This window comes from Streptomyces sp. NPDC002793 (genome assembly GCF_040295485.1).
Taxonomy (GTDB): domain Bacteria; phylum Actinomycetota; class Actinomycetes; order Streptomycetales; family Streptomycetaceae; genus Streptomyces.
In genome coordinates this window covers 1-230,686 of record NZ_JBEOVL010000005.1, presented here as the reverse complement: position 1 = coordinate 230,686, position 230,686 = coordinate 1, and the positions used below count along the sequence as shown (strand labels likewise).

General features: G+C 70.3%; 200 protein-coding genes, 14 tRNA genes, 1 other RNA gene, 3 pseudogenes and 2 riboswitches (1 of these 220 cut by a window edge). Of the genes and pseudogenes, 108 read left to right on the top strand and 110 right to left on the bottom strand.

Going from position 1 to position 230,686, the window contains the following annotated elements:
• Positions 1-339, bottom strand: the 5' portion of a protein-coding gene (locus ABT001_RS07285; RefSeq protein WP_351273576.1) for a GNAT family N-acetyltransferase. It extends 114 nt beyond the left edge of the window; 339 of the gene's 453 nt are visible here — the first part of the coding sequence; the start codon lies at positions 337-339; its stop codon lies beyond the left edge, outside the window.
• Between the two features lie 28 nt (positions 340-367).
• Positions 368-826 (bottom strand): MarR family winged helix-turn-helix transcriptional regulator, encoded by a 459-nt coding sequence (locus tag ABT001_RS07280; protein ID WP_351273573.1) that lies wholly within the window; start codon positions 824-826, stop codon positions 368-370.
• Between the two features lie 139 nt (positions 827-965).
• Here ABT001_RS07280 and ABT001_RS07275 point away from each other — a divergent pair, with 139 nt between their 5' ends.
• Entirely contained in the window at positions 966-2,210 is a 1,245-nt protein-coding gene (locus tag ABT001_RS07275; RefSeq protein WP_351273571.1) for an MFS transporter, read from the top strand.
• A 115-nt stretch (positions 2,211-2,325) separates the two neighbouring features.
• Here the strand turns inward: ABT001_RS07275 and ABT001_RS07270 are convergent, their stop codons facing one another.
• From ABT001_RS07270 to ABT001_RS07255, 4 genes are all read right to left on the bottom strand, one after another.
• The gene (locus ABT001_RS07270) at positions 2,326-2,805 is read right to left on the bottom strand and encodes an NUDIX domain-containing protein (RefSeq protein ID WP_351273569.1); all 480 of its coding nucleotides are present in this window, start codon (positions 2,803-2,805) and stop codon (positions 2,326-2,328) included.
• Positions 2,806-2,857: 52 nt separating this feature from the next.
• Positions 2,858-3,754, bottom strand: coding sequence for a LysR family transcriptional regulator (locus ABT001_RS07265; protein ID WP_351273566.1), 897 nt, complete (start codon positions 3,752-3,754; stop codon positions 2,858-2,860).
• A gap of 266 nt (positions 3,755-4,020) precedes the next feature.
• On the bottom strand, positions 4,021-5,145 hold the full coding sequence (locus ABT001_RS07260; protein ID WP_351273564.1) for a cystathionine gamma-lyase: 1,125 nt from the start codon (positions 5,143-5,145) through the stop codon (positions 4,021-4,023).
• A 66-nt stretch (positions 5,146-5,211) separates the two neighbouring features.
• Positions 5,212-5,589, bottom strand: coding sequence for a phage holin family protein (locus tag ABT001_RS07255; RefSeq protein WP_351273561.1), 378 nt, complete (start codon positions 5,587-5,589; stop codon positions 5,212-5,214).
• 78 nt (positions 5,590-5,667) lie between these two features.
• Between ABT001_RS07255 and ABT001_RS07250 the strand changes: the two genes are divergently transcribed.
• The 4 genes from ABT001_RS07250 (at position 5,668) to ABT001_RS07235 (ending at position 7,902) form a co-directional block, all read left to right on the top strand.
• Entirely contained in the window at positions 5,668-5,985 is a 318-nt protein-coding gene (locus ABT001_RS07250; protein WP_351273558.1) for a cupin domain-containing protein, read from the top strand.
• A 148-nt stretch (positions 5,986-6,133) separates the two neighbouring features.
• Positions 6,134-6,343: a DUF5326 family protein gene (locus ABT001_RS07245; protein ID WP_351273683.1), complete on the top strand. Its 210-nt coding sequence runs from the start codon at positions 6,134-6,136 to the stop codon at positions 6,341-6,343.
• A gap of 252 nt (positions 6,344-6,595) precedes the next feature.
• The gene (locus ABT001_RS07240) at positions 6,596-7,363 is read left to right on the top strand and encodes an IclR family transcriptional regulator (RefSeq protein ID WP_351273556.1); all 768 of its coding nucleotides are present in this window, start codon (positions 6,596-6,598) and stop codon (positions 7,361-7,363) included.
• Between the two features lie 101 nt (positions 7,364-7,464).
• The gene (locus ABT001_RS07235) at positions 7,465-7,902 is read left to right on the top strand and encodes an SsgA family sporulation/cell division regulator (protein WP_073750747.1); all 438 of its coding nucleotides are present in this window, start codon (positions 7,465-7,467) and stop codon (positions 7,900-7,902) included.
• Positions 7,903-7,965: 63 nt separating this feature from the next.
• Here ABT001_RS07235 and ABT001_RS07230 read toward each other — a convergent pair whose 3' ends face one another.
• Positions 7,966-9,336, bottom strand: a complete 1,371-nt coding sequence (locus ABT001_RS07230; protein ID WP_351273553.1) for a YibE/F family protein — start codon at positions 9,334-9,336, stop codon at positions 7,966-7,968.
• Between the two features lie 197 nt (positions 9,337-9,533).
• On the opposite strand from ABT001_RS07230, the gene thiC reads away from it, so the two are divergent.
• On the top strand, positions 9,534-11,357 hold the full coding sequence (thiC, locus tag ABT001_RS07225) for a phosphomethylpyrimidine synthase ThiC (RefSeq protein ID WP_351273551.1): 1,824 nt from the start codon (positions 9,534-9,536) through the stop codon (positions 11,355-11,357).
• A 46-nt stretch (positions 11,358-11,403) separates the two neighbouring features.
• Here the strand turns inward: thiC and ABT001_RS07220 are convergent, their stop codons facing one another.
• From ABT001_RS07220 to ABT001_RS07210, 3 genes are all read right to left on the bottom strand, one after another.
• A complete protein-coding gene (locus ABT001_RS07220; protein ID WP_351273548.1) occupies positions 11,404-12,228 on the bottom strand; it encodes a hypothetical protein in 825 nt (274 codons plus the stop codon).
• A 182-nt stretch (positions 12,229-12,410) separates the two neighbouring features.
• Positions 12,411-13,484: a metallophosphoesterase gene (locus tag ABT001_RS07215; protein ID WP_502967433.1), complete on the bottom strand. Its 1,074-nt coding sequence runs from the start codon at positions 13,482-13,484 to the stop codon at positions 12,411-12,413.
• Positions 13,485-13,643: 159 nt separating this feature from the next.
• Complete coding sequence (locus tag ABT001_RS07210; RefSeq protein ID WP_351273542.1) at positions 13,644-14,756, bottom strand: LacI family DNA-binding transcriptional regulator; 1,113 nt, start codon at positions 14,754-14,756, stop codon at positions 13,644-13,646.
• A 400-nt stretch (positions 14,757-15,156) separates the two neighbouring features.
• Between ABT001_RS07210 and hisC the strand changes: the two genes are divergently transcribed.
• From hisC to ABT001_RS07185, 5 genes are all read left to right on the top strand, one after another.
• Positions 15,157-16,236, top strand: coding sequence for a histidinol-phosphate transaminase (gene hisC, locus ABT001_RS07205; RefSeq protein WP_351273539.1), 1,080 nt, complete (start codon positions 15,157-15,159; stop codon positions 16,234-16,236).
• 325 nt (positions 16,237-16,561) lie between these two features.
• Positions 16,562-18,070, top strand: coding sequence for a cytochrome ubiquinol oxidase subunit I (locus ABT001_RS07200; protein ID WP_351273536.1), 1,509 nt, complete (start codon positions 16,562-16,564; stop codon positions 18,068-18,070).
• A gap of 19 nt (positions 18,071-18,089) precedes the next feature.
• Entirely contained in the window at positions 18,090-19,091 is a 1,002-nt protein-coding gene (gene cydB, locus ABT001_RS07195; RefSeq protein WP_351273533.1) for a cytochrome d ubiquinol oxidase subunit II, read from the top strand.
• Positions 19,092-19,165: 74 nt separating this feature from the next.
• Positions 19,166-22,738 carry a thiol reductant ABC exporter subunit CydD gene (gene cydD / locus ABT001_RS07190; protein ID WP_351273530.1) on the top strand — a complete coding sequence of 1,191 codons (3,573 nt, stop codon included), beginning with the start codon at positions 19,166-19,168 and terminating at the stop codon, positions 22,736-22,738.
• A 64-nt stretch (positions 22,739-22,802) separates the two neighbouring features.
• Positions 22,803-24,509, top strand: coding sequence for a sensor histidine kinase (locus ABT001_RS07185; RefSeq protein WP_351273528.1), 1,707 nt, complete (start codon positions 22,803-22,805; stop codon positions 24,507-24,509).
• Here the strand turns inward: ABT001_RS07185 and ABT001_RS07180 are convergent, their stop codons facing one another.
• Together ABT001_RS07180 and ABT001_RS07175 are read right to left on the bottom strand one after the other, a co-directional pair.
• Positions 24,510-25,352 carry a Cof-type HAD-IIB family hydrolase gene (locus ABT001_RS07180; RefSeq protein WP_351273525.1) on the bottom strand — a complete coding sequence of 281 codons (843 nt, stop codon included), beginning with the start codon at positions 25,350-25,352 and terminating at the stop codon, positions 24,510-24,512. It abuts the gene before it with no gap.
• Positions 25,353-25,486: 134 nt separating this feature from the next.
• Positions 25,487-26,398, bottom strand: a complete 912-nt coding sequence (locus tag ABT001_RS07175; protein WP_351273523.1) for an LLM class flavin-dependent oxidoreductase — start codon at positions 26,396-26,398, stop codon at positions 25,487-25,489.
• Positions 26,399-26,558: 160 nt separating this feature from the next.
• Here ABT001_RS07175 and ABT001_RS07170 point away from each other — a divergent pair, with 160 nt between their 5' ends.
• Positions 26,559-26,849 carry a hypothetical protein gene (locus tag ABT001_RS07170; protein WP_351273520.1) on the top strand — a complete coding sequence of 97 codons (291 nt, stop codon included), beginning with the start codon at positions 26,559-26,561 and terminating at the stop codon, positions 26,847-26,849.
• A gap of 18 nt (positions 26,850-26,867) precedes the next feature.
• On the opposite strand, the gene ABT001_RS07165 is transcribed toward ABT001_RS07170, so the two are convergent.
• Both ABT001_RS07165 and ABT001_RS07160 read right to left on the bottom strand, forming a co-directional pair.
• Positions 26,868-27,026 (bottom strand): hypothetical protein, encoded by a 159-nt coding sequence (locus tag ABT001_RS07165; protein ID WP_351273517.1) that lies wholly within the window; start codon positions 27,024-27,026, stop codon positions 26,868-26,870.
• Positions 27,027-27,319: 293 nt separating this feature from the next.
• Complete coding sequence (locus tag ABT001_RS07160) at positions 27,320-29,101, bottom strand: SDR family oxidoreductase (RefSeq protein ID WP_351273515.1); 1,782 nt, start codon at positions 29,099-29,101, stop codon at positions 27,320-27,322.
• Positions 29,102-29,352: 251 nt separating this feature from the next.
• Here ABT001_RS07160 and ABT001_RS07155 point away from each other — a divergent pair, with 251 nt between their 5' ends.
• From ABT001_RS07155 to ABT001_RS07135, 5 genes are all read left to right on the top strand, one after another.
• Complete coding sequence (locus ABT001_RS07155; protein ID WP_351273680.1) at positions 29,353-30,366, top strand: ABC transporter ATP-binding protein; 1,014 nt, start codon at positions 29,353-29,355, stop codon at positions 30,364-30,366.
• Positions 30,356-31,264, top strand: coding sequence for an ABC transporter permease (locus ABT001_RS07150; protein ID WP_351273513.1), 909 nt, complete (start codon positions 30,356-30,358; stop codon positions 31,262-31,264). The genes ABT001_RS07155 and ABT001_RS07150 overlap by 11 nt, the downstream gene beginning before the upstream one ends.
• Entirely contained in the window at positions 31,261-32,172 is a 912-nt protein-coding gene (locus tag ABT001_RS07145) for an ABC transporter ATP-binding protein (RefSeq protein ID WP_351273510.1), read from the top strand. Before ABT001_RS07150 ends, ABT001_RS07145 begins: the two co-directional genes overlap by 4 nt.
• A gap of 30 nt (positions 32,173-32,202) precedes the next feature.
• Positions 32,203-32,922: an ABC transporter permease gene (locus ABT001_RS07140; RefSeq protein ID WP_351273508.1), complete on the top strand. Its 720-nt coding sequence runs from the start codon at positions 32,203-32,205 to the stop codon at positions 32,920-32,922.
• Between the two features lie 288 nt (positions 32,923-33,210).
• Positions 33,211-33,903: a hypothetical protein gene (locus ABT001_RS07135; RefSeq protein WP_351273505.1), complete on the top strand. Its 693-nt coding sequence runs from the start codon at positions 33,211-33,213 to the stop codon at positions 33,901-33,903.
• Between the two features lie 133 nt (positions 33,904-34,036).
• On the opposite strand, the gene ABT001_RS07130 is transcribed toward ABT001_RS07135, so the two are convergent.
• The 9 genes from ABT001_RS07130 to ABT001_RS07090 all read right to left on the bottom strand — a co-directional run bounded on the left by ABT001_RS07130 (position 34,037) and on the right by ABT001_RS07090 (position 43,759).
• The gene (locus ABT001_RS07130; protein WP_351273503.1) at positions 34,037-34,852 is read right to left on the bottom strand and encodes an HAD family hydrolase; all 816 of its coding nucleotides are present in this window, start codon (positions 34,850-34,852) and stop codon (positions 34,037-34,039) included.
• A complete protein-coding gene (gene serS, locus ABT001_RS07125; RefSeq protein ID WP_351273500.1) occupies positions 34,849-36,126 on the bottom strand; it encodes a serine--tRNA ligase in 1,278 nt (425 codons plus the stop codon). The genes ABT001_RS07130 and serS overlap by 4 nt, the downstream gene beginning before the upstream one ends.
• A 584-nt stretch (positions 36,127-36,710) precedes the next feature.
• Positions 36,711-37,646, bottom strand: coding sequence for a prephenate dehydratase (pheA, locus tag ABT001_RS07120; protein WP_351273497.1), 936 nt, complete (start codon positions 37,644-37,646; stop codon positions 36,711-36,713).
• 61 nt (positions 37,647-37,707) lie between these two features.
• On the bottom strand, positions 37,708-39,021 hold the full coding sequence (gene efeB / locus ABT001_RS07115) for an iron uptake transporter deferrochelatase/peroxidase subunit (protein ID WP_351273494.1): 1,314 nt from the start codon (positions 39,019-39,021) through the stop codon (positions 37,708-37,710).
• A gap of 5 nt (positions 39,022-39,026) precedes the next feature.
• On the bottom strand, positions 39,027-40,970 hold the full coding sequence (locus tag ABT001_RS07110) for a copper resistance CopC/CopD family protein (protein ID WP_351273492.1): 1,944 nt from the start codon (positions 40,968-40,970) through the stop codon (positions 39,027-39,029).
• A 12-nt stretch (positions 40,971-40,982) separates the two neighbouring features.
• Positions 40,983-41,429, bottom strand: coding sequence for a copper chaperone PCu(A)C (locus ABT001_RS07105; RefSeq protein ID WP_351273490.1), 447 nt, complete (start codon positions 41,427-41,429; stop codon positions 40,983-40,985).
• Positions 41,426-42,082: an SCO family protein gene (locus ABT001_RS07100; RefSeq protein WP_351273487.1), complete on the bottom strand. Its 657-nt coding sequence runs from the start codon at positions 42,080-42,082 to the stop codon at positions 41,426-41,428. The genes ABT001_RS07105 and ABT001_RS07100 overlap by 4 nt, the downstream gene beginning before the upstream one ends.
• A gap of 49 nt (positions 42,083-42,131) precedes the next feature.
• A complete protein-coding gene (locus tag ABT001_RS07095; RefSeq protein WP_351273484.1) occupies positions 42,132-42,863 on the bottom strand; it encodes a YcnI family copper-binding membrane protein in 732 nt (243 codons plus the stop codon).
• A 98-nt stretch (positions 42,864-42,961) separates the two neighbouring features.
• The gene (locus ABT001_RS07090; protein WP_351273482.1) at positions 42,962-43,759 is read right to left on the bottom strand and encodes a hypothetical protein; all 798 of its coding nucleotides are present in this window, start codon (positions 43,757-43,759) and stop codon (positions 42,962-42,964) included.
• Between the two features lie 260 nt (positions 43,760-44,019).
• Between ABT001_RS07090 and ABT001_RS07085 the strand changes: the two genes are divergently transcribed.
• A complete protein-coding gene (locus ABT001_RS07085; RefSeq protein WP_351273480.1) occupies positions 44,020-44,607 on the top strand; it encodes an ATP-binding protein in 588 nt (195 codons plus the stop codon).
• A 49-nt stretch (positions 44,608-44,656) separates the two neighbouring features.
• Here the strand turns inward: ABT001_RS07085 and ABT001_RS07080 are convergent, their stop codons facing one another.
• Both ABT001_RS07080 and ABT001_RS07075 read right to left on the bottom strand, forming a co-directional pair.
• Entirely contained in the window at positions 44,657-46,120 is a 1,464-nt protein-coding gene (locus ABT001_RS07080; RefSeq protein WP_351273477.1) for an aminopeptidase P family protein, read from the bottom strand.
• Positions 46,121-46,230: 110 nt separating this feature from the next.
• The gene (locus ABT001_RS07075; RefSeq protein WP_351273474.1) at positions 46,231-47,559 is read right to left on the bottom strand and encodes a PP2C family protein-serine/threonine phosphatase; all 1,329 of its coding nucleotides are present in this window, start codon (positions 47,557-47,559) and stop codon (positions 46,231-46,233) included.
• Positions 47,560-48,251: 692 nt separating this feature from the next.
• Between ABT001_RS07075 and ABT001_RS07070 the strand changes: the two genes are divergently transcribed.
• Entirely contained in the window at positions 48,252-48,935 is a 684-nt protein-coding gene (locus tag ABT001_RS07070; protein ID WP_351273471.1) for a bifunctional DNA primase/polymerase, read from the top strand.
• Between the two features lie 532 nt (positions 48,936-49,467).
• Here the strand turns inward: ABT001_RS07070 and ABT001_RS07065 are convergent.
• The 3 genes from ABT001_RS07065 to ABT001_RS07055 form a co-directional block, all read right to left on the bottom strand.
• A complete protein-coding gene (locus tag ABT001_RS07065) occupies positions 49,468-50,433 on the bottom strand; it encodes a DUF5926 family protein (protein WP_351273468.1) in 966 nt (321 codons plus the stop codon).
• A gap of 137 nt (positions 50,434-50,570) precedes the next feature.
• Positions 50,571-51,254, bottom strand: coding sequence for an ATP-binding protein (locus ABT001_RS07060; RefSeq protein WP_502967432.1), 684 nt, complete (start codon positions 51,252-51,254; stop codon positions 50,571-50,573).
• Positions 51,255-51,301: 47 nt separating this feature from the next.
• The gene (locus ABT001_RS07055; RefSeq protein WP_351273462.1) at positions 51,302-52,147 is read right to left on the bottom strand and encodes a glycerophosphodiester phosphodiesterase; all 846 of its coding nucleotides are present in this window, start codon (positions 52,145-52,147) and stop codon (positions 51,302-51,304) included.
• Positions 52,148-52,345: 198 nt separating this feature from the next.
• Here ABT001_RS07055 and ABT001_RS07050 point away from each other — a divergent pair, with 198 nt between their 5' ends.
• A complete protein-coding gene (locus tag ABT001_RS07050; RefSeq protein ID WP_351273459.1) occupies positions 52,346-53,881 on the top strand; it encodes a S1C family serine protease in 1,536 nt (511 codons plus the stop codon).
• Positions 53,882-53,942: 61 nt separating this feature from the next.
• Positions 53,943-54,029: transfer RNA gene (locus ABT001_RS07045), tRNA-Ser, on the top strand.
• A 164-nt stretch (positions 54,030-54,193) separates the two neighbouring features.
• On the opposite strand, the gene ABT001_RS07040 is transcribed toward ABT001_RS07045, so the two are convergent.
• Positions 54,194-54,949, bottom strand: coding sequence for a GntR family transcriptional regulator (locus ABT001_RS07040; RefSeq protein ID WP_351273456.1), 756 nt, complete (start codon positions 54,947-54,949; stop codon positions 54,194-54,196).
• Between the two features lie 78 nt (positions 54,950-55,027).
• Between ABT001_RS07040 and ABT001_RS07035 the strand changes: the two genes are divergently transcribed.
• The 6 genes from ABT001_RS07035 to ABT001_RS07010 all read left to right on the top strand — a co-directional run bounded on the left by ABT001_RS07035 (position 55,028) and on the right by ABT001_RS07010 (position 62,713).
• Positions 55,028-55,306: a hypothetical protein gene (locus tag ABT001_RS07035; RefSeq protein ID WP_351273678.1), complete on the top strand. Its 279-nt coding sequence runs from the start codon at positions 55,028-55,030 to the stop codon at positions 55,304-55,306.
• Between the two features lie 523 nt (positions 55,307-55,829).
• Positions 55,830-56,054 (top strand): hypothetical protein, encoded by a 225-nt coding sequence (locus tag ABT001_RS07030; protein WP_351273453.1) that lies wholly within the window; start codon positions 55,830-55,832, stop codon positions 56,052-56,054.
• Entirely contained in the window at positions 56,051-56,794 is a 744-nt protein-coding gene (locus ABT001_RS07025; protein ID WP_351273451.1) for a GntR family transcriptional regulator, read from the top strand. The genes ABT001_RS07030 and ABT001_RS07025 overlap by 4 nt, the downstream gene beginning before the upstream one ends.
• Entirely contained in the window at positions 56,791-57,099 is a 309-nt protein-coding gene (locus ABT001_RS07020) for a hypothetical protein (protein WP_351273448.1), read from the top strand. Before ABT001_RS07025 ends, ABT001_RS07020 begins: the two co-directional genes overlap by 4 nt.
• Before the next feature lie 620 nt (positions 57,100-57,719).
• Positions 57,720-59,789, top strand: coding sequence for a site-specific DNA-methyltransferase (locus tag ABT001_RS07015; RefSeq protein ID WP_334567322.1), 2,070 nt, complete (start codon positions 57,720-57,722; stop codon positions 59,787-59,789).
• Positions 59,786-62,713 carry a DEAD/DEAH box helicase family protein gene (locus tag ABT001_RS07010; protein WP_351273445.1) on the top strand — a complete coding sequence of 976 codons (2,928 nt, stop codon included), beginning with the start codon at positions 59,786-59,788 and terminating at the stop codon, positions 62,711-62,713. The genes ABT001_RS07015 and ABT001_RS07010 overlap by 4 nt, the downstream gene beginning before the upstream one ends.
• A gap of 363 nt (positions 62,714-63,076) precedes the next feature.
• Here ABT001_RS07010 and ABT001_RS07005 read toward each other — a convergent pair whose 3' ends face one another.
• Positions 63,077-63,541, bottom strand: a complete 465-nt coding sequence (locus tag ABT001_RS07005; RefSeq protein WP_351273443.1) for an NUDIX hydrolase — start codon at positions 63,539-63,541, stop codon at positions 63,077-63,079.
• A gap of 18 nt (positions 63,542-63,559) precedes the next feature.
• Between ABT001_RS07005 and ABT001_RS07000 the strand changes: the two genes are divergently transcribed.
• The 12 genes from ABT001_RS07000 to ABT001_RS06945 all read left to right on the top strand — a co-directional run bounded on the left by ABT001_RS07000 (position 63,560) and on the right by ABT001_RS06945 (position 70,931).
• Positions 63,560-64,339: a GntR family transcriptional regulator gene (locus tag ABT001_RS07000; RefSeq protein WP_351273440.1), complete on the top strand. Its 780-nt coding sequence runs from the start codon at positions 63,560-63,562 to the stop codon at positions 64,337-64,339.
• 139 nt (positions 64,340-64,478) lie between these two features.
• The gene (locus ABT001_RS06995; protein ID WP_351273437.1) at positions 64,479-64,838 is read left to right on the top strand and encodes an SCO3933 family regulatory protein; all 360 of its coding nucleotides are present in this window, start codon (positions 64,479-64,481) and stop codon (positions 64,836-64,838) included.
• 2 nt (positions 64,839-64,840) lie between these two features.
• The gene (locus ABT001_RS06990; RefSeq protein ID WP_351273434.1) at positions 64,841-66,193 is read left to right on the top strand and encodes an FtsK/SpoIIIE domain-containing protein; all 1,353 of its coding nucleotides are present in this window, start codon (positions 64,841-64,843) and stop codon (positions 66,191-66,193) included.
• A gap of 82 nt (positions 66,194-66,275) precedes the next feature.
• Positions 66,276-66,461, top strand: a complete 186-nt coding sequence (locus tag ABT001_RS06985; RefSeq protein ID WP_003967787.1) for a hypothetical protein — start codon at positions 66,276-66,278, stop codon at positions 66,459-66,461.
• Positions 66,461-67,126 (top strand): DUF2637 domain-containing protein, encoded by a 666-nt coding sequence (locus tag ABT001_RS06980; protein ID WP_351273431.1) that lies wholly within the window; start codon positions 66,461-66,463, stop codon positions 67,124-67,126. The genes ABT001_RS06985 and ABT001_RS06980 overlap by 1 nt, the downstream gene beginning before the upstream one ends.
• 18 nt (positions 67,127-67,144) lie before the next feature.
• Positions 67,145-67,330, top strand: a complete 186-nt coding sequence (locus ABT001_RS06975; RefSeq protein WP_351273428.1) for a hypothetical protein — start codon at positions 67,145-67,147, stop codon at positions 67,328-67,330.
• 5 nt (positions 67,331-67,335) lie between these two features.
• Positions 67,336-67,527, top strand: a complete 192-nt coding sequence (locus ABT001_RS06970; RefSeq protein WP_003967784.1) for a mobile element transfer protein — start codon at positions 67,336-67,338, stop codon at positions 67,525-67,527.
• A gap of 12 nt (positions 67,528-67,539) precedes the next feature.
• Positions 67,540-67,695: a hypothetical protein gene (locus ABT001_RS06965; protein WP_010060553.1), complete on the top strand. Its 156-nt coding sequence runs from the start codon at positions 67,540-67,542 to the stop codon at positions 67,693-67,695.
• 27 nt (positions 67,696-67,722) lie between these two features.
• The gene (locus tag ABT001_RS06960; protein WP_351273424.1) at positions 67,723-68,037 is read left to right on the top strand and encodes a SpdD-like protein; all 315 of its coding nucleotides are present in this window, start codon (positions 67,723-67,725) and stop codon (positions 68,035-68,037) included.
• Between the two features lie 91 nt (positions 68,038-68,128).
• Complete coding sequence (gene repSA / locus ABT001_RS06955; RefSeq protein ID WP_351273421.1) at positions 68,129-69,544, top strand: replication initiator protein RepSA; 1,416 nt, start codon at positions 68,129-68,131, stop codon at positions 69,542-69,544.
• Positions 69,541-69,768, top strand: coding sequence for a helix-turn-helix domain-containing protein (locus ABT001_RS06950; RefSeq protein ID WP_351273419.1), 228 nt, complete (start codon positions 69,541-69,543; stop codon positions 69,766-69,768). Before repSA ends, ABT001_RS06950 begins: the two co-directional genes overlap by 4 nt.
• Positions 69,768-70,931 carry a tyrosine-type recombinase/integrase gene (locus tag ABT001_RS06945; protein ID WP_351273416.1) on the top strand — a complete coding sequence of 388 codons (1,164 nt, stop codon included), beginning with the start codon at positions 69,768-69,770 and terminating at the stop codon, positions 70,929-70,931. The genes ABT001_RS06950 and ABT001_RS06945 overlap by 1 nt, the downstream gene beginning before the upstream one ends.
• Before the next feature lie 585 nt (positions 70,932-71,516).
• Here ABT001_RS06945 and ABT001_RS06940 read toward each other — a convergent pair.
• Both ABT001_RS06940 and ABT001_RS06935 read right to left on the bottom strand, forming a co-directional pair.
• Positions 71,517-71,635 (bottom strand): annotated as a pseudogene (locus tag ABT001_RS06940) (GntR family transcriptional regulator); the annotation flags it as partial.
• Between the two features lie 661 nt (positions 71,636-72,296).
• On the bottom strand, positions 72,297-73,178 hold the full coding sequence (locus ABT001_RS06935; protein WP_351273413.1) for a bifunctional DNA primase/polymerase: 882 nt from the start codon (positions 73,176-73,178) through the stop codon (positions 72,297-72,299).
• 285 nt (positions 73,179-73,463) lie between these two features.
• On the opposite strand from ABT001_RS06935, the gene ABT001_RS06930 reads away from it, so the two are divergent.
• The 3 genes from ABT001_RS06930 (at position 73,464) to ABT001_RS06920 (ending at position 76,353) form a co-directional block, all read left to right on the top strand.
• Positions 73,464-73,775, top strand: coding sequence for a hypothetical protein (locus tag ABT001_RS06930; protein ID WP_351273410.1), 312 nt, complete (start codon positions 73,464-73,466; stop codon positions 73,773-73,775).
• Positions 73,776-73,992: 217 nt separating this feature from the next.
• Positions 73,993-74,547: a SigE family RNA polymerase sigma factor gene (locus tag ABT001_RS06925; protein ID WP_351273408.1), complete on the top strand. Its 555-nt coding sequence runs from the start codon at positions 73,993-73,995 to the stop codon at positions 74,545-74,547.
• Between the two features lie 159 nt (positions 74,548-74,706).
• A complete protein-coding gene (locus ABT001_RS06920) occupies positions 74,707-76,353 on the top strand; it encodes a long-chain fatty acid--CoA ligase (RefSeq protein ID WP_351273405.1) in 1,647 nt (548 codons plus the stop codon).
• Between the two features lie 96 nt (positions 76,354-76,449).
• On the opposite strand, the gene ABT001_RS06915 is transcribed toward ABT001_RS06920, so the two are convergent.
• Together ABT001_RS06915 and ABT001_RS06910 are read right to left on the bottom strand one after the other, a co-directional pair.
• Positions 76,450-80,490 (bottom strand): hybrid sensor histidine kinase/response regulator, encoded by a 4,041-nt coding sequence (locus ABT001_RS06915; protein ID WP_351273402.1) that lies wholly within the window; start codon positions 80,488-80,490, stop codon positions 76,450-76,452.
• A 389-nt stretch (positions 80,491-80,879) separates the two neighbouring features.
• On the bottom strand, positions 80,880-81,350 hold the full coding sequence (locus ABT001_RS06910) for an SSI family serine proteinase inhibitor (protein WP_351273399.1): 471 nt from the start codon (positions 81,348-81,350) through the stop codon (positions 80,880-80,882).
• Positions 81,351-81,668: 318 nt separating this feature from the next.
• Here ABT001_RS06910 and ABT001_RS06905 point away from each other — a divergent pair.
• The 3 genes from ABT001_RS06905 (at position 81,669) to ABT001_RS06895 (ending at position 82,296) form a co-directional block, all read left to right on the top strand.
• A tRNA-Ser gene (locus ABT001_RS06905) sits at positions 81,669-81,759 on the top strand.
• 206 nt (positions 81,760-81,965) lie between these two features.
• Positions 81,966-82,038: transfer RNA gene (locus ABT001_RS06900), tRNA-Arg, on the top strand.
• 66 nt (positions 82,039-82,104) lie between these two features.
• Complete coding sequence (locus tag ABT001_RS06895; RefSeq protein ID WP_351273396.1) at positions 82,105-82,296, top strand: hypothetical protein; 192 nt, start codon at positions 82,105-82,107, stop codon at positions 82,294-82,296.
• Here ABT001_RS06895 and ABT001_RS06890 read toward each other — a convergent pair.
• Positions 82,293-83,513 carry an NAD(P)/FAD-dependent oxidoreductase gene (locus ABT001_RS06890; protein WP_351273393.1) on the bottom strand — a complete coding sequence of 407 codons (1,221 nt, stop codon included), beginning with the start codon at positions 83,511-83,513 and terminating at the stop codon, positions 82,293-82,295. The genes ABT001_RS06895 and ABT001_RS06890 overlap by 4 nt on opposite strands.
• 93 nt (positions 83,514-83,606) lie before the next feature.
• Complete coding sequence (sigJ, locus tag ABT001_RS06885; protein WP_351273390.1) at positions 83,607-84,551, bottom strand: RNA polymerase sigma factor SigJ; 945 nt, start codon at positions 84,549-84,551, stop codon at positions 83,607-83,609.
• Between the two features lie 119 nt (positions 84,552-84,670).
• Between sigJ and ABT001_RS06880 the strand changes: the two genes are divergently transcribed.
• The 7 genes from ABT001_RS06880 (at position 84,671) to ABT001_RS06850 (ending at position 94,071) form a co-directional block, all read left to right on the top strand.
• Positions 84,671-85,558 (top strand): DUF2797 domain-containing protein, encoded by an 888-nt coding sequence (locus tag ABT001_RS06880; protein ID WP_351273387.1) that lies wholly within the window; start codon positions 84,671-84,673, stop codon positions 85,556-85,558.
• 133 nt (positions 85,559-85,691) lie between these two features.
• On the top strand, positions 85,692-86,432 hold the full coding sequence (locus ABT001_RS06875; protein WP_351273384.1) for a response regulator transcription factor: 741 nt from the start codon (positions 85,692-85,694) through the stop codon (positions 86,430-86,432).
• 4 nt (positions 86,433-86,436) lie between these two features.
• Positions 86,437-87,948 (top strand): sensor histidine kinase, encoded by a 1,512-nt coding sequence (locus ABT001_RS06870; RefSeq protein WP_351273381.1) that lies wholly within the window; start codon positions 86,437-86,439, stop codon positions 87,946-87,948.
• A gap of 111 nt (positions 87,949-88,059) precedes the next feature.
• Positions 88,060-89,367, top strand: coding sequence for a bifunctional glycosyltransferase family 2/GtrA family protein (locus ABT001_RS06865; RefSeq protein WP_351273378.1), 1,308 nt, complete (start codon positions 88,060-88,062; stop codon positions 89,365-89,367).
• On the top strand, positions 89,364-91,514 hold the full coding sequence (locus ABT001_RS06860; RefSeq protein ID WP_351273375.1) for a mannosyltransferase YkcB-related protein: 2,151 nt from the start codon (positions 89,364-89,366) through the stop codon (positions 91,512-91,514). Before ABT001_RS06865 ends, ABT001_RS06860 begins: the two co-directional genes overlap by 4 nt.
• A gap of 176 nt (positions 91,515-91,690) precedes the next feature.
• Positions 91,691-93,190, top strand: coding sequence for an MFS transporter (locus ABT001_RS06855; protein WP_351273372.1), 1,500 nt, complete (start codon positions 91,691-91,693; stop codon positions 93,188-93,190).
• 80 nt (positions 93,191-93,270) lie between these two features.
• On the top strand, positions 93,271-94,071 hold the full coding sequence (locus tag ABT001_RS06850) for a TetR/AcrR family transcriptional regulator (protein ID WP_351273369.1): 801 nt from the start codon (positions 93,271-93,273) through the stop codon (positions 94,069-94,071).
• On the opposite strand, the gene ABT001_RS06845 is transcribed toward ABT001_RS06850, so the two are convergent.
• From ABT001_RS06845 to ABT001_RS06825, 5 genes are all read right to left on the bottom strand, one after another.
• On the bottom strand, positions 94,065-95,012 hold the full coding sequence (locus tag ABT001_RS06845) for an NAD(P)-dependent oxidoreductase (protein ID WP_351273366.1): 948 nt from the start codon (positions 95,010-95,012) through the stop codon (positions 94,065-94,067). The genes ABT001_RS06850 and ABT001_RS06845 overlap by 7 nt on opposite strands.
• A gap of 8 nt (positions 95,013-95,020) precedes the next feature.
• A complete protein-coding gene (locus ABT001_RS06840) occupies positions 95,021-95,491 on the bottom strand; it encodes a PPOX class F420-dependent oxidoreductase (protein ID WP_351273364.1) in 471 nt (156 codons plus the stop codon).
• Positions 95,492-95,520: 29 nt separating this feature from the next.
• Positions 95,521-96,336, bottom strand: a complete 816-nt coding sequence (locus tag ABT001_RS06835; RefSeq protein WP_351273361.1) for a YceI family protein — start codon at positions 96,334-96,336, stop codon at positions 95,521-95,523.
• 179 nt (positions 96,337-96,515) lie between these two features.
• On the bottom strand, positions 96,516-98,936 hold the full coding sequence (locus ABT001_RS06830; protein WP_502967437.1) for an MFS transporter: 2,421 nt from the start codon (positions 98,934-98,936) through the stop codon (positions 96,516-96,518).
• Positions 98,937-99,037: 101 nt separating this feature from the next.
• The gene (locus ABT001_RS06825; protein WP_351273356.1) at positions 99,038-99,550 is read right to left on the bottom strand and encodes a MarR family winged helix-turn-helix transcriptional regulator; all 513 of its coding nucleotides are present in this window, start codon (positions 99,548-99,550) and stop codon (positions 99,038-99,040) included.
• A gap of 325 nt (positions 99,551-99,875) precedes the next feature.
• On the opposite strand from ABT001_RS06825, the gene ABT001_RS06820 reads away from it, so the two are divergent.
• Entirely contained in the window at positions 99,876-100,091 is a 216-nt protein-coding gene (locus ABT001_RS06820) for a hypothetical protein (protein WP_351273354.1), read from the top strand.
• A gap of 141 nt (positions 100,092-100,232) precedes the next feature.
• On the opposite strand, the gene ABT001_RS06815 is transcribed toward ABT001_RS06820, so the two are convergent.
• The 9 genes from ABT001_RS06815 to ABT001_RS06775 all read right to left on the bottom strand — a co-directional run bounded on the left by ABT001_RS06815 (position 100,233) and on the right by ABT001_RS06775 (position 107,424).
• Entirely contained in the window at positions 100,233-101,099 is an 867-nt protein-coding gene (locus ABT001_RS06815; RefSeq protein ID WP_351273351.1) for an RNA polymerase sigma factor SigF, read from the bottom strand.
• Between the two features lie 234 nt (positions 101,100-101,333).
• Complete coding sequence (locus tag ABT001_RS06810; protein ID WP_351273349.1) at positions 101,334-102,194, bottom strand: RNA polymerase sigma factor SigF; 861 nt, start codon at positions 102,192-102,194, stop codon at positions 101,334-101,336.
• A gap of 186 nt (positions 102,195-102,380) precedes the next feature.
• Positions 102,381-102,674 carry a Dabb family protein gene (locus ABT001_RS06805; RefSeq protein ID WP_351273346.1) on the bottom strand — a complete coding sequence of 98 codons (294 nt, stop codon included), beginning with the start codon at positions 102,672-102,674 and terminating at the stop codon, positions 102,381-102,383.
• A gap of 568 nt (positions 102,675-103,242) precedes the next feature.
• Complete coding sequence (locus ABT001_RS06800; RefSeq protein WP_351273675.1) at positions 103,243-104,841, bottom strand: MDR family MFS transporter; 1,599 nt, start codon at positions 104,839-104,841, stop codon at positions 103,243-103,245.
• A gap of 73 nt (positions 104,842-104,914) precedes the next feature.
• A complete protein-coding gene (locus tag ABT001_RS06795; protein ID WP_351273344.1) occupies positions 104,915-105,598 on the bottom strand; it encodes a TetR/AcrR family transcriptional regulator in 684 nt (227 codons plus the stop codon).
• A 117-nt stretch (positions 105,599-105,715) separates the two neighbouring features.
• Positions 105,716-105,800, bottom strand: a tRNA-Ser gene (locus tag ABT001_RS06790).
• Between the two features lie 90 nt (positions 105,801-105,890).
• Positions 105,891-106,319: a tRNA adenosine(34) deaminase TadA gene (tadA, locus tag ABT001_RS06785; protein WP_351273672.1), complete on the bottom strand. Its 429-nt coding sequence runs from the start codon at positions 106,317-106,319 to the stop codon at positions 105,891-105,893.
• Between the two features lie 81 nt (positions 106,320-106,400).
• On the bottom strand, positions 106,401-106,970 hold the full coding sequence (locus tag ABT001_RS06780) for a tRNA adenosine deaminase-associated protein (RefSeq protein ID WP_351273341.1): 570 nt from the start codon (positions 106,968-106,970) through the stop codon (positions 106,401-106,403).
• Between the two features lie 217 nt (positions 106,971-107,187).
• Complete coding sequence (locus ABT001_RS06775; protein ID WP_351273339.1) at positions 107,188-107,424, bottom strand: hypothetical protein; 237 nt, start codon at positions 107,422-107,424, stop codon at positions 107,188-107,190.
• 115 nt (positions 107,425-107,539) lie between these two features.
• Between ABT001_RS06775 and upp the strand changes: the two genes are divergently transcribed.
• Positions 107,540-108,175, top strand: a complete 636-nt coding sequence (gene upp / locus ABT001_RS06770; protein WP_351273336.1) for a uracil phosphoribosyltransferase — start codon at positions 107,540-107,542, stop codon at positions 108,173-108,175.
• A 37-nt stretch (positions 108,176-108,212) separates the two neighbouring features.
• Here the strand turns inward: upp and ABT001_RS06765 are convergent, their stop codons facing one another.
• The 5 genes from ABT001_RS06765 to ABT001_RS06745 form a co-directional block, all read right to left on the bottom strand.
• Positions 108,213-108,815: a LytR C-terminal domain-containing protein gene (locus ABT001_RS06765; RefSeq protein WP_351273670.1), complete on the bottom strand. Its 603-nt coding sequence runs from the start codon at positions 108,813-108,815 to the stop codon at positions 108,213-108,215.
• Between the two features lie 141 nt (positions 108,816-108,956).
• Positions 108,957-109,253, bottom strand: coding sequence for a type II toxin-antitoxin system VapB family antitoxin (locus ABT001_RS06760; RefSeq protein ID WP_003955420.1), 297 nt, complete (start codon positions 109,251-109,253; stop codon positions 108,957-108,959).
• A gap of 126 nt (positions 109,254-109,379) precedes the next feature.
• Positions 109,380-110,900 (bottom strand): M20/M25/M40 family metallo-hydrolase, encoded by a 1,521-nt coding sequence (locus tag ABT001_RS06755; RefSeq protein ID WP_351273667.1) that lies wholly within the window; start codon positions 110,898-110,900, stop codon positions 109,380-109,382.
• Positions 110,901-110,998: 98 nt separating this feature from the next.
• The gene (locus tag ABT001_RS06750) at positions 110,999-111,610 is read right to left on the bottom strand and encodes an HhH-GPD-type base excision DNA repair protein (RefSeq protein ID WP_351273333.1); all 612 of its coding nucleotides are present in this window, start codon (positions 111,608-111,610) and stop codon (positions 110,999-111,001) included.
• Positions 111,611-111,771: 161 nt separating this feature from the next.
• Positions 111,772-112,200 carry a YciI family protein gene (locus ABT001_RS06745; RefSeq protein WP_351273331.1) on the bottom strand — a complete coding sequence of 143 codons (429 nt, stop codon included), beginning with the start codon at positions 112,198-112,200 and terminating at the stop codon, positions 111,772-111,774.
• A 190-nt stretch (positions 112,201-112,390) separates the two neighbouring features.
• Between ABT001_RS06745 and cbiE the strand changes: the two genes are divergently transcribed.
• Together cbiE and cobM are read left to right on the top strand one after the other, a co-directional pair.
• Positions 112,391-113,671 (top strand): precorrin-6y C5,15-methyltransferase (decarboxylating) subunit CbiE, encoded by a 1,281-nt coding sequence (cbiE, locus tag ABT001_RS06740; RefSeq protein WP_351273329.1) that lies wholly within the window; start codon positions 112,391-112,393, stop codon positions 113,669-113,671.
• Positions 113,668-114,417 (top strand): precorrin-4 C(11)-methyltransferase, encoded by a 750-nt coding sequence (gene cobM / locus ABT001_RS06735; RefSeq protein WP_351273326.1) that lies wholly within the window; start codon positions 113,668-113,670, stop codon positions 114,415-114,417. Before cbiE ends, cobM begins: the two co-directional genes overlap by 4 nt.
• 40 nt (positions 114,418-114,457) lie before the next feature.
• Here the strand turns inward: cobM and ABT001_RS06730 are convergent, their stop codons facing one another.
• Positions 114,458-115,576 (bottom strand): cobalt-precorrin-5B (C(1))-methyltransferase, encoded by a 1,119-nt coding sequence (locus ABT001_RS06730; RefSeq protein ID WP_351273323.1) that lies wholly within the window; start codon positions 115,574-115,576, stop codon positions 114,458-114,460.
• Positions 115,577-115,591: 15 nt separating this feature from the next.
• Between ABT001_RS06730 and ABT001_RS06725 the strand changes: the two genes are divergently transcribed.
• Positions 115,592-116,338: a cobalt-precorrin-6A reductase gene (locus ABT001_RS06725; protein WP_351273320.1), complete on the top strand. Its 747-nt coding sequence runs from the start codon at positions 115,592-115,594 to the stop codon at positions 116,336-116,338.
• Positions 116,339-116,437: 99 nt separating this feature from the next.
• Positions 116,438-118,012 carry an alpha-1,2-mannosidase gene (locus ABT001_RS06720; RefSeq protein ID WP_351273317.1) on the top strand — a complete coding sequence of 525 codons (1,575 nt, stop codon included), beginning with the start codon at positions 116,438-116,440 and terminating at the stop codon, positions 118,010-118,012.
• Positions 118,013-118,057: 45 nt separating this feature from the next.
• On the opposite strand, the gene ABT001_RS06715 is transcribed toward ABT001_RS06720, so the two are convergent.
• The 3 genes from ABT001_RS06715 to cobG are packed head-to-tail and all read right to left on the bottom strand — an operon-like array spanning position 118,058 to position 121,601.
• Positions 118,058-119,587, bottom strand: coding sequence for a precorrin-2 C(20)-methyltransferase (locus ABT001_RS06715; protein WP_351273315.1), 1,530 nt, complete (start codon positions 119,585-119,587; stop codon positions 118,058-118,060).
• A complete protein-coding gene (locus ABT001_RS06710; protein ID WP_351273312.1) occupies positions 119,584-120,210 on the bottom strand; it encodes a precorrin-8X methylmutase in 627 nt (208 codons plus the stop codon). Before ABT001_RS06710 ends, ABT001_RS06715 begins: the two co-directional genes overlap by 4 nt.
• A 53-nt stretch (positions 120,211-120,263) precedes the next feature.
• The gene (gene cobG, locus ABT001_RS06705) at positions 120,264-121,601 is read right to left on the bottom strand and encodes a precorrin-3B synthase (protein ID WP_351273310.1); all 1,338 of its coding nucleotides are present in this window, start codon (positions 121,599-121,601) and stop codon (positions 120,264-120,266) included.
• 160 nt (positions 121,602-121,761) lie between these two features.
• Positions 121,762-121,836: riboswitch (cobalamin riboswitch) on the top strand.
• Between the two features lie 92 nt (positions 121,837-121,928).
• On the opposite strand from cobG, the gene cobN reads away from it, so the two are divergent.
• The 5 genes from cobN (at position 121,929) to ABT001_RS06680 (ending at position 128,073) form a co-directional block, all read left to right on the top strand.
• A complete protein-coding gene (gene cobN / locus ABT001_RS06700; protein ID WP_351273307.1) occupies positions 121,929-125,528 on the top strand; it encodes a cobaltochelatase subunit CobN in 3,600 nt (1,199 codons plus the stop codon).
• 68 nt (positions 125,529-125,596) lie between these two features.
• Entirely contained in the window at positions 125,597-126,352 is a 756-nt protein-coding gene (locus ABT001_RS06695; RefSeq protein ID WP_351273305.1) for an IclR family transcriptional regulator, read from the top strand.
• A 187-nt stretch (positions 126,353-126,539) separates the two neighbouring features.
• Positions 126,540-126,989 carry a helix-turn-helix transcriptional regulator gene (locus ABT001_RS06690; protein WP_351273302.1) on the top strand — a complete coding sequence of 150 codons (450 nt, stop codon included), beginning with the start codon at positions 126,540-126,542 and terminating at the stop codon, positions 126,987-126,989.
• Positions 126,990-126,994: 5 nt separating this feature from the next.
• Positions 126,995-127,405: a VOC family protein gene (locus tag ABT001_RS06685; RefSeq protein WP_351273299.1), complete on the top strand. Its 411-nt coding sequence runs from the start codon at positions 126,995-126,997 to the stop codon at positions 127,403-127,405.
• Positions 127,406-127,605: 200 nt separating this feature from the next.
• Positions 127,606-128,073 (top strand): DUF4234 domain-containing protein, encoded by a 468-nt coding sequence (locus ABT001_RS06680; protein WP_351273296.1) that lies wholly within the window; start codon positions 127,606-127,608, stop codon positions 128,071-128,073.
• An 82-nt stretch (positions 128,074-128,155) separates the two neighbouring features.
• Here ABT001_RS06680 and ABT001_RS06675 read toward each other — a convergent pair whose 3' ends face one another.
• The gene (locus ABT001_RS06675) at positions 128,156-128,800 is read right to left on the bottom strand and encodes a dihydrofolate reductase family protein (protein WP_351273664.1); all 645 of its coding nucleotides are present in this window, start codon (positions 128,798-128,800) and stop codon (positions 128,156-128,158) included.
• A gap of 349 nt (positions 128,801-129,149) precedes the next feature.
• Here ABT001_RS06675 and uppS point away from each other — a divergent pair, with 349 nt between their 5' ends.
• A complete protein-coding gene (gene uppS / locus ABT001_RS06670) occupies positions 129,150-129,839 on the top strand; it encodes a polyprenyl diphosphate synthase (protein ID WP_502967436.1) in 690 nt (229 codons plus the stop codon).
• A 98-nt stretch (positions 129,840-129,937) separates the two neighbouring features.
• Complete coding sequence (locus ABT001_RS06665) at positions 129,938-131,353, top strand: oxygenase MpaB family protein (protein ID WP_351273662.1); 1,416 nt, start codon at positions 129,938-129,940, stop codon at positions 131,351-131,353.
• A gap of 15 nt (positions 131,354-131,368) precedes the next feature.
• Here the strand turns inward: ABT001_RS06665 and ABT001_RS06660 are convergent, their stop codons facing one another.
• Positions 131,369-132,313, bottom strand: a complete 945-nt coding sequence (locus ABT001_RS06660) for a LysR family transcriptional regulator (protein ID WP_351273291.1) — start codon at positions 132,311-132,313, stop codon at positions 131,369-131,371.
• A 112-nt stretch (positions 132,314-132,425) separates the two neighbouring features.
• Between ABT001_RS06660 and ABT001_RS06655 the strand changes: the two genes are divergently transcribed.
• The gene (locus tag ABT001_RS06655; protein WP_351273659.1) at positions 132,426-132,953 is read left to right on the top strand and encodes a DapH/DapD/GlmU-related protein; all 528 of its coding nucleotides are present in this window, start codon (positions 132,426-132,428) and stop codon (positions 132,951-132,953) included.
• A 13-nt stretch (positions 132,954-132,966) separates the two neighbouring features.
• Here ABT001_RS06655 and ABT001_RS06650 read toward each other — a convergent pair whose 3' ends face one another.
• The 5 genes from ABT001_RS06650 to ABT001_RS06630 all read right to left on the bottom strand — a co-directional run bounded on the left by ABT001_RS06650 (position 132,967) and on the right by ABT001_RS06630 (position 138,187).
• Positions 132,967-133,488: a Pycsar system effector family protein gene (locus ABT001_RS06650; RefSeq protein ID WP_351273288.1), complete on the bottom strand. Its 522-nt coding sequence runs from the start codon at positions 133,486-133,488 to the stop codon at positions 132,967-132,969.
• Positions 133,485-134,393 (bottom strand): hypothetical protein, encoded by a 909-nt coding sequence (locus ABT001_RS06645; RefSeq protein WP_351273286.1) that lies wholly within the window; start codon positions 134,391-134,393, stop codon positions 133,485-133,487. Before ABT001_RS06645 ends, ABT001_RS06650 begins: the two co-directional genes overlap by 4 nt.
• Complete coding sequence (locus ABT001_RS06640; RefSeq protein WP_351273284.1) at positions 134,390-136,432, bottom strand: hypothetical protein; 2,043 nt, start codon at positions 136,430-136,432, stop codon at positions 134,390-134,392. The genes ABT001_RS06645 and ABT001_RS06640 overlap by 4 nt, the downstream gene beginning before the upstream one ends.
• Positions 136,429-137,337: a hypothetical protein gene (locus ABT001_RS06635; RefSeq protein ID WP_351273282.1), complete on the bottom strand. Its 909-nt coding sequence runs from the start codon at positions 137,335-137,337 to the stop codon at positions 136,429-136,431. Before ABT001_RS06635 ends, ABT001_RS06640 begins: the two co-directional genes overlap by 4 nt.
• Before the next feature lie 208 nt (positions 137,338-137,545).
• Positions 137,546-138,187, bottom strand: coding sequence for a Crp/Fnr family transcriptional regulator (locus ABT001_RS06630; protein ID WP_351273280.1), 642 nt, complete (start codon positions 138,185-138,187; stop codon positions 137,546-137,548).
• Between the two features lie 263 nt (positions 138,188-138,450).
• Here ABT001_RS06630 and ABT001_RS06625 point away from each other — a divergent pair, with 263 nt between their 5' ends.
• Positions 138,451-139,392, top strand: a complete 942-nt coding sequence (locus tag ABT001_RS06625; RefSeq protein WP_351273278.1) for an FAD-dependent oxidoreductase — start codon at positions 138,451-138,453, stop codon at positions 139,390-139,392.
• Positions 139,393-139,493: 101 nt separating this feature from the next.
• Here ABT001_RS06625 and ABT001_RS06620 read toward each other — a convergent pair whose 3' ends face one another.
• The 6 genes from ABT001_RS06620 to ABT001_RS06595 form a co-directional block, all read right to left on the bottom strand.
• Entirely contained in the window at positions 139,494-140,510 is a 1,017-nt protein-coding gene (locus ABT001_RS06620) for an alpha/beta hydrolase (RefSeq protein WP_351273275.1), read from the bottom strand.
• Positions 140,511-140,702: 192 nt separating this feature from the next.
• A complete protein-coding gene (locus ABT001_RS06615; RefSeq protein ID WP_502967431.1) occupies positions 140,703-142,190 on the bottom strand; it encodes a serine/threonine-protein kinase in 1,488 nt (495 codons plus the stop codon).
• On the bottom strand, positions 142,187-142,984 hold the full coding sequence (locus ABT001_RS06610) for a serine/threonine protein kinase (RefSeq protein ID WP_351273272.1): 798 nt from the start codon (positions 142,982-142,984) through the stop codon (positions 142,187-142,189). Before ABT001_RS06610 ends, ABT001_RS06615 begins: the two co-directional genes overlap by 4 nt.
• Before the next feature lie 390 nt (positions 142,985-143,374).
• On the bottom strand, positions 143,375-144,301 hold the full coding sequence (locus tag ABT001_RS06605; RefSeq protein ID WP_502967435.1) for an SCO4651 family lipoprotein: 927 nt from the start codon (positions 144,299-144,301) through the stop codon (positions 143,375-143,377).
• A 781-nt stretch (positions 144,302-145,082) separates the two neighbouring features.
• Positions 145,083-145,724, bottom strand: a complete 642-nt coding sequence (locus ABT001_RS06600; protein WP_502967430.1) for a hypothetical protein — start codon at positions 145,722-145,724, stop codon at positions 145,083-145,085.
• A gap of 233 nt (positions 145,725-145,957) precedes the next feature.
• On the bottom strand, positions 145,958-146,464 hold the full coding sequence (locus ABT001_RS06595) for a peptidoglycan-binding domain-containing protein (RefSeq protein ID WP_351273267.1): 507 nt from the start codon (positions 146,462-146,464) through the stop codon (positions 145,958-145,960).
• Positions 146,465-146,944: 480 nt separating this feature from the next.
• On the opposite strand from ABT001_RS06595, the gene ABT001_RS06590 reads away from it, so the two are divergent.
• Both ABT001_RS06590 and ABT001_RS06585 read left to right on the top strand, forming a co-directional pair.
• Positions 146,945-147,742, top strand: coding sequence for a peptidoglycan-binding protein (locus ABT001_RS06590; protein ID WP_351273264.1), 798 nt, complete (start codon positions 146,945-146,947; stop codon positions 147,740-147,742).
• Positions 147,739-148,608 carry a helix-turn-helix domain-containing protein gene (locus ABT001_RS06585; protein ID WP_351273262.1) on the top strand — a complete coding sequence of 290 codons (870 nt, stop codon included), beginning with the start codon at positions 147,739-147,741 and terminating at the stop codon, positions 148,606-148,608. The genes ABT001_RS06590 and ABT001_RS06585 overlap by 4 nt, the downstream gene beginning before the upstream one ends.
• A 613-nt stretch (positions 148,609-149,221) precedes the next feature.
• On the opposite strand, the gene ABT001_RS06580 is transcribed toward ABT001_RS06585, so the two are convergent.
• The 5 genes from ABT001_RS06580 to ABT001_RS06560 form a co-directional block, all read right to left on the bottom strand.
• Complete coding sequence (locus ABT001_RS06580; protein WP_351273259.1) at positions 149,222-149,782, bottom strand: NUDIX hydrolase; 561 nt, start codon at positions 149,780-149,782, stop codon at positions 149,222-149,224.
• A 5-nt stretch (positions 149,783-149,787) separates the two neighbouring features.
• On the bottom strand, positions 149,788-150,909 hold the full coding sequence (locus ABT001_RS06575) for an adenosylhomocysteinase (protein WP_351273256.1): 1,122 nt from the start codon (positions 150,907-150,909) through the stop codon (positions 149,788-149,790).
• A 51-nt stretch (positions 150,910-150,960) separates the two neighbouring features.
• Positions 150,961-151,263, bottom strand: coding sequence for a hypothetical protein (locus ABT001_RS06570; protein WP_351273254.1), 303 nt, complete (start codon positions 151,261-151,263; stop codon positions 150,961-150,963).
• A 165-nt stretch (positions 151,264-151,428) separates the two neighbouring features.
• The gene (locus ABT001_RS06565) at positions 151,429-151,830 is read right to left on the bottom strand and encodes an ATP-binding protein (protein ID WP_351273652.1); all 402 of its coding nucleotides are present in this window, start codon (positions 151,828-151,830) and stop codon (positions 151,429-151,431) included.
• 8 nt (positions 151,831-151,838) lie between these two features.
• On the bottom strand, positions 151,839-152,267 hold the full coding sequence (locus tag ABT001_RS06560; RefSeq protein ID WP_351273252.1) for a hypothetical protein: 429 nt from the start codon (positions 152,265-152,267) through the stop codon (positions 151,839-151,841).
• 151 nt (positions 152,268-152,418) lie between these two features.
• Between ABT001_RS06560 and ABT001_RS06555 the strand changes: the two are divergent.
• The 3 genes and pseudogenes from ABT001_RS06555 to ABT001_RS06545 form a co-directional block, all read left to right on the top strand.
• Positions 152,419-153,504 (top strand): annotated as a pseudogene (locus tag ABT001_RS06555) (helix-turn-helix domain-containing protein); the annotation flags it as partial.
• Positions 153,505-153,537: 33 nt separating this feature from the next.
• Positions 153,538-154,206: a YdcF family protein gene (locus ABT001_RS06550; protein ID WP_351273649.1), complete on the top strand. Its 669-nt coding sequence runs from the start codon at positions 153,538-153,540 to the stop codon at positions 154,204-154,206.
• Positions 154,207-154,624: 418 nt separating this feature from the next.
• Positions 154,625-155,218: a hypothetical protein gene (locus ABT001_RS06545; RefSeq protein ID WP_351273249.1), complete on the top strand. Its 594-nt coding sequence runs from the start codon at positions 154,625-154,627 to the stop codon at positions 155,216-155,218.
• Positions 155,219-156,053: 835 nt separating this feature from the next.
• Here ABT001_RS06545 and ABT001_RS06540 read toward each other — a convergent pair.
• The 5 genes from ABT001_RS06540 to ABT001_RS06520 all read right to left on the bottom strand — a co-directional run bounded on the left by ABT001_RS06540 (position 156,054) and on the right by ABT001_RS06520 (position 160,623).
• The gene (locus ABT001_RS06540; protein WP_351273246.1) at positions 156,054-156,479 is read right to left on the bottom strand and encodes a type II toxin-antitoxin system VapC family toxin; all 426 of its coding nucleotides are present in this window, start codon (positions 156,477-156,479) and stop codon (positions 156,054-156,056) included.
• On the bottom strand, positions 156,476-156,754 hold the full coding sequence (locus ABT001_RS06535) for a CopG family transcriptional regulator (RefSeq protein ID WP_351273245.1): 279 nt from the start codon (positions 156,752-156,754) through the stop codon (positions 156,476-156,478). The genes ABT001_RS06540 and ABT001_RS06535 overlap by 4 nt, the downstream gene beginning before the upstream one ends.
• 67 nt (positions 156,755-156,821) lie before the next feature.
• Positions 156,822-157,727 carry a phosphorothioated DNA-binding restriction endonuclease gene (locus tag ABT001_RS06530; protein WP_351273243.1) on the bottom strand — a complete coding sequence of 302 codons (906 nt, stop codon included), beginning with the start codon at positions 157,725-157,727 and terminating at the stop codon, positions 156,822-156,824.
• A gap of 94 nt (positions 157,728-157,821) precedes the next feature.
• Positions 157,822-160,257 carry a WYL domain-containing protein gene (locus tag ABT001_RS06525; RefSeq protein ID WP_502967434.1) on the bottom strand — a complete coding sequence of 812 codons (2,436 nt, stop codon included), beginning with the start codon at positions 160,255-160,257 and terminating at the stop codon, positions 157,822-157,824.
• Between the two features lie 278 nt (positions 160,258-160,535).
• Positions 160,536-160,623: transfer RNA gene (locus ABT001_RS06520), tRNA-Ser, on the bottom strand.
• A gap of 132 nt (positions 160,624-160,755) precedes the next feature.
• Between ABT001_RS06520 and ffs the strand changes: the two genes are divergently transcribed.
• The 6 genes from ffs to ABT001_RS06490 all read left to right on the top strand — a co-directional run bounded on the left by ffs (position 160,756) and on the right by ABT001_RS06490 (position 169,489).
• Positions 160,756-160,850: signal recognition particle sRNA small type (gene ffs / locus ABT001_RS06515), an RNA gene on the top strand.
• 80 nt (positions 160,851-160,930) lie between these two features.
• A complete protein-coding gene (locus tag ABT001_RS06510; RefSeq protein WP_351273239.1) occupies positions 160,931-163,192 on the top strand; it encodes a DNA polymerase III subunit gamma and tau in 2,262 nt (753 codons plus the stop codon).
• Between the two features lie 99 nt (positions 163,193-163,291).
• Positions 163,292-164,545, top strand: a complete 1,254-nt coding sequence (gene purD, locus ABT001_RS06505) for a phosphoribosylamine--glycine ligase (protein ID WP_351273236.1) — start codon at positions 163,292-163,294, stop codon at positions 164,543-164,545.
• 377 nt (positions 164,546-164,922) lie between these two features.
• Positions 164,923-166,722: a hypothetical protein gene (locus ABT001_RS06500; protein ID WP_351273233.1), complete on the top strand. Its 1,800-nt coding sequence runs from the start codon at positions 164,923-164,925 to the stop codon at positions 166,720-166,722.
• A 217-nt stretch (positions 166,723-166,939) separates the two neighbouring features.
• Positions 166,940-168,403 carry a N,N-dimethylformamidase beta subunit family domain-containing protein gene (locus ABT001_RS06495; protein WP_351273231.1) on the top strand — a complete coding sequence of 488 codons (1,464 nt, stop codon included), beginning with the start codon at positions 166,940-166,942 and terminating at the stop codon, positions 168,401-168,403.
• 159 nt (positions 168,404-168,562) lie between these two features.
• Positions 168,563-169,489 carry a phosphoribosylaminoimidazolesuccinocarboxamide synthase gene (locus ABT001_RS06490; RefSeq protein ID WP_351273228.1) on the top strand — a complete coding sequence of 309 codons (927 nt, stop codon included), beginning with the start codon at positions 168,563-168,565 and terminating at the stop codon, positions 169,487-169,489.
• Positions 169,490-169,533: 44 nt separating this feature from the next.
• Here the strand turns inward: ABT001_RS06490 and ABT001_RS06485 are convergent.
• From ABT001_RS06485 to ABT001_RS06465, 5 genes are all read right to left on the bottom strand, one after another.
• A tRNA-Gly gene (locus tag ABT001_RS06485) sits at positions 169,534-169,606 on the bottom strand.
• Positions 169,607-170,215: 609 nt separating this feature from the next.
• Positions 170,216-171,562, bottom strand: coding sequence for a sensor histidine kinase (locus tag ABT001_RS06480; RefSeq protein WP_351273225.1), 1,347 nt, complete (start codon positions 171,560-171,562; stop codon positions 170,216-170,218).
• 148 nt (positions 171,563-171,710) lie between these two features.
• A tRNA-Gly gene (locus ABT001_RS06475) sits at positions 171,711-171,783 on the bottom strand.
• A 79-nt stretch (positions 171,784-171,862) separates the two neighbouring features.
• A tRNA-Gly gene (locus tag ABT001_RS06470) sits at positions 171,863-171,934 on the bottom strand.
• Between the two features lie 152 nt (positions 171,935-172,086).
• Positions 172,087-172,422, bottom strand: coding sequence for a histone-like nucleoid-structuring protein Lsr2 (locus tag ABT001_RS06465; RefSeq protein ID WP_351273222.1), 336 nt, complete (start codon positions 172,420-172,422; stop codon positions 172,087-172,089).
• Between the two features lie 396 nt (positions 172,423-172,818).
• On the opposite strand from ABT001_RS06465, the gene purS reads away from it, so the two are divergent.
• The 7 genes from purS to ABT001_RS06430 all read left to right on the top strand — a co-directional run bounded on the left by purS (position 172,819) and on the right by ABT001_RS06430 (position 179,731).
• Positions 172,819-173,070 carry a phosphoribosylformylglycinamidine synthase subunit PurS gene (gene purS / locus ABT001_RS06460; protein WP_351273219.1) on the top strand — a complete coding sequence of 84 codons (252 nt, stop codon included), beginning with the start codon at positions 172,819-172,821 and terminating at the stop codon, positions 173,068-173,070.
• A complete protein-coding gene (gene purQ, locus ABT001_RS06455; RefSeq protein ID WP_014155065.1) occupies positions 173,067-173,747 on the top strand; it encodes a phosphoribosylformylglycinamidine synthase subunit PurQ in 681 nt (226 codons plus the stop codon). The genes purS and purQ overlap by 4 nt, the downstream gene beginning before the upstream one ends.
• Positions 173,744-175,993 carry a phosphoribosylformylglycinamidine synthase subunit PurL gene (purL, locus tag ABT001_RS06450; protein ID WP_351273215.1) on the top strand — a complete coding sequence of 750 codons (2,250 nt, stop codon included), beginning with the start codon at positions 173,744-173,746 and terminating at the stop codon, positions 175,991-175,993. The genes purQ and purL overlap by 4 nt, the downstream gene beginning before the upstream one ends.
• Before the next feature lie 108 nt (positions 175,994-176,101).
• Positions 176,102-176,626: an ArsR/SmtB family transcription factor gene (locus ABT001_RS06445; protein ID WP_351273213.1), complete on the top strand. Its 525-nt coding sequence runs from the start codon at positions 176,102-176,104 to the stop codon at positions 176,624-176,626.
• Positions 176,627-176,771: 145 nt separating this feature from the next.
• Entirely contained in the window at positions 176,772-178,034 is a 1,263-nt protein-coding gene (locus tag ABT001_RS06440; RefSeq protein ID WP_351273210.1) for a hypothetical protein, read from the top strand.
• A 10-nt stretch (positions 178,035-178,044) separates the two neighbouring features.
• Positions 178,045-178,848, top strand: a complete 804-nt coding sequence (locus ABT001_RS06435) for a maleylpyruvate isomerase family mycothiol-dependent enzyme (protein ID WP_351273207.1) — start codon at positions 178,045-178,047, stop codon at positions 178,846-178,848.
• Positions 178,849-178,900: 52 nt separating this feature from the next.
• Complete coding sequence (locus ABT001_RS06430; RefSeq protein WP_351273204.1) at positions 178,901-179,731, top strand: META domain-containing protein; 831 nt, start codon at positions 178,901-178,903, stop codon at positions 179,729-179,731.
• A 23-nt stretch (positions 179,732-179,754) separates the two neighbouring features.
• Here the strand turns inward: ABT001_RS06430 and ABT001_RS06425 are convergent, their stop codons facing one another.
• Both ABT001_RS06425 and ABT001_RS06420 read right to left on the bottom strand, forming a co-directional pair.
• On the bottom strand, positions 179,755-181,230 hold the full coding sequence (locus tag ABT001_RS06425) for a sulfatase family protein (protein WP_351273201.1): 1,476 nt from the start codon (positions 181,228-181,230) through the stop codon (positions 179,755-179,757).
• A 197-nt stretch (positions 181,231-181,427) separates the two neighbouring features.
• A complete protein-coding gene (locus ABT001_RS06420) occupies positions 181,428-181,520 on the bottom strand; it encodes a putative leader peptide (RefSeq protein WP_351273646.1) in 93 nt (30 codons plus the stop codon).
• Between the two features lie 456 nt (positions 181,521-181,976).
• On the opposite strand from ABT001_RS06420, the gene purF reads away from it, so the two are divergent.
• Complete coding sequence (gene purF / locus ABT001_RS06415) at positions 181,977-183,503, top strand: amidophosphoribosyltransferase (protein WP_351273198.1); 1,527 nt, start codon at positions 181,977-181,979, stop codon at positions 183,501-183,503.
• A 60-nt stretch (positions 183,504-183,563) separates the two neighbouring features.
• The gene (purM, locus tag ABT001_RS06410) at positions 183,564-184,637 is read left to right on the top strand and encodes a phosphoribosylformylglycinamidine cyclo-ligase (protein WP_351273195.1); all 1,074 of its coding nucleotides are present in this window, start codon (positions 183,564-183,566) and stop codon (positions 184,635-184,637) included.
• Between the two features lie 153 nt (positions 184,638-184,790).
• On the opposite strand, the gene ABT001_RS06405 is transcribed toward purM, so the two are convergent.
• Entirely contained in the window at positions 184,791-185,045 is a 255-nt protein-coding gene (locus tag ABT001_RS06405) for a DUF3073 domain-containing protein (protein ID WP_351273192.1), read from the bottom strand.
• 339 nt (positions 185,046-185,384) lie between these two features.
• On the bottom strand, positions 185,385-186,467 hold the full coding sequence (locus ABT001_RS06400; RefSeq protein ID WP_351273189.1) for a Leu/Phe/Val dehydrogenase: 1,083 nt from the start codon (positions 186,465-186,467) through the stop codon (positions 185,385-185,387).
• Between the two features lie 173 nt (positions 186,468-186,640).
• Between ABT001_RS06400 and ABT001_RS06395 the strand changes: the two genes are divergently transcribed.
• Both ABT001_RS06395 and bldC read left to right on the top strand, forming a co-directional pair.
• Entirely contained in the window at positions 186,641-187,501 is an 861-nt protein-coding gene (locus ABT001_RS06395) for a DUF8083 family protein (protein ID WP_351273186.1), read from the top strand.
• Positions 187,502-188,160: 659 nt separating this feature from the next.
• Complete coding sequence (gene bldC, locus ABT001_RS06390; RefSeq protein WP_003949541.1) at positions 188,161-188,367, top strand: developmental transcriptional regulator BldC; 207 nt, start codon at positions 188,161-188,163, stop codon at positions 188,365-188,367.
• 500 nt (positions 188,368-188,867) lie between these two features.
• On the opposite strand, the gene ABT001_RS06385 is transcribed toward bldC, so the two are convergent.
• The 3 genes from ABT001_RS06385 to hrpA all read right to left on the bottom strand — a co-directional run bounded on the left by ABT001_RS06385 (position 188,868) and on the right by hrpA (position 193,481).
• Positions 188,868-189,215, bottom strand: coding sequence for a DUF6274 family protein (locus tag ABT001_RS06385; RefSeq protein ID WP_351273183.1), 348 nt, complete (start codon positions 189,213-189,215; stop codon positions 188,868-188,870).
• Between the two features lie 142 nt (positions 189,216-189,357).
• Positions 189,358-189,432: transfer RNA gene (locus tag ABT001_RS06380), tRNA-Asp, on the bottom strand.
• Between the two features lie 116 nt (positions 189,433-189,548).
• On the bottom strand, positions 189,549-193,481 hold the full coding sequence (gene hrpA / locus ABT001_RS06375; RefSeq protein ID WP_351273181.1) for an ATP-dependent RNA helicase HrpA: 3,933 nt from the start codon (positions 193,479-193,481) through the stop codon (positions 189,549-189,551).
• A gap of 222 nt (positions 193,482-193,703) precedes the next feature.
• On the opposite strand from hrpA, the gene ABT001_RS06370 reads away from it, so the two are divergent.
• Both ABT001_RS06370 and ABT001_RS06365 read left to right on the top strand, forming a co-directional pair.
• Positions 193,704-194,483: a DsbA family protein gene (locus ABT001_RS06370; RefSeq protein ID WP_351273178.1), complete on the top strand. Its 780-nt coding sequence runs from the start codon at positions 193,704-193,706 to the stop codon at positions 194,481-194,483.
• Complete coding sequence (locus ABT001_RS06365) at positions 194,480-195,325, top strand: cytochrome c biogenesis CcdA family protein (RefSeq protein WP_351273175.1); 846 nt, start codon at positions 194,480-194,482, stop codon at positions 195,323-195,325. The genes ABT001_RS06370 and ABT001_RS06365 overlap by 4 nt, the downstream gene beginning before the upstream one ends.
• A 40-nt stretch (positions 195,326-195,365) precedes the next feature.
• On the opposite strand, the gene ABT001_RS06360 is transcribed toward ABT001_RS06365, so the two are convergent.
• The 4 genes from ABT001_RS06360 to ABT001_RS06345 all read right to left on the bottom strand — a co-directional run bounded on the left by ABT001_RS06360 (position 195,366) and on the right by ABT001_RS06345 (position 197,264).
• A tRNA-Phe gene (locus tag ABT001_RS06360) sits at positions 195,366-195,442 on the bottom strand.
• A 22-nt stretch (positions 195,443-195,464) separates the two neighbouring features.
• A tRNA-Asp gene (locus ABT001_RS06355) sits at positions 195,465-195,539 on the bottom strand.
• Positions 195,540-195,578: 39 nt separating this feature from the next.
• Positions 195,579-195,651: transfer RNA gene (locus ABT001_RS06350), tRNA-Glu, on the bottom strand.
• An 80-nt stretch (positions 195,652-195,731) separates the two neighbouring features.
• Positions 195,732-197,264: a metallophosphoesterase family protein gene (locus tag ABT001_RS06345; protein WP_351273172.1), complete on the bottom strand. Its 1,533-nt coding sequence runs from the start codon at positions 197,262-197,264 to the stop codon at positions 195,732-195,734.
• A gap of 124 nt (positions 197,265-197,388) precedes the next feature.
• Between ABT001_RS06345 and ABT001_RS06340 the strand changes: the two genes are divergently transcribed.
• The 7 genes from ABT001_RS06340 to ABT001_RS06310 all read left to right on the top strand — a co-directional run bounded on the left by ABT001_RS06340 (position 197,389) and on the right by ABT001_RS06310 (position 203,547).
• Positions 197,389-197,742 (top strand): metallopeptidase family protein, encoded by a 354-nt coding sequence (locus tag ABT001_RS06340; RefSeq protein WP_015578045.1) that lies wholly within the window; start codon positions 197,389-197,391, stop codon positions 197,740-197,742.
• A complete protein-coding gene (locus ABT001_RS06335; protein WP_351273169.1) occupies positions 197,739-198,167 on the top strand; it encodes a fluoride efflux transporter FluC in 429 nt (142 codons plus the stop codon). The genes ABT001_RS06340 and ABT001_RS06335 overlap by 4 nt, the downstream gene beginning before the upstream one ends.
• Positions 198,164-198,544, top strand: a complete 381-nt coding sequence (locus ABT001_RS06330) for a fluoride efflux transporter FluC (RefSeq protein ID WP_351273166.1) — start codon at positions 198,164-198,166, stop codon at positions 198,542-198,544. Before ABT001_RS06335 ends, ABT001_RS06330 begins: the two co-directional genes overlap by 4 nt.
• A 110-nt stretch (positions 198,545-198,654) precedes the next feature.
• On the top strand, positions 198,655-199,236 hold the full coding sequence (locus ABT001_RS06325) for a hypothetical protein (protein ID WP_351273163.1): 582 nt from the start codon (positions 198,655-198,657) through the stop codon (positions 199,234-199,236).
• Positions 199,237-199,433: 197 nt separating this feature from the next.
• Positions 199,434-201,719: a DEAD/DEAH box helicase gene (locus ABT001_RS06320; RefSeq protein ID WP_351273160.1), complete on the top strand. Its 2,286-nt coding sequence runs from the start codon at positions 199,434-199,436 to the stop codon at positions 201,717-201,719.
• Between the two features lie 103 nt (positions 201,720-201,822).
• Positions 201,823-203,382, top strand: coding sequence for an amino acid permease (locus ABT001_RS06315; RefSeq protein ID WP_351273157.1), 1,560 nt, complete (start codon positions 201,823-201,825; stop codon positions 203,380-203,382).
• 91 nt (positions 203,383-203,473) lie between these two features.
• Positions 203,474-203,547, top strand: a tRNA-Lys gene (locus ABT001_RS06310).
• A gap of 174 nt (positions 203,548-203,721) precedes the next feature.
• Here ABT001_RS06310 and ABT001_RS06305 read toward each other — a convergent pair.
• The gene (locus tag ABT001_RS06305; protein WP_351273154.1) at positions 203,722-204,120 is read right to left on the bottom strand and encodes a VOC family protein; all 399 of its coding nucleotides are present in this window, start codon (positions 204,118-204,120) and stop codon (positions 203,722-203,724) included.
• A 212-nt stretch (positions 204,121-204,332) separates the two neighbouring features.
• Positions 204,333-204,788, bottom strand: coding sequence for a MarR family winged helix-turn-helix transcriptional regulator (locus ABT001_RS06300; protein ID WP_351273152.1), 456 nt, complete (start codon positions 204,786-204,788; stop codon positions 204,333-204,335).
• A gap of 383 nt (positions 204,789-205,171) precedes the next feature.
• On the opposite strand from ABT001_RS06300, the gene ABT001_RS06295 reads away from it, so the two are divergent.
• Positions 205,172-206,512 (top strand): ABC transporter substrate-binding protein, encoded by a 1,341-nt coding sequence (locus ABT001_RS06295; protein WP_351273149.1) that lies wholly within the window; start codon positions 205,172-205,174, stop codon positions 206,510-206,512.
• A gap of 14 nt (positions 206,513-206,526) precedes the next feature.
• On the opposite strand, the gene ABT001_RS06290 is transcribed toward ABT001_RS06295, so the two are convergent.
• The 3 genes from ABT001_RS06290 to ABT001_RS06280 form a co-directional block, all read right to left on the bottom strand.
• The gene (locus ABT001_RS06290) at positions 206,527-206,748 is read right to left on the bottom strand and encodes a hypothetical protein (RefSeq protein ID WP_351273146.1); all 222 of its coding nucleotides are present in this window, start codon (positions 206,746-206,748) and stop codon (positions 206,527-206,529) included.
• A gap of 90 nt (positions 206,749-206,838) precedes the next feature.
• Entirely contained in the window at positions 206,839-206,997 is a 159-nt protein-coding gene (locus tag ABT001_RS06285) for a hypothetical protein (RefSeq protein ID WP_351273143.1), read from the bottom strand.
• Positions 206,998-207,203: 206 nt separating this feature from the next.
• Entirely contained in the window at positions 207,204-208,589 is a 1,386-nt protein-coding gene (locus ABT001_RS06280) for an FAD-binding oxidoreductase (protein WP_351273140.1), read from the bottom strand.
• A 392-nt stretch (positions 208,590-208,981) separates the two neighbouring features.
• Here ABT001_RS06280 and ABT001_RS06275 point away from each other — a divergent pair.
• The 5 genes and pseudogenes from ABT001_RS06275 (at position 208,982) to ABT001_RS06255 (ending at position 213,073) form a co-directional block, all read left to right on the top strand.
• A tRNA-Met gene (locus ABT001_RS06275) sits at positions 208,982-209,055 on the top strand.
• Between the two features lie 94 nt (positions 209,056-209,149).
• Positions 209,150-209,248, top strand: a pseudogene (locus tag ABT001_RS06270) (MerR family transcriptional regulator); the annotation flags it as partial.
• Positions 209,249-209,384: 136 nt separating this feature from the next.
• Entirely contained in the window at positions 209,385-210,542 is a 1,158-nt protein-coding gene (locus ABT001_RS06265) for a PP2C family protein-serine/threonine phosphatase (protein WP_351273137.1), read from the top strand.
• Positions 210,543-210,775: 233 nt separating this feature from the next.
• Positions 210,776-210,928, top strand: a riboswitch (cyclic di-AMP (ydaO/yuaA leader).
• Between the two features lie 11 nt (positions 210,929-210,939).
• Entirely contained in the window at positions 210,940-211,980 is a 1,041-nt protein-coding gene (locus tag ABT001_RS06260; protein WP_351273134.1) for a M23 family metallopeptidase, read from the top strand.
• Between the two features lie 148 nt (positions 211,981-212,128).
• Complete coding sequence (locus tag ABT001_RS06255) at positions 212,129-213,073, top strand: aldo/keto reductase (protein WP_351273131.1); 945 nt, start codon at positions 212,129-212,131, stop codon at positions 213,071-213,073.
• Positions 213,074-213,077: 4 nt separating this feature from the next.
• Here the strand turns inward: ABT001_RS06255 and ABT001_RS06250 are convergent, their stop codons facing one another.
• The 4 genes from ABT001_RS06250 to ABT001_RS06235 form a co-directional block, all read right to left on the bottom strand.
• Positions 213,078-214,529 carry a PrsW family intramembrane metalloprotease gene (locus ABT001_RS06250; RefSeq protein WP_351273128.1) on the bottom strand — a complete coding sequence of 484 codons (1,452 nt, stop codon included), beginning with the start codon at positions 214,527-214,529 and terminating at the stop codon, positions 213,078-213,080.
• Positions 214,530-214,600: 71 nt separating this feature from the next.
• Positions 214,601-215,437, bottom strand: a complete 837-nt coding sequence (gene trmB / locus ABT001_RS06245; protein WP_351273125.1) for a tRNA (guanosine(46)-N7)-methyltransferase TrmB — start codon at positions 215,435-215,437, stop codon at positions 214,601-214,603.
• 4 nt (positions 215,438-215,441) lie between these two features.
• Positions 215,442-216,698 (bottom strand): L-2-hydroxyglutarate dehydrogenase, encoded by a 1,257-nt coding sequence (gene lhgD / locus ABT001_RS06240; RefSeq protein ID WP_351273123.1) that lies wholly within the window; start codon positions 216,696-216,698, stop codon positions 215,442-215,444.
• Between the two features lie 171 nt (positions 216,699-216,869).
• Positions 216,870-218,372 carry an NsdA family TPR-like regulatory protein gene (locus ABT001_RS06235; protein ID WP_351273121.1) on the bottom strand — a complete coding sequence of 501 codons (1,503 nt, stop codon included), beginning with the start codon at positions 218,370-218,372 and terminating at the stop codon, positions 216,870-216,872.
• A gap of 945 nt (positions 218,373-219,317) precedes the next feature.
• Between ABT001_RS06235 and ABT001_RS06230 the strand changes: the two genes are divergently transcribed.
• A complete protein-coding gene (locus ABT001_RS06230; RefSeq protein ID WP_351273119.1) occupies positions 219,318-221,429 on the top strand; it encodes an asparagine synthase-related protein in 2,112 nt (703 codons plus the stop codon).
• Positions 221,430-221,494: 65 nt separating this feature from the next.
• Here ABT001_RS06230 and ABT001_RS06225 read toward each other — a convergent pair whose 3' ends face one another.
• Both ABT001_RS06225 and ABT001_RS06220 read right to left on the bottom strand, forming a co-directional pair.
• The gene (locus tag ABT001_RS06225) at positions 221,495-223,432 is read right to left on the bottom strand and encodes a sigma-70 family RNA polymerase sigma factor (RefSeq protein WP_351273116.1); all 1,938 of its coding nucleotides are present in this window, start codon (positions 223,430-223,432) and stop codon (positions 221,495-221,497) included.
• Between the two features lie 217 nt (positions 223,433-223,649).
• Positions 223,650-224,462 (bottom strand): TetR/AcrR family transcriptional regulator, encoded by an 813-nt coding sequence (locus tag ABT001_RS06220; RefSeq protein ID WP_351273114.1) that lies wholly within the window; start codon positions 224,460-224,462, stop codon positions 223,650-223,652.
• Between the two features lie 334 nt (positions 224,463-224,796).
• Between ABT001_RS06220 and ABT001_RS06215 the strand changes: the two genes are divergently transcribed.
• Positions 224,797-226,236, top strand: coding sequence for an NAD(P)/FAD-dependent oxidoreductase (locus ABT001_RS06215; RefSeq protein ID WP_502967429.1), 1,440 nt, complete (start codon positions 224,797-224,799; stop codon positions 226,234-226,236).
• A 300-nt stretch (positions 226,237-226,536) separates the two neighbouring features.
• Positions 226,537-228,210, top strand: a complete 1,674-nt coding sequence (locus ABT001_RS06210; RefSeq protein ID WP_351273110.1) for an ATP-binding SpoIIE family protein phosphatase — start codon at positions 226,537-226,539, stop codon at positions 228,208-228,210.
• 17 nt (positions 228,211-228,227) lie between these two features.
• On the opposite strand, the gene ABT001_RS06205 is transcribed toward ABT001_RS06210, so the two are convergent.
• Positions 228,228-229,526, bottom strand: a complete 1,299-nt coding sequence (locus tag ABT001_RS06205) for an MFS transporter (RefSeq protein WP_351273644.1) — start codon at positions 229,524-229,526, stop codon at positions 228,228-228,230.
• Between the two features lie 141 nt (positions 229,527-229,667).
• Between ABT001_RS06205 and ABT001_RS06200 the strand changes: the two genes are divergently transcribed.
• Positions 229,668-230,225, top strand: coding sequence for a MarR family winged helix-turn-helix transcriptional regulator (locus ABT001_RS06200; protein WP_351273107.1), 558 nt, complete (start codon positions 229,668-229,670; stop codon positions 230,223-230,225).
• Positions 230,226-230,686: the final 461 nt, after the last annotated feature.

Below are 230,686 nucleotides of genomic sequence, written 5' to 3'. Positions count from 1 at the left end.
CCGCCGGGATTCGTCGACCGCCCACTGGATCAACTGGGTGCCGAGGCCGCCGCCACGCTCCTCCGCATGGATGCGGACACCTTCGACGACGGAACGGGTCGCACCACGTCGGGACAGCCCTGGAACGATCGTGAGCTGGAGGGTCCCTACGACGCGCGTCTTACGCACGGCCACGACCAGGTGCTGATTCGGGTCGTCGGCAAGCCGCCGGTAGGCGGCGTGGTACGGGGCGAGATCGTCCGGGGACTCGCGCCCGGCACCCAGCGGGTCGTCGGCGAGCATGGCCACGATGGCGGGAATGTCGGTGAGTGCGGCGGGACGTATGTCGAGATCGCTCATGATCGGCAGACTACGCACACCCACCGGGTCAGGCGGGAATCTTCAGCGCCTCGACCGTCCGGACCAGCGGGGCGAGCTCGGGATTCCGGGCCGCCTCGTCGAGAGCGGCGCGGAGTGCGGTGTCATTGGTCGGCCTGGCCTGGTTCAGCAGCGTGAGACCTGCCTCGGTGACGTCCGTATAGATGCCTCGGCGGTCTGTGTCGCACAGGTACCGCGTGAGCAGCCCACGGTCCTCGAGCCGGGTGACCAGCCGGGTGGTGGCGCTCTGGCTGAGCACCACGGCGTCCGCGACCTGCTTCATCTGCAGATGACCGCCCGTGCCGCTGTGCTGGCGGCTCAGGACGTCGAGCAGCGAGAACTCGCGCGCGCTGAGGCTGTGGTGGGACTGCAGGGCCCGTTCGATGCGGGCCTCGATCTTCCCGTGGAGCAGAGAAAGGGCGCACCAGCTCTGCGCGAGGGCCGTCAGTGCGGGGTCTGTCGCTGTCATGGATCTCTCCTCCGTGCGGGAGCTGCTTGCCTCCAGGATAGGGCACGCGCGCAATAGCCCGCGCTTGCATTTAGTAAGCGTCTGCAATTATTGTGGCCGCTCGTAAGGTGCAGACGCAATCTTTTGGAAGGTGGCCTTCATGCCGCTCGCGCTCCTCGCCCTGGCCATCGGGGCATTCGGTATCGGAACCACCGAGTTCGTGATCATGGGGTTGCTTCCCGAGGTCGCGGCTGACTTCCAGGTCTCGATCCCGACCGCGGGGTTCCTGGTGACGGGCTACGCCCTGGGCGTGGTCCTGGGTGCTCCGCTGATGACCATCCTGGGCACCAGAGTGACCAGGAAGCGGATGTTGATGCTCTTGATGGGGCTGTTCATCGTCGGGAACGTGGTGTCTGCACTCGCCCCCGTCTTCGGCGTGATGCTCGCCGGACGGGTGATCGCCTCACTCGCCCATGGAGCCTTCTTCGGCATCGGATCGGTCGTGGCCGCAGGCCTGGTCGCTCCGGAGAAGAAGGCCGGGGCCATCGCCATGATGTTCACCGGACTCACCGTGGCCAACGTCGTCGGCGTACCCCTGGGAACCTTCATCGGCCAGAGCGTCGGCTGGCGCGTCACGTTCTTCGTAGTCGCGGGACTCGGCGTCCTGGGCCTTCTCGGCGTGGCGAAGCTCGTGCCCGAGCAGCCGAGGCCTCAGGGCGTGCGTATCCGCCACGAGCTGGCCGCATTCCGCAACGTCCAGGTGCTGCTCGCCATGGCGATGACGGTTCTGGGCTTCGGCGGCGTCTTCGCTGCGATCACCTACATCACCCCGATGATGACGGAGACCGCCGGCTTCGCGACATCATCCGTCACCTGGCTGCTGGTCCTCTTCGGGCTCGGCATGGTCGGCGGGAACCTGCTGGGTGGCAAGTTCGCCGACCGTCACTTGATGCCGATGCTGTACGTGTCCCTCGGTGCGCTCGCCGTGATCCTGGCCCTGTTCACGCTGACCGCACACAACAAGATCGCCGCCGCGGTGACCGTTGTTCTGATCGGAGCCCTCGGTTTCGCGACCGTACCCCCGCTTCAGAAGCGAGTTCTCGACCAGGCTGCCGGCGCGCCGACCCTGGCCTCGGCCGTCAACATCGGGGCCTTCAACCTCGGCAACGCGCTCGCGGCCTGGCTCGGCGGCATCGTCATCTCGGCGGGGTTCGGTTACACCGCGCCCAACTGGGTCGGTGCCGTACTGGCGGCCTCGGCGCTGCTTCTGGCCGTGCTCTCCGGGGTGCTGGAGCGCCGGACGTTCATCGGCGGCCGACCGGTTGCCGCGCAAGCGTCGGCCCCTGCCGCAGGCGCCGATGCCGTCGAGTCGGCCCTCAGCTCTTCAGCACCGACAGCGCGGTGACGAGGAGAGACGAAGAGACACGGCGACGTGATCGAGGGTGTCGCGGCGAACAGGGCTGCTCGAGTCGTTTCACGTGAAACACGGTGCCCGGAGCGGAGAGCCCGGTCATCCTGCCTCAGCTCAGGTCGGGTGAGTGCATCGCCCGTACACCCTCGATATTCGCGTCCAGATAGTGCCGGAGTGACAGGGGCACGAGGTGTACCGCGGCGATGCCTACGCGGCTGAAGGGCACGCGGACCACCTCGTACTCTCCACAGGGCTCGTCGATCTCCGGTCCATGCCGACGTGACAGGTCCATCGACGCCAGTCGGCAGACGAAGAAGTGCTGCACCTTCACGCCGGTGACGCCGCCCCCGGCGATGTGCTCGACGGTGTCGACGAAACAAGGCACCACATCGATGATCTTGGCGCCGAGCTCCTCGTCGACCTCGCGGTGCAGCGCGTCGACGACGGTGGCGTCCTCGGGCTCGACGCCGCCACCCGGTGTGAGCCAGTACGGGTCGACGCCGGGTTTGGTGCGCTTGATCAGGATGAGGTCATCGCCGTCGAGCAGGACGGCGCGTGCCGTGCGCTTGACCACAGGACGTTCGGTCATGGCAAGAGAGTGGCCCAGGAAGTCCGATCTGAAACTCCTATCGGCCGACCGGTCACCAGTCCACGGCCGCGCGCACCAGCCACTCGTGCGCCCGCGCGATGTGCGGCAGGCCCAGCGTGCCGGCCCTCACGAGGAGGAAGTACGTGCGCAGCGGCGGCACCGGCGGGTCGAGCAGGGCCACGACTTCGCCTCGCTCCAGCGCACCCTCGCAGAGATAGCGCGGCAGCACGGCGAGGCCGGCACCGGCTGCCGCGCACTCCAGGACCGCGCGGAGATCCGGCGCGATGACGGCAGCGGAAGCAGCTGGGCGACTGTCGAAGACCGTCGCCCAGTAGCGGGAGACCAGGGGAAGGGTCTCGTGCACCTCGACCACCGGCAGCTTCTCCAGCAGCACGGAGCCTCTGTGCCGTAGCGCACCTGGTCCCAGACGCCCTGCCCAGCGAGGTGCGGCGACCAGGACGTGCTCTTCGTCGCAGAGGGTGGTCGAGGTCACCAGCCCACCGCGCGGACGGGCGGTGGTGATGGCCAGATCATGATGTCCGGCGGCCAGCCCCTCCAGCGTCTCCTCGGTGTTCGCGACAAAAGTGCTGCGCAGCGCGAGCCCTTGGGAGATCAGCGGGGTGAGGGCGGGCAGCACCCGTACGGAGGTGAACTCGGGAGGCCCTGCCAGGTGCAGCGTCCTTGCTCCCAGCTCTTCGTCGAGCCCCGCCTCGACGATGTCGACCAGCGCGTCCAGGTGAGGAGCCGCCCGTTGGGCGAGCTCGTCGCCGATGGTGGTGGGGGTCACCCCCCGGGCCCTCCGCAGGAAGAGCGGACGGCCCAGCTGTCGCTCCAGGGTGCGTATCTGTGAGGTGACGGCGGGCTGGGACAGCCCGAGCAGGGCAGCGGCCCGAGTGAACGATCCGGCCCTGTGCACCGTGACGAACGTGCGCAGCAGGGCCAAATCCATGTCCGATCCCTGCCCCTCTCCTCTTCGACGGGCGCTGCGCCATCCCGCACCGTCCCAACTATAAATATGTCGATACGCCGCTGTCGCTACTGTGATTGGACACTGACGCACAGTCAACTAGCCTTGTCCAGGCGGTTCTCAACGCAGGAACCGGGGCGGTCCGAGTCATGAGGGGGGAGACTCGGGCCGCTCGTCCCGAGCAGGACCGGCCCGGTGGACGGGGACGCCCGTCCCGGGCCGGTCCTGCCAGGACCGTGGGGGAGCGTTCAGCGCGCGGACTCGTTCAGCGCGCGTTCGACGTCCGCCAGCAGATCCTCGGGGTCCTCGGCGCCGACGGAGAAGCGCACAAAACCCTCAGGCACCGCGTCCCCGCCCCAGCGGGCCCGGCGCTCGGCGGTGGAGCGTACGCCGCCGAAGCTCGTCGCCTCCTCGACCAAGCGCAGCCCTGCGAGGAAACGCTCCGCGGTGTCCTTGTCCGCCAGTTCGAACGAGACCACGGAGCCGAAGCGCCGCATCTGCCGCACGGCGGTCGGATACGAAGCGTCGTCCGGCAGCCCCGGGTACCGGAGCCCCGTCACGTCCGAGCGCTCGGCCAGAGCCTCGGCGAGTGCCAGCGCCGTCGCGCACTGGCGGTCGACCCGCAGCTGCAGCGTGGCCAGCGAACGGTGTGCGAGCCAGGCCTCCATGGGGCCGGGGATGGCGCCGACCACCTTGCGCCAGCGCCGCACGCCGGCCGTCAGCCGGGGGTCCCGGCAGCTGACATGGCCGAGCAGGATGTCCCCGTGCCCGGTCATCCCCTTGGTGTCGCTGGCTACAGAGAAGTCCGCCCCCAGCTCGAGCGGACGCTGGCCGAGGGGGGTCGCCAGGGTGTTGTCGACGGCGACCAGGACGCCCGCGGCGTGCGCGGCCTCGACGAGCCTGCGCACATCACAGACGTCCAGCCCGGGGTTGGAGGGCGTCTCGATCCACAGCAGCTTCGCTCCGTCGAGGAGGGACAGCTGGGCATCGCCGCCGGTCGGCGCGGTCCGCACCTCGACGCCGTACGCCTCCAGCTGTTCACGCACCAGGGGGAGCGCCTGATAGCCGTCGTCCGGCAGGACCACGACGTCGCCCGTCCGCGCCTGGGACAGCAGCACGGCCGAGATGGCGGCCATCCCGGAGGCGAAGACCGTGGTCTCGACCTGCTCCCCCGGTGCCTCCAGCTCACTGATGGCGCGCTCAAGGTGGGTCCAGGTCGGATTCGTGTCCCGGCCGTAGGTATAGGGGCCGACGGGCTCGCCGGACAGGTGGAAGTGCGCGGCGAATACCGGACCGGGAAGTGTGGGCTCGTACTGCTCCGGTTCGGGCAGGCCTGCCCGGACAGCCCGTGTTCCGTCGCCCGTGGTGCTCATGTTCATTTCCTCGTCTCTCCCCGGTGTCCACCGGTCCGCTCGGCACTGTGTCATCGGAGGGGTGGATCAGTCGTCGTCGGGGAGCACCACGTTGAGCGCCCAGGACACGACCGAGATGATCAGTCCGCCCAGGACCGCGGTCCAGAAACCGTCGACATGGAAGTTCAGATCGACGACGTCGGCCAGCCAGGAGGTCAGCATCAGCATCAGGGCGTTGACCACGAGCGTGATCAGTCCGAGCGTCAGGATGAACAGCGGCAGGGTGAGAAGCTTCACCACCGGCTTGACGACGAAGTTCACCAGGCCGAACAGCAGCGCCACCACGATCAGCGTGAGGACCTTGCGCCCGGTGCTGCCACCGGTCAGCGTGATGTCCTGGAGCAGCCAGATGGCCACGGCCAGCGCACCCGCGTTGGCGATCGTCTTGACTACGAAATTCTTCATGTGTCTGATCGTGGCAGACATGATCGGTGGCGGACACCGGCGGGACAGGCCTGCACAGGCGCGAGGGGCGGACGGACGATGAAGGCATTCAGACTGGACGAGCTGGAGGCGGAACGTGCTGCGAACGACGGCGCCTATCTGCAGTTCATCCGGGAACGCAACATGTCCGTAGGCCTGTACGCCTTGGACGCCGGCGCGCTCGACCCTCAGCAGCCGCACCGTCAGGACGAGGTGTACTTCGTCGTGAGCGGCCGTGCCTCGATCACGGTCGGTACGGAGACCACGCAGGTGGGGCGGGGGAGCGTGGTGTACGTACCGGCGGGTGCCGCCCACAAGTTCCACCACGTCACCGAGGACCTGCGGGTGATGGTGGTGTTCTCCCCGCCGGAGGGCTGAGCGGCCCAGCGGTGTTCCGGCGGCCCGGACCCGATGTTCCCTAGGGGATCGTTCAGGGGACTTCAAGGGCTCCCGGGCCCCCGCCGGCCACCCCTGCGCCTCTAGCATCGGGGCAGGGACTCAGAGAGAAGAGGTAACGGCGATGGCGGTGCGGGAGATGTTCGCGGGGATGCCCTGGTGGGTGAAGTGGGTCGCGGTGCCTCTCATCGCGATCGTCGTGTTCGGCGGTCTGATCGCCAGCGTGGTCGGGTTCGTCATCGGGCTCCTGTTCAAGGTGCTGGTGTTCGTCGTCCTGGTGGGCGGCCTGATCTTCGTCGTGCGGAAGTTCATGTCCTCGTCCGAGCGCAGCGACTGGTAGGGGCGCCCGGGGCGGGCCGCGGAGTCGGCGATTAGCCCAGCTGAGCTAAGTCCACGACGAAACCTCACTCGTGACTGTACGTGCGGATACAGTGGCGTACCGCTGCCGCCAGCTGGGAAATGACGGTCCGTCACCATCCTGCCCAGTGGTTTGTGCGACCGTCCGGTCTCCGGACTCCAGGCTCGCGGCGTGCCCGTGGGGGCGGCCCCCGCGGGAGGGCTGAGAGCCCGTCACCATGCCTGGGGGTGACCTGTGACCACGGCATCGAGTACCACTGTCCCGACGTTGATCGGTTCGGTTCAGCGGGCGCTGAGACTTATGGAGGCTGTGGGCACCCATCGGGACGGGGCGCCGGCAAAGCAGCTTGCCCGAGAGGCAGGCCTTCCGCTGCCCACCGCCTATCACCTGCTGCGAACCCTGACCCATGAGGGATATCTGCGCAGGGAGAACGGTGTCTTCCTGTTCGGGGCGGCGGCCGAGCGGCTGGGCGGTGGCCCCGCGACTCCGCGTCCTGGTGTGATCGTGGACTCGCTCGCGCACTGGGCGGACGTCATCGGTGCCCCTGTGTACTGCGCCCTGTACAAGGACGGCGAGATCGAGATGATCGCCGTGGCGGACACTCCCGCCGCTCCCGCCGTGCGCGAGTGGGCCTCGTTCCGTGAGACGGGCCATGCCCACGCCCTCGGGCAGTGCCTCCTCGGGCAGCTCGACGAGCGTGCACGTGAGGATCATCTGGACCGGCACCCCGTGCGTCCGCTGACGCGTTACTCCGTGAGGGACCGTCAGGCGTTCCTGAAGCGGCTCGGCTCGATGAAACGTACGGAACCTGTCGTCGAACGGCAGGAGTACGCCATGGGAACCGTCTGCGCGGCCATTCCGATCACTGTCGGTTCCGCCGTGGCGGCCATGGCTGTTTCCCTCCCCCTGCACCAAGAGGAACGGTTGCTCGCTGCGGTCGAACAACTACGCTGTGAAGTGACCACCCTCTTGCGCTCGTTCGTGTTCTCTATCAGTATCTGAAAAATCACTCCTTGTGATCTGCTATCGCGTGCACCACGATGGCGTCAATAGGGCCATGGGGGATCATTCCTGGCCAGTTTCATCTACTGCGGGGTTGAACGATGCGCGAGTCGGTTCAAGCAGAGGTCATGATGAGCTTCCTCGTATCCGAGGAACTCTCCTTCCGTATTCCGGTGGAGCTCCGGTACGAGGTCAGCGATCCGTACGCGATCCGGATGACCTTCCACCTGCCAGGTGACGCCCCCGTCACCTGGGCATTCGGCCGTGAGCTGCTGCTCGACGGTCTCAACAGTCCCAGCGGCGACGGCGATGTGCACATCGGCCCGACCGAGCCCGAAGGGCTGTCGGATGTACACATCCGCCTTCAGGTCGGAGCGGACCGAGCGCTCTTCAGGGCCGGTACGGCACCCCTTGTGGCATTTCTCGACCGGACGGACAAGCTGGTGCCTTTGGGACAGGAGCACACGCTGGGTGACTTCGACGGCAATCTCGAAGAGGCACTGGGCCGCATTCTCGCCAAGGAGCAGAACGCCGGCTGAGCAGGAAGGTCCGGCTGAACACCGAACACCGGCGGCCCGGTTCCACGCGTCCGGTGCCCCGGCTCACGCCTTGCGGCGTCGGCCCCTCCCGGCCCGTGCGGGTGCGGGAGCTCCGGCTTCCGTGCCGAGCCCCGTGCGGTCCGCGGAGACCACGAGGGCCGCGAGTACGGTCGTCACCGGGACCGAGGCGACCAGCCCGATCGACCCTACGAGTGTCCGGACGATCTCCTCCGCGACCAGTTCGCTGTTGGCCACGGTGCCTACGCCGCTCTGGGCGATCGAGAAGAGAAGCAGCAGGGGAAGAGCCGCGCCCGCGTAGGCGAGGACGAGCGTGTTGACGACCGAGGCGATGTGGTCGCGCCCGATACGGATGCCCGCCCGGTAGAGACGCCGTACCCCCATCGTCGGGTCGGCCTGGTGCAGCTCCCAGACCGCCGAGGTCTGGGTGACGGTCACGTCGTCGAGCACACCGAGCGAGCCGATGATCACACCGGCCAGCAGTAGCCCGCTCATGTCGATGTCCGGGTACAGGCCGTGGATGAGCCCGGTGTTGTCGTCCGTGTTCCCGGACAGGCTGGCCCAGCCGATGAAGAGTGAGCCCAGCAGCCCGATCAGCAACAGCGAGATGAGCGTGCCGATGACGGCGACGGAGGTACGGGCCGTCAGACCGTGGCAGGTGTAGAGGGCGATCAGCATGATGGCGCTTGCCCCGATCACCGCGACGACCAGCGGATTCGAACCCTGCAGGATCGCCGGCAGGATGAACAGGGTCAGTACGCCGAAGGAGACGGCGAGCGCGATCAGTGCCATCAGCCCGCGCAGTCTGCCCACGACGACGACCGCGAGGGCGAAGATGCCGGCCAGGAGCGCCATCGGGAACGAGCGGTCCACATCGGTCACCGAGTACTGAAGGTCCCGAGGCGCGTCCGGGGCGTACGCCACGACCACGCCTTGGCCCTCCCTCAGCTGCCGGGGGGCATCGGGCTGGACCACCTCGACGAAGGTGCGCCCCTTGTCCGCCCCGGTCGTCACCTCGACCGTGGCCTTCTTGCACTCCCCCGTCTGCTCGTTGACGGCTTCCCGCCCCGAGGCCGTGGAGGTGTCGCCGGTCGCCGGCACCTGAGAGGCGTTGACGTCCGCGCAGTCGACCGACACGACCTTCGTCACCTGCCCGTCCTGGGTCTGCCGGTCGAATCCGACACCCGTGCGCTCATGGGCCGGGGCGCCGCCCGGCCAGAACGCCGCGAGTCCGACCAGCACCGCGGTCGCGAACGGGATCAGCACGGCCGCGATGACCTTCCGCAGATGCTTGGACACAGGAGCCGCGGGCCCGTGGCTGTGGGAGTGGCCGTGCGCATGACTCTGCGTGCTGCCTGATGCGTGGCCGTTGGTTTCGGGGCCGGGGGTTTCGGGGGCGCTTCCGGGAGACGTCACCCGTCGATCATCCCAAGAACAGGGCGGGCACTCTGGCCAGCACGCCCGAAGGGAGGCTAGCGTGGGAACACATCTGTACACGCGGGAGCTCGGAGCACCGGGCTGAGAGGGCGCTGACCTCCGTATATCCATACGGGACACGCTGCGCCGACCGCCGAACCTGTTACCGGGTAATGCCGGCGTAGGGAGTAGGTCTCATGACCACAGCGGACGCACGCACGCCTGCCTCGAAGCAGAACGCAGGGCCCACGGCGAACACCGAGAGCGGCGCCGGGGCATCCAGGAACGCCGAGGCCGGGAAGTCCATCGGCTGGCACAAGGGGTACGTCCAGGGCTCACGCCCGGACCTCCGGGTGCCGGTCCGTCAGGTGCACCTCACCAACGGCAAGGACGTGACGCTGTACGACACCTCCGGGCCGTACACCGATCCCACCACCGACACCGACGTACGCCGGGGACTCGCCCCGGTCCGGGAGAACTGGATCACCGCCCGCGGGGACACAGAGGAGTACGCGGGCCGTCCCGCTCGCCCCGAGGACGACGGCCTCAAGCACACCTCGCCGCGCGGAGGTCTGCGCAACCTCGACGCGGTCTTCCCGGGGCGCCCGCGCCAGCCCCGCCGCAGTCGTGACGGTCGACCCGTCACACAGCTCGCCTACGCCCGCCGGGGGGAGATCACCCCGGAGATGGAGTACGTCGCGCTCCGGGAGAACGTCGAACCCGAGGTCGTGCGCGAGGAGATCGCGGCAGGCCGCGCCGTTCTCCCCGCGAACGTCAACCACCCGGAGATCGAGCCGATGATCATCGGCAAGCGTTTCCTGGTGAAGGTGAACGCCAACATCGGCAACTCGGCGGTCACCTCCTCCATCGAGGAGGAGGTGGACAAGATGACGTGGGCCACCCAATGGGGCGCCGACACCGTCATGGACCTCTCCACGGGCCGCAACATCCACACCACCCGCGAGTGGGTCCTGCGCAACTCCCCCGTGCCGATCGGCACCGTTCCCCTCTACCAGGCACTTGAGAAGGTCGACGGCCGGGCCGAGGAGCTGACCTGGGAGATCTACAAGGACACGGTCGTCGAGCAGGCGGAGCAGGGCGTCGATTACATGACCGTGCACGCCGGTGTCAGGCTGCCGTACGTCCCGCTGACGGCCCGTCGTAAGACCGGGATCGTCTCGCGCGGCGGGTCCATCATGGCGGCCTGGTGTCTGGCCCACCACAAGGAGTCGTTCCTGTACGAGCACTTCGAGGAGCTCTGCGAGATCCTCGCGTCCTACGACGTGACGTACTCGCTCGGCGACGGGCTGCGGCCCGGCTGCATCGCCGACGCCAACGACGAGGCGCAGTTCGCCGAGCTCCGTACGCTCGGCGAGCTCAACACCGTCGCCAAGCGGTTCGGCGTCCAGACGATGATCGAGGGCCCGGGGCACGTACCGATGCACAAGATCAAGGAGAACATCGACCTCCAGCAGGAAATCTGCGAGGAGGCTCCGTTCTACACGCTGGGTCCCCTGACCACGGACGTGGCTCCCGCGTACGACCACATCACCTCGGGCATCGGCGCGGCGATGATCGCCTGGTGGGGGACCGCGATGCTCTGCTACGTCACGCCCAAGGAGCACCTGGGGCTGCCGAACCGTGACGATGTGAAGACCGGTGTCATCACGTACAAGATCGCGGCCCACGCCGCGGACCTCGCCAAGGGGCACCCCGGGGCGCAGGAGTGGGACGACGCCCTTTCGGACGCCCGGTTCGAGTTCCGCTGGGAGGACCAGTTCAATCTGGCGCTCGACCCCGACACCGCGCGGGAGTTCCACGACGAGACGTTGCCGGCCGAACCGGCGAAGACGGCGCACTTCTGCTCGATGTGCGGCCCCAAGTTCTGCTCGATGAAGATCTCCCACGACATCCGTCGGGAGCACGGGGACGGACAGGCGGAGATCGAGGCGGGGATGGCCGAGAAGTCCAAGGAGTTCGCCGCGGCGGGTAACAGGGTCTATCTGCCCGTGGTGGACTGACGCCGGGGCCGCTGTCTCCGGCGCCACGCCGCCGTGACCGGCCGGATCACTCCGGCCGGTGCTCGGGGCCGCCGAAGTCCGGGCTGGTGAAGTCGGGGCTGGTGAAGGTGGGGCGCGGGCCTGCCGAGGAGCCGTCCTCCGGCCCGGAGAAGTTCGGTCGGCTGTAGCCGATCTTCGGGATACGGTTGGCCGAACGGTGCGGCGTGCGCGAGGCGGGGCCAGCGGTCGGGTCGTCCAGCGCGTCCCGGAGGAAGGGCAGGATGCCGCGTTCCAGCAGGGCGTGGCGCCAGGCCTCCCTGGCGCGCGCGATGTCCTCCGGGAACTCCTCCTCCTCGTCCAGGGCGGGCAGTGCGCCGGCACCGTTCCGCAGGGCGGTGACGAGGAGCCCCACTGCCGCCACGAGGATGGCCGCGGCGGTGACGGCAGCGAAGAACCACCCGGCGGTGACCATGGTGCCGGCGAAGGCCGGGGCGGGGTCGAGCGCCGTCAGGGGGTAGCCGATCAGCAGGAATATCAGGGCTGCCGTACCGGCGAGGACGGGGGCCAGCACGGAGATCACCGCGAGCGTGCCGGCCCCCGTGGGGTCGGCTTCGCCGGTGGCGGGTCCGAGGACGGATGCCTCGGCATCCGTGTCGTCCGGTCCGCGCAGTTCACCGCGGACCTGTACGTAGTGGTCGTACTCGGTGGCCGCCGCCGCTGTGATCAGAGGCGTGGCGTCGAGTGCCATCGTCCGGAGCTGTTCCGGGTTGAGACGGTCGCCGATACCGTCCAGATCCGGACGTTCGTGAGCATGGCGCAGTGCGTCGGCCAGGATCCGCTCGTACTCGGGGCGGTCCTCGGCCAGCAGGTGCGGAGCGCTTTTCATGTGCATCCCCCGATGCTCCGTAGGGCCTGATCGACCGTAAGGGGCCGGGCGACCGGGCGGAAACGGAGGAGAGCCTGCTACTGATACGCCGATGGTAGAGCGACTACGGCATGGGGTGACAGGGTGTTTCCGGAAATAGGCCCAGCCGTTGACCGCGTCGGGTCCTGAAGCGTCTTCCCCGATGACCGTCAGTCATGCAGCGGGAGTTGGACGACCAACAGCTTTCCGGCCATGGTCACTCCGCCGTCCATGGCGATGGCCAGCCCGTCCGCGTAGACGTGCGGACCGTCCACCACGGGGCGGGCCACGTCCTCGCCCTCCTCCGATGCGACCTCACCGAGCAGATATGGAATGGGGCTGTGACCGTGGACGACGCGCCGTCCGCCGTACGTCGACATCAGCTCACGGACGGCCTCGGCGCCGCCCTCGTCCCGGAAGGCGAACCGCTTGGTGAGCTTGCGGAAGAGGTCCCAGCACTCGTCGGCGTCGTTCCGCGTGAGAATGGCGTGCACCGTGTCGTTGACGTCCTCGATGGTGGACCCGTAGTCGAGGTAGGCCGTCGTGTCGGAGTGCATCAGGAGGTGTTCGTCCTCCTCGACGACCGCGTCGAGCCGGGCCATCCACTGGAGATGGACGTCCTGCAGTCGCTCCATGTCCGTCTTCTGGCCGCCGTTGAGCAGCCAGGCGGCCTGGAAGGTCGCGGTTCCGGCGCCGGAGTTCACCGGGGTGTCGCCGAACCTCTTGGCGCCGAGCAGCAGCAGTTCGTGGTTCCCCATGAGCGCCTTGCAGTAGCCGCCGGCAGCGGCGGCCTCCGCGGAGAGGCGCATGACGAGATCGATGACGCCGATGCCGTCGGGACCCCGGTCGGTGAAGTCGCCGAGGAACCAGAGCCTGGCGTTGCCGGCGGACCAGCGGCCCTCGGCGTCGATCAGGCCCTGCTCGCGCAGCGCTGCCAGGAGTTCGTCCAGGTAGCCGTGGACGTCGCCGACGACGTAGAGCGGTCCGCGGCCGGATTCGCCGACGGGCCGGGCTTCCGGGACGGTCTGCACCTGGACGGTGTCACCGCGGTTGATCACGGGCAGATCGCGCTCGGTGGGGGTGTACCCCTCCGGCGGCTCGTCGCCCATCGCGACGTTGCCGGGGTGCGGCAGGGGCGGGCCCATTGCCACCTGCGCATACGGCGGTACGCGGAAGTCACGCAACGTCGCTGTCCGCACCACGGGTTCCTGACCGGCCCCCTGAGTCATCGACCCCTCCACCACCGTCGCGCCTCCGTACACCTGACGGGCCCTGCCTGGTAGAGGTGGTCCGCGGTGTCGTGCGCCCATCATAGGAATGCGGATCGTGCTGTGTGACGCACCAGGGGTGGTGAATCCGTGCGCACACCTGGTTCATCGGTCGTTTGGTCCCGATTAATCCGATCAGTCCCCGGCCGGTGATCGCGGAGCGCTGACCGTGGTGCGTGGTGGACGGCGCTGGGAGGACGTCCGGACGATGAGCTCCGTCGGTATCACCTGCTCCACCGGACCGTCGTGTTCCACCCCTTCGATGGCGTCGATGAGGAGCTGGATGACCGCTGTGCCGATTCTGCGGGGCTTCAACGAGAGCGTGGTGATGGGGGGTTCGGTCGACGCGTACACGGTGGACTCGCTGCAGCAGACCAGCAGGAGGTCCTCAGGGACCCGTAGGCCGTAGCGCCGCGCCGCGGCGAGCAGATCCGTGCCGTTGGGGTCGAAGAGCCCGTAGACGGCGTCGGGGCGGTCGGGGCGGGCGAGGAGGCGGTCCGCGGCGACGGCGCCCGCGCAGGGGTCGTGGGCCGGATAGGACTCGTAGACCGGATCCTGGCCGACCCGCTCGCACCAGTGGAGGTAGGCGGTGGTGGAGAGACGCGTGTAGGTGTCCGTGGTGGTGCCGGTCAGCAGCCCGATACGGCGGGCTCCCGCGGCCGCGAGGTGGTCCAGGAGGTCGAGGACGGCCGCCCGGTGGTCGTTGTCGACCCAGGCGGTGACCGGGAGGGGGCCCGCCGGACGCCCGTCGGAGACGACGGGGAGCCCTTGGCGCACGAGCTCGGTGACCACCGGGTCCTGGTCGGAGGGGTCGATGACGACGGTCCCGTCGAGTGCGACGTTGGACCAGACGTCGTGGCGTGATGTGGCGGGGAGGATCACGAGGGCGTAGCCGCGTGCGAGGGCGGCCGATGTGGCGGCTCTCGCCATCTCCGCGAAGTACGCGAATTCGGTGAAGGTGAAAGGTTCATCCCCGTACGTGGTCACGGTCAGGCCGATGAGCCCCGACTTGCCGGTGCGGAGGGTTCGGGCCGCCGCGGACGGGCGGTAGCCCAGCCGTTCGGCGACCTCGCGGACATGGTGGCGGGTGGCGTCCGGGAGCCTGCCCTTGCCGTTGAGTGCGTCGGACACGGTCGTGATGGAGACGCCCGCCGCGGCGGCTACATCCCGGATCCCCGCCCGTCCTTGCCGGCCGTTGCGCCGGGGTGTCTCTGTCCGGCTCACCTGGTGCTTCCCTGCTGCTGTCATGGCGAGCCGATAGTAGGGGTCCGACGCCGGGTGAGGCTGGTCGCATATGCCTACGTTGACAGGCACGTTTCTGCATGATCAAAAACGTGCAAATACCTTACAAAGCAAGGGCGTTGAGGGTGATGGCATTAATGTGTCATACATCGGCGCGCATGAACCTGCTGAATGGCTCATGTCTCGAAGAGGTCTCAACTCACCTGTTCGAGGGATGCGCGCCACGGAGCGAGCGACCGGCGCGCGGCGGAAAGTGCGGCGCTCCCCTCCCGAATCCACCCGGAGCCGCGCAAGGTGGGCGGTCCCCGCCGGGCAGGAGATTTCAGAGCCTGGCCATTCGCACAGGTGCCCAATCCTCATAAGGTGAGCAGTATTGATGTGTACGGATGGTCGAGGAGGACCTGCGGTGAGCGAGACGAGCCCCAAGCTGCGCGCCGAACTGGACGGCGTCCCTGCGTATGTGCCGGGCAAGCCGGCATCCGCGGAGGGGCCTGTTGCCTTCAAGCTCTCCTCCAACGAGAACCCGTACCCCCCGTTGCCCGGCGTCATGGAGTCGGTGCTCTCCGCGGCCGCAGCCTTCAACCGGTATCCGGACATGGCCTGCACCGGCCTGATGAACGAACTGGCCGACCGGTTCGGTGTGCCCGTCTCCCATCTGGCCACCGGTACGGGATCGGTCGGCGTCGCCCAGCAGCTGCTGCAGGCCACCTCCGGCCCGGGGGACGAGGTCATCTACGCCTGGCGCTCGTTCGAGGCGTACCCGATCATCACGCAGATCAGCGGCGCGACATCGATCAAGGTTCCTCTGACCGGCGGAGAGGTGCACGATCTCGACGCCATGGCCGGCGCGGTCACCGACCGGACTCGGATGATCTTCGTCTGCAATCCGAACAACCCGACCGGGACCGTGGTGCGCCGGGCGGAGCTCGAGAGGTTCCTGGACCGCGTTCCGGACGATGTCCTCGTCGTGCTCGACGAGGCGTACAGGGAGTTCATCCGTGACGCCGACGTACCGGACGGGATCGAGATCTACCGGGACCGGCCCAACGTCGCGGTGCTCCGGACCTTCTCCAAGGCGTACGGCCTCGCGGGGCTGCGGGTCGGCTTCGCCGTCGCGCACGAGCCCGTGGCGGCGGCGCTGCGCAAGACGGCTGTCCCCTTCGGCGTCAGTCAGGTCGCCCAGGACGCGGCGGTCGCCTCGCTGCGCGCCGAGGACGAGCTGCTGGGGCGGGTCGGTTCGCTGGTCGGTGAGCGTGCCCGGGTGTACGAAGGGCTCGTGCGGCAGGGCTGGACCGTTCCGGAGTCCCAGGCGAACTTCGTGTGGCTGAGGCTCGGGGACCGGACGCTGGAATTCGCCGCGGCCTGCGAGCAGGCGGGTGTGGTCGTGCGGCCCTTCGCCGGTGAGGGCGTCCGGGTCACGATCGGTGAGGCCGAGGCCAATGACGTGTTCCTGAAGGTGGCGGAGTCCTTCCGTCAGGGGTTGTAGCGGCCGTCGGCTGTAGCGGCGCGGACGTCCCGCGACGGCCCTCCGCCGGCCCCGCACCTCGGTCGCCGAGGTGCGGGGCCGGCGCTTTTCCTGCCCCCTCGTATACCGCGGAGACTGTCCGGTTCCGGCTGGTCGGGCCTTCCCGGCCCGGCGATCAACCGGTCCGGCCGGAAACGTACCCCCACTCGATGGCTTCGAAGACATGTGCGCCATAATGCTTGTGAATGTGAACGCGTTCACAAGCGCGCCCCGTTTCCTCCCGCCTTCGGGTGGATTGACCGGGCAAATCTGCGGCTGTGATCACGGCGACGTAAGGAGAAGAGTCGTGGACCTGGCTCTGGCACCAGAGACCCTGGCGCGATGGCAGTTCGGCATCACCACCGTCTACCACTTCCTGTTCGTCCCTCTGACGATCTCTCTCGCCGCGCTCACCGCGGGCCTGCAGACCGCCTGGGTGCGTACGGAGAACGAGAAGTACCTCAGGGCGACGAAGTTCTGGGGCAAGCTCTTCCTGATCAACATCGCCATGGGTGTGGTCACGGGCATCGTCCAGGAGTTCCAGTTCGGCATGAACTGGTCCGACTACTCGCGGTTCGTCGGTGACGTCTTCGGTGCCCCGCTCGCCTTCGAGGCTCTGATCGCGTTCTTCTTCGAGTCCACCTTCATCGGACTGTGGATCTTCGGCTGGGACAAGCTGCCACAGAAGATCCACCTCGCCTGCATCTGGATGGTGTCCATCGGCACCATCCTCTCGACGTTCTTCATCCTGGCCGCCAACTCCTGGATGCAGCACCCGGTCGGTTACCGGATCAACGAGGAACGCGGCCGTGCCGAGCTCACCGACTTCTGGAAGGTGCTCACCCAGGACACCGCGCTCACCCAGTTCTTCCACACCATCACGGCGGCCTTCCTCGTCGGTGGCGCCTTCATGGTCGGCATCTCCGCCTTCCACCTGGCCCGCAGGAAGCACATCCGTGTGATGCGCACCTCGCTGCGGGTCGGGCTGGTCACGGTGGTGGCCGCGGGCATGCTCACCGCGGTCAGCGGGGACACGCTCGGCAAGGTGATGTTCAAGCAGCAGCCGATGAAGATGGCTGCCGCGGAGGCCCTCTGGGAAGGGGAGGACGGAGCTCCCTTCTCGCTCTTCGCGGTCGGTGACGTGGCCGAGGGGCACAACGACGTGGAGGTCTCCATACCCGGAGTGCTCTCCTTCCTCGCGGACAACACGTTCACCTCGTACGTCCCGGGCATCAACGACATCAACAAGCAGTTGCAGGAGACCTACGGGCCCGGTGACTACCGGCCCAACATCCCGGTCGCCTTCTGGAGCTTCCGCTGGATGATCGGCTTCGGGATGGCGTCCTTCGGGCTCGGCCTGCTGGGACTGTGGCTCACACGGCGGAAGTTCCTGCTGCCGGCGGCGCTGCGCACCGGGGAGGACGAGGTGCCCAATCTCGTCCTGTTCAGGAACAAGGCGCTGAGCCCGAAGCTCGCCAGGCTCTACTGGCTCACAGCTCTCTGGACCATGCTCTTCCCTCTGATCGCCAACTCCTGGGGCTGGATCTTCACCGAGATGGGACGGCAGCCCTGGGTGGTCTACGGGGTGTTCCAGACCCGTGACGCCGTCTCTCCCGGGGTCTCGCAGAGCGAGGTCCTCACCTCCATGATCGGCTTCACGGCGCTCTACGCGGTGCTGGCCGTCATCGAGGTCAGGCTCCTCCTGAAGTACGTCAAGGCCGGACCGCCCGAACTCACCGAGTCCGACCTCAACCCGCCCACCCGGATCGGCGGTCACGACCAGGACGCCGACCGGCCGATGGCCTTCTCCTACTGAGATCAAGCGGAGCTGAGAGATGGAACTCCACGACGTCTGGTTCGTGCTCATCGCCGTTCTGTGGACCGGCTACTTCTTCCTGGAGGGTTTCGACTTCGGTATCGGGGTCCTCACCAAACTGCTGGCGCGTGACCGCAAGGAGCGCCGGGTCCTGATCAACACGATCGGGCCGGTCTGGGACGGGAACGAGGTGTGGCTGCTCAGCGCGGGCGGCGCGACCTTCGCGGCGTTCCCGGAGTGGTACGCCACCCTGTTCTCCGGCTTCTACCTGCCTCTGCTGGTCATCCTCCTGTGCCTGATCGTGCGCGGGGTGGCGTTCGAGTACCGGGCGAAGCGGCCCGAGGAGCGCTGGCAGACGAACTGGGAACACGCGATCTTCTGGACCTCACTGATCCCGGCCGTGCTCTGGGGGGTGGCCTTCGGGAACATCGTCCGCGGGGTGAAGATCGATGCCGACATGGAGTACGTCGGCAACCTCGCGGACCTGCTCAACCCGTACGCGGTCCTGGGCGGGCTGGTCACACTGTTCCTCTTCACTTTTCACGGCTCGGTGTTCGCCGCGCTCAAGACCGTCGGGGACATCAGGAAGCGTGCACGCGGGCTGGCGCTCAAGCTGGGTCCGGCCACGGCGGTGCTCGCACTCGCCTTCCTCGCCTGGACCCAGGCGGACAACGGCAACGGCTGGAGCCTGACGGCGCTGATCATCGCCGTGGTGTCGCTGGTGCTGGCCATCGGCGCCATCGCGGCGGGACGCGAGGGCTGGTCCTTCGCGTTCTCCGGTGTGACCATCGCGGCCGCGGTGGCGATGCTCTTCCTGACGCTCTTCCCGAACGTCATGCCGTCCTCGCTGAACGACGCGTGGAATCTGACGGTCTCCAACGCCTCCTCCAGTCCGTACACCCTCAAGATCATGACCTGGTGTGCCGGCATCGCCACTCCGGTGGTGCTGCTCTACCAGGGCTGGACGTACTGGGTGTTCCGCAAGCGCATCGGCACCCACCACATCGCCGACGCGCACTGAGCCGAGCTGAACGCGCGCTGAGTCCGAGCGGCTGAGCGACCGAATGACATGAGCTCACTGAGGAGCTGTTTCACGTGAAACCGATCGACCCGCGTCTACTCCGTTACGCCCGGGCCACCCGGTTCTTCCTGGCGGCCGTGGTGGCGCTGGGCCTCGTCGGAGCCGCCCTGGTCATCGCCCAGGCCATGCTCGTGGCCGAAGTGGTGGTGGGCGGGTTCGAGGGCGGGCTGACCGTTGCCGGACTCCGTACACCGCTGCTCCTGCTCGCCGCTGTCGCGCTGGGGCGGGCCTCCGTGGCCTGGCTGACCGAACTGGCCGCGTATCGGGCGAGCGCCGCGGTCAAGTCCGAGCTGCGCGGACGGCTCATGGAACGTGCCTCCGGCCTGGGGCCGGACTGGCTGAGCGGCCAGCGCACCGGGGCGTTGATCGCTCTGGCGACCCGGGGCGTCGACGCCCTCGACGACTACTTCTCGCGTTACGTCCCTCAGCTCGGCCTGGCGGTCGTCGTTCCGGTGGCCGTCCTGGCCCGGATCGTCACCGAGGACTGGGTCTCGGCGGCCATCATCGTGGTGACGCTGCCGCTGATCCCGCTCTTCATGATTCTGATCGGATGGGCCACCCAGTCCCGGATGGACCGTCAGTGGCAGCTGCTGTCACGGCTCTCCGGGCATTTCCTCGACGTGGTCGCCGGACTCCCGACGCTGAAGGTCTTCGGACGGGCCAAGGCGCAGGCCGAATCGATCCGCAGCATCACCTCGCAGTACCGCCAGGCCACGCTGAAGACCCTGCGGCTCGCCTTTCTCTCCTCCTTCGCCCTGGAGTTGCTGGCGACTCTCTCCGTGGCTCTGGTCGCCGTCACCATCGGGATGCGGCTCGTCCACGGGGAGCTCGACCTCTACACGGGGCTGGTGGTGCTCATCCTGGCGCCGGAGGCCTACCTGCCCATCCGGCAGGTAGGCGCGCAGTACCACGCGGCCGCGGAAGGGCTCTCGGCAGCCGAGGAGATCTTCGCGGTGCTGGAGACCGAGCCCGCGGCCGTCCGCTCCCAGGACGTACCGCAGTTGCTGCGGCTGGAGCTGGAAGGGGTGACGGTCCGGCACCAGGGCCGGAGCGAGCCGGCTCCGGCTGCCGCCTCCCTCGTGGTCGAGCCGGGGGAGACCGTCGCCCTCGTCGGCCCCAGCGGCGTCGGAAAATCCACGCTTCTCGGTGTGGTGCTCGGGTTCACCCCACCGGACGAGGGAAGGGTGCGGGTCGGCGGTACCGATCTGTCGGCCCTCTCCCCCGAACGCTGGCGCGAGCAGATCGCCTGGGTGCCCCAGCGGCCCCATCTCTTCGCCGGGACGATCGCGGAGAACGTACGGCTGGCACGCCCCGATGCGGACGACACGGCGGTCATGGCCGCGCTGCGGGAGGCAGGGGCGTACGACTTCGTGGACGCGCTGCCGGACGGCATCGGGACGTCGCTGGGCGAGGACGGTGCCGGACTCTCCGCAGGGCAGCGACAGCGCCTCGCACTGGCGCGGGCCTTTCTCGCGGACCGGCCCGTGCTGCTGCTCGACGAGCCGACGGCGAGCCTGGACGGCGAGACGGAGGCGGGCATCGTCGACGCGGTGCGGCGGCTGGCCGAGGGGCGCACTGTGCTCCTGGTCGTGCACCGGCCGGCGCTGCTCGCGGTCGCGGACCGGGTCGTGGTGCTGGAACCGGGTACGGGCGGGCCTGCGGCCGATCGCACGGAGTCCGAAGGCGGGAGGGTGCCCGGTTCTGACGACCCAGGCCACCGGGACGATGTCCGGCGCCCGGGCGCGGGGGAGCCCGCACTGCTCGCGGAGAGCACCGAACTGCTCAGGGACACCGCCCCCAGGGCCGGCGGCCGTGTGCTCGCACGGGTGCGGGAGGCCGCCGGTGCGCAGCACGGGAAGCTGGGCCTGGCCCTGTTGCTGGGCAGCCTCGCGGTGGCGTCCTCGGTCGGCCTCATGGCTGTCTCCGGCTGGCTGATCTCACGCGCCTCCGAGCAGCCCCCGGTGCTGTATCTGATGGTCGCGGTCACCGCGACCCGGGCCTTCGGTCTCGGGAGGGCCGTCTTCCGTTACGCGGAGCGGCTGGTGTCCCACGATGCCGTGCTGTGCATGCTCGCCGAGCTCAGAGTGGCCGTGTACCGAGGGCTGGAGCGCATCGCGCCCGCCGGTCTGCGCGCCGCGCGGCGAGGCGACCTGCTGTCCAGGCTGGTCTCCGACGTGGACGCGTTGCAGGACTACTGGCTGCGCTGGCTGCTGCCCGTGGGGACCGCACTCGTGGTCGGCGTGGGATCCGTTGCCTTCACCGGCTGGATGCTGCCGGAGGCGGGTGCCGTCCTGGCGGCCGGGCTGCTCCTCGCGGGCGTGGGCGTTCCATTGCTGAGCGGCGCCTTCGCGCGGCGCGCCGAGTTCCAACTGGCGCCCGCCCGTGCCGCGCTGGCCGTCCGGGTCGCCGATCTGCTCGGGGGGACGGCCGAGCTGACTGTCGCGGGTGCGCTTCCCGCCCGTAAGGGGAAGGTGCGCGAGGCGGACGGCGCCCTCACCCGGATCGCCTCCCGCACGGCGGCCGCGACCGCGTTGGGCGGCGGACTCTCCGCACTGATCTGCGGGCTCACCGTCGTGGGGGCCGCGCTCGTGGCGCTGCCCGCCGTGTACGACGGACGGCTGGAGGGGGTCGCGCTCGCCGTCGTCGTACTCACCCCGCTCGCCGCGTTCGAAGCGGTGACGGGGCTGCCGCTCGCGGTGCAGTACCGCCGGCGGATCAAGCGGAGCGCGGAGCGGGTCTTCGAGGTGCTGGACGCCGCCGTACCGGTCGGGGAGCCCACCGAGCCGGCCGAGGCGCCGGAGTCGCCCTTCCCGCTCGACGTACGAGGGCTGTCGGCCCGCTACGAGGGCGCGGACCACGATGCCCTGCACTCCGTCGATCTGAGGCTGCACCGCGGGAAGCGGGTCGCCGTCGTGGGCCCGTCCGGTTCGGGGAAGACCACGCTCGCCCAGGTCCTGCTCCGTTTCCAGGACGCCAGGGAGGGCACGTACCGGCTCGGCGGTGTCGAGGCGTCCGCGCTGGACGGGGACACGGTCCGGACCTTCGTCGGGCTGTGTGCCCAGGACGCTCATGTCTTCGACAGCTCCATCCGCGAGAACCTGCGGCTCGCCCGTACCGGCGCGACCGACGGTGAGTTGGCTGACGCCCTCGCCGCGGCCCGGCTGCTGGACTGGGTCCGCTCGCTGCCCGACGGCCTCGACACACTGGTGGGTGAACACGGGGCACGGCTGTCGGGTGGTCAGCGGCAGCGACTGGCGCTGGCCCGTGCGCTTCTGGCCGACTTCCCCGTACTCGTGCTCGATGAGCCCGCGGAGCACCTCGACCTGGCGACGGCGGACGCGCTGACCGTTGATCTGCTGGCCGCTACCCAGGGGCGCACGACCGTACTGATCACCCACCGGCTGGCGGGACTCGCGGCGGTGGACGAGGTCCTGGTGCTGGACGGGGGCCGGGTGGTGCAGCAGGGCCCGTACACCGCCCTGGCCGCGCAGGACGGTCCGCTGCGCCGGATGCTCGAACGCGAACAGGCCCCGGTGGGCGCCGCGTCGGAGCGGGTGAGGGCGGTGCCCGTACCGGCAGGCGGCTGAGGGCGGCACTCCCACCCCAGCTCTCCGACTTTCCGGACCATTCGGTGCTTACTAGGCTCGGATCATGCCCGAGCCGGATTCGAAGGACGCGCCCGCAGTGGCGAAGCGGAGCACCGGAAGTCTGCGAGGGCTCTCCGAGGAGCTGACCGCACGTGTTCCGCAGCTGCTGGAAGCGACGAGGTCCGTCGGCACGGGCCTCGAACTGCACGCGACCCTGGAGCGCATCTGCGAGACCGCGGCCGAACTCGCCCACGCCCGTTACGCGGCCATCGGCGTCGTGGAGAAGCCCGGTGAAGCGCTGAGCGACTTCATCACCCACGGGGTGTCCGAGGAGACCGCCCGGGAGATCGGCCGCCCGCCTGACGGGCACACCGGTCTGCTGGGAGCGCTGATCCAGGAAGGCGTGCCCATCAGCCTGGAGGATCTGGCGGACGACCCACGCTTCTGCGGGTTCCCGGCCGGCCACCCGGAGATGCGCACCTTCCTCGGGGTCCCGATCCGGGTCCAGGGCACGATCTTCGGCAACCTCTACGTGATGGAGAAGCGTGACGGGGGCGCCTTCGGTGACGACGAGCTGCACATGCTGCGTGTGCTGGCCACGGAGGCCGGGATCGCGATCGGCCATGCACGGACGTACGACGCGGCCCGACAGCGTGAACAGTGGATCGACGGCTCGGTGGCCGTCACCACGGCACTGCTCTCCGCCGGGGACGCCGACGAGGCGCTCGCGGTCGTCGCCGAACAGGCGCGGCGCCTCGCCGACGCCGCGGCCGGCATCGTGCTGCTCCCGGCCGAGGAGGGAGGCCTGGAGATCGTCGCCGTCTCCGGGGACGAGCCTTCCGCTTCTCTGGGAGTGATCATTCCGCCGCAGAGCCCGGTGGCCGCCGCCCTTCTGAGGGGTGAGGAGGTCTTCCTGGACGATTCGGCGACCGACACCCGTCTGATCACCGGGCTGGCCGATCAATTCGGTCCGCACATGCTGCTTCCCCTGCGCAGCGGTGGCCGGGTGCTCGGAGCGCTTTCCATCCCACGAGGCCGGGGCGGCCGGCCGTTCACCCGGGCGGAGCGGTTGCTGGCCAAGCATTTCGCCGGACAGGCCGCACTGGCGCTGAAGCTGGCCGAGGCGCAGCGGGACCGGGAGAGCCTCGCCGTCTACGAGGACCGGGACCGGATCGCCCGGGACCTCCATGACCTGGTCATCCAACGGCTTTTCGCCACCGGAATCATGCTGGAGGGTGCGCAGCGGCGCTCCACGGTGCCCGCGGTGCAGGCCGGCATCGGACGGGCCGTGGACGAGCTGGACGTGACCATCCAGGAGATCCGCACGGCCATCTTCGCGTTGCAGCAGGAACCGGCCGAGGCGCCGTCGGGGCTGCGGACCCGGGTGCTGCGGGAGATCAACATGGCGGCGGTGCCTCTGGGGTTCATGCCCTCGCACCGTTTTGTGGGCGCTGTCGACTCGCTGGTGGGGGAGCTCGCGGGTAAGAACCTCATCGCGGCGCTGCGTGAGGCGCTGTCCAACACGTTCCGGCACGCGCGGGCCTCGCACGTCGACGTGAAAGTGGACGCGACCGCGGTGCTGCCCGACGGCCGGGACGCGGTACGGCTGACGGTCACGGACGACGGGGTGGGGATTCCGGACGGTGGTCGGCGCAGCGGCCTGCGCAACCTGGCCCGGCGCGCAGAGTCCCTGGGAGGCGCGAGCTGGTTCGGGCCGGGGGGCGGGGACGACACCAACGGTACGACGGTGACCTGGCAGGTCCCGCTCTGATCAGCGGGAGGCCAGGATCCGCTCGATGACGACGGCGACACCGTCCTCGTCGTTGGTCAGCGTCACACCGGATGCGGCGGCGACAGCGGCCGGATGGGCGTTGCCCATGGCGAACGAGGCACCCGCCCAGCTCAGCATCTCCACGTCGTTGGGCATGTCACCGAAGGCGACCACCTCGTCCGGGGTGATCCCGCGCTCCGCGCAGCACGCGGCGAGTGTGCCCGCCTTGGAGACCCCGAGGCCGCTGATCTCCAGCAGCGCGGTGGGGCTGGACCGCGTGACCGACGCACGGTCGCCCGCGCGTTCGCGGGCCAGCGCGAGAAAGGCGTCCGGGGTCAGTTCGGGGTGGTGTGCGAGGACCTTGAGGACCGGGTGGCCGGTGCCGGGCGCCTCCTCGTGGAGCAGCTTCTCCGCGACGGCGACCGTGGCACCCGGGTCCATGTGGAACGGGGGGTATGCCGGTTCGTAGTGGATGCCCGTGGACAGCTCGACGGCGAACGACACCCCGGGAGCCGCCTCGCGCAGTACGTCGACCACGTGCAGGGCGGTCGCGCGGTCCAGGGGGTAGACCTTGAGCAGACGGCCTTCGTGGAGATCGGCGACCGCGGCGCCGTTGGCGCAGATCGCCATGCCGTGGCCCTGCACATGAGGGCTGACGACGTCCATCCAGCGGGCGGGCCGCCCGGTGACGAAGAAGACCTCGATCCCCGCCGCCTCGGCGGCAGCCAGGGCGGCGGTCGTACGGTCCGACAGGGTCTTGTCGTCGCGCAGCAGGGTGCCGTCCAGATCGGTGGCGATCAGCCGGGTCACAGCAGGCAGAGGCGAGTCGGTAGCTGAGGTCACCCCGCCATTCTCCCGCACGGAGTCGCACGGGCGTGCAGAGGGGCGCCCATCTGAGAGCGCGGGTCGCTGAGCTGCGGAACATGACTGCGGCATATGCCGACGGCGCGCCGGGTGACCGCCCGGCGCAACCGTGATCAGCGGAGCTGCGCCAACGCCTCGGTGGCGATCTGCTCGAACACCTCGGGTGGCAGGGCGAAGTCGGAGTCCGGCACCGGCCAGTGGACGACGATCTCGGTGAATCCGAGGTCGAAGTGGCGTCCCGCGAAGTCCACGAAGGCGTCGAGGGACTGCAGCGGGCGCCCCGGGGTGAATCCGGTGAGCAGGATCTTGTCCAGCTCGGCGACGTCCCGGCCGGCTTCTTGGCAGGCCGCTCCCAGCCGGGTGATCTGGCCTCGGAGGGCGGCGACGGACTGTTCAGGGGTACCGGACTCGTACAGCTTCGGATCACCCGTGGTCACCCACGCCTGACCGTGGCGTGCCGCGAGCCTCAGTCCACGCGGCCCGGTGGCGGCGACCGCGAAGGGCAGCCGGGGGCGCTGTACACAGCCGGGGATGTTCCGGGCCTCGTTCGCGGAGTAGAACCGGCCTTCCTGCGTCACGGACGGCTCTCGGAGCAGCCGGTCGAGCAGTGGGACGAACTCCTCGAAGTGGTCGGCGCGTTCACGCGGGGCCCAGGGCTCTTCGTCGGCCCGTAGCAGTGTGGTGGCGTCGAAGCCGTTACCGCCCGCGCCGATGCCGAGCGTGATCCGTCCGCCGGAGACATCGTCCAGCGTGATGAGGTCCTTGGCGAGCGTCACAGGGTGCCGGAAGTTGGGTGAGGTGACGAGGGTGCCCAGGCGCAGGCGCTCGGTGGCCGCGGCGGCGGCGGTCAAGGTCGGGACGGCTCCGAACCACGGGCCGTCACGGAAGGTCCGCCAGGCAAGGTGGTCGTAGGTGTAGGCGGCGTGGAACCCCAGCTCCTCGGCTCGCCTCCACACCTCCCGTCCTTCGTCGTGCCAGCGGTAGATCGGCAGGATCACAGTACTCAGACGCATGGTGACGACCATACGAGAGGCGGCGGGACGGGGGCCGCTGATGTCCGCAGATGTGCGCCGCCTCCGGGCTTGCCGAGGTGTGGGGCCGGCGAGACGCTGGAGTCGAACCCGGCCGGTCCTGCCCGCGCGTGTGCACGGCACCGGCGCGGTTCGCCGGAAGGAGTGAGTCGTCATGAGGATGCTGCTCACCGCACAGATGGACACCGAGACGTCGAACCGTGCGGTGTCCGACGGAACCATGCCCAAGATCGTTCAGGAGGTCGTGGAGCAGCTGAAGCCCGAAGCGGCGTACTTCACCGTCCAGAACGGTCAGCGCACCTGTCTGATGGTCTTCGACATGCAGGACTCGGCCCAGATGCCACCACTCATGGAGCCCTTGTTCCACACGGGTTCCAAGATCGCCCTGCAGCCCGTCATGAACCTCGACGACCTGCGTGCGGGTCTCGGCGAGATCAAGCGCTGACTGCGGCCGGTCGGTCATTCACGGAGGCACCCGGTCACCCACGTAGGCGCGGAAGGCCGACCGGTGCTTGGACAGGTGCTTGTACAGCTTGACGGTGCTTCGCTCGGTCGTCCCCTCGGCGTGCCCGTGGCGCCTCGTCCGGCGCACCCCGATTTCACTCAACGTTTCGATGCTCATGGCTGTCATCAGGTTTGATCCACAGCCAACTAAGGTTATCCACAGGGTTTTTGGCGTCCCTGTGGACAAGTGGCGTGCTATAAATGGCATTTGTCCAACATGCTTGTCTCTGCGGGGTTATGGGGAGAAAAGCTCGTGTGCTCCACCAAGTCCCGTTTCGTGGCGCCAACATGACGAAGTGCGGCGCTCCTGAGGTCGATTGTGGGCGTCGCTTGCCCACACACGCGAACCGGCCGGGCGGCACACGCGGCTTGGCGTATGCAAGCAGCGAACGGGCCCGTCCACGTACGCGCTTACAGAGGTGGCCGGAGGCGAGCCACGCCGCGACGTGCCGACGGGCTGACCCGGGACAGCCAGCGCAAACCGTGGGCCTCGGGCGTCACCGGTACCACGGCACGGTTGTGCACCACGGCGTCCAGAATCGCCTGAGCGACCTTCTCCGCGGGGTAGTTGCGCAGGGAGTACAGCCGGGCCGTCCGCTTCCGCAGGCGTTCCTCCTCCGGCTCGTCGACGCCGGCGAAGTGCGCGGTACCGGTGATTCCCGTGTCGATGAACCCCGGACACAGCGCACTGACCCCGATCGACCGTTCGGCCAGCTCCGCGCGCAGGCACTCGCTGAGCATCAGCACCGCCGCCTTGGACGTGCTGTACGCGGACAGCACCCGTGACGGCTGATGTGCGGCTGCCGAAGCGACGTTGACGATGTGGCCGCCCTGTCCTCGCTCTGCCATCTGCCCGCCGAAGATCCGGCAGCCATGGATGACTCCCCACAGGTTGGCGTCGAGAACCCTCCGCCAGTCCTCGCTCGTCGTGTCGAGGAACGACCCCGACAGTCCGATGCCGGCGTTGTTCACCAGGACGTCCACGACGCCGTGTTCGGAGGCGACCTTCTCCGCCAGCTTCTCCATCGCCAGCTCGTCGCCGACGTCCACCACTTCGCCCCACGCGCCGGGTGCGCCGATCAGCCGGGCCTCCTCCGCGGTCCTCGCGGCGCCCTCCGCGTCCAGGTCCACCGCCACCACACGCGCCCCCGAAACCGCGAACGCCAGCGCTGTGGCACGGCCGATGCCCGATGCCGCCCCTGTCACCAGGACCAACTGCCCACCGAACCGCTCCCCATGGGCGGACGGCGCCGCCGCCCCGGACACACTCGCCGTGACGGTCCCGTCCGGCGCGCCGGATTCCACGCCGTCGGCGAATTCGCTGATCCAGGCGGACAGCTGATCCGGTCTGGTGCGCGGCACCCAGTGCTTGGCGGGCAGGGCGCGGCGCCGCAACCGGGGTACCCAGGAGTCCAGTTCGTCGTGGAGCGACGGCGAGAGGAAGGCGTCACCGGTCGGTGTGATCAGCTGGACCGGTACGTGGGCGTACGCGTCGGGGCGCGGACGGCGCAGGCGGGACCGGATGTTGTCCCGGTAGAGCCAGGCGCCGTGCGCCGCGTCCCGAGGGAGCGATGCCGTCGGGTACCCGTCCGCGGGCACCTTCTCCATGCGCCGCAGGATCCGTGGCCACTGTCTGCCGAGCACGCCGCGCCAGGCCATCTCGGGAAGGGCCGGTGTGTGCAGCGCGTACACGTACCAGGACTTGGCGCCCTGCCCGAGCAACTGACCCACCCGGCGCGGACTCGGGTGGGCCATCCGCTGCTTGATCCAGTGCCCGAAGTGGTCGAGGGACGGTCCGGACATCGAGGTGAACGAGGCGATCCGGCCCTTGGTCCGCTCCACCGTCGCGAACTCCCAGGACTGGACCGAGCCCCAGTCGTGACCGACCACATGGACGGGGCGGTCCGGGCTCACGGCGTCGACGACGGCCAGGAAGTCGTCGGTCAGCTTCTCCAGGGTGAAGCCGCCACGCAGCGGCCGGGGCGCCGTCGACCTGCCGTGTCCCCGCACGTCGTAGAACACGACGTGCCACTGCTCCGCCAGCCGTTCCGCGACCTGGGACCAGACCTCCTTGCTGTCCGGATACCCGTGCACCAGCACGATCGTCGGCCGTGACGGATCACCCGACTCGGCCACGCACAGCTCGACCCCGCCCGTACGCACCCAGCGCTCACGAACGCCTCGCAGATCCACGCCGCCTCCTCTGTCCTGTGCCGGCGTCGCGATACGCGTCCGTAACGTGACACCGCTGAATGTGGCAACCGACCCACGGCCGCGTCAAGGGATGCCCGGAACCTGTGGACAACGGGCGACGTGCAAGGACGTCGGGGTACTCCCTCGTGGGGGGTCCCCCTACGGGTCCGTACGCCTGGAGTCGGACGCGGATACAACCGTCTGGTCTGACGACTCCAGTGGTGCGCGCCACTACCTTCGAAGACGTGACTGTGATCGCAACCGAAAGCCTGAGCAAGCGGTTCCCGAGGGTGACCGCGCTTGACCGGCTCTCCTTGGACATCGGACCGGGCGTGACCGGTCTGGTGGGTTCCAACGGGGCCGGCAAGTCCACGCTGATCAAGATCCTGCTGGGTCTGTCCCCCGCCACCGAAGGCCGGGCCGCGGTGCTCGGGCTCGACGTCGCCACCGAAGGCGCCGCCATCCGGGAGCGGGTCGGATACATGCCCGAGCACGACTGCCTGCCTCCCGACGTCTCGGCCACCGAGTTCGTCGTACACATGGCGCGGATGTCCGGGCTGCCGCCCACCGCGGCGCGTGAGCGCACCGCGGACACGCTGCGCCATGTCGGGCTGTACGAGGAGCGCTACCGCCCCATCGGCGGCTACTCGACCGGTATGAAACAGCGGGTGAAGCTGGCCCAGGCACTGGTCCACGACCCCGAGCTGGTCCTTCTGGACGAGCCGACCAACGGCCTGGACCCCGTCGGCCGCGACGAGATGCTCGGTCTGATCCGCAGGATCCACACCGACTTCGGCATCTCCGTGCTGGTGACCTCGCACCTCCTCGGTGAGCTCGAACGGACCTGTGACCACGTCGTCGTCATCGACGGCGGCGCGCTGCTGCGATCCAGCTCCACCAGGGACTTCACCCGGACCACCACGACGCTGGCGGTCGAGGTCACCGACAGCGACACCCACCCGGACGGCACCGACGCCCTGCGCCAGGCCCTCACTGGGGCCGGGGTCAAGCTCATCGGGCACGACGGCCTCGACGCCGAAGGGCTGCCCGGGGCCGGCCACATCCTCCTCGTGGAGGCCACCGGCGACGAGACGTACGACGTGGTCCGCGACAGCGTCGCCCACCTCGGGCTGGGGCTCATCCGGATGGAACAGCGACGTCATCACATCGCCGAGGTCTTCCGGACCGAAGAGGCACCGCGGGCGGCCGTGGCCGCGACAGCGGGTGCCGGACAGCAGAAGGGAAGCGGTCGCGATGAGCACTGAGACCGGGACCGCGGCCGGGAGCGAGACCTCCCGGATCCACAACATCGGATACCGCTCCTACGACGGGGTACGCCTGGGCCGGGCCTACGCCCGCCGCTCGCTGTACTCGCAGTCCCTGCGCGGCTCGTTCGGACTGGGCAGGTCCGCCAAGTCCAAGGTGCTGCCGATGCTGCTGTGCGGGGTGATGTGCCTGGTGGCGCTGATCCTCGTCGCGGTCGCCGTCTACGCGCCCGGCATGACGAAACTTCCCATCGGGTACACCGACTTCGCCATCTACCTGCAGGCCGTGATCGGACTCTTCATCGCCTCCCAGGCGCCCCAGTCCGTCTCCAGGGACCTGCGCTTCAAGAGCGTGCCGCTGTACTTCTCGCGGCCGATCGAGCGCGTCGACTACGTGATCGCCAAGTTCGCCGCGATGGCCTCGGCCCTGCTCATCCTCACCGGGCTGCCCCTCGTCATCCTCTATGTGGGCGCGTTGCTCGCCGAGTTCGACTTCGCGGATCAGACCAAGGGCTTCGGGCAGGGGATGGTTTCGGTGGCACTGCTCTCCGTACTGTTCGCCGGGCTCGGACTGGTGGTCGCCGCCCTGACCCCGCGCCGGGGCTTCGGGGTCGCCGCCGTGATCGCCGTACTGACCATCACCTACGGCGCGGTCTCCACCGTCCAGGCGATCGCCTGGCAGACGGACTCGGCCGGAGCCATCACCTGGCTCGGGCTGTTCTCGCCCATCACGCTGATCGACGGGGTGCAGACCGCGTTCCTCGGCGCCACCTCCGCCTTCCCCGGTGGTGAAGGGCCCGGGGCCGCCGCCGGTGTGGTCTATCTGATCGTTGTTCTCGCGCTCGTCGCCGGCTCGTACGCCGTACTGATGCGCCGCTACCGGAGGGTCGGGCTGTGACCACCATCGAGATCGACCACACCTCCCGCTGGTTCGGCAACGTGGTCGCCGTCAACGACGTGAGCATGACCGTGGGCCCCGGGGTCACCGGGCTGCTCGGCCCCAACGGAGCCGGCAAGTCCACACTGATCAACATGATGGCCGGATTCCTCGCGCCGTCGACCGGCAGGGTCTCGCTCGACGGCACGCAGATCTGGCGCAACGAGGCGGTCTACAAGGCGATCGGCATCGTGCCCGAGCGGGAAGGCATGTACGACTTTCTGACCGGCCGCGAGTTCGTCGTCGCCAACGCCGAGCTGCACGGACTGGGCGACGCGGCCGCGCACAAGGCGCTGGCCACCGTCGAGATGGAGTACGCGCAGGACCGCAAGATCTCGACGTACAGCAAGGGCATGCGCCAGCGCGTGAAGATGGCGTCCGCGCTGGTCCACGACCCGTCGGTGCTGCTCCTCGACGAACCGTTCAACGGTATGGACCCGCGCCAGCGGATGCATCTCATGGAACTGCTGCGGCGCATGGGCGCGGAGGGCCGCACGGTGCTCTTCTCCTCCCACATCCTCGAGGAGGTCGAGCAGCTCGCCTCGCACATCGAGGTGATCGTGGCGGGCCGCCACGCCGCGTCCGGTGACTTCCGGAAGATCCGCCGTCTGATGACGGACCGGCCGCACCGCTATCTCGTCCGGTCCAGTGACGACCGGGCACTCGCCGCCGCGCTCATCGCCGACCCTTCGACAGCGGGGATCGACGTCGATGTGGCAGAAGGGGCCCTGCGCATCCAGGCGGTCGACTTCGGCCGGTTCACGACGCTGCTGCCGAGGGTCGCGCGCGAACACGGCATCCGGCTGCTCACCGTCTCACCGTCCGACGAGTCCCTCGAATCGGTCTTTTCCTATCTCGTAGCGGCCTGAGTAGTGGCCTGAAAGGAGCTGTGAAGCGTCATGTACGACCCCACAGTCGCCCGGCTCACCTACCGGGCCCTGCTCGGCCGGCGCCGGGCCGCCATCCTGTTCGTCCTGCCGGTCCTCCTCGTCGCCATCGCCGTGGCGGTGCGGGCGTTCGCCGGGGCCGATGACGGTGTCGCGTCCGGCGTGCTGGGCGGTTTCGCCATCGCCACGATGGTCCCGCTCATCGGGGTCATCGCGGGGACCGGCGCCATCGGGCCGGAGATCGACGACGGTTCGATCGTCTACCTGCTCGCCAAGCCGGTGAAGCGGCCCACGATCATCTTCACCAAGCTGATCGTCGCCGTGGCGGTGACGATGCTCTTCTCGGCGCTGCCGACGTTCGTCGCGGGCCTGATCCTCAACGGCAACGGTGGACAGATCGCCGTGGCCTACACGATCGCGGCGCTGGTCGCCTCGATCGCGTACAGCGCGCTGTTCCTGCTGCTGGGCACGATCAGCCGGCACGCGGTGGTCTTCGGGCTGGTGTACGCACTGGTGTGGGAGGCGCTGTTCGGCAGCCTGGTCCCGGGGGCCAGGACGCTCAGCGTGCAGCAGTGGTCCCTCTCGGTCGCCGAGAAGGTCGCCGGGGACGGTCTCATCACCTCGGACGTCGGTCTGCCGCTCGCGACCGTCCTGCTGGTCGGCGTCACGGCCGCGGCCACCTGGTACGCCGGTCAGAAGCTGCGGGGACTGAAGCTCGCCGGCGAGGAGTGAGACCGGCTGCCGTGCACCCCTTCCGCAACCCCCGCCCACCGGGCGGGGGTTGTTCCGTGTCCGGTGAGCCGTTCGCGTGACTGTACGGTTGTCGGCTCGTTGTGCAGGGCGCGTGGAGGCAACTGGAATCCGTGGCGTCGAGCTTTCGTGAATTCGGGGAATGCCGGCGGCGGCGAGGCAACGCCCGCCCGTCCGGTCATCGAGTGAGTGCAACCGTGAGCGTCCTCCGCCCTCGTAGCCCGGGGACAAGGGCCGTCCTTGCCGTTCCCCCTCACGAGAGGCACACCCATGCCCACGGAAGTCGCCCTGCTCGAATCCCCGGCGCTCCGGGTCGAGCAGATGGGGCGCGTCGAAGCCCTCGACAAGGTCAAGAACCTTGTCATGCTCCCTGATGGAATTCACCTTCGCACAGAGGAGGTGGCCCGATACTTCGAAGTATCCACAGCCTCGGTCAAGAGGCTGACGGACCGGCATCTACAAGAGCTGACCGGAAACGGCATGAGGGTGTTGCGCGGCGCTGAGCTGCAGTCCTTCCATAGCGACATGCTGTCGCTATGGGACGGTGAAGGCCGGGAAAGTTATCCACAGGCGGCCACGCAGCTTCGCCTCTACACCCGCAGGACCGTGCTCAACGTCGCCATGCTCCTTCGCGACAGCGACATCGCCCGCAGCGTCCGGACCCACCTGCTCGACGCGGAGGAGGACCTCAGGGCCTCCTACGACTCGCTCGACCGGCGCGTCACCCGTATCGAGGGCTGTCTCGTCGGCGTGGGGAGCGCGCTCCAGGAGCTCGGCCCCGTGCTCGGCCGGATGTCACAACGGCTCGACTCGCTCGACCGGAAGCTCGATGTCACGCACCAGGTCGTCGGGGCCATCAGCATCCGGCTCACCGATGTCTCGCAGGACGTCATCCGGCTCGATGCCCGCATGGACGACCTCGCGCACCGGCTGAGGGATCTGGGCCGCCGCAGGAATGGCTGACATAGGTCCGGGGGGCCACCGGAAAGCGAGTGGTCCCCCGGACACCGGCCCCCGGACACCGGCCCCCGGGCGCCGGTCTCCAGCAGCGAGCGGGACGGCTGTCCCGGTCAGACGGGACTCCCGGGGATCCGCCCTACGCGCGCCTGCCCGTCCGGAGCAGTTCCTCCAGCACCAACGCGATGCCGTCGTGCTCGTTCGACGCGGTGATCTCGTGCGCCACCGCCTTCAGGGCGTCGTGCGCGTTGGCCATGGCGACGCCGTGCTGCGCCCAGCCGAACATGGGGATGTCGTTCGGCATGTCACCGAAGGCCAGCGTGTCCGTGGCCTTGAGCCCCAGACGGCGTGCGGCCAGCGAGAGGCCGGTCGCCTTGCTCAGCCCCAGGGGCAGGATCTCCACGATGCCGGGGCCCGCCATGACGACGTTCACCAGGCTGCCGACGGCCTGCTGTGCGGCCAGAGTCAGAGCGTCGTCATCGAGCTCCGGGTGCTGTATGTAGACCTTGTTCAGCGGGGCGGTCCACATCTCGGCGGGGTCGTTCATGAAGACCGCGGGCAGGGGTCCCTCCTGCACCCGGTAACCGGGCCCGACCAGCACCTCGCCCTCGAGTCCGTCACGGCTCGCCGCCAGCGCGAGCGGACCGACCTCCGCCTCGATCTTGGACAGCGCGAGCCCGGCGAGCTGCCGGTCCAGGGTCAGGGAAGTCAGCAGCTTGTGCTCGCCGGCGTGGTAGACCTGCGCGCCCTGGCCGCACACCGCGAGCCCCTGGTAGCCCAGGTCGTCCAGGATGTGCCGGGTCCACGGCACCGCCCTCCCGGTGACGACGATGTGCGCCGCACCGGCCGCGGTGACCGCGGCCAGTGCCTCACGGGTGCGTTCGGAGACGGTGTGATCGTCGCGGAGCAGGGTGCCGTCGAGGTCGGTGGCGACGAGCTTGTAGGAGAAGGTCACTTGGAGACCGGCTCCAGAACCTCGCGCCCGCCGAGGTACGGACGCAGGACCTCCGGCACACGCACCGAACCGTCGGGCAGCTGATGGTTCTCCAGGATCGCCACGATGGTGCGCGGTACGGCGCAGAGCGTGCCGTTCAGCGTGGCCAGCGGCTGGACCTTCTTGCCGTCGCGCATGCGGACGGAGAGCCGGCGTGCCTGGAAGCCGTCGCAGTTGGACGCGGAGGTCAGCTCGCGGTACTTGCCCTGGGTCGGGATCCACGCCTCGCAGTCGAACTTCCGTGAGGCCGACGATCCCAGGTCACCGGTGGCGACATCGATCACCTGGAACGGAAGTTCGAGGGCGGTGAGCCACTGCTTCTCCCAGTCCAGGAGCCTGCGGTGCTCGGCCTCGGCGTCCGCCGGGTCGACGTACGAGAACATCTCGACCTTGTCGAACTGGTGGACGCGGAAGATGCCCCGGGTGTCCTTGCCGTACGTACCGGCTTCGCGGCGGAAGCACGGCGAGAAGCCCGCGTACCGCAGGGGCAGCTTGTCGGCGTCGAGGATCTCGTCCATGTGGTACGCCGCGAGGGGGACCTCGGACGTGCCGACGAGGTAGTAGTCGTCCTTCTCCAGGTGGTACACGTTCTCCGCGGCCTGGCCGAGGAAGCCCGTGCCCTCCATGGCGCGCGGGCGGACCAGCGCGGGCGTCAGCATGGGGACGAAGCCGGCCTCGGTGGCCTGTGCGATGGCCGCGTTGACCAGGGCCAGCTCCAGCAGCGCGCCGACGCCCGTCAGGTAGTAGAAGCGTGACCCGGACACCTTGGCGCCGCGCTCCATGTCGATGGCGCCCAGCGCCTCGCCGAGCTCCAGGTGGTCCTTGGGCTCGAAGCCCTCCGCGCCGAAGTCACGGATCGTGCCGTGCGTCTCCAGGACGACGAAGTCCTCCTCGCCGCCGACCGGCACGTCCTCGTGGACGATGTTGCCGAGCAGCAGGAGCAGCCGCTTGGCCTCGGCGTCGGCCTCGTCCCGTGCGGTGTCGGCCGCCTTGACCTCGGCCTTCAGCTGCTCGGCCTTCTTGAGGAGCTCGGCACGCTCCTCGGGGGTGGCCTTGGGGATCAGCTTGCCGAGCGACTTCTGCTCGGAGCGGAGTTCGTCGAAGCGGACGCCGGACGACCTGCGCAGCTCGTCGGCGGAGAGCAGGGCGTCGACGAGGGCGACGTCCTCTCCACGGGCGCGCTGGGAGGCGCGAACACGGTCGGGGTCCTCACGGAGCAGGCGAAGGTCAATCACCCCTCAAGGCTACCGGTGCGGGGATCCGCCACTCGAACCGATATCGATGAGCGTGGCGCTTTGCCCGAATTGTCGGAATCGATAATTCGGGGGACAATCGCGAGTCGACCGGCGGGTGGAGAGGGTCAATAAAAGTGCTTCATTGCCTCGAAAAGGGAACAAGCTCCCCTGCTGTTTGACGCATCGCCGGTGTGTCGACGGGGAGTTGGGGCGGCCGGGCGGGCGTGTTGTCCACAGGCTTCTGTTGATCCAATTAGTTATCCACAGGCTGTGAAGAAGATCTGTGGATGCCGGAGTGGATCATTCCGAAAGTGGCATGACTGGACAGGGGCTCGCACCTCAAACCTGACCCGTTGCACTCATTCGGGTGGGTATTCCTCATCCTGATGAGTTGATCAACGGAATTAGGGGGATGCGCGGGGAGTCGTGATCTGGTGGGGGATCCGAGCGGCTGGGGCGATTTGTCGACGATGTCGCGTTGCGGTGTCGACTTGTCCCCAGGCCGGGAAGACATCCTGTGGATAACTTTGCGCGGACGGGCAACCCGTACGTGGGGCCAGGGCGTGGTGCCCTCGCCCCGCGCTTCAGACCCGGCCGTCCTGGCTGCGCGCCAGCCAGTCGGACGCCTCGGTGAAGTCCGTGTCGGACGTCCCGATCCGCAGGTCACTCACCTCTTCAGGCGTCACTCCTGCGCGCGGGTACGAACCCAGGAACCGCACTTCCGGGCAGATTCGCTTCAGCCCCATCAACGCCTCACCGACGCGGCGGTCCGCGATGTGCCCCTCGGTGTCCACGGCGAAGCAGTAGTTCCCGATGCCCTCCCCGGTGGGCCGGGACTGGATCAGCATCAGGTTGACCCCGCGGACGGCGAATTCCTGGAGCAGTTCGAGGAGAGCTCCCGGCCGGTCGGCGCCGAGCCAGATGACCACGGAGGTCTTGTCGGCTCCCGTGGGCGCGGACGGCCTGGCCGGGCGCCCCACCAGCACGAAGCGGGTCTGGGCGTTCTCCGCGTCGTGGATCTCGGTCACCAGCGGTTCCAGCCCGTAAGTGGCCGCGGCGAACTCCCCGGCGAAGGCGGCGTCGTAGCGCCCCTCCTGGACGAGCCGGGCGGCGTCCGCGTTCGAGGCCGACGACTCCCACACCGCGTCGGGCAGATGGGACGCCATCCAGTTGCGTACCTGAGGCTGCGCGGCCGGGTGGGCGCTGACGGTCTTGATGTCGGACAGCTTCGTCCCAGGACGCACCAGTAGCGCGAACGTGATGGAGAGCAGTACCTCGCGGTAGATCATCAGCGGAGTGCCCGTGGTCAGCTCGTCGAGCGTCGCGCTGATCCCGCCCTCCACGGAGTTCTCGATGGGGACGAGCGCCGCCGCGGCCTCCCCGCTGCGCACCGCGTCCAGGGCGGCCGGCACCGAGACCATCGGGACGAGTTCGCGGGTGGCGGCTTCGGGGAGCGTGCGGAGGGCCACCTCGGTGAAGGTGCCCTCAGGGCCGAGATAGGCGTAGCGCGTGGCTGACATACGGTCACCCTAATGGGCTGATGGGCAGGGCCGTGCGCCTGACGGCATCCCCGGGAGGCCGTCAGGCCTCCAGCAGTCGCTGCCCCACGTACTCCCCGGCCGCGGCGCCTCCGGGCACGGCGAAGAGACCGCTCGCCTCGTGCCGGATGAACGGCGAGAGCGCGTCCCCGCGGTCGAGTTTGCGCTGGACCGGGATGAAGCCCTTGAACGGATCGGCCTGCCAGCAGACGAAGAGCAGCCCGGCATCCGGGGTGCCGTCGTCCGAGATCCCGTCGTGGTACGAGAACGGGCGGCGCAGCATCGCGGCGCCACCGTTCTCCTCGGGGGAGGAGATCCGGGCGTGGGCGTTGCCGGGAATCAACAGCTCGCCGTCCGGGCCCGCCTTGTCGAGGTCCATCGTGGTGTCCTCGGAACCACCGCTGAGTGGGGCGCCGTCCGCCTTGCGCCGTCCGATGACCTGTTCCTGACGCTTGACCGTGAGCTCCTCCCAGTCGTCCAGGAGCATCCTGATCCGCCGGACCACGGCGTACGAGCCGCCCGCCATCCAGGCGTACGCCGCCGATCCGCCGGACGACACGAAGATCCGCTCCTCGAAGTCGCTCTCGGCCGGTTTCGGGTTGTTGGTGCCGTCGACCTGGCCCATCAGGTTGCGTGTGGTCATCGGCCGGCCGGTGGCGCCCGGGGTGCGGTTGAAGCCGTTCATCTGCCAGCGGACCCGCGCCGTCGAGCCGGCCTCCTTCTGGAGGGCGCGCAGCGCGTGAAAGGCAACGAGCGCGTCGTCGGCGCCGATCTGGACCCAGAGGTCACCGTCGGACCGCTTGGCGTCGAGGTGGTCGGAGGAGAAGGCGGGCAGTGGGTCCAGCGCGGGCGGCAGGTGACCGGTCAGGCCGGTGCGGGCGAAGAAGGTGCGCCCGAATCCGAAGGTGACGGTCAGGGAGGACGGCCCGGCGTCCAGGGCCACACCGGTGTCGTGGCCCCGGCTGTCCGAGGGTTCACCGGCCATCAGCCGTTCCGCCGCGGCCGACCAGCGGCGCATCAGGGCGGCTGCTTCGGGGCGGCCCGCGCCGGGCGCCAGATCGAACGCGACCAGATGTCCGCGGGCCTGAAGCGGAGTGGTGATCCCCGCTTGATGTTTCCCGTGAAACATCGCCTCGGTCGAGCCGACCGCGGTCAGTGGCGTCGGCTCCTCCCCGCGCGTCGCCGCGTAACCGCCCGCACCGCCCGCAGCGCCCAGGACAAGACCTGCCGCCCCGGCAGCTCCCGCGCCGCCGATCAGCCGTCGCCGGGAGACGACGCCCGCGCCACCGGTCCCGGACCGGTCGCGTCGAGTGGCAGGGGTGTCGTTCTCCCCGAGGCCGTTCTTCTTCTTGCTCACACTGCTCAGCCGATCTTCACGTTCTTGTCGATGGTGGTCTGGTCGATGTCCGACGTACGCACGGTCACGGCGACCGTCCAGTCGCCCGCCATCGGGATCTGGACGCCGCTCGACGTCCAGTGCCCCTCGGCGAGGCGGTCGGGGACGACCGGCAGCGGGCCGATGTCCTTGGACTCCAGCGTGAAGGCGAGCTTCACTTCGGGGACGTCCATCGGGCGCCTGTCGGGCCCGTCGATCCACAGGTGCAGGCTGTTCGAACCGGTTCCGCCGGGTGTGATGTCCAGGCGTACCGTCCCCTTGCCGTTCTGGCCGCCGGTGTCGAAGGGCAGGCTCAGATTCACCTCTCCGCCGGTCACCGGCGCGGCAGCCGTGCTGCTGCCGCGGGAGGCCTCTTCCTCGGTGCGGCCGGGCTCGGTGGACGTCAGGATGGTCGTGACGACGAGCAGCACCACGGCGATGCCCGTCTCCACCAGCACGGAACGCCGTAGCCCGGAGCGGTCCGGATCGGCGTCGCGGGCTCGTTTCTCCTTCGTCGCCGTCCGTGCGGCGCGCTGCCGGGAGAGCTGTGCGGCGCGCTCCGGAGCCACTTCCTCCTCGGGGGCGGCGGCCGCGTCGGACGACTCGTCGGGCTCCACCGACGCGGCCTGAGCGGTGTCATCGGCTGACGGGGACGCGGAGTCGGCGCGCTCGGTCAGCCGCCCCGTCCAGCGCCGGGATATGTACGCGACGCCGACGAGCAGGGCGACGAGCGCCACCTTGATGAGGAGCAGCTGGCCGTACCGGGTACCGGTCAGAGCCGACCACGAACCGACCTGCCGCCAGGACTGGTAGAGCCCGGTCGCCGCGAGGACGAGCACGCTGGTGAACGCCACGCGGGAGAACCGCCGTACCGCGCCGCTCGTGATGTCCGGCGTCCGGTACAGGGCGACCAGCAGTGCGGCGAGTCCGCCCAGCCAGCCGGCGACGGCGAGCAGGTGGAGCACGTCGACCGGCATGGCGATGCCCGGCTGGATCCCCGTCGAGGCGTGCTCGGCCAGGGCCCACGTACCGGCGATCCCCACGGCGATGACCGCTCCGCCCGTGGCGAGTCCGAAGGTGAGGTCCTGCTTCTCCTTCTCGTCCTCGCGCTTGGCGTACGCCCCGAAGAGGACGGCGATGAAGAGCGCGGAGGCGCCCAGGAGCAGCAGCCGGGAGACGAGCGCGGCCCCCGGCTTGGTGTCGAGCACGGATTGCAGGCCTGCGAGATCGAAGGCGTCCGCGAGTTCGCCGGACCCGGTGTACGGATTGCGCAGGAGCAGCATGGCCAGGGTGGCCGCGGTGAGCGTGATCCAGCCGCGCACGACGAGCCGTTGCAGTGGCCGCGCACCCGCCCCGCGCTGCCAGCAGGCGAGCACGAAGGCCGATCCGCCCGCGAGCAGGATGAAGCCGGCGTACGCGGCGTAGCGCGCGATGCCGTAGAGCGCGCCGACGAGACCGCCGCCGGCTCCGTCCGACGGCAGTGTCACGGTCGTTTCCGAGGGGGCACCGACGGAGAAGGTGAAAGCTCCGGAGACAGGATGGCTGTCCGCGGAAACGGCCTGCCAGGCCACGGTGTAGGTGCCGTCGGGCAGACCGCTGTGGAGCGCGATGCCGTACCGCACGGCACCACCGCTGGTCAGATCACGGGGAGCGCCGTCGTCGGCCCGTTCGCCGCTGGGGTCGAGGACGCGGATCGAGTCGTCGCCCATGGCGATCTGCTCGGAGAAGGTGAGGGTGACGTCCTTGGGGGCGGTGGCGACCACCGCCCCGTCCTGCGGGTCACTACCCGTGAGAGCGGCGTGCGCGGACGCGGGGCTCGCGCCGGCCAGCACCAGGCCGAACAGCGAGCTGATCAGCGCGGCGAGGAGCGCGACCGCGGCGAGCGGCCGTCGTGTCGGGGAGGGCCCGAAGTGCGGGGCGGTGGCTGCCATGGTGTCAGTACCTCACTGCTTCTTCGGGTTGTAGGTGGTCTCCTTCACGGGAATGTCGACCGTGATGGGGTCGGCCTTCTCGAAGTGCAGTTCCACGGAGACCGTTTCTCCCCGCTTGGGCCGCTGCTTCAGTTCCGTGAACATGATGTGGTTGCCGCCGCGTTCGAGATCGAGCTCGCCACCGGCGGGCACCTCGAACGACGTGACCATCCGCATCGTCTGGTTCTTCGTCTCGTGGATGGAGACGTGGTCCGAAAGCGAGCTGGTCACCGAGGTGAGGCGGTCAGCCGCGTCACCGCTGTTCTTGACGAGGAGGAAGCCGGCGGCCATGTCGCTGACGGGCTGAGGCATGAAGGCCCCCGTCACCTCCATCCGCGGCGCGGTGTCCGAGGAACATGCTGTCAGGGCCAGCCCGGTGGTGAGGGCGAGGGCCCCGGCGACGGTCGTGCGGCGGTTCACGGGGTCTCCCCCTTGACGAGCTCGGGGAGGTCCTCGGTGTAGTTCTCGGCCGTGGCGTCCTCGCCGTAGAGCACGTACCCCTTGTCGGTCTTCGGGGAGAAAGCGATGACCTGGGCGCCGTGCATCGAGACGACCGTGCCGTCCTTCTCCTTCTTCGGCGGGTCGATGCCGATGCCGATCTGGCGTGCTCCGGCCTGGATGGTCGGGAAGTCGCCGGTGAGACCGGTGAAGTCGGGATCCTGGGCCTTGAGCCAGCTGCCCAGGGACGCCGGGGTGTCCCGTTCGGGGTCCGTCGTGACGAAGACGACCTGGAGCTTCTCCTGGTCGGCCTCGGGCAGTGCCCGCTTGGCGATCGCGATGTTGCTCATGGTCAGGGGGCAGACGTCGGGGCAGTTGGTGTAGCCGAAGTAGATGAGGGTCGGCTTGCCCTTGGTCCGCTCGCGCAGGTCGTACTTCTTGCCGTGCGTGTCGGTGAGGACGAGGTTGGGCTTGGTGAACGGCTGGTCGAGCACGGTCGCGGGCTCGGACCTGGTCTCGGAGGAGACCTCGGCGACGGAGTTGTCCGCCGAGTCTCCGCCGCTTCCGCAGGCCGACAGGGTCAGTGCGGCCACGGCGGCGAACGCCGCGGCCAGCACCGTCTTCTTGCTGTGCATGGAGAGCTGATTCCTGATCTGTGAAATGCGGGTGGGTGAGCCGGAGGGATCAGGCGCTGCGACGACGGCCGGCGAGGATGCCGAACGCCACCCCGGCGACGCCGACGACGATGCCGACGATCCCGAGGACGCGCGCGGTGCCGTCGGTGCCCGAGGAGGACGCGTCGTCCGAGGACGCCGTCGTCTCCTTCGCCTTCTCCGCCTCGCCGCCCTTGTCGTCGGCCGCCGCACCGTGGGCATCGGCCGCCGGGGCGGTCAGCGCGAGGACGGGAGCCGGGCTCTCGGGCTCTTCGCCGCTCGCGGTGGGCTCTTCGATCCAGCGGACGACTTCCTTGTTGCTGTACGTCTGGAGCGCCTTGAACACGAGCTGGTCGGCGTCCTCGGGGAGCTGGCCGACCGAGAGCGGGAACTGCTGGAAGAAGCCGGGCTCGATACCGTCGTCGTCCGCGGTCCAGGTGACCTTGGAGACCGCGTCGTTGATCTTCTTGCCGTGCACCTCGAGCGGCTCGGCCAGCTTGCTCCTGGTGACATCGATCTTCCAGCCCGCCACCGGCTGCGGGCTTACGGACGCCAGCGGGTGGTCCGTCGGGAAGCTGATCTCGAGCTTGACGGTGGAGGCGTTGTCACGCTCGTTGGGGACCTTGAAGTTGACGGTGGCGTAGCCGCCCTTGGCGGCCTCGCCCTGCGGCTGCACGCTGACGTGCGCGGAGGCCGTACCGGCCAGCAGCAGGACGGTGGACGCGGCGACGCCGCCGGCGAGGGCGATGCGGGAAACGTTCATGGCGGGGATCACTCCACAGATGAAGGTGAGAAGCGCGCGCGGAGGCGCGCACGGCATCACGGCCGCCTCGGCACCGGAAACCCGGCGGAGGGGTCGTGTCAGGCTGCGCGTACGTAGACGGGCGGCGGCCCGCGCCTGATCACCATGTGCTGCAGAGGGTCCCCGGTGGCCGGCGCGGGGGCGTCGACGGCGCTGCGGAGGGGGCGCGGCCCGGTGGTGAGCCGTCCCGGAAGTCCCGCACGCAGGGCGCGTACGAGAGCCATCGCCGCCCGCAGCGCGCGCAGCCTGGCCCCGGCCGCGAGCTGCCGTCCGCCCTGTGCGGAGAGCCTGGCCAGCCGGAAGAGCGCGATCTCACCGCGACGCAGCAGCCAGCCGGTGGCGAGCGCGGCGAGCAGATGCCCAAGGAACATGGACAGGCTGGGCAGGCCGGACATCACCGAGCCCAGGGCCGTCGGGTCGACCGCCCCGTGTGCGTGCCCCTGGACCACGGTCGCGGGGTCCAGGCCCGCCGTGGTCACGATGCGGTGGGCCTCACCGGCGCTCAGCTGCGCCGGTCCGGCGCCGCACACCAGCCCGGCGGCGAAGCGGATCAGCGAGTCGTCCCCGGCCCCCGGCACGGCGGCCGGCACGTGCCGGCCGAATCCGAAGAGGACGTGCAGGGCCAGCTGCCCTGCCGCGAGGGCGGCGGTGATCGAAAGGAGGTTCCGCTCCCGTCCGGCGAGCGCCGCCACGACGGCGAAGACCCCGCCGAAGCCGGCCAGCAGGCTCCACCCGGGCACATTCGCACCTGCGGCGAGGCCATGTCCGGCCGCGGCGAGCACGACGCAGACCGCGGTGAACACCGCGGTCCTCAAAAGCCGCATACCGGCTCCGGTGCGTGCGACAGGCATAGACATGGCGGGGTCATCATCCCACTGGACACCCGGCCCCCGTACGGCAGGTCCGGAAGGTCGGCATCCGTCCGCATCAGGGAGTGATGAGGGGGTGTTGCGCCTGTTCGTGGCTGATCCGACGACCACGACCGCGGGCCCCGTACACCGATGAACGGAATATCCGCATCCGCCGAATGAGGGCTGTCACAGCCGATCTGTGCTTACGACGTGTTCATCGCGGCAATACGTATCGGTATGTCGAGCCGCAGCCAGGAGGCTGGAGCATGAGCATCTGGTGGTCACTCCATTTGCGGCGCGAAGCCGCGAGCGTTCCGCTCGCCCGTCGTTTTCTGCTCGGCACCATGGAGACCGCGGGGGTGGATCCGGACATCTCCTACGACCTCTCGGTCGCGCTCAGCGAAGCCTGTGCGAACGCCGTCGAACACGGCGGCGACCGACGGGGCCCGGATGAGGCCGGAGACGTGGTCCCCGCCTCCTACGGTGAGGAGCAGACGGGGAAGGCCTGCGGGCAGTACCGGGTCACCGCGTATCTGGACGGCGAGAAATGCCGTATCGAAGTCGCCGACTCGGGGCCCGGATTCCCCTCCCGGCGCACGCTTCGCACCGCCGCACAGCAGTCCGTCGGGCATCCGTCGGATCAGCACACGTCCGCCGTTCACCCGGCGGCCGGTCCGTCGCACGCCTGCAGCGCCACGCACCCCCCGGCCACGGCCGAGGGCGGGCGCGGACTCTGTCTGATCGAGGAACTCTCCGACCACGTCCACTTCGGGAACCGGCCGGGGCGAGGCGCGGTGGTCAGCTTCGACAAGGTCCTGAAATGGCGGGAGGGCGCGCTGCTCATGGTGTCCTGAGCAGCGCGCCCTCCCGCTCGCGGGACGTGGCCGTCCCGCGTCGGCCGTGTCAGCCCTTGAGCCGGGCCATCCACGCCTCGACCTCGTCGGACCTGCGCGGCAGCGTGGCGGACAGGTTCCGGTTGCCGTCCTCGGTCACGAGGATGTCGTCCTCGATCCGGACGCCGATCCCCCGGTACTCCTCGGGCACGGTCAGGTCGTCGGCCTGGAAGTACAGTCCGGGCTCGACCGTCAGGCAGACCCCGGGCTCCAGGATGCCGTCGACGTACGACTCCGTGCGCGCGACGGCGCAGTCGTGGACGTCCATGCCGAGCATGTGGCCGGTACCGTGCAGCGTCCAGCGGCGCTGGAGGCCCAGCTCCAGGACCTTCTCCACGGACAGGTCGCCCAGCAGGCCCCACTCGACCAGCTTCTCGGCGAGGACCCGCTGGGCCGCGTCGTGGAAGTCGCGGAAGGTTGCGCCGGGCTTCACGGCGGCGATGCCCGCCTCCTGGGCCTCGTACACCGCGTCGTAGATCTTCCGCTGCAGCGGCGAGAACGTGCCGTTGATGGGCAGCGTCCGCGTCACGTCGGCGGTGTAGAGCTCGTTGGTCTCCACGCCCGCGTCGAGCAGCAGGAGCTCGCCGGAGCGGACCGCTCCGTCGTTGCGGACCCAGTGCAGCGTGGTGGCGTGCGGGCCGGCCGCGCAGATGGAGCCGTAGCCGATGTCGTTGCCGTCGACGCGGGCGCGCAGGAAGAAGGTGCCTTCGATGTAGCGCTCGCTCGTGGCCTCCGCCTTGTCGAGGACCTTCACGACGTCCTCGAAGCCGCGTGCCGTGGCGTCGCAGGCCTTCTGCAGCTCGGCCACCTCGAACGCGTCCTTGACCAGGCGGGCCTCGGAGAGGTAGACGCGCAGCTCCTCGTCGCGTTCGGCGGTGACCTTGTCGGTGAGCGCGGCTTCGATGCCCGCGTCGTGTCCGCGCACGTTGCGCACCGGGCCGGTGGCCTCGGCCAGCGCGGCCGGGAGCTCCCGGACGTCCTTCGCCGGGATGCCGAGCAGCTGCTCGGCCTCGGTGAGGGAGTTGCGCCGCCCGACCCAGAGCTCGCCCTGGCCGTCGAGCCAGAACTCGCCGTTCTCCCGGTCGGAACGGGGCAGCAGGTAGACCGTCGCCATGTGCCCGCCGTCGGCCGGTTCGAGCACCAGAGCGCTGTCCTGGGTCAGGTCGCCGGTGAGGTAGGCGTACTCGGTGGAGGCGCGGAAGGCGTACTCGGTGTCGTTGGAGCGGGTCTTCAGGTTGCCCGCGGGAATGACGAGCCGCTCGCCGGGGAAGCGCGCGGAGAGCGCGGCGCGGCGGGCGGCGGTGTACGAGGCCTGGGCGATCGGCTCCAGGCCGTGCAGCTCGGTGTCGGCCCAGCCGGACTTCATGTTCTCGGCGAGCTCATCGGAAATGCCCGGGTACAGGCCGTTCTTCCGCTGCTTGACCGGCTCTGCTTCTGCTGCTTCCGGGGTCTCCGGGGCAAGCTCCTCAGACACGTTATGTCCTCCTTGTACGACACTGGACCCCCTCCATCGTACGGGCGTGCGGAATAGGGGTCACGTGCCTGAAGGCTTCCTGTCGTCCTGGGCCCGCTGCCGGCAGGACCTCAGTCGAAGCGCACGGCCAGCAGGGCGATGTCCTCGGTGTCGTCGCTCCGCCCCGCCCCGTCCGGCAGGACGGCCCGAAGAATGTGGTCCGCGACGGCTCCGGGATCCTGGCGCAGGGCCTTCGGCACACCGGCCGCCGCCGAGCGCAGCCGCGCGAACGCCCGGTCCGTGGTGTCTCCCGTGCGGTGCAGCAGTCCGTCGGTGTAGAGCAGCACCGTCTCGCCGGGCCTGACCGTGATCTCCACGCTCGGCGCCTCCCAGCACGAGAGCATGCCCAGGGGCGCGGAGAGGCCCGTCTCCACGAATTCGGTACGCCGTTCCCCGGTCACCAGCGGCGGGGTGTGCCCGGCGCCGGCGAGCAGGAGGGTGTGCCGGTCGGGTTCGCAGTACGCGTAGAGAGCGGTCGCCGCGCCGCCCGCTTCGGTCAGTCGCAGCAGCAGTTCGAGATCGGAGAGCACGGCGACCGGGTCCTCGCCCTCCATCACGGCGTAGGCCCGCAGCCCGGCGCGGAGCCGGCCCGTGGCGGCCATCGCGGCCGGTCCGGAGCCACCGACCGATCCGACGGCGAGGCCGAGCGCGCTGTCCGGCAGGCTCAGGGCGTCGTACCAGTCGCCGCCGCCCTCGGACCCGGCCCGTCGGCGGGCGGCCAGCCGGACTCCGGGGATCCGGGGCAGTCTGCTGGGGAAGAGCTCCTCGGCGATGACGGCGGCATCCGCCCTGGCGCGTTCCAGTTCGAGCAGGCGGGCCAGGTGCTCGGCGGCGTAGCGGGCGTACGCCCCGACGAGATGGCGCTGGCGTTCCAGCGGTTCCGCCGGTTCGTCGTAAAGCCAGACGGCTGCGCCGAGCCGGCCGGCGGTTTCGGTGGCTAGGGGCTGTGTGTAGTCGGCGGCGTATCCGAGTCGGGCTGCGACCTCGCGGCTGCGGGGGTCGAGACCGGCCCCGCCGGGGATGTCGGGAGTGGCCCGCGGGCCCTCGGTGTCCGGCAGGCCGTCGAGGAAGCGGCCGTACGCGGTGGCGCCACGGGACACGGTCTCGATGTGTCCCAGATCGGCGTGCGTGAGTCCCAGCCCGATCGTGCGGGTCGGCCCGCGGCCGTCGGAGGGTTCGAGGACGACGAGCCCCCGACCGGATCCCACCAGGGTCGCCCCGGCGCGCAGCAGTTCGTGGAGGGCGCTGTCCAGGGTGGCGGTCCCCGCCAGCCGCTCGGTGAGTTCGTGCAGTGTGGTGAGGTCGGACACCCAGCCGGCCAGCCGGTCCTGGATGAAGGCTCCCGGTGGGGAGGGGACACCTTCCGTGGGCGCGGCAGTGTGCGTCGAAACGGGAACCATGGGATCGATTCCAGCCACTTTCGGAAGGTGTGGGGCGCTCATGGCAGTCGGCTTTCCGACCGGTGTGTTCTGTCGAATAGCATCGCAAACCCCCATGTCGTTCTGCGCCGCTATCGGTGCAACCACAGGTACACGTCCCCACATCTACACGCACAAGTAAGCTGATGTCCAGCATTGTCCTGACGGTATTTATGGTGTCCGTGCGACAGTCAACTTGGCTGAAAAATGCACCCCCGGGCCGTTTTTTGCGATCGACTGGGTGTGCCCGACAAGGGGGCGCCCTCGGGGTGAAATGCCGGAGGGAGCGTCATCCCGGACATGCGGGGTACGTAATCGTGGACGGCCAGGGGCAGTTGTGACCGTCCCGGAACCCGACAGCGAGCCCGGACGTCCTCACAGATGACAGCCGCCCGTTCCACCCCGAGTGGTGGAGCTGCACAAGGGACGGCACGCGCGATGCGCACGCCGACCGCGCGATGTTTTGACTGGACTCGGCTCGGTTTCGACTCGGCTCAGCTCCATTCTGTTCGGTTCCACTCTGCTCGGCTCGGCTCACGCTCGGCACCGACGATCCGTCCGTACCGCAGACCCGATGAGCAAGCACGCACGCACAGCGAAGAGACGCACACGCGTGGTAACGAACGCGTGGTGTGATGTGGACCTCGGCGTTCAACGGAAAGGAACGAGCGCTCATGCGCGAGATCCTCGGAAGGCGACGCAGGCACCGGCCCCGGCGCAAGGGAAGTTCCGCCCAGCTCGACGCGGCGCTGATCTGCGCCACCGTCCGGAAGTGGCCGGTGCTCCCGGGAGCAGGGCCCGCGACGGGAGCCGTACGCGGCGGCCGTGACCGTGGCTGCTCCTGTCCTGACCCTGAGTGCGCCGTACCCGGCGCACACCCATTCGACCCCGGTCTCCTCGCGGCCACCACCGACGCTCGCATGGTGCGCTGGTGGTGGACCAACCGCCCCACCGCGCCCCTCGTCATGGCCACGGGTGGCCAGGCACCGTGTGCGCTGAGCCTGCCGGCCGTCGCCGGAGCGCGTGCGCTGACGGCGCTCGACGCTATGGGGGTGCGGCTCGGCCCTGTGGTGGCGACGCCGACCCGGTGGTCGCTGTTGGTCGCCCCCTACACCCTGGAACGGCTCGGCGAACTGCTGCACGCCATGGACCGGGTGCCCAGCTCTCTGCGGTTCCACGGCGAGGGCGGCTATCTCATCCTGCCCCCGTCCGAGGTGGGTACGGGGCAGGTGCGCTGGGAGCGCGAACCGGCGGCCGGGGACGCCGCGCCGTGGCTCCCGGATGTGGAATCGGTCCTGGACGCGCTCGTCGAGGCGAGCAACGGGGCCCCGGACGGCGGCAGCCGGCTCGCGTACTGAGCGGCGGTAGCGGACCGGCCGTCACCGCGCCCCGTGGGGGCCGCTGGGGAAGGGGCTTCTGACGGCCCTTCGCACATGTGTCGCCGGATCGTCCGCTACGCACGGGGGCACGGTGCACAGCACGCGGCGCGTCCCACGCAGTTCTTGTCCGAAACCGAGCGTCCGGCGCGGCCGGGCGGTCTGCGGGCGTGGCTCCGGCGCGGGAGCGGAAGTGGGTGCGCACGTACGGGCCGCCGGGACGCGGATCCGTGGCCTACGGGCGCGCGAGTGTGCGCGGAGCTGTTGACGGTGCCGGACGGTCGCCGCAGGCGGTCGACGCGACGTGCGCTCCGGCGTGCGCCCGGCCGTCCGAGCCCGGAAACGAGGACGTCCGGCCGCTGGCGACGGGGGATGCACCAGCGACCGGACTTCCAGAACCGTAACAAGAGATCTGCCGTTAGCAAATTCGATCTCGCCTATTCGGACACCGATTTACCGACGGGTACGGGGAGTTGTGACGGGAGTCACCGCCGTGCCCCGGCTCTCGTCACTGTCAGCTGAGCGTCACTTGGCGGTTGGTGAGCCCACTGCGGGCCCGGCGCTCGTCACTCGTCAGCGGGACGTCCGAGGCGAGGGCTTCGGCGAGGTGCTCGGCGAACCGCGCCGCAGGCTTCTCGCACTCCTCGGCCCCCATCGCACTCGGCAGATCCCAGACCGGGACCATCAGCCCATGGGCGCGGAACGAGCCCACCAGGCGGGTCCCCTCGCCGAGCGAGGAGGTACCCGCCGCGTGCAGCCGGGCGAGAGCGTCGAGCAACTGCTCCTCGGGGTGCGGCATGACCCAGCGGAGGTGGTTCTTCTCCGGCGTCTCGCACCAGTAGGCCGCGTCCACGCCGGAGAGCCGGGTGGTGGGGATGGCCGCCGCGTTGGCACGCTCCAGAGAGGCGGAGACCTCCGCCGTGGCGTTCTCCGCGTCCGGGACCCAGAATTCGAAACCGGAATGCACGACAGGCTCGAACGCGGCATCGGGGTCGAGGACGTCCTGCAGCCGCGGGCCGTCGGCGGGCACCCGGCGGGCGGGGACCGGCGAACCGGGGTCGGCCTCCAGCGCACGCTGCAGGGTGTCCGCGAGATCGCGGCTGAGGTCGCCGGACGAGGTGTCGTTCTGCAGGGCGAGCAGGACGGAGCCGTCGTCGCGGCGCAGTGCCGGCCAGGCCATCGGCAGTACCGTCGCGAGCGACACGGACGGGACGCCCTCGGGAAGCCCGCCCTTCAGCGTCAGTTCGACGGTGGCGGCGGGCACCAGCTCGCGCAGCGCGATCCAGTCGCACTCTCCGGGGATTCCCTCGAAGGGGCGCTGGACCAGCTCGGTCACGGCGTGCGCTGCGGCGCGTCCGTGGCACGCCTTGTAGCGGCGGCCCGAACCGCACGGGCAGGGCTCGCGAGCCCCTACGACCGGGATTTCACCGTCCTTGAGCTGCGGCTTCCCGGCCTTGGACTGAGGGCGCTTCTTGGCCATGGTGGGCGTTCTCCCGATTGCGACAGTGCGGTCTCGGGCGCGAGCCTAGCCGTCCCCGTCGTTGCCGGGGCGCACCTGCCGGGCACCCTGGCCGCCTGCTCCACCGCGCCGAGTGCCGTACCGGCGCGGCACCGCTCTCAGCTCGCGTCGTCGAAGGCGTCGAGAGCGTCCGCGAGTTCCAGTCCGTCGAGCGAGCCGAATCCATGTCTTCCGTGCAGCCCGCGCAGCCCGGACCGCTCGCGGCGGGCCGGCCTCGTGGGGCCCGGGGCCGCCGTCGTGAAGCCCCCGTGTCCGTGGCCCGCGGAGACCAGGGCCCAGACGGTGACCTCACCGACCGCGTCGTCCCGTACGCCCCACTCCCGGGCGAGGGCGCTGATGATGTTGAGTCCGCGTCCGCCGCGCGCGGTGACCGAGGGGGTGGCCGGGGCCGGTCTGGTCGGACCGCCTCCGTCCGTGACCTCGACGGTCAGGTCACCCCTCCTGTCCACGCGCCATGCGGCGCGGATGTCGCCGTCGCCCATCTCCGAGTGCTGTCCCAGCGGCCTGCCGTGCCGGCAGGCGTTGCTGAGCAGTTCGGAAAGGATCAGTACCGCGTCGTCGACCACGGTGTCCGCGACCCCGTTGCTGCGCAGCTGCTCGCGCATACGATGCCGCGCCTGCCCCACGCCCGCAGGGCCATGGGGTACGGCCATGCTCGACGACGTGGGCACTTCCTGTGCCACCAAAACCGCCACCCCCGAGACCTCCTTTGCCCCACGCCACGGTTTGGATGCCCCCCTGGACTGTGCCGGAAACCGGCCGAAGCCCTGTCGGTGATGCACTCGTGATGATCGATTGCCGAGTGAATGCGCCGGTGCACCCCCTGTGACTAATGTGAAGAGCGGCCAAGTTGTGAAAGAACCTGTTTCGGCCGGTTGGTGATGATTGCTTCCACCCCGAGGCGCACGCACAGCTCGACGTCCTCCGGCTCGTTCACGGTCCACACGTGCACCCGGTGCCCCGCCCGGTGCAACCGTTCGATGTAAGCCGGGTTGTTGCGGACGATCCGCATCCCCGGACCGGCGATCCCGGCCCCGGCGGGGAGCCGCCCGTCACGCAGCCGGGGGGAGACGAACTGCATCAGGAAGACGGTGGGCAGGGTCGGTGCTGCCGCCCGGACCCGGTACAGGGACCGGGCGGAGAAGCTCATGACGCGTACCGGGGACGGCCCCACGGCGGGCGGGGCGTCCAGGCCGAACCGCTTGAGCAGGTGGAGCAGCCGCTCCTCGACCTGGCCGGCCCAGCGCGTGGGGTGTTTGGTCTCGATGGCCAGCTGAAGCGGACGGCCGGCGGCCCGGACGTCGTGGGCCAGTTCGAGGAGCTTCTCCAGGGTGAGCACGGAGGTGAGCTCACCCGGCACGGGGTCCCAGTCCGGGGACTCCTCGTGGTCCTTCACGTGTTTCTTCCAGGATCCGAAGTCGAGGGCGGCGAGATCGGACAGCTCCAGGGCGGAGACGGCGCCCCGGCCGTTCGACGTGCGGTTCACCCTGCGGTCGTGGACGCAGACGAGCTGCCCGTCCGCGGTGAGACGGACGTCGCACTCCAAGGCGTCCGCCCCGTCCTCGATGGCCTTCCGGTACGCGGCCAGCGTGTGCTCGGGGGCGTCGTCCGAGGCCCCGCGGTGGGCGATGACCTGGATAGGAGGCTGGGGCGAGGGCAGGCGAGCATGGGTCACCGCGCCATCGTGTCACCAGGACACGGGCGGGTGCTGACACCTTGTGACGGAGGTCCGTTTTGCCTGATGTAAAGATTGGTGTGCGGATGCACAGGTCCTGCTTACAGTGGCCTGACGTGCTGTGGGAAAAGCTGACTGCAGACACGTGCACAGCGGATCTCTTGCCGAATGCCGAGTGGAACCGAGGAGTAAAGAGCTGTGAGCACCGAGAACGAGGGCAACGAGGGCGCCGCGGTTCCGTCCGTACCGTCTGTTCCGTCCGCACCTCCCGTGCCGGCTGCCGCTCCTGAGGGCGCCCCGCAGGGAGGTCCGCCCGCGCCGGAGGCTCCGCCCGCCGCTCCCGCGGACCCGCCGACGGCCCCGATTCCGGCCGCGACGCACCAGGACGGCGCGAGGTACGAGGGCGGCGCGACACACCAGGACGGCGCCGGGCCGTACACCGCCGGGCACGAGCAGAACCCGTACGCGCCGCCGTCGCCTCAGCAGCCTCCGGCCGGCTCGGCCGCCTGGCCGCCGCCCCCTCCCGCCATCCCGGCGTACGCCGACGGCGGCAGCCCTCCGGCCTGGGGCGCCCCCGCCCCCTCGGAGCCCGAGCCCCCGCGCAAGCGCCGCGCGAACGGACTGATCGCCGCCGTGGCGGTCGCCGCACTGGTCGCGGGCGGTGTCGGCGGAGCCTTCGGTTACTGGGCCGCCGACAGCAGCGACTCCGGCTCCTCCTCCGGGTCGACCACGGTCGCCGCCTCCAACAACCCCAAGGATTTCAAGCGCGATCCGGGCACGGTCGCCGGCGTCGCCGCCAGCGCGCTGCCCAGCGTCGTGACCATCGACGCGCAGTCGGGCGACGGCGGTGGCGAGGGCGGCACGGGAACCGGCTTCGTGTACGACAAGGAGGGCCACATCCTCACGAACAACCACGTGGTGGCCTCCGCGGCGGACAGCGGTCAGCTGACCGCGACGTTCTCCAACGGCAAGACGTACGACGCCGAGGTGGTCGGCCGCGCCCAGGGCTACGACGTGGCCGTGCTGAAGCTGAAGAGCCCCCCGGAGGGCCTGACCCCGCTGGCCCTGGGCGACTCGGACAAGGTCGCGGTGGGCGATTCCACCATCGCGATCGGTGCGCCGTTCGGCCTCTCCAACACGGTCACCACCGGCATCATCAGCGCGAAGGACCGCCCGGTCGCCTCCGGTGACGGTTCGAGCAACAAGAACTCGTACATGAGCGCACTGCAGACCGACGCCTCGATCAACCCGGGCAACTCGGGCGGTCCGCTGCTGGACGCGGGCGGTGCGGTGATCGGCATCAACTCGGCCATCCAGTCCACCAGCGGCGGCGGCGTCGGCCAGTCCCAGGCCGGCTCCATCGGCCTCGGCTTCGCGATCCCGGTCAACCAGGCGAAGAACGTAGCCGAGCAGCTGATCAAGACGGGCCAGCCCGTCTACCCGGTGATCGGCGCGACGGTGACGATGGAGGAGAAGTCAGGCGGCGCCGTCATCTCGGACGAGGGTGCGGGCGGCACCCCCGCGGTCACCGCGGACGGTCCGGCGGCCAAGGCCGGGCTGAAGGCCGGTGACGTGATCACCAAGTTCAACGACACGGTGGTGGACAGCGGCCCGACGCTGATCGGCGAGATCTGGACCCACAGGCCGGGCGACGAGGTCACGCTCACCTATGAGCGCGACGGCAGGACGGCAACCGCCGAACTCACCCTGGGCGAGCGCAAGGGCGACAGCTGACCGGCTAGGCTGTCCCACGCATCGAGCCGGCTCCGGGCCACCGGGCCCGGTGACGACGCGGGGTGGGTTGCCCGAGCGGCCTAAGGGAACGGTCTTGAAAACCGTCGTGGCAGCGATGTCACCGTGGGTTCAAATCCCACACCCACCGCAGGTGAACGGCCCCTGACCAGTACGTATGGTCGGGGGCCTTTGCCATGCCCGTTCTCCGCCGGGCACCGCTGTTCCCCTTGGTTTCCCGCTCTGTCGGGCACGGAAGGGGCACGCGGGGGGCACGGCTGGGCGCTGCTTTTTGTGGCTGCTGGGGTCGGCCGGTCAGCGGCTGATGGGGATCTCATAGACGATCTCGCAGTGCGCTGCGGGCACCACGATGTCCGCTGTCTCCACTGGCCGGCCCTGGTCGCTGTAGTACGTCCGCCGGATGTGCGTCACGAGTGCGGCCTTCTGGATGCCGAGTAGCGATGCCTCCTCGGCGGTCGCGTGCCTCGGTTCGGGCTGCTCCACCGCGTGGCTGATGGTGACTCCGATCACGGCCATGCGGTTCACGACCCCGGCCCCCGCGTGGGGCCCTCCCTCGGGGAGAACGACGAGGGTGCCGCCAGTGACGGCGTACGGCTCCCAACTTGTCGACAGCTGGACCGGCTTCCCGTCCGCAAGGAACTCGTACGTCGTCCGCACGCACAGCTCGCCCTCGGCGATCCCGAGCCGCGTCGCGATCTCCGCCGGGGCCGGCACCTTCGCGTCGGTCCGGCTCTCCCAGTCGCTCTGTCGGCGAAGGGCCTTCATGTCCTGGCGGAACGGGGATCCACTGGACTGCTCGCGCGCCGACGACCGGACGACTCGCACGCGCTGCCGGGGCTCGGCGACGTAGGTCCCCGATCCCGCCCGGCCCTCCAACACTCCCTGGGAGATCAGCAACTCCTGTGCCCGGCGCACCACGTTCTCGCCCACGCCGCACTCCTGGCCGATCTGGGCGCGGGAGGGGAGGCGGTCACCCGGTTCCCAGACGTGCTCCGCGATGCGCCGCCGGAGTTCGTCGGCGATGCGGAGGTACGGCGGTTGCTCAGACATATGGAAAATCTAGTCCACTAGCTCTAATCTAGTTAACTAGCTTCACTGAAAGTGATCGCTGGTGACGGGGGCTGCGCTGTGTCCGCTTCGGGAGTGACCGCGGCGGCTCTCGCTGCCCGCTTGTCTGCCGCTGGCCTTTGCCCGCGCGTGGAGGAGCACGCCCGGTTCACGACGGTCGAGGCAGAAGTACCGGACACGCTGTCCGCCGATTCATGGCGGGAGGTCTTGGACGCGGTGGCCAATGCCGATCGATTCGGACTCCTGGCCACCAACTTGAACGGCCGCACCTTATGGGCGGTCGTACGCAAAACGGTCCCCACGACAAGCGACGTCGGGGGACCGGGCTATCAGCGATAGGAGCTGAACAGCATGCTCAACCGTATCCGCCATGCCATCGCGCGCACCAGAGCGCGGTGCTTCCCCAATGGTCGGCACCGCCGCCCCTTAACGCCCTCCCGGCCACTGGCCGCTCCCACCTCCACCGTGTCCGCTGACACGTCGACCGTCGTCCTAGGCAGGGCTTCGGCCGGCGCGGTCCACCTTCACCCGCTGAGGGGAGAGGACGTCGCGCTTGTCCGGCCGTACCTGCTGGCATGGGAAGAGCGTGCACGGACGCGCACGGTGCTCGTCGCCCCTCATCTGCCGGCCGATGCCTGGTCGGCCCTCGCGGAGGCCCACTGATGCCTCCTCGTCGACAGCCGCACCCCACGGACACGGCTCCCGCCCCCTACCGCTCGATCACGTGCCGGATCGGCACGCACTCCTCCTGCGTTGAGTCCTCCCCGTTCATGGCACCGGTCGACCTTCCGGTGATCTATGAAACGTGTGACTGTCCGTGCCACTCGACGTCCGACCGGTCCGCGCCCGTGGATGTGACGCTGTGAGGCCTCAAGTCTCCAGCGGTGCGCTGGTTTCCCACATCGAGGTCACCGCGGCCACTGTGCAGCGCGGCGACATCATCCAACTCGGCGGCCAGGCCTACCGAGTGAGAGACCTCTTCCAGCTCCCCCAGGGGGCCAAGCAACTGGTCTTCGAGTCGGGTGAACTGCTGGCCATACACGCGCGCACACGGCTCGTCGCCCTGCGAATGCTGAGAAGGCGGTGACCGGCGCCGTGCCCTCTCGTCACCATGACATCGCCGACGACCTACGCCACCAGATCACGACGGGCAGCATCCAGCCGGGCGAGCGTCTGCCGTCCGAAGCCGGCCTGGCCGCCCGGTACAGGGTCAGCACGGTGACTCTGCGGCGCGCTCTCGCCGTGCTCCAGGGCGAAGGACTCGTCGAGAAGATCCACGGCAAGGGGAACTACGTCCGTCGCCTCCGCCGCAAGATCATGTACGTCGGCGGCTGGGGCACGCTGGACCCCTGGACGGCGGCCGAGCCAACGTTGCGCATCACGGTTCGCAGCACCACGGTTCCGGCTTCCGTGCACCTGACGACGTTGATGAAGGTGCCGACGGGTAGCCCTCTCGCGGAGTACACCTGCCTCAGCCTCGAACAAGGGTCACCGCACGGGCTGGCCCGCATCTACATCCCGCGCGACCTGGCCCCGGCCGGAGTCCTCGACGACGACTCCGTATGCCGGGAGGCAGCCACGAGATTCGCCGTCCTCGGCCCGTCGCCGGCCACCATCCGAGAGACGGTCTCCGCCCGCTCCCCCACCCCAGACGAAGCGTCGGCCCTCCGGATCGGAAACAACATGGCCGTTCTCGCGATCACCCGCATCGCCACCGACGCCGCCGGCCGCGTCGTTGAGGCCGCGCTCCTGGCCTTTCCGGGAGACCGAGCCGACGCCGTCTTCACTGCCCACCACGCGCTCAACGAGAGGCCAGACCAAGGATGACAACACCGAACGAGCTTCGGCTCCTCCCGTGGTCGGGTCCGGGGGACAAGCCTTGCTACCTGAGCACGGACGACCCCGACGGCTACATGTCCCGCCTCGCGGACAACATCGAAGCGGTCCAACTCGGCACGGCAAGGGCCTTGTTGAAAGAAGCTTCAGAAACTCTCGACCATCAGGGGACGTCCATCGACGACATGCGGGGCCTGGTCAAAGAGCTGACCGGGGCTCTACGGGACGTCTACCGCGTCGCAACGAGCCGCGGCCACCTCCGGGCAACGAGCGATCCGCGTGAGTCCACCTGTTGATCTACGGTCCCCGACCAGCACAGCAAGGGAAGCCCATGGCTCTGACCAGATCAGATGCCGTGGGCTTCTGGCTTTGCCGGCTGACTTTCGTCGACCTTGGACGGCCTGAGGACTGCTTCGTCCCGAAGTAACTTGGATGGGGGCGGCGCCTTGGGCCGATGCGCCTCTCACCTGCGCTGAGCGTCCGCAGGCGTCCGTGCGCGTCCGTCGCTATCTATCGGCGTTGTCACATAGTTAGACACGCACTCGATCCTGTTCCCGGTTTAGCGCGACTCGACTCGGGTCCACGGACAGACCGCCTGCTCACGTCAACTCTGCTGGCGCACAAGTCATCAGTTTGCCTGTGGTGCACACGTCTCCGGAGGCCGCAGTCTGGAGCGGCGCCTTGCCTACTCAGAAGCACGTGCCTCTAGCCTCGGGGCAGACTCGTCCACGTACGGTCCACAGCCACCGGGCAGCCGTTGCACTCACATGATGAGTGCCAGAGCCGCGGGACCGGCACCTATGGTCGTCAATCGCTTCTCCAGCCGACTTGCCGACACAGATACTGCGGCCTACCTCAGCGCGGTAGGGTCGGGCCAGTCTGACGCGAGCACGGGAAGAGTCCATGGAGCGTCGGTGTGAGCGAGAGGAAGACAGTGGGTAAGTCGCTTCTGGAGCAGCTGCCGGGCATCGTCGCCGCAGGGAAGCGGCAGGCGGCTCAGATACTGGAGCAGCTGGAGGGGCGAAACCGAGTTTCCCTTCAAACGCGGGAGTTGGTCGTCCCGTCGAAGGACATGGCGAACTTCGACCTGTTTCGCCAGGCACAGCAGACCGAGGCTGGTGGCGACATCGCGCCAGCCGATGGACAGTTGAACCGCCTGGTCTATGGCGACAACCTGCTTGCCATGGCCGCGCTCCTAGCCGGTGACGAGGACACGCCGAGCCTGCGGGGCAGGGTAAACCTGATCTACATTGACCCGCCCTTCGACTCGAAAGCGGATTATCGCACGAAGATTACGCTTCCGGGCACAACCATCGAGCAGCGTCCGACGGTACTTGAGCAGTTTGCCTACTCAGACACATGGTCGGATGGGACGGCATCCTATGTCGCAATGATCGTCCCCAGACTTGTGCTTATGCGCGAGCTGCTAGCCGACACCGGATCTATCTATGTGCACATTGACTATCGCGTAGCCCACTACCTGAAGATCATTCTCGATGAGGTGTTCGGGCGTGATTCATTTGTGAATGAGATTGTTTGGCCGGGAGCAATCGGGGACTCTTCAGCTAAGAATAAGAAATTCATTAAGTCTCACGACACCCTCTTCTTCTATCGGAAGGACCCGACCAAGGTTCTCTGGAATGATGTCTTCCAAGCGCACGCCGAGTCAAATGAAAAGCGACTCAAGGCTGATGAGTTCGGGCGATACCGGCTCGGTCCTATCGATAACCCAGGTGGCGGGGGATACCTGTACGATCTCGGGCTCGGCGAGAAGCCTCCGGCTGGTGGTTATCGAATGCCGTATGAGACCGCGCAGAAGTGGTTGGCGGAGGGCATCCTTTGGGTGAAATCCGGGCGCGTACCCCAAAAGAAGATCTACCTTAATGCTGAAGGGGTTAGGTCTCGGGACGTTTGGTCGGACATTCAAACTCTGCAAAAGGGTGAGACCACTGGCTACGGCACTCAAAAGCCCGGCCGTCTTTTGGAGCGCATCATTCGCGCTTCTTCCGACGAGGGCGACATTGTTGCCGACTTCTTTGTGGGTTCGGGTACTACCGCTGCCATGGCAGAACGTCTGGGGCGCCGCTGGGTAGTCAGTGATCTCGGTAAGCCAGCCACAATGGTCACCCGTAAACGATTGATCGATCAGGACGCCAAGCCGTTCTTGTATCAGGCTATTGGTGACTATCAGGTAGAGCAGGCCCGATCGACGCTGGGCCGGTCGTTCCGCGTTGGTGACCTTGCCAAGGTAGTGCTCGACCTGTTCGGCGCACTCCCCCTGCCGCCTGAGGACAATGTTAATGGCAGCCTCGGCCGGCTTCCGAACTCACGCACGCTGGTGTTTGCTGACAGCCCCTCCAAGCTAACGACTACCTCGACACTTCGCCGCGCCCAGGGCTACCGCGATAGCAAGCTCGGAGGCTTTGACAAGGTCATCGTACTCGGTTGGAATTTTTCGGCTGGCATAGGACAAGACATTGCCAACCTTCAGGACTCGAATCTGGAAGTCCTAGTTATCCCGCCGGACCTCCTGGACCGTCTCAAGAAGAAGGGTGCGGACAAGCTCGCGACTGAAGTTCGTTTCGCTAGCCTTCAATACCTTGAGGCAAGCGTTGTGTCACGGAAGGAAACCAGCGACGGTGAGGATCTTCGAGTAGATCTTCGGAACTATGTGCTGCTTTCGCCCGAGGCGATCAACCTTGACCAAAAGAACCGCGCCGCGCTGCAAAAGGTCATGAACAATGAGCCGCTAGCGCTCATCGAGTACTGGGCTGTTGATCCGGATTACGACGGCGAGGTATTTCGTTCTGTCTGGCAGGATTACCGCGGAAATACCGAGAACGACGACGATGCTTTGCGCGTCACTACGACTGCCCGGCTCCAACTGCCCAAGAGGGATGGTGCTCGTCGCGTCTGTGTTCGAGCGGTCGATGTATTTGGCTTCGAGTCTGAGGTAGTCATCGAAAGCGTTGAGGTGGAACGGTGACCCAAGTGAAACGCGATCTTTTTCCACTCGCGACTGGTATCTCCAAGCTGGTCGACCAGCAGATCCCTGACCTGGTGGCTGGCCGCGGCCCTGAACTTCCGGGGCAGGTGACGCCGACAACGGCAGAATTGCTCAAATTCTGGTTCCAACAGGACTATTGCGACCTGCGCGCGCTCAACTTCCATGAGGGACAGCGTGCCGCGATCCTGCATATCATCTATGCCCACGAAGTCATCGGTGCGACGAGCTTGCGTGAGTTGTATGAGGCAGTGGCTGGGGAGGCGATGCTTGACGGTGGCGTTTTCGGTGAGGTCACCCGTGACCGTCACGCACACCCGAAGTATGCGGCCAAGATGGCGACCGGTACTGGAAAGACTTGGGTGCTCAACGCCCTGTTGGTTTGGCAGTACCTGAACAAGATCGCCAATCCGAAGGATGCCCGGTTTACGAGTAACTTCCTACTCGTGGCTCCGGGACTGATCGTTTACGATCGGCTGTTGGATTCCTTCCAAGGAAAGATGGTTGACGGGCAGCGCGACTTTACGACGAGCGACATCTACCGGCAGCGTGATCTCTTCATCCCGGACAGCTATCGCACGTCGGTATTTGGCTTCCTGCAGTCGTCTATCGTCACCAAGGGTGAGATCGGCCGTAAGGTCACCGGATCTGGCCTGGTCGCCATTACTAACTGGCACTTGCTGGCAGGGGAGGAAGATCCAGACTTCGTCGATGAGGACGAAACCGACATGGGTCGTGAGGTCGATGCAAAGACAGCCGTTGAGAGTTTTCTCCCCCTCACGCCGGGAACCGCATCGGGAAACACCTTGGAAGTCCTAGATCGCCGCTTCTTGCGTGGTGGGCCACTAGCGGCGCTCAAAGACTTGCCTGACCTGATGGTCTTCAACGACGAGGCTCACCATATCCACGAGGTCCGCAAGGCTGAAGAGGTCACGGACGTGGAGTGGCAGAAAAGCCTTAGGGAAATCGCCTCGACTAAGGGCTCGCGCTTCATCCAAGTGGACTTCTCGGCAACCCCGTACAATGAGGTTGGTTCGGGGGCGAAGAAGGGCCGACAGTACTTCCCACACATCGTAGTTGACTTCGACCTAACATCTGCCATGCGAGCTGGCTTGGTGAAGGCGTTGACGCTTGACAAGCGTAAAGATGTGGCCGCCTTGCCGTTGGACTTCAAGGCGGAACGGGACGAACAGAAGCGTGTGACCGGCCTGTCAGATGGCCAGCGGGTCATGCTGCGAGCCGGGCTGAAAAAGCTACAGATACTGGAAGACCAGTTCAGCGAGGTCGACCCGGAAAAGCACCCCAAGCTCCTGGTGGTCTGTGAAGACACCACGGTGACGCCGTATGTCATGGAGTTCTTGCAGAGTGCTGGACTTTCTGAAGAAGACATCCTCCGCGTGGATTCTGGCCGCAAGGCAGAGCTGGGACAGAAGAATTGGGAACCGCTCCGCGAGCGCCTCTTCGACGTCGATCGGCATAAGCAGCCGAAGGTCATCATCTCGGTGCTAATGCTTCGCGAAGGTTTCGACGTAAACAACATTTGCGTCGTGGTGCCTCTGCGCTCTTCGGAGGCATCGATTCTACTCGAACAGACCATCGGGCGCGGTCTGCGCCTTATGTGGCGCGGCAACGAGGCCATCGACGAGCTAAAGCGGGAGACCCGTGAACGCATTGCTCGTCGCGAGGAGCCGAATAACTACTTCGACGTTCTGTTCATCGTTGAGCATCCGGCCTTTTCGCGGTTTTACGAGCAATTGCTCGGCGGTGACCTTGTCGGCGAGGTGGGGGACGACGCGGACTCGACAGGCGCCACAGGTGACCTGGAAAACGTCGACTTGCGGCCGGGGTGCCAAGCGTATGACTTCGAAGTCCCCATAATCATTAGGGACGCGGACGAGGAGTTGAAGCGGCCCAGCGTTGATCCGCTTGTGCTTCCAGTCAGCAAGTATCAGGTCGATTGGCTAATCCGGCAGGTGGGGCAAGGCGACCGATTTGTCTCTGAGGACGCCCAAACTGGCACGCAGTATGGCGATTATCGCGTCGATGGCGGTATCCTCACGGCCACCGGATATAATGACTATCTCTCCCGCATGACAACCCGCATTACTGAGGCGCTAGGTCGCAACCTCACAACGAGTGCGGGCAAGTACAAAGAGATCAGTCAATATCCGATCCTCCAGGCCTATAAGCCACTACTGACGGGCTGGTTGGACACCTATATCCGTCGGCGGATGTTCAACCAGGATTTCGACCCGCTTGAGCAGGAGAATTGGCGTGTGCTGCTACTGGATGACGTCGCCCACGACATCGCAGGGGTATTCGCCACAAAGCTGACCGAAGTTCAGGCGACCCAGTCTGTATCCGAAGCGATCGTGCAGCATCGATTCCTGTCGGATGTTAGGACCATTCCCGTCCGCTCTAGCTCGAGCGTCGATGTCAGGAAGTGCATCTATCCGAAGCTCCCGGTTCCCTCTGAGGGTGGGGGTCTAGAGCGTCTCTTCATCGAATGGGCTGATCAGGACTCCCGAGTAGAGGCGCTGTTGAAGATTCATGAGTACCGTCATGGTTTCCTGCGTCGTCCTTACCTTAAAGCGGATGGCATGCCTGCGCAGTACTCGCCAGACTTCCTAGTGCGTACGGACACCGACGTCTATGTTGTCGAGACTAAGGCGCAGTCAGCCCTGAGCGACGAGAACGTCCAGCGTAAGCAGCGAGCTGCCCTAGCATGGTGTGAGCAGCTCAATCAGCTCCCGGGGCACCTCCGAGGAGATCTCTACTGGAATTACGTCCTACTTGGCGAAACAGCCGTGCGTTCCTGGAAAGCCAAGAATGCTCGGGCCTCTGAACTGCTCCACTACATGAGTTTGCGGCGTACAGACCAGCCGGCGCAGGAGAGCATGTTTTAGGCGTGCAGGGAAGGGCCTTCGCGAGAGGTCCCTGCGAGCTGAGGTCGGTGGAGCGGCTTTGGGCTGGAGCTGCTTTGGGGCGAGTGATCATGGCCCCGTAAGCTCATGGCGAGTCGGGCAGTCAGTGGACCTGCCCGTAAAGCACGACGTTGGGGCCATGATCTTAGAGGCTCGCCCCAAAGTGGCTGCCTAAAGCCGTGGAGCCGACCGCCCCAGGTATAGAGGGTGTCTCCTACTTCATGCCCGCAGTCGCCGAGCGCGCCGCCTGGCGCGGCCAGCCGGGGCGAAGACAGGAGGCAGGCCGCGCCGCTGAGGCGGCGCGCGCCCGCGCCGTGCGCGGGTCTTGATGAAGTAGAGAAAGTCTTATCCCGCTGTGATGAGCTGCTTGCCGTCGTGGCTCCGCACGTGAGGGCCGTTGCCGTCCAGGGCGTCCAGGAGACGGACCGCGTAGACCTCGGCCATGCGCTCGCTGACTTCGTCGGGTGTGAGCCAGGAGACGGCTGTCGACTCGCTTGATGTGCGCTCGGTCCCGCCGGAGGGCTTGCAGCGGAAGACCAAAGCAACGATGCCTCGGGTTGTGTTCTTGTAGACGCCGGTGAGCTGGTCCACCTCGACGTGGATGCCTGTCTCTTCCCGGACCTCGCGGGCAACGCCGGCCTCGGGTGTCTCGTTGAGTTCGAGGATGCCGCCGGGGAGCTCCCAGGTGCCGTTGTCGGCTCGGCGGATCGCCAGGAGGCGGCCGTCCTCGCGCACCACTACTCCGGCGACGGACACGGAGTGCAGGGGAGTGGGTGTCGCTTCCTGTGGTTGACTCATGTAGAGGAGCATAGGAGGCAGGGAAGGACTATGGGAACTGCGGCAGGAGGGGCCGGTTCCGGTCCTCGGTATGTGCAGATCGCTGATGACCTGGTGCAGCAGATCCGGGCGGGGGTTCTCAAGGCCGGCGACATGGTGCCGAGCGAATCCGAGCTGGTGGACCGCTACGGTGTCTCCGGCGGAACGATCCGTAAGGCCATGGTCGAGGTACGGGCGAGTGGCCTCGTCGAGACCAGGCATGGCAAGGGCTCGATCGTGAAGAACCGGCCCCCCGTACGGCACCGCTCCTCCGATCGCTTCCGGCGTTCGCTCCGGCAGGGTGGCCAGGCCGCGTACCTCGCGGAGTCCGCACAGTCCGGCGCCACCGCGAAAGTCAGCGTCCTCTACATCGGTCCCATGGACGCGCCCCAGGATGCCGCCGAGCGTCTGGGCGTCCCCGCCGGTACGCAGGTGTTGGCCCGTCGTCGCCTCTACTTCCGTAACGGCACCCCGGTGGAGACCGCCTCGTCATACCTGCCCTGGGACGTGGTGAAGGAGATCCCCGAGCTGTTCGCCGAGAACCCCGGGGGCGGTGGCATCTACGCCCGACTCGAAGACCACGGGCATGAGTTCGCGGAGTTCGTCGAGACGCTGCAAGCGCGCCCGGCCTCGAAGTCGGAGGCGTCGGAACTGGCGCTCAGCCCTGGTGCGCCCGTGGTTCACCTGATCCGGGAGGCCCGTACGACCGGGGGTCGGGTGGTCGAGGTGTGCGACACGCTCATGGCCGCTGACCAGTTCGTTTTCGAGTATCGGATCCCTGCCGACGACTGACGTCCGCTCAACTTCCCTCAACCCGTCGTGAGTTCTTCTTCGCGGCGGGTTGACTCATGTACAGGAGTCAGGCACTCTTCTTCATGTCACTCATGTATATGAGTGACGGAGTTCAGCATCTATAGAGGAGTGATCTGCTGTGCGTCAGATTCCCGTCGACACCTCCAGCGCTGTCGTGATGGTCGCCAAGTCTCCGCAGGTCAAGGTCCGTGACCGCCGCACCGGTGAGATCGCTACCGACATGGAGACCGGTGCTCAGCTCATGACCGTTGACGTGATGTTCGCGGCCAACGAGGAGGTGGAGATCTTGTCCGTCACCGTTCCGGAGCCCGGCATCAGCGGTGAGCTGGCCATGGGTACGCCGGTCGCGCTCACCGGCCTGGTCGCACGTCCGTGGGAGAACGACTTCAACGGCCAGCGGCGGCACGGCATCGCGTTCCGGGCGGTCGCGGTCACCTCGCTCGCCGACGTCGCCGCCGCAGGGTCGAAGGCGGCCTGATCATGACCGCCTCCACGGTCGCTCTGGTGCTGGTCGTCGCCGCTGCGGGTCTCCTGCGGTGGCGGCGACCCGCCTGGTACTGGCTGGCCTTCGGGGTCACTCTGGCCGCGCTGCGGGTCTTGGTCCGGTACCGCTCGGTCATGGACGCGTGCGGGTTGACCGTTCCGCCGGCGCGGTGGCGGTTATCTCTGGCTCGGGCCACCAACCGGCCGATACCTGAGTCCCGCCCACCGCGTATCCGGCGACTGCGGCCGACTCGCACCGGCTTGGTCCTCCGACTCAAGCTCCGCCCCGGCCAAGACGTCTTCGACATCGCTGCGGCCTCGGACCGGCTTCGGCACTCATTCTCGATGTTCGGCGTGACCTCGCGTGAGGTGCGGTCCGGTGTCGTCGAGGTGCGGATGACCGGATACGACGTGCTCAAGCGGGTGCAGATGCCTGCTGAGACGGAGACCCGGGCGATGCGGGTACCGGTCGCCCTTCGGGAGGACGGATCGGTGCACTACCGCGACTACCGCGCGATACCTCACGCCCTCACCCTCGGCGCCACGGAGTCCGGCAAGTCGGTCTACCAACGCAACCTGGTCGCCGGCCTCGCTCCTCTGGACGTTGCCCTCGTCGGCATCGACTGCAAGCAGGGGGTCGAACTCTTCCCGCTGGCGCGCCGGTTCTCAGCGCTGGCCGACAGCCCGGACACCGCTGCCGAACTCCTCGATGCACTCGTGGCGCGGATGGCGGACGTCTACCGCCTCATCCGTACCCAGCAGCGCATCACCGTCGATGTGCCGGACGCGGAGATCGCCGCCGACATCTGGGACCTGCCCGATGAGCTCCGCCCGACCCCGGTCGTCGTCCTGGTCGACGAGGTGGCCGAACTCGCCCTGTACGCAACGAAGGAGGAGGAGAAGCGGCGGGACCGCATCATCACCGCCCTGGTCCGTCTCGCGCAGCTGGGCCGCGCCGCCGGTATCTACCTCGAAATCTGCGGACAGCGCTTCGGCTCCGAACTCGGCAAGGGCATCACCATGCTCCGCGCTCAACTCACCGGCCGCACCGCCCACCGTCTCAACGACGAGACCTCCGCCAACATGGCCTTCGGCGACATCGCCCCGGACGCGGTCCTCGCCGCCATCCAGATTCCCGCCGAACTGCGAGGCCTCGCCATCGCGGGAGACGCGTCCGGCGGTTGGCACCGCATCCGCGCTCCGCACACCTCGCTCCGCCAGGCCGTGAACCTCTGCAACCGGCACGCCGACAGGACCCCGGACCTGCCTGAGCTGGCCCCTTTCCGGCCCACCACCGGCACCGCCACCGAGCTGGTGCCACCGGCGAAGGCCTCTCCGGCCACCGCCTGATTTCTCTCCCCCCACCCGGTAGGCGTGACCGTCTTCGCGCCGAGTCCCTACCACTGCCATGCCCAGAGAAGGGAGAACCGCCATGTGCCCCGACTGCGAGGACTTCGCCCGGACCGTGCTTCTGCTCGGCCAACTCGCCCTGTACGCCGAGATGGGCGGCGCCGACCTCGACTTCGTGGACGTCGTCAGCCCGTCCCTCGCCGTGTCACTGCCGGAGCCGCCGCCGGGCACGTTTCCGGATGACTCCGACCCCGCTGAGGACTCCTGATGGGCGCCCGGCACGGTCTCCGGATCGACGCGGTGTTGATCCAGGCGGTCATCGCCGGAGCTCTGTCCTTCGCGCACCTGCACGACCTCGCCGCCGCGGCTGGACAGGACGGCTGGAAGGCATGGGCCTACCCGGTCAGCGTCGACCTGCTCCTTGTCGCCGCCTGGCGTCGGTTGCGCAGTGAGGGCCCGTCTCGGTTGGCCTGGTGCTGGTTCCTGATCGCCCTGTTCGCCTCGCTCGGCGCCAACGTCGCCACCGCCGGGTTCCTCGACCTGGCCGACCCGCCGGCCCCGCTCCGGCTCGGCATCGCCGGATGGCCCGCACTCGCCTTCCTCGGTGGCACTCTCCTCGCCCATTCGTCGGGGAAGCCGGAGCCGGTTCCTCCAGCCGCCGTCACGGAGACGGAGGACGTCGGGCCGGCGCGTGTGCCTGACGCCGCCCCGATCCCATCCCAGGCCGATGAACCCCCTGCGACAACGGCCCTGTCCTCACCCCCGGCCCCGTCCCCGGATCCGCCCGTTCCCGCCGTGCTGATCGACCACGCCCGCAAGGTCGCCGACGAGTACCGCACCCGTACCGGATCACCGATCGACACCGACACCCTCCGCTCCCGCCTCGGCGTTCCGCCCCACCTCGCCGACGCCATCGCCGCCCGCCTCAGCTGACCGCAAAGGAGCACTGAGATGACTCACGATCCCGCCGACCTGACCGTGGCCGACTACCTCGACGCAGCGCATGAGATGGCCACAGCCGGACGCCCCTTCCTCGCCCACCTGCTCGCCGAGGAAGCCGCACGACGCGTCGACGACCCGGCCACCGCCCGCAGCATCCGCGCCCAGTACATCGACCCGACGACCGAAAGGGGCTGACCGGCATGCCCGCCCGCGACAGCTTCCACTCTGTGATGCGTATCGGCCCCGTGCAGATCGGCACCCACCGCGACCGCACCGGCCGCACCGCCCACGCCGCCGTCTGCACTGCCGACCGCTGCGGCTGGTCCGCCGACTACTCCAGCCGGACCGCCGCCCAACTCGCCGCCCGTACCCACCGCTGCACCGTCCGTTAGGAGACAGCGTCCATGGACGTCCCCCTCTGGATCGCCCTGCTGGTTGTCGGCTACCTCGGCATCAAGCTCTTCCGCCCGCCGGTGTGGCTGATCTGCGTGCTCCTCCTCGGCGGCTACCTCCTCGCCGACAGCCTCTTCGCTTCCGTCATCGACACCGCCGTCAAGTAACCCGCGCCCGGGAGAGGAGAACCACTCATGTTCCAGCCCAAGATCCCGACAATGCCGCAGCCCTCGGGCCTGGCCACCCCGCCCGCCGTCGTCCAGCCGACCACCATCACGCCGGGCACGTCTGCCCCGTCACCCGCCGCCGCCCCTGCGCCGTCCCGTCCGGTCGTACAGCTCACCCCCGGCACCGCGGTCGCGCTCGTCGGTGCCGGTACTGCCGTCGTCCTGGTCGTCGGCACCGTTCTGGTCTCGCTGCTCCTGGCGGTCGCGGTCACCAGCACATCGGTCGCCGTCTGCGCGGTCGTCCTGCGCTCCCTGATCGCGTCCGACGCCAAACGCCGCTGACCGGCCCCCGGGCGGCCTCGATACCGCCAAGCATCCGCCGCCCGGGAGCCGTGCCCACCGATCGATCTCACAACCGGAAGGAACCCCCAGCATGGCCCACCGGCCCTCACCCTCGAAACAGAAGCGGTCCATGCCCGCCCCACATCTCGACCCGACCGTCCTCGGGGACGTCCTCCGGGTGGCCTCGGCCTCCGACTACACCCGCTGGGAGGACCAGATCCGCCGCACCGGCGGCTGTGCCGACCCCGTCCATCTGAGCGGCTGGGTGACCCACAAGGACAAGACCACCGGCGAGACCCTGCACCGCTACTCGACCGCGTACGAGCCGGGCGGGCGCCTCCGCATCGCCTGCGGCAACCGCCGGGCCTCCCGCTGCCCCTCCTGCGCCTGGACCTACGCGGGCGACACCTACCACCTGATCCGCGCCGGCCTCGCCGGAGACGACCGCCGCGACATCACCGCCGCAGTCCGCGACCACCCGCGCGTCTTCGCCACCCTCACCGCACCCTCGTTCGGCCCCGTCCACAACCGCCCCGACCGTGGCACCTGCCGGTGCGGCACAGCGCACGTCTCGGACTCCGGGGACCTGGGCTCCGCCCTTGATCCGGAGACCTACGACTACGCGGGCGCTGTGCTCTTCAACAACCATGCCGGGGAGCTCTGGCAGCGCTTCACCACCCGACTTCGCCGCGAACTCGCCATCCACGCAGGTATCCCACGCCGTGAGCTGGGCGACCATCTCCGCGTCTCCTTCGGCAAGGTCGCCGAATTCCAGAAGCGCGGAGCCCTCCACTTCCACGCCGTCGTACGTCTCGACGGCCCGGAGGGACCTCGTACGCCGCCGCCCTCTTGGGCCACGGTCGATCTCCTCACCGACGCGATACGAGCCGCAGCCGCGCACTCGTACACGTCGGTCTCCGTCCCGGCTACCGGTGGCCAGCCGCCCCGGACCTTTCGGTGGGGCCGACAGCTCGACGTCCGCCCGGTCAAGGCCTTCGGCGACGGCTCGGATGTCACCGAACAGGCAGTCGCCTCGTACGTGGCCAAGTACGCCACCAAAGCCGCCGAGAACACCGGCACCCTGGACCGCCGCATCGGCGAACTGGCCGAACTCGACCGCCACCGCGTTCCCGATCACACCCGTCGGCTCATCACCGCGTGCCGTGAGCTCGACAGCCTCTATCCGGACCGGCGCCTCTGGGCCTGGGCCCACATGCTCGGTTTTCGCGGCCACTTCTCGTCCAAGTCCCGCACCTACTCGACCACCCTCGGCGCCCTCCGCCAGGAACGCGCCGACTACCGCGCTTCGCAGGAAGCGACCGTCCTCGGCCTGGCCGACCGTGAACCGGACACCGTCCTCGTCCTGACGGACTGGCAGTACGTCGGCCACGGGCACACCCCCGGCGAAGGAGCTCTCGCCGCCACCATCGCCCGTGACCTCCAGACCAACCGCGAGACCGCCCGCGACGCACTGAAGGACCGCACTGCCAACGAGGGGGAGTGGTGACCGTGCCGGACCGACTGCTCACCGTGAATCAGGTTGCCGAACGCCTCGGCACCGGTCTCCGCTTCCCTCGCCGGCTCATCGAGGAACGCCGCATCACGTTCGTCAAGGTCGGCCGACACGTCCGTATCCCCGAGAGCGCTGTAGAGGAGTACGTCAGCGCCCACACGGTGGCGCCGATCGTCCTACGACGCGCCTCGGCGTACTCGCACCGGAGGGCCGCCTGATGGCCGCCAAGCGTAAGTCCCGACGCGCCTTCGGTCGGATTCGGAAGCTGCCGTCCGGCCGGTTCCAGGCTCGGTATCCGGGGCCTGACGGCGTGCTGCGTGCCGCTGATCAGACGTTCGCGACAACGACGGACGCCGATCGCTGGCTGGCACGGAAGCGAATCGAGATGGAGGAGGGCCGCTGGCTGGATCCCGCCGAGGGACGGACCACCGTCCGCGATTGGTCGGCACGATGGCTCACCGCGGTCTCCCCGCAGCTCAAGCACAAGACACAGGCGTCGTACCGATCCCTGATCAACTCGCTGATCGTTCCGGCGCTCGGTGAGCGTGAGCTGTCCAGCCTCCGGCCGATCACCATCGTGGAATGGGTCGGTGCGATGAAGACGCGCGGTCTCAGCGCATCGCGAATCAGACAGGCCTACCGCGTGCTCTCGCAGATCATGCGGGCGGCCGTCGACAACGAGATGATCGGGCAGACCCCGTGCAGGGGCGTGAAGCTGCCTCGCATGCCGCAGACCGAGCCGCACATCCTCACCCCGCTGGAAGCCTCACGGATTGTGCGGAGCGCGACGAAGCCGCATGACCTGCTGATCTCCTTGCTCGCCTACGCGGGCCTGCGGGTCGGGGAGGCGTTCGCGCTGCGGCGGATGGACATCGACGTACCTGGCGGCCTGGTCCTCGTCGACGAGAACCTGGCCGAAGCGAACGGCACCCTCGTCTTCGACACTCCCAAGTCCCATCAGAAGCGGGTCCTGCGGATCGGGCCGTCACTCGCGGCGCGGATCGGCCGGCACCTGGAGACGCTGCCCGGCGGGGAGGATGCTCTCCTCTTCGTCACGCCCGGCGGGAAGCCTCTGCGCTACAACCAATGGCGCAAGGCGTACTTCGACCCCGCTGTGGCGGCGGCCGGGCTCACCGACGTCACGCCGCACGACCTCCGCGCCTCGCACGGCACATGGGTCGCCGACCGGTACGGCGTGATGACCGCCGCGCACCGGCTCGGGCACTCGAACGCCAGCGTGACGACTCGGCACTACGCCCGACCAGTTGTCGGCCGTGACGACCAGGTGGCGGAAGCGGCGGACTCCTGGCTCGGCGGTCATGAGCCTGGGACACGCAGCGATGATGATGACGGCTCTGCTGGGGTATTCGCACCCGTCTGATGTGCGGGAGACGTGGCGGCTCGCCGAGGACCGGAAGCAGCACCGGTGGGCCGCCCAGGAGAAGCACCGTCTCCCCTGGGAACACGGTCGGGCCGGTTCCTGTTCGGTGCGTTGGCGTTGGCCGATAGGGTCGTCGTCATGGGGGATGCGAAGACTCGCAAGTGCGTTTGGTGTGAGAAGGAGTTCACGCGGCGTTCGTTGTGGCGGGCGAAGCGCTACTGCAAGCGGCGGCACCAATACACGCACTACGGCGCGATACTGGTGGGCTCCCTGTTCTCCTGAACGATCAGGTGGTGCACTGACCGGCCGAGCAAGCGCGGAGCGCGCCAGCGGGCTCCCGCGATACCCGTGGGGCACGTAGCGGGCACGATGACGATGAAGACGGGCTCCCCAGGGGAGACAGCACCCGTCTGAGCTGCGGTCCAGCGGTCAACGGTCGTGATCACCAAAAGGTCTTGAAAACCGTCGTCGCAGCGATGTGACCGTGGGTTCAAATCCCACACCCACCGCAGGCGAGAGGCCCCTGACCAGCACGTATGGTCGGGGGCCTTTGCCATGCCCGCGCCCCGCCGGGCACCGCTGTTCGAGTGCGGCCCTCTGGACGCCGAGTAGCGATGCTTCCTCGGCGGTCCCTCCCGTGGTTCGGGCCGCTCCACCGCATGGCTGACGGTGACTCCGATCGCGGCCAGGCGGTTCACGACTCCGCAGCACCGCTAGCCGGGCTTTTCGGGGCGTCGCCGTTGGCCGATAGGGTCGTGGCCATGGGGGATGGGACGACTCGCAAGTGCGTTTGGTGCGAGAAGCAGTTCACACGGCGTTCGTTGTGGCGGGCGAAGCGCTACTGCAAGCGGTGGCACCAGTGCGTGCACTACTGCGCGATACTGGTGGGCTCCTTGTTCTCCTGAACGATCAGGTAGTGCACTGACCGGCGGAACAAGCGCAGAGAGCGTCAGCGGGCCTTCGCGAGTGCCACCTCTCGCTCAGCGGGGTCGTCGGCTGCCTGCCAGGTACCGGCCTCGCCGTGTCCGAGCCTGCCCCGGCCGTCCCGTTCGTCCTGCCGGAGATCATCTCCCAGGCCGCGGGACGTACATCACGCACGTCCCGCAGCAGGCGACGGACGCCGACATCTTCGAAGCGAGCGAGAAGTCGCTCAACCGACCGTGCGGAGAGGCCACGCCCCAGGCAACAGCCTCCACTTCCGGTAGAGGCAGGGGAGCGGGATACGCTCGTCGTCCCCGGGGGCTCGCAAGCTCGGGGACCTGACCGGCGACCACGCCTGCCTAGCTCCTGCTCGGAGCGGGGTCCGTCTCATGACGGGTGGTCGCCGCTCGCATGCGCGGCGCGCGCCTTGTTGAAGGACATCTGTCAGATGTCCCGCCGCGGCGTGGTCAGTCGGGCGGCCGAGGCGATCGCGGCGCGGGCCTCCTGTTCCGTGAGGCCGGTGCCGATCGCCGCTTCGGTGAGGGCGTCCGCGAGTGTGTCGCCGAAGCCGTGTTCGTACGCGCGACAAGCTGCCCAGAACAGGCGGGTGTTGCGCTGCCCCTCGTGTGCGTCGCGTACGAACTGGACCAGGCCCTGCCCCTGTCGGGCCGTGGGGGTCCGGCCGGCCGGGTGGTGGGGGCGCGGTGGGGGCGTGAGCAGGCGCAGGAGGGCGCGGGGGCAGGAGGCCGGTGTCAGGTGGGCCGTGCCGGGCGCCAGTCGGTATCGGCCGTGGACCGTGACGGAGCCGGGGCCGACCAGGTAGCCGCCCGCTCCGCGTACGTCGATACCGGGAGCGAGGCGGCCCGCGGAGTTGGGTACGGAGACGCCGGACGGGCCCGTCAGCCAGAGGTGCCGGCCGCCGCTGGGCGTGAGCACCGTGACGGTGGCCGGGATGGTGAACAGGTGCTGGAGGGCCAGCTGCTGGAGAGCGGCGACGGAGTCGTTGCCGTGCGCGGTGTCGATGTCGAGGTCGATGCCGATGAGGCGGTGCGGCGGACGTCCGCAGGCGATCCCGTAGCCGGTGGCCCTCGGTGCCGCGGCGAAGAGCGCGCGGACGGCTGCCGGGTCGGTGGTGGCGTCGTGGACCCCGTGGCCCGGCAGTCCGCAGGTGCCCCGGCAGCGTGCGGGCGGGTCCTCGTCGCGGTGCGGTGAGCGGAGGGCGGGGAGCTTGGTGGCGGACAGCGGGAAGACGGGGAGCCCGCGCTCGGCGGCGGAGAGCGCGTGGGCCAGGGCCAGGGTGGCGGTCTGCCGGTCGGTGGTGACCATGCGGCTATTTTCGTACAAGCGTTCGAAGAAGGGAAGAGGGTGTCGGGCGCGTGCGTGGTGAAACGTATTTCCTTCCTTGACTCGTTTTCCTCCCTTTTTCCTCGTACGGGAGGTTTACCAGGCGTTCCTCATGCGAACGGGGGAATCGCGCGGCATGGGTGATTCGCCGGGGGTGCGCTGGGCAGTTTTGCTCCCGCGACGTCGTGACCAGCACCCGAGGTGGTCGGCCAACCGCTTCGGGACCAGCCGTATCAAGCCGCATCTTCGGTTCCTGGAGGAATTGACATGGCACGTATCCGTACTGCTCGCGCCCTCGCCGTCGTTGCCGCTCTGCCCCTCGCCGCCACCCTGTTCGGCGGGGTCGCGATGGCTGACAACGGTTCGTTCGCGAACGACGGATCGAACGCGGCGGTGGCGACGATCGGGTCCGCCGGTGTCGGAGGGGACAATTTCGGTAATTCATCCACGTCCCAGCAGCAGGCCGTCGGCTTCGGCGCTTCCAACCACAGCAACTCGGCCCAGGTGAACGGCTCCGCCTTCACGGTGATCGACCAGTCCACGGACATCGTCTCGGTGACCTTCACGCCGCTCTGGTGAGCTGATGGGAGGGGCCCGTGCGGTGGCGGTCGTACCGCCGCGCACGGGCCGCTTCCGTGTGGGGGAGGGGTGGACCCGGGGCGGGGACCCTGAGGTGGATGGGCCCTCTCTCCACCTTCAGGAGGTGGGGCCCGCCCGACCCCTACAACCTGAGGCGGACGTGGCTTCGGGACCTGGGGCCGATCCCCTCGTCCATGCCCGCTCCTAGCGTGGAGCCATGACCACGCCAGTCTGTGCCGGCGCCTCCAGGGCGGCCGCTGCCTCCGTCGGACACCGCCGCTATCCGTCGTTCTCGTCGTACGTGCGGGCCCGGGGCCCCGTGCTGCTGCGGACCGCGCGCTCCCTCACCGCGAATCCGAGCGACGCCGAGGACCTGCTGCAGACCGCGCTGACCAAGACGTACGTCGCCTGGGAGCGGATCGAGGACCATCGCGCGCTCGACGGTTACGTCCGCCGCGCCCTGGTGAACACCCGCACCTCGCAGTGGCGCAAGCGCAAGGTCGACGAGTTCGCCTGCGAGGAGCTGCCCGAGAAGGAGGCCGCGCCCGCACCGGACCCGGCCGAGCAGCAGTCCCTGCACGACGCGATGTGGCGTGCCGTGCTCAAGCTCCCGGACCGCCAGCGGGCCATGGTCGTCCTGAGGTACTACGAGGACCTCAGTGAGGCCCAGACGGCCGAGGTGCTGGGCGTGTCCATCGGTACGGTCAAGAGCGCCGTCTCGCGGGCCCTGGGCAAGCTCCGCCAGGATCCGGAGCTCACCCCGGTCCGATGACACGGGCGCTCCTTCCCCGCCCCCGGCCCGCGGCCCGTGGAGGGCGCGGTTCCGGCGGCCGACATCGATTCGTACTCCCGGAAGTAGTGACATACCGCTTGGTATGTGAGCAGAATCAGCGCACCTTTACTGCCGCGTAGCGCCCACCGGGAGGACGCCGTGCTCAGCACCATGCAGGACGTACCGCTGACTGTGACCCGCATCCTGAACCACGGGATGACCATCCACGGGAAGTCGCAGGTGACGACCTGGACCGGTGACCCGGAGCCGCACCGGCGCAGCTTCTCCGAGATCGGAAGGCGCGCCGCACAGCTGGCGCACGCCCTGCGTGACGAGCTGGGCGTCGACGGCGACCAGCGGGTCGCCACGCTCATGTGGAACAACGCCGAGCACGTCGAGGCGTATCTGGCGATCCCCTCGATGGGTGCCGTCCTCCACACGCTCAACCTGCGGCTCCCCGCCGAGCAGCTGATCTGGATCGTCGCCCATGCCGACGACAAGGTGGTCCTCGTCAACGGTTCGCTGCTGCCGCTGCTCGCACCGCTGCTCCCCCACCTGCCCTCGATCGAGCACGTGGTGGTGTCCGGTCCCGGCGACCGTTCGGCGCTCGACGGTGCCGCGCCCCGGGTGCACGAGTACGAGGAACTGATCGCCGGCCGACCTGACTCCTACGACTGGCCCGAGCTGGACGAACGCCAGGCAGCCGCCATGTGCTACACCTCCGGCACCACAGGTGACCCCAAGGGAGTCGTCTACTCCCACCGCTCCATCTACCTGCACTCCATGCAGGTCAACATGGCCGAGTCGATGGGGCTGACCGACAAGGACACGACCCTGGTGGTCGTGCCCCAGTTCCACGTGAACGCGTGGGGGCTGCCCCACGCGACGTTCATGACCGGCGTCAACATGCTCATGCCCGACCGCTTCCTGCAGCCGGCACCGCTCGCCGACATGATCGAGCAGGAGCGGCCCTCGCACGCAGCGGCCGTCCCCACCATCTGGCAGGGACTGCTGGCCGAGGTCACAGCCAAGCCGCGCGACCTCTCCTCCATGGCCCGCGTCACGATCGGCGGCGCCGCCTGTCCGCCTTCCCTGATGGAGGCGTACGACAAGCTCGGCGTCCGCCTCTGCCACGCCTGGGGCATGACGGAGACGTCGCCGCTCGGCACCATGTCCAACCCGCCGGCCGGACTGACCGAGGAGCAGGAGTGGCCGTACCGCGTCACCCAGGGCCGGTTCCCGGCCGGTGTCGAAGCGCGCCTGACCGGCCCCACGGGCGAGACCCTGCCGTGGGACGGCGAGTCCGCGGGTGAGCTGGAGGTCCGTGGCCCGTGGATCGCCGGTGCGTACTACGGCGGCGCGGACGGCGAAGGCCTGCGCCCCGAGGACAAGTTCAGCGAGGACGGCTGGCTGAAGACCGGCGATGTCGGCGTGATCAGCGGCGAGGGATACCTCACGCTCACCGACCGGGCCAAGGACGTCATCAAGTCCGGTGGTGAGTGGATCTCCAGTGTCGATCTGGAGAACGCGATCATGGCGCACCCGGATGTCGCCGAGGCGGCGGTCGTCGCCGTCCCCGACGAGAAGTGGGGCGAGCGCCCCCTCGCGACCGTCGTCCTCAAGGAGGGCGCCACCGCCGACCACGCGGCGCTCAGGACCTTCCTCGCCCAGTCCGTGGCCAAGTGGCAGCTGCCCGAGCGCTGGACGATCGTGCCTGCGGTGCCGAAGACGAGCGTGGGCAAGTTCGACAAGAAGGTGATCCGCAAGCAGTACGCCGACGGCGAGCTGGACATCACTCAGCTCTGACCCGGGTCACGGCGCACCCGGCGGGGGCGGTACGGAACATTCCGTACCGCCCCCGCCGCCTTCTGTGCCGCCCCTGTCCGCTCCCGCGTCCGGGCTTCAGTTCGTCCCTATCTTCGCCAGCAGATCCACGATCCGGGACTGCACCTCGTCGCTCGTGGAGCGCTCGGCGAGGAAGAGCACCGTCTCACCCGAGGCGAGCCTCGGCAGGTCCGCCTCCTCCATGCCGGCCGAGGTGTAGACGACGAGCGGCGTGTGGTTCAGCGAGCCGTTGGCCCGGAGCCAGTCGATGATCCCGGCGCGTCGGCGGCGCACCTGCATCAGGTCCATCACCACCAGGTTGGGCCGCACCCGGGTGGCGAGCTCGACGGCCTCGCTGTCCCCCGACGCCCGCGCCACCTGCATGCCGCGCCGCTCCAGCGTCTCCGTGAGCGCCAGCGCGATCTCCTCGTGCTCCTCGATCACCAGGACCCTCGGAGGATGCTGGTCGCTGTCGCGCGGGGCGAGCGCCTTGAGGAGCACGGCCGGGTCGGCGCCGTACGCCGCTTCCCTGGTCGCCTGACCCAGACCGGCCGTGACGAGCACCGGGACCTCGGCCGCCACGGCCGCCTGACGCAGTGACTGCAGCGCGGTACGGGTGATCGGCCCGGTCAGCGGGTCGACGAACAGCGCGGCCGGGAACGCCGCGATCTGGGCGTCGACCTCCTCGCGGGAGTGCACGATCACCGGGCGGTAACCGCGGTCGCTGAGCGCCTGCTGGGTGGAGACGTCCGGGGCCGGCCAGACGAGCAGCCGACGCGGATTGTCCAGCGGCTCCGGCGGCAGCTCGTCGTCGACGGGCTGCGGATGCGGCCGGTTGTCCACCTCGACGGCGCCACCGGGGCCGTCCAGCGGCTCCGGCCCCTCAGCACCCTCGTCGGGGGCCCCTATCGCGTACGCACGCCCCTCGGAGGCGGGCGGGGACAGCAGCTGACCGGAACCGGGGCCCTGCGCGGTGCTCCCCTGGGTACCGCCCGGCGCCGGCGGACCGGCGGCCGGGGCGGGCTGCGGCGGCACGGGCGCCACGGCCGGTGTGGACGGCGGCTCGGCCTCGGGCGGGGCCGCGAGCTTACGGCGCCGCCCGGCGCCGCCGAGCGTCTGGTTCTGCTGATGGGCGAGGTGCTGCGCGAAGGGCACGCCCTGACCCAGCGTACGCACGCTGAACGCACGCCCCTGGGTCGAGTCCGAGGACGCCGGCATGGGGGCCTCGGCGGGCAGCGGCTGGCGCCGCGCGTCCGCGACGGGGGCCGGGGTGTCGTTGTCGGCCGGATGCGGCTCCTGTGCGGGCGCCCGCCCGGCTACGGCGGGGGCGGCGGTGCCCGTGGTGTGCGCGGTGCTGCCCTGGCCCGCCCAGGACTCGTCGTCGTCGGCCTGGGGCGTGTCGCCCACGGGCGCCGGGACGGCCGGAGCCCGCACGGAGGTGTCCTGTGCCCAGTCGGGCTGCGGAGGGACGGGGGGCAGCGGCTGCCCCGGGGTGGGACGGCCCGGCCGGGCCTGCGGCTCCGGAGCCTCCGTGGCCTCCGCCCTCCGACGGCCGGACGGCAGGGGATGTGGCTGAGGCGGCGTGTGGTCCTCGTCCGGCGCGGTACGCACGGCGTCGTGACGCTCGGGCAGCGGCTTTTCGAACGGGGCCGGCCCGGGCGCGGCCGGTGCCGGGAGCGGCTGGGCCGCGGCCTCGGCAGGTGCGGCGGCGGACGGCGGTGCCACGACCGGCGCGCCCGGAGCCGTCGGCGGGATCCGGTCCGCCGCAGCGGGCGGCAGCGCGAAGGCCGTACGGGGTTCCGAAGGCTCGGCCGCGGCGGCGCGTTCCTGCGCCGCGCCGAGGGCCCGGCGGGCCCGCCGGCCCCCGGGCTGCTGTGCCGACTGCTCGGGCTGAGGCTGCGCCTGCGGCCCCTGGGCGTCGGAGGAGGCGAGGGCGGGCAGCGCGGGCCGGCTGCCGCCGGCCTGGCGCCCTGCGGGGTTCTGCGGCACACCCTGGGGCGGCACGGTCTGCCCGCGCTGCGGTCGGCCGCCACCTCCCTGCGCGCCCTCGGCCGCCGTGACCACCGACCCCTCCGAGGGGGCGGACGCCGCCGCGGGGAGCGCCAGCGCCTGCCGGGGCTCCGCCGCACTCTCCGCACCCGTCTCCGCGGGGCTGGGCCGACCGCGCCTGCGGCCGGATCCCTCGCTCCGCTGAGGGAGCGTCATGTCCTGTTCCGCCGCGTGGTCCTGCTCGGGCGCGCCCTCGGCCGCCCGGCGCGCCCTGCGCCGGCCGGTCGGTTCCCCGGCCGCGGTGTCACCGGACTCCGGAGCGGGCGCTCCGGAGTCGAGGGGGCTGTCCAGGAACGCGTCCGTCGAGCCCCGCCGTGCCCGCCGCCTGCCGCCCTGTGTGGGCTGGGGGGAGGGCTCGGGCTCCGGCACGGGCACGGCGGCCTGTTCGGGAACGGGAAGAGGCTCGGGCGCGACGGTCCCGGCGCCGGTGCCGAGCGGCACCTCCAGGACGTACGCGCTGCCGCTCATCCCGGCCATCTCGTGCGTCTGGAGCACACCGCCGTGCGCGCGTACGATCCCGCGCACGATCGGCACGTGCACGGGGTCGCCCCCGGCGAACGGCCCGCGCACCTCGATGCGTACGACGTCGCCGCGCTGCGCGGCCGCCACGACGACCGTCGAGTCGACGTAACCGCCGCCCGGCACCGCCCGGGCCTTGCCGGTCGAGTCGACACCGGCCACGTCGGCGACGAGATGGGCGAGTGCCGTGATCAGCCGGCCCGCGTCGACCTCGGCCTCGATCGGAGGGGCGTGCACCGCGAACTGCGCGCGCCCCGGACCGATCAGCTCGACAGCGCCGTCGACGGCCGCGGTCACCACGGAGTCGAGCAGCACCGGCTGCTTGACGAGTTCCTCGGTGCCCTGGTCGAGGCGCTGATAGCTCAGCACGTTGTCGACCAGGGTGGTCATGCGCGCATACCCCGCGGCGAGGTGATGCAGGATCTGGTTGGCCTCGGGCCAGAGCTGGCCGGCCGGGTCGGCGGCGAGGGCCGAGAGTTCACCGCGCAGCTCTTCCAGCGGCCCGCGCAGGGACCCGCCCAGCACGGCGGTCAGCTGGGTGTGCCGAGCTTCGGTGCCGGTCAGGCGCTCCGCCTGCTCCTCCAGTTCGGAGGCGTACCGCTCGGTCCGGTCGGCGGTCTCGGCCGCGTGCGCCTCGGTGAGCGCGGTGACCTCGGCCCGGTGGCTCGCGGTGAGCTCGGCGATCTCGGCCGCGTGCCGTTCGGTCAGACCGGTGACCTCTTCGGTGTGCTGCTGGGCCAGTTCGTCGTAGGGCCTGCGGTCGGTGAACGTCATGACGGCGCCGACGAGCTGGTCCCCGTCGCGCACCGGGGCGGTCGTCAGGTCCACCGGCACCTGGGCGCCGCTCTTGGACCACAGCACCTGCCCGCGTACCCGGTGCTTGCGGCCGGACCTGAGGGTGTCGGCGAGCGGCGACTCCTCGTACGGGAACGGGTCGCCCTCCGCACGCGAGTGCAGTATCAGCGGGTGGAGCTCCTGGCCGCCGAGGTCGCTGGCGCGGAAGCCGAGGATCTGCGCGGCCGCCGGGTTGACCAGGACGACCCGGCCGTCCGTGTCCGTGCCGACGACGCCCTCGGAGGCGGCCCGCAGGATCATCTCGGTCTGGCGCTGCGAACGGGCCAGCTCGGCCTCGGTGTCGACGGTGCCGGAGAGGTCCCGTACGACGAGCATGAGCAGCTCGTCGCCCGTGTAGCTGGAGTGGATGTCGTTGTAGCCCGCATGGCCGCTGTCCAGGGACGCGCTGGTGACCTCGACCGGGTACTCGGTGTGGTCGGTCCGGCGCGCGATCATCCGCGTCGGCTTGGTCCTGCCCTGCTCGTCCGCAGCGTCCGGCCTGCGCATCGACCCCGGGATCAGCCTGGAGTCGAACTCCGGAAGCAGATCGAGCAGTCCGCGCCCCACGAGCGCGGTGCCCGGGGTCTCGAACATCTCGAGGGCGATGGTGTTGGCGTTGACGACCGTGCCGTTGCAGTTGACGAGCAGGAGCCCGTCCGGGAGGGCGTCGAGTATGGCTGCGAGGCGAGCAGTGCCTCGGGATGGCCTGCTGCTCACGAGACGCTTCCTCCCTGAATACCGCACCTTGCCGACAGCGGGCCCCATCCTGCCCCTCGGGCCTCAGGCTGTCACTGGAGGAGTCTAAAGGCAGGGAGCGCATGGCGGGCGGCGGATGAGGGGGAGCTCTCACCAAGGTTTCGTGCAAACGGTGTACGCCGGTGGTCCATGGCGTGACCGCGCGCGCCCCTTCTGACGTGCGTCGATGCGAGGCGGCTCCTGCCGGGGGACGGCCCGAAGTGCCCCTGGACGGCGGCGTGCAGGCCCCTGTTACGGCCTGCACGCGCCCCCGGTTCGCGCCGTCCGTCCTTGCCGAAGTCCCGGCGCACGCCCCGCCGAACCGGCTACCTCGCGGAGCTCGCGGAGAAGAGCGCACTCCGCCGAATCGGCTACCGGGCGGTGGGGAGCACCGGCACGAGGCTGTTCCAGCGGGAGATCTCGCAGCCGTTGGCCCGGCTGAACCGCGCGTCGACGTTCTCACCCCGCCACGTTCCCTGCACCCGGGCGGTGGCCGGCCCACCCATCTGCTGGGTGCACATGGCGTTGCGGTCGGTGGCCACGAAGGGGTTGTCCCCCGACGCCGCGGCCTCGTCCAGCAGATCGCAGGCGCGCTGGGCGGACGGGTGGCTGCCACCGGCCGGGTCGCACTCCAGCTCGAAGGCCCCGTCGGCCGTCGGATTGCCGGACTCCGAGACCGTCACGGTGAGCCGGGTCCCCGTGTCGCGCGCCGTCGGCCAGTCCCCCTGGAGGAAGGGCAGCGGTGGCAGCGGCACGAGAGGGGACACGGCCGTGGCGGTGGGTACGGCGGCGGACAGCGCGGCGAGGGACGCGACGGCGGTGAGGGTGAGACGGCGCAGCATGCGGGGCTCCTGATGTTCTGGCGCGCCGGGAGCGCGCCGGCCTGCTCCGGCGCGCGCCGTGTCGAGGCGTGCGCCGGGCACATGGGGTGACGGACGGAGGGCGGAGCCCTCGTCCTCTCTAACGCTCCTGACGCCCACACGTTGCGCAACTCATGGGGGACCGACCGGGACGTCCGGACCCCGCGGCCACCGGAACGCCCGCCGCAGGGCGCTTTGCCTAGCCGCCCACCTGCCTAGTACCGTGGGCGGCGATTGGTGACAGCGCGCTCGTCTGTGTCATCATCTGCACGCACCACTCGCGTTCGCGCGGGGTGTGCTGGAGGCGTCGCCTAGTCCGGTCTATGGCGCCGCACTGCTAATGCGGTTTGGGTCTTAAAGCCCATCGAGGGTTCAAATCCCTCCGCCTCCGCAAGATCCCGAAGCTCCGTGCCCCAGGCACGGGGCTTCGGTCGTTCCCGGCCGCGGAAAACCGGTCCCAGAACGATGTTTCCGCTGGTCAGGTGCGGTTTGGCTAATGGATTTCGCGTCACGGCGCAGGTCATGTAATGTTGTTCTCGCAACGCCGACAGGGCAGAAAAGCCCGGGAGGCGGGACCGAGGCTCAGGCCGAGGACACGCACTCGTAGCTTAACGGATAGAGCATCTGACTACGGATCAGAAGGTTGCAGGTTCGAATCCTGCCGAGTGCACAGCAGGCCAGAGGCCCCCAGGAGAAATCCCGGGGGCCTCTCGCGTTGCCGCGACGGCAGGCGGTCATGAACGGGCGGGACCGGTACGACGACAGCGACCACGAGAGCGCGGTCGAACAGGCTGTGCGCATCAACCGGACCGGTTGGAAGGCGATCGGAGCCGTGACCGGACTGCTGGGGATGGCTCTGCTCGGTGTCGTAGCTGCCGGTCTGGCCGTCGTGGTTGCCATGGCGTACGTCGTCGTCGCCGCGCCTTAGCTGTATTGATCACGGGCCTCCCGGATCATCCCGGTTCCGGCCGGCGTGGCAAGGGAGTCCGTCCGCACGACGCGGCGGCGCCGTGCCGGCAGGCCGAGCGTCGGCTTGGTGACGCCCCAGGCGGCGCCCTTGCAGACCAGTTCCTTGTAGAGCGCGGCGAACCGGCCGGTCAGGGCCGCCCCGCGGGCGCGGTCGTCGGCGGTCACGTACTGGATGAGGCCCTCCCTGCGGCCCAGCGAGATGCACTGGTTGACGTAGCGGAGCGGGATGTTCGGGAGCTTCCCGCCGGTCAGGCGTGCCGCGATGGCGTCGGCGCCCTGCCATGCGGAGGGACCGCCCGTGGCGCACGACATCCGCAGCGGCTTGTCGCCGGGGCCCATCGCCATGGCCGCGTCGCCGACGGCGTACACGTCGGGGTGCGAGACCGAGCGCATGGTCGCGTCGACCACGATCCGGCCCGTTCCCGTGACTTCCAGCGCGGTCGCCTTCGCGATCGGGTGGACCGCGAAGCCGGTGGCCCACACGGTGACCGCGGCCGGGACGGCCGCCCCGTCGGCGGTGGTGACCCGGTCGGCCTCGACGCCGGTGACGGTGGTCCGCTCGTGCACGGTGATGCCCAGCCCGTCGCAGACCTTCCGCAGGTGCCGCCGGCCCTTCGGCGAGAGCTGGTCACCGAGCCCGCCCCGGGCGATGAGCGTGACGTCGAGGTCCGGGCGGGACTCGGCGATCTCGGTCGCGGCCTCCAGGCCGGTGAGGCCGCCGCCGACGACGACCACGGGCCGGCCCGCGTCCAGGCCGGTCAGGCGCTCGCGCAGCCGGAGGGCTCCCGGGCGGCCGGCGATGTCGTGGGCGTACTCGGAGGTGCCGGGAACGCCTTGGGTGTCCCAGCCGCTGCCGAGGGCGTACACGAGGCTGTCGTACTCCAGCTCCTCGGTGGTGTTCGTGCCGATGACCATGACGGTCCTGCGCTCGACGTCGACGCCGGTGACCCTTCCGATCCTCAGTGCGACGCCGGTTCCGGTGAACATCGTGCTGAGGGGCCGGAGTACGAGGTCCTGACCGGCTGCCAGCTGGTGCATCCGGACGCGCTCGACGAAGTCGGGCTCGGCGTTGACGAGGGTGATGGCGACGTCGTCGCGGTGCAGCCGCCTGGCGAGGCGGCCGGCGGCGACGGTTCCCGAGTATCCGGCTCCGAGGACGATGATGCGGTGCTTCATTTCCCTGCTCCTGTCTCGCGCGGGTTCGCCCCTTGAACCGGGCAGCCCGCCGTTTCCTGACAGGAGCGCGATGTGAAGCACCTCACAACGAGGTCAGAAGGCGTGGAGCAGGGGTTCCCCGTGGTCGGTGGCCGCCCATCGCCTGGTCGCGCGTTCGAGCTTGTCGGGGTTGGCCTGGTTGCGGAACGCGGCGATGCCGTCGGGGGTGATCTCCAGGCACATGACGCCGATGACCCGGCCGTCCAGGACCGCCACGAGGGCCGGGGCGCCGTTGGCGGTCGTGGAGTGGATCGCGGGCGAACCACCGGCGAGGGCACGCTTGGCCTTGCTGGGTTTGAACAGGCCCCGCATGAACGTCGCGACCGCGCGGGCGCCCTCGAACGCCTTGGTGCGGGCCGGCACCTTGCCGCCGCCGTCGCCGATCGAGACGGCGTCCTCGGTGAGCAGCCGCACGAGCGGCTCGGTCCGGCCGCTGGTGGCGGCCTTCAGGAACTCCTCGACGATCTGCCGGGCGGCAGCCCCGTCGATCTCGGCGCGGGCCCTGCCGTCCGCCAGGTGCTGCTTGGCGCGGTGGAAGATCTGCTGGCTGGCCGCCTCGGTGATGTCGAGGATCTCCGCGATCCTCCGGTGCGGGTGGTCGAAGGCCTCCCGCAGCACGTACACCGCCCGCTCGTTGGGGGCGAGGCGCTCCATGAGGGTGAGGACCGCGTACGAGACCGATTCGCGCTGCTCGGCGGTTTCGGCGGGGCCGAGCATCGGGTCCCCGGCGAGCAGTGGCTCGGGCAGCCATTGGCCGACGTACGTCTCGCGCCGGGCCCTGGCCGAGGTGAGCTGGTTGAGACACAGGTTGGTGAGGACCTTCGTCAGCCAGGCCTCGGGGACCTCGATGCGGTCGATGTCCGCGGCCTGCCAGCGCAGGAACGTGTCCTGCACGGCGTCCTCGGCATCGCTCGCGGAGCCGAGCAGGCGGTAGGCGATGGCCTCCAGGCGGGGCATGGAGGCCTCGAACCGGTCCAGGTGGTCCGCGGTCAGAGCCATGGCCCGGATCCTAGTGCCTGCCGCGGCACCAGCCCCGGGGAACATCCGCGTACGGGCCTGCGCGGAGGTCCTACGCTGGCTGTCGACAGGGCACACCCGGGTGGGCTGGGAGGCACGGCATGAGCGGCTGGCGGTGCACCGGGCTGCGCTGGCCCCACGGCGAGCCCGTGCTCGGGTGGGAGCGGAGCGACAGGACGGGGCGCGGACGGGTGAGCGTCCTGGCGTACGGGAAGGAGCTCGGGCTCCGTGCCCAGGGGGAGCGGCACTGCCTCGGTGCGCGCGGCAACCCGTGCCCGCTCGGGGCCGTGGTGCCGGTACGGAGTACGGGTGCGCGGTGCGCGGAGTGCGCGCGGCTGGACCGGGCGCACTCGGTGGCCGCCGACACGATCGCCGACGACCCTCGGACGTACCGCGTCTACCTGGCCTGGTTCGGGCCTGGCCTGGTCAAGGTCGGGATCACCGGTGAGGTGCGGGACGCCGCGCGGCTGCGGGAGCAGGGGGCCGTGGTGTTCAGCTGGCTGGGGCGCGGGCCGCTGATGGCCGCGCGGCGTACGGAGGAGCTGCTGCGCTCGGCGCTCGGGGTGCCCGACCGGATCCCGTACGCGCGCAAGCGGGCCGTACGCGACGCGCTGCCGGGGGCTGCGGAGCGGGCGGCCGAGATCGAGGCGTCGTACCGGCGGGCCGTGGCGTTGGCGGGAGCCGGCTGGCCGGAGGCGCTGGAGCGGCTGCCGTTCGAAGCGGTCGATCACGCCGGGGTGTTCGGGCTCGGCGGTGCGGGCCGGACGGCGCGGGTGGTGACCGGGCTGGTGGACGGAGGCGTGGTGGCCGGCCGGCTGGTGGCGGCGGCCGGGCCCGATCTGCACCTGGAGAGCGTGGACGGCGAAGTCGTCGTGCTCGACACGCGGCTCGTCACCGGCTGGGACCTGACGGGGGCGGACGCGCGGGCCGGTCTGAGCGTGCCGGCCGTGGCAGTGGGGGCGGGTGGCGTGCAGGACGGGCTGTTCTGAGAGCACCCGGCACGGGATGGGGCGTCCCGTCCACATGCTCTTGATGCCGGAGCGGCGGCCCGGCGGCGTGTTTCTCAGGAAATTCACAGGGAGGCGAAAGGTCATTCTCACGGCCGTCTCACAGCCTTGAGCCATGACGACGACCTCGCCCCTGGGGCGTACAGAACTGCTCAGGCCCGACCACAGCCCCGTCCGCGTCCTGGTCGTGGACGACGAGGCTCCGCTGGCCGAGCTGCTCTCGATGGCCCTGCGTTACGAGGGCTGGGAGGTGCGCAGCGCCGGGGACGGTGCGGGGGCCGTCCGTACGGCGCGTGACTTCCGGCCCGACGCGGTGGTCCTCGACGTGATGCTCCCCGACATGGACGGGCTGGCGGTGCTCGGCCGGCTCCGGCGCGAGGTCTCCGACGTACCGGTGCTGTTCCTGACCGCGCGGGACGCGGTGGAGGACCGGATCGCCGGGCTCACGGCGGGTGGCGACGACTACGTCACCAAGCCGTTCAGCCTGGAGGAGGTCGTGGCGCGGCTGCGCGGGCTGATCCGCCGCTCCGGCACGGCGGCGGCGGTCCGCAGCGAGTCGACGCTGGTCGTGGGTGACCTGGTGCTGGACGAGGACAGTCACGAGGTGACGCGGGGCGACACCTCGATCCACCTCACGGCGACCGAGTTCGAGCTGCTGCGCTTCCTGATGCGCAATCCGCGCCGGGTGCTCAGCAAGGCACAGATACTCGACCGGGTCTGGAACTACGACTTCGGCGGTCAGGCCAACGTGGTCGAGCTGTACATCTCCTACCTCCGCAAGAAGATCGACGCGGGGCGCACCCCGATGATCCACACCCGGCGTGGGGCGGGATACCTCATCAAGCCCGGCGACTGACGCGATGGGCAGGAGGAACGGCGCACGCCGGCCGTGGACGCTGCGGACCCGGCTCGTCGTGTACGCGGTGACGCTGATCGCGGTCGTCGCGGCCGTGATCGGTTCGGTCACCGCGATCGCGTTCCGGAGCTACATGTACGGGAAGCTGGACGGCCAGCTGCACGACATCACGAGGCTGGCCGCGAACCGTCCGCCGGGAGCCCTGGCGCCGCCCGGCCCGGAGGGCGCGGACCGGCTGGACTTCGTCGGCAGGGGCGGCCCCGACACGATCGGCGCCGTGGTCACCGACGGTTCCGTCACCGACTCGAAGGTGATGAACGGTCCCGACGCCCAGCAGAGCACCGAAGAGCTGACGGCGGCCCAGGACGACGCGCTCGAAGCCTCCGGGGTGACCCCGGACGGCGACGGACCTCATGACGTCGAACTCCCCGGCCTCGGCAGCTACCGCGTCCAGGTCGTCCCGGCGAGCGGTGGTACGTCCGTCCTGGTCGGCATCGACACGGCCGAGGTGGACAAGGCCGTCACCACCCTGGTCCTCGTCGAGGTGTGCGTCACCGGTGCGGGGCTCATCGCGGCCGGGATCGCCGGTGCCGCCATGGTCGGCGTCGCCCTGCGTCCGCTGCACCGGGTGGCGGCCACCGCGACGAGGGTCTCCGAACTCCCGCTGCACAGCGGTGAGGTCGCCCTCCTCGAACGGGTCCCGGAGGCCGAGGCCGATCCGCACACCGAGGTCGGGCAGGTCGGCGCGGCCCTCAACAGGATGCTGGGTCACGTCGGTTCGGCCCTGGAGGCACGGCAGAAGAGCGAGACACGCGTACGGCAGTTCGTCGCCGACGCCAGCCATGAGCTGCGCACACCGCTCGCCTCCATCCGTGGGTACGCCGAGCTGACCCGGCGCGGCCGGGAGAGCACCGGGCCCGACACCCGGCACGCGCTGGGGCGGATCGAGTCCGAGGCGGAGCGGATGACGGGCATGGTCGAGGACCTGCTCCTCCTGGCTCGTCTCGACGCCGGACGGCCGCTCTCGTACGAGAGCACCGACCTCTCGCCCCTCGTCATCGACGCGGTGAGCGACGCCCGTGTGGCGGGCCGGCTCCCCGGCGGGGCCCCGGGGGCCACCCATCACTGGCGGCTGGAGCTGCCCGAGGCGCCCGCGACGGTGCTCGCCGACCCGACCAGGATCCAGCAGGTGCTGGTCAACCTGCTCGCGAACGCCCGCACGCACACTCCGCCGGGGACCACCGTCACCGTCCGCGTGCGCCCGCCGAGCGGGAAGCTGCCCTGGGTGACCCTGGAGGTCCAGGACGACGGGCCCGGCATCCCGCCGGAGCTCCGGCCCCGTGTCTTCGAACGGTTCGCACGCGGCGACGCCTCACGCTCCCGGCACGCCGGTTCGACGGGGCTCGGCCTCGCCATCGTGCAGGCCGTCGTGGCCGCGCACGGCGGGCGGGCCGAGGTGCGGTCGGTGCCGGGCGACACGGTGTTCGCCGTCCACCTGCCGGCGGACACGCCGTAGGCGGCCGACCGGGAGAACGGCCCCGGCCCCGTACACCCCGGTGACGCACCCACAGGCGCACCACAGGCTCAGCACACGGAGATGACAGCGCTGTTGGCGAGTGTCGGTCCCATGCGAACCGACACCCCCTGGAGCACCCTGCCGGCCCGGGAACACCTCCCGGCCGCAGAGGTCGGCGCCGCCGGCGCTCCCGTACCCGTGCTTGACGTCGTGGTCCCCGTGTACAACGAGGAGAAGGACCTCGAAACGTGTGTGCTGCGCCTGCACGACCACCTGGCGCGGACCTTCCCCTACGGCTTCCGGATCACCGTGGCGGACAACGCGAGCTCCGACCGCACGCCCCAGGTGGCGGCACGGCTCGCGGACCTCATCCCCGAGGTCCGGTCGTACCGGCTGGAGGAGAAGGGCCGGGGCCGGGCGCTGCGGACCGTCTGGTCCCACTCGGACTCCCCGGTCCTCGCCTACATGGACGTGGACCTCTCGACCGACCTGAACGCCCTGCTGCCGCTGGTCGCCCCGCTGATCTCCGGCCACTCCGACCTGGCCATCGGATCGCGCCTGTCCCGCAGTTCGCGGGTGGTGAGGGGCTCGAAGCGGGAGTTCGTCTCGCGGGCCTACAACCTGATCCTGCGCTCCTCGCTGGCCGCCGGATTCAGCGACGCCCAGTGCGGCTTCAAGGCCGTACGGCGCGAGGTCGCGCAGCGGCTGCTGCCGATGGTCGAGGACACCGGCTGGTTCTTCGACACCGAGATGCTGGTGCTCGCCGAGCGGGCGGGGCTGCGCATCCACGAGGTGCCGGTCGACTGGGTCGACGACCCGGACTCCACGGTGCACATCGTGAGGACCGCGACCGACGACCTCAAGGGCGTCTGGCGGGTGGGCCGGGCCCTTGCCACCGGCGCCCTGCCGCTGGACCGGCTGGCGCGCCCCTTCGGCGACGACCCGCGCGACCGGGCCGTGCCCGGGGTGCCCGGAGGACTCGCCAGGCAACTGGTCGGCTTCTGTGTGGTGGGCGCGCTGTCCACCCTCGTCTACCTCGCCCTGTACTCCCTCTTCCGGCTGGGCGTCGGCCCGCAGTTCGCCAACGCCGCGGCCCTTCTCGTGTCGGCCGTCGCCAACACGGCGGCGAACCGGAGGCTCACCTTCGGAGTACGCGGCAGAGGTGGTGCCGTACGCCACCAGGCGCAGGGGCTCGTCGTCTTCGCGATCGGGCTGGCCCTCACCGGCGGCTCGCTCGCCGCCCTGGGCACCTCGGGGGACGCGTCGCACAGCACCGAGCTCGCGGTGCTGGTCGCCGCCAATCTCGCGGCGACGGTGCTGCGGTTCCTGCTCTTCCGCGCCTGGGTCTTCCCCGACCGGCGCACCGACCACCAGGACGCCCGCAAGGGTTCCGCACACGAACCGAGGAACGTCCGATGACCGCCGCCGCCACCCACTCCGACCACGTCCCGGCACCTCCCGCGCACGCGGCGGGCAGCCGGGAACCGCTGGCACGGCGCCTCCTCCGGGGCAGGCCCGACGACCCGCGCTGGGCGAGGCCCGCCTTCCTCGTCATGCTGCTGGTCATCGCGCTCGCGTACCTGTGGAACCTGAGCGCGTCCGGTTACGCCAACTCCTTCTACTCCGCGGCCGTGCAGGCCGGCAGCCGGAGCTGGAAGGCCTTCTTCTTCGGCTCGCTGGACTCCGCGAACGCGATCACCGTCGACAAACCCCCGGCCACGCTCTGGCCCATGGCCTTGTCCGTGCGGCTCTTCGGCCTGAACTCCTGGGCGATCCTCGCGCCGCAGGTGCTGATGGGCGTCGCCACGGCCGGTGTCCTGTACGCGGCCGTGCGCCGCCGGTTCGGTGCCGCCGCCGGGCTGATCACGATGGCGGTCTTCGCGCTGACTCCGGTCGCCGCGCTGATGTTCCGCTTCAACAACCCGGACGCGCTGCTCGCGCTGCTGATGACCGTCACCGTCTGCTGCGTGCTGCGCGCGCTGGAGGGCGGCCGGACGAAGTGGCTGGTCTGGGCGGGTGTCGCGGTGGGGCTCGCGTTCCTGTCGAAGACCCTGCAGGCCTTCCTGATCCTGCCGCCCCTGGCCGTGCTGTACGCGGTGCTCGCGCCGGTGTCCGTGCGGAGGCGGTTCGGCCAGCTCGGCCTGGCGGCCCTGGCGACGGTCGTGTCCGGCGGCTGGTGGGTGGCGGTCGTCGAGCTGTGGCCCGCCTCCTCACGTCCGTACGTCGGCGGCTCGCAGAACAACTCCTTCCTGGAACTCACCTTCGGCTACAACGGACTCGGCCGCATCAACGGCGAGGAGACCGGCAGCGTCGGTGGTGGTGGCGGTCAGGGTGGCGGCTGGGGCGAGACCGGCGTCGGCCGGATGTTCAACTCCGAGATCGGCAGCCAGATCTCGTGGCTGCTGCCCGCCGCGCTGATCCTGCTGGTCGCGGGCGTCTGGCTGACCCGGCGGGCGAAGCGGACCGACACGGCCCGTGCGGCGTTCCTCGCCTGGGGCGGTTCGCTGCTGATGACGGCCCTCGTCTTCAGCTTCATGGCCGGGATCTTCCACCAGTACTACACGGTGGCGCTGGCTCCTTACGTCGCCGCCCTCGTCGGCATGGGGGCCACCGCCCTGTGGGAGGAACGGAGCAAGTGGTGGGCGGGCGCCGTGCTCGGCGTGACCGTCGCGGCGACGGCCGTCTGGTCGTACCTCCTGCTGGGGCGCACGCCGGACTACGTCCCGTGGCTGCGCTGGGCCGTCCTGGTCGGCGGCCTGGTCGCCGCGGTGGGGCTGCTGCTCACCGCACGGCAGGGTCGTGCGCTGGCCCTCGGGGTGGCGGGGCTGGGCCTCGTGGCGTCGCTGGCGGGGCCGACGGCGTACACGGTCAGCACGCTGAACACCGGGCACCAGGGTTCGATCGTCACGGCGGGCCCGTCGGGCGCGAGCATGGGCGGACCCGGTGGCGGCCGGGGCGGTGGGCCCGGCGGCGGTGAGGGCGGCGGTCCCGGCGGGGGCATGCGGCCCCCCGGCCCGGGCGCCCAACAGGGCGGCGGCCAGGCGCCGGGCAGCGCACCGGGCAACGCGCAGGCCGGCGGTTTCCCGGGCGGCGGGACGCCGGGTCAGGGGCAGCCGGGCCAGGTGCCCGGCGGTCAGCAGGGCGGCCTGCCCGGCGGCGGCACGGGCGAGGGCGGCGCGGGCGGTGGTGGCGGCATGGGCGGCCTGCTGAACGGAGCCTCCGTGGAAGCCGAGGCCGAGACCCTCCTGGAGCAGGACGCCGATGCCTACACCTGGGCCGCGGCGGCCATCGGTGCGCAGAACGCCGCGAGTTACCAGCTCGCCACGGGAGCCCCGGTGATGGCGATCGGCGGATTCAACGGCAGCGACCCGTCCCCGACGCTCGACCGGTTCAAGGAGTACGTGGAGGACGGGCGGATCCACTACTTCATCTCGGGCGGCATGGGCGGTGGCATGGGCGGCGAAGGCGCGTCGTCGCAGATCTCCAACTGGGTTGAGGAGAACTTCGAGGAGGTCACCGCCGGAAGCGCGACCTTCTACGACCTCACCCGGACGAAGCACCAATAGGCCCCGGAGAGTCGGAGGAGCTTGAGGGCGGTGGCTCCGGAGCGCGGACTCCGGGGCCACCGCCCTGTCGTGTCCGTGGGGCCGCACAATTGTCTTGTACGGCGTACAGGAAATGCTTTACGGTGTACATGAACCTCTCCTATACGCCGTACAACTGCGCCTGACCGGGGGTCCGAATGACGGCGAACACCGCAGAGAAGAACGACCTCACCCCCGGGAGCGGCCATGCTCAGCGCTGGGTGATCCTCGGAGTCATCTGCCTCGCCCAGCTCACCGTGCTGCTCGACAACACCGTCCTGAACGTCGCGATCCCCTCACTCACCGCCGATCTCCACGCGTCCACCGCCGATGTGCAGTGGATGATCAACGCCTACGCACTCGTCCAGTCCGGGCTGGTCCTCACCGCGGGCAGCGCCGCCGACCGCTACGGCCGCAAGAGGATGCTGGTCGCCGGACTCGCGCTGTTCGGCGTCGGCTCGCTGGCAGCGGGACTCGCGCAGTCCTCCGGGCAGCTGATCGCCGCCCGCGCGGGGATGGGCGTCGGAGGCGCGCTGCTGATGACGACCACGCTCGCCGTGGTGGTCCAGATCTTCGACGACACCGAACGCGTCAAGGCCATCGGCATCTGGTCGACCGTCAGCTCCCTGGGCTTCGCCGCCGGTCCGCTGATCGGCGGGGCGATGCTCGACCACTTCTGGTGGGGTGCGATCTTCCTCGTCAACATCCCCGTGGCGGTCATCGGCCTGATCGCGGTCGTCCGTCTCGTGCCCGAGTCCAGGAACCTCCAGGGCGACCGCCCGGACCTGGTCGGGGCGCTGCTCTCCACCCTCGGTATGACATCCGTCGTGTACGCGATCATCTCCGGCCCTGAGCACGGCTGGGGATCCGGGCCGGTCCTGCTGACGGCCTTCGCCGGGGTCGCCGTCCTCACCGGATTCGTCCTGTGGGAACTCCGTGTCCCCCACCCGATGCTGGACATGCGCTTCTTCCGCGACCAGCGCTTCACCGGGGCGGTCGCGGGCGCGATCCTCGTCGCCTTCGGGATGACCGGTTCGCTCTTCCTGCTCACCCAGCACCTGCAGTTCGTCCTCGGCTACGAACCGCTCGAGGCCGGCCTGCGCACGGCTCCGCTCGCGCTCACGGTCGTCGCGCTCAACCTCACCGGGCTCGGCGCCAGGCTGGTGCTGAGGCTCGGGACGCCCGCCGTCATCGCCACCGGGATGAGCCTCCTCGCCGCCGGACTCGGGGCGATCGCGCTGCTGGGCGGGCAGGACTACGGCGGCATGCTGCTGGGCCTGCTCGTCATGGGGGCCGGCGTCGCGCTCGCCATGCCCGCGATGGCCAACGCGATCATGGGCGCCATCCCGCCGGAGAAGGCGGGTGTGGGCGCCGGGGTGAACGGCACGCTCGCGGAGTTCGGCAACGGCCTCGGGGTCGCCGTACTCGGCGCCGTGCTCAACTCCCGTTTCGCCGCCCTCGTGCCGGGAGCGGCGGGGGCCGCCTCACTGCCCGCCGCACTCGCCGCCGCCGACGGAGCCGCGGACCGCGAGCGCGTCACGGACGCCTTCGCCTCGGGCCTGGAGACCAGCCAACTCGTCGGTGCGGTGGCGGTCCTGGCCGGCGGGCTGCTGGCCGCGGCCCTGCTGCGGAGGGCCGCGCGTACGGACGCGGACTGAGAACCCCAGGTCGCGGGCATAGCATCGGACGAGGGTTGCCGGTACGCAGGAGTGCCACCGCGAGACGAGGAGCGTGCGCCATGGGGTCCGGGGCAGACCGTGTGAAGGAACCTTCGCGGGTCAGTGTGTGGCTGGACCGGCGGACGCCCTCGCGCACCCGTAAGGCGGACCAGCCGGCCGGCCTCGACCGGGACAGGATCACGGCGGCGAGCGTCCGCCTGCTCGACGCCGACGGCCTCGCGAAGTTCTCCATGCGGCGGCTCGCCGCCGAGCTGGACGTGACGGCGATGTCCTTGTACTGGTACGTCGACACCAAGGACGACCTGCTGGAACTCGCCCTGGACACCGTCTTCGGCGAGATCCCGGTCACGCCGGAGGGATCCGACTGGCGCGACCGGCTCCGCGAACTGGCCACCGACTACCGGAAGATGTTCGTCCGCCACCCCTGGGTGTCGGCGCTCATCGGCAGCTTCCTGAACATCGGCCCGCACTCGATGCTGTTCTCGTACGCCGTCCAGGACGTCGTCCGGGCCACCGGACTGCCGCTGGAGCGGCGGACGGGCGCGATGGCGGCCGTCTTCCAGTTCGTCTACGGATTCGGCACCACCGAGGGCCACTTCGTGCAGCGCACGGTGCAGGCCGGGCTCACCCAGGACGAGTACTTCGAGCGGGCGATGGGCACGATCCGCGCGGATCCGGAGCTCCACCGGGCCATGCGGCCCTCGGAGAACCTGATGGACGCGCGGGGCGGGGCGACGGTGGAGGAGATGCGCGACCGTGACTTCACGTACGCACTGGACCTCCTGATCGCGGGCATCGAGGCGACGTGCCGGGGCGCGGCGGACGCGGGCCGTGGAGCGGGTCCGGCCGGACCTCAGTAGCCGCGTCCGGTGTCCACCGCCAGCGCGGGCGTGCGGCCCTCCACGACCGCCTGCCAGCAGGAGGCGAAATCGGCGACGACGTCCTCCTCGGCCGTGATGCCGGCCGAGTGCGACGTGATCACCGTGCGCGGCAGCCGCCAGGCGCGGTCGGCGGGCCCGGCGGGCTCGTCGGGCAGTACGTCGAGGACGGCGCGGCGCACCGTCCCGTCGTTCAGCGAGCGCTCCAGGGCCGCCATGTCCACGGTCGCGCCCCGGCCCACGTTGAGGAAGGTGGCGCCTCGCATCGCGGAGAACCTGGCGGCGTCGAAGAAGTGCTCCGTGGCATCGGTCAGGGGCAGGGCGGACACCACCCAGCGGGCTTCCGCCAGCGCTTCCGTCTCCTCCTGCGAGCCGGCCAGGACCGTCCGGTCGAAGCCCGGCGGTACGGCACGAGGGGTGCGGCTCACACCCACGGTACGCACGGAGCAGGCCCGCAACAGGCCGGCGACCGCGGAGCCGATGCGCCCGGTGCCGTGGACGACGGCGGTCCGCCCGGCGGCGAGCTCGGACGGGAGGCGGCGCCACTCGGACCTGGCGTGCTGTGCGGTGTGCTCCGGGACCGACTGGCACTCCGCGAGGACCCAGGCCAGCGTGTACTGGGCGATCCGCTCACCCATCCGCCCCACGGTCCGCGTCAGCAGGGCCCCCTCGGGCCAGGGCCCGGCGGCCAGGAGCGCGTCCGTACCCGCGTTGACGCTGTGGAACCACAGCAGCCGCGGGGTCCGCAGCGCTTCGGGCAGCGCCTCGCCCACGTAGAGGAAGGGCTCGCCTGGCGTCTCCGCGCAGGCGGGCGCGGCCGGGCGGCCCGTGATCCGTTCCAGTTCACGGACCACGGCCGGGCTCACGGACGGGGAGGTCAGCAGTCGGGCCCGCGCGAGCGGAACCGGGTGGGGCGGAGCCATCGGTGCGATCAGCTGCCGCCGGCCAGGCGGGCGGGGAAGCCCCCGGTGGCGACCGGGCTCCAGCGCTCCGGGGTGATCCGGATGATGGACTTCCCCTGCTTGATCATCGCCGCCCGGTACTCGTCCCAGTCGGGGTGCTCACCGGAGATGGTGCGGAAGTACTCGACGAGGGGCTCGACCGACTCCGGTGAGTCGATCACCTCGGCCGAGCCGTCGACCTGGACCCAGGGGCCGTTCCAGTCGTCCGACAGGACGATCACGCTGACCCGCTCGTCCCGCTTGGCGTTACGGGTCTTGGCCCGTTCGGGGTAGGTCGAGACGACGATCCGTCCCGCGTCGTCGACGCCGCAGGTGAGCGGGGAGCCCTGGGGGCGGCCGTCGGACCGGGTGGTCAGCAGGATCGCCCGGTGCCGGGGCCGCACGAAGTCCAGCAGTTCCGTGAGTTCCACGGTGGTGTTGGTCGCGATGTTGGGTGCCATACGGCCAACCCTAGGTCCTTCTGCCGTTCCTATCCCTGGACGGAATCACCCTGGACCGCCTGGATGTCGAGCTCCACGCGCAGGGTCGTGCCGATCGCGGAGATGCCGGCCTGCAGCACCTGGTTGTAGTTCATGGCGAAGTCGTCGCGGCGCAGCTCGGCGGTGGCGTGGAAGGCCGCCCGCACCCCGCCCCACGGGTCGGGGCCGGTGCCCAGGTAGCTGAGGTCGAGATCGACGTCCCGCGCGATGCCGTGCATCGTGAGCAGGCCGTGCACCGTCCAGCGGTCGGGCCCGGCAGGCGTCAGCGCCCGGGAGCGGTAGGTGAGCTCCGGGAAGGTCTCCACGTCCAGGAAGTCGGCCGAACGCAGGTGTTTGTCCCGCATGGCGTTGCCCGTGTCGATGCTGCTGGAGGCGATGTAGGCCTCCACCCGGGAGTTCTGGACGTCCTCGGCGATCTCGATGCGGCCGCTGAATTCGGTGAACCGGCCGTGCACGCTGGAGATCCCCAGGTGCTGTGCGACCGCGGCCACCGAGGAGTGCACCGGGTCCAGCGACCAGGTGCCCGGGGGCGGCAGTTCCACGCCTCCCTGCCGGGCCAGCACCACGGTGCCGGCCTCGACCCGCCCACTGGCCGTGACGAGCGCGGTGGACGCGGCGGGGGCATAACCCACGGCCGTGACGATCACCGTGTACGCGCCGGCCGGCAGGCGGTCCTCGGTGCGGACGGCCCCGTTCTCGTCGGCGGCGGCCCGGAGCACCTGGGTGCCCGTCATGTCGGTCACGGTCACGACAGCGTGCTGGACGGCCCAGCCGTCCCGCGTGCGTACCTGTGCGCGAAGTCCCATCCCGTGTTCTCTCCTTGCTCAAAATCACTCGTGAAGCAGCGACTCGATGAGTCGGGCCCCGGGGCGGGATCGGCAGGCCGTCCCCTGCCTGCCGATCCCGCCCCGGGGCCCATTTCCGCCGACGGCCACAGCCTCTCCGCTCGAAGCGCTGTTCCGCCAGTGGTCTTTGTGGATCTCTTCTACTCGCCCGGGTGGCCGAGCTCGATGTCGTGACCGTCGACTCCGCTGCCGCTCACGGTCAGCGAACCGGCCACCGGCGGGTAGCCGGTCGCGATCACGGAGTACTCACCGGCGTCCAGGTCGGTGAAGGCGTAGACGCCGTCCTCCCCGGTCGTCGACGTGGCCACCACGTTGCCGGCCGCGTCGATCAGTGTGACCCGGGCGTCGTTCAGCGGTGCCCGGCGGGAGCCCGCCTTGACGACGCCCCGCACCAGCGCACCGGAACGCAGGGCCACGTCGACCCGGGTGACACCCTGGCCGCCGACCTCCACCGGCAGGGCCAGCGGACGGAAGCCCGCGGCCGTGACGGCGACGGTCACCGAGCCGGGGATCAGTTCACCGAAGGTGAACTCACCCGCGTCGCCCGAGACACCCGTGGCCAGCACATCGCCGCGCACATCGGTCACGACGACCATCGCGCCGTGCACCGGGGTGCTGTCCTCGGCGGTCCGTACGGTCCCGGAGAGACCGCTCGTGCCGGCGAGCAGGATGTCGTAGGCCAGCGGCTCGTCGCCGACGACCACGGTGGACGCCTGCGGCTGGAAGCCGTCGGCGGAGGCGATCAGGACGTAACTGCCGGAGGCCGGTGCGTCCAGTACGTAACCGCCGTCGGCCTGGGCGACGGAGCGTCCCAGCTGCCGGCCGCCCAACGAGATCAGCGTGACGGCGGCGCGGGCGACGGGTGCGCCCTCGACGCCCCGCACCACACCGCGTACGGGCGTGCCCTGGATGGTCAGCTCCTTCGTGGTGACCGACCCCTCCGGGACGGTGTGCGTCGGGGATCCGGCCGTCGCGTCGGCGACGGGCGCGGTGCCGCCGGCCGACTCGACGGACTCCGTCGCGGCGGCCACCTCGACGGGGGCGACGTCGTCGTTGCCTGCCTGGTTCTTCAGCGCGACCTCCTTGATGAAGAGGGTCAGCACGAACGCGATGAGCGCGGCGGGAGCGGCGAACAGGAAGACGTCGGCGACACCGTGGCCGTAGGCCACCTCCATGACCGTGCGGAGCGGGGCGGGCAGCGCGTCCAGGTCGGGGATGCCTCCGCCGCCGGTACCGCCGTGGCCCAGTGCAGCACCCTCGGGGCCGAGGTCGGCGAGGCCGTCCTTGACGTAGGTGGTGACACGGTTGCCCAGGACGGCGCCCAGCGCCGAGACGCCGATCGCACCACCGAGGGAACGGAAGAACGTCACGACGGAGCTGGCCGCGCCGAGGTCGGCGGGAGCCACCTGGTTCTGCGTGGCGAGCACCAGGTTCTGCATCATCATGCCGATGCCGAGACCCATGACGAGCATGAAGACCGCGATCTGCCAGTACTCGGTGTCGTACCGGATGGTGCCCAGCAGACCGAGGCCCGCGGTGAGCAGGAAGCCACCGCTGACCAGCCAGGCCTTCCAGCGGCCCGTCTTGGTGATGATCTGCCCCGACACGGTCGAGGAGAGGAACAGACCGGCGATCATCGGGATCGTCATGACGCCGGACATCGTCGGCGACTTGTCCCGGGCCAGCTGGAAGTACTGGCTGAAGAAGACGGTGCCCGCGAACATTCCGATACCGACGAACAGCGAGGCCGCGGAGGCCAGCGTGATGGTGCGGTTGCGGAAGAGACGCAGCGGGATGATCGGCTCGCGCGCCTTGGTCTCGATGAACAGGAACAGCGCGATGAGGACGACGGTGCCGCCGAGCATCGTCCAGGTCTGCCACGAGATCCAGTCGTACTTGTCACCCGCGAAGGTCACCCAGAGCAGCAGCAGCGAGACGGCGGCGCTGATGAAGAACGCGCCGGCCCAGTCGACCTTGACGCCTTCGCGCTTGGTCACGGGGAGCTTCAGGGTCTTCTGGAGCACGATCAGGGCGATGATCGCGAACGGCACACCCACGTAGAAGCACCAGCGCCAGCCCAGCCAGCTGGTGTCGGTGATGACACCGCCGAGGAGCGGGCCGCCCACGGTGGCGACGGCGAAGACCGCGCCGAGGTAGCCGCTGTAACGCCCGCGCTCACGCGGGGAGATCATCGCGGCCATCACGATCTGCGCGAGGGCGGAGAGACCGCCGACGCCGACGCCCTGCACCACGCGGCAGGCGATCAGCATGCCGCTGCTCGTCGACAGGCCGGCGACTATGGAGCCGGCCACGTAGATGACCAGGGCGATCTGGACCAGCAGCTTCTTGCTGAACAGGTCCGCGAGCTTGCCCCACAGGGGAGTGGTCGCGGTCATGGCCAGCAGCGTGGCCGTCACGACCCAGGTGTAGGCGCTCTGGCCGCCACCGAGGTCGGCAATGATCTCGGGCAGGGCGTTGGAAACGACCGTCGACGACAGAATCGCGACGAACATGCCGAGCAGCAGCCCGGTCAGCGCTTCCATGATCTGCCGGTGTGTCATCGGCGCGCCTGCGGGGGCTTCTGCGGCCCCGTGCTTGGCGTGGCCGCCCCGCACACCGGGTGGTGTGGTCGTAGCCATTGAATTCCTTGTCTTTGCTTCTGTTACACAGGTGTACGGGTGTGCGAATCTTCGGCGTGCCCGGTGCGGCAGTCGCCGCTGTGCCTTCCGGGGGTACACCCTCCGGTGCCGCGGCAGGCGAAGCTGTCGCGCAGCCGGGACAACAACGTGTTGAGCTGGCCGACTTCTTCGTCGGACCAGTCGATGAGGTTGTGGGCGAACATCTCGGTGGTCCGCCGGGTCAGCTCGTCGAGCAGTTCCTCGCCCGCGGGGGTCAGCCGCAGGATGCGGGACCGCTTGTCCGCCGGGTCCGGGAACCGTTCGATCCAGCCGCTCTCGACCGCGTGGGTCACGTGTCGGCTGGTCACCGACATGTCCACGGCCAGGAGATCGGCCAGCCGGGATATCCGCATCTCGCCGTTCCTGGCCAGCAGCGTCAGCACGGCGGCCGAGCCACCGGGACACTCGGCGGGCAGGATGCGGGCGATGCCCCGTTTGACGGCTCCGACGGCGCTGAGCTGCCGGGCCAGTTCTTGGTACTGACTCCGTGCGGCCACTGACCCTCCAGGCATCTCGCGAGGTCATCTTATTGCTTAGGGCAACGATAGAAGCGGTTGGTTGCTGCAGGCAAATGAAATGGACCTTGCAGAAGTAAAGGAACGCAAAAGGCTGCGCAGTGGTCAGGTCAAGCGTGCAGCGCACGCGGGGTGGACCCGTCCGGCTGTGTTCCTCGTCACAGGTCCGGCCGGGGCGGGGGTGCGTGGAGGTGGCGCGGAGCGCTCCGGTGGACGGGTGAAGGGGGCGTGTGCGGGGAGGGAGGGCATCGGCCCCTGTGGACCCGGGGGTTGGGCGGGCGCCCTGCGTTCGCTAGTGTCCTGGGCCATGGCACACAACCCCCATGCCCCTCAGCCGGGCCCCGAGGGCACACCCGACCCGGCGGGCAGCACGCAGATGTTCCGCGCGTTCGTCGACGACGGCGAACCGCAGCGCAGGCAGCAGCCCGCCGCGACCTCCTCCGGCCCGAAGACCGGGGTGATCGTGGCCGTCGTCGCGGTCATCGTCGTCCTGGGCGCGGTCGCCTGGCTCGCGCTCGGCTGACCACCCGTCCCCGTAACGGCAGGCCCGCCGCCCCTTCCAGGGGGTAGCGGGCCTGCGGGCGTTCATCTAAGGGGTCTCACTCCCACGGTGAGGCCGCCGGGGTGGCGCCCCGGCAGTCTGTGAGCCGTGTACGGGCCGGGGTCAGTCCGCGATGAGCCCTTCCCTGAGCTGGGTGAGGGTCCGGGTCAGCAGCCGGGAGACGTGCATCTGGGAGATGCCGACCTCCTCGCCGATCTGCGACTGGGTCATGTTGGCGAAGAAGCGCAGCATGATGATCTGCCGCTCGCGCGGGGCGAGCTTGGCCAGCAGCGGCTTCAGCGACTCGCGGTACTCGACGCCTTCCAGCGCCGCGTCCTCGTAGCCCAGACGGTCCGCCAGCGAGCCCTCGCCGCCGTCGTCCTCGGGGGACGGGGAGTCCAGCGAGGAGGCCGTGTAGGCGTTGCCCACGGCCAGACCGTCGACCACGTCCTCCTCGGAGACCCCGAGCGCCTTGGCCAGCTCCGGCACCGTCGGCGAACGGTCCAGCTTCTGCGCGAGCTCGTCGCTGGTCTTGGTGAGGGCCAGCCGCAGCTCCTGGAGCCGGCGTGGCACCCGCACCGACCAGGAGGTGTCGCGGAAGAAGCGCTTGATCTCCCCCACGACGGTCGGCATCGCGAACGTGGGGAATTCCACGCCCCGTTCGCAGTCGAAGCGGTCGATCGCCTTGATCAGGCCGATCGTCCCGACTTGGACGATGTCCTCCATGGGTTCGTTGCGGCTCCGGAACCGTGCCGCCGCGTACCGCACGAGCGGGAGGTTGAGCTCGATGAGTGTGTCCCGCACATAGGCCCGCTCCGGGCTGTCCGTTCCGTCGGGGCCCGAGGCGGGACCCAGTGCGGCGAGCCGCAGGAACAGGGAGCGGGACAGGGTGCGGGTGTCGATGGCTTCCGGCGAGCTGGTGAGCACGGTAGGCGCGGGCACGCTCTTCGTGAGCGTGAGCACCTTCGAGCTGCCCTGTTCTGCGGACATGCCACCCCCTTGAGGTCGCGGACGGTCGCGGCGGCCACGACCATCGGAGGAACGCAGCCTCCACCTGAATACCGGAGGTGGGGCTGCGGCAAACGCGGTTCCAGCAGAATGTCACATGTCGGCAACACGCTGTAGTGACTTGTCGACAAGTCAGCGCCGAAACTGCGCAGGAAACAGGGGGTGTGAGGCTTTTACGCCCCCCGAACCGGCTCCCTCGGGGTCTACCCGTCCTGACTACGCTTCGATCCTGTTTGCGGATCGCAGTCGGGCAAAACTTCTGGCCAGAAGCCTTGACACATGCATCTGCGACACGCCCAGTTCGGCGCTGATCTGCGACTGGGTCAGGTTGTTGTAGTAGCGCAGCAGAAGGATCCGCTGCTCGCGCTCGGGCAGTTGGACGAGCAGGTGCCGTACGAGGTCGCGGTGTTCGACACCGGCCAGCGCGGGGTCCTCGTAGCCGAGCCGGTCCAGGAGGCCCGGCAGTCCGTCACCTTCCTGGGCCGCCTCCAGCGAGGTCGCGTGGTACGACCGGCCCGCCTCGATGCAGGCCAGGACCTCGTCCTCGGAGATCTTCAGGCGCTCGGCGATCTCGCCGGTGGTGGGTGAGCGTCCGTGAGCGGTCGTCAGGTCCTCCGTGGCGCCGGTGACCTGGACCCAGAGCTCGTGCAGCCGCCGCGGCACGTGCACGGTCCGTACGTTGTCCCGGAAGTAGCGCTTGATCTCACCGACCACGGTGGGCATGGCGAACGTGGGGAACTGGACGCCGCGTTCCGGGTCGAACCGGTCGATGGCGTTGATCAGGCCGATGGTGCCGACCTGGACGACGTCCTCCATCGGCTCGTTGCGGCTGCGGAAGCGGGCCGCCGCGTACCGCACGAGCGGCAGGTTCGCCTCGATCAGCGCGGTGCGCACCCTGTGGTGCTCCGCGGTGCCGGGTTCGAGGCCCTTGAGCCGCCCGAACAGCACCTGGGTCAGCGCCCGGGTGTCCGCGCCCCGGCTCCTGGCGGGTGGTGCGGCGGGGTCCGGGGTCTCGGTCTGGATGTCGTCCGTCTGGACGTTCTGGGGCGGGACTTGAGGCGCTGTACTGGCCGGCACGGTGTCGCCACCCCTTTGCGGTCAACTACGGTCAACTCATCCGTCAAAAGCGGTCATAGCATCACAAGACATGTCCACTGTGTGCAAGCACCGCTTGGAGTCGTGTTGGGGGTGTTTTGGTTTAAACATGCCGAAAAGCCCCTCTCCGGTAAGGGAGGGGCCGGCGGGACCGGTTGGCCGGAAGGGTCAGAAGGGGTAGTCGGCGATCACCCAAGTGGCGAACGCGCGCCACCGGCCGGCGGCGGCCTGGTGCTCGGGGTGCTCGATGTACCGCTTGAGCGCGTCCTCGTCGGCGACGGCCGAATTGATGGCGAAGTCGTACGCGATCGGCCGGTCGGTGATGTTCCAGGCGCACTCCCAGAACTCCAGCTCGGGGATCTTCCCGCCGAGCTCCCGGAAGGCCTCCGCGCCCGCGACGACCCGGGGATCGTCCCGCTCCACGCCGTCGTTCAGCTTGAACAGGACCAGGTGGCGGATCATCGGGGGGTCTCCTACTCCACGAGCTCGGACATGAAGTCTCCTACGCCCTGGGCGGCGCTCGAAACGCCCTCGAACCCTACTTGGACGAGGTCGGCGGCCCGCTCGGGTGAGGTGATGATCGTGTACAGCACGAAGACCACAATTATGTAGAGCGCGATCTTCCTCGCTTGCACCACAGTCCCGCCCCTCCCCTTCGATCATCCGTGCAGTCGCGTGATTCTAGCCGCACGCATGGTCGTATCAGCTGGCCGATTCCGATCACTGACGAGGCTTTTAGGGTCGAAGGACCCGTCGATTCAGGTCCTTTGTCGGACGGTGCGGCTTACGGCAGGGAGCAGACTGGGGAGTGAGCCCGCTGCACCGACAGGAATGCGCGGGCCGAGGAACGGGACCTCCACGAGGTCCCCACCGCGTGACTTCCCCCCCGACCGCGGCGAGGGCCTACGGTCCCCGTTCTCACCGGGGGGAGCGGCTTGTCCCCCCGATGCCGCTCCCCTCGACCTGACGTCCGAAGGGCCCGGCGCGTTCGCGCCGGGCCCTTCGTGTCATGCGTTCGTACGGGGCGGAATCAGTCCTTCTTCAGGCCGACCGTGCCGGAGTCCGCGCCGTCGCGGGGTGCCGGGACGGTGACGGCGTCGGCCGTCGAGTCCTCGGCGGCGAGGCGCTCCATGCCGCTCGTCGTCTTGAGCGGCTTCTCCTTGATGAAGAGCACGGCGAGCAGTGCGAGGAAGGCGAACGGGGTGGCGACGAGGAAGAGGTCACCGGTCGCGACGCCGTAGGCGTGCTCGACGATGTTCTTCATCGGCTCGGGCAGCGTGGTCATGTCGGGCACGGCGCTGCCGTGACCGCCGCCGCCACCGGCCGCCGGGATCCCGCTCTCCGCGAGGCCCTTGCTCATCTCGCTGGCCACCTGGTTGGCGAGGATGGCGCCGAGCACGCTGGTGCCGATGGTGCCACCGAGGCTGCGGAAGAAGGACAGCACGGAGGTCGCGGCGCCCAGTTCGTGCGCGGGCACGTCGTTCTGCGCGGCGAGCACGAGGTTCTGCATCAGCATGCCGACGCCGATGCCCATGAGCGCCATGTAGAGGCTGAGCAGACCGAAGTGCGTGTCGGCGTCGATGGTCGAGAGCATGCCGAGGCCGGCCGTCATGACGACGGAGCCCGCGATGAGGTAGATCTTCCACTTGCCGGTCGCGGAGATGAGCTGCCCGGCGACGGTCGAGGAGACCAGCAGACCACCGATCATCGGAAGGCTCATGAGCCCCGCGACGGTCGGGGACTTGCCCAGCGCGACCTGGAAGTACTGGGACAGGAACACGGTTCCGGCGAACATCGCGATGCCGACGAGGAAGCTCGCCAGGGTGGTGAGCGAGACCGTGCGGTTGCGGAAGATCTCCAGCGGGATGATCGGCTCCGCGACCCTGGACTCGACGAAGACCGCCGCCACCAGGAGCACGACGCCGGTGGCCACCAGCGCGGCCGTCTGCCAGGACGCCCAGTCGAAGCTGTTGCCCGCGAGGGAGGTCCAGATCAGCAGCGCGCAGACGCCGGCGACGATGAGGAAGGCACCCAGCCAGTCGATCTTGACCTGACGGCGCACGGTCGGCAGCTTCAGGGTGCGCTGGAGCAGCACGATCCCGGCCAGTGCGAACGGCACACCGATGAAGAAGCACCAGCGCCAGCCGAGCCACGAGGTGTCCACCAGGACACCGCCGATCAGCGGGCCGGCGACGGTGCCGACGGCGAAGACCGCGCCGAAGATGCCGGCGTACTTGCCGAGGCGGCGCGGCGGGATGATGGCGGCCATCACGATCTGGGCCAGCGCCGTCAGACCACCGGCGCCGATGCCCTGGATGACACGGCTGACGATCAGGGTCACGACGTCCTGGGAGAAGCCGGCCACGAGGGAACCGACGACGAACAGGCCGAGGGAGAGCTGGAGCAGCAGCTTCTGGTTGAACAGGTCGGCGAGCTTGCCCCACAGCGGCACGGTCGCCGTCATGGCGAGCAGCTCGGAGGTCACGACCCAGGTGTACGAGGACTGGCTCGCGCCGAGGTCGGCGATGATCCGCGGCAGGGCGTTGGCGACGACGGTGCCCGCGAGGATGGCGACGAACATGCCGGCCATCAGGCCTGACATCGCCTGGAGTATCTGCTTGTTGGTCATGGAGGTGGGCGCCTGCTCAGGCGCCTCTGTTGCGGTCACGGAGTCCTTCTTAGGTGCTGGAGCAGAACAGGGGTCAGGTGCGGGGAACGGCTGCCGGCGGTGGGCCGGACCGTTCTGTCGGCCGCGGGAGGCCGTGTGCCAGGTGCACGAACGCCTCCTGGAAGACGTCCGTGAGCACGGTTTCCCCGGGGTGGGTGCAGCAGTGCTCGAAAGCGATCCGCAGGGCGGTGTGGCTGACGGCGGCGACGAGTCGGGGGAAGACGCCGTGGTCTCCCGGCCCTTCCTTCCCGGGCCCGGTGGCGTCGAGCCACTCGGTGAGGGCGTCGGACAGGGCCCGCTCGTCCGCGGTATGGGCGTTGAGGCCGCGCTGGATGAGGTGTGGTGACCGCTGGAACACCTTGGACTGCAGGGCCCACAGCTCCTGGCGGTCCTCGAATCCTTCCAGCTCGGCGACGAAGGCGTCGCGGACGGCGTCGAGCGGCGACAGGCCGGCCGGGGCTCCGCGTACGGATTCCCTGATCCGCTCGCCGATCTCGTCGTCGATCAGCACGAACGCGTCGTCGTGACTCGAGAAGTAGTTGAAGAACGTCCTGGGCGAGACACCCGCTGCTTCGCTGATGGCCTCGACCGTGACGTTCTCCACGCCGAGCTCGGCGGCGAGCCGCACGGCCGCCTCCGCGAGGGCGTTGCGGGTCGCCTGCTTCTTGCGCTCCCGCAGCCCGGGTACGGATGTCGTCGTCTTCGGCACATCGTGCATAGTAGGCAAAGATGCACAACGTGCAAAATTATTTCCGAGCGGTTCGAGGTGTCCCGAAGTGGACGTGAAACGCAGAGAAGGGGCAGGCCCTTGCGGGTCTGCCCCTTCATCCATCTGCGGTAGCGGAGGGATTTGAACCCTCGGTGAGTTTCCCCACACTCGCTTTCGAGGCGAGCTCCTTCGGCCGCTCGGACACGCTACCGAGAGAGAGCTTAGACCATCCCCGGCCCTGGTTCGAAATCCGATTCCCGGTGACCGGCCGGAGCACCTGGGAAGCGATCGGGTGTTCTCCTCAGCGTTCCCGGAAGAACGCCGTCAGCAGGTCGGCGCAGGGCCCCTCCAGGACGCCGTGGATCACCTCGGGGCGGTGGTTGAGCCTGCGGTCGCGTACGACGTCCCAGAGCGAACCCGCGGCACCGGCCTTCCGGTCGCGGGCCCCGTAGACCACCCGCCCGATCCGGGACTGGACGAGCGCGCCCGCGCACATCGTGCAGGGCTCCAGGGTGACGACCAGCGTGCAGCCGGTCAGCCGCCAGGAGCCGAGAGCAGTGGCGGCGCGGCGCAGGGCTAGCACCTCGGCGTGCGCCGTCGGGTCGCCGCTCACCTCACGCTCGTTGTGGCCGGTGGCGAGCAGGGCGCCGTCAGGGCCCAGGACGACGGCGCCGACCGGCACATCGCCGGCCGACGCCGCCTGCGCGGCCTCGTCCAGGGCTCGGCGCATGGATGCCTGCCACGGGTCCCGTACGGGATCGGAGGGAGGCGGTGAGGAGGGTGTGGGCGGTGGTGCGTTCACCCGCGGACCCTAACGGACGGCCTCCAGGACCTCGGCCGCTCCCAGCACGTCCGCGATCTCCGCCAGCGCGTCCGTGCGCAGGGTCAGCAGGTCCTTCTCGGACAGGCCGAGGTCGGCGAGGACCCCGAGATCGCCGAGCGGCCCCGCCGGTACGGCGTCGGGGTCGTGATCCAGGTCGGGTTCGGACACGGCGGCGCCGCCGCCGGCTCCGGACCGTGGTTCTTCCGGCTCGCCGTCCTCCGTACCGTCGAGGTCCACGAGCTCCTCGAGTGCGGCGATCTCGTCCTCGGCCCCCGGTTCGCGGCCGAGCAGTTCATCGGTGAGCAGGATCTCCCCGTACGAGGAGCGGGCGGCGGCGGACGCGTCCGAGACGTAGATACGGGGGTCCTCCTCACCGTCCACCCGGAGGACGCCGAACCAGGCGTCCTCCTGCTCGATGTAGACGAGGACGGTGTCCTCGTCCACCGAGGCCTCACGGGCCAGATCCGTCAGATCGGACAGGGTTTCCACATCGTCGAGCTCTGTATCGCTCGCTTCCCACCCGTCTTCGGTGCGCGCGAGCAGTGCGGCGAAGTACACCGTGACTCTCCCACTTGAAATAGGCGAATCGGTCCGACGGGAGGGCAGACGGTGATCCGGCTGCCCTGGGCCCCGCCCAATCGGCATCGTGGCAGAAACGAGCGCGATGCGAGACCTCTTCGGCCGTTGCGTCGGACATCAGTTGTTCCGAGCACGTCTCCGCCGACGGGGTTCCCGCGCCCCCTCCGGGGCGGCCCGGGCGCCCGGAGAACCGTCCTCACCAGCGGAACGTACGCATCCGCATCTGTTGCCGCATACGGGCCGCGCGGGCCCTGCGTGGCTGGACCCGGTCGCGCAACTGCTTCGCCTCGTGGAGCTCACGGAGGAACTGAGCCCTCCGCCTCCGGCGTGCCGCGTCACTCTCCTGCGCGTCCGGCACGTCGTCCTGGGCGTCGGGCAGGTCGCGCGCGTCGCGTCCGGCCTGCCGCTGATTCCACTGCTCCCCGTCGGGCAATCGACACACCACCCCAAGCCTGGGTCCGTATGTCCCCACCTTCCCCCCGAACACGTGCCTGATGCCAGCGCGGACCGGCGGGAAGCCGGTTCGGGGCCCGGCTACTGTTGACGGCATGCGGATCCACGTCGTCGACCACCCGTTGGTGGCGCACAAACTCACCACGCTGCGCGACAAGCGCACCGACTCCCCGACCTTCCGGCGGCTCGCCGACGAGCTGGTCACCCTTCTCGCCTACGAGGCCACCAGGGATGTGCGGACCGAGCAGGTCGACATCGAGACCCCGGTGACGCCCACGACCGGTGTGAAGCTGTCGCATCCGCGCCCTCTGGTCGTCCCGATCCTGCGCGCCGGCCTCGGCATGCTGGACGGCATGGTGCGGCTGCTCCCGACGGCCGAGGTCGGCTTCCTGGGCATGATCCGCAACGAGGAGACGCTCCAGGCCGAGACGTACGCCACGCGGATGCCCGAGGATCTCTCCGGGCGTCAGGTCTACGTCCTGGACCCGATGCTCGCCACGGGCGGCACGCTCGTCGCGGCCATCCGGGAGCTGATCAAGCGCGGCGCGGACGACGTCACCGCGGTCGTGCTGCTCGCGGCGCCCGAGGGCGTCGAGGTGATGGAGCGCGAGCTGGCCGGCACGCCGGTCACGGTGGTCACCGCCTCGGTCGACGAGCGGCTCAACGAGAACGGCTACATCGTGCCGGGGCTCGGCGACGCGGGGGACCGGATGTACGGCACCGCCGGCTGACCCGGCCGCCCACCGGGACCGGGCCGGCCGTGGTGCCTCAGCAGGAGGGCGACGGCGCGGGGGACGGCTTCGTCAGGGCCGTGAGCGCCGATGCCGCCGCGGCGGGGGTGCTGAACGCCCTGAACTTCGTACCGATGATCAGATCGACGTCCGCGGTCCTGCGGGCGTCGGTCTTCTGCGTGGCTCCGGGCAGCTGGGTGGTGAGCACAGGGAAGGAACCGCTCATGGCCGTCGGGCCGCCGAGCAGCAGTCCGGCGCCGGGCACCTTCTTGTCGTACGCCGCCGGGGCGTTGTCCACCTTGCCGATGGCGAAGCCGCGCTTCCTGAGCTCGTCCGCCGCCGCCTTGGCCAGTCCGCTGCGGGGCGTCGCGTTGTAGATGTTGACCTTGATGGTGGCCGGCTTCGGAAGCGCCTTCACGGGCGCCGGAGCGCTCGGGGAGGGGCAGGCCTTCGGGCGGTCGGCCGCGTTGGCCTGTCCGCCGTCGCCCCCGGTGAAGACGTCGACGATCTGGAGCGTGCCCCACCCGGCCAGACCGAGGGCGACCACGGCGGCGGCCACCGAGAGGACCAGCTTGCGGCGATGACGAGGGCGGCGCATGCGCGGGTACGTGTTACCCGTGATGCGGTACTTTCCGCCCATGCCGGGAGGGGTGAGCATGCTCATGGGCGAAGCGTAGTGCGACCCGGTGATGATGCCTACTAAACGATCAGCCTATGGCACCCGTACGAGCGTAAAAGCACCCGAAAGGCCCGAAATGCCCCATGGGTGGGTGTGGTTCGTTCAGCCCAGTTCGAGCACGCGTGCGTGCAGCACCTGGCGCTGCTGCAGAGCGGCGCGCACGGCGCGATGCAGTCCGTCCTCGAGGTAGAGGTCGCCCTGCCACTTCACGACGTGGGCGAACAGGTCGCCGTAGAACGTGGAGTCCTCGGCGAGCAGGGTCTCCAGGTCCAGCTGGCCCTTGGTGGTCACCAGTTGGTCGAGGCGGACCGGGCGCGGCGCGACATCCGCCCACTGGCGGGTGCTTTCCCGGCCGTGGTCGGGATAAGGCCGCCCATTTCCGATGCGCTTGAAGATCACACGGAAAGCCTACCGGGCAAGGGCCTCCCGGCGCAGCCAGGGAGCAGGACCGCAATTCCGGCTGAAGGGTGAGGAAACCGCTCGAAGCATCGCGCGGTCTGTCATGTGTGCGGGGCATGTGTGACGCTATTCGGTGGCGCCCGGCGCGTGCCCCTTGCGCAGACCGCCGCCGCTGCGGGACTCGTCGTCGGCGGACGTGGCAGGTACCGGACGGGTGAGGGAGCTCAGGTCGTGGGCGTAGGTGCCCACCGCGTGGGCGATCACATCGATGTTGGTGTCGAAGTGCCTCATGTCGATGTTGCCCAGGTCGTCGCAGGCCGCGTGGTAGCAGGGGTCGTACGCGATCCCTGCCGTCCCGCCGTACGTCTTCGCCTGGTCGGCCGTCTTGACGCCCTCGGCGCCGGTGTCCGTACCGCCGGACGGGATGCCGACCTCGATGAACGGCCCGTAGTCGGAACGCCCGGAGAAGTCCGTACCGGTGTGCGGCTTGCCCTTGCTGTCCAGGAACGCGTTGATGTCGTGCTCCAGTTGGGCGGACCCTTCGGGGCCAGGACCCGCGCCCGCGCCGTCGGAGTCGTCGCCGTCGAAGACGAACTGCACACCGTTCGGGGAGGCGATCATGTCGAAGTTGAGGTAGAGCGCGATGTCCGCCCGCCGTGCCTCGGGGAGCTTCGCCACATAGGCCTCCGAGCCCAGCAGGCCGTTCTCCTCGGCCGACCACCAGGCGAACCGCACCTTGTTGGCGGGTGTCCTGTGGGACTCGGCGAGCTTCAGGGCGACGTCGAGGAGCCCGGCCGAGCCGGTCGCGTTGTCGTTGATGCCGGGGCCGTCGGTGACCGAGTCGAGGTGTGCGCCGAGCATGACCGTCCTCGCGGGGTTCCCGCCCCGGGTCTCGGCGACGACGTTGCGCGTGGTGCGCTCCTCCCGGGACTCGCGGATCTCCAGGGAGACCCGCACCTCGCCCTTCGACAGGTCCGCCACGAGCTTCTCGCCCTCGGCCCGGGTGAGCCCCCCGGTGGGGATCTTCCCGGCCGCGGCATCGCCCAGGGTGCCGGCGAGGGCCCCTTCGACGTTGTTGTAGATCACCGCGCCGACCGCGCCCGCCGCCGCTGCCGCCGCCTGCTTCTCCGCGAACGAGCAGCCGCCCCGCTCGATCAGGGCGATCGTGCCGGTGAAGCCGGCCGCGTAGTCGGCGGCCTCGCAGCCGGTGGTGCCGTCGGTGGGGACGGCGGCGAGGGCCGCCTCGATACCTCCCTCCTCGGTGGACGCGGTGTACGTCATCGCCCTGATCGAGATCTCGCGGGGCGTGGGGGAGAGGACGGAGAGCTTCTCGGCGAGGGTCTCGGTGTAGGTGAAGTCGAACGCCTGGTACGCCACCCGGTAACCGGCCTTCCGGAGTAGCCGGTGCACATGGGCGGCGGAGGCGTCGTGGCCGGACGTACCGGCGGCGCGGTGGCCGTCGGACGACTCGGCGATGGCCTGGAACCGCTCCAGGTGCCGGTACGCGCCCTCGGCGGACGCGCTGTCGACCAGCTGCCGTGAGAGCTCGGCGGCATCCTCGGCCGGGCCCCGCGACGCGTGTCCGTGGGCCGGGGAAGGGCTGAGGAGGAGGGGTGCGGCCAGAGCGGTGGCGGCGACGACGACCATGGCTCTGTGACGTGTCGGGGGCACAGGAGTCCTTCCGGTGTGAACCTGCGAACGGTCATGGAGGGAGAGAGGCGCCGGTGCGAGGCCCCGGCGCATGGTCACCGGGCCCGGTCGGCGGCCTTGGCCGCCGCCTTCGCCTGCTGTTTGTACGCCCGCACCTCGGTGAGCGAATCGGGTCCGGTGATGTCGGCCACCGAGCGGCGCGAGCCCTCTTCGCCGTAGGCCCCTGCGGCTTCCCGCCAGCCCGTCGGGCGTATGTCGAACTGCTTGCCCAGCAGGGCCAGGAAGATCCGCGCCTTCTGGGTGCCGAATCCGGGCAGGGCGTTGAGCCGTTCCAGCAGCTCGGCCCCGGTGGCGGCGTCGGCCCAGACGGCTTCCGCCCGCCCGTCGTACTCGTTCACCAGGTACTGGCAGAGCTGCTGCACCCTCTTGGCCATGGACCCCGGGTACCGGTGCAGGGCGGGCTTTTCGGTGAACAGCCCGATGAAGGCGTCCGGGTCGTACGCGGCGATCTCCCGGGCGTCCAGGTCGTCCGAGCCCATGCGCCGGGCCAGCGAGAGCGGGCCGCTGAACGCCCATTCCATCGGTACCTGCTGGTCCAGCAGCATGCCGACGAGGGCGGCCAGCGGACTGCGGCCCAGCAACGCGTCCGCGTCGGGTTCCTGGGCGATACGCACGGTGCGGGCCTTGCCGTTGTCGCTCGTGGTCATGTTTCCGATGATCGCGAGAGAGACCGGGATCGGCGACTCGGTGGGCGGCAGTCGGGGTGCCGGGCCGCCGTACCTCCACAGGTCCGGGAGGCCGGGGTCCGAGGACCCGCGGCGTGCGGCCGGTCCTCGACGCGGCCTTCCCGCGGCCTGTGCCTCACCTCTCAGCCGTCGGCCGCCGTGAGCTCGCCGCCGTCGTCCATGATCGGCCGGATGACCACGGGGTAGACCGGCGCGCCCTCGGGCTGCGGACACTCCCCGATGCGTGCCGCGATCTCGGTGACCCGCTCCGGACCCGCGCAGTCGAGCACCCAGTACCCGGCCATCTGCTTCCCGGGGTCTCCGTACGGGCCTTCCGTGACCACCGGCCTGCCGTCCGCGCCCGGCAGCACCGAGAGGGTCAGGGCGGGTGCGGCCAGGCCGTTGCCGTCCACCATCTCGCCGGACTCGACCAGCTCGTTGTTGAGCCGTTCCATGAACGCGAACATCGTCTGCGTGTCCTGCTCGTTCCAGGCCGGGCTCCCGGCCGACGGCTTGCCGGCCATGGCGTCGTAGTCGGCCTGCGAACCCTGAATCATCACGAGGTACTTCATGATGCCGCTCCGCTCCTGTGCTGTCGGTGGCCGCCCCTCGTGGGGCAACGCCTCCCAGGGGACGCCGAAGCCCGTGGCCGGTTCCCGGCACCACGCGGGGAGCCCCGCGAAATCACTCCGCCGCGCAGGCCGGGAAGCAGCCCCCGTAGAGTTCGGCTGCGTCGTTCCCGCCAACACCGAGGTACCGGTTGTGACCCCCGCATCTCCCCCGTCCGCCGTCCCGGCGTCCGCGTCCACCGCGCCTGCCGTGAGCGTCGTGGGGATCGGCGCCGACGGCTGGGCGGGCCTGCCGGAGACCGGGCGCGCGGTACTGCGTGACGCCGAGGTCCTGATCGGTGGTGAGCGCCAGCTGCGGCTGCTCCCGCCGGAGTGCGCGGGCCGTCGCGTGCCCTGGCCGTCGCCCCTGCGGCCCGCCGTGCGCGGGCTGCTCGCGGCTCACGCGGGGAGCAGGACCGCGGTGCTGGCCAGCGGCGACCCCATGTTCTACGGCATCGGCAGGGCCCTCACCGAGGAGCTGGGCGCCGGGGCGCTCCGGGTGCTGCCCCATCCGTCCTCGGTGTCGTACGCCTGTGCGCGGCTCGGCTGGCCGGTGGAGGACACCGAGACCGTCACCCTCGTCGGCCGTCCCACCGCCCGGCTGGCCGGGGCGTTGCACGACGGGCGCCGGCTGCTGGTGCTCTCCGCGGACGCGGCCACGCCCGCCGCCGTGGCCGCCCTGCTGAGGTCCCATGGCTTCGGGCCGAGCCGCATGCGGGTGCTCGAACAGCTCGGGGGCACGTCCGAGGACTGTCTGGACGGCATCGCCGCCACCTGGGAGCACCCACCCGGGGACCCGCTCAACGTCATCGCGGTGGACTGCCGGAGCACCCCGGAGACCCTGCGCCTCGGAGCCGTACCGGGGCTTCCCGACGACGCGTACGAGCACGACGGGCAGCTCACCAAGCGCCATGTCCGGGCGGCCACGCTCGGCGTGCTCGCGCCCGCACCCGGTGAGCTCCTGTGGGACGTCGGCGGCGGATCCGGATCGATCGCGGCCGAGTGGATGCGTACCCACCCGTCCTGCCGCGCCGTGACCGTGGAACGTGACCCGGTACGGGCGGGCCGTATCGCCCGCAACGCCGAGCGGCTCGGCGTCCCGGGGCTGCGCGTGGTCACCGGCCGCGCCCCGGACGCCCTGGCCGGACTGCCGGTACCCGACGCCGTGTTCATCGGCGGTGGGCTGACCGCACCAGGGCTGCTCGACACCTGCTGGGAGGCGCTGCCGCCGGGCGGCCGGCTGGTGGCCAACACGGTCACGCTGGAGTCGGAGGCGCTGCTCGCCGAGTGGTACCGGCGGCTCGGCGGTGACCTGGTGCGCCTCGCGGTGGCCCATGCCGTGCCCGTCGGAGGGTTCACGGGCTGGCGTCAGGCCATGCCCGTCACCCAGTGGTCCGTACAGAAACCCCCGCACGCTCCAGGAGACGACAGATGACCGTGTACTTCATCGGCGCGGGCCCCGGCGCCGCCGACCTGATCACGGTGCGCGGCGCCCGTGTCCTCGCCGCCAGCCCCGTGTGTCTGTACGCGGGGAGCCTGGTGCCGCGCGAACTGCTCGCCGAGTGCCCGCAGGACGCCCGGCTGGTGGACACGGCCCTGCTGGACATCGACCAGATCACCGCCGAGCTGGTCCGTGCCCATGAGGACGGTCACGACGTGGCCCGGCTGCACTCCGGTGACCCGTCGGTCTTCAGCGCCGTGAACGAGCAGATGCGGCGGCTCGACGAGGCGGGTGTGCCCTACGAGGTGGTGCCCGGGGTGCCCGCGTTCGCCGCGGCGGCGGCCGCGCTCAAGCGGGAACTGACGGTGCCGACGGTCGGCCAGACCGTGATCCTCACCCGGATCGCGCAGCGCGCCACGGCGATGCCCGAGGGGGAGGACCTGGCCACGCTGGGCCGCAGCGGCGCCCTGATCGTGCTGCATCTCGCGGCGCGGTACGTGGACCGCGTGGTCGAGGAACTGCTGCCGCACTACGGGGCGGACTGCCCCACCGCCGTGGTCGCCATGGCCTCGCGCCCGGACGAGATCATCCTGCGCGGCACGCTGGACTCCATCGCGGAGCAGGTGAAGACGGCAGGGGTGATCCGGACAGCGGTGATCATGGTCGGCCGGACCCTGGGCGCGGAGCAGTTCCGCGACAGCCACCTGTACTCCCCGGCGCGGGACCGCCACACCTGCTGACGGGCGGACGGGGACGGCGGACGTCCCCGTCCTCCTCCGCTCACCGGGCCTCGCTGCGCCCCACGACGGCCCCCGCCCGGTCGATGCAGATGACATCGACCGCCACCGGCGCCCCCCGCAGCACCGAGAGGGCCTGGTCCCGGGCTGCCACCGCCACCAGGTCGCCCAGGGGAACCCCGGCCGCCGTGCACAGCTGCAGCGCCGCGAGGCCGGTGTTGGCGACCTCGATCTCCGCCGCCAGCGCCTCGCTCGCACCGCCCTGACGGGCCAGCCGGGCCAGAAAGGGCTTGTCGACCTGGGAACGGCCCGAGTGCAGATCCAGGTGCCCGGCGGCCAGCTTGGACAGCTTGGCGAACCCGCCGCAGACGGTCAGCCGTTCCACCGGGTGCCGGCGTACGTACTTCAGCACCGCACCCGCGAAGTCCCCCATGTCCAGCAGGGCGATCTCCGGCAGCCCGTACTCCGCCACCACCGTCTTCTCCGAGGTCGAGCCCGTGCACCCCGCGACGTGCCGGTGCCCGGCGGCGAGGGCCACGTCCACTCCGCGGCGGATCGAGTCGATCCAGGCCGAGCAGGAGTAGGGCACCACGATGCCCGTCGTGCCCAGGATCGAGATGCCGCCCAGGATGCCCAGGCGGATGTTCCACGTGAAACGTGCGATCTCCTCACCGTCGTCCACCGAGACCGTGATCTCGACGTCGCCGGTGCCCCCGTGCTCCGCCGCCACCCGCGCGATGTGGTCCCGCATCATCTGCCGGGGGACGGGGTTGATAGCGGGCTCCCCGACATCGAGCGGCAGCCCGGGAAGGGTCACCGTCCCCACGCCGGGCCCGGCCCGGAACACCACTCCGGAGCCCGACGGCAGCAGCCGCACCGTGGACCGCACCAGTGCGCCGTGGGTGACGTCCGGGTCGTCGCCGGCGTCCTTGACCACGCCCGCCGTCGCCTCTCCGTCGGAGAGCTCCTCCACCGCGAGGGCGAAGGCGGGCGTCTGCCCCCTGGGCAGGGTGATGGTCACCGGATCCGGGAACTCGCCGGTCAGCAGGGCGGTGTACGCGGCTGTGGCCGCCGCCGTCGCACAGGCACCGGTCGTCCATCCCGGCCGCAGACCGGTGTGCTTGAGTTGGGCGGTGCGCCCGCCCTGCGCCTCACTGCTCATGGATGGACCGATCCGATGCCCTTGCACGTACTCGTCCTCGGCGGCACGACGGAGGCCCGCCGGCTCGCGGAGGCCCTGGTGGCCCTCGACGGGGTCCGGGTGACCAGCTCACTCGCGGGGCGCGTCGCCCGGCCGAAGCTGCCGCCCGGAGAGGTGCGCGTCGGCGGCTTCGGGGGCGCCGAGGGCATGGCCGGATGGCTCCGCGCACACCATGTGGATGCGGTCATCGACGCCACCCATCCTTTCGCCGGAACGATCAGTTTCAACGCGGCCTCGGCCGCCGCCACCGTCCATGTTCCCCTGCTGGCCCTCCGGCGGCCCGGCTGGGTGCCCGTCGAGGGCGACCGGTGGCACCTCACCGATTCCCTCGCGGGCGCGGCGGAGCTGCTGCCGGGACTCGGATCGCGTGTCTTCCTCACCACGGGACGCATGGGGCTGGCGGCCTTCGCGCCACTGGACTCCCTGTGGTTCCTGATGCGCTCGGTGGACGCCCCCGACGCCCCGTGTCCGGCGCGGATGGAAGTCCTGCTGGACCGGGGGCCGTTCACCCTGGAGGGCGAGCGCGAGCTGATCCGGAGGCACCGCGTCGACGTGCTCGTCACGAAGGACAGCGGAGGCGACGCGACCGCACCCAAGCTCACCGCGGCCCGGGAGGCCGGGATACCGGTGGTGGTGGTCGGGCGGCCACCGGCGCCGCCGGGTGTGCCGGTGGCGGGGACGCCGGAAGAGGCCCTCTCCCTGCTGCGGTCCCTCCTCCCCTGAACGGGGCAGACCGGGATTGTCAGTGGGCGTCATTAGCGTGGGGACCGACCTACTCACCGGCGCCGCGCGGAGAGCGTGACGCGACCTCAGGAGCCGTGCATGCAACCCACGTTCGCCGATTTCTCCACGACACCGGCCCGCGTGTCCAACTGCGGCACGACGTACGAGGCGTGCCATGCCGCCTCCTCGCACCTGGCGATGAGCGCCGGCGCGAGGGTCGCGCTGGACTTCCAGGTGGACGCCGACGAGGAGATCGGCGAGGCGACGCTCAAGGTGACCGCTCTGGTGTCCAAGCTGGGCCGCTCCCCCGGGTACGCCCCGGTCGACCTGGTGGTCAACCAGCACGTGCTCGTCCGCGGCCTGACCGTGCCAGGCGGCGGTGATCTGCCGCAGGACAACGTGTTCGCCGTGCCGGGGCATCTGCTGCGGCCGGGCACCAACACCCTGGAGATACGCACGGCGGACGACGCGCGCAGCATGCTCTGGCTCTACCGCGTCACGCTCGACTCCGTCTACGAGCGTGGCCGCTCGGAGCGCGCGATGGCGGCGGACGCGGCCCGGCACACGGTCTTCGCCTACACGACCGAGCGCTGCGCGCCGTTCACCTCCTCCTGGGAGCCCGGGCCCCGCCTGCTGTTCCACATCGACCGGGGCGAACAGTCGCTGCCCGCGCAGCTGGGGTGGCGCACGGCGGACGGAGCGGAGTCGGCGATCAGCTTCCAGACCAACATGTCCGACTTCCACGGGCACCACCGCGCCGCCGACGGCACGCTCGCGGAGCTCCGCGGCAGGATCACCGGACGCTGGGCCTTCCCGGAGGGCACCGAGGACGTACACGTCCACCGGTTCGAGACCGAGGAGGGGTGGGGCGGCGGCTGGCACACCTCCGACGAGCTGCGGCTCCTCGTCGACGACGGCTCGGTCCCCGTGGAGCGGGTGACCTGGCGTGACCAGCGGGGCAATTCGGGTGTGGCCGGGCTGCGCATCGGCCCTGACGGTGCGAGTGCGGCGGCGGACGTCACCGCGGACGCGTCGGTGGTCGACGCGAGCGACCAGTACTGGGCCGCCGGGGAGATCGCGGAGCATCTGCTCCACGCCTCGCAGGAGAAGTGGCTGGCGGGCGAGGCCCAGGCCTGGGTGGAGTTCCGGTGGGAGCGTCCCGTCACCCTCACGTCGTACACGCTGACCTCGGCCAACGACTTCCCGCAGCGCGACCCCCGGGACTGGCTGCTCTACGGCTCGACGGACGGCGGCAGTTGGACGGAGCTGGACTCCCGGTCGGGGGAGCGCTTCACCGAGCGCTTCGAGGCCCGGACGTTCCGGATCGGCGGGGCCACGGCCGCTCCGTTCACCCGCTACCGCCTCGACATCACCGGCAACGGGGGCGCCGGTGAGGTACAGCTCTCCGGAGTGCGGTTCGCGGGCACCGGACCGGTCGAATTCAGCGGCTACTACCAGCGGTACAACGAGGGCCCCATCGGCTACCGGGGGACGGCCGTCAACGCGCCGGCGGCCCCCGACGCGGAGACCGTGGGCGCGGAAGGGGCGGACCGGCTCGCGAAGAAGGCCGAGCAGGCGGCGCGGCTCGCGGAGGAGCTCGACCGGGCGGCCCGCAGCCTGGCCGAGGCGGCCCGGTCCATGGACAAGATGGCCGCCTGGGTCCGGGAGGGCTGAGCGGGCTGGGGAGACCACGGCGTACGCCGCGGTCTCCCCGTCCTGTCAGCTCTCCGGATAGCGGCGCGGCGTCCAGACGATCTGCTGCCCGTCGCCCCGGCGTACCCAGCGGGTCTGCGAGGACCCGACGATGAGGATCGTGCGCATGTCCACCTCGGCCGGGTCGAGATCGGCGAGCCGTACGGTCCGCACGCTCTCCGCAGGCCCCCCGACGTCGCGGCCGAGGACCACGGGCGTGTCCGGGGAGCGGTGCTCCAGCAGCAGGTCGCGCGCCTTGCCGACCTGCCAGGTCCTGCTGCGGGAGCCGGGGTTGTAGAGGGCCAGCACCAGGTCGGCCGAGGCCGCCGCGCGCAGCCGCTCGGCGATGACCTCCCAGGGCTTGAGACGGTCGGAGAGGGAGAGGGTGGCGTAGTCGTGGCCCAGTGGCGCGCCCGCCCGAGCGGCGGCCGCGTTCGCCGCCGTCACCCCGGGGAGCACCCGCACCGCGATGTCCGTGTAGGCGTCCTGCGAGGCCACCTCCAGCACGGCCGTCGCCATCGCGAAGACCCCGGGGTCGCCTCCGGAGACCACGGCGACACGGCGGCCACGGCGTGCGAGGTCGAGCGCGAATTCGGCGCGCTCCGACTCCACCTTGTTGTCGGAGCCGTGCCGTGACTGCCCCGGCCGCACCGGCACCCGGTCCAGATACGTCGTGTAGCCGACGAGGTCGTCAGCGGCGGCCAGCGCCCCGCGTGTCTCGGGCGTCAGCCACAGCGGCCCGGCCGGCCCCGTGCCGACCACGACGACCTCACCGGTGTCCCGGCCCGGGGACGGGGAGGGCCGGGGCGCGTCGATCCGGCTGGGCAGCACGGCGACCGCGAAGTACGGCACGGAGTCCGCGTCGGTGTCCGCCAGGTCGCCGGTCCGCTCCCCGGCCATGGTGGCGCGCTCGACGTACCGCGCCTCGGACAGCCGGCCGGACGCCTCGAAGGCGCGGCGCACGGCAGGGAAGGTGCGGCCCAGCTTCATCACCACGGCGGAGTCCGTGGCCGCCAGACGTGCCGTCAGCTCCTCCTCCGGCAGGGTGCCCGGAAGGATCGTCAGCACCTCCTCGGCCTCGACGAGCGGCGTACCGAGCCGGGCGGCGGCGGCGCTGACCGAGGTGACCCCGGGGATGACCTCGGTGTCGTAACGGTCCGCGAGGCGCTTGTGCATGTGCTGGTACGAGCCGTAGAAGAGCGGGTCGCCCTCGGCCAGGACGGCGACGGTGCGCCCGGCGTCCAGGTGCGCCGCGAGTCGGGCGGCGGCCTCGGCGTAGAACTCGTCCAGTGCTCCCCGGTAGCCGCCGGGGTGGTCCGTGGTCTCCGTCGTGACCGGGTAGACCAGGGCCTCCTCGATGTGGTCGGGGCGGATGTGCTGCGCCGCGATCGAGCGGGCGATGGAGCGGCCGTGCCGGGCGGAGTGGTAGGCCACGACATCGGCCTCGCCGATGATCTGCACGGCCCGTACGGTCATCAGCGCCGGGTCACCCGGGCCGAGCCCGACCCCGTACAGCCGCCCTGTGCCTTCGGTCCGCTGCTGCTCGGGCACGCTCACTCCTCTTCGCTGGCGATGGCGTTGAGGGCGGCGGCCGCGATGGCACTGCCGCCGCGCCTGCCCCGCACGACGAGGTGTTCCAGACCGGACGGGTGCGCGGCCAGGGCCTCCTTGGACTCGGCCGCCCCGATGAAACCGACGGGCACACCGATGACGGCGGCGGGGCGCGGGGCGCCCTCCTCGATCATCTCCAGCAGCCGGAAGAGCGCGGTGGGCGCGTTGCCGACCGCGACGACCGCGCCCTCCATCCGGTCCCGCCACAGCTCCAGGGCGGCGGCGCTGCGGGTGGTGCCGAGCTTCGCGGCCAGCGCGGGGACGGCGGGGTCGGACAGGGTGCAGATGACCTCGTTGTCCGCGGGCAGCCGCTTGCGGGTGACACCGCTGGCGACCATCGCCACGTCGCACAGGATCGGCGCGCCGGAGCGCAGGGCCGCGCGGGCGTCGGCCACCGCGTTCGGCGAGAAGGCGAGATCGCGTACGAGGTCGACCATGCCGCAGGCGTGGATCATGCGGACGGCGACCTGGCTCACGTCGGCGGGCAGCCCTGCCAGATCCGCCTCCGCGCGGATGGTGGCGAAGGACTGGCGGTAGATCGCCGGTCCGTCCTTCTCGTACTGGTGCACAGTGCTGTCGCTTTCTTCATCGAACCGGTCGGACAGGGGGTGGTGCGTGGCGGTCAGGAGCGTGTGCCCCGGGCGGCCGCCACGGTCGCGGCGAGCGCGCCGGGATCGTCGTCCCGGACCGTCGCGGCTTCGGTGCTCACGGCTCCCCGCACGTGCGAGACCCGGTGTCCTCCGGGGGTGGCGACCACGTCGATCCACTCCCCGTGCGGATGGCCGCAGCGGCGTTCGCACCCGGACCAGTACACAGGGAGCCGTCCGGCCGGTCCGACGGCGGCCCCCGCCTCGGCCCGTACGTCCGCCAGCGACTTCGCGCAGCCGGGCCGTCCGATGCAGGCCCCGACGCCGCCCCAGGGGGAGTCGGGCCCGGTGATCAGACCGGCGCCGGAGAGTTCGCCCAGCAGCCCGTCCGCGCGGTCGGCCGCGATGCCGGTGACCACGGCTCCGCGCCAGGGCGTGAGCCGGAGTCCGCCGCCGCACGACAGCAGCCGCCACTGCGCCAGGTCCAGCCGCCCCAGCGGTACGCCGACGGACAGCGCGGCCTCACGGCCGCCGCCCGGGACGCGGCCGGGGGTGGGGGGCAGGGCTTCGGGGGGACGAGGGCGCGACCGGGGGGTGGCGGAGACGCCCGCCTGTTCCAGCCGTCGCCGTACGTCGTCGGGCAGCGTGGCCGCAGCGTCGGCCGGAAGGTCCTTCACCCGCCAGGCGCCGGTGTCCCGGGCCGTGTCCAGGAAGGCCTCGGCGGCGGTGACCGCGGCGCGGGGGCCGTCGGCGGCGGGCACGCGGAGCACGGCGTCACGCTCCCCGACGCGCAGCAGGGCGTCTCCGTCGGAGTGGCCGATGAGTGTGAGGTCGGCGCCGAGGGCGTCCACGTCGCCGCGGCCGTCGTCGATCGCGAACAGGAAGCGTCCGGAGAGCTCCGTGGCCAGGTCGCTGCCGCAGAGGAGCCGGTCCAGCCCGGTCAGCCACGGCCGGACGTCCATGGCCCCGAGGCCGTCCACCCCGGAGAGCGGGGAAGCGACCACGTTGCGTACACGCTCATGGCGTTCGGAGGGCAGCAGCCCGGCCCGGCTCAGCAGCAGTGCGAGTTCCGCTCCGCAGTCGGGCGCGAGCCCGCGCAGCTGGACGTTTCCACGGGAGGTGAGATGCAGCTCACCGTCACCGAGGCGCTCCGCGGCCTGCCCCAGCGCCTCCGCCTGGTGGGGCGTCAGCACCCCGCCGGGTATGCGTATCCGCGCCAGCGCTCCGTCGTCCGCCGCGTGCAGCCGCAGCGCGCCGGGGCAGGCGTCGCCGCTGCTCCGGGCACACGCGTCGCCCGGAGACCGGGACGGAACGACCTCACCTGCTACCGCGGGTGAGGTCGTGGGGGAGGAGGCGGACATGGCGGCGAGCATACCGACCGTGACCGTGGCCCACCCCTACGGTCACTGTGACGTACGGGACACCCGCAGCCGCCCTGGTCGGGGCGGGGGCCGTCTGGTCAGGACCCCCCATGTGCCGCCTACTATGCCTGGTGGCGGTCCGTCCGGTCCGCCATCGCCAGACGGCGACACGGAGGAAGCCCGGTGAGAATCCGGCGCGGTCCCGCCACTGTGAGCCCGGCCCACCGGCCGCGCGAGTCAGGAACTCCGTTCCCCGGGCTCTCGGCTCCGCGCGAGCAGGGGAGACCCGATCCGACAACTGCCCGGGGCGTGGACACCCCGAGGAAGGGCTGACGCCGCATGATCCTGCTCCTGTCGACGTCCGACACCGACCTGCTGAGCGCCCGCGCCTCACAGGGCCCGGTCAGCTACCGCTACGCCAACCCTTCCCGGCTCCCCCTCGACGAGCTCCCGCAGCTGCTGGAGGGCACCGACCTCGTCGTCGTGCGGCTCCTCGGCGGCGTGCGCGCCTGGCAGGACGGGCTCGACCAGGTGCTGGCCACCGGCCGTCCCGTCGTCGTCCTCACCGGTGAACAGGCCCCCGACGCCCAGCTGATGGCCGCCTCCACGGTGCCCATCGGCATCGCGGCGGAGGCGCACGCCTACCTCGCGCACGGCGGCCCCGCCAACCTGGACCAGCTGGCCCGCTTCCTCTCCGACACCGTGCTGCTCACCGGGCACGGCTTCGAGCCGCCCGCCCCGGCCCCCGCGTGGGGCCCGCTGGAGCGGACCGCCCGGGACGTCACCGGTCCGACCGTCGCGGTGCTCTACTACCGCGCGCACCACATGAGCGGGAACACCGCGTTCATCGAGGCGCTCTGCACGGCCGTCGAGGACGCGGGCGCACGCCCCCTCCCCCTGTACGTCGCCTCGCTCCGCACCCCCGAGCCCGAGCTCATCGACGAACTCCGTGCCGCCGACGCCATCGTGACGACGGTCCTCGCCGCGGGCGGCACCAAGCCCGCCACCGCCTCGGCCGGCGGCGACGACGAATCCTGGGACGCGGGCGCCCTCACCGGTCTCGACGTCCCGGTCCTCCAGGCGCTCTGTCTGACCAGCCCGCGCGCCGCCTGGGAGGAGAACGACGAGGGGGTCTCCCCGCTGGACGCGGCCACGCAGATCGCCGTCCCCGAATTCGACGGCCGCCTGATCACGGTGCCGTTCTCCTTCAAGGAGATCGACGAGGACGGTCTGCCCGCGTACGTCGCCGACCCCGAGCGCGCCGCCCGGGTCGCGGGCATCGCCGTACGCCACGCCCGGCTCCGCCACATCCCGGCAGCCGAGAAGCGCATCGCGCTCGTCCTGTCCGCGTACCCGACCAAGCACTCCCGCATCGGCAACGCCGTCGGCCTCGACACCCCCGCCAGCGCCGTCGCCCTGCTGCGCAGGCTCCGTGCCGAGGGTTACGACTTCGGGCCCGAGGAGGACATCCCGGGCCTGGTCTCCGGGGACGGCGACGAGCTGATCTACGCGCTGATCGAGGCCGGCGGCCACGACCAGGAGTGGCTCACCGAGGAGCAGCTGGCCCGCAACCCGGTCCGGATCCCCGCCGCCGACTACCGCCGCTGGTTCGCCACGCTCCCCGCCGAGCTGCGCGAGTCCGTCGAGCGGCACTGGGGCCCGGCGCCCGGGGAGATGTTCCTCGACCGGTCCCGCAACCCCGAGGGCGACATCGTGCTCGCGGCCCTGCGCCGCGGCAATCTGCTGATCCTCATCCAGCCGCCGCGCGGCTTCGGCGAGAACCCGATCGCGATCTACCACGACCCCGATCTGCCGCCTTCGCACCACTACCTGGCCGCGTACCGCTGGATCGCCGCGTCCGCCGACGACAACGGCTTCGGCGCCGACGCGATGATCCACCTCGGCAAGCACGGCAACCTGGAGTGGCTGCCCGGCAAGAACGCCGGCCTGTCCGCCGCCTGCGGCCCCGACGCCGCCCTGGGCGACCTCCCCCTCGTCTACCCGTTCCTGGTCAACGACCCGGGCGAGGGCACCCAGGCCAAGCGCCGGGTGCACGCCACCCTCGTCGACCACCTCGTACCGCCGATGGCGCGCGCCGACAGCTACGGCGACATCGCCCGCCTCGAACAGCTCCTCGACGAGCACGCCCAGATCGCGGCGATGGACCCGGCCAAGCTGCCGGCCGTCCGCGCCCAGATCTGGACCCTCATCCAGGCCGCCAAGCTCGACCACGACCTGGGCCTGGAGGGCCGGCCGGAGGACGAGGGCTTCGACGAGTTCATCATGCATCTCGACGGCTGGCTCTGTGAGATCAAGGACGTCCAGATCCGCGACGGGTTGCACGTCCTGGGGAGCGCGCCGGCCGGGAAGGACCGCGTCAACCTGGTCCTCGCCGTCCTGCGCGCCCGCCAGATCTGGGGCGGTACGACCTCACTGATCGGGCTGCGCGAGGCGCTCGGCCTGGACGAGTCCGCGGCCACCCGCACCGCCGCCGACGCGACCGAGGAGCAGGCCCGCGCGCTCGTCCAGGCGATGGACGACGCGGACTGGGACCCGGCCGCCGTCGCACGCGTGGCCGAGGGACACCCGCAGGCCGTGGCCGACATCCTCGACTTCGCCGCGTGTGAGGTCGTGCCCCGCCTCGCCGCGACGACCGACGAGCTGGACCACGCGGTCCACGCGCTGAACGGCGGCTTCGTCCCCGCCGGCCCGTCGGGTTCCCCGCTCCGGGGCCTGGTCAACGTTCTTCCGACCGGCCGCAACTTCTACTCCGTCGACCCGAAGGCCGTACCCTCCCGCCTCGCCTGGGAGACCGGCCAGGCCCTCGCCGACTCCCTCCTGGAGCGGTACCGCGCCGACAACGGCGACTGGCCCACCTCGGTCGGCCTGTCCCTGTGGGGCACCAGCGCGATGCGCACCGCGGGCGACGACATCGCGGAGGCCTTCGCCCTGCTCGGCGTACGCCCCGTCTGGGACGACGCCTCACGCCGGGTGACCGGGCTGGAGGCGATCCCGTACGAGGAGCTCGGCCGCCCCCGTGTCGACGTCACCCTCCGCATCTCCGGCTTCTTCCGCGACGCGTTCCCGCACACCATCGGCCTGCTCGACGACGCCGTACGCCTGGCGGCCTCGCTCGACGAGCCCGCCGAGCAGAACTTCGTGCGGGCCCACACCCAGGCCGACCTGGCGGAACACGGCGACGAGCGGCGCGCCACGACCCGTATCTTCGGCTCCCGGCCGGGGACGTACGGCGCCGGGCTGCTCCAGCTCATCGACTCCCGCGACTGGCGCACGGACGCCGACCTCGCCGAGGTGTACACGGTGTGGGGCGGCTACGCCTACGGCCGTGAGCTCGACGGGCGCCCGGCCCGGGACGAGATGGAGACGGCGTACAAGCGGATCGCGGTGGCGGCGAAGAACACCGACACCCGTGAGCACGACATCGCGGACTCGGACGACTACTTCCAGTACCACGGGGGCATGGTCGCGACCGTACGCGCGCTGAAGGGCACCGCCCCGGAGGCGTACATCGGCGACTCGACCCGCCCCGAGACGGTCCGTACCCGCACCCTGGTCGAGGAGACGTCCCGGGTGTTCCGTGCCCGGGTGGTCAACCCGAAGTGGATCGAGGCGATGCGCCGCCACGGTTACAAGGGCGCCTTCGAGCTCGCCGCGACGGTCGACTACCTCTTCGGGTACGACGCGACGACGGGCGTGGTCGCGGACTGGATGTACGACAAGCTGACCGAGACGTACGTCCTGGACCCGACGAACCGCGAGTTCCTCCAGCAGGCGAACCCGTGGGCGCTGCACGGCATCGCCGAGCGCCTCCTGGAGGCCGAGTCCCGGGGCATGTGGGCGAAGCCCGACCCGGCGGTGCTCGAAGCGCTGCGCCAGGTGTTCCTGGAGACGGAAGGCGACCTGGAGGGCGAGGACTGACCGGCCCGGCCGCCACGGGGAGGGCGCCCTGCGTGGCGGCCTCCCCGTGTCAGGTCCAGGCTGGGGGGATGGGTGATCAGCCGAGCCCCGAGCTCCTGACCTCCGTGGAGCGGGCGTTCCGCCTGATGGAAGCCGCGGAGGCCCATACGGGCGGTGCCCTTGCGGGGCAGCTCGCGCACCTGGCCGGCCTGGAGCCGGAGGCCGCGATTCCCGTGCTGCGCGCGCTCACCCGGGACGGATACCTGACGAAGCTCGACGACGGCGGGTACGTCATCGGGGACACGGTCGAGCGGCTGCGTGCCGCGAACCGGGGGGAGAGTCGGCTCGCCGCGGTCCGGCCCACCCTCGCCGCCCTGCGGGACGAGATCGCGGCGGCCGCCTACCTGACCTTCTACGAGGAGGGCGAGATCCGTGTCGCCGAGATCGTCGACGGCCCCCGGGCGCCCCGCGTCGACCTGTGGGTGGGCTTCGAGGACGCCGGTCACGCCACGGCCCTCGGCAAGTGTGTCCTGCGCGAGCTGGACGAGGAGGCGCGCGGCGAGTACTTCTCCCGGCACATGCTCGACGACCTCACCCCCCACACGATCACCCACCGCGAGGAGCTGATCCAGCAGCTCGACGCACTGCCGTCGCCGTCCGTCATGGACCGCGAGGAGTACGCCCTCGGCACGGTCTGCATCGCGGTGCCGGTGTACAGCGGCGACACGATCGGCTCGCTGGGCATCTCCTTCCGGGCCGACAGGATGTACCGGACCACACAGGTCCGCGAGATGCTGCTGTCGGCGGCGGACCGGGTGAGCCGCGGCCTCTCGTTCCCGGTCTGAGCGCGCGCTCGGTCCTCACGGCCCGCGGAATCCTTCGGGGCCGAACGTGCCTCGCCCGGGATCATGCGGCGTTCCTCACAGGCGGTGCCGGGCCCGCGGACCGTCGGATCCGGACGGGAGCGCCCGGGAAGCGGCCTCGTGGCGCATCGCGCCGCACCGGGCGGGCCGGCATGGCACGATCACGCGGGTGACGAGCAGACCCGGGGAAACCGAGCAGTTGCGTGATCTCGTCCGGCTGCGCCGCGTGCGTGACCGGATCGACCGGGAGTACGCGCAACCGCTGGACGTCGAGGCGCTCGCCCGCGGCGCGAACATGTCGGCGGGCCATCTCAGCCGCCGGTTCCGGCTCGCCTACGGGGAATCGCCGTACAGCTACCTCATGACGCGCCGGATCGAGCGTGCGATGGCGCTGCTGCGCCGTGGAGACCTCAGCGTCACCGACGTCTGCTTCGAGGTCGGCTGCTCCTCGCTCGGCACTTTCAGCACCCGCTTCACCGAACTGGTCGGGATGCCGCCCTCCGTCTACCGCCGCCAGGCGGAGAGCGGGGCGGCGGGGGTCCCGCCGTGCGTGGCGAAACAGATCACCCGACCGGTCAGGAATCAAGAAGCCCGCCCTCCTGGACCGCCGCTAGCGTGATTTCCATGAACATCACCATTCACACCAGCGTCCTCCCGCACGACGACCCGGACGCCTCCCTCGCCTTCTACCGCGACACCCTCGGTTTCGAGGTCCGCAAGGACGTCGGCGCCGGCACGATGCGCTGGATCACGGTCGGCCCCGTCGACCAGCCCGGAACGTCCATCCTGCTGGCCCCTCCGGCCGCCGACCCCGGCATCACCGACGACGAGCGCCGCACCATCGCCGAGATGATGGCCAAGGGGACCTATGGCTGGATCCTCCTGGCCACCAAGGACCTCGACGCCACCTTCGAGAAGCTGCAGACGGGCGACGCCGAGGTCGTCCAGGAACCGACCGACCAGCCGTACGGCGTCCGGGACTGCGCCTTCCGCGATCCCGCGGGCAACCTGATCCGTATCCAGGAACTGCGCTGAGCAGGGCGTCCGTCCCGACGGCCACGGGGGCGGACTCCCGACGGTCCCGATGGTTGTAGGCACGTAGGGACAGATCGGTGCTCGTTTTGATCACGACATCGTGACGGTCTGTCAAGGCGCGACCAACTACCCACACAGACCCCACACTTGATGCCATGCTGCTCCGGCTCGAACCAGAACCAGCAGATGGAGCAACGCACATGGCTGAAATTCAGCCCACCACCACGCCCGGACCGAACACCCCAGGCGCCCCCGGCGCAGGGCAGCTGTCAGGCCTGGCCATGAAGCGCCGCGGTCCCGTCGCCGTATGGCTCGGCCTGACGCTCATCACGCTCGGGATCTACCAGCTGGTGTGGTACTTCAAGATCCACAAGGAGCTGCAGGAGTTCGACCGGCGCCAGGACCTGAAGCCCGGCGGCAGCCTGCTGGTCCTGATCTTCCTGGGCTGGACCCTGATCGCCCCGCTGATCTCCTTCCGCAACACGGGCAAGGCCATAGCGGCCGCACAGCGCGCAGCCGGCCTGCCGGTGACGTGCAGCCCGTCCACGAGCATGTGGCTGACGTTCGTCTTCGGCCTGAACGTCTGGTACATGCAGCGCCAGCTCAACCTGATCGTCGACGCCTACCCGGACGCCACGCCCGGCACCGGTGTGACGCTCGCGGCCTGACAGCGGTCCCGACGGATGCGGATGGCCGCCCGACCCTGTCGGGCGGCCATCCGCATCCGCGTGACCAGGACGGACCTTCAGGTCACTTCCGCCAGAACAGGTGGTGCGTCACCCCGCTCGGGCTGGGCACGACGTCGAGGTGGAACCGGTCGCGCAGCTCATCGGGTGACTCCCAGAGCCGGACCCCGGATCCGAGCCGCACCGGTGCGACCGCGACGTGCAGGGTGTCGACGAGGTCCGCGTCGAGGAACCGCCGGATGGTGGTGGCGCCGCCTCCGAGCCGGACGTCCTTGCCCCGCGCCGCCTCACGTGCCTGTTCGAGGACCTGCGCGGGCCCCGCGTCGACGAAGTGGAAGGTGGTGTCGGAGAGCGCGAACGAGGGGCGCGTGTGGTGGGTCAGGACGAACACCGGTGTGTGGAACGGGGGCTCGTCCCCCCACCAGCCGCGCCACTCCTGGTCAGGCCAGGGCCCGCGCTGCGGACCGAACTTGTTGCGCCCCATGATCTCGGCGCCGATGTTCCGCGAGAAGTCCCGCGTGAAGTAGTCGTCGAGACCGCGGCTCCCGCCGGGATCGGTGCGATTCGGCCAGCTCGCGGTGGCACCGGCCCAGGACATCAGCTTCCCGGGGTCGGCGTCGCCGAACGGTCTCTCCAGGCTCTGGTGCTCGCCGGCACCGAATCCGTCCTGCGAGACGGTGAAGTTCTGGACCCTGAGCAGTTGTGCCACGTGCTTCCTCCTGCGCTGGTAGACGGTGATGAGACTGCCCGGGCGGACCGAACTCATCGCCGGTGATCCACCTTCCTCTCCGACTGACGTTCTACGGGTGAACATGCGGGCATCCCGGTGTGCCGCGAGCCGGACACCGGCACTCTGCAGAAGGTGCGGAGCGGCGGTGGTGCGTCGGCCGTGGCCGGAGGGGAGGCACTCGATGACATCCGGTGGAGCAGGGCTGTTCGGTCAGGCGCGGGCGAAGGGCGAGCCGGCGGACGGGGTCGGCACCCGGGAAGAGGGCGCCACCCTGCCGGGGGTCCCTCTCCAGCCGCGCCGCCCGGTGCCTCGCCATGTCGCCTGCGTGATGGACGGGAACGGCCGGTGGGCGCAGCAGCGGTCCCTGCCGCGTACGTCGGGGCACAGCGCGGCCGAGGCGACGGTGATCGACGTCATCGAGGTGGCGCGGTCGGCCGGGGTCGAGTGGCTCAGCCTGTACGCCTTCTCCACCGAGAACTGGCGGCGCCCGGGCGAGGAGATCGACTTCCTCATGCGGCTGGTGCGCCGCGTGGTGCGTAAACACGCGCCGCTGCTGCACGCACGCGGCATCCGTTGCCGCTTCCTGGGGGCCGAGGACCCGCGGATCCCCGGCCCCCTGGCCCAGGACTTCGCCGACCTGATGACACTGACCGAGGCCAATCGGGGCATGACGCTGACCGTGGCCTTCGACCACGGCGGGCGCCAGGACATCGTCGCGGCGGCGCGGTCCCTGATCCGTGCCGGGGTGTCCGCCGACGCCGTCGACCAGGCGTGCTTCGCCGCTCACCTGCCTGTTCCCGACACGCCTGACGTGGACCTCGTCATCCGTACCTCGGGAGAACAGCGCATCTCCAACTTCATGCTCTGGCAGGTGGCCTACGCCGAATGGGTCTTCCCGCCGGTGCTCTGGCCCGACTTCCGCGCGCCCCACTTCCTTGAATGCCTGCACGACTACCGGAGCCGCGACCGCCGCTTCGGCGGCCTGACCTCGTCGGCGAACGGAGAACCTCGAAGGTGAAGAACACGGACAGCGGCCCCACGCGGACCGGCGGCCCCGGCACCACGGGCCCGTACGGCGAGACCTGCCAGGAGACCGCCGAAACGGCGACCGACTCCCTGTTCGGCCCCGGTGCGCAGTTCCACCGCTTCTTCAACGACCCCCGCTGGGCACTGGCCGTCGTCAGGGCCACCGTGCTGGAGGCCGCCCATCCGCAGATCGGCGCCGCACTGGCCGACAACTCCTCCTTCGTCGTGCACCCGTGGCGACGGCTGCGCAACACCCTGGTGAGCCTGCAGCGCATGTTCGGAGCGGACGAGGACACCCGGCAGCGGGAGGCGGCACGGCTCAACCGCCTGCACACCCGGCTGAGCGGTACGGACGCGAGGGACAGGCCCTACGACGCCATGGACCCCGAGGTGCGGGCCTGGGTGGTCGCCACGCTCTTCGAGAGCTCGGTCACCATGTGCCGACTGAGTGGCCAGCCCCTGGACCAGGTCACGATGGAGAGGCTCTACGCCGAATTCCAGGCCTTCCTGGCCGCCTTGGGGGACGAGGCGGGTCACCTCCCGCCGACCCTGCCCGAGTTCTGGCAGTACTACGACCGCATGGTCGCGGAGGAACTGGAGAACACCGAGGCGCTGGGCATCATCCTCTACAGGCTCTTCGAGCACCTCCCGGCGCCACCGCTGTTCGCGGGCCTCCCCACCCTCTGGGCGACCGGCCGTGCGCTGGCGGGACCGGTCATCGGCACCGTCACCGTGGCCTCCCTCCCCGAGGCCCTCCGCCGGCGGGCGGGGCTTCCCGAGATCCCCGGGGCCCAGACGCTGATGCAGAGCGCCTACATGGCCGCCCGGCTGGCCCGCGCGCTGCCCGACGGCTGGCTCCAGACCGAGAACGTCGTCGGTCTGCTCCAGCTGTCACCGGGCGCCGAAGGCCCCTGGGCCGAGACGCTCACCACTCTGCGCGCCCGGGGGAAACGGGCCGGCGCACTGCTGCGGCTGATCAGGCCCGTACCGGTGCCGGCGCAACAGGACGGCACGGCCGGGACCGAGAGCCGGCGCAGTGCCGACGAGTTCTTCACGGAGGTGCTGGACCAGACCGGGGACGGCTATCTGGACTGGCCCGATCTCGCCGCCATGGCCCGGGAGATCTGCTCCCGCCTCGATCTGGACGAGCCGGAGGAGACCCGGCTGTACGACGCGTTCGCGGCATGGTGGAGGGAGCTCCAGACGGCCCTGGACAGCGACGGGGACGGCCGGGTGAGCGGGGAGGAGTACGCGGCCGTTGCCCCCTCCCTGGCAGGACCGGCGCTGATCAGGGTCGCCGAGGTCCTCTTCGAGGTCACCGACGCGGACGGGGACCAGTTCATCGACGCGGAGGAGTACCGGGCCCTGTTCAGGAGAGGCTTCGGACGATCCGTCGGGGACGCCGAAGGGCGCTGCTCCCGGAGCGCGTTCGTGCGGGACTTCCTGTCCTTCATGTCGGGGCGCAGGCGGTCGACCCCTTATGACCCGCTGCTCTCCGAGGCGTAGGGCGTCACGTGTCCTTCACCGGTCGGCGGGCCGGCCGTCCACCCAGTCCGGCGTCCACACGTCGTGCGGGGTGCGCGGGCCCGCGGTGCGCAGATGATCGCGCAGCGCGGTCAGCACGGGATGCCGGTCTCCTTCGCGGAACATCAGCACGTGCGGGTAGACCGGGGTCGGATCGTGCAACGGGATGCGCCGCAGGTCGTGGGTCTCGGGCCACAGGTACCGGTCCCCGCTGCCGACAAGAGTGGCCAGCGAGGACGAGTCGGCCAGCGCGTCCATCAGGGCCTCGTCACCGAAGTGGGGGCCGAGCGCGTCGATGCTCAAGCCGAAGGCCTCGGACAGCGACCGGTAGAACGCCGCCCACTCCGTGCCCGGCCTGATCCCGGGGATCCAGATGCGGTGGCCCGCCAGGTCCGCAGGTCTGACCCGGTGCGCGCCGGCCAGCGGATGGCAGGGCCCGACCAGGAGTTCCAGGGGTGCGTCCAGGAGCCGTTCGGTGCTGATCCCGGCCGGGACCTGGTCTGCCGACAGAGCACGGAAGGACGCGTCGACGGTCCCTTCGAGCACCGCGTGGGCGGCCTGGACGGCGTTCTCCTCGCCCAGCGTGACCGCGTCCAGGCCCGTCCCGGGATGGGAGCGGTAGAACCGGTAGACGGCCTGGGCCGGGGAGATACGCCGATGAAGGACATCGACGCGCAGGGGACGGCTGCCGGGGCGCACCGCCTGTTCGGCCTGTACGACGGCCGCCAGGACCTTCTTGGCGTGCGGCAGGAAGACCTGTCCGTCCAGGCTCAGCCGGGAGCCCCGGGAGGTCCGCACCAGGAGCGTGACGTCGAGGTGCCGCTCCAGAGCCGCCATCCGCTTGGAGACCGCCTGCTGGCTGATCCCCAGCTCGTCGGCCGCAGCCTGGAACTGGCCGGCCCCGGCAATGGCCACGAAAGTCCGCAGCACTTCGATATCCACGCCGGCACCCTATCTCTACACCCATTGGTTGTGTCCGGTGTGTGCAGGGTTGTTTGATCGCACTCCTGCGCAGTGGTGGGATCTGCGCATGTCCACCCGCACAGAGCAGGTCATGTACGTCCGCACACGGGAGTTCGCGCGCCACGCGGAACGGATCGTGGAGGTGACCGACGCGACGTCTCGACTGAACGTGCTTCCGTTCAGCGACAGCGTGGGTCGCGCGGCACTACTTTCCGTTGTGTTCGGTGGCCCGCTGCCGGAGTCGGTGGTGATCTACCCGCCGTTCTTCACCGAGTGCGGGCTGAACACGACGTTCGGGGAGAACGTCTTCGTCAACCAGGGATGCACCTTCATGGACAAGGGAGGCATCCGCATCGGCAACGGCGTCATGATCGCCCCGAAGGCCAGCCTCATCACCGGAGGCCATCCCCTGCCCCTGGCCGAGCGTCGCGAGTACCTCTCCTACGCCCCGATCGTCATCGAGGACGACGTCTGGATCGGGACGGCTGCCGTGATCACGCAGGGAGTGACCATCGGCGCCGGTGCGGTGGTCGCTGCCGGTGCGGTTGTCACTCGTGATGTCCCCGCCGGCACCGTGGTCGCCGGAGTGCCCGCCCGGGTGATGAGGAGGATCGACTGAGCCCGGCCGGCCTTCAGGCATCGAGGAACAGCGCGGATCCCACGGAGACGACGGCCGGCAGCAGCATGAGCACGCCTCCGCGCACACATCTGTTCTTGTCACGGGCGATCCGACTGGTCGCGGTCAGGGCCCGGAACAGACGGGGGAGCGGGTCGGCTCCGGCGAGGAGGAGTTCGGACGACAGTTCCGCCCGCTTCTCCGCTCCGACCACGTCGTCGAAGTAGGCGAGGGTGCGCGAGCTCTCCCTGATCCTCGGTCCATGGCGGGGGAGCAGCGCTGTCAGGAGAAGCAGAAGGGCGACGGTCGTGGTGAGGGTCGCCGTCCACCACAGAGGTCCGGGCCCGAAGTCGGCGGGCGGTCTGCGGAGCAGAAGGAGCCCGAGCAGCGTGCCCCCGGTGGCCAGCAGTACGGCCGCCTTGCCGTCCGCTCGGCCTATCTCGACGTGATTCTGGGCGATCAGTTCACGTGACAGCTCCACCACGTGCTCCGGATCCGCCGCCCCTGAACGGCGGACCAGTCGACGGCGGGGGCTCACCGGAAGTCCTCGTACGGATTGTTTCCTTCCTCCGGGCCGCCGGTGCCGCTGATTCCGCGCAGGATCTCGTCCCCCTGCGGTAGCCCCACGTCACTCAGCACCCGTGCCAGATTCACGCCGACGAAGCCCTTGTCCTCCGGTGTCAGTGACCGGAGCGCCGCGGCGAGAGTGTGCTCCCAGCTGTCCTGGTCGGCGAGGACACCGCGGTGGGTCACTGTCCAGTCGAGCACCTCCCGTGCCTGTTCCGGCTGGTGCAACAGCCAGAGCGCCGCCAGTCCGACGGGGCCGCCGGCGACGACCTCCCGATAGAAGCGGTATGCCTCGCGGTGTGCTTCGCCGAATCCGGCGGGGAGAACCGGTGTCGCGCCGGTGCCAGGAGTGGGCAGGAACGCGGCCGGTGGGTCCAGGAACCAGTAAGTGAGTCCGAAGCCGTCGATGACCTGGGGGCGGCCGGGAGGCGTGACCTCCGTCGTACCGAAGTGGGGCGGCGGGCTCCGCAACGGGTCCGCGGTGCCGGGCAGGGCCGCGTTCTCGTTGACGTGACCGGCTACCAGGTGCCGGGCCCGCTCCTCGGTGATCTGGTTTCTGGCCGCGAGGACCGGGTTGCTGATCCTCCAGGCGACTCCGTAGCGAGCAGGGGGTTTCGGAGGCCGGCGGGGGATGTCGACCGACATGCGCCGCTCCGAGAGCGAGACCCACACGATGTCGTAGAAGTCCCCCTGACGCACGGCCCGCATGGTCGGGCGCGGATATCCCCAGTGGTCGCCGCTGCGGGGCGGCACCATCCCGTCGTCCCCGCCGTCCGAGAGGAACACCAGGGCCCGGTCGGTCGTCATGCCGAGGCGGTGGCGAAAGAGCTCCCAGGCGGGTGAGGAGCTCAGGGAGGAGATGAGCGGGCCGGTCATGAGACGACTCCTTCTGCCGGAGGGAACGCGTTGGCGCGATGGCGGCCTAGGACGAAACGCATGACGCCGCGGTGGCTCCGGGCCGTACCGAAGAGGGCACCGAGCAGCCGGGGGAAAGTGGTCCGCCGGCTCATGTGCGGGTCGCTCTCGATCAGGGAGAGGCACTCCGCGGTCACTTCGTAGGTTGCGGGGTCGTTCAGGGCCGTGACCACCAGGTCGAAGGCCCGATCGAAATGCTCGGCGAGCAGGTCTGCGAGCCGAAGGCGCTCCAGGCCGGGCGCGCCTGCCGGAGGGAACGTCGTGCGGCTCATCGAATCGATGACGTACACCGCCATGGCGTGGTGCTGTGTGCCCGGCCCCGCCGTCTGCCACGACCGCAGCCGATCGAGGACCAGCGCGTGGTTGGTCTTCTCGGAGAGAAGAACGCTGAGAGCGAAGGACACCGCGGCACGCAGTCCGCGATCCAGATCCTTCTCCAGCCTGTCGAGAGCGGAGTCCAGGAGGTTCAGAGCGGTTGCGGGGTGGGCCAGGCCGTAACTGCCCGCGCAGGTCTCGGCGACAGTGCAGCGGAGAGGTACGGGGACAGCCCGGCTCCAGTGGCGCAGCTGCTCCCGTACCGACCCCGTGAGGGAAGGTCGCTGGGCCATCTCTCCGAGCGCGTAGGCCACGAGACGACGGCGCCATCGTGTGTCCGAGGCGGCGAAGGGCATCAGTTGGCGGAGAGTGTTCGGCCCTGTCGCGTGTGCCAGAGCCCTTCCGATGGCACGGCCTGCCGCCAGGTCGATGCCGCTGTGACGGGGAGCCTCGTCCAGGGCCTTCCACAACAGCGGACCCATTCCTTCGTAGTCCAGCCAGAGGCACCGGAGCAGGGCGTCCGACCGGTGTCGCCCGGAGAAGACGACCGGCTGGACGGGGTAGCGCCGTGCCGCCGTGGAACGAGCGGGCAGGAGGCGGGCGCCGACGGCCTCCAACCGATCCTCGAAGGCCGGGCCCAGCAGGTCACGGCGTGCCGGTGGTTCCTGCCCGACGGTGGCCTGGCCGCCGCGTTCCTCGATGAGAGGGCGCAGAGTCGCGCTGAATTCCTCGACGACCGTCCGGTCCTGTCCGGCCAGCAACGAGATCGCCGCCATCAGGGAGAGTCCGTCGGCCCGGTGGCCCGCTTCCGCCAGCGCCCTGCGAGCCGCCGCGAGGCTGCCGGCCTGCAGTTCGTCGAGTACGGACGTGCTGGGTTTCCCCGATGTGACGAGGTCGCGCAGCCCTTGTGCCACCTCGACACCGTCCTGGGGCAGCGGGTGGGAGCGGAGGTGACCGGCGAAGTCCGCTGAACCGAGGTGCCCCAGCGCCTCGGTTCCCTGTTCGGGGGTGATCTCACCCGCCCGAGCCATGGCACCGAGGAGTTCGGCAGCTACGTCGGCCGACGGCGGCGGGCGGTGGACGACCTGCCAGGGAATCGTGTCACGGGGAAGGGCCACCTCTGCTCGAACCGTGATGACCAGGTGGGCACCCGATCGACGCAACAGGTCGGCCAGCGCAGTGAGTCCGACTTCGCCGAGCGAGTCAGCGGTTTCCGAGGGCAACCCTTGGAGCAGGTAACCTCGCGCTTCCCTGGGACGCCAACGAGCGAGATCCTCCGACGAGTCCAGGCCGGTCATACCGTGGGCCCCGTGTCGTTCTGCCAGCAGTGCGAACGCGGTGGTGCTCGCTCCTGAGCTGCCGCGGGCTCGGAGGACGAGGAGCCGGCTGTCCAGCGTCTTCCTGCATTGTGTGTAGGTCGGCGGCTCGACGAAGCCGCGTAAGCGGGTGTGGACGTCATCCGCCGGGTAGGGGCCTTCGCGCAGGCGAGGTTTGAGGATCTCGTCCGTGACGGCCTCATCGAAATGGGTGCCCGTGATCACGGTCAGGTCACCCCCGATGCCCCCCATGACCGCGACGCCCTGGTCCAGCCGCTGCTGGTTGTCGCGGTAGGCGCCTCCTCGGCCCGGCCTGCCTTCGGCGCTCGGGTCGGGTGCGGCTCGGGCCGCGTTCGGGTCGGTGCTCACCGGCGGTCTCCGGACTCGCCGACCCGCTTGTCGCCCGCTACGTTGTCGCCGCCTCCCCAGTGCTGGTTGGTGCCGTTGTACGAGGTCGAGGAGCCGGTGTACGTGAAGTCCCCTCCGACGTTCCCCATCAATGCGGCGCCCTCACCCACACGCTGGGTGTTGCCGCTGTAGCGCGTAGCGGACGGAGCCGCCGGATCCTTTTCCTGACCGGCCGACGCGTCCGGCTGCTCCGTGAACTCTTCGCGCGGTCCTACGCCGGCCTGGAGGAGGTTCCCCGACGGAGACGGCACGTACAACCACGCCCGTTGGGAGAAGGCCGTGCCCTCCACCGTGGCCGGTACCTCGACACAACGATCAGGGTGCAGGCCGGTGTAGGCACCGACCACCGCGTCCTCGTAGACGCGCTGGGAGATGATCGCGACCACATGCGTGACCTCTTCGCTCGACGCGGCGAGGATGGCCTTGACCGGGCGGGAGTCCAACAGCCGATGCGTGTCGTTCCGGGCCGTGCCGTTGCCGTCACCGGGGCTGTCGGCGTCCGGCAGGGGACCGACGTGCACACTGGCCCGGAGCCGGATGCGGGGACCGACGCATTGCCTGTTGTACGCACCCAGGACGTCGTCCAGGACTCCCAGGAACGGCCAGAGGACGAAGGGGAGCAGCGCCGGGTCGAAGCCGAAGACCACACCGTCTCCGGTATTGGCCGGAAACCGCTTCGAGTCGCGCAGCTCATGGAGGCCAGCGCGTTCCAGTGCCTGGTCGACGAGTTCCGGGATCAGCCGGCTCACCGGGCCGTGCTGCACGGCGGGAAGGCCGGTGAAGTCCTTCGCGTCGACGGCGAACAGAGCCCGGTAGGGAGGGAGCGGACGGCTCTCGGCGTGGGGTGCGGGCATGGGTGTGAACATCGGTGTCTCCTCGTGGACGGTGGGGCCGGTGACGAGGCCGTCGGCCGGCTGCTCCGAGCATCCGGCGGTTCGGTCGGTCCGACTGCACAGAGCAGGGCGTTGAGGAGGTGGTCCACGTCACAGCGGAGACGGATGTGAACGACTGGCTGTCAGCGGTACGAGCAAGCCTGATCGGCCTGGGCGATCCCTGGAGTGGGGCGCAGGTGCCCTACGCGCTCACGGCCCAGTTCCGCAGCAGTTGCATGTCCTTGACCACGATCACTCTGCGGGCCGTCTCCACCGCGCCGGCGTCGCGCAGACGCTGCAGCCCGGTGATCACCGCGTTGCGTGTCACCCCGATCGCCTGGGCGATCTCCTCCTGGCTCAGGCCGGTCAGCCGTACGACACCCGACGTGGTGCCGGAGGCATTGAGCTCGACCAGCCTCAGAAGGGCTCGGGCGAGCCGGACGATCAGCGGCAGCGTCAGCAGCTCGGTGCGGTGTATGTCCGACTCCCGCAGCCGGGACAGGGCCTGACGCATCAGATCCATGATGAGTCCGTGATCCTCGACGAAACGGCGGAACCGTTCGGCCTCCAGCACGACAGCCGTACAAGGGGTGAGCGCCACGACTTCCGCCGTCCGCGGGGTGTCGTGGAAGACGGAAACCTCTCCCAGCAGGTCACCCGGCCCCCGGAAGGCCAGCCAGGTCACGACTCCGTCCGGTTCCCGTCGGACGACCTTGGCGAGGCCGGCGGTGAGGGCCAGCAAGTGCGTGCCCGTAGAACCTTGCCTCAGCATCACACTGCGTTCGCGAAAGGCGCGGGTCGGCCCCTGGCCCCGGAGATCGTGCCATGCCTTGTCCGACAGCACCTGTTGCCCTTCCCCGCCGCGCTCCTGCCTGCCCTGAGTTCTACGCTGCCGCGACCGCCTCCACTGCCGACCCGGCGACTGTGTCCGATAAGCGCCGTTGCCCGGGTCGGCACCGAGCGGCGTGCTCCGGCCGGTCCCGTGGCCCCCGGCCGGTCGGGATGGTGCCACCTGCGGCCTGGACGGCGATGCTGTCCGCCACGGTGATGATGTGTCGGGCGCGCAGTTCCGGGTCCGCGCCGGAGGCCCCGATGCTGAAATAGCCCATGGCCGATACCCCGTCCCGCCCCGGTTCGCCCGCGTCCCACGACACCGACCTGATCATCGTCGGAGGTGGACCGGCCGGCTGCGCCGCTGCCCGCATGGCCGCCGGCGTCGGCATGCGCTCGGTCCTGATCGAGCCGGACACCCTGTGTCGCAACCTCTACCGGATCGGGGCCCTGAACAACGTCCTCGGCGGTCACACCGCCGGCCCCGCGCTCGCCGACGCCATCACCGCCGAGCTGAGGAGCACAGAGCTGTGCCGTCCGGAACTCGGCCGCCACGTCGTCGAACTCCGCGCCGGTGACGACCACGTCGCCGTCACCCTGGACACCGGTGCGCACCTGACCGCCCCGTACGCGGTCGTCGCCACCGGTGTCGGCCCCCTCCAGCCCCGCGACGTCCCCTGGATCACCGCGCCCAGCGGCCTCGTCCTGCCCCCGCTCTGGCAGGCCGGCGCGGACGACGCCGAGGGCCGCACTCTCCTCGTCCTCGGCGGTGACCGCCTGATCGGCACCTTTCTGCGCGCCCACCCGGACACCGACGTCCGCCTGCTCGTGGCCTACCCGGCGGCGGACGCGTACAAGACCGAGGAGATCCGCGGCGACCTACGCGTCACCCTCCTGCCCGTGGAGCACCTGACCCTGCGCCTCTCCGGAGGGGGCGCGGCATCAGCGGACGTGGTGAGCCAGGGCGGAGCACGGCGCCCGGTCACCGCGGACGCCGCCTACCTCAGCATCGGGAACGCGCCCACCGCCCCGCCCGGAGACCTTGTCCGAGGCGCCGACGGCTACTGTCCTCCGGCCGACCAGCACCCCCGCGTCATCGTGGCCGGAGACCTGCGCTCCGCCCGCTTCCAGCGGATCATGACCGCCATGGGCTCCGGCAGCGAGGCCGCGCTGCGCGCCTACTACGCGGCTCGGGACCTTCCGTCGGCGCCCGGTTGAGCAGTGCGTGTCGTACGGCCGCTCTCGGCACGGTCGGTGCGCGGAACGTCGCGCCGTCGCAGGGCCGGTCCCGGAGGCAGCCGCCGCGACGCCGCGTCCGGCTACGCCTTGCGGAGGCGGCCGATGATGCCGTTGAGGTCGCGATCGAAGAACCCGGGGTCGACCTTGTGGCCGCCCGCCCTCTCGTGCGACTCGTGCTGGATGCCCGCCCTGTCGAGGAAACCGCGGAACTCCCGCTGGGTTTCGAGCACACCGACCTCGTTGAACGTGTCCCAGAAGGTCGGCTCGGGGCTGGTGCCGGCGACCATGAAGACCCGCTTGCCCCGGTAGCTCTCGAGCCGCTCGATCGGGTTGTCCGCGGTGACCCGCGCCTGGTCCCAGAACGGCGCGCCGTAGACCGTGCCGCCGCCCAGTTCGACGGCCGCGGACGAGGCGTTGGCCCAGTGCACGACCGCGCCGTTCACTCCGGCGACGGGGCCTCGCAGGCTGGCCGGACCGGAGTGGGAGCTCACCGAGGCGAAGTGGCCCCAGTATTTGGCCGCGTACTTCAGCGCGCCGAAGCCGCCCATCGAGAAGCCGGAGACGGCGCGGCCGTCGAATTCGGCGTACGTCCGGAAGTTCGCGTCGATCCAGGGGATCAGCTGCTCGATGTGGAAGTGCTCCCAGTTACGGGCGCCGACGTTGGTGCTGACCGGATTGGAGTACCAGCCCGCGCGTCCGCCGTCGGGCATCACCACGATGACCGGCTTACCGGCGGTCGCCGGACGGATGCCCCAGCGGTCCCAGGAGATGAAGTCCTGCTCGCCGCCGTGAAGGAGGTAGAGGACGGGATACGTGCGACCGCTCGAGTGGTAGTCGTCGGGGAGCAGGACGTTGACGGCAGGGGACCAGCCGCCGATCGCAGCGGTCTGGAACCGGTAGTACCACATGCGGGGGTCGCTCTCCATGCGGTCCACGATGTGCAGACCGAAGCCGTCACCGGCGGTGGCGCCCCGGGCGGCCGCGCCCGCCGACGAGGCCGAAGCGACGACGCCCGCGCTGCCGAGAGTCACGGCCGCGGAGACTCCGCCGACGGCCTTGAGAAGGTTTCTGCGGGTGGTGCGGTGCTGCTCGCTCAACTTTTCCTCCTGGTCGGGGAACTGTTCCGGTGAGTGGTGGCGTCGGGGATTCCGCCCGCTCGGAAGCTAGCCGCCCGACGTTCACGGCGGCATCCGGAACGATCCGGAGTGACAGAGCTCTCGGGCCCTGGTGGGCTGGGTCGGTGACGGGGGAGGGCTTCCGTACCGGAAGGGGCCGGAGCGGAGTCGCCGCTACGACGAGGCCGGCGCGGAGCCGTGGTCAGCACGAGGGGGCAGGTGACGGCACCGGGAAACCTCGGGCCGGCCATCCGCCCGCACAGCGGGCAGCCAGGCGGCGTCCCGCGCGGAGCCGCTCGGGAGACGGACACGGATCCACTCGGACGACTGCCGGTCCGCCTCGTCGATGATGGGAGTCCCTTGCACGATGCCGCAGTCGGCTGTGAGGACGTCACCGTGCCACACACGGGTCGGCACCACGTTGTCGGCGGTGTAGGGACCCCAGGGATCGATCGCCAGCCCGAGACTGCAGTCGGGGTCCCGCTCCGCCGCTTCCTGGCACGCGAGTTCGGCGTTGAACACCGTGATCTCCACGGGGCCGGCCAGGTCGCCGGGCGGCCCGGTGTACCACCACCCTCCCGCGGTCGCGGCGCACACCGCACCGGTCGCGAGGAGGCCACGGACACCGCGTCGCCGACGTGGCGCGGGTCGCCTCCCCGCGCGGTCGGTGACGGTCGGCCCCGCGGCGATACGGGAGAGCAGGCTCTCGGCCGTGTGCGCGGCACGTGCCGCATGGGTCGGGGCCAGGCAGTCAGCGATCAGCGTATGCCAGAACGGCGGCACCGCACCGTCCGTACGCAGCCGTGCCCGCCCTTCGGCGTACTCCTGTACGGCGGCGGCACGCGCCATCGGGGTGGCGCCGGGAAACGGCGAGACGCCCGAGGCGAACACCTCGTGCATCAGGACGCCCAGTGCCCAGATGTCGGTGCTCGGCCGGGACTCGACTCCACGTTCGCCGATCGGAGCCCTCCGGCGCTCCGGCGGAAGGTAGTCCATGGTTCCCATCGGTGGCGCATAGCCGTGGGTGCCGGTGAGTTCAGCGGCCAGGCCGAAATCGGAGAGCTTGACGGAACCGTCGTCCATGAGCAGGACGTTCTCCGGTTTGAGGTCCCCGTGCACCCAACCGCTGCGGTGCAGATGCGCCACGCCCTCGCAGACGCCCGTGACCAGGCGTGCGCCTTCCGCTTCGGCGACTCCCCTGCCGAGGACATCCCGGAGACTGCACGCGGCCCGTTCCATGATCAGCACGATCGTCCCGTCGAGCGAGGGTCGGTCGGGTTCGCTGAGCACGACGAAGTCCAGCAGGCGGATCAGCCTCGGATGGCCGGTACCGCCTCCGAGTTCGACCTCCCGGCGTGCGGACTCCGCGACGCCGCGAGCCTGGCGCGGTGCGAGACCGGCGGTCGGAAGGAACTTGAGCGCGACCTCCTCGGGACCTGCCGGACGGCCGCCACCGTGGCGGTCGCGGGCACCGCCACTGACGCGGCGTCCCGCGTAGACGTCGGCCCAGCCCCCTGCCCCGATCGGCTCGGTGACCTCCCAGTCGAGGACGCGGTAGCCACGCGGGAGCGGCTCCGTACCGTCACGTCCGGCTGTGCCCGCCGGGCCGGACAGCGCCATCACTCCGGGCCACGGGTCGCCTCGACGCGACTGCCCGGTCATGGCGTGTTCCACTCCCGGGGGGCGGCCCCCGCCCGCCGCGGCAGCAGCGCCAGGTGCTCCTCCCGGACGAGCCAGAAACGCAGCACGAGTCCGACGAGCGCCTCCCGCTTGCCGTTGCGGCGCGCTCCCGTACGGGGCCCGCGCTCCGCCGGATCACCGATCCGCATCTTCTCGTCGGCCAGGTAGTCGATGTGTGAACTGACGGCCCTGGCCGTCAGGTGGCGGCAGGCGTCGTGATCCCGCAGCCGTTCGACGATCTGAGGTGTCGTGGGCACCGCGACCGATGATTCGTCGCGCAGGCGCGGTTCGCAGAGCGCCACCAGTACGAGGAAGTAGAGCGAGGTCTCGTCCAAGGAGTAGGCCGCGACGGTGCGACTCCCCCACTGGCCGTCCGATCCGTCCCCGGGCAGGTAGACATGGTCCGGGGCGAACACGTGGAAGGCGACGGCGGTGTTGCCGCGTGCGGGCAGCAGGACTCGGGAGAACTCGAAGGGGATGGGCGCCCCGGCGCGCCTGGGCGGCACTCTCAGGTACTCCCCAGCACCCTCCGGGTTCTCGACCAGGTAGCTCTGGCTCGTGCTGTGATTGCTCAGCTGCCAGTGGTCGTCCGTCACGCGGATCTCCCCCGCCAGCCGGGAGATCGCCGCGTCTTCGAGGCGGAGTTCGACCGGGGCCCCCGCCGAGCCCCGTCCGAAGCGCGCCGTCTCTCCCGGGCCCAGCCGCAACGTCATGGGGCCACCGCACGGCTCGCCCCCGCCGCTCCGCGGTGGCAGATGAACCACGATGCCGCTCACTTTCTCCCCCTCGTCCGGTCGCCGCGCAGACACCGGTGTGTCTGCGCGATCTGGCACGCGTCCCGGCAACTCCGTGAGGACACGCGGTGAGAACACGCACCGAGTCTGCCCGCCGACTCAATAGGCACAGAAGGTATTTCTGGAAGAAGTGCCTAGTTTTTCAGCCATCTCCGACGCGGATCGAGGCCCGTGACCGCCCCGATCCGTCGCGGTGCCGGTCGGTGCGGTGCTCCGGACGAAGCGGACATCGGGGGTAGATGCCGGAGTGGACGGGAAGCCGGTCCGCATCGAGGACCCGGTGCTTCCGGGCGGCAGAGGGAGCGCCCCGGTCCACGTGCCCGGTCGGGGCAGTGGCCCGAGCTGGACAGGCGCGTTCTTCCTGGGTGTTGCTCAGCCTGCCTGTATCTCGTCCACTTGTGCGGCGAGGTCAGCGGTGTCTTCGGACGGCGGTGCCTCGATGGTCGCCGGCTGGTTGACGTCGAGGAAGGTGAAGGTCAGGTCGAGGGGTTCGCCGTCGATGATCTCGAGCGCCTTGTCCTCACGGCTCCGCGTGGCGTACGTGTCTCCCCGCATGCGGAACTGCCTGGCGTGGTTGTTGTCGCCGATCCACAGATCCACCGTGAGCGTGCCCTTGATGCGCATCGCTATGAACTGATCAAGCCTGTCGATCTGGCGTTCCCGAGCCGCCGTGCTCACGGCGGCGTCACGGGCGGCGCCGATGCCGGTCATGGTGACCGTTCCTCTGTAGTGAGTGGTCCGGGTGCCGTCGATCGTCTCCGTCCCGATGCTCCGCACGTCCTTGGAAGCGGTCAGGAACGTGGACTGCACGGCTGGGTTGCCTTCGATCTGACGCGGCAGTACGCCGTAGGACTGGTTGTCCGCCGTGCCGCGTCCCCATACAGCCGAGTCGGCGGAGAGCCAGCTCTTGCCGTCCAGCTTCTCGACGTCGATCGCACTCCCGCCCACGTACATCACTTCGTCGACGAAGCGGACCTCCAGTTGGCCGTCTCCACCCTGGTCGATCGCGTTCAACTTCATACCCATGGTCAGGGGTTCCGAGTTCATGGATGCCTCGGCCTCCAGACGGCCCTTGTCCGGTACGGTCCCGGCGACCCGGTAGTGGAGCGACGTGATGCGCTCGGAGTTCGCCGCCGCCTTCTCCACGGCCGTCGCGGGCGACAACCTGGGCGAGCCCTGATGCGGAGACGGAGAGCTACTTGCCGAGCCCCCTCCGCAGGCAACTGTTCCCCCAGCGAGCAGCACAGCGGCGAAGGCCGCGCAGGTCACTCTGAGCGGTACACGACCACGCGATGACATCGCCATAATTCCCCCGCGATCAAGGTGACCGGCCCGTGCCAAGGCCGTGAGCGTATCCCGGCGTGTGTCCAGTGATCCGCTGGGTTCTGGTGGGCCATCAGGTCATGCTGAAGGAGGTGGCACGGAAGTTCACCGATGCCATCGGCCGAAGAGACGTGGCTGAACCGACTGGCCGACGAGTTCCAGCCTGAGGGGGCAGTCCCGCTCGGAGAGACGGTCAGGACCCGTGCAGGCCGACTGCGATCACCAACGTCGAAGGGCCCACCGCAAGCGGTGGGCCCTTCGACGTATTGCCTGGTGAGAGCAGTGGTGGAGGATACGAGATTCGAACTCGTGAGGGGTCGCACCCAACACGCTTTCCGACTGTTCGTGCGGAGGTCCGGCTGGGTTCGCAGAAGTTCTGACCTGGGGCCCAGTGGTATGTGATCGCTTGGACGGACCCGCCTGAACGCCCATGACCGCAACCCTCGGCGGGGTGCGGACGCCGCGCAGTGACGAGGCCCGCCGCTCAGGCGACGGACCGTGATCGGTTCGACGAAGGGCCCCTCACCCAGGGACCGCCAGTCCGTGATCGTGGCTCTGTCCCACCGGCCGAGGCAGGCGCGGACGCGGCGAAACTGTGGGAGCCGTCCGGGCTGGGGGCGGGTTTGGTGGCCGCGATGTCGAGCAGCCGCTCAGAAGTCGTGGCGTCGGCGCCTGTGGGCGGCGAGGGCCAAGGCGGAGCCCGGAGCGATCACCTCGCTGGTGCCACCCTCCGGCTGCGCCATGGCGTGAACCTGCCTCAGCCGGTCCAGACGACCGGGCTGTCGCTGTACGTGTCGCCCTCGTCGAACTCGGCGCCGGTGACGGGCGCGGTCTTCGTGGCGGTGAGCGAGCAGGTCTCGTACGACGCGCCCTTGGTGGTGAACTCGCGGGGCGCGCTCTCCCTGTCGCACTTGCCCGGGATGTCGCCCATCAGAATGACGCCCGTGCCCGCGCCGCCTTCCAGCACACCGTCGAGCTTCAGCGAGGCGTACGACAGGTCGGTGCCGCCGACGTTCTCCACCTTCATCTTGATGAAGTAGGGCGTCATTCCCTTCGCCTTGTCGCCGAAGGCGTCCATGTCGGCCTCGGCGCCCTTCTCGATCGCCGTGACGGTCACCGCGATGGTGCCCTTCTTGTCACTCGTGTACTCGAACGGCAGAACGGCCCGGTCGCCGACCTTGAGCTTCGTGCCCGGCGCGGTGGCGTCGCCCTCGGCCGGAGCGGCACCGCCGTCGGCCGGGCTCTCGCTGCTCGGTTCGGACGAGGCCGGGGCCGACGTGGAGGCGGACGCCGACGGAGATTCCTTCGCCGCCGACTCGCCGTCGTCGCCGTTGCAGGCCGAAAGGCCGAGGCTCATGGCGACCACAGAGGCCGCGAGAACGATGCGTCGCTTGTGCACTGTTTCCTCGCTGATATGAAGGCTGCCTGATAGGGCAGCCTTGAGCTTTCTATTCGTCCGAGAATGGAGGCCCGTGATACGGCTCGGGGGGCTTCCCCGGTAGCCGTAGCCGCCTCTCCTGCCAGGTCCCTCGCGGCGATGTCGTCTCCCCGCCGCCGCCTGCGAATCCGCCGAGCCGACAGGCGCCTTAGGACAGTCCAGAAACGTCACCGGATATCGCTCGGCCGGTCCGGTCAGAGCGTGGACGGGTTGCTGCAGTCGTTCAGCAGCGCACCACGGTCGTAATAGTGCGGCCACCGCATCTTCCCTCGCGTCTGGGGGCCGTAGACTCCGTCCGCGCTGCCGGCGAGTTCGAACTCGTTGATCTGCAGCCATCTCACCGCCTCGACCGTGTCGGTGCCGTAGATGCCGTCGATACCATCGGAGTTGATTTTCCTGGCGGCCCAGGTGCCGGGGTAGCACATGGTGATGGCCTGCTGAAGGGCCTTGACCGCTGAGGAAGAGCCCTCGCGGTAGCCCATGTAGCAGGAGATTCCATTGCCCGAACGAGCTGGGATCTTGTACTCGTTCTTCCCGCCGAGAGTGGGAACGTCACGCCATGAGGTGGTGTTGCAGGGACCGTAGGCGGCGTGGGCCGGTGTAGTCATCACCGGGCTGGCCGTCAGGCCGGCGGCAACAAGGAGAGACAGAGTCCCCAGCGCTCCGATCCGCATGCGGAGCGGCATGGAGGCTCGTTGCATGATTCGACCCTTCTGGTTCGTGGTTTCATTTCGGACAAGACGTTCTTCACGAACCCTCACGGGGCTTCGTGGACATCTCTCATATTTCGCAAGGTATGCGGAATCTGCCTCAGGTCTGGCGTGCCCGAAAAAGAGCCCGGGCTCCTCCTCGTGTTGGTCTCGGAGACGCCCTGCTGCTCGGGAGCCGCCCGCATCCGGCCGGTTCTGCACCGAGCATGCGGGAGCGGCGCGGCGGTCGGCTACAGCTGCCGCGGAAGTGGCCCCGTCCCGGGACGTCCCGCATCCCGGCCTGCGGAGATGCCGAACGCCAAGTCCCCGCGGCGGGACCCACGGCGCAGGAGAGGCGACCGGTTCCGCATCCGGGCGGAGGCCCGCCGGGCTGTCGCACGGACGCCCTCTCTCTGTGGCCCGTGACGCTGATGCAGAATGAGACCGACGTATGGAGGCCGCGCCTGCGGTCCGGAACGTGATGGGAAGAGCGTGCCCCGCTGGAAGGAACTGCCCGCGGAACTGCCCCCGCCCGCCCGTCAGCTGATCGTCCGGCTGCGCGGGCTGAAGGACCGCAGCGACCTCAGCTCGCGGCAACTGGCCGCGCGGACCGGATACAGCGCGAAGTCGTGGCAGAGGTACCTGAACGGTAGGTCCCTGCCGCCGCAGGAGGCCGTGGCGGCGATGTCCCGGGTATGCGGCGAGGATCCGGTTCACCTGCTGGCGCTTCACGAGATCGCCACCGAACGCTGGTGGGAGGGACGGCAGCCCGCCGCCCGGGTGCCCGAGAGCCTGCCCGCAGCTCCGGCACAGGTCTCCGGGGAGCGGCAGCCGTACGGGCGCCACCTGCGCGCCGCGCTCACCGCGGCGGCCTTGGTCACCGTCCTGTCCGCCTCCGCGGCTCTCCTGCTGGCCGTGCGGCTCACCGAGGCCCGTGCCCAGCTCGCCCACCAGCGCGACGCCACCGCCGCGACCGCGCCGGCCACCGTGTCGGAGACTCTGGTCCCGGTCATCTACGCCTGCCGCCTGGAGAGACACGACGGCCGCTGGCACGCGGGGTTGAGCCCGACCGCGGACGTGCTCCTCTCCAACACCCAGGTGGGCCTCGAAGTGGCCGAGGCCCAGTGTCTGCTGCGCCGGGCGGGTACCGTTCCGGGGGACATCGACGGTGTTTTCGGCCCGAAGACCCGACGAGCGGTCGAGCACCTGCAGAAGAGGAACGGGCTGATCGTGAACGGAGTCATCGACCCGCCGACCTGGAATGCCCTGCGTGAGGCAGATCCGACGTGACCCCGGAACATGCCCGGCTGGTCGCGGCGTTGCGGGAACTGCGGGCCGGTGCGGGGGTGAGCCTGGCCGCACTGGCGGAGCGGACGGCGTACAGCAAGTCCTCGTGGGAGCGCTACCTCAACGGCAAGGCCCTGCCTCCACGCCAGGCCGTACAGGAGCTGTGCCGTCTCGCGAACCAACCGCAGGGGCGGCTGCTGGCCCTCTGGGAGATTGCCGAGTCGCGCTGGAGCGGTCGCTCGGTGGCCACCCCCCAGCCCGCTTCGTCCTCTTCGACAGAAGGGCCGCCGCCGCAGCCCGCGGAGGCCGCCACGACCGAAGGGCCTCGACGACTCCTTGGGCGTTCCAGACTCCTGGTACTGCTGGCGTCGGCCTACAGCGTGATCGTCGGCGGTGTCGCCGTCGTGCTGCTCTTCCTGTTGCCGGACCCGGAGGCGCCCAGGGACGAATCGTCGCCCGCCTCCGTCCCCTTCTCCTTCGCTCCGCTGTGCCATGGGGCCGCCTGCGAAGGGCGGGATCCGATGCGCTTGATCTGTGGCATCGGCCCCGACACCCTCGCCACGCACCGCACCGCGACCGGCGCGCACGTCGAACTGCGGCACAGCAAGAAGTGCGGGGCGAGCTGGGTACGGACCTGGGGGACCGAGATCGGCGACCGGGTGGATGTCACGGCAGACGGCCCGACCCACAGCGTGCGCATCGGCAATGCGGAGGACGCGGCGACCTTCGTCTACACCGGGATGACCGAGGCCACCCCCGGCGGCACCGTCCGGGCCTGCTTCCGGCCGGCGTCGGCCGGCGGCGAGCGGGAGTGCTTCGAGGCCCGTGTGACCGAGCTCTCTGCCAGGACCCCCTCGCCCTCGGCGTAGTCGGGCTTCGGCGGGGGCGGAGCCCGACCGGGGCGCGTCAGCATGCAGCGGCTCGATGACGACGCCGAAGGCCGGCACGATGGCCACGGTCGGTGAGGGACGACACCGCCCCCGGTCCGGTACCGGCACGTGACGGGCGGCATCCTCGCCGACGTGGCCCAGCGGGTCGGACGGGCTCATCTGCGAAGCCGCCAACGAGTCCGAAGGCAGCGGCGCGGAGGGCTCCGGAGGGTCTCGTCGAGACTACGAACGTCGAAGGGCCCGGTGAGCAACGGCGGAGGATACGAGATTCGAACGCGTGAGGGGTTGCCCCCAACACGCTTTCCACATGTTCGCCTGGGGGCCAGTGGTGGCCGCAAGCGCCCTGAACTGCAACGGAGTGCACGGGGTGTTCTTGCGCCGCGCTGAATTCCCGTCGGGAGACGCTCGTGGCGCAGCTGGACAGGCCCACGTCACGGACCGACAGCTACATGAGCTCGGCGCGTGCGTGATTCGACCTCCACTGCGACTCCGCTCGACAGGCGTGAGAGACGAGCGCGGTTGGAGGCCCCAGAGTTGGAACCTCAGCACCATCCGGACCACGGCCGTCGTCGCCCTCGCACCCTCCTCCTGATCAAGTTGCAAAAGGATCCTTGAGAAGCGTCCGGACCACCCGCCGCTTCAACTGCTCGTCGGTGAGGCTCTCCACCGAGCGCCACGCGGCGTCCGCGACCTCTTCGGCCTGCAGTTCGCCGATGTCGGCGGTCGTACGGAAGAGGAAGCGGAAGTCGAAGTGCTGGTGGGCGGGCTCGTCCTTGACAGGGTTGGCGTCGATGGGGTGGACGTCGATGTGCAGTGGGATCTCGCTGTGCGGGGTGACGACGTAGGGCGGGATGCCGGTCTCCTCGGCGAGCTCACGGCCGGCGGCCTGAAGGAGCGTGTTGTCCGAGGGCTCGATGTGGCCGCCGGGCAGCAGCCACTTGCCGGTGGCGCTGTGGAGGATGTGCAGGACGCGGCCGTCGCGGCCGACGAGGATCACGCCGGCGGTGACGTGTCCCGGCAGGGTCTTGCGACTGGTGAGGTCGCCGTCGTCGTCGAGGAGGCCCTGGACGACGGCGATCTTGCGCTTGTCCTCGGGGCGCTGGTCGAGGTAGGCGTTGACGGTGGCGCGGATGTGCTGGGCCGTGATGGGCATGTTGATCACCTGTTGAAGTAGGAGAGCCAGGTCGCCGCGATGGCCTCGCGGTCAGGTGCGGAGACTTCATGGATGCCAGGGGTGAGGTCCCCGCGGGCGAGCATCCTGATCGCGGCGAGGATCTCGGCCTGGATCAGGAAGATGAACGGTCCGACGCTCGCGCCGTGGATGAAGTTGACGGCATTGCCACCGTTCGCCAGATAGAAGTAATGGCCAGTGGTCTGGTAGCGGGTGACGTGGTCGCCGACGACCGTGCGGGTGTAGACGTCCGGCAGACCGGCGAGGTCGAGCTCGTCCTCGCTGGAGGTGACGGTGGCGACGTAGGCACCGTTGCGCAGGTGGGAGAAATCTTCGCCGCGCAGGGAGACCGCGCCGGTGGCGCAGAGCACCAGGCCGGCACCCGTGAGAGCGGTCTCGCGGTCGCGGGCGACGGTGAAACCCTGGGACAGGGCCTGAGTACGTCGGACGGGGTCGATGTCGAAGACGGTGACCTGGACGCCCTTGGCGTGCAGGAGCCTGGCGATGGAGGAGCCGAGCTTGCCGAAGCCGATCACCAGGGCGGGGCGGCCGTGGAGGATGTCGCCGCGGCCGCGCATGACGGCCTCGGTGGAGAACACCACGGACTGGCCGACGAGGAAGTCCTCGGGATCCTTGAGCGGGGAGCGGGCCACCGAGACCACAGGGCAGGGCAGCTTGTCGAGGGCGTCGTAGCGGCGGTGGCCGTTCTCGGTGTCCTCGACGACGCCGATCAGACGGCCGGTGAAGCGGCTGTGGAGGTCGGTGAGGGTGGGGGCGAAGTAGCCGCCGACGTCGAGGAGAGAGATGGGTTCTCCGGCGGCCCGGGATTCGAAGTAATTTAGCGCGGTGTCTGGGTCGGTGAACAGTTCGCGGGTCAGGGTGTCGACGGCGACGGTCCGCTCGGTCTCGCGCTGGGCAGCCGGGTGGATGGATTTCGGCTTCGGCAGCACCGCCGTGAGCCGGGTCATCGCGGCAACGGCGCGGACGAATGCGGGGCGCTCGAACAGTAGATGGGTGATGAGGATCGACGAGGTCTGCTCGTCGGAAGCGAACTGGGCGGCGATCCGAGCGAAGTATGCATCCAGCTTGGCGCGTTCGAAGGTTTCCATGGCAGTTGCCTCTCATCCGTATAACCGGGGCCGTGCAGGGAGTTCCAGGGGTCAGCGGCTGCGGGCAAGCCCGAACACCAGCCGGTCGGCCCCGCTTGCGTTATCCAGGTAGGTGTCGAGCTGAGCGGCGCCGGCGGGCTGCGACAGCGGTTCCAGACCGAGCAGGAGAACGGCTGTGCCAGTGCGGGCGACCAGCGCGGTCCAGTCGGGGCGGCTCGGTAGCCGCAGCCTGCGGGAGGCGCTTGGGAAGTGCAGAAACACATGGCCGCCGATGATCTGCAGGCAGTGACCGGCGTCCGGGACCACGTCCGCCGCCCGGCCCAGGCCGCCGATGCTGTCCGCGAGACGCCGCATGCGGGCTTCGGGCGGGCCAGCATTGTCGGGGAGAACAGAGGCAGACCCAGGGGCGATCAGGATGTGGGTGATCTCGCTGCCGTCCGGACCGGTCCCCTGGCCAGCTCCATGCGGCGAGCGAGACCAGCAGCCGAAGCTCGGGACTGGTCGGAGTGAGGATGCTGCTCACGTGGTCGTCCCTCCTGCGGTCTTGAAGCAGGACCAAACGATCTTTCCAAGTGGTGTTCGGTCCTGTACTCCCCAGCCGTCGGCGAGCGCGGCTACCAGGACCAGACCGCGTCCGGACACGTCGGTGTCGGCGGCCTGGCGAGTCTCAGGGCGCCGACGGCGGCTGTCGTGCACCTCCAGGCGTACGACGTTGTCCTCGGCGTCAAGGCGGACCAGGAATCCGCGGTCGGAGACAGTGCCGTGGACCAGCGCGTTGGTTGCCAGTTCGGAGACGCAGAGGCGGATGTCGTCGATCCGTTCCGCGATGTCCCATCCGGCCAGGGTGGTGGAGGCGAATTCCCTGGCCTGTCGCACGGATTCGGGATGGGCCTCGAAGAAGCGCTGCACCGATTCGATCATTGCTGTCCTCATGACTCGGTCTCCAGGAGGCGGGTGATTCCCGGGCTGTGCGGCGGGATGCCGTGGTGGAGGTGGCTGGCCGCGCATGCGCGGCGGGACCGGCGTACCAGGAGAAGCCGGGAGCCGGCCGCCTCGATCCGCCGACCGCGTTCAGCGGCTATCGCCTTCGGGCCAAGGTGTGATGCGGCCGGGGCGAGTACGCCGTAGACGTCCGGCAAGGCCAACACGTCCAGCAGGCCGGTGAAGGCCGCCGAGCCGGGGCCGGCACTCGACTCACGTTCGGTGAAGACGCCGGACAGTTCCAGTTCGTGACTGCGGCAGTATTCGGCGAGCGAGGCGACCAGTGCCTCCTGCCGGGCTTCGGAGACCCGCACCAGCCGCAGAAAGCCGTAGACGACAGGCCCGCTGACCAGGCGATGTTCCGTGAGGGGTTCCATGCGGGGACCGTCCAAAGGGGCGACAGTGGTGACGATCCTGAGCATGGATGTCCCCGAACTCCGGACCAATCACCTGCCGTTCTACTTCCGTTCCACTTTCGTCCCGCCGCCCGCACGCGTCTGCTTCGATGACAGTGGAAGGGAGTGAGGCGTGGCAACCGTGCACCACTGGACCGGGTTGGAGGCCAGGGCACTGCGTCTCGCCCTGCGCTTGAGCGTGCGGGCCTTTGCCGAGCACCTCGGCGTAGCCGTCGCGACGGTCTCGAAGTGGGAGAGCAAGCGCGCCGAAACCGAGCCCAGACCCGACACCCAGGCCATCCTCGACACCGCCCTCGGACGCTCGGACGCCGCCGCCCACCTGCGCTTCGAGACGCTCCTGTCGGAGATGGCCAGCACCGTGCAAGAAGCCGGACTGCGCGTCACCCCCGCCGGCCCCCGAGCCTGGGAATACGAATCGTGGGCGGACGACCTGGACCGCGTCGTGGTCGCGCTCTCCCGTCAGAACTGCACCTTCGCCGACAGCCTGCTCAGCCGCTGGTTGGTGCGGTTCGACGCCCGAAAACTGGACGAAAAGGGCCTGTACCTTTTCGCCCGTTCGACCGCGCTGCTCGGTGACCTCAAACGCGACCAAGGCTCTGTGCTCGGCCCACTCTCCGCGCAGCACTCCTACGCCGGGGCTCGCGCGGTCTTCATCCAGCTCGACATCCCGCGTCGCGTCGCCCAGCTCGACCTTTCCCTCGCGGTGGTCACGGAAATGTCCGGCAAGCTAGAGATCGCCGCCCGCCAATACGAAACCCTCGCGGTCGACGACCGGCTCTCCCGCCGGGACCGCGCCAGGGCCCGCCTGTGGGTGGGTACGGCGCTCAGCAAGAACGGTCGCCACGACTACGCGACCCGCGTCATGCAGTCCGCGACCCGCGATTTCGAAGACCTCACCGAACCCGACGACTGGTCGGTCGCCCATCAGAAACTCGCCCTCGCCCGCCGTGGTGCCGGCGACCTCACCCAGGCCCTGCACTTCATCGACATCGCACGCAGCAGCGGGGCCGCGGACTCTCCGATGCAACGTGTACGGCTGGACACCGCTCATGGTCACATCCTGCTCTCCGACGCGGCGACCCGGGATGATGGACTCCCCGTCCTCGATCAGGCCGCCCGCACTGCCGCGCAGTACGGACTCGTGCACCAACTACGCAGTATCGAGGGCATCAAGGCCATGAGCGCGGGGCCGGCCGGCCGGCCCCCGGCGACGGTGACCAGGGAGAGACGCGTGAGCGACAACCAGCAGGCCATCACCGAGGACCAGTGGCACCGGGCCGCGCTGATCTGGGACTACCACCAGATGCACCACCAGCTGCGGCCCGTCGACGTGGCAATCGGGCTGGGCAGCCACGACCTCGGCGTCGCCACCCACTCCGTCGAGCTCTACCGCGCCGGGCTGTTCCCGACCCTGGTCTTCACCGGCGGCAACAGCCCCACCACCGCCAAGGTCTTCCCGCGCGGCGAGGCCGTCCACTTCCGCGAGCACGCCATCAACCTAGGCGTCCCCGCCGAGGCGATCCTGCTGGAACCGGAGGCCGGTAACACCGGGCAGAACATCACCCTCTCCCGAGAGGTCCTCGCCGCCGCCGGCATCACCCCGACGACGGTGCTTCTGGTCTCCAAGCCCTACATGGAACGGCGGTCGTTCGCGACCGCCCGCAAGCTGTGGCCCGACGTCGAGATCATCTGCGCGTCGGAGCCGCTGGAGTTCGACGACTACGTGAAGTCCATCGGCGACGAGAAGCTCGTCCTAGACATGCTCGTCGGCGATCTCCAGCGGGTCATCGAGTATCCGAAGCTCGGATTCGCCATCGAGCTGGAGGTCCCGGAGGACGTGCATGGAGCGTACGAGTCCCTCATCCATGAGGGTTTCACCAGGCGTCTCATCACTTCTTGACTGCACCTCAGTCGGCGGACTGTGTGCGATTCACCAGCCCAATCCGTTATCAAGGCTGACTCGCCTGGCGTTTGCTGCGGACTGTTGGGGCGCCCTGGACTCAACCAACCCGCCCACCAGATGTGGGCCACGTTGACGGGGTCAGTGTCCTGAGCTACGCCGCAGTCGTTAACTGCGCTGAGTCCTGATGCACGGGGATGGCAGGTGAAACACCGAGCAGCTCTGCTCTCACCTCATCCGTGAACGGACATCGCCCCACGAACCGGCCGTTCTGAGGAGACCTCGCGTGATCCCGCCTGTCCCGACCAGTGCCCCACTCGCTCCGCCCGTGTCTACTCCCGCTGGGCATCGGCCGGCATGGCGTACTGCGGCCTTGCTGGGAGTCTGGACAGCCGTCGTCGCCGGAGCTTCCTCCGGTATGACTTTCGTCGCAGTCGGTACAGACGATGATCGCAACGCCGTCTATTCAAGCGGCAGTTCACCGGTGTGGCAGGACACGCGTACCTTTCCTGACGATGATGGGCAGAACTCTGCTCCGGCCCCGAGTGCCTCCCCCATGGCCAAGAGCTACGCCATGGGGGAGAAGGCCAAGAGCGGCAGCGTGACCGTTGTCGTGAAAGAGGTCCGTGAGTCCGAAACCGCAGCTATCGACAAGTATGGCGAGGCCAGGACGCTCAAGGCCGGGGCGGGGGCGAAGTACGTCGTTGTGGAAACCATCGTCTACAACGACGGTGCTGACTCCTTCGACCCTGTATGCGGCGGGGGAATTTCCCAGGGACTCATCGATACCGACGGCCGTACCTTCGATGCCATCGCAGACCAGCACTTGTTCAAGGGAAATGATGAAGCTTGCACCGGAGAGGAGACCCAGCCCGGGTTCAAGCAGGACGCTGTCTTCGTCTACAAGCTGCCCGCCCAGACGAGCCCCGCGCAATGGACGTTCTCCGGCACCAGGGGAGCTACCGAGGACGGCCTTGCTTCGGTGGAGATCACCAGTACTACCGCCAGTTGACAGGTCACCGGCCAGAAAGGCTCAGGCGCGCTCTGCGTTCCTACGGGCGTCGCTGCGTGCTGACTATCCGTACGTAGATCCGTACGCAGTCGTCGTCACCGGCGTTGGCCCCCTCCAGTCCCGAGACGCCCCTGGATCACCGCCCCCCCCCGCGGTCTCACCCCGCCCCCCGCTCTGGCAGGCCGACGCCGTGCCGCACTCTCTTCGTCCTCGGTGGTGACCGCCCGATCGGCGATTTCCTGCGCGCCTACCGGGACACCGACACCCGCCTGCTCATCGTGCATCCGGCTGCGGACGTGTGCAAGGTCGAGGTGATCCGAGACGACCCTCGCGTCACGGTCCTGTCCGCCGAACGCCTGACCCTGAACCCCTCCGAAGGGGATGCAGTTACAGCGGACGTGGTGAGCCAGGACGGTGCACGGTCATCGCAGACGCCGCGTACCCGAGCTTCGCCGAACGCGCCCGCGCTGCGCGTCCACTACGTGGCCCGAGACCTTCCACTGCTCTCCTGACCCCTGGAAGGGGCAGCAGTGTGGGCGGCTCGGCGGCTCACGGGTGGCTGAGTGCCCGTGGACAGCACGCTCAGGACCACCAACGTCGAAGGGCCCCGCAGCAAGCTGCGGGGCCCTTCGACATATTGCCCGGTGAGAGCAATGGCGGAGGATACGAGATTCGAACTCGTGAGGGGTTGCCCCCAACACGCTTTCCACATGTTCGTCCGACGGTTCGGAGTGAGGCGGGGCTGTTCTGACCTGGGACGGAGCCGGACGTCGGGCGGATGGTGAACGGCACCGGACGGGCGTGAATGAGACCAGAACTGAGACCGGAACGCCGGTCATACCTTCTTGACGACGATCGACCCCGGGACCAGCCTCTCCAGGTCGTCCACGTCCGAGGTGAAGACGGTGACCTGCCCCTTCTGCCGGCGCGCGACGACGGCGAGTATTGCGTCGATCGCGTACTTGTGGCCGTGCAGCTTGGCGTCTGCCAGCAGGCGGCGGGCCTGCCGGGCCTCGTCCTTCCCGATGTCGGCGACTTCGAGCCGGGAGAGTACCCAGTCCCAGCGCTGCTCCGTGGTTCTGCCGTCGTACGCCTCGACCAGCGTCATCGGAGACGTGACGACCTCGGCTTCACCCCGGGCTGCGAGGTCGAGCCACGCGATCATCTTCCGGTCGCCGCGTACGGCCAGGGACAGGGCTTCGCAGTCGAGTACGAAGACGCGTAGCGGCCGCTGCCCGGGTTCGCCGGACCGCTTCCTCACGCGGCTTCTCCGGCGCCGTGCGCTCCGGTGGCGCGCCGGCGCTCATGCTCGGCGTCGAGGCCCTCCAACTCCTCGAACGCCGTGGTGCGCTCGTCCCCGGTGAGAGGACCGTGTTCCTCCTGCAGCCAGTCCGACAGCTCCCGCAGCCGGTCCCGGTCGCGCTTGAAGCGCAGCGCCTCGGCGACGTACGCCGACATCCCCCGTTCTGCCGCCTCCGCACGGATCTCGTCCAGGAGATCCTCGGGAATCGTCACCGTTACCTTCTTCGTCGCCATATAAGCGACCATACTCTTGGTATCGCGCTCCTTACCAGTGCAGTGCTCGTGACCGCCAGGTCGGCGGTCAGGCGGTCGTGGCGGGACGTGGGCTGCCGTAGAAAACCTGGCTGGTGTGCCAGGAACGGTGGGCGGCGGCGATGGGGCGGACGCCCGGCTGGGGGCCGATGAGCGGACGGCCGGCGAGCGTGATGACGTGCTCGCGGGCGGCGGTGCTGTGGCCGACGAAGCTCTGCGAGACCAGGATGCGGTGGCCCTTGCCATGGCCTTCGCCGAGACCGAGTACGCCTTTGTCGAACAGCTTGTGGTGCAGCGAGCACAGGCACAGCCCGTTCTCGACGTCGTCCGGTCCGTCGAACGCCCACCAGCGCACATGGGCGGCCTCAAGCCCGACCGGCACCGCGCCGATCCTGCCGTCGTACCCGCAGAAGGCGCACTGGTACTCGTACGCCGTCAGGACCATCTCCCGCATCCGCCGGTCCCGCTGCCTGCGCGCGGCCGAGAGCAGTGCGGTCTCGGCCTCCTCCAGCTCCAGGCCGACGGCTTCGCACAGCTCGCCGTGGAGGGAGGGCGGGAAGTTCAGATCGAGCAGCACCCGTGTCATCCGGCCGAGAAGAGACGGCTCCCGCCGCAGCGCCGCCCTCAGCTCCGGCGTCAGCCGCCCAGCGGCGCCGGTTGCGCGCAGTTCCCTGACCCCGGTCCCGGGGCTGCCCGGCCCGCGCTCGGTGCGCACCTCCCACACGCCGTCACCCACCAAGTGATGGAAGGGATAGGCGGGCGTCGTCCGGTTACCAGGACCGTATTCGGCGAGCAGTCCCCGCAGGTCCTCCTCCACGGCGCTGTACCGCAGCTCGTCATCGGCGTCCTGCTGGAACCGGCTGAGCGCGTACAGGAACAGCAACGGCTTGTGCGGAGCCCGCGTCCCGCTCCTCGTCCACTGCCTCAACCGTGCGGTGCGCTCGACCCAGTCCATGGTCGGCGATCGTAGTGGCGGCTCGTCGCAGCGCTTGGTCGTGGGGCATCGCCGCAGTGGCCGGCCGAACACCGAGCCACGACGCGGATCCCGGCTACCCGGGCATGACGCCGTGGATGCGGGAGAGGGTGAAGACCCGTTCGTCGTCGCGCAGGTGGCACCACGCATACAAGTAGGGCGGGTCGAGCACGAGCTCGCTGAGGGTACGTACGGTCCGGTTGCCCGAGGCGGCGACGTACTCGACCGTGATGGCTGTGCCGGCGTCGATGGCATGGGCGAGCTGGCGGACATCGCTGTACGCCAGGTTCTTCGCGCATCCGGCGACGATCTCCTCGGTGTCCGTGCCGTACGGGACCCCGGTGCCGAACGGGTCGGGAGCCGGAAGTATCGGCGGGGCGGCCCGCAGCCTGGCGGCCAGCGTGCTCAGGTCGACTGTCACCGGAGTCACCGTCGGCACGGAACGCCGCCGCTGGCCTGGGAGCGGGGGAGGGGGCGGGACCGGTGCGTCGGCGCGTCGGCGCCGGGTCTTTTCGACGCGTACGGTTCCGTCGGCCCTCTCGGCAACGGGGGCGTAGCCGGCGGCCCGGAGCGTGGCGAGGGTCTTGTCGAGTGGGGTCCGGCTGACCAGCACGGTCGGTGCCAGCAAGCGCAGGCCGAGGGCGGCGAGCTTTCTGTGCGTGACGAGCTCGGCGAGGAGAGCGGGTTCTTCGCTGTGGATCACACAGGCAGCGGGGGTGATGCGCACACGGCCGTGAGTGCGTGCGGAGTCGTTGATCAGGTACGACAGAGACTGGGGGAGGGCGCCGACCGCGACGGCTCTCAGGTCTGCCGCGATGGCATCCGCCGTGCGGCCCGTGTCCAGGGCACGGCGAACGGTTGTGGGGCTGAACCGCCACACCGATGCCGTGCCACCGGCTTCCTTGTCAGCGACGGTGTCCAGTAGTGCGGCGAGGCGGGCGGACGGTGTGCCGGTGACGACGGCGGTGAGGTCCGCGCCGAAACGGGCTGCCCTGGTGGCCGTCGGCAGCAGCCGCTCACAGGCGGCGGACAGCGCTTCGGCGTCGTCGGTCCGCAGAGCGGCACCGATGGGGGACAGGGCGCCGCGGGCGACGACCCCGAGCAGTTCCGCTTCCCGGATCGCGGTCGCGAAAGGCGTGGTGTCCTGGGGGAGCTGCTCGGCGAGCGAGCGATGCCAGGCGACCAGCGGCCCCAGTTCCGCGGACCTGTGCACTCCCCGGTCCGCCGGGAGCTGCGCCGCGGCGGCGAGGAGCCCCTCCCGGGCCTGTAGACAGCCGCCGCAGGGCGGTGTTCCGGCGAGCGCGGGCAGCGCCTTGCCGTCCTCGCCGCGCGCCTGGGCCGGAGTCAGCGGAAGCGTCCGCCAGGCGTGGAGAAGCGCCGTGAGCTGCTCCGCCGGTTCTCGTTCCGCCCAGGTGTCGTATCCGTCCGTTGCCGCGACCTGGTCGCCGTCCCGGGCCAGCAGCCCGGCGTCGTACGCCGTCTCCAGAACAAGGCGTACGACGATGTCGTCGCACTGTGCCGCCTTGCTGATCCGGGACAACTCACGTGCTCCGACCCCGCCGGACTTCAGCAGGACCGGCGGAGCCGCGGAGCACGTCGCCAGAACCGACGCGGCATGTGCGGCGAACGCCGTGGCGGCGGCCGCCGCCTCCCGGTCCACTTCCGCCGAGGTGACGGACACCGTCCGCACGACGGGCGGGACGGGCTCGAAGGGGGCGCGCCAGCCGGCTCCGCGCAGTGCGAGCGCCACCTCGGCGGGCATGCGTGTGGATCCGTACCCGGAGTGCCGGTCCTGGACCAGCAGTCCCCGCTCCAGTGCCCATCGCACATTCGGCTCGGAGTCGGTCGGCGGGGTCCTGAACATGAGGAAATGCGCCTGTGATTGAGCCTGTTCACCCCGGTGAGAGGCTCGCCGCTCAAGCAGATCCCGGGTGGACGAAGGTGCCGAAGCGATCACCGCGACCACCCGCTCCGGATCGCTGTGGTGTTCCAGGAGGGCCGTCAGCCGATGCTTCTTGGTGGTGCCGGGTGACGGGATGCCCAGGGCCACCAGCATGCGGCGCAGTTCCTCGGAGGTCGTGTCCGCCAGTAGCCGGGTGAGCGGGGCGTCCAGCCCCAGCGGCGAGTCCCACGCCTGCTGCAACGGCGCCGCCATGCGCAGCAGCCCTTCGCCGTCCGGCCAGACGAGTGCGCGGTCGGCCAGCGCCTCCAAAGCCACGCCCAGCCCGCGAGCGCTCTCCGTTCCGGTCACATCCACCAGATCGGCCAGGGCGGCACATGGAACGGGCCCCAATGCCGCCAGTGTCTCGGCTACCTGCAGGTGTGGCAGCGAGAGTCCGGTCAGCACCGGGGCCACCGACGCGGGGCGCTGAAGGCGGTCCGCGAGTTCGCCGAACGATCGTGGTTCCGGCGGGGACACGGCATCCGGGCGAGCTGCAAGGACCCGCTCAAGCCGGTCGACTTCCAGATCACTCAGCCACGCGGCCAGAGTTGATCCACTGGGCTTGCCGATGGTGACACCTCACAAAGACGAGTGCCGGTGGTCTCCGACCGGAATCGGTCCTGCACAGACCCAGAATGGCGGATCGCGGGGGACGCTTGCGTCCTGAGTCGGCAGAAACCCGCTTCTGAGTGAAGGCGATGTCCTGTGACTCGACCCGGCGACGGCAAGTAGGCGGAATGAAGTGTCTCTTATGTCGGAAATGGATGAGACCAGAACTGAGACCATCAACGTCGAAGGCCCCCGCAGCAAGCTGCGGGGGCCTTCGACGTATTGCCCGGTGAGAGCAATGGCGGAGGATACGAGATTCGAACTCGTGAGGGGTTGCCCCCAACACGCTTTCCAAGCGTGCGCCCTAGGCCACTAGGCGAATCCTCCGCCGCAAACAATACAAGACGTTGGAGGGTGCTCGCGAACACGTTCCCCCGAGATCGTTCCGGACCGTCCTCGGGAGGGATGGAGCCGCGGAGCGGGTGGACGGCGGGGGGCAGGGATCGGCTAAGGTGGGCGTCAGCCCCTCACGTGGCGCTATCTGACTGAACTCCCCCAGGGCCGGAAGGCAGCAAGGGTAGGTTGGCTCTGGCGGGTGCGTGGGGGGCCCTTGTGTGTCCGGGGTGTGGTGTTCCGCCGGGTGCTCGGTCAGGGGCGGGGCCGGTTGTCGGTCCGCCCCGATAACCTCGTATGTGTGTCGTCCCTTGCGCTGTACCGCCGCTATCGCCCCGAGTCCTTCGCCGAGGTCATCGGTCAGGAGCATGTCACTGACCCCCTGCAGCAGGCCCTGCGGAACAACCGGGTCAATCACGCGTACCTGTTCAGCGGGCCGCGGGGCTGTGGGAAGACGACCAGTGCGCGCATCCTCGCCCGCTGTCTGAACTGCGAGCAGGGCCCCACGCCGACCCCCTGCGGGGAGTGTCAGTCCTGCCAGGACCTCGCGCGCAACGGGCCGGGATCGATCGATGTCATCGAGATCGACGCCGCGTCGCACGGTGGCGTCGACGATGCCCGTGACCTGCGGGAAAAGGCATTCTTCGGGCCTGCGTCGAGCCGGTACAAGATCTACATCATCGACGAGGCGCACATGGTCACACCGGCCGGGTTCAACGCCCTGCTGAAGGTGGTCGAGGAGCCGCCGGAGCACCTCAAGTTCATCTTCGCGACCACCGAGCCCGAGAAGGTCATCGGGACGATCCGGTCGCGTACGCATCACTACCCCTTCCGGCTGGTGCCGCCCGGCACGCTGCGCGGTTATCTGGCGGAGGTGTGCGGCAAGGAGAACAGTCCCGTCGAGGACGGTGTGCTGCCTCTCGTGGTGCGTGCCGGTGCGGGATCCGTGCGTGACTCGATGTCCGTGATGGATCAGCTGCTGGCCTCCGCCGCCGATGACGGTGTGACATACGCCATGGCGACGTCGCTCCTCGGCTATACGGACGGGTCTCTGCTGGACTCGATCGTGGACGCCTTCGCGGCGGGTGACGGGGCGGCGGCCTTCGAGGTCGTGGACCAGGTGATCGAGGGCGGCAACGACCCCCGGCGCTTCGTGGCGGACCTGCTGGAGCGGCTGCGTGACCTGGTGATCCTGGCCGCCGTGCCGGATGCCGGGGACAAGGGGCTCATCGACGCACCCGCCGACGTGGTGGAGCGGATGCAGGCCCAGGCGGCCGTCTTCGGCGCCGCGGAGCTGAGCCGCGCCGCCGACCTGGTCAACGAGGGGCTCACCGAGATGCGCGGGGCGACCTCGCCCCGGCTCCAGGTCGAGCTGATCTGTGCCCGGGTGCTGCTGCCCGCCGCCTTCGACGACGAGCGTTCGTTCCAGGCCCGGCTGGACCGGCTGGAGCGCGGCGCGGGCGCGTCCTTCGCCCAGGCAGGGCCCGGGCCCGCCCTGGGGTACGTACCGGGGCCGGAAGCCCATGGGGCGGGTGTCGGGATGCCCGCCGGAGGCAGCGGCGGCCCCGCGGCGGCGCGTGCGGCGGTCCGGGGCGAGGCTCCGGGCGGCGCACCTGCCGACGCACCGAGGCCCGCACCCGTGGCCGCCGAGGCCGCGGCACCGCCTGCCGCGCAGCAGGCCCCCCGGCCCGCAGCAGAGCAGGTACAGGCAGCCGCGCCGCCGGCCCAGCAGCCGCCCGCCCCGACACCCGCCGGTCAGCGCCCCGGTGCCTGGCCCGCGGCGGCCGGAGCCGGCAGCGGTGCGGGCGGTGCGGAAGCGGCGCGCAGGCCCGGCGGCTGGCCGACCGCCTCCACGCCCGGAAGCGGCGTACCGCAGGCGCAGCCGCCCGCCCCGGCCCCCGCCCCGTCCGCCGCTCCTGCGCCTGCCGCGCAGGCTCCCGCGCCCGGCGGGCAGGACATGGCACAGGGCGCCGCCCAGGTGCGGAACATGTGGCCGGACATCCTCGAGGCAGTGAAGAACCGCCGCCGGTTCACCTGGATCCTGCTCAGCCAGAACGCCCAGGTCACCGGGTTCGACGGCAGCACCCTGCAGCTCGGTTTCCTCAACGCCGGTGCCCGTGACACCTTCTCCAGCAGCGGCAGCGAAGAGGTGCTCAAGCAGGCCCTCGCCGAGCAGTTCAACGCCAAGTGGCGGGTCGACGCCGTCGTCGACGCGTCGGGCGGCGGCCAGCCCCAGCAAACGGGCGCCGGAGGCGGTGGCGGCAGGCCTCCGGCAGCTCCCTATCAGCCCCCGCCCGCCCCGCCGGCCCCGTCGTACGAGTCCCCGGCCGCCCCTGCCCAGCAGGCCCCGCCGCCCGCTCAGCAGGCCCCGCAGCAGCAGCCCGGGCGGTCCGAGCAGTCCTCGTACGACCGCGCGGCCCCCGAGCCGTCGCGGTCCGTCGCGCCCGAGGACGACACCGCCGAGGCGGACGATCCCGATCTGGTCGACTCGGCGCTCTCCGGGCACGACCTGATCGTCCGCGAGCTGGGCGCCACGGTCGTGGAGGAGTTCACCAACGAGTAGAACGCCACGGACCTGCCCCGCCCCCCTTCGCTTCTCCCGGGCTGTCCACGGAGCGGCGCCCGTCGAGAGCCTCTGTCCCCGGCGGTTAGGCTGCACCCCGTGAAGGTCCTCGTCATCGGCGGCGGCGCCCGCGAACACGCCCTGTGCCGCTCTCTCTCCCTCGACCCCGCTGTCACCGCTCTGTACTGCGCCCCCGGCAACGCCGGAATCGCAGAGGTGGCCGAACTGCACCCGGTCGACGCCCTCGACGGCGACGCCGTCGCGCGCCTCGCCACCGAGCTGGGCGCCGAGCTGGTGGTCGTCGGCCCGGAGGCACCGCTTGTCGCCGGTGTCGCCGACGCCGTGCGCGCGGCCGGTATCCCCTGCTTCGGCCCCTCCGGCGAGGCAGCCCAGCTGGAAGGCTCCAAGGCGTTCGCCAAGGACGTCATGGCCGGCGCCAACGTCCCGACCGCCCGCAGCTACGTCTGCACGACCCCCGCCGAGATCGACGAGGCCCTGGACGCTTTCGGCGCCCCGTACGTCGTGAAGGACGACGGTCTCGCGGCGGGCAAGGGCGTCGTCGTCACGGACGACCTCGAAGCCGCGCGTGCGCACGCGCTGGCCTGCGACCGTGTGGTCATCGAGGAGTTCCTCGACGGCCCCGAGGTGAGCCTCTTCGCGATCACCGACGGCACCACCGTGCTGCCCCTCCAGCCCGCCCAGGACTTCAAGCGGGCCCTGGACGGCGACGAGGGCCCGAACACCGGTGGCATGGGCGCGTACTCCCCGCTTCCGTGGGCCGACCCGAAGCTGGTCGACGAGGTCATGCAGACCGTCCTGCAGCCGACCGTCGACGAGCTCCGCCGCCGCGGCACCCCGTTCTCCGGGCTGCTGTACGCCGGCCTCGCGATCACCTCGCGCGGCGTACGGGTCATCGAGTTCAACGCCCGGTTCGGCGACCCGGAGACGCAGGTCGTCCTGGCCCGGCTGAAGACGCCGTTGGCCGGGGTACTGCTCGGTTCCGCCAACGGAACCCTGGACCTCGTACCCGCACTGACCTGGCGCGAGGACGCGGCCGTCACCGTGGTCATCGCCTCGCACAACTATCCGGGCACGCCCCGCACGGGAGACCCGATCGAGGGCCTCGCGGATGTGGTGGCGCAGGATGCGCCGCACGCGTTCGTCCTGCACGCCGGTACCCGGCAGGAGGGCGACGCGGTCGTCAGCGCCGGAGGGCGCGTGCTCTCCGTCACGGCGACCGGCAAGGACCTCACCCAGGCCCGTGAGCGCGCCTACGACGCGCTGGGCCGGATCCGGCTCGACGGCTCCCAGCACCGTACGGACATCGCGCGCAAGGCCGCCGCAGAGGCCTGAGACCCGCGCCCCTCATCCTGTGCCCGGCCTTCCGCTGCGGAGGTGCCGGGCACAGGCGTGTCAGGCACAGGCGTGTCAGGCGCCTCGGCGGCCATGGTGCGAGGGCCGGAGCCACGGTGCGGGAGCCGCCTCCGCGCGCCCGGGACCAGGGCCGTGGTATCACCGGACGCCCGGAGACCACCTCGTCAGCAGCTTTACCCAAAGCCATTCCATCGAGTGACGACTCGGCCATCCGGATGACGCCCGCCGGGGCCCCAACTATGGTGCGGCGCAAGCGTTCCGGCACTTGGCCCACCGGCATTGCGATGTCAGTGACGGGTGCCACAGTGGGGGAGTGACCAACACCGTCGCGGGGGCAGAGGGGGTGACGTCCAGCCGTGTCCTTTACCGGTTCGGTTGAGGAGTTGGGTGCGCACGCAGCGCGGGCCAGGGCCGTGGCTCTGCTGCGCATCCGCAGCAGAGCCACGGCCCTGGCGATCCTGCCGGCGGGTGTGGCCGTCGTGCTGCTCGTCGCCGGCGCCCAGGGGCGCATCGGCTCAGGGGCGTGGTCGACCGTCAGCTGGGTCGTGACGGCCTGCGCCGTCGTGGTCCTGCTGCTCGCCGCCGGGGTCGCCGTGGCGGTGGCGCGCGCGAGGCCCGCGGTCAGTCCCACCGTGCCTCTCACCGAGGCGGCGGCCCCCGATCTCTACCGGCTGGTCCGTGACCTCGCGGGCCGGCTCGACGTACCGGCGCCGTCGGCCATAGCGCTGACCCCGGACTGCGACAGCTGGCTGGAGGACCGTACGCATCCCGCCGCCCAGCCGGGGGCGAAGGACCTCACGGGTCCGGCGAGGGCCAGGAGGGGCCGCCGCGTCCCGGCACCACCGGTGCTGGTGATCGGCTCTCCCTTCCTGTGGTGGATGCGGGTCGCCGAACTACGTGCGGTGCTGGCCCCGGTCGTCGCGGGCACCGGGCCGTCCGCGCACCCGGACATAGCCGCCGCCCGACGCTTCGTCCGCGGCCTGGACGCCGCGGTCGCGGACGCCGAGGCGCCGGGACAGGGATTCATACGCGGGATTCCCGCAGCCTTCGTGGGATGGATCGCCAGGGCGCTGCTGCGCGGCTGTCGCGACCATGCGGCGGAGATGGAGCGCGGCGTCGCCGCCGCCGCGTCGGGGCGCGCCCAGGAGGTGGACTACAGGCTGCGGATTGTCGCCCAGGAACAGGTCGGACTGGCCTACGCGGGCTGGGACCGGTTGCTGACCCGGGTCGCGCTGCCCGCCTGGCGGATGGGGCGCTGGCCCTCCCGGCTCGACGCCGGTGTCGTCTCCGCGCTCACGGAGCTCTCCCGCCGCGACCGCCTGGCGGAGGGTTTCACCTCCCGGCTGGGGGAGCGCCCCGCCTGCGATCTGATCGAGGAGCCCGGCGCGGCCGACGAGGCGGCGTCGCTGCTGGCCGCCCGCCTGTTCCACGGTGGGCCGGCGGAGACCGGACCCGGTTGGTCCCCGGTGGACTGGCAGCAGTATCCGGAAGAGGTCGTGGACCGGAAATGGCGTACGGAGGCCGCCCGTCTCCACCGGGTGCTCGACGCCATGGGCGTGGCCACCGGCGTCTCCGTGCGGGTGCCGGACACCGGGCGGGACACGGGGCCGGGATCGGCGCCGCACGCCTCGGCAGCCGAGGCCTCGGCGATGCCCACGCTGGCGCGTGTGATCGACCACCTGGCGACCCCGGGCGCCGACAGCGAGGCGCTCGCGGCCGGGATCGGTGCCGCCGTCGCCCGCGACGAGGAACGGGCGGCCCCCCGGTCCCTGACCGGCACGAACACCGAGCCCTCGAACACCGAGCCCTCGAACACCGCGCCAGCGGCCGGCGCACCGGCCGGGGCGGGCACCGACCCCCTCGACCTCTGGGGCCCTGTTCCGCTCCCGCTCTTCCCCCTCCAGCCGCCGCGCACGGGCATGGAGCTGCTCGCCGACCACGTCGTGGCGATGGTCTGCTGCGCCGCCGTGGACACGGCGGGGGCCGCACCCGGGCTCGACTGGCTCGACGGCCCCGCGCTGCTGGTCGACGGCGGCCGCAGGTCGGACTTCGGCGCCCCCGTGCTGAGCCTCGTCGAGGACGGGGACGCGGAGCCGCTGCTGTCCTGGCTCAGCGCGGTAGGGGTGCGAACCGACAAGCCCGTGCGCCTGGGATGAGAGGGGCGCCTGCGCCCGGAGATGGCTGAGTTGAACGGCCGTCCGTCCACTTAGGTGGAGAAATATCCTAGATGTCCCCTCAATACGCGGAAGATCAGGCTTTACTCCCATCGATTCGCGACGAACGGTGACGGAGTGCGTGCGTAATGTGATGTGCTGAGCCCGGCGCCACGGTTTCCGGCGCACCAGATGTCGGGGGACCAAGAAGGGGAGCGGGATGGGGGCGGAGCAGATCCGGCGATGGGAATCGGGTGCCCTCGCGCACGCCGTGAGCGACCCCTTCGGCCAGGGCCCGCTGCCCTGGCTGCGGGGCAGCGAGAACTACTTCGACGACACCGGTCAGGTCGTCCCCTGGTACGCCGACCCCGATCTCGGCCGCGGTGGATCCGGCGGCGGCACGCGCCCGGCGGACGACGTGCGCCGGCAGATCAAGGGATTCGTCTCGCCCGGTGCCGCGGCACCCGGCGAGGCCATCGACTTCCACATCACCGTGGACCCGCCCCAGCAGTTCTCCGTCGACGTGTACCGCATCGGGCACTACGCGGGCGACGGAGCCGCCAAGATCACCACCAGCCCGCGCCTCTCCGGCATCGTCCAGCCGGCACCCCTGGCGGCCGACCGGACGGTCTCCTGCCATCACTGGTGGCTCTCCTGGCGGCTCCAGATCCCCAGCTACTGGTCGGTCGGCGCCTACGTCGCCGTGCTGACCACCGCCGACGGGCACCGCTCGCACGTCCCCTTCACGGTTCGTGACGACCACCCGGCGGACCTCCTGCTCCTGCTCCCGGACATCACCTGGCAGGCCTACAACCTCTACCCGGAGGACGGCCGCACCGGCGCGAGCCTCTACCACGCCTGGGACGAGCAGGGCCGGCTGCTGGGGGAGGAGGACGCCGCCGTCACCATCTCCTTCGACCGCCCCTACGCGGGCGCCGGCCTGCCGCTCCACGTGGGCCACGCCTACGACTTCATCCGCTGGGCCGAGCGTTACGGCTACGACCTCGCGTACGCGGACGCCCGCGACCTGCACGCCGGCCGCGTCGATCCCAGCCGGTACCGGGGCCTGGTCTTCCCCGGCCACGACGAGTACTGGTCGGTGCCGATGCGCCGTACCACGGAGCTCGCCCGGGACACCGGCACCTCGCTCGTCTTCCTCTCGGCCAACACCATGTACTGGCAGGTCGGTCTGGGTCCGTCCCCGTCCGGCGTACCCGACCGTCTGCTCACCTGCCGCAAGCGCCGGGGCCCGGGGAAGTCCGCGCTGTGGCGCGAGATCAACCGCCCCGAGCAGCAGACGCTCGGTATCCAATACGCGGGCCGGGTCCCGGATCCTCACCCGCTGGTCGTGCGGAACGCCGGCCACTGGCTCTGGGAAGCCACCGGCGCGGGCGAGGGCGATGAGATCGACGGGCTCGTCGCGGGCGAGGCCGACCGGTACTACCCGCGTACGGCGCTGCCCGAGCACGAGAGCCGGATGCTGCTCGCGCACTCCCCGTACGCGGACAGCGAGGGGGCCACCCGGCACCAGGAGACCTCGCTGTACCGCGCGCCGTCGGGCGCGCTCGTCTTCGCCTCGGGCACGTTCGCCTGGTCCCCGGCCCTGGACCGCCCGGGTCATGTCGACTCCCGCATCCAACGGGCCACGGCCAATCTGCTCGACCGTATCTGCAAGCGGGACTGAGCGGGACCGAGCGGGACGTCGAGCAGGAGACCGAGCGCGACCGTCGAGCCGCGCCGCCGAAGCGGGCGCACCGTGTCCACGGGATGACCCCTGGCGCCGTGGCCCCTTCGCATGCGGGACAATCGGAACGACTCCTGGATCAACCTACGCGGAGGCAGCGTGTCCGGTTTCGTAGAAAAGCCCGAGCCAGTGCAGGTGCCCGGGCTCACCCATCTGCACACCGGCAAGGTGCGCGACCTGTACCGGAACGAGGCGGGCGACCTCGTGATGGTCGCCAGCGACCGCATCTCCGCGTACGACTGGGTCCTGCCCACCGAGATCCCCGACAAGGGCCGAGTCCTCACCCAGCTGTCGCTGTGGTGGTTCGACCAGCTCGCCGATCTCGTCCCCAACCACGTGCTGTCGACGGAGCTCCCCGCCGGTGCGCCCGCCGACTGGGCCGGCCGGACCCTCGTCTGCCGTTCGCTGCGGATGGTCCAGGTCGAGTGCGTGGCGCGCGGCTATCTGACGGGATCCGGCCTGGTCGAGTACGACGCGACCCGTACGGTCTGCGGTCTCGGTCTGCCCGAAGGGCTGGTCGACGGCTCGGAGCTCCCGGGCCCGATCTTCACCCCGGCGACGAAGGCCGCGGTCGGCGATCACGACGAGAACGTGTCGTACGAGGAGGTGGCCCACGAGGTCGGCCCCGAGACGGCGGCCCTGCTGCGCCGGACGACGCTCGACGTCTACGGACGGGCCCGGGACATCGCCCGTGAGCGGGGGATCATCCTCGCCGACACGAAGTTCGAGTTCGGCTTCGCGCCCACCGCTGACGGCGGCGAGGAGCTGATCCTCGCGGACGAGGTGCTGACGCCCGACTCCTCCCGCTTCTGGCCGGCCGAGAGCTGGGAGCCCGGCAGGGCACAGCCCTCGTACGACAAGCAGTTCGTGCGCGACTGGCTGACCTCACCGGCCTCCGGCTGGGACCGCCACAGCGAACAGCCGCCCCCGCCGCTGCCGCAGGACATCGTCGACGCGACCCGGGCCAAGTACCTGGACGCGTACGAACTCCTGACGGGCCTGAGCTGGCCGGTCCAGGGGATGTGACGGCGGAAGGCCCCGGTCACGAGGACCGGGGCCTTCCTGTACGGAGCGGACGACCAGGTTCGAACTGGCGACCTCAACCTTGGCAAGGTTGCGCTCTACCAACTGAGCTACGTCCGCGTGCGCCGAAGCGCGATGCCTACTATACCCAACCTCTCCCGGCTGCGAGACGCACGGCCGCAGGACGGTTCTCCGCCCGGCGTGCGCACGGGGACGGCCGACGGGCAGGCGCGCACCGTACCCCCGGGGCGGCGGCGCACCCTCCGGGATCCCCACGGCCGGAGGCCCGTCAGACGCCCGTTCCGGCGTCACGGCCTCCCGCGCGGTGAGCGGGGAGCCCCCGGCGCCGGTCGCGGCGGCCGCCAACTCCACTTCTGGACAAGCGGGTTCCCGCGTACGCGGCGCGGATGACGTCATCCGCGCGCCGGGCGCCGGCCGGCTTCGGGGCGAACGCCCGGACACCCGCCCAAGGCGTCCGTCCCCTGGCCCCGGCCCGGTGTGACCCGCACGGTCACGGTGCGGCGGGAGGGCGGCTCGGTCCACGGTGATGTGGCGACCTTCACAGACCTTCACAGACCTCCGTAGGCATCCGTGGCCTCCATAGACCTCCATAGACCTTTGTGGGCCTCCGTGGGGCCTTCACACCGCCCGCGTCCCATCTCCGGGACCAGGGCGGCCACATCGGGCCGGTGCGCCATGGTGAGCGCCTCCGGTCCGGTGCGTGGTTCATCAGCTCTCCCGCGGGGAGGGAACGGTGTTCCGCGGCGCCGGCAGCAGCGGGACGGCCGCAGCCAGATGGAACCGGCCGTCGCCCGTCGGCCCCGCCTCCAGCGAACCGCCGACCGCGGCCAGCCGTTCCCTGAGCCCGTGGAGCCCGGAGCCACCATCGGGGACGACGGTCGTGCCGGGTGTCACCCCGTCGTTCTCCACCACCAGTCGGACCCCGTCCCGCGCGGCCTCCAGCTTGATGGCACACCGCTGGGGGTCGCCGTGCCGCAGGACGTTGGTGGCCGCCTCCCGTACGGCCCAGCCGAGCACCGACTGCACCGGCACCGGGAGCCGGCCGCCGTCGCCGTGGACGGTGCACTCGATCCCGGCGGCTCGCAAGACGCCCTGGGCGCCCAGGAGTTCCGTGCGCAGGTCGATCTCCCGGTATCCGCGTACGACGTCGCGGACCTCCTGCTGGGAGGCGCGTGCGATGCGCTGCACCTCGACCATCTGGTCCGTCGCCGAGGGCTTCCCGCGCTGCGCCAACTCGACCGCGAGCTCGCTCTTCAGCGCGATCACCGCCAGGTTCCGGCCCAGGACGTCGTGCAGGTCACGGCCGAACCGCAGCCGCTCCTCGGCGACCGCCAGCCGGGTCTCCACGTCCCGGGCGTCGCGGAGCTTCTGCATGATCCTCAGCGTCCAGGCGGAGAGGCGTACGGTCGTGCAGACCAGCACACTGCCGAAGCCCACTCCCGCCGACGTGCCCAGGGCGAAGTCGCCGGGCGCCCCGGCGAGCAGGGTGCCGCCGCTCATGGCGGCCGTGACCACCGCGATGTACGCACCGGAGGCCCACAGCGGTACCACGAGGACCAGGGACGTCAGGAACGGCCACACCGTGGCCACCAGAGCCAGGGGCAGTTCGGGAAACGTCTCGGCGCCGACGTATCCGCCGAGTGCCAGCAGGCCTGCCGCGTTCGCGACGAGCAGGACGGCCGTGGCCGGGAGAGCGAGCACGCGCCGTCCGACGGCCCCTTGGCCGAGGTAGCTGTCGAGAGTCCGGGTGACCAGCGGTACCGAACAGACACCCTGCGCGATCGTGGCGAGGACCGTGGCGACGATCAGGACGGCCGGCGCGTCCGACCGTCGCACCGGGTCTGTCACCGACAGGAGCACCACGCACAGGACCGACGCCCAGACCATGGCGTGCAAGGTTCCGCGGGTGTAGAGATCGATCTTGTCGAATCCCTCACGCTTCTGCCATCTGCGCACCTGCGCCCGTACCCACACGTCTCGCTCCCCCTCGCCTGCACGGACATCGGCTTCGCGGAACACACGGGAACCGACCGGCCCGGCCGTGGGCAGGGTCACCGCCGGCCATGGTGCGAGTCTTCCGCAGGACCGTGGCCGTGTGGAGTGCGCCTTGTCATCACCCCTGATGACAAACGTCATGTGTTGATATCCGAGAAGCGAAACGTCAAAGGCCCCGGTCGAGAACGACCGGGGCCTTTGAAACAAGAGCGGACGACCAGGTTCGAACTGGCGACCTCAACCTTGGCAAGGTTGCGCTCTACCAACTGAGCTACGTCCGCATTGCTGCCACTCGACTTTCACCGGTGGAGCGCTCACTACTCTACCTGATCCACTGAGTGGCCTGGTAAGGCAGTGCAGAGCGGGTGACAGGAATTGCACACTGCGCCTTCCCCCTGGAAGGGGGATGTTCTACTACTGAACTACACCCGCACGCTGCTTCGGGCCCGGCTTTTCGGCCTTGCCCTTCGGCGTGCTCCAGACTCTAGCCGACCTGCAGGGGTGTTGTGCAAGTCGGCTCCCCGAGGTGATGCCCGGGGAGCCGACGGCCACCGAAACGGAAGTGGACATTCCGGGCGCTGCTCTCAACTGGCCGCGCTGAACGCCTCGTAGACCTTCTTCGGGATCCGGCCGCGCGCCGGCACCTCCATGCGGTGCGAGCGCGCCCAGGCGCGTACGGCCGCGGGGTCGGGTGCGAGCGATGTGTGGTGGTACGACACGGGAGGCTTGCCGCGCTTGCCGGTGTTTGTCTGCTTTCGGCCGGCCGCTACGTACGGAGCCAGCGTCTTCCGCAGTTTCTTCGCGTTGGCGGTATTGAGGTCGATCTCGTAGACCTTCCCGTCCAGGGCGAAGGTGACCGTTTCCGCCGCTTCTCCCCCGTCGATGTCGTCGGAGAGCGTAACTACTACGCGCTGAGCCACGGATATCGGTCCTTTCCTGCGGCATCGTCGCGTCTGACATGCGTCGATGCCGGCCTTCCGGCGGCTGGGCGGATGCGGATCGACTGCTGTCGACTGTTCCGGGGCAATCGTGCTTTCCCGGCTATTCATTTGTACAGCGGCAGGAGCCGCATTGTGAAGCCCGTCCAATTGCGTCCGCGTGTTGCACGGGTGTGTTGCCGTCGTGTGTCCGCATGTAATCAGGGTGAAGATTTTTTCCAGGATTTCCCCCGGCCGTTGTGGTCCCCGATATCTCGCCGTGATGGTGCCCGGCGATATCTACCCGCGTAGAATTTCTGGCCAGGTAGGCTGAGAGGACCCGCGGGGATCTGGGGAACCCCTCGGAGAAACAGCCGCACCACACCACCGGGAGTGCCCGTGGCACGCGTCGTAGTCGACGTCATGCTCAAGCCGGAGATCCTCGACCCGCAGGGACAGGCTGTGCAGCGCGCACTGCCCCGTCTCGGCTTCGACGGAATCGCGGACGTTCGTCAGGGAAAGCGTTTCGAGCTCGAGGTCGAGGGGCCGGTCGACGAGGCCGCCCTCGCCCGCATTGACGAGCTCGCCGAGACGTTCCTCGCCAACACCGTCATCGAGGACTTCACCGTCACGGTGGAGGAGGAGAAGTGACCACCCGTATCGGAGTCGTCACTTTCCCCGGCACGCTCGACGACCAGGACAGCCTGCGGGCCGTACGGATCGCGGGCGCCGAGCCCGTATCCCTCTGGCACCGTGACAAGGACCTGCACCAGGTCGACGCGGTCATCCTGGCGGGCGGATTCAGTTACGGCGACTATCTGCGCGCCGGCGCCATCTCGCGTTTCTCGCCGGTGATGGAGACCGTGATCGAGCAGGCGAAGGCCGGCCTTCCGGTCCTCGGCATCTGCAACGGCTTCCAGATCCTGACCGAGGCACACCTGCTGCCCGGCGCGATGCTGCGCAACAACCACCTCCACTTCATCTGCCGCGACCAGAAGCTGCGGGTGGAGAACGCGGAGACCGCCTGGACCTCGGACTACACCGCGGGCCAGGAGATCTCCGTACCGCTGAAGAACGTGGACGGCCGGTACACCGCCGACGAGCGCACGCTCGACGAGCTGGAGGCCGAGGGCCGTGTCGCCTTCCGTTACGCCGACGTCAACCCGAACGGCTCGCTGCGCGACATCGCCGGCATCACCAACGCCGCGGGCAACATCGTCGGTCTGATGCCGCACCCGGAGCACGCCGTCGAGCCGCTGATCGGCACCGGTCGCACCGACGGCCTGGGTTTCTTCACCTCGATCATCAAGAAGCTGGTCAACGCATGAGCCTGGACACGGTCAAGCACGCGGCCGAAACCCCGGACGCCGGGCAGCCCTGGAAGGAGCTCGGCCTCAAGGAGGACGAGTACGCCCGGATCCGCGAGATCCTGGGCCGCCGTCCCACCGGCGCCGAGCTCGCCATGTACTCCGTGATGTGGTCCGAGCACTGCTCGTACAAGAGCAGCAAGGTCCACCTCAAGCAGTTCGGCGAGAAGGTCCCCGAGAACGACGCCATGCTGGTCGGCATCGGCGAGAACGCCGGTGTGGTCGACGTCGGACAGGGCTACGCGGTCACCTTCAAGGTCGAGTCGCACAACCACCCCTCCTACATCGAGCCCTACCAGGGCGCGGCGACCGGCGTCGGCGGCATCGTCCGCGACATCCTCGCCATGGGCGCCCGCCCGGTCGCGGTCGTCGACCCGCTGCGCTTCGGTGCTGCCGACCACCCCGACACCCGACGCGTCCTGCCGGGCATCGTCGCGGGCATCGGAGGCTACGGGAACTGCCTCGGCCTGCCGAACATCGGTGGCGAGGTCGTCTTCGACGCCTGCTACCAGGGCAACCCGCTCGTCAACGCCGGCTGCATCGGCGTGATGAAGCACGAGGACATCCACCTGGCCCAGGCCTCCGGCCCCGGCAACAAGGTGATCCTGTACGGCGCCCGCACGGGTGGCGACGGCATCGGCGGTGTCTCCGTGCTGGCCTCGGAGACCTTCGACGACACCAAGCCCACCAAGCGCCCCGCGGTCCAGGTCGGCGACCCGTTCCAGGAGAAGCTCCTCATCGAGTGCACCCTGGAGATCTTCAAGGAGAAGCTCGTCGCGGGCATCCAGGACCTCGGCGGCGCCGGGCTCTCCTGCGCCACCAGCGAGCTGGCCTCCGCCGGCTCCGGCGGTATGCGCGTCGAGCTGGACACCGTGCCCCTGCGCGACTCCTCCCTCTCGCCCGAGGAAATCCTCATGAGCGAGTCGCAGGAGCGCATGTGCGCGATCGTCGAGCCGCAGCACGTGGACCGCTTCATGGAGATCTGCGAGAAGTGGGACGTCATCGCCACCGTCATCGGTGAGGTGACCGAGGGCTCGCAGCTGGAGATCTTCTGGCACGGCGAGCAGATCGTGGACGTACCGCCGCGGTCCGTCGCCCACGAGGGACCGACGTACAACCGCCCCTTCGCCCGCCCCTCGTGGCAGGACGCGCTGCAGGCCGACGACGCAGGCAAGCTGGCCCGTCCGGCGAACGGCGCGGAGCTGCGCGAGCAGGTCCTCAAGCTGGTCGGATCCCCGAACCAGGCCTCCAAGTCCTGGATCACCGACCAGTACGACCGCTTCGTGCAGGGCAACACCGTGCTCGCGATGCCCGAGGACGCCGGCATGGTCCGGATCGACGAGGAGTCGAACCTGGGCGTGGCCATGGCGACCGACGGCAACGGCCGTTACGCCAAGCTCGACCCGTACACGGGCGCGCAGCTCGCGCTCGCCGAGTCGTACCGCAACGTCGCCGCCTCCGGTGCCAAGCCGCTCGCGATCTCGGACTGCCTGAACTTCGGTTCGCCCGAGGACCCGGACGTCATGTGGCAGTTCGCCGAGGCCACCCGTGGTCTCGCCGACGGCTGCCTGGAGCTCGGCACCCCGGTCACCGGCGGCAACGTCTCCCTGTACAACCAGACCGGCGAGACGGCGATCCACCCGACGCCCGTCGTCGCGGTGCTCGGCGTGATCGACGACGTCACCCGGCGCACTCCGGTCGCCTTCGCCGAAGAGGGCCAGCTGCTCTACCTCCTGGGTGACACCCACGAGGAGTTCGGCGGCTCGGCCTGGTCCGAGGTCATCCACCAGCACCTCGGCGGCATGCCGCCCAAGGTGGACCTCGGCCGCGAGAAGCTGCTCGGCGAGATCCTGATCTCGGCCTCCCGCGACGGCATGATCGACGCGGCGCACGACCTCTCCGACGGCGGCCTGATCCAGGCGGTCACCGAGTCCTGCCTGCGCGGTGGGAAGGGTGCCCGGCTGGTCGTGCCCGAGGGCGTGGACGCGTTCACCTTCCTGTTCTCGGAGTCGGCCGGCCGCGCGGTCGTCTCGATCCCGCGCAGCGAGGAGCTCCGCTTCAACGACATGTGCGGGGCGCGGGGACTGCCCGTGGCCCGGATCGGTGTCGTGGACGGCGAGGAGATCGAGATCCAGGGCGAGTTCAGCATCCCGCTGAGCGAGCTGCGCACGGCGCACGAGGGGACTCTCGAGGGTCTGTTCGCCTAAATTCTGCTCGTACCGAAGCCCCCCTTCCGGGTCGACCGGACGGGGGGTTTCGGCGTTCTCACCGAAATCTGTTGATGCATGTTACGTAATGACGTGAGGGTGTGTTCTGTGGAGCTTGAGGAACGCGTCGCCGAGCTGGAGCGCCGGATGGCGGCGCTGGAGCGGGCGGCGGGCGGCGGGGAACCGAGCCTGGGCGACGGTGACTTCTGGGCGCTGGACGGGCTGAGGGACCAGCTCGAACAGGTCGGGGCAGCCGCGGCCGACGGCGGGGTGCTGTTCACCGGCACGGTCAGGCTGCCCGCCGGGGAGCGGCACGAGTGGCAGTACGGCGCGCTCACCGCGGGCCTGTTGGGGACCGACGAGAACCGCCCCGACTGGGCGGTGGCCGCCGAACCCCTCGCCGCGCTCGGCCATCCGGTACGGCTCCGGTTGCTCCGCGAGATCCTCTCGGGCCGGCGCACCGCCGCCGAGCTGGCCGGGCTGGACGAGACGGGCACGACCGGCCAGATCTACCACCATCTGCGCCTGCTCACCGCCGCGGGCTGGCTCCAGACGAAGGGGCGCGGGCGCTACGAGGTGCCCGGGGCCCGGGTCGTGCCGTTGCTGGTGATGCTCACGGCCGCCCGGCCCTGAGCGGGGGCGGCGAGGAGTCAGCCGTCGGCGGGCCTGTCGGTGGTGACTGGTAGCTTGCGGGACGTCACGTGTCGTTGCGGTACGGGGGACGCTCATGGACGGTACGCATACTGCCGGGACGCCAGGATCCGATGCGGAGACGGCCGTGCACAGGCGCCTGCGCACGGCCGTGAACGTGCTGTTCGGCGCGGTGGCCGTGGCGGGCGTCGGCCTGAGCGTCTGGTCCGTGGTCGCGCAGGTGAGCGACCTCCGCGCCCGGTCCGAGAGCGGTGAGCGCATCGAGGCCGGGTGCGACGGACTCGTCGACCCCGGCCGGGTGCTCGGGCTGAACGGGGGCATCGACCGGGCGGTGACGTCCGCCCACCTCGGCGAGATCACCGACCGGCAGGTCACCTGCGTCGTCTACCGGGGCGGCGATCCGGGCACGACATACGGGCACTTCGCCCTGACCCTCACCGCGCACCGGGCCGACCCGGCCGATCCGGACTTCGTGGGGAGCGGGGTCATCGTCGACGACAGGCCCTTCGAACGCGGCCGCGGCGGCGTGGACGAGGACACGACCGTGGCGGACAGCGCCGTGCCGCACCCCCTGGGTGACGGCGCGCTCGGTGAGTACGGGAGCCACCGGGTGACGGCCAGGGCCCTGTGCGCCGACGGTGGCAGGAACTCCTCCGTCGAGGCCTCCGCGATCACCGGGTACCCGGACCCCACCACGTCAGAGGACCGCCGCACGCTCGCCGCTCTGGCGCGGCAGGCGGTGGAGAGGGCCGCCGTGAAGCGGGGCTGTTCAGCCGAACTGCCCGCGCTGCCGGCCGAGTTCCCCGAGCCGACGACCGCCCTCCGCCCGGCGGCCGAGGCCGGTGGCACGTGTGCCTGGTACGGGCGTCTCATAGCCGCCGAGGGCCGTGGCTCGCTTCCCGACCGCGCCCTGGCAGCGCCGGCCGGGAAGGCGAGCGCCCATGACGCCTGTCTGCTGGCCCTGAGCGAGGACGAGGCGGTGAGGATCTGGCCCGCGTACGAGAGGACCACCGAAAGTCCGCGCGACATCGCCATGGTGCTCTCGCTCTCTCCCCTGTGGATGAAGACCGAGACCCTCGTCGGTGACAGCACCAGGGACGTGCGCACCGGTCTGCCGTCCCGCACCGGGATCCGTCCCGGCACCGCGGGCACGGACGCTCTCGCCTGGTGGGCCTCCTCCGTCTGCGACGGCCGGCCCGCTCTGCACCTGATGCAGGTCTCCCACCCGTACGACAGCATGCTCCGCGACCGGCTGGAGCCCTTCTTCCGGGCGTACGTCGACGACGCCACCGGGCGCCGAGGCTGCACCGGAGTCACCTTCCCCGAGGCGGAGTCCGCGCGGGACCGAGTGCCCGCACGGTGGGTGCGCGTGGTCACGGGCGGCGGTTAGTCTCGCCCGTATGCCCCCGGCCAGGAAACGCTCGCGCGCCTATGACTTCAGCCGGACCCGCAGTGCGGTCCTGGCCCAGTTCGACCGTGTCCGGGAGGGGGTGGCCGCGCTGACGGAGGACCAGCTGGCCGCTCCGTCCGGGCTGGGGGAGTGGACCGTCCGGGACCTCGTGGCGCACATGACGTCGGCGCTGGAGCGGGTCAGCCGGGCCATGGAACAGCCGGCGCCGTCCGGTGGGCCCAAGCCGGAGATCGCCCTGCTGGAGTGGCCGTTCTCCACCGCCGGGAGCGCCAGGGGTATCGCCGACGACGCCCGGGAACTCGCCGAGGCCCACCCCGACCTCGACGCGCTGTACGCGGAGACCGCGGCGCGGTTCGCGGAGTCGGTGCCCACCGACGACGGTGACCGGCTGGTGGCGACCCGGGCGGGCACGATGCGGCTGGGCGACTTCCTGGTGACCCGGACCGTCGAACTCGTCGTGCACACGGACGACCTCGACCGCGCGGCCGGTCTCTCCATCGGCCACGACCGGCAGGCGCTCGCCGCCTGCACCCGGCTGCTCGCCGACGCGCTCGCGGACAGGGCGCCCGGCGGCTCGGTCGAGGTGCGCGTCCCGCCCTTCGCCGTCGTCCAGTGCATCGGCGGTCCCAAGCACACCCGGGGCACGCCACCCAACGTGGTGGAGACGGACCCGCTGACCTGGGTCCGCCTGGCCACCGGGCGTACCCGGTGGGCGGAGGCGCTCGACGCGGCGCGGGTCAGCGCCAGTGGTGAGCGGGCCGATCTGGCCCCACTGCTCCCGCTGATGGGCTGATTGGAACCGGATCGGCTACTCGATCCGTCCCAGGGCCATGCGCAAACAACGTATGGCTGTCAGCGTCCTTGCCGTCCTCACCCTCGCCGCCTGCGGTACGGAGTCGGGCTCCTCCGGAGCGGGTTCGGGGGACGGCGGCGGAACCGTGCGGACCGGGCCGTCGATGACCGGTGTCCACTGGAGCGTGTCCTCCCTGACCGTCGGCGGGAAGAAGAGCACCGCCCCGGCCGGAGCCCACGTCGAGTTCGGCACCGACGGGAAGGTCACGGGGAACCTGGGCTGCAACCGCTACACCGCCGACGCCCGTGTCGAGGGGGACAAGGTCAGTGTCGGGCCGCGCACGACCACCGGGATGGGGTGCGAGACGGATGTCCAGCAGTTCGAGGAGGCGTTGGGCCGGGCCCTCACCGGCGAGCTCGATGCCGCCGTGGCGGGACGGGGCGAGGCGAAGACCCTGACCCTGACCACCGCGGAGGGTGACTCCATCGCCCTGGCCTCGGAGGCTCCGGCCCCGCTCGCGGGCACCGCGTGGAAGGTCACCGGACTGGTGTCCGGCAGCACGGCCGCCTCCCTGCCGTCCGGTACGGAGAACAAGGCGCACCTCACCTTCGGCGAGGACGGATCGGTGGAGGGGAGCCTCGGCTGCAACTCCTTCCACGGCACGGCGGAGGTCACCGGCTCCACCATCACCTTCGGCGCGCTCGCCTCCACCAGGAAGATGTGTCCGGGCCCCGAGATGGAGCTGGAGCGGGCGCTGAACGGCGTACTGGCGGGGAGGACGACGTACGAGATCGAGCACCGCTCGCTGTCGATCGAGGCGAAGAGCGGCAAGGGGCTCGTCGCGTCGGCCCCGGCGGCCGAGGGCTCGGCCGGCCGGGGCTGAAGCGCTCGGGAGGCGGCGGCCCCTCAGGAGCCCGTGGGATACGGGAGCAGGCCGGAGTCCGTCCTCTCCCAGGCGGCCCGCAGTTCGGCCAGGCGCTCCGGCTCGGCCGCCGCGCGGTCGGCCTGCTCGCGCTGGTCGTCGGCCAGGTGGAACAGCTGGTCCTTGCCGGCCTTCCCGCGGTAGTACTTCCAGTCGCCGCGTCGGAGCGCGCGTTCCCCGCGCACCCGCCAGAACAGGTCGCGTTCCTTCGGCGCCTCGTCCCGCAGCAGGTATCCGGCGAGGCTGACGCCGTCCAGCGGGTGGGCGGGGTCCGGCCGCGCCCCGCCGAGTTCCAGCAGGGTCGCCGTCCAGTCGGGGGAGAACACGGGCAGGTCGCTGACCTGGTGACCGTCGATGCGCGCGGGCCAGCGCAGCACCGAGGGGACGCGGATGCCGCCCTCCTGGAGTGAGCTCTTGTTGCCGGACAGCGGCCAGTTGTAGGAGAACCGCTCACCGCCGTTGTCGCTGGCGAAGAAGACCAGGGTGTTTTCCTCCTGACCCGACCGCTTGAGCGCCTTCAGCACCTCGCCGACCGAGCGGTCCAGATCCTCGACCATCTCCGTGTACTTCTGGATCGATCCTCCGTCGGCGTGCCGGAGCGCACCTCTGTCTCCTGCCTTGATCCGCCGGACGATCTCGGCACCGGTCTCCGTGTCGCCGTCGGCGATCCACGGCCAGTGCGGGGTGGTGAAGTTCAGGTTCAACAGCCAGGGCTTGTCGTGATCACGCTGCACGTACTCGCTCGCCCGTTCCGTGAGGATCCGGGTGTAGTAGCGGAGGTCCTTGTACTCGGCGTCGCCCTCGTACAGGTCGTACTCACCGCCGAGACCGAGCTTGGAGTAGTACTCCAGGGCTCCGCCGAAGTTCCCGAAGAACTCGTCCCAGCCTGATCTCGTGGGGCTGTAGTCAGGCAGGTAGCCGCAGTGCCACTTGCCGATCAGCGCGGTCGCGTAGCCGGCGCCGCTCAGCAGGGAGGCCAGGGTCGGGTGCGTGGGCTCCAGCCCCGCCGACCTGTCGGCGATGGGCTCCGAGAGCCCGCCCTTCGTGCGCCCGGGGTAGCGCCCCGTGTAGAGGCTGAACCGGGTGGGTGAGCAGGTGGCGGAGCCGGAGTAGGCGTTCGTGAACCGCACTCCCTGACGCCCGAGTCCGTCCAGGTGGGGGGTGCGTATGTGCGGGGACCCGTATGAGGAGAGATCAGCCCAGCCGAGGTCGTCGCCGAGGATGAAGAGGATGTTGGGCCGGCGCGCGTGCCTGCCCCGGGCGGCTCGGAACGGCCGCTCCCGCGGCAGGGCGTCGCCGACCGTCCCGGAAGCGGCGGCGGCCGGGACGGTCGCCTGCGCGCCGACGGCGGCCGTGGCGGCGGTCGCACCCACCGCCGTGGTGAAGGCACGCCGGCTCAGGGGTGAGTCGGAACGATTGTTCGAACTGGAATTCGAATCACGAGAATCGCGAGAGGTCATGAGGTCTCCTGGGCGGTCCTCGGCCGCCCGAGGGCGGGGCGCGAGGGGAATGGGCGCGACGGACCCCGTCGGGCGAGGGGGCGCCGACGGCGCACCCGGTCACCAGGGCCGGAAGGCGGAAAAGGGGAGGAGATGTGCGCACGCGTACCGAAGTTCGGGGCGGAAGCCCTACGGGAGGCTCCGGGGGTGCGGCAGGCTCAGGCGCAGCGACAGATGGCGCTCGCGACACGTCCCAGATCGACGTGGCGGCGCTCCACGAGCGTGACCGAAAGATCACCGAGGGGCTGCATGGGCATGGAGCCTGCCAACGAGGCATGGGCCTGTCAACGGTGGTCTCGAACTGCGGACAACTGTCCTGGCCGCGTCGGGCCGGGGTGGCGGTGGGTGCCCGAAGCGGCCCTCAAGGGTCCGTGGTCCCGAGCGCGCGGTGTGAGGCTCGCCACGAAACGAGCGTTCGGCCACCGACCGCCCCATCGACCGGGCCGGCCCACCCGACGCCACGAGCGGAGCGATCGTGGCGCGGGGCCGTCGAGTCGCCCGACCGGCCGGGAACCGCCACCTGGAGCGGGTGGCGGGCGCTGTGGGGCCCTCCGGGGCCGGGGCGGCGAGTCGGCCGCGATCACCCGGAGTGATCACCCGACCTCGGTCGGGATCCCGGTGGCCGACGGCCCCCGGGCCCGTCGGCAGCCCCTGCCAGGGGGTCACCCAATTCGGACCGGTGGTCGATCTCGCCTACACTCGGTGGCGTGCCTCGTGGTGATGGACGACTCAACCACGACCTGCTCCCCGGAGAGAAAGGCCCCCAGGACGCTTGTGGCGTCTTCGGTGTCTGGGCTCCCGGCGAAGAGGTCGCCAAGCTCACCTATTTCGGACTGTATGCCCTGCAGCACCGTGGACAGGAGTCCGCGGGCATCGCAGTGAGCAACGGGTCCCAGATCCTGGTCTTCAAAGACATGGGACTGGTCTCGCAGGTCTTCGACGAAACGTCTCTGGGATCGCTCCAGGGCCATATCGCGGTCGGTCATGCCCGCTACTCCACCACCGGTGCCTCGGTGTGGGAGAACGCGCAGCCGACGTTCCGTGCCACCGCGCACGGCTCGATCGCCCTGGGTCACAACGGCAACCTGGTCAACACGGCGCAGCTCGCCGAGATGGTCGCCGACCTCCCTCGCAGGGACGGCCGCGCCACCCAGGTCGCGGCGACCAACGACACCGATCTGGTGACCGCGCTGCTCGCCGGACAGCGGGACGAGGACGACAAGCCGCTCACCGTCGAGGAGGCCGCCGTCAAGGTGCTTCCCGAGGTCAAGGGCGCCTTCTCGCTGGTCTTCATGGACGAGCACACCCTCTACGCCGCCCGCGACCCGCAGGGCATCCGCCCGCTGGTCCTCGGCCGGCTCGAGCGGGGCTGGGTGGTGGCCTCGGAGTCCGCCGCCCTCGACATCTGCGGTGCCAGCTTCGTCCGTGAGATCGAGGCGGGCGAGCTCGTCGCCATCGACGAGAACGGCCTCCGCAGCACCCGATTCGCAGAAGCGAAGCCCAAGGGCTGTGTCTTCGAGTACGTCTATCTGGCCCGCCCCGACACCGACATCGCCGGGCGGAACGTCTACCTCTCCCGCGTCGAGATGGGCCGCAAGCTGGCGGCCGAGGCCCCCGCCGAGGCGGATCTCGTCATAGCGACGCCGGAATCGGGAACCCCCGCGGCCATCGGTTACGCCGAGGCGAGCGGAATTCCGTTCGGTGCCGGTCTGGTCAAGAACGCCTACGTCGGCCGGACCTTCATCCAGCCCTCGCAGACCATCCGCCAGCTGGGCATCCGTCTCAAGCTCAATCCGCTCAAGGAAGTCATCAAGGGCAAGCGCCTGGTGGTCGTCGACGACTCGATCGTCCGCGGCAACACCCAGCGCGCCCTGGTGAGGATGCTCCGTGAGGCGGGCGCGGCCGAGATCCACATCCGGATCTCCTCCCCGCCCGTGAAGTGGCCCTGCTTCTTCGGCATCGACTTCGCGACACGCGCCGAGCTGATCGCCAACGGCATGTCCGTCGACGAGATCGCCACCTCCATGGGTGCCGACTCCCTCGCGTACATCTCGCTCGACGCGATGGTGGAGGCGACGACGATCGCCAAGCCGAATCTGTGCCGCGCCTGCTTCGACGGCGAATACCCGATGGAGCTCCCGGACCCGGAGCTGCTCGGCAAGCAGCTGCTGGAGACCGAGCTGGCGGCCGGCCCCGCCGCGACCGCGGCGGCCGACGCGCTGCGTCGTCCGTGACCCGGACCGACCGGCTGCTTACCCACCAGCCCCGTATTCCCACACGAAAGATCCCGGGCAATGTCTGAGACAACAGGTGCTTCCTACGCTGCGGCGGGCGTCGACATCGAAGCCGGTGACCGCGCCGTCGAGCTGATGAAGGAGTGGGTGAAGAAGACGCAGCGCCCCGAGGTCGCGGGCCTCGGCGGCCTCGGCGGCTTCGCCGGCCTCTTCGACGCCTCGGCGCTCAAGCGTTACGAGCGCCCGCTGCTCGCCTCCGCCACCGACGGCGTCGGCACGAAGGTCGATCTGGCCCGGCAGATGGGTGTGTACGACACGATCGGTCACGACCTCGTCGGCATGGTCGTCGACGACCTGGTCGTCTGCGGCGCGGAACCGCTGTTCATGACCGACTACATCTGTGTCGGCAAGGTGCACCCCGAGCGTGTCGCGGCCATCGTGAAGGGCATCGCCGAAGGCTGTGTCCTGGCGGGCTGCGCACTCGTCGGCGGCGAGACGGCCGAGCACCCGGGCCTGCTGGGTCCGGACGACTTCGACGTCGCGGGTGCCGGTACCGGCGTGGTCGAGGCCGACCGTCTGCTGGGTCCCGACCTCATCCGCAAGGGTGACGCGGTGATCGCGATGGCGTCGTCCGGTCTTCACTCGAACGGGTACTCGCTCGTCCGCCACGTGGTCTTCGACCGGGCCGGCTGGACCCTGGACCGCCAGGTCGAGGAGTTCGGCCGGACGCTCGGCGAGGAACTCCTGGAGCCCACGAGGATCTACTCCCTGGACTGCTTGGCGCTGACCCGCACGACCGAGGTGCACGGCTTCAGCCACGTCACCGGCGGCGGCCTGGCGAACAACCTGGCCCGGGTGATCCCGGACGGACTGCACGCCACGGTCGACCGTTCCACCTGGACGCCGGGCGCCGTCTTCGACCTGGTCGGCAAGGCCGGGAACGTCGAGCGGCTGGAGCTGGAGAAGACGCTCAACATGGGTGTCGGGATGATCGCGATCGTCCCGGCCGACTCGGTGGACGCGGCTCTGACGACTCTGGCCGACCGCGGTGTCGACTCCTGGGTCGCCGGCGAGATCACCGAGCGCGGGGACCACGCCACGGGCGCCGAGCTGACCGGCGGCTACGCACGTTAGGACGCTTCACCCGTCGGTCCGGTACACCACCGGGCCGGCGGGTGGTGCCGGGGTGGTCCGCACACCGTGTGCGATCGCCCCGCCCATCCGGACCGGGACAGCACAGAACCCGGTCCGGGCAGGCCCGGACCGGGTTGATGTGTCAGCGCGAGGTCAAGCGCCGCGGCGCTGTGACGACGGACCGGACTGGTCGTCCTCGTCCGCGTCCTCGTTGTTGTACTGATTCGCGTACTGTGCGTACGGGTCATCTTCCTCGTCGTCGTCCTCGAACGGTTCTGCGTTCGGTGGCTGACTCGAAGGTGATGCGCCCAGCTCATTGGCCAGACGCGACAGATCAGTCCCGCCGCTGCTGTACTTCAGCTGACGGGCGACCTTGGTCTGCTTGGCCTTTGCCCGGCCGCGCCCCATGGCTCGACCCCCTCGGTGACGGGGCTCGACGGCCCCAGAGTCTTGACACGCGTTCATGTTTCAGGACGGACTCTCAGCAGAGAGACCGCGCCCGTGGCTTTAACGGTACCTGCTTCCTCGGCCATACGGTACGCCGCCCGCGTCACGTGCCTCGGTGCAGGACCGTAGAGGAGCCCGTCCTCGCTGGTCAGCCCCGATTTTAACCTCTTACGGACGCCCGACCCGCCGACCCGAGTGAGTCTTGTCTCCCCGGCTGCGGGCCGACGGCTCAGGGGCGATCCTCCGCCACCGGGCCGGCCCTACGGGCCCGTGGCGGAAGGTCTGCGCCGCGGTGACGGGTCAGCGACGACGGGCGTCCGCCATCCGCTGTTCGGCGATCCGGTCGGCCGCCGCGGCCGGCGGAATCCCGTCCGCCTTCGCACGTGCGAATATGGCCAGCGTGGTGTCGAAGATCTTCGCGGCTTTCGCCTTGCACCGGTCGAAGTCGAAACCGTGGAGTTCGTCGGCGACCTGGATCACGCCACCGGCGTTCACCACATAGTCCGGTGCGTACAGAACCGATCGGTCGGCGAGGTCCTTCTCGATGCCCGTGTGGGCGAGCTGGTTGTTGGCGGCGCCGCACACCACCTTGGCGGTGAGCACGGGAACGCTCGCGTCGTTCAGCGCACCACCCAGCGCGCACGGGGCGTAGATGTCCAGCCCCTCGGTGCGGATCAGCGCGTCCGTGTCCACGGCCACGGAGACCTCGGGGTGCGCGTCGGTGATCCGGCGTACGGACTCCTCGCGCACGTCCGTCACGATGACTTCGGCGCCGTCGCTCAGCAGGTGCTCGACCAGGTGCCGGCCGACCTTGCCGACGCCCGCGACGCCTACCGTGCGGCCACGCAGCGTGGGGTCGCCCCACAGGTGCTGCGCGGAGGCCCGCATGCCCTGGAAGACGCCGAACGCGGTGAGCACGGAGGAGTCCCCCGCGCCGCCGTTCTCGGGGGAGCGGCCGGTGGTCCAGCGGCACTCCCGGGCGACGACGTCCATGTCGGCGACGTACGTGCCGACATCACAGGCGGTCACATAACGTCCGCCGAGCGAGGCGACGAACCGTCCGTAGGCCAGGAGCAGTTCCTCGGTCTTGATCCGGTCGGGATCGCCGATGACGACGGCCTTGCCGCCGCCGTGGTCCAGGCCGGCCATGGCGTTCTTGTACGACATGCCGCGCGAGAGGTTCAGCGCGTCCGCGACGGCTTCCTCCTCGGAGGCGTACGGGTAGAAGCGTGTACCGCCGAGGGCGGGGCCGAGCGCGGTGGAGTGGAGGGCGATCACGGCCTTGAGGCCGGTGGCACGGTCCTGGCAGATCACGACCTGCTCGTGGCCTCCCTGATCCGAGTGGAACAGGGTGTGCAGGACGCCGTTGGTCACATCGGTCACTGTGGTGACTCCCAAGTACGAAGCGGCGGAAGACCCTCCTGAAGGTGGGGAGGGCCCCGGTCGGCCTGTACCGGCCGACCGACTGGCAAGAGCGTAAGACCTCGTGACACGTAGATCTGTTCCCTGACCGGGATCACCCCCCTGTGGAGTATCGGCGTGACACGATTCACCGCATGTCGGTGGTGTCTTCGGTGCTCGTCCCTTACGCGTCCTACCTGCGGGTGTACGAGCCGCTCGCCGCCTTCCGTGAACCCGAACGGGGTCACTGGACGCGTTACGCGCGGCGTTCCGTCCTCCCCACGGCCCAGGACGAACTGCGGCGCTCACTGGCGGGCTTGGTCTCCACCCCACCGGTCGCGGTGCCGGTGCACGAGAGCGGTGACGCCTTCGTCGCGGTGGTCGACGGGGTGGTCTGTGTCTGCCCGTGGCGCACGAGGATGCGTGGCTGGCTCGCCTTGAGCGAACTGGGGGGTCTGTTTCCGGCCACCGTGCTGGACGCGGTGCTGCCTCCCGTGGTGCGGGGGCAGGCGGCGGCGGACCACGAGCGGTGGGCCGAGCGGAACCCGGACGCCCGCCCCTGGATCCGGACCACCGTGTGGCATGTGCCGGTGCGTTGGTTCGTCCTGTTCGACGACGAGGAGCGGGAGTACGTGAGCGCCGGCGCGGACGGTTCCGGCAGTGCCGCCGACGGCAGGCTGATGCGTTACCGGACCCCGATGGTGCAGGCACGGCGCAGGCTGGCGAGGGCGCTGCGCACGCTGCGGGAGACCGTCGACGAAGGCCCGCTGGCCGAGGGGCTCGTGGAGGTGGGGCGGTGGCTGGAGGAGTTCCACCCGCGCGCCATGGTCGAGCTGGACTACGGCGGTCTGGTCCACGCGCTGAGCGGCGCGCAGCTCGCCGCGGACCGCTCGGCCGCGGATGTCGCCGAGGGCATCGCGGCGTTGCGCGACGGGGACAGCGATGCGGCGGGTGTCGCGTACGGACGTCTGGCCGACCGCTGGCGGGCGGTGCGTGGCCTGCAGTCCTCCAACTAGCCTTAAATGGTGTGAAGTGGAACGCTCTGCTGCATAGAGGTGCTATCCGCAGGGAAGAGACATCCTGTGAGGTGTCCGACATCCGTGGGCACCGAGGGAGGCCGGCGGAGGTGAACGGAGATGCCCTGAGGGCAACTGGCGGGCCGTGAACCTCTGTCGAGTGTGACGCGTGTGACAGGTGGGGCGGGAATGCGCTCACGGGGTCGGGACCTACGTCCTGAACCGGGCCTTTGTCTCAAGCGTGATGGATAGCACTAACGGGGCCCTTGCGCCCTTCCCTACTCCTCGTGCCAAAATAGGACAAGGAGTCCGGGGAGGGCTCCGTTCGTCCAACTGTGGGCGGAATGCTTTGTATTGCACGCTATGGGGGGTCTGACGACTTCTGACGACTCCTGGTTGCCCTGTGACTGATCGTTACCGGTGAGTGACTGTCCGCTATGGCATGGTCCATCGGCTTCCGTCTCGGATGGGCGCCTGGGAGGGCAATTCCATCGGTTTGGCCGACGTGGCTGGACGGATGGTGTAGTTGTAGTGCCGAAGACAAGCCGTTCGTCCTATAACCGACTCGGCCTGCGTCTGCCATTTCGGGCAACGTGGGTCAAGGTGCAGAATTTAGAGGAAAGAACCGAGATGGTTCGGTTCTCCCGAGGAGGCCGCTCATGACCGCTCGCACCCCTGATGCCGAGCCGCTGCTGACCCCGGCTGAGGTTGCCACGATGTTCCGCGTGGACCCGAAGACGGTCACCCGTTGGGCCAAGGCTGGAAAGCTCACGTCCATCCGCACGCTCGGTGGGCATCGCCGGTACCGCGAGGCAGAGGTCCGCGCACTGCTTGCGGGTATTCCGCAGCAGCGCAGCGAGGCCTGACAGACCCCTGTCGCCGCAGCCACAACAGGGCCGCCGAAGGGTCCCCCAACCCCCGGTGTTCCCACTCATAGCTCCACACGACAGGTGCCCGCCCCAACGGGTCCCATGCCTGTGACATACGGGTAAGTCGTTCGATCGCGCTGGACTCCGCCGGGTCCAGCGCGATCTTTTTGTGTCCTGAGGGTGCTCCCGCATGCCTCGATGGGTGGAGCCGGCGCCCGAACCTGCCGACGGGTCGGTTTGTGGGGAGCCTGTGTGCGACTCCGGTCGGGCGTGTTCGGGCCTGTTCGCCCGGTTCCCGGACGTCGTGGGACGGCTCGGGCGGAACGGTCCGGGATGTACTTCCAGGGCAGTGCAATTGCACATATTAAATTGGTCAGTTGTAGGAAGTGAGTAAAGTCGCTCCTGCGCAGAACGGATTGAGTGACTCCCGTCACATCGGCGACGTCCTGCCACTTACGAGCCTGCCACTGTTCGGCGGCCCCGGCTGCGGCAGTTGGTCATGTCGCGGGAGGACTTTCGCCCCCCGGGTGGTCCGGGGCGCGGTCCGCGAGGCGGTCCCGGGCGTGGCCCGGGGCGCGGTCCGTGAGGTGGTCCGCCCCGGCCCCGTCGTCCGCACCGCCGCCGGGCCCACCGGTGGCGGTCTCCGGGGCCGGTGGCGGCTCGGCCCTGTTGCCGGGCCGGTGGGGTGCGTACGGCGCCTGTGGGGCCGTCAGGGGCTCCATGGCGAGCCGCAGCAGGCGGTGGCAGATCGGACAGTGCGGGGTGAGGTGGCGGTAGCCGGAGGCGGCCGCCAGATGGGCGCGCAGCAGCGCGCGGGTCTCGTGCCTTTCCGTGGGCGCAGACATGCGTGCGGCCTCCCGGTGGACCCGGCCGCCCCGAGTCGAGGGAAACAGGGGCGGACTCCGTCCTACGGGGTTACCCGCGGCGGGAGCCGGCGTCAAGACGCACGAAAGCCCGGATCCAGGGGATCCGGGCTTTCGTCTACTGCGGTCCTGACGGGATTTGAACCCGCGGCCTCCACCTTGACAGGGTGGCGAGCACTCCAAACTGCTCCACAGGACCAGGTTTTCGCTGCCGTTCTCTCGTCCGGCTGCGAAGACAGACTGTACAGGAGGTCCGCGGGCCAGGTCGAACTCACCGACAGTGGTGGATCCGTCACGCCCTCGCGGGCGGTCGGCTCATGGTGCCGCCGCGTCGATCGCCTTCACGATCCGCTTGTCCGAAACGGGCTGTGCGGTGCCCAGGGCGTGCGCGAAGTAGCTCACGCGCAGCTCCTCGATCATCCAGCGGATGTCCAGGACGTCCTGCGGTACGGGCCGTCCCTGCGGCAGCTGTTCGAGCAGCCAGGCGTACTCGTCCTGCATCTCGTGGACCTTCTCCATGCGCGTGGTGTCGCGCTGGACGTTCGTCGGCATCTGCTGCAGCCGGCGGTCCTCCGCGACCAGGTAGCGCATCAGGTCGGGCAGCCTGCGCAGTCCGGTCGCGGTGGCGAACCCGGGTGGCATCAGGCGGGCCAGGTGATCCCGTACGTCCGTGACGTTGTTGATCAGGACCAGGCTGTTCGTCGCCTTCAGCCGGCGCTCGCAGGCCTGCCAGGCGGCCAGGATCTGCTGCACCTGGCCGACCGTGCGGACGGTGAGGTCCACGAGGTCGGCGCGGACCTTGTCGTAGAGATTCCGGTAGGACGCCTCGTCCCAGGCCGGGCCGCCGTGCGCGGCGATCAGCCGGTCGGCGGCGGCCGTCGCGCAGTCGTCGAACAGGGCCTGGATGGACCCGTGCGGGTTACGGGACAGCGCGAGCTTCTGCTGGTTGGTGAGCTTGTCCGAGGCGAACTTCGCCGGGTTCACCGGGATGTTCAGCAGGATCAGCTTCCGGGTGCCCCGCCACATCGCCTGCTGCTGCTCGGCCTGTGTGTCGAAGAGCCGTACGGCGACGCTCTCGCCCTGGTCGACGAGGGCCGGGTACGCCTTGACCGGCTGTCCGGCCCGCCGGGTCTCGAAGATCCGGTCCAGCGTGCCGATCGTCCAGTCCGTGAGCCCCGAACGCTCGATGGACTCGCCCGAGGGCCCCGCGGTGGCCGCGGCGGCCTTGGAGAGTGCCTGGCGGGCCTTGGGGCGCAGCTGGACCTTCAGCGCTTCCAGGTCCTTGTCCTCGGCGACCTTGCGGCGCCGTTCGTCGGTGATCCGGAAGGTGATCTTCAGATGGTCCGGGATCCGTGACAGGTCGAAGTCTTCCGCCGTCACGGGCACGCCGACCATCCGCTGGAGCTCACGGGCGAGCGTGAGCGGCAGGGGCTCCTGGAGGGGGACCGCGCGGTCCAGGAACTTCGCCGCGTAGTCCGGGGCGGGGACGTAGTGCCGGCGGATCGGCTTGGGGAGTGAGCGGATGAGCTCCGTGACCACCTCCGCGCGCAGGCCCGGGATCTGCCAGTCGAAGCCCTCCGAGGTGACCTGGTTGAGGACCTGGAGCGGGATGTGGACGGTCACGCCGTCGGCGTCCGCGCCCGGCTCGAACTGGTAGGTCACCCGGAACTTGAGCTTTCCCTGACGCCAGGAGTCCGGGTAGTCGTCCTTGGTGACCGCCCCGGCCTTCTCGTTGATGAGCATCGAGCGCTCGAAGTCGAGCGCGTCCGGCTCGTCCCGTCGCTTGTGCTTCCACCAGGAGTCGAAGTGCGCGCCGGAGACGATGTGCTCCGGGATCCGCTGATCGTAGAAGTCGAAGAGCGTCTCGTCGTCCACGAGGATGTCGCGCCGCCGGGCGCGGTGCTCCAACTCCTCGACCTCGCCCAGCAGTTTGCGATTGTCATGGAAGAACTGGTGGTGGGTGCGCCAGTCCCCCTCGACCAGGGCGTTGCGGATGAACAGATCGCGCGACGCCTCCTGGTCGATCCGGCCGAAATTGATCTTGCGCTGGGCGACGATGGGCACCCCGTAGAGCGTGACCCTCTCGTACGCCATCACCGCGGCCTGGTCCTTCTCCCAGTGCGGCTCGCTGTACGTGCGCTTCAGCAGGTGCTGCGCGAGCGGCTCGATCCACTCCGGCTCGACCTTGGCGTTGACCCGGGCCCACAGGCGGGACGTCTCGACCAGCTCGGCCGACATCACGAAACGCGGCTGCTTCTTGAACAGCGCGGAACCGGGGAAGATCGCGAACTTGGCGCTGCGGGCGCCCAGGTACTCGTTCTTCTCGGTGTCCTTCAGCCCGATGTGCGACAGCAGGCCGGCCAGCAGCGAGGTGTGCACCGACTGCTCCGGCGCGTCGGCGCCCGTCGAGGACTCCTTGACCTCGATGCCCATCTGCTTGGCGACCGTACGCAGCTGGGCGTAGATGTCCTGCCACTCACGGATCCGCAGGAAGTTCAGGTACTCCTGCTTGCACATCCGGCGGAAGCTGGAGGAACCGCGCTCCTTCTGCTGTTCCCGGATGTAGCGCCACAGGTTCAGGAACGCCAGGAAGTCGGACGTCTCGTCCTTGAAGCGGGCGTGGTTCTGATCGGCCTGGGTCTGCTTCTCCGAGGGCCGCTCGCGCGGGTCCTGGATGGAGAGCGCCGCGGCGATGACCATGACCTCGCGGGCGCAGCCGTTCTTCTCGGCCTCGATGACCATGCGGGCCAGGCGCGGGTCGACGGGCAGCTGGGAGAGCTTGCGGCCCAGCGGGGTGAGGCGCTTCTTGGGGTCCTTCTCCGCGGGATCCAGCGCCCCCAGCTCCTGGAGCAGCTGGACGCCGTCGCGGATGTTGCGGTGGTCCGGCGGGTCGATGAAGGGGAACTTCTCGATGTCGCCGAGGCCGGCGGCGGTCATCTGGAGGATGACCGATGCCAGGTTGGTCCGCAGGATCTCCGGATCGGTGAACTCCGGGCGGGTCACGAAGTCGTCCTCGGAGTACAGCCGGATGCAGATGCCGTCCGACGTACGGCCGCAGCGGCCCTTGCGCTGGTTGGCGCTGGCCTGCGAGATCCGCTCGATCGGCAGCCGCTGGACCTTGGTGCGGTGGCTGTAGCGGGAGATGCGGGCGTTGCCCGGGTCGATCACGTACTTGATGCCGGGGACGGTCAGCGAGGTCTCGGCGACGTTCGTCGCCAGGACGATCCGGCGTCCCGTGTGGCGCTGGAACACCCGGTGCTGCTCGGCGTGCGAGAGCCGGGCGTAGAGGGGAAGCACCTCGGTGTGTCTGAGGTTGCGCTTGTTCAGCGCGTCCGCGGTGTCGCGGATCTCCCGTTCGCCGGAGAGGAAGACCAGGACATCGCCGGGGGCCTCGTGGTCCAGCTCGTCGACGGCGTCGCAGATCGCGGTGATCTGGTCGCGGTCGGAGTCCTGCGAATCGTCCTCCAGGAGAGGGCGGTAGCGCACCTCCACCGGATACGTCCGGCCGCTGACCTCCACGATCGGCGCCTCGCCGAAGTGCTTCGCGAAGCGCTCCGGATCGATGGTCGCCGAGGTGATGACGACCTTCAGATCAGGGCGCTTGGGCAGCAGCCTGGCCAGATAGCCGAGCAGGAAGTCGATGTTCAGCGACCGCTCGTGGGCCTCGTCGATGATGATCGTGTCGTAGGCGAGGAGCTCGCGGTCCGTCTGGATCTCGGCCAGCAGGATGCCGTCCGTCATCAGCTTCACGAAGGTCGCGTCGGGATTCACCTGGTCGGTGAAGCGCACCTTCCAGCCGACGGCCTCGCCGAGCGGGGTACTCAGCTCGTCCGCGATGCGTTCGGCGACCGTGCGGGCCGCGATCCGGCGGGGCTGGGTGTGCCCGATCATCCCCCGGACACCACGCCCCAGCTCCATGCAGATCTTGGGGATCTGGGTGGTCTTGCCCGAGCCCGTCTCACCCGCGACGATCACGACCTGGTGGTCGCGTATCGCCTCCAGGATCTCGTCCTTCTTCTGGCTGACGGGAAGCTGCTCCGGGTACGACAGAGCGGGCATCCGCGCGGCGCGCCCTGCGAGCCGCTCGGCTGCCTTCCCGGCCTCGGCCGAGATCTCGTCCACCACGGACTGACGGGCCTCGGGCTTGCGGATGCGGCGGGCACCCTCGAGACGGCGGCCGAGCCGGTGCGCGTCGCGGAGCGAGAGCTGCCCGAGCTGGGACTGGAGATCGGCGAAGGAAGTAGACATACGGACCCCAGGATCTCACCCGCGCGCGAGGAGTGGCGAACGCATTTCGTCCGGGCCGTGTCACACCGCTCCGTGAGGGGCGTGCCGTGGTGTCGGGGACCGGGTGGGAGGGCGGAGCGCAGGACGTAGCATTCCGGGCAACTGATCACCCGTTCCCCGTCCGAGGCCGCCCCACGCCTCCGCCCGCACACCCCGCTCGCCCCCCCCCGCACGGAGCGCCGTATGCCCACGCCCACCCGCCCCTCGCCCTCCGCGAAGAAGCCGTCCTCCAGCAGAAAACCGATGCTTTTCGGCCTCGTCGTCGTCCTCGCCGCCGGGATGCTCGGCTTCGTGTCGTACCGGGCGACGGCCCCGGACGAGCCCGCCACCGACGCCCCGGCAGCCGCCACGACCACCGGGCCGGACTCCGACGTCCACCGGGAGCTGGCCGGACTGGCCCGCCGCGACGCCGACGACAAACTGGCACAGGGCCGCACCGACGCCCCCGTCGTCCTCATCGAGTACGCCGACTTCCTGTGCGGCTACTGCGGGAAGTTCGCCCGGGACACCGAACCCGAACTCATCGAGCAGTACGTCGACGACGGCACCCTGCGCATCGAGTGGCGCAACTTCCCGATCTTCGGCAAGGAGTCCGAGGCCGCCGCCCGCGCCTCCTGGGCGGCCGGGCAGCAGGACCGCTTCTGGGCCTTCCACCGGGCCGCCTACGCCGAGGGCGCCAAGGAGAAGGGCTTCGGTGAGGACCGGCTCAGGGAGCTCGCCCGGCAGGCCGGGGTGAAGGACCTCGCCCGGTTCGCGCGCGACACCGACAGCCCGGCGGCAGCGGCAGCGGTCGCCAAGGACCAGGAACAGGCGTACGGCATCGGCGCCACGTCCACACCGTCCTTCCTCATCAACGGCCGCCCCCTGGCCGGAGCCCAGCCGATGGCCGTGTTCACCGAGGCCATCGAGGCCGCGGCGGCGGAGGAAGCGAACGTCGGAAGCGCCGGGGACCCCGCGAAGTGACCCCGGAACTCGGTTACTTCGCCGCCCTGCTCGGCGGGCTCCTCGCCCTGGTCAGCCCGTGCAGCGCCCTGCTGCTGCCGGCCTTCTTCGCGTACTCCGTCGACTCCGCCTCACGGCTGCTGGCGCGTACGGGCATCTTCTACGCCGGTCTCGCCACCACACTGGTCCCGCTCGGCGCCGCCGGCTCGTACGCCGGACGGCTCTTCTACGGGCACCGTGACGCCCTCGTCCTCGGTGCCGGCTGGCTGATCATCGGGCTCGGCATCGCCCAGATCGTCGGGCTGGGCTTCGCCTCCCGGCGGCTCGCCGCCGTCAGCGGCCGGATCCGGCCCACCACCGCCCTCTCCGTCTACGCCCTGGGGGCGGTCTACGGGCTGGCCGGCTTCTGCGCGGGCCCGATCCTCGGCAGTGTCCTCACGGTGGCGGCCGTCAGCGGCAGCCCCGTCTACGGCGGACTGCTGCTCGCCGTCTACGCCCTGGGGATGGCCGTTCCGCTGTTCGTGCTCGCGCTCCTCTGGGAACGCTTCGACCTCGGACGACGGGCCTGGCTGCGCGGCAGGCCGCTGCGGGTCGGCCGTTTCGAACTGCACAGCACCTCGCTGCTCTCCGGCCTCTTCTTCATCGGGCTCGGGGTGCTCTTCCTCGTGTACGACGGGACGACCGCGCTGCCCGGACTCCTGGACGTGGACGACTCGTTCGCCGTCGAGCAGTGGGCGCAGCGCCTCGGTGAGCGGGTGCCGGACGCCCTGGCACTGGGAGCGGTGGCGGCGGTGGGGCTGCTGGTCCTCGGTCTGCAGCTGTGGCGGCGGCGCACCGGGCGGAAGGAAGAGGAAGCGGCCTGAGGAACGACGGAAGCCCCGTCCGTCGGACGGGGCTTCCGGGTGGTGGCTGGGGCCGGGATCGAACCGGCGACCTATCGCTTTTCAGGCGATCGCTCGTACCAACTGAGCTACCCAGCCACGCAGCTCGTACGGGCTGCAGCGGTCCTGACGGGATTTGAACCCGCGGCCTCCACCTTGACAGGGTGGCGAGCACTCCAAACTGCTCCACAGGACCTAGCTAATGTGCGAGACAAGTCTCGCACACCGTAAAGCGTGCCCCCAACGGGATTCGAACCCGTGCTACCGCCTTGAAAGGGCGGCGTCCTGGGCCACTAGACGATGAGGGCTAAGGGCCCACCTGCGCGCTTTCCAGCGCGTCGGGGACGTGAGAAGCATATGGGATGCAGGGAGGTATCGCCAAAACGGTTTACGGGGAGGTCGTCGAGCCGCTCAGGGAGGGGGACGGACTCTTCAGGTTCTCCTCCGGGAGATGCCGGCTGACCTCGGCCGTCGTCAGCCCGAGACCGCCCAGGGTGATCTCGTCCCAGGCCTGCAGGCGCCGGGTGGTGCGGTCCAGGTAGAGCACCGAGGCACGCACCTTCTCCGGCTTCTCGTTCTGCACGGCGCGCAGCCCGCCGCCGCCCGTGGAGCCCTCGACCTTCAGCCGCGTGCCCAGCGGCAGCAGTTCGTTCACCCGGTGGTGCACATGGCCGGCCAGGACCAGCGGGACCGTGCCGTCCGTCTCGCGGGCCGCGTCCGGGTCGTGGGCCACCGCGATGTCCACCGGGGTGCCCGCCCGCTTCTGGTCGCGCAGTGCCGAGGCGAGCCGCGCGCCGGCGAGCTGCTCGGATGCCTTGCCGCCGGTGGGGCGGGAGCGGTCCGGGGTGAACTGCGGGTCACCCGTGCCGGCGATCCGCAGCCCGGCGACGTCCACCGCGCCGCCCTGGTCCAGGACGTGGGCGTTCCTGGTCTTCCGCAGATGGGCCTGGGTCTCCTCGGAGTCGTGGTTGCCCCGTACCCACACGTACGGCGCTCCGAGGTCGCGGACGGGGTCCAGGAAGCCGTTCTCGGCGGCCGTGCCGTGGTCCATCGTGTCGCCGGAGTCGATGATCACGTCGATCTCGTACTGCTCGACGAGCGACTCGATGATGTGCCAGGCGGCGGGGTTGAGATGGATGTCGGACACGTGCAGGGCCCGGATGGTCGCCGGGTCCGGCTGGTACACGGGGAGGGTGGACGTGGCGTCGTACAGCTTGGTGACGTTGGTGACGAGCCGTGCCAGTTCCTGCTGGTAGACGTCGAACTCGGTGACGATCGAGCGGGCGTCACCGACGACCGAGGGGGCGCTGGAGAGGAGTCCGGAGAACTTCGGCTCCAGGACGGACTTCGGGTTCCACGTGGCGTACGCGCTGACGCCCGAGGCGGCCAGCAGCACCAGGGCGAGGCCTCCCGCCGCCAGCGCGCGGTGCGGGCGCCGGTAGACGAGCAGACCGAGGGCGGTGGCGCCGGAGACCACGGCCACGCAGGAGCGGACGGCCAGCTCCCGGGTGCCGGAGGCGACGTCGTCGGTGACCTCGTCCTGGAGACCGGAGAGACGTTCGGGGTGTTTGACCAGGGCCTGCGAGCGCTCGGGGTCCAGCTGGTCGACGTCCACGTCCAGGCGGGCCGGGGCGTGGTGGGAGTCCAGCTCCAGGGCTCCCAGCGGGGACACGTTGATCTTGGTGCCGCCGCTCACCGAAGGCCGCAGGGTCATGGTGGTGTCCATGGGGCCCACCGGCGTACGCACGCTGCCGACGACCAGCAGCCCGAGCCAGGCGCCCAGGACGACCACGGCCAGCAGGCCGGACGCCCGCTTCCACGGGTGCGCGGCGGGGACGAGGCCGCCGGAGGGGGCGGTGGCGCGCGGGCGGGAGCGGCGGAGGCGGACACGGGCGGCTGCGGCGTGGAACGGGCGTGCCATTGGGCGCGTATGCCCCGATCGGGCCGTCGACATGCGGGCGGGCGAGGAGCCGTGGGCCGGGCGGGTGGCCGCCGGGGCGGGTGACGCCCGCCCGTTCCGGCCCGGCGTACGTGACAATGGCGGGGTGCTGGAGATGACGCGCGAGGAGTTCGAAGAGCTGGTGAGCCTGGCTCTTGACCGGGTCCCGCCGGAGCTGATGCGGCTGATGGACAACGTCGCGGTGTTCGTGGAGGAGGAGCCGGAGGACCCGGAGGACCGGGAGCTGCTCGGACTCTACGAGGGCACCCCGCTCACCGAGCGCGGTGAGTGGTACGCGGGCGTCCTGCCGGACCGGATCACCATCTACCGGGGGCCGACGCTGCGGATGTGCGAGACCCGCGAGGACGTGGTCGCCGAGACCGAGATCACCGTGGTCCACGAGATCGCCCACCACTTCGGCATCGACGACGAGCGTCTGCACGAGCTGGGGTACGGGTGAGCACCAGGGATCCGAGGCCCGGCCGGTACCGGATCCTGGCGGTGATCGCGGCGGGCGGAGCCCTGGGGGCCGTGGCCCGCTACGCGGCGTCGCTGGCGTGGCCCGCCGCCGAGGGCGCGTTCCCCTGGACGGTCTTCGCGGTCAACGTGACGGGCTGCGCCCTGATCGGCGTACTGATGGTGCTGGTGGTGGAGCGGGGCACGGTCACGCACCCGCTGGTGCAGCCGTTCCTGGGGGTCGGGGTGCTCGGCGGGTTCACCACCTTCTCGACGTACGCCGTCGATGTGTCGAAGCTGCTGGCGCGTCAGGAGGCGGTGACGGCCCTGGCGTACATGGCGGCGACCGCCGTGGCCGCGCTCGGTGCGGTGTGGGGGGCGGCCGTGCTCACCCGGGCGCTGGTGGACGGGCGGGGACGGGCGGCGTGAACTGGCTGCTGGTCGTCCTCGGGGGGGCCGTCGGGGCCCCACTGCGCTATCTGACGGACCGTGCGGTGCAGACGAGGCACGGTGCCGTGCTGCCGTACGCGTTCCCGTGGGGGACCTTCGCCGTCAACGCGGCGGGCAGTCTGCTGCTCGGGGTGCTCACGGGGGCCGCGGTGTCCACCCCGGTGTACGCCCTGCTGGGCACGGGCCTGTGCGGGGCGCTGACGACCTACTCGACGTTCTCGTACGAGACCCTGCGGCTGGCCGAGACGGGCCGCGGCTTCCTTGCCGGGGCCAACGTGCTGGCGTCCCTGCTGGTGGGTCTGGGGGCGGCGTTCCTGGGCGTGGAGCTGGCGGGGGGCTTCGGGGGGCCCGGGTAGCGGGCACGTGTGCGGGTGTTGTGTCCGGGCGTGTCCCCGGCGGGGGCGGGGGAGTTGGACACAGCGCTCTCCCGTCCCGCTGTTCCTCTCCTCCACGGAGGTGCCACCCCGTGCGTCAGTTGTCCTCCCGTGTCCGCTGGGCAGCCGTCACCGCGCTGACGATCGCCGCGTCCACAGGCTGTGTGAGCGTCGGCGACGACGAGGCCGGGAGCCCGGCCCCTTCCCGTTCCGCCGACCCGAAGGGGGCGTCGGCCCGGCCCCATGGCGGCACGGTGACCGGCACCGGCCGGACCGGCTCCGGCGGGGGCCGTGCCGAGGCGCAGTCGGACCGCGGCGCCTCACGTGAGCCGGACGCCAGGGCCTCCGGGCGTCCCCCGTCGGCCGGCCCCGAGAACGCCCGCCCGGCGCCCGGGGTGCCTGTGGCGCCCGTCACCCCGGAGCCGACCCAGGGCGGTCCACTGCCGCTCCCGGAGCCGGAGCCCAGCGCCCCGGGGCCGGGCGAGCCGCCGCCCCCACCCCCGCCGGTCACCCCGGAGGAGCCGCCGCCCCCTCCGGAGCCGGAGTCCCCGCCGCCGCCCGAGCCGCCTTCCGCCTCGCCGGCCGCGCAGTCCCGCACGGATGCGATGGGGCCGCCGGAGCGCGTCGAGGTGTGGCGCACTCCGAGGGCATCACCGCAGGTCGCGCCGGTGTGACCGGGCCGGTTTGCGCGAAGGGGGGGAGGGTGCGTATGGTTATAGATCGTTTGATCCTATGCCCGGCGCCGACACAGAAGAGCGCCGTGTGGCGCGTACTCTCCCTTGCCGTGGCTGGACCGCATTGAGGCGGTCGAAATTGCGAAAACACGGAGTTACGGGCGCGTGCCGAGACTCCGGAAGGTTTCGCATTTCGCATGTCAATTTCCAGTTCTGACAACACCGTCGTGTCCGAGAACGTCGTCGAGAGCATCGAGGTCGTCGAGGCGGCCGAGGCCGTAGTGGCCCAGGCACCCGTCGATGAGACCCCTGTCGCGGAGACCCCCGCTGCGGACGCTCCCACCGCGGAGACCCCCGCCGTGGAGGCCGAGGACGTTCCCGCCGAGGACGCCGAGCCGACCGTCACGTTCGCCTCGCTCGGACTGCCCGAGGGCATCGTCCGCAAGCTCGCGCAGAACGGCGTGACGGCTCCCTTCCCGATCCAGGCCGCGACCATCCCGGACGCCCTGGCCGGCAAGGACATCCTGGGCCGTGGTCGCACCGGCTCCGGCAAGACGCTCTCCTTCGGTCTGCCGACCCTGGCCTCCCTGGCCGGCGGTCACACCGAGAAGAAGAAGCCCCGCGCGATCATCCTCACGCCGACCCGTGAGCTCGCGATGCAGGTCGCGGACGCGCTGCAGCCCTACGGCGACGTACTCGGCCTGAAGATGAAGGTCGTCTGCGGCGGTACGTCGATGGGCAACCAGATCTACGCGCTGGAGCGTGGTGTCGACGTCCTCGTCGCCACCCCGGGCCGACTGCGCGACATCATCAACCGTGGTGCCTGCTCCCTGGAGAACGTCCAGGTCGCGGTCCTCGACGAGGCCGACCAGATGTCGGACCTGGGCTTCCTGCCCGAGGTCACCGAGCTGCTCGACCAGATCCCCGGTGGCGGCCAGCGCATGCTCTTCTCCGCCACCATGGAGAACGAGATCGGCACGCTCGTCAAGCGTTACCTGAGCAACCCGGTCACGCACGAGGTCGACAGCGCCCAGGGCAACGTCTCGACCATGTCGCACCACGTCCTCGTCGTGAAGCCGAAGGACAAGGCGCCGGTCACGGCCGCGATCGCCGCCCGCAAGGGCCGCACGATCATCTTCGTCCGCACCCAGCTGGGCGCCGACCGCATCGCCGAGCAGCTCATCGAGTCCGGCGTGAAGGCCGACGCGCTGCACGGTGGCATGACCCAGGGCGCCCGTACCCGCGTCCTCGAGGACTTCAAGAAGGGCTTCGTCAACGCCCTGGTCGCCACCGACGTCGCCGCCCGCGGCATCCACGTCGACGGCATCGACCTGGTCCTCAACGTGGACCCGGCCGGCGACCACAAGGACTACCTGCACCGCTCGGGCCGTACCGCCCGTGCCGGCAAGTCCGGCGTCGTCGTGTCGCTGGCGCTTCCGCACCAGCGCCGTCAGATCTTCCGCCTCATGGAGGACGCGGGCGTCGACGCCTCGCGTCACATCGTGCAGGGCGCGGGCGTCTTCGAGCCGGAGGTCGCCGAGATCACCGGCGCCCGTTCGCTGACCGAGGTCCAGGCCGACTCCGCGACCAACGCGGCCAAGCAGGCCGAGCGCGAGGCAGCCGACCTCACCAAGCAGCTGGAGCGCGTCCAGCGCCGCGCCGTCGAGCTGCGCGAGGAGGCCGACCGCCTGGTCGCCCGTGCCGCCCGCGAGCGGGGCGACGACCCGGAGGCAGCGGTGGCCGAGGCCGCCGCCGAGGCCGAGGCCGCACTGCTGGCCGCCGCGTCCGTGCCGGAGCAGCCGGCCGCGCGCGACGACCGTCGTGACGACCGGGGCAACTACGGCCGCCGTGACGACCGCGGCGGTGACCGTGGTGGCGACCGCGGTGGATACCGTGGTGGCAACGACCGTGTCGGCGAGCGCAGTGGCCGCCCGTCCGGTGGCAGCGGCTACCGGGGCAGCAACGACCGTCCGTCGTTCCGTGGCAGCAGCGACCGTCCGTCCGGTGGCTTCCGCTCGGGTGGTTCCGGTGGTGGCGACCGTCGTGACGACCGTGGTGGCCGTTCCTTCGAGCGCCGCGACAACGACCGCCCGGCGTTCAACCGTGACCGTCGTGACGAGCGTCCGTCCGGTGGCTTCCGCTCGGGTGGTTCCGGTGGTGGCGACCGTCGTGACGACCGTGGTGGCCGTTCCTTCGAGCGCCGCGACAACGACCGCCCGGCGTTCAACCGTGACAACGACCGTCCCGCGTTCAACCGTGACCGTCGTGACGAGCGTCCGTCCGGTGGCTTCCGCGCCGGCGGCAGCGACCGTCCGTTCAACCGCGACCGTCGTGACGACCGTCCCTCGGGCGGCTTCCGCGCCGGTGGCAGCGACCGTCCGACCGGCCGCCGCGACGACCACCGTGGTGGCACCGGCACGGGTACCGGTACCGGCACCTTCGGCCGCCGTGACGACAAGCCGCGCTGGAAGCGCAACGGCTGAGTCCGGCTGACCCACTGATCGGCCCCAGGGGCCCGTACGGCACTTCGGTGCCGTACGGGCCCCTGGGCGTTTCCGGGGAGCCACCGAGGGCATCGCTGGGGGCATGACAAACGACGAAGCGGTGGCCGCCGAGCCACCTCCGGACGCCCTGCGGGACAGCCCTCCGGCCGCCCTCTCCGACGAGGAACGGCTCGCCGAACTCGGCTACACCCAGGTGCTGGCCCGCCGGATGTCCGCCTTCTCCAACTACGCCGTCTCGTTCACGATCATCTCGGTGCTCTCCGGCTGCCTGACGCTGTACCTGTTCGGCATGAACACCGGCGGGCCCGCCGTCATCACCTGGGGATGGATCGGTGTCGGGCTGATGACGCTGTTCGTCGGCCTGGCGATGGCCGAGATCTGTTCGGCGTACCCGACGTCCGCAGGCCTCTACTTCTGGGCCCACCGCCTCGCGCCGCCCCGGTCCGCCGCCGCGTGGGCCTGGTTCGCCGGCTGGTTCAACGTGCTCGGCCAGGTCGCCGTCACCGCCGGCATCGACTTCGGGGCCGCGTCCTTCCTCGGGGCGTACCTGAACCTCCAGTTCGGCTTCGAGGTCACTCCCGGCCGTACGATCCTGCTCTTCGCGGCGATCCTGGTCCTGCACGGCCTGCTGAACACCTTCGGCGTCGGCATCGTCGCCGTACTCAACAACGTCAGCGTCTGGTGGCACGTCTTCGGGGTCGCCGTCATCGTCGGCGCGCTCACCTTCGTACCGGACTCGCACCAGTCGGCGTCGTACGTCTTCACCGAGTTCGTCAACAACACCGGCTGGGGCAGCGGCTTCTACGTCGTGATGATCGGCCTGCTCATGGCCCAGTACACGTTCACCGGCTACGACGCCTCGGCCCACATGACGGAGGAGACCCGCGACGCCGCCGTGGCGGGGCCGCGCGGCATCGTGCAGTCCATCTGGACGTCCTGGATCGCCGGCTTCGTGCTCCTGCTGGGCTTCACCTTCGCCATCCAGTCGTACGACGGCGCCCTGAACTCCCCGACCGGTGCCCCGCCCGCCCAGATCCTCCTGGACGCCCTGGGGGCGACCACGGGCAAGCTCCTGCTGCTCGTCGTGATCGGTGCGCAGCTGTTCTGCGGAATGGCCTCGGTGACCGCGAACAGCCGCATGATCTACGCGTTCTCGCGCGACGGAGCGCTGCCCTTCTCCCGCGTCTGGCACACGGTCAGCCCCCGCACCCGCACACCCGTCGCGGCGGTCTGGCTGGCCGCACTCGGCGCGCTGGCCCTCGGCCTCCCGTACCTCATCAACGTCACCGCGTACGCCGCCGTGACGTCCATCGCGGTCATCGGCCTCTACATCGCCTACGTCATCCCCACGCTGCTCCGCCTGCTCCGGGGCGACGACTTCGTCCGGGGCCCCTGGCACCTCGGCCGGTGGTCCCGGCCCATCGGCATCGTGGCGGTGACCTGGGTCGCGGTGATCACGGTGCTCTTCATGCTGCCCCAGGTGTCCCCGGTCACCTGGGAGAGCTTCAACTACGCACCCCTGGCCGTCCTGGTGGTGCTCGGCTTCGCCGCGATCTGGTGGGTGGTCTCCGCGCGCCACTGGTTCCTCAAGCCGCCCACCTCGGATCACAAACGCACGAGCACGGACCGGGCCCCGGCCTGACCGGCCGGCCCGGGGCCCGACAGGGCCCGGCACCCGATACCCGATCGGCTGCCGGGCCCGGGGCAGCTATGCTCGGGGGGTGATCCATCCCGGGCCGTTAGCTCAATTGGTCAGAGCAGCGGACTTTTAATCCGTTGGTTGTGGGTTCGAGTCCCACACGGCCTACCGGTAGCGTCACCCGAGGGACCCCCGTTGACCTGGTCAGCGGGGGTCCCGACGTTTTCCCCGGCGACGGGACGGGCGGTATCCATACCCTTGATCTGCTCAGGGCCGCCCATCATGTGGAGGTCGCGGCGGGTGGGGTGGGTGACAGGCGTGTGTGAGTGACCGTGCCCCGTCTCAGCGTGCGAACTTCTCGGCGGCCGCCGGGGTGACGGGCGTGAAGAAGTTGACGAGGTTGCCGTCCGGGTCGCGGAACAGCAGGGATCGGTTGCCCCAGGGCATCGTGGTCGGCTCGGTCACGAAGTCGGTGACGGTCGCCGTCAGGTTCCGGTGCACCTGGTCCACGTCGTCGACGAGGAACTCCGTGATCACGCTGTCGTTGGCCGCCGGGCGGGCGGAGCCCGGGGCGAACAGCGGGACGGTGCGGGTGCCGGCGATCGCGAGGGTCGCGGCGGGGGTCCTGAGTTCGGCGAAGTCCTCGGTGGCCCACGTCGCCCGTACCCCGGTGACTTGTTCGTAGAACGTGACGAGGCGCGCGACGTCACCGGTGATGATGCGGATCGAGACGAAGTTCATGGTGTTCTCCCTGGCCTGTGCGGGGCCGGTCCGTGCTGTGCCCCGTGCACGTCGCAGGCTAGGAGGGATACAGGACAGAAGCCGCCCTGTATCGGCCTCGGTCCGTGATCAGGGCTCGACGCCCCGGCCGCCCGCCCGGTGAACTTGATGTCCGTACCCCTGCCTGTGATTCGGCTGTCGCCGTCGACCGGGTTTCCTGACGGCGGCGGACGTCAGGGCCGCGGCCAGTGGCGGCCGCCGAGGCGTTCGATGTCGGAGTTGAAGCGACGCAGATAGCCGGCGAAGGCGGAGATGTCCTCCTCGGACCAGTCGGCCATGACACGTTCCAGGGAGCTGATCATGCCCTCGCGTTCCGCGTCGAGGGTCTTCGCGCCCTCCTCGGTGATGCGGAACTTGCGGGCCATGCCCCCGTCCGGGTCGGGGATCCGCTCCACGAAACCGGCGCGCATGACCGCGGCGGTCTGCCGGTTGAGCGTGGAGACGTCGAGGTCGAAGGCTTCGCTGAGCTCGCCGACGGACATCGGCCCCTGTACGCGGATGCGGCTGAGCAGGATGTACGCGCTGCGTTCCAGGAGGCCGTCCTTGCGGCGTCCCTTTCTCTGGTTCAGCAGGCCGTGACGGCTGAGCAGCATCTGCTCGTACTCGACCTCGTGCGTTGCCCTGTTCATGCGTGGGCACCTCCTGCTTCCTGCCGGGCGAGGCCGGTGTGTCGTCGTGCCGTCGTGCGTGCCGGTCGCCGTGCCGTCGTGCGTGCTGACGTCATCGTATGTTCATCGCAATGTGCATAGACCACATTGTGTGTATGAGGCAACGAGTGTGGCTCATGCCATTTCCGTTCGCGCCCGAGGGGCCTCCGGGGTGGCGGGGGAACTTTCCGCTGCACGGGCATTGACCGCGGGTGAGTGGCGAATTTACGTTCTTCGCGTCGCCCTTCGTATGTCATATATGAGACGCGATATGAGAGCCGAGCGCCCCATCCCCCACGGCTTCACGCTGCGGCGGCCCGTTGGCCAACGCCGCGCAGGTGAGCACTCAGAGAAGAGAGCCGACCATGATCAAGCCTCGTCACACCCGTCTCGCCGCCGCGATATCCCTGGTCTCCGCCCTGGCCCTCACCGTCACCGCCTGCGGTGACGACGGCAGCGGTATGGCGGGCGCCGGGGGAGCCGAGGGCTCGGGCACCGGGAAAATCGTGTTCTGGGACGAGAACGGCGGTGTCCGCACGGCGATCTGGAAGGAGATCATCGCCGACTTCGAGAAAGCCAACCCGGACATCGACGTGCAGTACGTGGGCATCGCCTCCACCGAGGCCCAGTCCAAGTACGACACCGCCATCCAGGGCGGCGGGCTGCCGGACGTCGGCGGTGTGGGTGCCGCGATGGTCGCCGGGATCACCGCTCAGGACGCGCTGGAGCCGCTGGACGACCGGATCGAGGGGAGCTCCCTCAAGGGCAGGCTCAACGAGGCGATGATCGAGAACCTGCGGAGCGCGGCCGGCCGGGACGAGCTGTACACGGTGCCGATCTCCGCCACCAACGGCGTCCTGTACTACCGCACCGACCTGTTCGAGAAGGCCGGGCTGGGCGAGCCCGACACCTGGGACGAGTTCTACGCGGCCGCGGCGAAGCTGACGGACAAGAAGAAGAACCAGTTCGGCTACACCATCCGCGGCGGTCCGGGCTCCATCGCCCAGGCGCTGGACGTGATGTACGGGCAGTCGGGCATCGACTCCTTCTGGGACGACTCCGGGACGAGGACCACGGTCAACGACCCGAAGAACGTCGCGGCGCTGGAGAAGTACGCCGGCCTGTACAAGAAGGCCACCCCGGAGGCCGATCTCAACAACGACTTCACGAAGATGGTCGCCCAGTTCGACTCCGGCAGCATCGCCATGCTCAACCACAACCTGGGCTCGTACCAGGACCACGTGAGCTCGTTGGGCGTCGAGAAGTTCCGCGGCATCCCGCAGCCCGAACTGGCCGACGGCAGCAGGGTGATGGTCTCCAACCCGGTCTCCGGCCTCGGGCTGCTCAAGTCGTCCGAGAACAAGGCGGCTGCCTGGAAGTTCATCGAGTTCGCCGCGTCGCACGCCTCGAACTCCAAGTTCAGCGAGTCCGCGGGCCTGATCCCTGCCAACAAGGAGGCCGCCGGGGACCCGTGGCTCGACAAGGCCGAGACCACCCGGCTCGGCGCCGAGGCGCTGTTCTCCGGCGACACCAAGATCGTCCAGCTGCCCTACTACCTGCCGGACTGGAACAACCTGTCGAAGGCCGACAGCGAGTCGGGCTTCCAGAAGGTGCTGCTCGGCAGGACCAGCGCCAAGGACTTCCTGGACACGCTCGCCGAGGACCTCGACGAGGCCCAGGCGGAATGGAAGGAGCAGCAGGGCTGAGCCGGCCGCGCGGGTCAGTCCAGGCCCTCTTCCCGCAGTTCGTACATCAGGAGGAACGTCCGGTAGGTCTCCGCGGACACGTCCAGGCAGATGTCCGGCCGGTTGGTCCACGTCGACGTGTTGTCGAGGGCCTTCCGGCAGGCCGCCTCGGTCTCGGCCTCGGACGGGATGCTCGAAATGAACGCGGCGATCAGCAGGACCACTGCGAGGACGACCACGCCGATACGGATGCGCATGGTCTCCCAACGACCGTGCGGCCGGACCGGTCACTGGGCCGGGTCACCAGGGGCGGGATCACCAGGGGATGGCCACGGCGGCCCGATCGGTCATTCGGGTTCGTCCGTGACCGGCGGCAGATCGGGCTCGATGAACAGGTTCGCGTACTGCGGTGTGGGCAGCGGGGCCGCGGAGTTCGCATCGGCGGTCGCGGTCCCGGCGCTGCTGTCGGAGTGCCGCTGGGTCGTGCGGGCAGGCATGTCGGTCATCTCGGGTGTCCTGTACGTAGGTGTGCGGTGAGAGCCCGTGACCGAGTCGCTGCGGTGATCGCGGACCGGTCGCGACCGGTGGGGCTGCGAACTCCCGCCACCGGTGCCGCTCCGCTCCGGGGGCGTCCGGAATCATCATGCGGTGCATGCAGACTGTAACCCTCCCGGCACGGCTTTCCCTCGGTATTGCGACCTCGGCGTGACGGTCAGTGCGGTGGCGCGGGCTCGATGTTCTGGTTTGCGTGGAAGAGGTTGTGCGGGTCGTAGACCCGCTTGGCCTCCGCCAGCCGGTCGTAGTGGCCCCGATAGGTGGCCCGGACCCGGTCGTGGGACTCGCCGGTGCCGAGGAAGTTCACGTAGCCGCCGCCCATGGAGTGGGGGTCCAGCGCCTCCCGGTAGGCCACGGCCCACTCCCGCAGTGCCGTCGCGTTGGACGGGTCCGGGTCGATGCCGGCGATGACGCCCGACCAGAGGGCGTCGCGGTAGGCCCAGGCGGTGTCGTCGGGGCCGACCCGGCCGGCTGCACCGTCGACCGGATAGAGGTGCATGGTCGACAGGTCGGTGGGGAGCTTCTCCGCGAAGGAGGCATGCACGTCGACGGCGTCGTCCGTGATCCGGTCGAAGAAGGCGCCGCGCCAGTACCACTGGAGACCGGTCGGCAGCAGTGCGTCGAACATGGACTGCAGGGCCGGGTAGGGCATCGGCGTCGTGAAGTGGAACGCGGGCGGCCCCGGCTCGTTCACCGCGGCGAGGGTGTCGCCCAGGGCTTCGGGGTCCGCGGTCGAGGACCAGACGACGCCGCACATCTTCCGCCCGTGGATCTCCTCGGGGAAGGGCGGGCCTGGCGGGACGGTCAGCGAGGCGAAGAAGCCGTACAGATCGTCCGGTGCCTGCGGCAGGAAGTCGCGGTACCACCGCATGACGTCGTGGAAGAGCTCCAGGGGCCACACGGTGATGGCGACCCCCACCGTGTCCACCGGGTGCAGCTCGAAGTCGAACGACGTGACGATGCCGAAGTTCCCGCCACCGCCGCGCAGCGCCCAGAAGAGGTCGGGGTGCTCGCTCGGGTTCGTGGCGACGAAGCTGCCGTCGGCCAGCACCACGTCCGCGGAGACCAGGTTGTCCGCCGAGAGGCCGTACTTACGGGTGAGATAGCCATGGCCGCCACCGAGGGTGAGCCCGCCGATGCCGGTCGTGGACATGATCCCCGCCGGGGTGGCGAGGCCGAACGCGTGGGTCGCGTGGTCGAGATCACCCAGCGTCGCCCCGCCGTCGGCCTGGACGGTCTGGGTGGCCGGGTCGACCCGCACGCCGCGCATGGGTGACAGGTCGATCGTGACGGCGTCGTCACAGAGGCCGAGACCGGGGCCGCTGTGCCCGCCGCCCCTGACGGCCAGGTCCAGGCCGTGCTCGCGGACGAAGCCCACGGCTGCCATGACGTCCGCTGTGTCGCGGCACTCGACCACGGCTGCCGGCCGTTTGTCGATCATGGCGTTGTAGACCGTGCGGGCCCGGTCGTACTCCTGGTCGTCCGGGCCGATGACCGGCCCGCGCAGAGAGGTCCTCATCGTGTCGAGCAGGGCGCCGTCCATGACCGTCTCCTGACGCGCGTGCGCCCGGCCTCCCCTGCCGCCGTCGCATCGGGTGAGGCTGCTGGTCCGGCACCGGCACCCGGAGGATGCCGTGCGGGCGGGACCGAACACCGAAAGGCTTGCCCCTCCAGCGTCGCGCCGCTCCCCGTACCGCGCAATCGCGGAACGCCGCGCCCCCGGGGCATCCCGGCCTTCCAGACAGGCGGTACGCGAGACCGGAGTGCGGGAAAGGCTGCTGCTACGTCACCGAGCCCGTCAACTCTGCTTTCTGCGAGCCCTGTTGGTACATCGCCCAGGGGCGGTGGGGGCGCCCGCCGGGGGAGTGGGCGGGGGTGGCCGTCGTAATTGGTCGGAGCACCCTCCCGGATGCCGTAGAGTTGCAATCACAACGGCGCGGGGTGGAGCAGCTCGGTAGCTCGCTGGGCTCATAACCCAGAGGTCGCAGGTTCAAATCCTGTCCCCGCTACTAGAAGACAGAGGCCCGGATCCTTTCGAGGATCCGGGCCTCTGTCGTGTGACCCGTTCGTATGGGCCGGCGTCGGCGCGATGTGACATCGCCCGATCCGCGCTGCGGAAGGAACTACGATCGGCACGGAGACGGGACCGCCGTCTCCGTACGGGATGCACTGACGATCTACGCGCGGCACCGGCTCTCCGACTGGCCCCGGAAGGGCGGAGCTCCGGCGCACTCCTCCCTTTGGCCGATGACGGGTCGCCGCTCGGCGCGGCTCCGGCCAGCCTGGGTGGGGCGCGGTACCGTCCGCAGCCGTGGGTGGACCGGGTAGGAGTGCACAGGTGGGGAAGCGGGACGGACGGCGAGGGGGCGCGGCCGGGAACGTCCGTTCCCGGCGGCCCGTGCGCGCGCTGCCCGCGCTGATGATCTGCGCCGGGGTGGTCTTCGACCTCCTGACGCCGACGGAGGTCACCGCCGTGCCGCTCTTCGCGGCCGCTCCGCTGATCGCCGCCCCGTTCTACTCACTGGCCGGCACGGTGCGGGTCGGTGTGGCCTCGATCCTCGTCCTGCTCGCCATCCGGATCTCGGACGGCATGCTCGCCGCGGTCGTGCCGCTCACCGACCTCCTCACCCTGTGCACCGTCGCGGCGCTCTCGCTCGTCATCAACCGCGTCGTACGCCGCGGGAACGAGCAGCTGGCCTCGGCCCGGGTCATCGCGGAGACGGCGATGCGCGCGGTGCTGCCGACGCCCGAGGACCGGATCGGCGGGCTGCAGGTCGCCGCGAGGTACGAGGCGGCGCAGGCGGACGAGTTCGTGGGCGGCGACCTGTACGCCGTCGCCGACACTCCGTACGGCGTGCGCCTGGTCCTCGGTGACGTACGGGGCAAGGGGCTGGACGCCGTGGCGGCCGTGGCCGTCGTGATCGGGGCGTTCCGGGAGGCCGCGGAACAGGAGCTGTCGCTGGAGGGCGTGGTCCAGCGGCTGGAGCGGGCGCTGGCCCGTGAGGGCTCGCGGCGGGGCGGATTCGACACCGTGGAGGGGTTCGTGACCGCAGTCCTCGCGGAGATCCCGACCGGTTCGGACACGGTGCGGGTGGTCAACCGCGGTCACCCCGAACCGCTCGTGCTGCACGCGGACGGGGCGCTGGACGTGCTGTCGCCGACCGTGCCCGCGCTGCCGCTCGGGATGGGGCTGGGTGTGTGGCCGGACCGGTCGGACGAGTGGACGCTGCCGGCCGGTGCGATGTTCCTGGCGTTCACGGACGGGCTGTCCGAGGCGCGGGACGCGCACGGTGTCTTCTACGACCCGGCGGCCCGGCTGCGTGGCCGACTCTTCCCGGGGCCCGAGGAGCTGCTGTCCGCTCTCACCGACGACGTACGGCTGCACACCGGCGGCCGGTCGACGGACGACCTGGCGCTCCTCGCGGTCGGGCGTCCCGCGCGGGGGCAGCAGGAGCGGCGGACGACCGTGAAGATCGTGCGGCGGGACAGTGAATGACCGGTCGCGACAGTCGGTAGTCGAAGGACCCCGCTCCGCATAACATTTGACGCACCGTCAGAAACTGGCGTGTGGGTGAGGGGCACTCAAGTGGCCCGTTTGCGCCCGGTTGACCCCTGAAAGTCCACGCCGGAGCGGGGAATGATCTGCCGGAACAGCTTGGAATCGGACCCGGGTGTCTATTAACGTTCGATAACGCAGCGCGGTTGTACCTGTCGTCGCAAGAGGCGGCACCGTGCGCAGCGCCGAATTCCGCAAGGGAACCGGGGAACCACCTACATGGGGTGAATCGGACACCTGTGTCTCGCGAGAGACGAAGGGGCCCGTAGGAGACCTTCCTGCTCCGAACCCGTCAGCTAACCCGGTAGGCGAGAAGGAAGGAAAGGAGTGCGCCCACGTGGCGTCCAATCAGCCTGCCCCCGAGGCACCGTCATCCTTCAGGACCGGAAGTCTCGGTGATGAGGGCAGGACTTGGGAGGAATGGAACCCCACCGAGGAGTCCATCCGTCCCGTACGCGGCCGGCACCGCGTGGCCAAGCAGCGCGGTCTCGCCCGTAGCTCCACCGTCCTCGGCGTCGGTGTCATAGCGGCCGTCGGAGCGGGTGGCATGGCCACCGCCCAGAGCAAGCCGCCGGTCTCCATCTCTCTTCCCGATTCCATCGCGGACAATCTCCCCGACGCCAAGTCCCTGCCCGGCGTCGGTGCGTTCATGTCCGACGATTCCGACTCGGACCACGAGACCGTCGCCGCGTCCTCCCCGCTCACCACCGCCGGCATCACCGCCGCCGAGGCCGAGCAGGGCACCACCGACGCCGGCGAGGCGCTGCGCGCCCGCATCCTCCAGCAGGCCGAGCAGCAGCAGGCCGGAGCCGACGCCCAGGCCAAGGCCGCGGAGGAGCAGGCGGCGATCGAGGCGGCCGCGGCCCAGGCGGCGCAGCAGCAGAGCGACGCCGAGGCCGAGGCGGCAGCGAAGAAGAAGGCGGCGGAAGAAGCGGCGAAGAAGAAGGCGGAGGCCGAGCGCCTCGCCAAGCTCGCCGCGAGCTACGCCGTCCCGACCTCCTCGTACTACATCAGCTCCACCTTCGGCCAGTCCGGTTCGATGTGGTCCTCGGGCCACCACACCGGGCTGGACTTCGCGGCTCCGACGGGCACCCCGGTCAAGGCCGTCCACAGCGGCACGGTGAAGTCGGCCGGCTGGTCCGGCTCGTACGGCTACCGCACGGTCCTGGAACTCGACGACGGCACCGAGGTCTGGTACTGCCACCAGTCGTCGATGGACGTGTCCGCCGGTCAGCGGGTCACCACCGGCGAGACCATCGGCCGCGTCGGTGCGACCGGCAACGTGACCGGCGCGCACCTGCACCTGGAGATCCACACCGCGGACGGCTCGGGCATCGACCCGATGAGCTGGCTGCGCGGCAAGGGCCTCACGATCTGAGCCCTCGTGACCCCGGCGGCCCTGACGCACGACCCCCCGACGTCAGGGCCGCCGGCCTGTCCGGGGCCGGTGAGCGCCCGGGGCGTCGTCCCCTGGAGCCGCCCAGCCGGTCGGAATAGTTGCCTGAGCCGACCGGTTGTCCATGGGCATGACGTCTCTGCGCCCGCTCGGTTCGTCGAGCCTCAAGGTCTTCCCCCTCGCCCTCGGCGGCAACGTCTTCGGCTGGACGGCCGACGAGGAGCAAACCTTCGCCGTCCTCGACGCCTACGTGGCGGCGGGCGGCAACTTCATCGACACCGCCGACTCCTACTCGGCCTGGGCCCCGGGCAACGAGGGCGGTGAGTCGGAGACCCTGATCGGCAGGTGGCTGGCGGCCCGCTCCCGCCGCGACGACGTCGTCATCGCCACCAAGGTCGGCGCACACCCCGCGTACAAGGGGCTCTCGCCCACCACCGTGAAGCAGGCGGCCGAGGCGTCGCTGCGCCGGCTCGGCACCGACCACATCGACCTCTACTACACGCACTTCGACGACGAGAGCGTCCCCGTCGAGGAGATCATCACCGCCCTCGACCAGCTGGTGAAGGCCGGCACGGTGCGGGAGATCGCCGCCTCCAACATCAGCCCCGAGCGGCTCCAGGCCTCGCTGGACTTCTCCGAGCGCGAGGGCCTCGCCCGGTACGTGGCCCTGCAGCCGCACTACAACCTTGTCTCGCGCGACACCTACGAGGGCGCGCTCCAGGACACGGCGGCCGGGGCCGGCCTCGCCGCGGTCCCGTACTTCGCACTCGCCGCGGGCTTCCTCACCGGCAAGTACCGTCCGGGGGCGGCCGTCGAGAGCGCACGCGCCGAAGGCGCGGGCAAGCACCTGGAGACCGAGCGCGGACGCAAGGTGCTCGCGGCGCTCGACAGGATCGCCCAGGAACACGACGCCGAGATCGCCACGGTCGCCCTCGCCTGGCTGGCCGCCCGGCCGACCGTGACCGCACCGATCGCCTCCGCGCGTACGGTCGGACAGCTGCCGGCGCTGGTCGCGGTCGGCGAGCTGCGGCTGACCGAGCAGCAGGTGACGGAGCTGACCGAGGCGTCAGCCTGACCCTCTAACCGGGCGGTACGCGGTGCCCTCCGTCCTCCCGGTACGGGTTGTGGCCGCCGTAGTGCCGGTGCGGGGCGAGGAGATGCCCCGGAGGCGGCCCGCCGTGGGCGAACTGCCGGGGGAACTGCGGCGGGCCTGGCGGCCGGTGGGCCCGCAGCCGGCCCGTCGCGTGGGCCGCGTACATCAGGGCCGGACCCGCGATGTCCCGGCGCTGCCAGAGGTGGTGCAGCAACTCCTGCTCGCGTACGGCGAAGTCGTCCCCCGCCCCGTCGTGACGTGCCCTCCGGCGCAGCATGGCCAGCGAAGTCGCGAACGACTCGTACTCCGCGACGGCACGGGCCGCGGCCCGGCCCCGGGCGCGGTCCGGGTGGCCGTTCCAGTACCTGGCCATGTCCCGGGCCACGCCCCGTGCCCGCATCGAGGCCAGTGCGAGCGGCTCCGCGGAGCCCAGCCAGCCCGCCGCCGCGTACACCGGCAGTTCGGTGGAGAGCGTGCGCAGCTCCCGCCGGCGCGCCCAGACGGCCAGCCAGGTCACCAGACCGAAGGCCGGCACCATGAACGCGCCGTACACCGCGTAGAAGCCGTACGGGCCGAAGGACGACGAGCCGTTCCACAGGGCGTGCATGCCCATGGCGAGGACGAGTCCGAGCAGCGGCAGGACGATCCGGCGCACCCGGTGGCGTGCGCCGCCGAGCGCCGCGAGGCCGAAGCCGATGCCGGAGAGCACCGTGAACAGGGGGTGCGCGAACGGCGACATCACCACCCGGACGAAGAACGTCCCCACCGTCACGGAGGCGAAGCCCGTGGTCCCGAGCTGCTGGTCCTCGCCGAAGGCGTTGCCCAGGTAGAGGATGTTCTCGGTGAAGGCGAAGCCGGTCGCGGTGAATCCGGCGACCACGATGCCGTCGACGATCCCGCCGAACTGCCGTCTGCGGAAGAGGAAGATCAGCAGGACCGCGACGGCTTTCGCGATCTCCTCGACGACCGGGGCGACGACGGTGGCCCCGAGGGTGTCGGCGCTCGCCGGATCCGCGGTGGCCGTCGCTATCCACCGGGTCGCGAAGGAGTTCGCGATGATCGCCACGAGCGCGGCGGCGCACGCGCCCCAGGAGAAGGCGAACAGCAGATTCCGCCACGGGCCCGGCTCGACCCGGTCGAGCCACCGGAACGCGGCCATCAGCAGCGGCACGGGCAGCACGGCCAGGCCCAGCCCCACCAGGAAGCCCTCGGTCCCCGTCTGCCGGCGCACCAGGGCCAGGATCACCAGACCGCAGAGCGAGAGCACCGTGATCACCGCGCCGACGCGGAACGCCCTGCTGCGCCAGACCATGCCGACGATGCGGGGCCGGTAACGCCAATGGCCTCGCTCCGGGACGGCGCCCAGGAACTCGTCGAGCCGCTGCTCCTCGAGAACCGGGACGGCCGGCTGCTGGTGCTGCGCGGACCCCTCGGACACCTGACGACCCTAACCAGGGCCACTGACACCTGGCCATGCCGCGGGCGCGGGACCGGGCCGGTGATGGCTGATCAGCGGCGGGTGAACAGTACGTCGTGGACGACGTGGCCCTTGTCCAGACCCTGGCCCTCGAAGCGGGTCAGCGGCCGGAACGCGGGCCGGGGCGCGTAGCCGCCGTCCGCCTGGGTGTTCTCGTACAGGGGGTGCGCGGTGAGGACGTCCAGCATCTGCTCGGCGTACGGCTCCCAGTCCGTCGCGCAGTGGACGACGGCGCCGGGCCGCAGCCGCTGCGCCACCAGGTCGAGGAACTCCGGCTGGATCAGCCGGCGCTTGTGGTGCCGCTTCTTGGGCCAGGGGTCGGGGAAGAAGACCCGGAGGCCGTCCAGGGCGGCCGGCTCCAGCATCTCGCGGAGCAGGATGATCGCGTCGCCGTTGGCGACACGGACGTTGGACACCCCCGCCCGTTCCGCGAGGCCCAGCAGATTGCCCTGGCCGGGGGTGTGCACGTCGACGGCCAGGATCCCGGTGGTCGGGTCGTCGGCCGCCATCTGCGCCGTCGCCTCGCCCATGCCGAAGCCGATCTCCAGGACCACCGGGAGGCCGTCGAACAGGGTGGGGAGATCGAGGACGCTGCGGCCGTCGATGTCGAGCCCCCAGGTGGGCCACAGCCGCTGGAGGGCGTCCTCCTGGCCGGTGGTCACCCGGCTGCGGCGCGGCTGGAAGCTGCGGATCCGGCGCTCGTGGTGCGAGCCCGCCGGGTCGGCGGCCGGACCGCCGGGGAAGCGGGGCTCCTGGCGCAGCCTGCGCTGGCGTTCGAAGGAGGCGGCGCGCCTCGCCGCCGCGTCGTCCGCGTCCGGGGTGCCGGGCGTCTCCGGGGCGAGGCCGGGAGTCTCTGGGGTGGGGTTCACAGGCTCAGACACAATGACCCGATTCTACGGCGGGAGGCGTCCAGCCCGTCGCCCCGGCCCGCAGCAGGGCCCGGCGTGCCACCTCCCTCCCGATGGGCAGGGAGGCGGTGGCCGCGGGGGACGGGGCGTTCAGCACGTGCACGGTGTGCGGGGCGTCCCTGATCAGGAAGTCGTCGACCAGGGTGCCGTTCCGCAGGACCGCCTGGGCCCTGACACCGGCGGGGGAAGGCCGCAGATCTGCCTCCGTCACCTCTGGCAGAAGCCGCTGCACGGCGCGGGTGAACGCGGTCTTCGACAGCGATCTGTGCACCTCGCCCATCCCGTACCGCCAGTGCCGCCGGGCGATCCGCCAGGAACCGGGCCAGGCCAGGGTGGACGCAAGCTCGCGCGGGTGGACGACCGTCCGGTCGTACCCCTCGCGGGCCAGCGCCGGCACGGCGTTCGGACCGACGTGGACCGTGCCGTCGACGCCCCGGGTCAGATGCACACCGAGGAAGGGGAACGCGGGGTCCGGCACGGGATAGACGAGTCCGCGCACCAGCTCCGGCCTGGCCAGCTCGTAGTACTCCCCGCGGAACGGCACGATGCGCGCGCCCGGCTCGTCGCCCGCGAGCCGCGCCACCCGGTCGCTGTGCAGCCCCGCGCAGTTGACCAGCACACGGGCCCTGACGACCTGGCCGTCGGCCGTGCGCACCGCTACACCCCACGGGCGCCGGTCGACGGCGACGACCTCCGCGCCGTAACGGATCTGCCCGCCCGAGGCGCACACCTCGGTGGCGAACCGCACGGCCACCGCGGTGAAGTCGCACACCCCCGTCGTCCCGACCCGGATCGCGGCGAGGCCGCGCACCCGTGGCTCGTACTCCGCGATCTGTGCGGGGCCGAGCTCCCGCACCGGCAGGCCGTGCGCCCGGCCGCGCTGCACCAGGGCGTGCAGCCGGGGCAGCTCGTCACGGCCGGTCGCGACGATCAGCTTGCCCGTGACCTCGTGGGCGATGCCGTGCTCCGCGCAGAAGTCCACGAGCTCGGCGGCGCCCCGCACCGCGTAGCGCGCCTTGAGCGAACCCGGCGCGTAGTAGATGCCGCTGTGGATCACTCCGCTGTTGCGCCCGGTCTGGTGCCGGGCCGGGCCCCATTCCTTCTCCAGCACCGTGACCCGGGTGCCGGGCGCGGTGCGCGTGAGCGCGTACGCGGTCGACAGACCGACGATTCCGCCACCGATCACCAGCACATCGCAGTCGTACGCCGCGTGCGTCATCATCACGCCACCTCCCAACCCCGATAGTGCACTGACCCACTGACAACGGGCTCAAACCAGGGAAGGCGGGTGCGTGGCGAGGAGCTCCGCACCTGGATCGGGCGAAATCGGGGCGTACCGGTGGTGGACTGCCCCGACCGCGGCCCCGTCGGCCCCGAAGTCCCGCCGTCCGGGTCAGACCGGGGCGACCAGAAGCGGACGCGCGCGCTCCCTCAGCTCGGCCACACGGGGCTCGTCCCCGTACGGCTCCAGGCGGTGCAGCAGGTCGCGTACGTACTCGGTGGTGCGCGCCGAGGAGATGCGCCCCGCCACCTCCACCGCGCGCGTGCCCGCCGCGCAGGCCGCGTCGAGGTTGCCCGACTCCAGCTCGGCGACCGCGGACACGACGAGCCGCAGCCCGTGGGAGCGGACGAACTCGTCGGTGGGTTTCGACAGGGCCTGCTCGGTGAAGCGCCGCACCTGGCGGGGCGCTTTGAGGTCGCGGTAGCACTCGGCGGCGTCGGCGGCGAATCTGTCGTAGGAGTAGAACCCGAGCCACGACGGGTCGGAGTCACCGGTCCGGGAGCGCTCCAGCCAGCTCTCGGCGGCCCTGAGGGCGGCCCCCGCGGCCGGTGCGTCGCCGGCCTTGGCGTGGGCGCGCGCCTCCACGAGCCGGAAGAAGCTCATGGTCCGTGCGGTGGCGAGCCCACGATTGCGTTCGACCGCGGCCTGCGCCAGGTCCACACCCTCGTCGGCGAAGCCCCGGTAGGTCGCCTGGAGCGACATCGATGCCAGGACGTAACCGCCGAGCGGCACGTCGGCGGCGGCACGCGCCAGGCGCAGCGCCTGGATGTAGTAGCGCTGGGCGGCCTCCTGCTGGCCGGTGTCGAAGGCCATCCACCCGGCCAGCCTGGTGAGCTCGGCGGAGGCGCCGAACAGGGCCCGGCCCACCTCGTCGCTGTACGAGCCCAGCAGGAGCGGTGCGGCGTCGACCCGTAAGCACTCCGGGACCATCGAGGACCGCCAGTCACCGCCGCCGTACTTGGAGTCCCACCGGCGTGCGTCCTGGGCGGCCTCGCGCAGCTTGGCCACGTCGTTGTGCCCGACGCGCAGCAGCGGACCGTCGACGGCGCCCGCGGTGTCCGGGCCGGGCTGGACGGGCACCCCGCCCTGCGCGCCGGGTGCGCCCTCCGTGCCGAGCATCGCCGCCTGGGCGGCAGTCGGATCCCGCGCGACCGACGGATCGGCCGGGGTTATGAGCCATCGGGACGCGGGGGTCGCGTAGGCGCTCACCGCGAAGGAACCCGCCAGCGACTGCCAGATGCCGCCGCCGCCCCGGCGGCCCGCCAGGTCCAGCCGGTAGAGATCCGTCGCCGACCGGACGGCCTCACCCACGTCGCGGGGGAAGGCCAGACCGACCTCGGGCGCCGGATCGGCGTCGGCGAGCCCGATCTCGTGCAGCGGGACAGGTCGGCCGAGTTTGGCACCTATCGCCGCCGCGATGAGATGGGGGGCCGCACCCTGCGGCACCATGCCCTTGGCGACCCATCTGGCCACCGAGGTCTTGTCGTATCGAAGAGTCAGACCGCGCTGCGCTCCGAGGTCGTTGACCCGCCGGGCGAGCCCGGCGTTGCTGATTCCCGCGAGGGCGAGAACCGTGCCGAGCTTCTCGTTCGGCCCGCGTTGCTCCCTGGACATGCGCCACCCCTCGACACACAGACGGCAGCCGCGTCACCGTCAGGCGCGCGGCATTCGTACCGTGTTCTCCCCAGGTACGGCCCCGGGCACTCCGCCTGCACACGCATTTGGCTGAGCCCCGTGGAATATGCCGCTCTGCCGAGAACATCGGTACACCCAGCGTAGTTCGCCGCATCCCCACCGTTAAGGGGCAGACCTCCGTATGGCGGGAATGTTGTCCGTGCTCGCCGGAGAGTGGTGGGCGCCCGTGCTCCTGATGTGTGGCCGTGCGCCCGGCCGTGCGCTCTGGTCCGGCCGGTGGGCAAGCGCTTCGATGGGTCTTGCGTGGGTCGGCCCGCTGAACTGGACACAGCGGGCTGGGGGAGACCGCCGCCCCATCCCCGCGGGCGGCGAACCGGTCCGGGAGGTGGCGAACACCTCCCGGACTGTGCGCCGCACGAGCGGGGTTCGGAGGAGGCGGTGTGCGGGCCGGCGCACCGGGGGGATGCGCCGGCCCGCACACCGCCGCACTTCGGCGGGCCCTTCGGTGGCACCGCCGAGGACCGGCGGAAGGCATGCCGGAGCCCCGGGAGAGGGGCGCGCGGGAGCGGCTCCGACGGGCCGGCGCGAGCGAAACGCGCGGCTTCGCAGCGAGCGAAGAATGGCCGAATAGCGCCGGTCGGGTCGGGCGACACGAAGTTGCCCGGCTATGGCCGGATCACGTCGGTTCCTCGGTCCGGCCGAGGCTGAGGGCCGCCTCCGGGGCGAGTGCCCGCAACTCCCGGAGGGCTGCGTTCCGTTGCGGATGATCCAAGGAGCCGTGGCCAGGCTCTTGCCAGGGGCGCATGCGCATCCGGTGTGCGCCGCCCGTACCCCCTCCCGGGCGCCGTTGTCGTGGCAGCATGTCCCGCAACGGCGTCCCCGTGTCCTGGGCCGTCGTTTCGTCCACAGCCTGTGGAGGCGGCGATGCGTTGGTTGGTGGGGTGGAGCAGTATCGCCGCGAGCTTCGGCACCGTGGGGGCGGTCGGCCACCACGGGGACGGGCGCACCGTCCATCCGGTGGGCTCCCAACTCCTCTGGGGAGACCCGGATCCGCTCTGGGCCGTGGGTGACTGGCGCCCGGACGAGATCCGCGTCATCACGATCGCGACCCCCGAGGGGGCACCCACCACCCGCCTCGCCGTCCTCGGCTGCTGCGGGGCCACCGACGAACAGCTCCGGGTCGGGCTGCTGGCCGCCCGAGGCGGGGCGCTGCGTCATCTGACCGCCTGGCCCGGCAGTTACACCGCCGTCGCGCAGATCGGCCGCCGCGTCACCGTCGCCGGAGACCTCGCCGGAGCCCGGCCCGTCTTCCACACACCCTGGGCCAACGGCACCGCGTACGCCACCGCCGCCCTGCCGCTCGCCGATCTCATCGAGGCGCAGCTGGACATCGGCCACCTCGCCGCGCTGCTGGCCTGCCCCGAGACCCCGGAGGCGCTGGGCGACGGCACTCCGTACGCGGGGGTGAAGCGGATCCCGCCCGGGCACGCGCTGATCCTGCGGGAGGGCTCGCGTGAGATCACCGGTTACGAGGCGGTGGCCTCGCTGGCCGTGGCGGCCGCCCAGACCGACCCGGTGAGCGCCGTGGAAGGCGTACGGGACGCGCTCGTCGAAGCCGTACGCGCCCGGCTCACGGCACCGCGCCACGCACCGGAGACCCTGCCGCCGGACCCCGGCCCCGTCCCCGGCATGGGGCCCGCCGAGCGCCGTGCGGCCCGTGGGGCGCCCGTGCCCGGCATCGGCGCGGACCTCTCCGGCGGCAGTGCCTCCGCCACACTCGCCCTGCTGGCCTCAGGACTGCCCGGGCTGCCGGGCACCGTCCTGGGTCATGGCACGGGGGCGGGCGAGCGGCTCCTGGCCGTCACGTTCAACGACCTCTCCACCCAGGGCCGCGAGGACGAACTGGAGCGTGCCCGGATCATCGCGGCCAACCCCCGCCTGCACCACGTGGTCGTGGCGGCGGGCGAGGAGGCCCTGCCGTACGCGTCGCTGGAGAACGGCCCGCTCACCGACGAGCCCGCCCCCTCCCTCGTCGTCGCCGAACGCCACCGCCGCCGGCTGGCCGCGGGCAGCGCGGACCACTTCGTCGGGCACGGTGCCCGTCAGGTCCTGGACGCGCACCCCGCCCGACTGGCCGACCTCCTCATGGACCGCCGCAGACGCCATCTCCTGCGGCCCGTCGCCGCGCTCGCCAGGGCCGAAGGCCCCTCGGCGCACTCCCTGTTCGTCCCGCTGGCCGTCTACCGTGCCGCCCGCCGTCTGGCCCGTACGTCGTACCGCACCGGGCTCGAAACGGCGGCGTCCCTGCTGCCCGACGCGCATCGGGTCACCCATGGCCTCGACACCCCGGCCGACGCCTCGCTCGCCGCACTCGCCTGGTCCCGGCCAGGGCCGGCCGCGCGCTGGCTCACGGGGGAGGCGCTCGCGGAAGTATCGGTTCGCCTCCAGGAGGCGGCGATCAGGCCCGCCTCGGTCCAGCGCCCCGGGGAGGCCAGGGCACGCGCGGCACTGGCCCGGCACGCGGCCGACCAGCGGATCCTGGAACAGGCCGCGGAGATCCGCAGCCAGCGGCTGCACGCCCCCTACCTCGACAACCAGGTCGTACGGGCGGCCCGCGCCCTCCCGGAGTCACTGCGCGTCCAGCCGGGCGCCCGGGCCGCGATCCTGCGCAGGGTGCTCGCGGGCGCCGGCATCCACGACCTGCCGCCGGGCTGGGGCACCCCGTCACAGGCCACGTCGACGGCCGCCGGACGGATCGGCCTGCGGACCGCCCTCCCGGACCTGATCGCCCTCTTCGACGCCCCGCTGCTCGCCGACGCGGGCCTGATCGAGGCCCGGGTCGTACGCAAGGCGCTGCGCGCCGCAGCCGAGGGGGAGCCGCTCCCGCTGGACGGTCTGGCCGAGCTGGCGTCCACGGAGCTCTGGCTCCGCCGCCTGGTCACACGGCGGGGCACCTGCTGGACCGGCACGGCGGCACCGCGGCAGCGAGCGGTGGCCGGCGGTGTCGTCCCGGCCCGCCGGACCCTGCAGGCGTAGGCCTCTCGTCCGGATCCGCTCAGGACGCCGCGACCGCCCGGCCGTCGCCCCTTGAGCGGAGGAGCTCAGCGGCAGCTGATGCGCGAGTCCGCCCAGTCCGCCAGCGCGACCCCGCCGGCCCCGCCGGCCCCGTCCGACGGCTCCACGACCAGCCGGATCGTCTCGGTGCCCTCGATGCCGACACTCACCGGTACGGCGGGCTCGCCGCCCCGCAGCACGGGGGACTGCCACAGCCGCGACCCGTCACCCGCGAACACGGAGAAGCGCACGGCGCCGAGCCCCATCGTCAGGTCGTCGACCCCGGCCATGGCCTCGTAGCTGGTGCACGCCCGGTTGAGCTGGACGGTGACCGACGAGCGGGAGTGGACGGTCACACCGTGGGCGTACGTCTCGGAAGCGATCGACAGCCCCTGGCGCTGCCAGACCACACCCTTGCTCCGGCCGAGCATGATCTCGGGTCCGGTGTGGTCACCGGCGACGGAGTAGGCCAACTCGCTGACCTGGTAGACCTCCGGCGCGGGTGGCGGCGGCTCCTTCGGGGCCGAGGGCGTCGGGGTGGGAGTCGGTGCGGGCTCCGGCGGCGGAGGCGGTGTGGGCGTCGGAGCGGGAGGAGGAGGGGGAGTGGGGGTCGGGGTCGGTTCCGGGGCGGGCGGTGCCACGGCCACGGGCGAGGCGGGCGGGGCCGGCGGCCGTGGGCTCGGGGTCGGCTCGGGAGGGGGCGTGGGAGCGGCGGGAGCGGCGACCGGCGGCTTGGCCGCCGGCTTCTGCTCCGGTGCGGGACGCTCGTCGCCGACCAGGGCCCACACGAGCCCGGCGGCGGCCGCCACGGCCACCGCGGCGGCGATCCCTGCCTTCAGAGGACCTCCGATCCCCTCGGCCGCGGCCGCACCGCCTGCCGCACCCCCTCCGGAGGACGTGCTTCCCGTGGCCGCCGCGGCGGCGCCGGCGCCGGCGGCCCCCACGGCGCCACCCGCCACGACGCCGGCCGCCTTGACCGCGTAACCGGCGGCGAACCAGCCGATGACGGCGACCGGAAGCAGGGCGGGAATCCCGGCGTTCACACGGTCCAGCTCACCGGCGGCGATCCTGCACTTCGCACACTCGTCCAGGTGCTTACGCAGTCCGCGCTCGGCCCGGGTCCGCAGGCCGCTCCGGGCATGCGCGCCGAGCCGGTCGGCGTACTGCGCGCAGTCGCCGCCCGCTGTCAGCGACTGGCTCACATGGGCCTGCAGATAGGCCTGCTTGAGCCCTTCACGGGCCCGGACGGCCAGTGCGGCCGTGGCGTTGGCCGTCAGGCCGAACAGCGGGGCGACCTCGCTCGGTGACTCCTCCTCGACGGTGGTGTGCCACAGCACGGCCTGCCAGCGTTCCGGCAGGCTGCGGAACGCCTGCATGGCCATCGACCGGTCCGCCTCGTGCATGGCCAGCACATCGGCACCGAGATCGAGGGTGTCGGCCTCGGACAGCTCGGCGTTACGGGTGGCCTGCGCGGCGAACACCGCGAAGTCGTCGACCAGATGCTCCCGCTTCGCACTCCTGGTCCACGCGGCGGCGACGTGCCGCACAGCCGTCATGAGGTAGGCCCGGACGGCTTCCTCCGGGCCCTTCCCGCCGCGCACCGCCTGCAGGGTCCGGGCGAACACCTCGGCCGTCAGGTCGTCGGCGGTGTGCGCGTCCCGGCAGCAGGTACGGGCATAGCGGTGCACCGCCCCCGAGTGCCGCCGGAAGAGCTCCTCGTACGCCTGGTCGTCGCCCGCACGCATGCCCTGGATCAACTGCGCGTCGGACGGCCCGAGATCGGCAGACCCCACGCGGCCCTCGCGCTGCGGAGGGACCGCGTACACGGCACCGGCCCCCGCGCCGGGCTCCGGCCGTACGCCGTCGTCGGAAGGCGCCGAAGGCCAGGGTCCGGGCAGCACGGTGCCGCCCTCGTCGGTCCTGCCGCCCTTGCCCGTGGCGGCGATACCGTCGGTCGGCTCTTCCTGCTGCGCGTCACCGCTCATCGCGGAGCCCCCGTATACACCCTCGGACCCGAATACCGGGGCAAGAGTGCCACAGAGCAACCCCGCGACGAACCCCGAGCGCGGGCAACCACTCGTCCGGAGTGTCTTCACCCGCCCTGGGGGCGTGACAGCACTCCGGCAGGGAAGAAGCAACGGCCCCCGGCCGCCCGGATGTTCAGCTGAGGGGGCCGAGCCCGGCGGGGCGCTGTCCCGCGGCTCACGCCGGGCGGGAGCGGAGACCCTCCAGCAGGATGTCCAGGAGCCGGGCCGAAGCGGCGGCCTGATGCGCGGGATCCGGCAGAGCGGGTGCCGCGGTGGCGATGACCAGAAGCACATCTGCCACGGTCACGTCGCCCCGCAGCTCACCCGACTCACGGGCCCGGTCCACCAGCATGCCGACGACCTCCAGCAGCTCGACCGACCCCGGGCCGGCGTCCAGCCTGTCGTCGCCGACGTCCTGCCGCCCGACCACCCTGAGACCGGTCGCTTCCGCCCCGTGCCGCTGCTGCGGAACACGCGTCTCGCCGTCGGCGACACCGGAGCCCGCCGCGGCGGCCGTCTCCTCCTGCTCCGCCCCGACGCGCAGCACCTGCGGCGGCAGCAGCCGCCCCGCGCCCGACGCCACCGAGGTGCGCAGGAAACGGGAGAGCGCCGACCACGGCTCGTCCTCCTGGCCGAGGGCCGAGCGCGCCTGATCGGTCAGCCGCGCGGTCTCCTCCTCGGCTATCCGGCGCACCAGCACGTCCTTGCTCGGGAAACGCCGGTAGACCGTACCGACGCCGACCCGTGCGCGGCGGGCCACGTCCTCCATCGGCGCGCCGTAACCCAGCTCGCCGAACACCTCACGCGCGGCGCGCAGAACGTGTTCGAGATTGCGCTGCGCGTCCACGCGGAGCGGCGCGGAGCGGACCGTGCCGCCCGCCGCTCCCGCTGCCGCGACCGTCCCGACCGCACCCATGGGGCTCAGCCGTCCACGGTCCTCGCCAGAGGAGGTGACAGCGCTCGGCCCATGCAGTTCCTGAATGTGCATAACATCCCCCGGTTATGACGTCTCCCCCCGGAGACTTCCCCACCCGTGTCAGCCGGCTGTGTGGACTTGGTCCGAATCCCACACCCCGACGGGATACGAACATAGTTGAGCCCGGCTCAATTCAGAAGAGGGTAGTTCCGCACGGAGCGCCCCCCGATCGGAGCAAGGACCGGGTGGACCCCGATTCGACCCCCGCGGCCCTGCCCTCACGGCATACCTGACCTGCACGGCTCCGCAAGCAGAAGACCGCCGTCACCCGCCGTGCGGGCGAAGAGCTGCGGTCACACAATTTGCCGGGCCTGTGGACAAACACCGGACTCCGTTGCGTCATGGGATGGTGAAGGCACCAGATTCCCGGGGAGCACCCCCCGGCACCCGGCCGAGCGTGCGCATTCTCGTCGTAGGCGGCGGCTACGTCGGGATGTACACCGCCCTGCGTCTCCAGCGGAAGCTGCGGCAGAGACTGAGAAGCGGTGAGGCCGAGATCGTGGTGGTCACACCCGAGCCCTACATGACGTACCAACCGTTCCTGCCCGAGGCCGCCGCAGGTTCGATCTCGCCGCGTCATGTCGTCGTCCCGCTGCGCCGGGTCCTGAAGAACTGCACGATCGTCATCGGCCAGGCGGAGCGCGTCGACCACGCCGGGCGCACCGTGACGGTCACGACGCTCGCCACCGGCGAGGACGGCACCGGCGTCCTCGAAATCCCGTACGACGAGATCGTCCTGGCGCCCGGCTCCGTGTCGCGCACCCTGCCGGTCCCCGGGCTCGCCGACTTCGGCATCGGTTTCAAGACCGTCGAGGAAGCCATCGGCCTCCGCAACCACGTCATCGAGCAGATGGACATCGCGTCCGCCACCCGGGACCCCGCCATCCGCGACGCGGCACTGACCTTCGTCTTCGTCGGCGGCGGGTACGCGGGGGTGGAAGCGCTCGCGGAGCTCGAGGACATGGCCCGCTACACCTCGCGGTACTACCACAACATCAAGCCCGCGGACCTGAGATGGATCCTGGTCGAGGCGACCGGGCGCATCCTGCCCGAGGTCGGCGAGGCCATGGGCAGGTACGCCGTCAGGGAACTGCGGGGCCGCAACATCGACGTACGGCTCGACACCCGGCTGGACAGCTGCGAAGGGCGGGTCGCCGTGCTCAGCGACGGCTCACGCTTCCCGACCCGCACCCTGGTGTGGACCGCGGGCGTCAAACCCGCACCGATCCTCGCCGCCACCGACCTGCCCCTCACGGAACGCGGCCGGATCCGCTGCACCGCCACGCTGGCCGTCGACGGCACCGAGCACGCCTGGGCCGCCGGTGACGCGGCGGCCGTGCCTGACCTCACCGCGTCCGAGCCGGGCACGGAGACCGCGCCGAACGCCCAGCACGCGGTGCGCCAGGCCAAGGTCCTCGCGGACAACATCCTGGCCACGCTCACCGGCCGGCCGACCGAGGACTACCGGCACTCCTACGCCGGCTCCGTCGCCTCGCTCGGCCTGCACAAGGGCGTCGCCCACGTCTACGGGCGCAAGCTCAAGGGGTACCCGGCCTGGCTGATGCACCGCGTCTACCACCTCAGCCGCGTACCCACGTTCAACCGGAAGGCGCGTGTCCTTGCCGAGTGGACCCTGGCCGGGCTCTTCAAACGGGAGATCGTCTCCCTCGGCTCGCTCGAACACCCGCGCGCCGAATTCGCCCTCGCAGCGCGGGGGCACACCCACCCGGGGCCTCCCGAGGGCACCCCGCCGAAGGACGGCGGACCACCGGACACGTCCGGCTGACCCGCGGGTCCCCGGACTCCGTCATGCCCCCGGAACGACTGGAGTTCAGGCCGTGGACCGGCTGCCGTACGGCAACTGTCAGTACGGCCGGTCACACTGGACGTGTGACCATAGGTGGGCTCACACCTGCGCAGAGTTACCCGACAGGCCGTCACCTAAAGTGACGACCAGCGGCGATCGACAGCACCGGGAGCCCGGCTGTGCCTTCCCGGGAGCCCGGCCCCGGCACGGCCCAGCAGGACCACCAGAAGAAGCAGCTCGCCCGAGCGGACCAGACCGACACACGAGGCCAGAATCTCCGTGAACTTCACGCGCTGGAGCGCCCGCCTTCCCGGAACGCAGCGTCGAGCCGCCGCGCGGGACGACCACAGTTCCGTACCCGCCGCCCGCGCCGAGTCCGTACAACCGGACGCCGTCGCCACGCCGCCGGACGACACGTCGGAGCCCTCCGCGCCGGGACCCTCGCCGGACGCACTGTCGGCCCGTGAGCTCCTCGGCCGGCTCCCCGCCCCCGTCGCGCTGCTGCACGGCCCCGAGCACCGCATCACCTATGTCAACGCCGCCTACACGTCGGCCTTCGGCCCACGTCCCTGCGGCGAACCCGCCGCCGAAGCCATGCCGGAGCTCGCCGAGCTCAGCCTGCTGCCTCTCATGGACCAGGTCCTGCGCAGCGGTACCTCCCGCACGGTCAAGTCCCGCAAGGTCCTGGCCGGCAACTCGTACACGGTGACCTGCACCCCCCTGGCGACCGGCGACCCCGAAGGACCGGACGGGGAGGCGGGCGTCCTCGTCTACGCCACCGACGTCACCGATCACGCCGAGGCCGCGCAGCGGCTCCGCGCCAGCGAACGGCGCCACCGCGAGACGGCCGTCACCCTCCAGCGTTCCCTGCTCCCGCAGGACCTCGAACAGCCCGACGACCTGCGCATCGCCGCCACGTACCAGCCGGGCGGCACGGACGCGGCGGTCGGTGGCGACTGGTACGACGTCATCACCCTGGGCGCCGGCCGGACCGCGCTCGTCATCGGCGACGTGATGGGTCGTGGGGTGCGGGCCGCCGCCGTCATGGGCCAGCTGCGCACCGCCGTCCGCGCCTACGCCCGCCTCGACCTGCCGCCGCACGAGGTGCTCCAGCTCCTCGACGTGCTCGCGGCGGAGATCGACGCCAGCCAGATCGCCACCTGCGCCTACGCCGTCCACGACCCCAACGAGGGCCATCTCGTCTACGCCTCCGCCGGGCACCTGCCCATCCTCGTGTGCGACGAGGACGGCACGGTCCACCGCACCGAGGAACCGACCGGCCCGCCGCTCGGCACGGGCGGTACCGGCGGCTGGATCCACACCTCGGCGACGATCGCGCTGCCTCCCGGCTCCACGGCCGTCCTCTACACCGACGGTCTGGTCGAGCGCCGCAGCGAGGACATCGACGAGGGTGTGGCCTCCCTGGAGCGGGCCCTGTCCGGCGCCAAGGGATCGCCGCAGGTGGTCTGCGACCGGCTCATCCGTTCCCTGGGCGTCACGGCGGAGCACGACGACGACGTGGCGGTCCTCGTGGTCCAGCACCCCGCCCGCACGGGCGCGACCGCGGAGCTCTTCCACAACGCCTCGCTCGAACTGCTCGGCGGCGTCGAGGCCGCTCCCAGGGCGCGCGCCTTCGCCGGCGGTGTCCTGGCGTCCTGGCGTTTTCCCGTGGAGCTGTGCGACCTCGGCGTCCTCGCGACGAGCGAGCTCGTCGCGAACTCGCTCCAGCACGGCACCCCGCCCATGCGCCTCGGCCTGCGCCGGACCGACCGGCGCCTGATCATCGAGGTGACGGACGGGGACGACCACCTGCCGCGCCGCCGGCGCGCGGAACCCGCCGACGAGGCGGGGCGCGGCATCTCGATCGTCGCGTCCATCGCCTCGTCCTGGGGCAGCCGTCGCACCCCGGGCGGCGGCAAGGCGGTCTGGTGCGAATTCGCGCTCCCCGGCTGACCAGGGGAGACCTGGCCTCAGCGCACGGCGGTCGGCGCGGTGGCGGGCTCGCTCTCCGAGAGCGACACGGCGACCACCCTGGACGGCGCCGCCGCGAGGCCCGGCTGGTCCTGTGCGGGGCTGAGCTGCCGGCCCAGCTTGAGCGCCAGCACGGTGATGCCCAGCGAGAACAGCACGAAGGTCACGATGTACGGCCCGTGCAGTGACGCACCCATGGGCCCGCCAACGGCAGGCCCGACGGCCAGGGCCAGCTGCTTCACCAGGGCGAACGCCGAGTTGTACTGACCGACCATGGCCTCCGGCGCCAGATCGGCGACGAGCGGCGCCACCGTCGGCGACAGCATCGACTCACCAAGCCCGAACAGGGCGTACGTCGAGATCATCGCGGCCGTCGCCATCGTCTGGCTGCCGTGTCCGAGACCCGCGTATCCCGCCACGATCCAGGCGAAGGCCCAGATCAGACCGACCCATGCGATGACCCGGCTGCGCCGCCGCCGCTCCACGAGACGGAGCACGACGAACTGCGCGAGGACGATGACGGCCGTGTTGGCCGCCAGCGCGATGCCCAGGGTGGACGGATCGATTCCGGCGGCCTCGGTGCCGTAGGCGGCGAGACCCGACTCGAACTGTCCGTAGCAGGCGAAGAAGATCACGAAGCCCAGCACGCACAGCTGCACCATGGTCTTGTGCGAGAGCAGCACCCGCATTCCGGCCTTGGGCGCCGTGCCGTCGGCGGGTACCGCACTCGTGAGGGAGGGGCCCTGCGGCATGCGCACCGTGGCCGCGACGATGCCGAGCACCACGAACATCGCCGCCTCGACGAGGAAGAGCAGGGTGAAGCTCGACGGACGGTCGACGTCCACCAGCTGCCCGCCGACCAGACCACCGATGCCGAGCCCCAGGTTCTGCAGGAAGAACTGCATGGCGAAGGCGCGCGTCCGGGTCGCGGCGCTGGAGCACCACACCAGCATCGTCGCGAGCGCCGGCTGCATCACTGCGGTGCCGGCGCCCAGGACAGCGGCGGAGAGCACGGCGGACGTGACGCCGTCCGAGAAGCCCAGGGCGCAGGCGCCCACGGACGCCGTGACGGCGGCCACGATCAGCACGGGCAGGGGCCCGCGCCGGTCGATGACACGGCCGGTGAACGGCAGCACGGCCAGCGCCGCCATGGCGAAGACCGCCAGCACGACACCTGCCGTACCCGCACCGAGATCACGTACCTGCGCGACGTAGACGTACAGATACGGGACGGTGAATCCGAGGCCGAACGCGCTCAGCGCACTGCCCAGCTGGATCCGCCGCATCGCTGCACCCATCTCCCTGGTCACACTCACCTACCTCAAGGCATGAAGAACTTCGAGAACACGAACCCGTAGACTTTAACACTAAAGTTAGATGCTGAAGTCTTCAGCATGAAGGACTTCGAAGTCGATGGATGGCGTGCCATACTGCCCGCCATGTCTGACACCACCGAGCAGCCCGAGCTCCAGGAGCCGAGCCTCGACGAGCAGATCGCGGCCTATCAGCGCGAGTTCCGGGACCTCGATCCCCAGGTCGAGCGGATCATCTCCGCACTGGGCCGGCTGAACCGGCGGATGAACGTCGCCTACGGCAGACAGGTCGCCGCTCTCGGCATCAGTAACGCCGAATGGGAGGTCCTCAAGACCCTCGTCCTGTCCGGCACCCCGTACCGGCTGGGCCCGGGGGAGCTCGCCAAGCGGCTCGGGCTCACACCCGCGGCGATGACCCACCGCATCGACCGCATGGCGGGAGAGGGCCTGGTCACCCGGGACCGGGACGAGAACAACCGGGTGCGCGTCATCGTCGAGCTGACCGACGAGGGCCGTACGAAGTGGCTCGAGGCGATGAGGATGGCCACCACCTTCGAGGAGGACCTTCTCCAGGACCTCTCGGGCGAGGAGCGGGGAGCGCTGGGCGAGAGCCTGATCCGCCTCCTGCGGCGGGTGGAGCACGAGCAGCCGGACGCCGGCGGCCGGCTCACCGACCTGGACTGAGGGCTGGGGTCCGAGGTCCAGGTGTGACCCGTGGAGTAGGGGGTTGACACACCTCCCTCGTATCCGTAAGGTTCTTCGAGTTGTCCCCGAGCCGGTACGGTTCGGCGGCAGCCGATCCCGCCGTGTATGCGGCAACCAAACTCAGCACGACCTCCCACCGGGGAGAATTTCGGCGTGCCCGGAATTCAATTCACGGACTCGATTATGAGTCGCCGGGAGAATCCGCTAGAGTTCAGGTGTCGGAAGGGCCCAACAGCCCGGAAGACGAACCCCGCTGACTGGGAATCAGGCCCGAAAGGATCTGATAGAGTCGGACTCGCCGGAAAGGGAAACGCGAAAGCGAAGAACTGGAAAGCGAAAAAGCAGGAACCCGCTTCGACCGGGAATCGGACACGAAAGAGTCTGATAGAGTCGGAAACGCAAGAACGAAGGGAAGCGCCCGGAGGGCCCCGGTGAAACGG

Bases quoted from the DNA above. Each gene is read 5' to 3' on its own strand.
- ABT001_RS06215 (WP_502967429.1), top strand. From the start codon at position 224,797: ATGGTGAAGGCACCAGATTCCCGGGGAGCACCCCCCGGCACCCGGCCG.
- ABT001_RS07170 (WP_351273520.1), top strand. From the start codon at position 26,559: ATGAGGATGCTGCTCACCGCACAGATGGACACCGAGACGTCGAACCGT.
- ABT001_RS06890 (WP_351273393.1), bottom strand. From the start codon at position 83,513: ATGAAGCACCGCATCATCGTCCTCGGAGCCGGATACTCGGGAACCGTC.
- ABT001_RS06725 (WP_351273320.1), top strand. From the start codon at position 115,592: ATGCCCTTGCACGTACTCGTCCTCGGCGGCACGACGGAGGCCCGCCGG.
- ABT001_RS06805 (WP_351273346.1), bottom strand. From the start codon at position 102,674: ATGATCCGCCACCTGGTCCTGTTCAAGCTGAACGACGGCGTGGAGCGG.
- upp (WP_351273336.1), top strand. From the start codon at position 107,540: ATGCGGATCCACGTCGTCGACCACCCGTTGGTGGCGCACAAACTCACC.
- ABT001_RS07110 (WP_351273492.1), bottom strand. From the start codon at position 40,970: ATGGCAGCCACCGCCCCGCACTTCGGGCCCTCCCCGACACGACGGCCG.
- ABT001_RS06930 (WP_351273410.1), top strand. From the start codon at position 73,464: ATGGCACGTATCCGTACTGCTCGCGCCCTCGCCGTCGTTGCCGCTCTG.
- ABT001_RS07100 (WP_351273487.1), bottom strand. From the start codon at position 42,082: ATGCACAGCAAGAAGACGGTGCTGGCCGCGGCGTTCGCCGCCGTGGCC.
- bldC (WP_003949541.1), top strand. From the start codon at position 188,161: ATGACCGCTCGCACCCCTGATGCCGAGCCGCTGCTGACCCCGGCTGAG.
- ABT001_RS06565 (WP_351273652.1), bottom strand. From the start codon at position 151,830: ATGATCGAATCGGTGCAGCGCTTCTTCGAGGCCCATCCCGAATCCGTG.
- ABT001_RS06395 (WP_351273186.1), top strand. From the start codon at position 186,641: ATGTCGGTGGTGTCTTCGGTGCTCGTCCCTTACGCGTCCTACCTGCGG.
- ABT001_RS06595 (WP_351273267.1), bottom strand. From the start codon at position 146,464: ATGCAACGAGCCTCCATGCCGCTCCGCATGCGGATCGGAGCGCTGGGG.
- ABT001_RS06280 (WP_351273140.1), bottom strand. From the start codon at position 208,589: ATGGACGGCGCCCTGCTCGACACGATGAGGACCTCTCTGCGCGGGCCG.
- ABT001_RS07265 (WP_351273566.1), bottom strand. From the start codon at position 3,754: ATGGATTTGGCCCTGCTGCGCACGTTCGTCACGGTGCACAGGGCCGGA.
- ABT001_RS06635 (WP_351273282.1), bottom strand. From the start codon at position 137,337: ATGTTCACACCCATGCCCGCACCCCACGCCGAGAGCCGTCCGCTCCCT.
- ABT001_RS06820 (WP_351273354.1), top strand. From the start codon at position 99,876: ATGGCACACAACCCCCATGCCCCTCAGCCGGGCCCCGAGGGCACACCC.
- ABT001_RS07085 (WP_351273480.1), top strand. From the start codon at position 44,020: ATGAGCATCTGGTGGTCACTCCATTTGCGGCGCGAAGCCGCGAGCGTT.
- repSA (WP_351273421.1), top strand. From the start codon at position 68,129: ATGGCCCACCGGCCCTCACCCTCGAAACAGAAGCGGTCCATGCCCGCC.
- ABT001_RS06580 (WP_351273259.1), bottom strand. From the start codon at position 149,782: ATGCCCATCACGGCCCAGCACATCCGCGCCACCGTCAACGCCTACCTC.
- ABT001_RS06645 (WP_351273286.1), bottom strand. From the start codon at position 134,393: ATGACCGGCCCGCTCATCTCCTCCCTGAGCTCCTCACCCGCCTGGGAG.
- ABT001_RS06910 (WP_351273399.1), bottom strand. From the start codon at position 81,350: ATGCTGCGCCGTCTCACCCTCACCGCCGTCGCGTCCCTCGCCGCGCTG.
- ABT001_RS06385 (WP_351273183.1), bottom strand. From the start codon at position 189,215: ATGTCTGCGCCCACGGAAAGGCACGAGACCCGCGCGCTGCTGCGCGCC.
- ABT001_RS06295 (WP_351273149.1), top strand. From the start codon at position 205,172: ATGATCAAGCCTCGTCACACCCGTCTCGCCGCCGCGATATCCCTGGTC.
- ABT001_RS07000 (WP_351273440.1), top strand. From the start codon at position 63,560: ATGGGAACTGCGGCAGGAGGGGCCGGTTCCGGTCCTCGGTATGTGCAG.
- ABT001_RS06965 (WP_010060553.1), top strand. From the start codon at position 67,540: ATGGACGTCCCCCTCTGGATCGCCCTGCTGGTTGTCGGCTACCTCGGC.
- ABT001_RS07005 (WP_351273443.1), bottom strand. From the start codon at position 63,541: ATGCTCCTCTACATGAGTCAACCACAGGAAGCGACACCCACTCCCCTG.
- ABT001_RS06765 (WP_351273670.1), bottom strand. From the start codon at position 108,815: ATGGGCGGAAAGTACCGCATCACGGGTAACACGTACCCGCGCATGCGC.
- ABT001_RS06545 (WP_351273249.1), top strand. From the start codon at position 154,625: ATGACTTTCGTCGCAGTCGGTACAGACGATGATCGCAACGCCGTCTAT.
- ABT001_RS06860 (WP_351273375.1), top strand. From the start codon at position 89,364: ATGACCGCCGCCGCCACCCACTCCGACCACGTCCCGGCACCTCCCGCG.
- ABT001_RS06755 (WP_351273667.1), bottom strand. From the start codon at position 110,900: ATGGTCGTCGTCGCCGCCACCGCTCTGGCCGCACCCCTCCTCCTCAGC.
- ABT001_RS06420 (WP_351273646.1), bottom strand. From the start codon at position 181,520: ATGCAGCCCCTCGGTGATCTTTCGGTCACGCTCGTGGAGCGCCGCCAC.
- ABT001_RS07185 (WP_351273528.1), top strand. From the start codon at position 22,803: ATGCCCGAGCCGGATTCGAAGGACGCGCCCGCAGTGGCGAAGCGGAGC.
- ABT001_RS06235 (WP_351273121.1), bottom strand. From the start codon at position 218,372: ATGTCCAGGGAGCAACGCGGGCCGAACGAGAAGCTCGGCACGGTTCTC.
- ABT001_RS06255 (WP_351273131.1), top strand. From the start codon at position 212,129: ATGACGTCTCTGCGCCCGCTCGGTTCGTCGAGCCTCAAGGTCTTCCCC.
- ABT001_RS06315 (WP_351273157.1), top strand. From the start codon at position 201,823: ATGACAAACGACGAAGCGGTGGCCGCCGAGCCACCTCCGGACGCCCTG.
- ABT001_RS06945 (WP_351273416.1), top strand. From the start codon at position 69,768: ATGGCCGCCAAGCGTAAGTCCCGACGCGCCTTCGGTCGGATTCGGAAG.
- ABT001_RS06745 (WP_351273331.1), bottom strand. From the start codon at position 112,200: ATGAAGTACCTCGTGATGATTCAGGGTTCGCAGGCCGACTACGACGCC.
- ABT001_RS06895 (WP_351273396.1), top strand. From the start codon at position 82,105: ATGAACGGGCGGGACCGGTACGACGACAGCGACCACGAGAGCGCGGTC.
- lhgD (WP_351273123.1), bottom strand. From the start codon at position 216,698: ATGATGACGCACGCGGCGTACGACTGCGATGTGCTGGTGATCGGTGGC.
- ABT001_RS06830 (WP_502967437.1), bottom strand. From the start codon at position 98,936: ATGACACACCGGCAGATCATGGAAGCGCTGACCGGGCTGCTGCTCGGC.
- ABT001_RS06730 (WP_351273323.1), bottom strand. From the start codon at position 115,576: ATGAGCAGTGAGGCGCAGGGCGGGCGCACCGCCCAACTCAAGCACACC.
- ABT001_RS07090 (WP_351273482.1), bottom strand. From the start codon at position 43,759: ATGTCTATGCCTGTCGCACGCACCGGAGCCGGTATGCGGCTTTTGAGG.
- cobM (WP_351273326.1), top strand. From the start codon at position 113,668: ATGACCGTGTACTTCATCGGCGCGGGCCCCGGCGCCGCCGACCTGATC.
- ABT001_RS06865 (WP_351273378.1), top strand. From the start codon at position 88,060: ATGCGAACCGACACCCCCTGGAGCACCCTGCCGGCCCGGGAACACCTC.
- ABT001_RS06980 (WP_351273431.1), top strand. From the start codon at position 66,461: ATGGGCGCCCGGCACGGTCTCCGGATCGACGCGGTGTTGATCCAGGCG.
- ABT001_RS06880 (WP_351273387.1), top strand. From the start codon at position 84,671: ATGAGCGGCTGGCGGTGCACCGGGCTGCGCTGGCCCCACGGCGAGCCC.
- ABT001_RS06800 (WP_351273675.1), bottom strand. From the start codon at position 104,841: ATGACCAACAAGCAGATACTCCAGGCGATGTCAGGCCTGATGGCCGGC.
- ABT001_RS06225 (WP_351273116.1), bottom strand. From the start codon at position 223,432: ATGAGCGGTGACGCGCAGCAGGAAGAGCCGACCGACGGTATCGCCGCC.
- ABT001_RS06290 (WP_351273146.1), bottom strand. From the start codon at position 206,748: ATGCGCATCCGTATCGGCGTGGTCGTCCTCGCAGTGGTCCTGCTGATC.
- ABT001_RS06975 (WP_351273428.1), top strand. From the start codon at position 67,145: ATGACTCACGATCCCGCCGACCTGACCGTGGCCGACTACCTCGACGCA.
- ABT001_RS06835 (WP_351273361.1), bottom strand. From the start codon at position 96,336: ATGGGACTTCGCGCACAGGTACGCACGCGGGACGGCTGGGCCGTCCAG.
- ABT001_RS07020 (WP_351273448.1), top strand. From the start codon at position 56,791: ATGACAACACCGAACGAGCTTCGGCTCCTCCCGTGGTCGGGTCCGGGG.
- ABT001_RS06200 (WP_351273107.1), top strand. From the start codon at position 229,668: ATGTCTGACACCACCGAGCAGCCCGAGCTCCAGGAGCCGAGCCTCGAC.
- uppS (WP_502967436.1), top strand. From the start codon at position 129,150: ATGGACGGGAACGGCCGGTGGGCGCAGCAGCGGTCCCTGCCGCGTACG.
- ABT001_RS07280 (WP_351273573.1), bottom strand. From the start codon at position 826: ATGACAGCGACAGACCCCGCACTGACGGCCCTCGCGCAGAGCTGGTGC.
- ABT001_RS06840 (WP_351273364.1), bottom strand. From the start codon at position 95,491: ATGGCACCCAACATCGCGACCAACACCACCGTGGAACTCACGGAACTG.
- ABT001_RS06750 (WP_351273333.1), bottom strand. From the start codon at position 111,610: ATGACCACGAGCGACAACGGCAAGGCCCGCACCGTGCGTATCGCCCAG.
- pheA (WP_351273497.1), bottom strand. From the start codon at position 37,646: ATGTCAGCCACGCGCTACGCCTATCTCGGCCCTGAGGGCACCTTCACC.
- ABT001_RS06560 (WP_351273252.1), bottom strand. From the start codon at position 152,267: ATGGAACCCCTCACGGAACATCGCCTGGTCAGCGGGCCTGTCGTCTAC.
- thiC (WP_351273551.1), top strand. From the start codon at position 9,534: ATGACCACAGCGGACGCACGCACGCCTGCCTCGAAGCAGAACGCAGGG.
- ABT001_RS07270 (WP_351273569.1), bottom strand. From the start codon at position 2,805: ATGACCGAACGTCCTGTGGTCAAGCGCACGGCACGCGCCGTCCTGCTC.
- cydB (WP_351273533.1), top strand. From the start codon at position 18,090: ATGGAACTCCACGACGTCTGGTTCGTGCTCATCGCCGTTCTGTGGACC.
- ABT001_RS06575 (WP_351273256.1), bottom strand. From the start codon at position 150,909: ATGGAAACCTTCGAACGCGCCAAGCTGGATGCATACTTCGCTCGGATC.
- ABT001_RS06685 (WP_351273299.1), top strand. From the start codon at position 126,995: ATGAACATCACCATTCACACCAGCGTCCTCCCGCACGACGACCCGGAC.
- hrpA (WP_351273181.1), bottom strand. From the start codon at position 193,481: ATGTCTACTTCCTTCGCCGATCTCCAGTCCCAGCTCGGGCAGCTCTCG.
- ABT001_RS06845 (WP_351273366.1), bottom strand. From the start codon at position 95,012: ATGGCTCCGCCCCACCCGGTTCCGCTCGCGCGGGCCCGACTGCTGACC.
- ABT001_RS06925 (WP_351273408.1), top strand. From the start codon at position 73,993: ATGACCACGCCAGTCTGTGCCGGCGCCTCCAGGGCGGCCGCTGCCTCC.
- ABT001_RS06430 (WP_351273204.1), top strand. From the start codon at position 178,901: ATGGCTGTCAGCGTCCTTGCCGTCCTCACCCTCGCCGCCTGCGGTACG.
- ABT001_RS07070 (WP_351273471.1), top strand. From the start codon at position 48,252: ATGCGCGAGATCCTCGGAAGGCGACGCAGGCACCGGCCCCGGCGCAAG.
- ABT001_RS07135 (WP_351273505.1), top strand. From the start codon at position 33,211: ATGCCCACGGAAGTCGCCCTGCTCGAATCCCCGGCGCTCCGGGTCGAG.
- purM (WP_351273195.1), top strand. From the start codon at position 183,564: ATGTCTGAGACAACAGGTGCTTCCTACGCTGCGGCGGGCGTCGACATC.
- ABT001_RS06935 (WP_351273413.1), bottom strand. From the start codon at position 73,178: ATGGTCACCACCGACCGGCAGACCGCCACCCTGGCCCTGGCCCACGCG.
- ABT001_RS06320 (WP_351273160.1), top strand. From the start codon at position 199,434: ATGTCAATTTCCAGTTCTGACAACACCGTCGTGTCCGAGAACGTCGTC.
- purL (WP_351273215.1), top strand. From the start codon at position 173,744: ATGAGCCTGGACACGGTCAAGCACGCGGCCGAAACCCCGGACGCCGGG.
- ABT001_RS06535 (WP_351273245.1), bottom strand. From the start codon at position 156,754: ATGGCGACGAAGAAGGTAACGGTGACGATTCCCGAGGATCTCCTGGAC.
- ABT001_RS07220 (WP_351273548.1), bottom strand. From the start codon at position 12,228: ATGCACATGAAAAGCGCTCCGCACCTGCTGGCCGAGGACCGCCCCGAG.
- ABT001_RS07040 (WP_351273456.1), bottom strand. From the start codon at position 54,949: ATGTCTGAGCAACCGCCGTACCTCCGCATCGCCGACGAACTCCGGCGG.
- ABT001_RS06370 (WP_351273178.1), top strand. From the start codon at position 193,704: ATGCCCACGCCCACCCGCCCCTCGCCCTCCGCGAAGAAGCCGTCCTCC.
- ABT001_RS06285 (WP_351273143.1), bottom strand. From the start codon at position 206,997: ATGACCGACATGCCTGCCCGCACGACCCAGCGGCACTCCGACAGCAGC.
- ABT001_RS06970 (WP_003967784.1), top strand. From the start codon at position 67,336: ATGCCCGCCCGCGACAGCTTCCACTCTGTGATGCGTATCGGCCCCGTG.
- ABT001_RS06435 (WP_351273207.1), top strand. From the start codon at position 178,045: ATGCCCCCGGCCAGGAAACGCTCGCGCGCCTATGACTTCAGCCGGACC.
- ABT001_RS06495 (WP_351273231.1), top strand. From the start codon at position 166,940: ATGGGGGCGGAGCAGATCCGGCGATGGGAATCGGGTGCCCTCGCGCAC.
- ABT001_RS06870 (WP_351273381.1), top strand. From the start codon at position 86,437: ATGGGCAGGAGGAACGGCGCACGCCGGCCGTGGACGCTGCGGACCCGG.
- ABT001_RS07065 (WP_351273468.1), bottom strand. From the start codon at position 50,433: ATGGCCAAGAAGCGCCCTCAGTCCAAGGCCGGGAAGCCGCAGCTCAAG.
- ABT001_RS06720 (WP_351273317.1), top strand. From the start codon at position 116,438: ATGCAACCCACGTTCGCCGATTTCTCCACGACACCGGCCCGCGTGTCC.
- ABT001_RS06605 (WP_502967435.1), bottom strand. From the start codon at position 144,301: ATGTCATCGCGTGGTCGTGTACCGCTCAGAGTGACCTGCGCGGCCTTC.
- ABT001_RS07165 (WP_351273517.1), bottom strand. From the start codon at position 27,026: ATGAGCATCGAAACGTTGAGTGAAATCGGGGTGCGCCGGACGAGGCGC.
- ABT001_RS07255 (WP_351273561.1), bottom strand. From the start codon at position 5,589: ATGAAGAATTTCGTAGTCAAGACGATCGCCAACGCGGGTGCGCTGGCC.
- ABT001_RS06695 (WP_351273305.1), top strand. From the start codon at position 125,597: ATGGGTGATCAGCCGAGCCCCGAGCTCCTGACCTCCGTGGAGCGGGCG.
- ABT001_RS06615 (WP_502967431.1), bottom strand. From the start codon at position 142,190: ATGACCGGGCAGTCGCGTCGAGGCGACCCGTGGCCCGGAGTGATGGCG.
- ABT001_RS07210 (WP_351273542.1), bottom strand. From the start codon at position 14,756: ATGACAGCAGCAGGGAAGCACCAGGTGAGCCGGACAGAGACACCCCGG.
- ABT001_RS06985 (WP_003967787.1), top strand. From the start codon at position 66,276: ATGTGCCCCGACTGCGAGGACTTCGCCCGGACCGTGCTTCTGCTCGGC.
- ABT001_RS07235 (WP_073750747.1), top strand. From the start codon at position 7,465: ATGCGCGAGTCGGTTCAAGCAGAGGTCATGATGAGCTTCCTCGTATCC.
- tadA (WP_351273672.1), bottom strand. From the start codon at position 106,319: ATGCGCCGAGCCCTGGACGAGGCCGCGCAGGCGGCGTCGGCCGGCGAT.
- ABT001_RS06530 (WP_351273243.1), bottom strand. From the start codon at position 157,727: ATGGACTGGGTCGAGCGCACCGCACGGTTGAGGCAGTGGACGAGGAGC.
- sigJ (WP_351273390.1), bottom strand. From the start codon at position 84,551: ATGGCTCTGACCGCGGACCACCTGGACCGGTTCGAGGCCTCCATGCCC.
- ABT001_RS06205 (WP_351273644.1), bottom strand. From the start codon at position 229,526: ATGGGTGCAGCGATGCGGCGGATCCAGCTGGGCAGTGCGCTGAGCGCG.
- ABT001_RS06230 (WP_351273119.1), top strand. From the start codon at position 219,318: ATGCGTTGGTTGGTGGGGTGGAGCAGTATCGCCGCGAGCTTCGGCACC.
- ABT001_RS06795 (WP_351273344.1), bottom strand. From the start codon at position 105,598: ATGCACGATGTGCCGAAGACGACGACATCCGTACCCGGGCTGCGGGAG.
- ABT001_RS07075 (WP_351273474.1), bottom strand. From the start codon at position 47,559: ATGGTTCCCGTTTCGACGCACACTGCCGCGCCCACGGAAGGTGTCCCC.
- ABT001_RS06220 (WP_351273114.1), bottom strand. From the start codon at position 224,462: ATGCACATTCAGGAACTGCATGGGCCGAGCGCTGTCACCTCCTCTGGC.
- ABT001_RS07140 (WP_351273508.1), top strand. From the start codon at position 32,203: ATGTACGACCCCACAGTCGCCCGGCTCACCTACCGGGCCCTGCTCGGC.
- ABT001_RS06345 (WP_351273172.1), bottom strand. From the start codon at position 197,264: ATGGCACGCCCGTTCCACGCCGCAGCCGCCCGTGTCCGCCTCCGCCGC.
- ABT001_RS07250 (WP_351273558.1), top strand. From the start codon at position 5,668: ATGAAGGCATTCAGACTGGACGAGCTGGAGGCGGAACGTGCTGCGAAC.
- ABT001_RS07260 (WP_351273564.1), bottom strand. From the start codon at position 5,145: ATGAGCACCACGGGCGACGGAACACGGGCTGTCCGGGCAGGCCTGCCC.
- ABT001_RS06655 (WP_351273659.1), top strand. From the start codon at position 132,426: ATGTACGTCCGCACACGGGAGTTCGCGCGCCACGCGGAACGGATCGTG.
- ABT001_RS06570 (WP_351273254.1), bottom strand. From the start codon at position 151,263: ATGCGGCGTCTCGCGGACAGCATCGGCGGCCTGGGCCGGGCGGCGGAC.
- ABT001_RS06625 (WP_351273278.1), top strand. From the start codon at position 138,451: ATGGCCGATACCCCGTCCCGCCCCGGTTCGCCCGCGTCCCACGACACC.
- ABT001_RS06815 (WP_351273351.1), bottom strand. From the start codon at position 101,099: ATGTCCGCAGAACAGGGCAGCTCGAAGGTGCTCACGCTCACGAAGAGC.
- ABT001_RS06680 (WP_351273296.1), top strand. From the start codon at position 127,606: ATGGCTGAAATTCAGCCCACCACCACGCCCGGACCGAACACCCCAGGC.
- ABT001_RS06300 (WP_351273152.1), bottom strand. From the start codon at position 204,788: ATGAACAGGGCAACGCACGAGGTCGAGTACGAGCAGATGCTGCTCAGC.
- ABT001_RS06305 (WP_351273154.1), bottom strand. From the start codon at position 204,120: ATGAACTTCGTCTCGATCCGCATCATCACCGGTGACGTCGCGCGCCTC.
- ABT001_RS06850 (WP_351273369.1), top strand. From the start codon at position 93,271: ATGGGGTCCGGGGCAGACCGTGTGAAGGAACCTTCGCGGGTCAGTGTG.
- cobN (WP_351273307.1), top strand. From the start codon at position 121,929: ATGATCCTGCTCCTGTCGACGTCCGACACCGACCTGCTGAGCGCCCGC.
- ABT001_RS06855 (WP_351273372.1), top strand. From the start codon at position 91,691: ATGACGGCGAACACCGCAGAGAAGAACGACCTCACCCCCGGGAGCGGC.
- ABT001_RS07095 (WP_351273484.1), bottom strand. From the start codon at position 42,863: ATGAACGTTTCCCGCATCGCCCTCGCCGGCGGCGTCGCCGCGTCCACC.
- cobG (WP_351273310.1), bottom strand. From the start codon at position 121,601: ATGCTCGCCGCCATGTCCGCCTCCTCCCCCACGACCTCACCCGCGGTA.
- ABT001_RS07175 (WP_351273523.1), bottom strand. From the start codon at position 26,398: ATGGTCGTCACCATGCGTCTGAGTACTGTGATCCTGCCGATCTACCGC.
- ABT001_RS07150 (WP_351273513.1), top strand. From the start codon at position 30,356: ATGAGCACTGAGACCGGGACCGCGGCCGGGAGCGAGACCTCCCGGATC.
- ABT001_RS06405 (WP_351273192.1), bottom strand. From the start codon at position 185,045: ATGGGGCGCGGCCGGGCAAAGGCCAAGCAGACCAAGGTCGCCCGTCAG.
- ABT001_RS06425 (WP_351273201.1), bottom strand. From the start codon at position 181,230: ATGACCTCTCGCGATTCTCGTGATTCGAATTCCAGTTCGAACAATCGT.
- ABT001_RS06875 (WP_351273384.1), top strand. From the start codon at position 85,692: ATGACGACGACCTCGCCCCTGGGGCGTACAGAACTGCTCAGGCCCGAC.
- ABT001_RS07275 (WP_351273571.1), top strand. From the start codon at position 966: ATGCCGCTCGCGCTCCTCGCCCTGGCCATCGGGGCATTCGGTATCGGA.
- ABT001_RS06990 (WP_351273434.1), top strand. From the start codon at position 64,841: ATGACCGCCTCCACGGTCGCTCTGGTGCTGGTCGTCGCCGCTGCGGGT.
- ABT001_RS06960 (WP_351273424.1), top strand. From the start codon at position 67,723: ATGTTCCAGCCCAAGATCCCGACAATGCCGCAGCCCTCGGGCCTGGCC.